The 182,858-nt window shown below is 45.4% G+C and carries 182 protein-coding genes, 8 tRNA genes, 3 rRNA genes, 3 pseudogenes and 3 riboswitches (1 of these 199 running past the window's edge); of the genes and pseudogenes, 88 read left to right on the top strand and 108 right to left on the bottom strand.

Going from position 1 to position 182,858, the window contains the following annotated elements:
• From ptsP to ICN31_RS08335, 8 genes are all read right to left on the bottom strand, one after another.
• On the bottom strand, nucleotides 1–984 hold the 5' portion of the coding sequence (gene ptsP, locus ICN31_RS08300) for a phosphoenolpyruvate--protein phosphotransferase (RefSeq protein ID WP_216260362.1). The gene continues 771 nt to the left of window position 1, outside the view; only the first 984 of its 1,755 coding nucleotides appear in the window; it begins with the start codon at nucleotides 982–984; its stop codon lies beyond the left edge, outside the window.
• Nucleotides 985–986: 2 nt separating this feature from the next.
• Complete coding sequence (locus tag ICN31_RS08305) at nucleotides 987–1,256, bottom strand: HPr family phosphocarrier protein (RefSeq protein ID WP_216260363.1); 270 nt, start codon at nucleotides 1,254–1,256, stop codon at nucleotides 987–989.
• Between the two features lie 19 nt (nucleotides 1,257–1,275).
• The gene (locus ICN31_RS08310) at nucleotides 1,276–1,698 is read right to left on the bottom strand and encodes a PTS sugar transporter subunit IIA (protein WP_216260364.1); all 423 of its coding nucleotides are present in this window, start codon (nucleotides 1,696–1,698) and stop codon (nucleotides 1,276–1,278) included.
• A 1-nt stretch (nucleotide 1,699) separates the two neighbouring features.
• Nucleotides 1,700–2,641: a glutathione synthase gene (gshB, locus tag ICN31_RS08315; protein WP_216260366.1), complete on the bottom strand. Its 942-nt coding sequence runs from the start codon at nucleotides 2,639–2,641 to the stop codon at nucleotides 1,700–1,702.
• Between the two features lie 15 nt (nucleotides 2,642–2,656).
• A complete protein-coding gene (gene gshA / locus ICN31_RS08320) occupies nucleotides 2,657–3,955 on the bottom strand; it encodes a glutamate--cysteine ligase (protein WP_216260367.1) in 1,299 nt (432 codons plus the stop codon).
• A gap of 105 nt (nucleotides 3,956–4,060) precedes the next feature.
• A complete protein-coding gene (locus tag ICN31_RS08325; RefSeq protein ID WP_216260369.1) occupies nucleotides 4,061–5,548 on the bottom strand; it encodes an ammonium transporter in 1,488 nt (495 codons plus the stop codon).
• Nucleotides 5,549–5,561: 13 nt separating this feature from the next.
• Nucleotides 5,562–5,900 carry a P-II family nitrogen regulator gene (locus ICN31_RS08330; RefSeq protein ID WP_088525451.1) on the bottom strand — a complete coding sequence of 113 codons (339 nt, stop codon included), beginning with the start codon at nucleotides 5,898–5,900 and terminating at the stop codon, nucleotides 5,562–5,564.
• A 25-nt stretch (nucleotides 5,901–5,925) separates the two neighbouring features.
• Nucleotides 5,926–6,846 (bottom strand): TorF family putative porin, encoded by a 921-nt coding sequence (locus ICN31_RS08335; protein ID WP_216260371.1) that lies wholly within the window; start codon nucleotides 6,844–6,846, stop codon nucleotides 5,926–5,928.
• A 262-nt stretch (nucleotides 6,847–7,108) separates the two neighbouring features.
• Between ICN31_RS08335 and ICN31_RS08340 the strand changes: the two genes are divergently transcribed.
• A complete protein-coding gene (locus ICN31_RS08340) occupies nucleotides 7,109–7,366 on the top strand; it encodes an accessory factor UbiK family protein (protein WP_216260373.1) in 258 nt (85 codons plus the stop codon).
• Here the strand turns inward: ICN31_RS08340 and ICN31_RS08345 are convergent.
• From ICN31_RS08345 to ICN31_RS08375, 7 genes are read right to left on the bottom strand one after another with little or no spacing between them, the layout of a single operon-like run.
• Nucleotides 7,344–7,949: a hypothetical protein gene (locus ICN31_RS08345; protein ID WP_255530942.1), complete on the bottom strand. Its 606-nt coding sequence runs from the start codon at nucleotides 7,947–7,949 to the stop codon at nucleotides 7,344–7,346. The genes ICN31_RS08340 and ICN31_RS08345 overlap by 23 nt on opposite strands.
• A complete protein-coding gene (lipA, locus tag ICN31_RS08350; protein WP_216260375.1) occupies nucleotides 7,918–8,928 on the bottom strand; it encodes a lipoyl synthase in 1,011 nt (336 codons plus the stop codon). The genes ICN31_RS08345 and lipA overlap by 32 nt, the downstream gene beginning before the upstream one ends.
• Nucleotides 8,915–9,568: a lipoyl(octanoyl) transferase LipB gene (lipB, locus tag ICN31_RS08355; RefSeq protein ID WP_216260377.1), complete on the bottom strand. Its 654-nt coding sequence runs from the start codon at nucleotides 9,566–9,568 to the stop codon at nucleotides 8,915–8,917. The genes lipA and lipB overlap by 14 nt, the downstream gene beginning before the upstream one ends.
• Before the next feature lie 9 nt (nucleotides 9,569–9,577).
• Nucleotides 9,578–9,844: a YbeD family protein gene (locus tag ICN31_RS08360; RefSeq protein ID WP_216260379.1), complete on the bottom strand. Its 267-nt coding sequence runs from the start codon at nucleotides 9,842–9,844 to the stop codon at nucleotides 9,578–9,580.
• Nucleotides 9,845–9,862: 18 nt separating this feature from the next.
• Nucleotides 9,863–10,579, bottom strand: coding sequence for an alpha/beta hydrolase (locus ICN31_RS08365; RefSeq protein ID WP_216260380.1), 717 nt, complete (start codon nucleotides 10,577–10,579; stop codon nucleotides 9,863–9,865).
• A gap of 18 nt (nucleotides 10,580–10,597) precedes the next feature.
• Complete coding sequence (locus ICN31_RS08370) at nucleotides 10,598–10,906, bottom strand: ferredoxin (protein ID WP_216260381.1); 309 nt, start codon at nucleotides 10,904–10,906, stop codon at nucleotides 10,598–10,600.
• A gap of 16 nt (nucleotides 10,907–10,922) precedes the next feature.
• Nucleotides 10,923–12,017, bottom strand: coding sequence for a VanZ family protein (locus ICN31_RS08375; RefSeq protein ID WP_216260382.1), 1,095 nt, complete (start codon nucleotides 12,015–12,017; stop codon nucleotides 10,923–10,925).
• A 37-nt stretch (nucleotides 12,018–12,054) separates the two neighbouring features.
• Between ICN31_RS08375 and ICN31_RS08380 the strand changes: the two genes are divergently transcribed.
• Together ICN31_RS08380 and ICN31_RS08385 are read left to right on the top strand one after the other, a co-directional pair.
• Complete coding sequence (locus ICN31_RS08380) at nucleotides 12,055–12,855, top strand: biotin--[acetyl-CoA-carboxylase] ligase (protein ID WP_216260383.1); 801 nt, start codon at nucleotides 12,055–12,057, stop codon at nucleotides 12,853–12,855.
• Complete coding sequence (locus tag ICN31_RS08385; RefSeq protein ID WP_216260384.1) at nucleotides 12,852–13,673, top strand: type III pantothenate kinase; 822 nt, start codon at nucleotides 12,852–12,854, stop codon at nucleotides 13,671–13,673. The genes ICN31_RS08380 and ICN31_RS08385 overlap by 4 nt, the downstream gene beginning before the upstream one ends.
• Here the strand turns inward: ICN31_RS08385 and rfaE2 are convergent.
• Nucleotides 13,670–14,158, bottom strand: coding sequence for a D-glycero-beta-D-manno-heptose 1-phosphate adenylyltransferase (rfaE2, locus tag ICN31_RS08390; RefSeq protein WP_216260385.1), 489 nt, complete (start codon nucleotides 14,156–14,158; stop codon nucleotides 13,670–13,672). The genes ICN31_RS08385 and rfaE2 overlap by 4 nt on opposite strands.
• A gap of 93 nt (nucleotides 14,159–14,251) precedes the next feature.
• Here rfaE2 and ICN31_RS08395 point away from each other — a divergent pair, with 93 nt between their 5' ends.
• From ICN31_RS08395 to ICN31_RS08415, 5 genes are read left to right on the top strand one after another with little or no spacing between them, the layout of a single operon-like run.
• On the top strand, nucleotides 14,252–14,833 hold the full coding sequence (locus ICN31_RS08395; RefSeq protein ID WP_255530943.1) for a glutathione peroxidase: 582 nt from the start codon (nucleotides 14,252–14,254) through the stop codon (nucleotides 14,831–14,833).
• The gene (locus tag ICN31_RS08400; protein WP_216260386.1) at nucleotides 14,830–16,218 is read left to right on the top strand and encodes an FAD-dependent oxidoreductase; all 1,389 of its coding nucleotides are present in this window, start codon (nucleotides 14,830–14,832) and stop codon (nucleotides 16,216–16,218) included. Before ICN31_RS08395 ends, ICN31_RS08400 begins: the two co-directional genes overlap by 4 nt.
• Nucleotides 16,219–17,004, top strand: coding sequence for a DUF1365 domain-containing protein (locus tag ICN31_RS08405; RefSeq protein WP_216260387.1), 786 nt, complete (start codon nucleotides 16,219–16,221; stop codon nucleotides 17,002–17,004).
• A complete protein-coding gene (locus tag ICN31_RS08410; protein WP_216260390.1) occupies nucleotides 17,001–18,293 on the top strand; it encodes a cyclopropane-fatty-acyl-phospholipid synthase family protein in 1,293 nt (430 codons plus the stop codon). Before ICN31_RS08405 ends, ICN31_RS08410 begins: the two co-directional genes overlap by 4 nt.
• Nucleotides 18,290–19,066: an SDR family oxidoreductase gene (locus tag ICN31_RS08415; RefSeq protein WP_216260392.1), complete on the top strand. Its 777-nt coding sequence runs from the start codon at nucleotides 18,290–18,292 to the stop codon at nucleotides 19,064–19,066. The genes ICN31_RS08410 and ICN31_RS08415 overlap by 4 nt, the downstream gene beginning before the upstream one ends.
• 20 nt (nucleotides 19,067–19,086) lie before the next feature.
• Here the strand turns inward: ICN31_RS08415 and ICN31_RS08420 are convergent, their stop codons facing one another.
• The 3 genes from ICN31_RS08420 to argS are packed head-to-tail and all read right to left on the bottom strand — an operon-like array spanning nucleotide 19,087 to nucleotide 22,096.
• On the bottom strand, nucleotides 19,087–19,734 hold the full coding sequence (locus tag ICN31_RS08420; RefSeq protein ID WP_216260393.1) for a thiol:disulfide interchange protein DsbA/DsbL: 648 nt from the start codon (nucleotides 19,732–19,734) through the stop codon (nucleotides 19,087–19,089).
• Nucleotides 19,731–20,330: an SPOR domain-containing protein gene (locus ICN31_RS08425; protein WP_216260395.1), complete on the bottom strand. Its 600-nt coding sequence runs from the start codon at nucleotides 20,328–20,330 to the stop codon at nucleotides 19,731–19,733. The genes ICN31_RS08420 and ICN31_RS08425 overlap by 4 nt, the downstream gene beginning before the upstream one ends.
• A gap of 38 nt (nucleotides 20,331–20,368) precedes the next feature.
• Nucleotides 20,369–22,096 carry an arginine--tRNA ligase gene (argS, locus tag ICN31_RS08430; protein WP_216260397.1) on the bottom strand — a complete coding sequence of 576 codons (1,728 nt, stop codon included), beginning with the start codon at nucleotides 22,094–22,096 and terminating at the stop codon, nucleotides 20,369–20,371.
• A gap of 35 nt (nucleotides 22,097–22,131) precedes the next feature.
• On the opposite strand from argS, the gene ICN31_RS08435 reads away from it, so the two are divergent.
• Nucleotides 22,132–22,443, top strand: coding sequence for a DUF1840 domain-containing protein (locus tag ICN31_RS08435; protein WP_216260399.1), 312 nt, complete (start codon nucleotides 22,132–22,134; stop codon nucleotides 22,441–22,443).
• Here the strand turns inward: ICN31_RS08435 and metH are convergent.
• Both metH and ICN31_RS08445 read right to left on the bottom strand, forming a co-directional pair.
• Nucleotides 22,440–25,190 carry a methionine synthase gene (gene metH / locus ICN31_RS08440; protein ID WP_216260402.1) on the bottom strand — a complete coding sequence of 917 codons (2,751 nt, stop codon included), beginning with the start codon at nucleotides 25,188–25,190 and terminating at the stop codon, nucleotides 22,440–22,442. The two genes, ICN31_RS08435 and metH, sit on opposite strands and share 4 nt — an antisense overlap.
• Nucleotides 25,187–26,251: a homocysteine S-methyltransferase family protein gene (locus tag ICN31_RS08445; protein WP_216260404.1), complete on the bottom strand. Its 1,065-nt coding sequence runs from the start codon at nucleotides 26,249–26,251 to the stop codon at nucleotides 25,187–25,189. The genes metH and ICN31_RS08445 overlap by 4 nt, the downstream gene beginning before the upstream one ends.
• Before the next feature lie 74 nt (nucleotides 26,252–26,325).
• Here ICN31_RS08445 and ICN31_RS08450 point away from each other — a divergent pair, with 74 nt between their 5' ends.
• On the top strand, nucleotides 26,326–26,781 hold the full coding sequence (locus ICN31_RS08450; protein ID WP_216260406.1) for a PhaM family polyhydroxyalkanoate granule multifunctional regulatory protein: 456 nt from the start codon (nucleotides 26,326–26,328) through the stop codon (nucleotides 26,779–26,781).
• Here ICN31_RS08450 and ICN31_RS08455 read toward each other — a convergent pair.
• On the bottom strand, nucleotides 26,693–27,778 hold the full coding sequence (locus ICN31_RS08455) for an MBL fold metallo-hydrolase (RefSeq protein ID WP_216260408.1): 1,086 nt from the start codon (nucleotides 27,776–27,778) through the stop codon (nucleotides 26,693–26,695). The genes ICN31_RS08450 and ICN31_RS08455 overlap by 89 nt on opposite strands.
• A 43-nt stretch (nucleotides 27,779–27,821) precedes the next feature.
• Here ICN31_RS08455 and ICN31_RS08460 point away from each other — a divergent pair, with 43 nt between their 5' ends.
• Nucleotides 27,822–27,998, top strand: coding sequence for a DUF1289 domain-containing protein (locus ICN31_RS08460; RefSeq protein ID WP_216260410.1), 177 nt, complete (start codon nucleotides 27,822–27,824; stop codon nucleotides 27,996–27,998).
• A gap of 15 nt (nucleotides 27,999–28,013) precedes the next feature.
• Here the strand turns inward: ICN31_RS08460 and ICN31_RS08465 are convergent, their stop codons facing one another.
• Nucleotides 28,014–28,997, bottom strand: coding sequence for an MDR family oxidoreductase (locus ICN31_RS08465; RefSeq protein WP_216260412.1), 984 nt, complete (start codon nucleotides 28,995–28,997; stop codon nucleotides 28,014–28,016).
• 87 nt (nucleotides 28,998–29,084) lie between these two features.
• On the opposite strand from ICN31_RS08465, the gene ICN31_RS08470 reads away from it, so the two are divergent.
• From ICN31_RS08470 to ICN31_RS08480, 3 genes are read left to right on the top strand one after another with little or no spacing between them, the layout of a single operon-like run.
• Nucleotides 29,085–29,381 (top strand): hypothetical protein, encoded by a 297-nt coding sequence (locus ICN31_RS08470; RefSeq protein ID WP_216260414.1) that lies wholly within the window; start codon nucleotides 29,085–29,087, stop codon nucleotides 29,379–29,381.
• A 10-nt stretch (nucleotides 29,382–29,391) separates the two neighbouring features.
• Nucleotides 29,392–29,892: a flavin reductase family protein gene (locus tag ICN31_RS08475; RefSeq protein ID WP_216260416.1), complete on the top strand. Its 501-nt coding sequence runs from the start codon at nucleotides 29,392–29,394 to the stop codon at nucleotides 29,890–29,892.
• 21 nt (nucleotides 29,893–29,913) lie between these two features.
• Complete coding sequence (locus ICN31_RS08480) at nucleotides 29,914–30,579, top strand: glutathione S-transferase family protein (protein ID WP_216260418.1); 666 nt, start codon at nucleotides 29,914–29,916, stop codon at nucleotides 30,577–30,579.
• Nucleotides 30,580–30,605: 26 nt separating this feature from the next.
• Here ICN31_RS08480 and ICN31_RS08485 read toward each other — a convergent pair whose 3' ends face one another.
• The 8 genes from ICN31_RS08485 to ICN31_RS08520 form a co-directional block, all read right to left on the bottom strand.
• Nucleotides 30,606–33,641, bottom strand: coding sequence for an efflux RND transporter permease subunit (locus ICN31_RS08485; protein WP_216260420.1), 3,036 nt, complete (start codon nucleotides 33,639–33,641; stop codon nucleotides 30,606–30,608).
• A 7-nt stretch (nucleotides 33,642–33,648) separates the two neighbouring features.
• Complete coding sequence (locus ICN31_RS08490) at nucleotides 33,649–34,788, bottom strand: efflux RND transporter periplasmic adaptor subunit (protein ID WP_216260855.1); 1,140 nt, start codon at nucleotides 34,786–34,788, stop codon at nucleotides 33,649–33,651.
• A gap of 169 nt (nucleotides 34,789–34,957) precedes the next feature.
• Nucleotides 34,958–36,499 carry an efflux transporter outer membrane subunit gene (locus ICN31_RS08495; protein WP_216260422.1) on the bottom strand — a complete coding sequence of 514 codons (1,542 nt, stop codon included), beginning with the start codon at nucleotides 36,497–36,499 and terminating at the stop codon, nucleotides 34,958–34,960.
• A 126-nt stretch (nucleotides 36,500–36,625) separates the two neighbouring features.
• On the bottom strand, nucleotides 36,626–38,458 hold the full coding sequence (glmS, locus tag ICN31_RS08500) for a glutamine--fructose-6-phosphate transaminase (isomerizing) (RefSeq protein WP_216260424.1): 1,833 nt from the start codon (nucleotides 38,456–38,458) through the stop codon (nucleotides 36,626–36,628).
• Nucleotides 38,458–39,948 carry a bifunctional UDP-N-acetylglucosamine diphosphorylase/glucosamine-1-phosphate N-acetyltransferase GlmU gene (glmU, locus tag ICN31_RS08505; protein ID WP_216260426.1) on the bottom strand — a complete coding sequence of 497 codons (1,491 nt, stop codon included), beginning with the start codon at nucleotides 39,946–39,948 and terminating at the stop codon, nucleotides 38,458–38,460. Before glmU ends, glmS begins: the two co-directional genes overlap by 1 nt.
• Nucleotides 39,945–40,853, bottom strand: coding sequence for a tRNA 2-thiocytidine(32) synthetase TtcA (ttcA, locus tag ICN31_RS08510; protein ID WP_216260428.1), 909 nt, complete (start codon nucleotides 40,851–40,853; stop codon nucleotides 39,945–39,947). The genes glmU and ttcA overlap by 4 nt, the downstream gene beginning before the upstream one ends.
• Before the next feature lie 10 nt (nucleotides 40,854–40,863).
• Nucleotides 40,864–41,259, bottom strand: coding sequence for a dihydroneopterin aldolase (locus ICN31_RS08515; RefSeq protein WP_216260430.1), 396 nt, complete (start codon nucleotides 41,257–41,259; stop codon nucleotides 40,864–40,866).
• 11 nt (nucleotides 41,260–41,270) lie between these two features.
• Complete coding sequence (locus ICN31_RS08520; protein ID WP_216260433.1) at nucleotides 41,271–42,077, bottom strand: SDR family oxidoreductase; 807 nt, start codon at nucleotides 42,075–42,077, stop codon at nucleotides 41,271–41,273.
• Nucleotides 42,078–42,102: 25 nt separating this feature from the next.
• Between ICN31_RS08520 and ICN31_RS08525 the strand changes: the two genes are divergently transcribed.
• A complete protein-coding gene (locus tag ICN31_RS08525; protein WP_216260435.1) occupies nucleotides 42,103–43,290 on the top strand; it encodes a class I SAM-dependent methyltransferase in 1,188 nt (395 codons plus the stop codon).
• A 3-nt stretch (nucleotides 43,291–43,293) separates the two neighbouring features.
• On the opposite strand, the gene ICN31_RS08530 is transcribed toward ICN31_RS08525, so the two are convergent.
• From ICN31_RS08530 to ICN31_RS08540, 3 genes are read right to left on the bottom strand one after another with little or no spacing between them, the layout of a single operon-like run.
• Nucleotides 43,294–44,424 (bottom strand): polynucleotide adenylyltransferase, encoded by a 1,131-nt coding sequence (locus ICN31_RS08530; RefSeq protein ID WP_216260437.1) that lies wholly within the window; start codon nucleotides 44,422–44,424, stop codon nucleotides 43,294–43,296.
• Nucleotides 44,424–45,332, bottom strand: a complete 909-nt coding sequence (locus ICN31_RS08535; RefSeq protein WP_216260439.1) for a complex I NDUFA9 subunit family protein — start codon at nucleotides 45,330–45,332, stop codon at nucleotides 44,424–44,426. Before ICN31_RS08535 ends, ICN31_RS08530 begins: the two co-directional genes overlap by 1 nt.
• 25 nt (nucleotides 45,333–45,357) lie before the next feature.
• Entirely contained in the window at nucleotides 45,358–47,322 is a 1,965-nt protein-coding gene (locus tag ICN31_RS08540; protein WP_370624311.1) for a transglycosylase SLT domain-containing protein, read from the bottom strand.
• A 77-nt stretch (nucleotides 47,323–47,399) separates the two neighbouring features.
• Here ICN31_RS08540 and ICN31_RS08545 point away from each other — a divergent pair, with 77 nt between their 5' ends.
• The gene (locus ICN31_RS08545) at nucleotides 47,400–48,026 is read left to right on the top strand and encodes a 5-formyltetrahydrofolate cyclo-ligase (RefSeq protein WP_216260441.1); all 627 of its coding nucleotides are present in this window, start codon (nucleotides 47,400–47,402) and stop codon (nucleotides 48,024–48,026) included.
• 1 nt (nucleotide 48,027) lies between these two features.
• On the opposite strand, the gene metF is transcribed toward ICN31_RS08545, so the two are convergent.
• From metF to metK, 3 genes are all read right to left on the bottom strand, one after another.
• Nucleotides 48,028–48,858, bottom strand: a complete 831-nt coding sequence (metF, locus tag ICN31_RS08550; protein WP_216260443.1) for a methylenetetrahydrofolate reductase [NAD(P)H] — start codon at nucleotides 48,856–48,858, stop codon at nucleotides 48,028–48,030.
• A gap of 33 nt (nucleotides 48,859–48,891) precedes the next feature.
• The gene (gene ahcY / locus ICN31_RS08555; protein ID WP_216260444.1) at nucleotides 48,892–50,337 is read right to left on the bottom strand and encodes an adenosylhomocysteinase; all 1,446 of its coding nucleotides are present in this window, start codon (nucleotides 50,335–50,337) and stop codon (nucleotides 48,892–48,894) included.
• Nucleotides 50,338–50,398: 61 nt separating this feature from the next.
• Nucleotides 50,399–50,504: riboswitch (S-adenosyl-L-homocysteine riboswitch) on the bottom strand.
• A gap of 75 nt (nucleotides 50,505–50,579) precedes the next feature.
• Nucleotides 50,580–51,746, bottom strand: coding sequence for a methionine adenosyltransferase (gene metK / locus ICN31_RS08560; RefSeq protein WP_216260447.1), 1,167 nt, complete (start codon nucleotides 51,744–51,746; stop codon nucleotides 50,580–50,582).
• A gap of 202 nt (nucleotides 51,747–51,948) precedes the next feature.
• On the opposite strand from metK, the gene ICN31_RS08565 reads away from it, so the two are divergent.
• From ICN31_RS08565 to dapF, 3 genes are read left to right on the top strand one after another with little or no spacing between them, the layout of a single operon-like run.
• Complete coding sequence (locus tag ICN31_RS08565; RefSeq protein ID WP_370624312.1) at nucleotides 51,949–52,809, top strand: lipid A biosynthesis acyltransferase; 861 nt, start codon at nucleotides 51,949–51,951, stop codon at nucleotides 52,807–52,809.
• Nucleotides 52,810–52,824: 15 nt separating this feature from the next.
• Nucleotides 52,825–53,724, top strand: coding sequence for a lipid A biosynthesis acyltransferase (locus ICN31_RS08570; RefSeq protein ID WP_216260448.1), 900 nt, complete (start codon nucleotides 52,825–52,827; stop codon nucleotides 53,722–53,724).
• Nucleotides 53,725–53,734: 10 nt separating this feature from the next.
• On the top strand, nucleotides 53,735–54,637 hold the full coding sequence (gene dapF, locus ICN31_RS08575) for a diaminopimelate epimerase (RefSeq protein WP_255530948.1): 903 nt from the start codon (nucleotides 53,735–53,737) through the stop codon (nucleotides 54,635–54,637).
• Nucleotides 54,638–54,648: 11 nt separating this feature from the next.
• On the opposite strand, the gene pyrE is transcribed toward dapF, so the two are convergent.
• On the bottom strand, nucleotides 54,649–55,317 hold the full coding sequence (gene pyrE, locus ICN31_RS08580; protein ID WP_216260450.1) for an orotate phosphoribosyltransferase: 669 nt from the start codon (nucleotides 55,315–55,317) through the stop codon (nucleotides 54,649–54,651).
• Nucleotides 55,318–55,325: 8 nt separating this feature from the next.
• Here pyrE and ICN31_RS08585 point away from each other — a divergent pair, with 8 nt between their 5' ends.
• Nucleotides 55,326–56,108 carry an exodeoxyribonuclease III gene (locus tag ICN31_RS08585; protein ID WP_216260452.1) on the top strand — a complete coding sequence of 261 codons (783 nt, stop codon included), beginning with the start codon at nucleotides 55,326–55,328 and terminating at the stop codon, nucleotides 56,106–56,108.
• A 12-nt stretch (nucleotides 56,109–56,120) separates the two neighbouring features.
• On the opposite strand, the gene ICN31_RS08590 is transcribed toward ICN31_RS08585, so the two are convergent.
• The 12 genes from ICN31_RS08590 to gatC all read right to left on the bottom strand — a co-directional run bounded on the left by ICN31_RS08590 (nucleotide 56,121) and on the right by gatC (nucleotide 67,397).
• On the bottom strand, nucleotides 56,121–57,434 hold the full coding sequence (locus tag ICN31_RS08590) for an AmpG family muropeptide MFS transporter (RefSeq protein ID WP_370624313.1): 1,314 nt from the start codon (nucleotides 57,432–57,434) through the stop codon (nucleotides 56,121–56,123).
• A 4-nt stretch (nucleotides 57,435–57,438) separates the two neighbouring features.
• Entirely contained in the window at nucleotides 57,439–58,032 is a 594-nt protein-coding gene (metW, locus tag ICN31_RS08595; RefSeq protein WP_216260456.1) for a methionine biosynthesis protein MetW, read from the bottom strand.
• The gene (locus tag ICN31_RS08600; protein WP_216260458.1) at nucleotides 58,029–59,168 is read right to left on the bottom strand and encodes a homoserine O-acetyltransferase; all 1,140 of its coding nucleotides are present in this window, start codon (nucleotides 59,166–59,168) and stop codon (nucleotides 58,029–58,031) included. Before ICN31_RS08600 ends, metW begins: the two co-directional genes overlap by 4 nt.
• A complete protein-coding gene (slmA, locus tag ICN31_RS08605) occupies nucleotides 59,165–59,815 on the bottom strand; it encodes a nucleoid occlusion factor SlmA (protein WP_216260460.1) in 651 nt (216 codons plus the stop codon). Before slmA ends, ICN31_RS08600 begins: the two co-directional genes overlap by 4 nt.
• A gap of 8 nt (nucleotides 59,816–59,823) precedes the next feature.
• Nucleotides 59,824–60,726: an acetylglutamate kinase gene (gene argB, locus ICN31_RS08610; RefSeq protein ID WP_216260461.1), complete on the bottom strand. Its 903-nt coding sequence runs from the start codon at nucleotides 60,724–60,726 to the stop codon at nucleotides 59,824–59,826.
• Nucleotides 60,727–60,738: 12 nt separating this feature from the next.
• Nucleotides 60,739–61,116, bottom strand: coding sequence for an RNA polymerase-binding protein DksA (dksA, locus tag ICN31_RS08615; protein WP_087908894.1), 378 nt, complete (start codon nucleotides 61,114–61,116; stop codon nucleotides 60,739–60,741).
• A 223-nt stretch (nucleotides 61,117–61,339) separates the two neighbouring features.
• On the bottom strand, nucleotides 61,340–62,383 hold the full coding sequence (locus tag ICN31_RS08620; protein ID WP_216260463.1) for a GTP-binding protein: 1,044 nt from the start codon (nucleotides 62,381–62,383) through the stop codon (nucleotides 61,340–61,342).
• A gap of 69 nt (nucleotides 62,384–62,452) precedes the next feature.
• Complete coding sequence (locus ICN31_RS08625) at nucleotides 62,453–63,454, bottom strand: tyrosine recombinase XerC (protein ID WP_216260465.1); 1,002 nt, start codon at nucleotides 63,452–63,454, stop codon at nucleotides 62,453–62,455.
• Nucleotides 63,435–64,109 (bottom strand): DUF484 family protein, encoded by a 675-nt coding sequence (locus ICN31_RS08630; RefSeq protein WP_216260469.1) that lies wholly within the window; start codon nucleotides 64,107–64,109, stop codon nucleotides 63,435–63,437. The genes ICN31_RS08625 and ICN31_RS08630 overlap by 20 nt, the downstream gene beginning before the upstream one ends.
• 11 nt (nucleotides 64,110–64,120) lie before the next feature.
• Nucleotides 64,121–65,590 carry an Asp-tRNA(Asn)/Glu-tRNA(Gln) amidotransferase subunit GatB gene (gene gatB / locus ICN31_RS08635; protein ID WP_216260862.1) on the bottom strand — a complete coding sequence of 490 codons (1,470 nt, stop codon included), beginning with the start codon at nucleotides 65,588–65,590 and terminating at the stop codon, nucleotides 64,121–64,123.
• Nucleotides 65,590–67,107: an Asp-tRNA(Asn)/Glu-tRNA(Gln) amidotransferase subunit GatA gene (gene gatA / locus ICN31_RS08640; protein WP_216260472.1), complete on the bottom strand. Its 1,518-nt coding sequence runs from the start codon at nucleotides 67,105–67,107 to the stop codon at nucleotides 65,590–65,592. Before gatA ends, gatB begins: the two co-directional genes overlap by 1 nt.
• A complete protein-coding gene (gene gatC, locus ICN31_RS08645) occupies nucleotides 67,104–67,397 on the bottom strand; it encodes an Asp-tRNA(Asn)/Glu-tRNA(Gln) amidotransferase subunit GatC (RefSeq protein WP_216260474.1) in 294 nt (97 codons plus the stop codon). Before gatC ends, gatA begins: the two co-directional genes overlap by 4 nt.
• Nucleotides 67,398–67,458: 61 nt before the next feature.
• On the opposite strand from gatC, the gene ICN31_RS08650 reads away from it, so the two are divergent.
• Genes ICN31_RS08650 through rodA form a run of 5 tightly spaced genes read left to right on the top strand, consistent with a single transcriptional unit; the run spans nucleotide 67,459 to nucleotide 73,032 of the window.
• Complete coding sequence (locus ICN31_RS08650) at nucleotides 67,459–68,502, top strand: rod shape-determining protein (protein ID WP_216260476.1); 1,044 nt, start codon at nucleotides 67,459–67,461, stop codon at nucleotides 68,500–68,502.
• Between the two features lie 24 nt (nucleotides 68,503–68,526).
• Nucleotides 68,527–69,462, top strand: coding sequence for a rod shape-determining protein MreC (mreC, locus tag ICN31_RS08655; protein WP_216260478.1), 936 nt, complete (start codon nucleotides 68,527–68,529; stop codon nucleotides 69,460–69,462).
• The gene (gene mreD, locus ICN31_RS08660) at nucleotides 69,459–69,983 is read left to right on the top strand and encodes a rod shape-determining protein MreD (RefSeq protein ID WP_216260480.1); all 525 of its coding nucleotides are present in this window, start codon (nucleotides 69,459–69,461) and stop codon (nucleotides 69,981–69,983) included. The genes mreC and mreD overlap by 4 nt, the downstream gene beginning before the upstream one ends.
• 8 nt (nucleotides 69,984–69,991) lie before the next feature.
• Nucleotides 69,992–71,899 carry a penicillin-binding protein 2 gene (gene mrdA, locus ICN31_RS08665; RefSeq protein WP_216260483.1) on the top strand — a complete coding sequence of 636 codons (1,908 nt, stop codon included), beginning with the start codon at nucleotides 69,992–69,994 and terminating at the stop codon, nucleotides 71,897–71,899.
• Entirely contained in the window at nucleotides 71,881–73,032 is a 1,152-nt protein-coding gene (gene rodA / locus ICN31_RS08670) for a rod shape-determining protein RodA (RefSeq protein ID WP_216260485.1), read from the top strand. Before mrdA ends, rodA begins: the two co-directional genes overlap by 19 nt.
• 85 nt (nucleotides 73,033–73,117) lie before the next feature.
• On the opposite strand, the gene ICN31_RS08675 is transcribed toward rodA, so the two are convergent.
• The 3 genes from ICN31_RS08675 to ICN31_RS08685 form a co-directional block, all read right to left on the bottom strand.
• Nucleotides 73,118–73,402 carry an HU family DNA-binding protein gene (locus ICN31_RS08675; protein ID WP_169709856.1) on the bottom strand — a complete coding sequence of 95 codons (285 nt, stop codon included), beginning with the start codon at nucleotides 73,400–73,402 and terminating at the stop codon, nucleotides 73,118–73,120.
• A 113-nt stretch (nucleotides 73,403–73,515) separates the two neighbouring features.
• Nucleotides 73,516–73,881, bottom strand: coding sequence for a hypothetical protein (locus ICN31_RS08680; RefSeq protein WP_216260486.1), 366 nt, complete (start codon nucleotides 73,879–73,881; stop codon nucleotides 73,516–73,518).
• A gap of 263 nt (nucleotides 73,882–74,144) precedes the next feature.
• The gene (locus tag ICN31_RS08685; protein WP_216260488.1) at nucleotides 74,145–74,441 is read right to left on the bottom strand and encodes a DUF167 domain-containing protein; all 297 of its coding nucleotides are present in this window, start codon (nucleotides 74,439–74,441) and stop codon (nucleotides 74,145–74,147) included.
• A 22-nt stretch (nucleotides 74,442–74,463) separates the two neighbouring features.
• Here ICN31_RS08685 and can point away from each other — a divergent pair, with 22 nt between their 5' ends.
• Genes can through ICN31_RS08705 form a run of 4 tightly spaced genes read left to right on the top strand, consistent with a single transcriptional unit; the run spans nucleotide 74,464 to nucleotide 78,506 of the window.
• A complete protein-coding gene (can, locus tag ICN31_RS08690) occupies nucleotides 74,464–75,129 on the top strand; it encodes a carbonate dehydratase (RefSeq protein ID WP_216260490.1) in 666 nt (221 codons plus the stop codon).
• 7 nt (nucleotides 75,130–75,136) lie between these two features.
• The gene (locus ICN31_RS08695) at nucleotides 75,137–76,036 is read left to right on the top strand and encodes a lipid A biosynthesis acyltransferase (protein WP_216260493.1); all 900 of its coding nucleotides are present in this window, start codon (nucleotides 75,137–75,139) and stop codon (nucleotides 76,034–76,036) included.
• A gap of 47 nt (nucleotides 76,037–76,083) precedes the next feature.
• Complete coding sequence (locus ICN31_RS08700; protein WP_088525521.1) at nucleotides 76,084–76,821, top strand: pseudouridine synthase; 738 nt, start codon at nucleotides 76,084–76,086, stop codon at nucleotides 76,819–76,821.
• Nucleotides 76,822–76,877: 56 nt separating this feature from the next.
• On the top strand, nucleotides 76,878–78,506 hold the full coding sequence (locus ICN31_RS08705) for a peptide chain release factor 3 (RefSeq protein WP_216260865.1): 1,629 nt from the start codon (nucleotides 76,878–76,880) through the stop codon (nucleotides 78,504–78,506).
• Here ICN31_RS08705 and ICN31_RS08710 read toward each other — a convergent pair whose 3' ends face one another.
• A complete protein-coding gene (locus ICN31_RS08710) occupies nucleotides 78,507–78,752 on the bottom strand; it encodes a hypothetical protein (RefSeq protein ID WP_216260495.1) in 246 nt (81 codons plus the stop codon).
• A 25-nt stretch (nucleotides 78,753–78,777) separates the two neighbouring features.
• Nucleotides 78,778–79,008 (bottom strand): DUF2798 domain-containing protein, encoded by a 231-nt coding sequence (locus ICN31_RS08715; protein WP_216260497.1) that lies wholly within the window; start codon nucleotides 79,006–79,008, stop codon nucleotides 78,778–78,780.
• A 127-nt stretch (nucleotides 79,009–79,135) separates the two neighbouring features.
• Between ICN31_RS08715 and ICN31_RS08720 the strand changes: the two genes are divergently transcribed.
• A complete protein-coding gene (locus tag ICN31_RS08720; RefSeq protein ID WP_216260499.1) occupies nucleotides 79,136–79,318 on the top strand; it encodes a hypothetical protein in 183 nt (60 codons plus the stop codon).
• 51 nt (nucleotides 79,319–79,369) lie between these two features.
• On the opposite strand, the gene ICN31_RS08725 is transcribed toward ICN31_RS08720, so the two are convergent.
• Nucleotides 79,370–80,242, bottom strand: coding sequence for a DMT family transporter (locus tag ICN31_RS08725; RefSeq protein ID WP_216260503.1), 873 nt, complete (start codon nucleotides 80,240–80,242; stop codon nucleotides 79,370–79,372).
• 74 nt (nucleotides 80,243–80,316) lie between these two features.
• Here ICN31_RS08725 and ICN31_RS08730 point away from each other — a divergent pair, with 74 nt between their 5' ends.
• A complete protein-coding gene (locus ICN31_RS08730) occupies nucleotides 80,317–80,961 on the top strand; it encodes a histidine phosphatase family protein (protein WP_216260505.1) in 645 nt (214 codons plus the stop codon).
• A gap of 34 nt (nucleotides 80,962–80,995) precedes the next feature.
• Nucleotides 80,996–81,766 carry a MipA/OmpV family protein gene (locus ICN31_RS08735; RefSeq protein ID WP_216260507.1) on the top strand — a complete coding sequence of 257 codons (771 nt, stop codon included), beginning with the start codon at nucleotides 80,996–80,998 and terminating at the stop codon, nucleotides 81,764–81,766.
• 45 nt (nucleotides 81,767–81,811) lie between these two features.
• Here the strand turns inward: ICN31_RS08735 and ICN31_RS08740 are convergent, their stop codons facing one another.
• From ICN31_RS08740 to ICN31_RS08775, 8 genes are all read right to left on the bottom strand, one after another.
• Nucleotides 81,812–82,003 carry a hypothetical protein gene (locus tag ICN31_RS08740; protein WP_088525529.1) on the bottom strand — a complete coding sequence of 64 codons (192 nt, stop codon included), beginning with the start codon at nucleotides 82,001–82,003 and terminating at the stop codon, nucleotides 81,812–81,814.
• Between the two features lie 172 nt (nucleotides 82,004–82,175).
• A riboswitch (glycine riboswitch) is annotated at nucleotides 82,176–82,277 on the bottom strand.
• Between the two features lie 2 nt (nucleotides 82,278–82,279).
• Nucleotides 82,280–82,371: riboswitch (glycine riboswitch) on the bottom strand.
• A 49-nt stretch (nucleotides 82,372–82,420) separates the two neighbouring features.
• Nucleotides 82,421–83,161 (bottom strand): sulfite exporter TauE/SafE family protein, encoded by a 741-nt coding sequence (locus ICN31_RS08745; RefSeq protein WP_088525530.1) that lies wholly within the window; start codon nucleotides 83,159–83,161, stop codon nucleotides 82,421–82,423.
• Nucleotides 83,162–83,221: 60 nt separating this feature from the next.
• Nucleotides 83,222–84,523 carry a lipase family protein gene (locus tag ICN31_RS08750; protein ID WP_216260509.1) on the bottom strand — a complete coding sequence of 434 codons (1,302 nt, stop codon included), beginning with the start codon at nucleotides 84,521–84,523 and terminating at the stop codon, nucleotides 83,222–83,224.
• Nucleotides 84,524–84,534: 11 nt separating this feature from the next.
• Nucleotides 84,535–84,981: a M48 family metallopeptidase gene (locus ICN31_RS08755; protein ID WP_255530950.1), complete on the bottom strand. Its 447-nt coding sequence runs from the start codon at nucleotides 84,979–84,981 to the stop codon at nucleotides 84,535–84,537.
• 30 nt (nucleotides 84,982–85,011) lie between these two features.
• Nucleotides 85,012–85,596: a histidine phosphatase family protein gene (locus tag ICN31_RS08760; RefSeq protein WP_088525532.1), complete on the bottom strand. Its 585-nt coding sequence runs from the start codon at nucleotides 85,594–85,596 to the stop codon at nucleotides 85,012–85,014.
• A gap of 151 nt (nucleotides 85,597–85,747) precedes the next feature.
• Nucleotides 85,748–87,166, bottom strand: coding sequence for a sensor histidine kinase (locus tag ICN31_RS08765; protein WP_216260510.1), 1,419 nt, complete (start codon nucleotides 87,164–87,166; stop codon nucleotides 85,748–85,750).
• A gap of 147 nt (nucleotides 87,167–87,313) precedes the next feature.
• Nucleotides 87,314–88,339, bottom strand: coding sequence for a fumarylacetoacetate hydrolase family protein (locus ICN31_RS08770; protein WP_216260513.1), 1,026 nt, complete (start codon nucleotides 88,337–88,339; stop codon nucleotides 87,314–87,316).
• Nucleotides 88,340–88,540: 201 nt separating this feature from the next.
• On the bottom strand, nucleotides 88,541–89,449 hold the full coding sequence (locus ICN31_RS08775) for a DMT family transporter (protein ID WP_216260514.1): 909 nt from the start codon (nucleotides 89,447–89,449) through the stop codon (nucleotides 88,541–88,543).
• Nucleotides 89,450–89,545: 96 nt separating this feature from the next.
• Here ICN31_RS08775 and ICN31_RS08780 point away from each other — a divergent pair, with 96 nt between their 5' ends.
• Nucleotides 89,546–89,953: a GNAT family N-acetyltransferase gene (locus tag ICN31_RS08780; protein WP_216260516.1), complete on the top strand. Its 408-nt coding sequence runs from the start codon at nucleotides 89,546–89,548 to the stop codon at nucleotides 89,951–89,953.
• Nucleotides 89,954–89,955: 2 nt separating this feature from the next.
• Here ICN31_RS08780 and ICN31_RS08785 read toward each other — a convergent pair whose 3' ends face one another.
• From ICN31_RS08785 to ICN31_RS08795, 3 genes are all read right to left on the bottom strand, one after another.
• Nucleotides 89,956–90,516 (bottom strand): peroxiredoxin, encoded by a 561-nt coding sequence (locus ICN31_RS08785; RefSeq protein WP_216260518.1) that lies wholly within the window; start codon nucleotides 90,514–90,516, stop codon nucleotides 89,956–89,958.
• Nucleotides 90,517–90,589: 73 nt separating this feature from the next.
• Entirely contained in the window at nucleotides 90,590–90,988 is a 399-nt protein-coding gene (locus tag ICN31_RS08790; RefSeq protein WP_216260520.1) for a BLUF domain-containing protein, read from the bottom strand.
• A gap of 158 nt (nucleotides 90,989–91,146) precedes the next feature.
• Nucleotides 91,147–91,581, bottom strand: a complete 435-nt coding sequence (locus ICN31_RS08795; protein ID WP_216260522.1) for a CBS domain-containing protein — start codon at nucleotides 91,579–91,581, stop codon at nucleotides 91,147–91,149.
• Between the two features lie 155 nt (nucleotides 91,582–91,736).
• Between ICN31_RS08795 and ICN31_RS08800 the strand changes: the two genes are divergently transcribed.
• Nucleotides 91,737–92,402, top strand: a complete 666-nt coding sequence (locus tag ICN31_RS08800; protein WP_216260523.1) for a cupin domain-containing protein — start codon at nucleotides 91,737–91,739, stop codon at nucleotides 92,400–92,402.
• 98 nt (nucleotides 92,403–92,500) lie between these two features.
• On the opposite strand, the gene ICN31_RS08805 is transcribed toward ICN31_RS08800, so the two are convergent.
• From ICN31_RS08805 to ICN31_RS08850, 10 genes are all read right to left on the bottom strand, one after another.
• Entirely contained in the window at nucleotides 92,501–92,716 is a 216-nt protein-coding gene (locus tag ICN31_RS08805; RefSeq protein ID WP_228385080.1) for a BrnA antitoxin family protein, read from the bottom strand.
• Nucleotides 92,717–92,721: 5 nt separating this feature from the next.
• A complete protein-coding gene (locus ICN31_RS08810; RefSeq protein ID WP_068949842.1) occupies nucleotides 92,722–93,000 on the bottom strand; it encodes a BrnT family toxin in 279 nt (92 codons plus the stop codon).
• 432 nt (nucleotides 93,001–93,432) lie between these two features.
• The gene (locus ICN31_RS08815) at nucleotides 93,433–94,287 is read right to left on the bottom strand and encodes a ParA family protein (protein ID WP_216260525.1); all 855 of its coding nucleotides are present in this window, start codon (nucleotides 94,285–94,287) and stop codon (nucleotides 93,433–93,435) included.
• On the bottom strand, nucleotides 94,284–94,955 hold the full coding sequence (locus tag ICN31_RS08820; RefSeq protein ID WP_216260527.1) for a tetratricopeptide repeat protein: 672 nt from the start codon (nucleotides 94,953–94,955) through the stop codon (nucleotides 94,284–94,286). Before ICN31_RS08820 ends, ICN31_RS08815 begins: the two co-directional genes overlap by 4 nt.
• A gap of 19 nt (nucleotides 94,956–94,974) precedes the next feature.
• A complete protein-coding gene (locus ICN31_RS08825; RefSeq protein ID WP_216260529.1) occupies nucleotides 94,975–95,208 on the bottom strand; it encodes a hypothetical protein in 234 nt (77 codons plus the stop codon).
• A 2-nt stretch (nucleotides 95,209–95,210) separates the two neighbouring features.
• Nucleotides 95,211–95,528 (bottom strand): RodZ family helix-turn-helix domain-containing protein, encoded by a 318-nt coding sequence (locus ICN31_RS08830; RefSeq protein ID WP_216260530.1) that lies wholly within the window; start codon nucleotides 95,526–95,528, stop codon nucleotides 95,211–95,213.
• Nucleotides 95,529–95,607: 79 nt separating this feature from the next.
• The gene (locus ICN31_RS08835; RefSeq protein WP_216260532.1) at nucleotides 95,608–97,323 is read right to left on the bottom strand and encodes a transporter substrate-binding domain-containing protein; all 1,716 of its coding nucleotides are present in this window, start codon (nucleotides 97,321–97,323) and stop codon (nucleotides 95,608–95,610) included.
• Nucleotides 97,324–97,614: 291 nt separating this feature from the next.
• A complete protein-coding gene (locus tag ICN31_RS08840; RefSeq protein WP_216260534.1) occupies nucleotides 97,615–97,896 on the bottom strand; it encodes an HU family DNA-binding protein in 282 nt (93 codons plus the stop codon).
• Between the two features lie 53 nt (nucleotides 97,897–97,949).
• A complete protein-coding gene (locus ICN31_RS08845; RefSeq protein WP_216260536.1) occupies nucleotides 97,950–98,159 on the bottom strand; it encodes a hypothetical protein in 210 nt (69 codons plus the stop codon).
• 32 nt (nucleotides 98,160–98,191) lie between these two features.
• Nucleotides 98,192–98,428, bottom strand: a complete 237-nt coding sequence (locus ICN31_RS08850; RefSeq protein WP_255530951.1) for a CDGSH iron-sulfur domain-containing protein — start codon at nucleotides 98,426–98,428, stop codon at nucleotides 98,192–98,194.
• A 301-nt stretch (nucleotides 98,429–98,729) separates the two neighbouring features.
• On the opposite strand from ICN31_RS08850, the gene ICN31_RS08855 reads away from it, so the two are divergent.
• Entirely contained in the window at nucleotides 98,730–98,903 is a 174-nt protein-coding gene (locus tag ICN31_RS08855) for a hypothetical protein (RefSeq protein WP_216260539.1), read from the top strand.
• Between the two features lie 288 nt (nucleotides 98,904–99,191).
• Here the strand turns inward: ICN31_RS08855 and ICN31_RS08860 are convergent, their stop codons facing one another.
• From ICN31_RS08860 to def, 15 genes are all read right to left on the bottom strand, one after another.
• Nucleotides 99,192–99,467 carry a hypothetical protein gene (locus ICN31_RS08860; protein ID WP_216260540.1) on the bottom strand — a complete coding sequence of 92 codons (276 nt, stop codon included), beginning with the start codon at nucleotides 99,465–99,467 and terminating at the stop codon, nucleotides 99,192–99,194.
• A gap of 557 nt (nucleotides 99,468–100,024) precedes the next feature.
• Entirely contained in the window at nucleotides 100,025–101,140 is a 1,116-nt protein-coding gene (locus ICN31_RS08865; RefSeq protein ID WP_216260542.1) for an SDR family oxidoreductase, read from the bottom strand.
• Nucleotides 101,141–101,646: 506 nt separating this feature from the next.
• Nucleotides 101,647–102,123: a TlpA disulfide reductase family protein gene (locus tag ICN31_RS08870; RefSeq protein ID WP_215305579.1), complete on the bottom strand. Its 477-nt coding sequence runs from the start codon at nucleotides 102,121–102,123 to the stop codon at nucleotides 101,647–101,649.
• Entirely contained in the window at nucleotides 102,120–103,370 is a 1,251-nt protein-coding gene (locus ICN31_RS08875) for a sialidase family protein (protein ID WP_216260544.1), read from the bottom strand. The genes ICN31_RS08870 and ICN31_RS08875 overlap by 4 nt, the downstream gene beginning before the upstream one ends.
• Nucleotides 103,370–105,574, bottom strand: a complete 2,205-nt coding sequence (locus ICN31_RS08880) for a TonB-dependent receptor (protein ID WP_216260545.1) — start codon at nucleotides 105,572–105,574, stop codon at nucleotides 103,370–103,372. Before ICN31_RS08880 ends, ICN31_RS08875 begins: the two co-directional genes overlap by 1 nt.
• 69 nt (nucleotides 105,575–105,643) lie before the next feature.
• Nucleotides 105,644–106,015 carry a DUF2946 family protein gene (locus tag ICN31_RS08885; RefSeq protein ID WP_216260547.1) on the bottom strand — a complete coding sequence of 124 codons (372 nt, stop codon included), beginning with the start codon at nucleotides 106,013–106,015 and terminating at the stop codon, nucleotides 105,644–105,646.
• A 236-nt stretch (nucleotides 106,016–106,251) separates the two neighbouring features.
• A tRNA-Phe gene (locus tag ICN31_RS08890) sits at nucleotides 106,252–106,327 on the bottom strand.
• A 46-nt stretch (nucleotides 106,328–106,373) separates the two neighbouring features.
• Entirely contained in the window at nucleotides 106,374–108,569 is a 2,196-nt protein-coding gene (locus ICN31_RS08895; RefSeq protein WP_216260548.1) for an OsmC domain/YcaO domain-containing protein, read from the bottom strand.
• A gap of 91 nt (nucleotides 108,570–108,660) precedes the next feature.
• The gene (locus ICN31_RS08900) at nucleotides 108,661–109,344 is read right to left on the bottom strand and encodes a response regulator (RefSeq protein WP_216260550.1); all 684 of its coding nucleotides are present in this window, start codon (nucleotides 109,342–109,344) and stop codon (nucleotides 108,661–108,663) included.
• Nucleotides 109,345–109,346: 2 nt separating this feature from the next.
• Nucleotides 109,347–111,656 carry an ATP-binding protein gene (locus ICN31_RS08905; protein ID WP_216260552.1) on the bottom strand — a complete coding sequence of 770 codons (2,310 nt, stop codon included), beginning with the start codon at nucleotides 111,654–111,656 and terminating at the stop codon, nucleotides 109,347–109,349.
• A complete protein-coding gene (locus tag ICN31_RS08910; RefSeq protein WP_255530952.1) occupies nucleotides 111,653–112,234 on the bottom strand; it encodes a DUF4390 domain-containing protein in 582 nt (193 codons plus the stop codon). The genes ICN31_RS08905 and ICN31_RS08910 overlap by 4 nt, the downstream gene beginning before the upstream one ends.
• Nucleotides 112,231–113,547, bottom strand: coding sequence for a 16S rRNA (cytosine(967)-C(5))-methyltransferase RsmB (gene rsmB, locus ICN31_RS08915; RefSeq protein WP_216260555.1), 1,317 nt, complete (start codon nucleotides 113,545–113,547; stop codon nucleotides 112,231–112,233). Before rsmB ends, ICN31_RS08910 begins: the two co-directional genes overlap by 4 nt.
• Nucleotides 113,540–114,415: a zinc metalloprotease HtpX gene (htpX, locus tag ICN31_RS08920; protein ID WP_216260557.1), complete on the bottom strand. Its 876-nt coding sequence runs from the start codon at nucleotides 114,413–114,415 to the stop codon at nucleotides 113,540–113,542. The genes rsmB and htpX overlap by 8 nt, the downstream gene beginning before the upstream one ends.
• A gap of 2 nt (nucleotides 114,416–114,417) precedes the next feature.
• Nucleotides 114,418–115,416 carry a methionyl-tRNA formyltransferase gene (gene fmt, locus ICN31_RS08925; protein WP_216260559.1) on the bottom strand — a complete coding sequence of 333 codons (999 nt, stop codon included), beginning with the start codon at nucleotides 115,414–115,416 and terminating at the stop codon, nucleotides 114,418–114,420.
• Between the two features lie 9 nt (nucleotides 115,417–115,425).
• On the bottom strand, nucleotides 115,426–115,941 hold the full coding sequence (gene def, locus ICN31_RS08930) for a peptide deformylase (protein WP_088525559.1): 516 nt from the start codon (nucleotides 115,939–115,941) through the stop codon (nucleotides 115,426–115,428).
• A 71-nt stretch (nucleotides 115,942–116,012) separates the two neighbouring features.
• On the opposite strand from def, the pseudogene dprA reads away from it, so the two are divergent.
• A pseudogene (gene dprA, locus ICN31_RS08935) lies at nucleotides 116,013–116,675 on the top strand (DNA-processing protein DprA); the annotation flags it as partial.
• A 234-nt stretch (nucleotides 116,676–116,909) separates the two neighbouring features.
• Complete coding sequence (locus tag ICN31_RS08940; RefSeq protein WP_370624314.1) at nucleotides 116,910–119,573, top strand: DNA topoisomerase III; 2,664 nt, start codon at nucleotides 116,910–116,912, stop codon at nucleotides 119,571–119,573.
• 59 nt (nucleotides 119,574–119,632) lie between these two features.
• Here the strand turns inward: ICN31_RS08940 and mnmC are convergent.
• From mnmC to rpmH, 7 genes and pseudogenes are all read right to left on the bottom strand, one after another.
• A pseudogene (mnmC, locus tag ICN31_RS10650) lies at nucleotides 119,633–120,634 on the bottom strand (FAD-dependent 5-carboxymethylaminomethyl-2-thiouridine(34) oxidoreductase MnmC); the annotation flags it as partial.
• Between the two features lie 20 nt (nucleotides 120,635–120,654).
• Nucleotides 120,655–122,520, bottom strand: a complete 1,866-nt coding sequence (locus ICN31_RS08945; RefSeq protein ID WP_216260561.1) for a phosphoenolpyruvate carboxykinase (GTP) — start codon at nucleotides 122,518–122,520, stop codon at nucleotides 120,655–120,657.
• Nucleotides 122,521–122,608: 88 nt separating this feature from the next.
• On the bottom strand, nucleotides 122,609–123,964 hold the full coding sequence (mnmE, locus tag ICN31_RS08950; protein WP_216260877.1) for a tRNA uridine-5-carboxymethylaminomethyl(34) synthesis GTPase MnmE: 1,356 nt from the start codon (nucleotides 123,962–123,964) through the stop codon (nucleotides 122,609–122,611).
• 41 nt (nucleotides 123,965–124,005) lie between these two features.
• Entirely contained in the window at nucleotides 124,006–125,718 is a 1,713-nt protein-coding gene (gene yidC / locus ICN31_RS08955) for a membrane protein insertase YidC (RefSeq protein WP_216260563.1), read from the bottom strand.
• 15 nt (nucleotides 125,719–125,733) lie between these two features.
• Nucleotides 125,734–125,967 (bottom strand): membrane protein insertion efficiency factor YidD, encoded by a 234-nt coding sequence (yidD, locus tag ICN31_RS08960; protein WP_216260565.1) that lies wholly within the window; start codon nucleotides 125,965–125,967, stop codon nucleotides 125,734–125,736.
• A 1-nt stretch (nucleotide 125,968) separates the two neighbouring features.
• The gene (gene rnpA / locus ICN31_RS08965) at nucleotides 125,969–126,286 is read right to left on the bottom strand and encodes a ribonuclease P protein component (RefSeq protein WP_255530953.1); all 318 of its coding nucleotides are present in this window, start codon (nucleotides 126,284–126,286) and stop codon (nucleotides 125,969–125,971) included.
• An 8-nt stretch (nucleotides 126,287–126,294) separates the two neighbouring features.
• Complete coding sequence (rpmH, locus tag ICN31_RS08970; protein ID WP_082784010.1) at nucleotides 126,295–126,429, bottom strand: 50S ribosomal protein L34; 135 nt, start codon at nucleotides 126,427–126,429, stop codon at nucleotides 126,295–126,297.
• Between the two features lie 223 nt (nucleotides 126,430–126,652).
• On the opposite strand from rpmH, the gene dnaA reads away from it, so the two are divergent.
• From dnaA to ICN31_RS09020, 10 genes are all read left to right on the top strand, one after another.
• Nucleotides 126,653–128,080, top strand: a complete 1,428-nt coding sequence (gene dnaA / locus ICN31_RS08975; protein ID WP_216260567.1) for a chromosomal replication initiator protein DnaA — start codon at nucleotides 126,653–126,655, stop codon at nucleotides 128,078–128,080.
• 263 nt (nucleotides 128,081–128,343) lie between these two features.
• Nucleotides 128,344–129,459, top strand: coding sequence for a DNA polymerase III subunit beta (dnaN, locus tag ICN31_RS08980; RefSeq protein ID WP_216260570.1), 1,116 nt, complete (start codon nucleotides 128,344–128,346; stop codon nucleotides 129,457–129,459).
• Between the two features lie 11 nt (nucleotides 129,460–129,470).
• The gene (gene gyrB / locus ICN31_RS08985; RefSeq protein ID WP_216260571.1) at nucleotides 129,471–131,969 is read left to right on the top strand and encodes a DNA topoisomerase (ATP-hydrolyzing) subunit B; all 2,499 of its coding nucleotides are present in this window, start codon (nucleotides 129,471–129,473) and stop codon (nucleotides 131,967–131,969) included.
• Between the two features lie 2 nt (nucleotides 131,970–131,971).
• Complete coding sequence (locus tag ICN31_RS08990) at nucleotides 131,972–132,466, top strand: SET domain-containing protein (protein ID WP_216260572.1); 495 nt, start codon at nucleotides 131,972–131,974, stop codon at nucleotides 132,464–132,466.
• Between the two features lie 14 nt (nucleotides 132,467–132,480).
• Nucleotides 132,481–132,705 carry a DUF3717 domain-containing protein gene (locus ICN31_RS08995; protein ID WP_216260573.1) on the top strand — a complete coding sequence of 75 codons (225 nt, stop codon included), beginning with the start codon at nucleotides 132,481–132,483 and terminating at the stop codon, nucleotides 132,703–132,705.
• Nucleotides 132,706–132,802: 97 nt separating this feature from the next.
• Complete coding sequence (locus tag ICN31_RS09000) at nucleotides 132,803–133,564, top strand: ATP-binding cassette domain-containing protein (protein WP_216260883.1); 762 nt, start codon at nucleotides 132,803–132,805, stop codon at nucleotides 133,562–133,564.
• Nucleotides 133,561–134,265, top strand: a complete 705-nt coding sequence (locus ICN31_RS09005) for an ABC transporter ATP-binding protein (RefSeq protein ID WP_216260574.1) — start codon at nucleotides 133,561–133,563, stop codon at nucleotides 134,263–134,265. The genes ICN31_RS09000 and ICN31_RS09005 overlap by 4 nt, the downstream gene beginning before the upstream one ends.
• Nucleotides 134,266–134,295: 30 nt before the next feature.
• Nucleotides 134,296–135,492, top strand: coding sequence for an ABC transporter substrate-binding protein (locus tag ICN31_RS09010; RefSeq protein ID WP_216260575.1), 1,197 nt, complete (start codon nucleotides 134,296–134,298; stop codon nucleotides 135,490–135,492).
• A 2-nt stretch (nucleotides 135,493–135,494) separates the two neighbouring features.
• Nucleotides 135,495–136,379: a branched-chain amino acid ABC transporter permease gene (locus tag ICN31_RS09015; protein WP_216260576.1), complete on the top strand. Its 885-nt coding sequence runs from the start codon at nucleotides 135,495–135,497 to the stop codon at nucleotides 136,377–136,379.
• On the top strand, nucleotides 136,376–137,335 hold the full coding sequence (locus ICN31_RS09020) for a branched-chain amino acid ABC transporter permease (RefSeq protein ID WP_216260578.1): 960 nt from the start codon (nucleotides 136,376–136,378) through the stop codon (nucleotides 137,333–137,335). Before ICN31_RS09015 ends, ICN31_RS09020 begins: the two co-directional genes overlap by 4 nt.
• A 2-nt stretch (nucleotides 137,336–137,337) precedes the next feature.
• Here ICN31_RS09020 and ICN31_RS09025 read toward each other — a convergent pair whose 3' ends face one another.
• Genes ICN31_RS09025 through ICN31_RS09035 form a run of 3 tightly spaced genes read right to left on the bottom strand, consistent with a single transcriptional unit; the run spans nucleotide 137,338 to nucleotide 140,298 of the window.
• The gene (locus ICN31_RS09025; protein WP_216260580.1) at nucleotides 137,338–138,345 is read right to left on the bottom strand and encodes a phosphotransferase family protein; all 1,008 of its coding nucleotides are present in this window, start codon (nucleotides 138,343–138,345) and stop codon (nucleotides 137,338–137,340) included.
• Nucleotides 138,346–138,358: 13 nt separating this feature from the next.
• Entirely contained in the window at nucleotides 138,359–139,129 is a 771-nt protein-coding gene (locus ICN31_RS09030) for an SDR family NAD(P)-dependent oxidoreductase (protein ID WP_216260582.1), read from the bottom strand.
• A complete protein-coding gene (locus ICN31_RS09035) occupies nucleotides 139,126–140,298 on the bottom strand; it encodes an acyl-CoA dehydrogenase family protein (protein WP_216260584.1) in 1,173 nt (390 codons plus the stop codon). The genes ICN31_RS09030 and ICN31_RS09035 overlap by 4 nt, the downstream gene beginning before the upstream one ends.
• A gap of 92 nt (nucleotides 140,299–140,390) precedes the next feature.
• Here ICN31_RS09035 and ICN31_RS09040 point away from each other — a divergent pair, with 92 nt between their 5' ends.
• The 16 genes from ICN31_RS09040 to priA all read left to right on the top strand — a co-directional run bounded on the left by ICN31_RS09040 (nucleotide 140,391) and on the right by priA (nucleotide 156,306).
• Entirely contained in the window at nucleotides 140,391–141,194 is an 804-nt protein-coding gene (locus ICN31_RS09040; RefSeq protein WP_216260586.1) for a TSUP family transporter, read from the top strand.
• Nucleotides 141,195–141,301: 107 nt separating this feature from the next.
• Nucleotides 141,302–143,221, top strand: a complete 1,920-nt coding sequence (mnmG, locus tag ICN31_RS09045; protein WP_216260587.1) for a tRNA uridine-5-carboxymethylaminomethyl(34) synthesis enzyme MnmG — start codon at nucleotides 141,302–141,304, stop codon at nucleotides 143,219–143,221.
• The gene (gene rsmG, locus ICN31_RS09050) at nucleotides 143,218–143,886 is read left to right on the top strand and encodes a 16S rRNA (guanine(527)-N(7))-methyltransferase RsmG (RefSeq protein WP_216260589.1); all 669 of its coding nucleotides are present in this window, start codon (nucleotides 143,218–143,220) and stop codon (nucleotides 143,884–143,886) included. The genes mnmG and rsmG overlap by 4 nt, the downstream gene beginning before the upstream one ends.
• Before the next feature lie 16 nt (nucleotides 143,887–143,902).
• On the top strand, nucleotides 143,903–144,673 hold the full coding sequence (locus tag ICN31_RS09055) for a ParA family protein (protein ID WP_088525582.1): 771 nt from the start codon (nucleotides 143,903–143,905) through the stop codon (nucleotides 144,671–144,673).
• A 22-nt stretch (nucleotides 144,674–144,695) separates the two neighbouring features.
• Nucleotides 144,696–145,589 (top strand): ParB/RepB/Spo0J family partition protein, encoded by an 894-nt coding sequence (locus tag ICN31_RS09060; RefSeq protein WP_216260591.1) that lies wholly within the window; start codon nucleotides 144,696–144,698, stop codon nucleotides 145,587–145,589.
• A 32-nt stretch (nucleotides 145,590–145,621) separates the two neighbouring features.
• Nucleotides 145,622–146,110, top strand: a complete 489-nt coding sequence (locus ICN31_RS09065) for an ATP synthase subunit I (RefSeq protein WP_370624315.1) — start codon at nucleotides 145,622–145,624, stop codon at nucleotides 146,108–146,110.
• 31 nt (nucleotides 146,111–146,141) lie between these two features.
• A complete protein-coding gene (gene atpB / locus ICN31_RS09070; protein WP_216260593.1) occupies nucleotides 146,142–147,032 on the top strand; it encodes a F0F1 ATP synthase subunit A in 891 nt (296 codons plus the stop codon).
• Between the two features lie 42 nt (nucleotides 147,033–147,074).
• Nucleotides 147,075–147,341 (top strand): F0F1 ATP synthase subunit C, encoded by a 267-nt coding sequence (atpE, locus tag ICN31_RS09075; protein WP_028818346.1) that lies wholly within the window; start codon nucleotides 147,075–147,077, stop codon nucleotides 147,339–147,341.
• Nucleotides 147,342–147,404: 63 nt separating this feature from the next.
• The gene (locus ICN31_RS09080; RefSeq protein WP_088525586.1) at nucleotides 147,405–147,875 is read left to right on the top strand and encodes a F0F1 ATP synthase subunit B; all 471 of its coding nucleotides are present in this window, start codon (nucleotides 147,405–147,407) and stop codon (nucleotides 147,873–147,875) included.
• A gap of 1 nt (nucleotide 147,876) precedes the next feature.
• Nucleotides 147,877–148,413, top strand: a complete 537-nt coding sequence (locus tag ICN31_RS09085) for a F0F1 ATP synthase subunit delta (protein WP_216260596.1) — start codon at nucleotides 147,877–147,879, stop codon at nucleotides 148,411–148,413.
• Nucleotides 148,414–148,458: 45 nt separating this feature from the next.
• The gene (gene atpA, locus ICN31_RS09090) at nucleotides 148,459–150,000 is read left to right on the top strand and encodes a F0F1 ATP synthase subunit alpha (RefSeq protein ID WP_216260598.1); all 1,542 of its coding nucleotides are present in this window, start codon (nucleotides 148,459–148,461) and stop codon (nucleotides 149,998–150,000) included.
• A gap of 17 nt (nucleotides 150,001–150,017) precedes the next feature.
• Nucleotides 150,018–150,887, top strand: coding sequence for a F0F1 ATP synthase subunit gamma (gene atpG, locus ICN31_RS09095; protein WP_216260600.1), 870 nt, complete (start codon nucleotides 150,018–150,020; stop codon nucleotides 150,885–150,887).
• A gap of 55 nt (nucleotides 150,888–150,942) precedes the next feature.
• Entirely contained in the window at nucleotides 150,943–152,343 is a 1,401-nt protein-coding gene (atpD, locus tag ICN31_RS09100; protein ID WP_216174718.1) for a F0F1 ATP synthase subunit beta, read from the top strand.
• Nucleotides 152,344–152,364: 21 nt separating this feature from the next.
• On the top strand, nucleotides 152,365–152,781 hold the full coding sequence (locus ICN31_RS09105) for a F0F1 ATP synthase subunit epsilon (protein WP_216260603.1): 417 nt from the start codon (nucleotides 152,365–152,367) through the stop codon (nucleotides 152,779–152,781).
• A 9-nt stretch (nucleotides 152,782–152,790) separates the two neighbouring features.
• Nucleotides 152,791–153,909: a uroporphyrinogen decarboxylase gene (gene hemE, locus ICN31_RS09110; protein ID WP_370624331.1), complete on the top strand. Its 1,119-nt coding sequence runs from the start codon at nucleotides 152,791–152,793 to the stop codon at nucleotides 153,907–153,909.
• Between the two features lie 264 nt (nucleotides 153,910–154,173).
• Nucleotides 154,174–156,306 carry a primosomal protein N' gene (gene priA / locus ICN31_RS09115; RefSeq protein ID WP_216260608.1) on the top strand — a complete coding sequence of 711 codons (2,133 nt, stop codon included), beginning with the start codon at nucleotides 154,174–154,176 and terminating at the stop codon, nucleotides 156,304–156,306.
• A gap of 8 nt (nucleotides 156,307–156,314) precedes the next feature.
• Here priA and gcvH read toward each other — a convergent pair whose 3' ends face one another.
• The 4 genes from gcvH to ICN31_RS09135 form a co-directional block, all read right to left on the bottom strand.
• A complete protein-coding gene (gcvH, locus tag ICN31_RS09120; RefSeq protein WP_216260610.1) occupies nucleotides 156,315–156,707 on the bottom strand; it encodes a glycine cleavage system protein GcvH in 393 nt (130 codons plus the stop codon).
• Between the two features lie 68 nt (nucleotides 156,708–156,775).
• On the bottom strand, nucleotides 156,776–156,961 hold the full coding sequence (locus ICN31_RS09125; RefSeq protein ID WP_129560400.1) for a hypothetical protein: 186 nt from the start codon (nucleotides 156,959–156,961) through the stop codon (nucleotides 156,776–156,778).
• Between the two features lie 42 nt (nucleotides 156,962–157,003).
• The gene (locus tag ICN31_RS09130; RefSeq protein WP_370624316.1) at nucleotides 157,004–158,146 is read right to left on the bottom strand and encodes a fatty acid desaturase; all 1,143 of its coding nucleotides are present in this window, start codon (nucleotides 158,144–158,146) and stop codon (nucleotides 157,004–157,006) included.
• A gap of 80 nt (nucleotides 158,147–158,226) precedes the next feature.
• Nucleotides 158,227–158,302: transfer RNA gene (locus ICN31_RS09135), tRNA-Arg, on the bottom strand.
• A 102-nt stretch (nucleotides 158,303–158,404) separates the two neighbouring features.
• On the opposite strand from ICN31_RS09135, the gene ICN31_RS09140 reads away from it, so the two are divergent.
• Nucleotides 158,405–158,617, top strand: coding sequence for a hypothetical protein (locus tag ICN31_RS09140; RefSeq protein WP_255530954.1), 213 nt, complete (start codon nucleotides 158,405–158,407; stop codon nucleotides 158,615–158,617).
• Nucleotides 158,618–158,657: 40 nt separating this feature from the next.
• Here the strand turns inward: ICN31_RS09140 and rsmI are convergent, their stop codons facing one another.
• The gene (gene rsmI / locus ICN31_RS09145) at nucleotides 158,658–159,563 is read right to left on the bottom strand and encodes a 16S rRNA (cytidine(1402)-2'-O)-methyltransferase (protein WP_216260613.1); all 906 of its coding nucleotides are present in this window, start codon (nucleotides 159,561–159,563) and stop codon (nucleotides 158,658–158,660) included.
• An 85-nt stretch (nucleotides 159,564–159,648) separates the two neighbouring features.
• On the opposite strand from rsmI, the gene ICN31_RS09150 reads away from it, so the two are divergent.
• Genes ICN31_RS09150 through ICN31_RS09160 form a run of 3 tightly spaced genes read left to right on the top strand, consistent with a single transcriptional unit; the run spans nucleotide 159,649 to nucleotide 161,312 of the window.
• Nucleotides 159,649–160,251: a phosphoheptose isomerase gene (locus tag ICN31_RS09150; RefSeq protein WP_216260615.1), complete on the top strand. Its 603-nt coding sequence runs from the start codon at nucleotides 159,649–159,651 to the stop codon at nucleotides 160,249–160,251.
• A 35-nt stretch (nucleotides 160,252–160,286) separates the two neighbouring features.
• Nucleotides 160,287–160,931 carry a BON domain-containing protein gene (locus ICN31_RS09155; protein ID WP_216260616.1) on the top strand — a complete coding sequence of 215 codons (645 nt, stop codon included), beginning with the start codon at nucleotides 160,287–160,289 and terminating at the stop codon, nucleotides 160,929–160,931.
• Nucleotides 160,932–160,958: 27 nt separating this feature from the next.
• Nucleotides 160,959–161,312: a c-type cytochrome gene (locus tag ICN31_RS09160; protein WP_255530955.1), complete on the top strand. Its 354-nt coding sequence runs from the start codon at nucleotides 160,959–160,961 to the stop codon at nucleotides 161,310–161,312.
• A 9-nt stretch (nucleotides 161,313–161,321) separates the two neighbouring features.
• Here the strand turns inward: ICN31_RS09160 and ICN31_RS09165 are convergent, their stop codons facing one another.
• Nucleotides 161,322–161,978 (bottom strand): GNAT family N-acetyltransferase, encoded by a 657-nt coding sequence (locus ICN31_RS09165; protein WP_216260618.1) that lies wholly within the window; start codon nucleotides 161,976–161,978, stop codon nucleotides 161,322–161,324.
• A 406-nt stretch (nucleotides 161,979–162,384) separates the two neighbouring features.
• Here ICN31_RS09165 and ICN31_RS09170 point away from each other — a divergent pair.
• From ICN31_RS09170 to ICN31_RS09270, 21 genes and pseudogenes are all read left to right on the top strand, one after another.
• Nucleotides 162,385–163,917, top strand: a 16S ribosomal RNA gene (locus tag ICN31_RS09170).
• Nucleotides 163,918–163,976: 59 nt separating this feature from the next.
• Nucleotides 163,977–164,053: transfer RNA gene (locus tag ICN31_RS09175), tRNA-Ile, on the top strand.
• A 28-nt stretch (nucleotides 164,054–164,081) separates the two neighbouring features.
• A tRNA-Ala gene (locus tag ICN31_RS09180) sits at nucleotides 164,082–164,157 on the top strand.
• 267 nt (nucleotides 164,158–164,424) lie between these two features.
• Nucleotides 164,425–167,298 (top strand): 23S ribosomal RNA (locus ICN31_RS09185).
• A 105-nt stretch (nucleotides 167,299–167,403) separates the two neighbouring features.
• Nucleotides 167,404–167,517 (top strand): 5S ribosomal RNA (gene rrf / locus ICN31_RS09190).
• The 16S, 23S and 5S rRNA genes sit together here with 5 tRNA genes alongside, the layout of an rRNA operon.
• A gap of 105 nt (nucleotides 167,518–167,622) precedes the next feature.
• A tRNA-Tyr gene (locus ICN31_RS09195) sits at nucleotides 167,623–167,707 on the top strand.
• 5 nt (nucleotides 167,708–167,712) lie between these two features.
• Nucleotides 167,713–167,786 (top strand) — tRNA-Gly (locus ICN31_RS09200).
• Nucleotides 167,787–167,806: 20 nt separating this feature from the next.
• A tRNA-Thr gene (locus tag ICN31_RS09205) sits at nucleotides 167,807–167,881 on the top strand.
• A 71-nt stretch (nucleotides 167,882–167,952) separates the two neighbouring features.
• Nucleotides 167,953–169,143, top strand: coding sequence for an elongation factor Tu (gene tuf, locus ICN31_RS09210; RefSeq protein ID WP_088525598.1), 1,191 nt, complete (start codon nucleotides 167,953–167,955; stop codon nucleotides 169,141–169,143).
• Between the two features lie 26 nt (nucleotides 169,144–169,169).
• Nucleotides 169,170–169,245, top strand: a tRNA-Trp gene (locus ICN31_RS09215).
• A 20-nt stretch (nucleotides 169,246–169,265) separates the two neighbouring features.
• The gene (secE, locus tag ICN31_RS09220; protein ID WP_216260619.1) at nucleotides 169,266–169,643 is read left to right on the top strand and encodes a preprotein translocase subunit SecE; all 378 of its coding nucleotides are present in this window, start codon (nucleotides 169,266–169,268) and stop codon (nucleotides 169,641–169,643) included.
• A gap of 7 nt (nucleotides 169,644–169,650) precedes the next feature.
• On the top strand, nucleotides 169,651–170,223 hold the full coding sequence (nusG, locus tag ICN31_RS09225; RefSeq protein WP_216260621.1) for a transcription termination/antitermination protein NusG: 573 nt from the start codon (nucleotides 169,651–169,653) through the stop codon (nucleotides 170,221–170,223).
• 150 nt (nucleotides 170,224–170,373) lie between these two features.
• Nucleotides 170,374–170,805 carry a 50S ribosomal protein L11 gene (gene rplK, locus ICN31_RS09230; RefSeq protein WP_088525601.1) on the top strand — a complete coding sequence of 144 codons (432 nt, stop codon included), beginning with the start codon at nucleotides 170,374–170,376 and terminating at the stop codon, nucleotides 170,803–170,805.
• Nucleotides 170,806–170,807: 2 nt separating this feature from the next.
• The gene (rplA, locus tag ICN31_RS09235; RefSeq protein WP_088525602.1) at nucleotides 170,808–171,509 is read left to right on the top strand and encodes a 50S ribosomal protein L1; all 702 of its coding nucleotides are present in this window, start codon (nucleotides 170,808–170,810) and stop codon (nucleotides 171,507–171,509) included.
• Between the two features lie 237 nt (nucleotides 171,510–171,746).
• Nucleotides 171,747–172,265, top strand: a pseudogene (rplJ, locus tag ICN31_RS09240) (50S ribosomal protein L10); the annotation flags it as partial.
• 156 nt (nucleotides 172,266–172,421) lie between these two features.
• Nucleotides 172,422–172,799 carry a 50S ribosomal protein L7/L12 gene (rplL, locus tag ICN31_RS09245; RefSeq protein WP_216260624.1) on the top strand — a complete coding sequence of 126 codons (378 nt, stop codon included), beginning with the start codon at nucleotides 172,422–172,424 and terminating at the stop codon, nucleotides 172,797–172,799.
• Between the two features lie 227 nt (nucleotides 172,800–173,026).
• Complete coding sequence (gene rpoB / locus ICN31_RS09250) at nucleotides 173,027–177,127, top strand: DNA-directed RNA polymerase subunit beta (RefSeq protein WP_216260626.1); 4,101 nt, start codon at nucleotides 173,027–173,029, stop codon at nucleotides 177,125–177,127.
• 1 nt (nucleotide 177,128) lies between these two features.
• Nucleotides 177,129–181,391: a DNA-directed RNA polymerase subunit beta' gene (gene rpoC / locus ICN31_RS09255; RefSeq protein ID WP_216260628.1), complete on the top strand. Its 4,263-nt coding sequence runs from the start codon at nucleotides 177,129–177,131 to the stop codon at nucleotides 181,389–181,391.
• 177 nt (nucleotides 181,392–181,568) lie between these two features.
• The gene (gene rpsL / locus ICN31_RS09260; RefSeq protein WP_011901896.1) at nucleotides 181,569–181,949 is read left to right on the top strand and encodes a 30S ribosomal protein S12; all 381 of its coding nucleotides are present in this window, start codon (nucleotides 181,569–181,571) and stop codon (nucleotides 181,947–181,949) included.
• A gap of 162 nt (nucleotides 181,950–182,111) precedes the next feature.
• Nucleotides 182,112–182,582 carry a 30S ribosomal protein S7 gene (rpsG, locus tag ICN31_RS09265; protein ID WP_088525606.1) on the top strand — a complete coding sequence of 157 codons (471 nt, stop codon included), beginning with the start codon at nucleotides 182,112–182,114 and terminating at the stop codon, nucleotides 182,580–182,582.
• A gap of 27 nt (nucleotides 182,583–182,609) precedes the next feature.
• On the top strand, nucleotides 182,610–182,858 hold a 249-nt coding region (locus ICN31_RS09270), incomplete at its 3' end, for a GTP-binding protein (protein ID WP_370624317.1).

Here is a 182,858-nt window from a genome sequence, read left to right on the forward strand (position 1 = left end):
CTCTAAAAATTGTTGCTCTTCGTCTGGCAGTGCCTGCTTACGATCCATAAATAGAAACTCAGAGCGGAATAAACCAACCCCTACAGCGCCTAATTTCAATGCCTGAACCGCATCCTCCGGTAATTCAATATTGGCAGACAATTCAATCGCAACGCGATCAGCTGTTTCAGTTTTACTATGTTTGAGTTGCTTTAGCTTACGAGTCTCTTTTAAATCCAGAGTTTGTAGCTTGCGGTATTCCTCAAGGAGATTCTCGTCTGGAGCAACGACTACGACGCCTTGTTCACCATCTAAGACCAACCAATCGCCATGACGAATCATTTCGCTAGCATGGCGGACTCCCACCACAGCAGGAATTTCCATACTGCGCGCCACAATAGCAGTATGAGATGTCTTGCCACCGAGGTCTGTTACAAATCCCGTAAAAGCAGAGTCCTTGAAGCGCAACATATCGTGGGGGGCAATATCGTGAGCCACGATAATAGAATCAACACCAAGATTACCAGACGACATGATGTCAGCGCTACCTAGCGAATCCTTTTTCTGAGCATTTAAGGCTTTCACAACACGCTCAGCTACTTGTCGAATATCACTAGCGCGCTCTTTTAAATAAGGATCTTCAATATCCGCAAACTGCTCTAACAAGTCATTTAATTCAGTTGTTAAAGCCCAAGCAGCATTCATGCGTTGTGAGCGAATTAACTTTATTGGCTTTTCAGTTAAAGCAGGATCAGCAAGGATCATCCCATGAACATCCAAGAAAGCAGCCATCTCTTGGGGTGCATCTTTGGGCAAGCCTTTGCGAAGTTGATTAAGCTCTTGGCGAACTTGCTCAAAAGCATCTAATAATTTCTGCCCCTCAGCCTCTTCCTTTCCAGGCTCAACTAGATAATGACTAACCTCTAGTGCTGCACGCGAAATCAGTACCGCCTTGCCGATGGCAATGCCTTTGGATACCGGAATTCCGTGTAACGCAAAAGTCATGCTTATTCGCCTTCACCAAAGCGGTTATTAATTAATTCTGTCAAAGCCTGCATCGCCTCATCAGCCTGATCACCAACAGTCTCGAGTATTACTGTGCTGCCAATGCCAGCCGCCAACATCATGACTCCCATAATGCTCTTAGCATTGATTTGGCGTCCATTGCGTGACAACAGTATTTCACATGGAAATTGGGCGGCCAATTGAGAAAGCTTGGCAGAGGCCCTAGCATGTAAACCTAATTTGTTAATGATCTCAATTTCAGCTACTGGCATTGCGTATAGAACTCCTCAATTATTGTTCTGCAACTTTTGCACCAAGCCGCAAGATTCCGTTTTGGCCGCCAGCAAGAGCTTTTTGAGCCAGATCCTCCAAGTTCTCTCCGCGATGCGTAATGCAACGCATTAGCATAGGGAGATTTAATCCTGCAAGCACAACAACTGGCGCGCTTAACCCCGATAAAGGGCCAAGGGCTTCTAACTTAGAGGCTACATTAGCTGGTGTTGCGCCCATCACATCCGTCAAAATAAGAACGCCGTTACCAGTATTTACAGCATAGGCTGCTTTCATGACTCGATCAAAACTGGCCTTAATGTCCTCATAGGCAGGGATATCTACTGCCCTCACACGCTCTGGCGAAGCGCCGTAGGTGTGTTCAGCAAATCCCAGCATTGCGCTAGCAACAGGCGTATGGGCAACAATGACAATTCCAACCATGTTATGACAATTCCTTCTCTAGTGCTTTTAAGAAAAACTGTGAAACATCAAACCCACTTTGCTCGGTAATTTCAACAAAACAAGTGGGGCTAGTAACATTAATTTCTGTAAGGTAACCACCAATTAAGTCTAGTCCAACCAAGAATAAACCACGCTGATTAAGAATAGGCGCAAGTCTTTCTGCAATCTTCCTCTCAACTTCAGTCAATGGCATTGCCACACCTTTACCACCAGCCGCTAAATTTCCGCGAATCTCATTGCCCTGGGGAATGCGTGCCAAACTAAAAGGCACCACCTCACCGCCAATCAGTAAAACCCGTTTATCACCTTGTGCTATTTCTGGCAAAAAGCGCTGTACCATCAGGGTTCTGGCGCCATTTTCACCAAGCGTCTCAACAATACTGGCTAAATTTAAGCCATCTGACCCAACCCGGAAAATACCCATTCCGCCCATACCATCTAAAGGCTTAATAACGATATCGCGATGTGTTTGATGAAACTTTTCAACTGCACTGAGCTCACGCGTAACTAGCGTTGGTGGAATCAGCTCTGCAAACTCAGTAATCGAGAGTTTTTCTGAATGATCACGAACGGCGGCAGGATCATTCAATACTTTTGCACCCTGACGAACTGCGGCAGATAACAACCAAGTGGTATTAAGGTACTCAATATCAAATGGTGGATCAGTGCGCATGCATGCTGCAGAAAATGACTTCAAGGAACGTGACTCGATTGAACCAAGTTCAAACCAAGAAGTAGAGCTCGGCTTAATTACAAGGGTTTGACAATCTGCAACAACGAGATCATCTCTCCACAAAATATTACGGCTCTGACAAAACCATAAATGATGACCCGCTTCTTGAGTAGCACGCATTATTGCCAAAGTAGAATCTTTTTTTACTTTAAAAGATTCGAGAGGATCGGCAATAAATAGAAAGTCCATATTCTTTCGGATTAGTTAATCCGCTTCAGCATCAGGATCAGACCGCTCAAGCTCTAATGAAGCCGCTAACAATGCTAGGCGTGCAACTACCCCATATAAGTAGAAACGATTTGGGGCTGCACTACCTGGCTTGGCACTCATGTCGGGCATTGAGTTCTGCTCAAAAGCGAGTGGTACAAAATGCATGCCAGGTGCATTCAGATTTTCATCGGGGCCACGATCCGTATGAACACGATAGAAGCCTCCAATCACATAGCGATCAATCATGTATACAACCGGCTCTGCTACTGCCTCGTTGACCTTCTCAAAGGTATATACGCCCTCTTGAATCAATACATCGCTGACAGCTAAACCTTCTTTAACCACACTCATCTTGTTACGGTCTTTACGGTTCAAGTCTTTGAGCTGGGAGGGATCATTAACTACCATAATGCCCATTCCATAGGTACCAGCGTCTGCCTTTACAACAACATATGGCTTGTCTTTGATACCATATTCACGATATTTTTTGGCTGTCTTTTTGAGGATTTGCTCTACTGCAGTCTGTAGTTCTTCCTCACCTTTGCGCTCATGAAAATTTACATTAGAGCAACTTGTAAAGTAAGGATTAATCATCCAAGGATCGATATCTACCACCTTAGCAAACTTCTTAGCTACCTCTTCATAAGCTGCGAAGTGATTCGACTTACGACGGATATGCCAACCAGCATGCAAGCCGGGCAATAGATATTGCTCGTGCAAGTTTTCTAGAATTGGTGGAATGCCAGCAGATAAATCATTATTCAAGAGAATGGAGCATGGATCAAAATCTTTCAAACCCAAACGTTGCTTTTTCAAACCCAAACGAGAGAGGGGCTCCATCAATAGACGATTGCCATCTGGCAACTCAATCCATGTCGGTTTTTTAATTTCTTCTGAGAAAGTACCCAAGCGAACATTCAGACCAGCTTGACGCAAGATAGATGAAAGACGCGCAATATTTTGCAAATAGAAAGTATTGCGAGTGTGACGCTCTGGAATTAATAATAGATTTTTAGCTTCTGGACAAATCTTCTCAATTGCGGCCATTGCGGCCTGAACTGCCAAAGGCAGCATCTGAGTAGAAAGATTATTAAAGCCGCCTGGGAAAAGATTGGTATCAACCGGGGCCAGCTTAAAGCCTGAGTTACGTAAATCAACCGAGCAATAGAACGGCGGGGTATGTTCTTGCCATTCCAACCTAAACCAACGCTCGATGGTTGGGGTCGCTTCAAGAACCTTTGACTCTAATTCGAGCAAAGGACCGCTTAAGGCAGTGATGAGATGTGGAACCATTCCACCATTGTAAGATTATTAAAAGAAAGACGCGGGATCCTAGGATCCCGCGCTTAAAAACTAGGCGGCATATGAAAGCTGCCCAGTGAGGGGTAAATCTATAGATTAAGACTCGTAGGCAGCCTCGCCATGTGAGCTGATATCCAAGCCTTCGCGCTCTTCTTCTTCCTTCACACGTAAACCAATCACCATATCGATCAATTTGAATGCAATGTAAGAGACCACGCCTGACCAAATCAGGGTAGTAATCACGCCTTGAGCCTGAATCCATAATTGGCTAGCAATGGAGTAATCAGGAGCAACAGCATTAGCTACATAGTCCCAGATACCGGAACCGCCCAATGCAGGATCAGCGAATACGCCAGTCAATAAAGCACCGGAAATACCGCCAACGCCGTGAACACCGAATACATCTAAGCTGTCATCAGAACCCAACATCTTCTTGAGACCTGTAACACCCCAGAGGCAAGCAACACCGGCAAACAAACCGATTGCGATGGAGCCCATTGGGCCAGCAAAACCAGCGGCTGGAGTAATGGCAACTAAACCTGCTACACAACCAGAGGCAGCGCCCAACATAGAAGGCTTACCTTTCAGAACCCACTCAGCAACCGACCAGCTCAATACAGCAGCAGCAGTTGCTAAATAAGTATTTACAAAAGCTAATCCTGCGCTTCCGTTTGCTTCGAGTGCTGAGCCGGCATTGAAACCAAACCAACCGAACCACAAGAGTGCGGCACCAGTCATTACATAAACTAAGTTATGTGGCTTCATTGCTTCTTTGCCGTAGCCAATACGCTTGCCGATAACGTAGGAACCTACCAAGCCAGCGATAGCAGCATTGATGTGAACAACGGTACCGCCAGCAAAGTCGAGCACACCTTTTTGCCATAACCAGCCAGCACGAGCAGTAATAGCCTCAAGGGATGCAGCATCTTTGATGTCGTCAGGACCAGGCCAGAACCAAACCATGTGAGCGATTGGCAAGTAGCTAAATGTGAACCAAATGATCATGAATATCAGGATTGCAGAAAACTTAGCGCGCTCTGCAAAAGCACCAATGATCAAGCAGCAAGTAATAGTTGCGAACACTGCTTGGAAAGCCATGAATATAAATTCAGGAATCACAACACCTTTACTAAAGGTTGCTGCTACTGAATCTGGATTCATACCGCCCAAGAACAAGCGATCAAGTCCACCAATAAATGAGCTACCTTCCGTGAATGCAAAGCTATAGCCATAAATGGCCCAGAGCACAGTAATCAAAGAGAAGACCATGAAACACTGCATGCAGATCGACAGAATATTTTTGCTACGCGTTAAGCCGCCGTAGAACAAAGCCAAACCAGGAAGTGTCATTAACAGTACTAATGCTGTACATACCATCATCCAAACGGTATCCGCTTTATTACACTTTTCAGAGCAAAGAACGGGCGCAGGTTCTGCAGCAGCAGGGGTTGCAGCTGGAGCAGTTACTGCTGGCTTTTTAGCTTCGTCAGCAGCATACGCTGGCGAAGTCACAATCACACCAGTAGCGCCAATGGCCAAGGCCATAGCACCGCCAGCAACGAGTCGTTTCATCCAAGTTAACATTTTGAACCTCTCTTTAAAGTGCTGACGCGCCGGTTTCACCGGTGCGAATACGAATGACGTGCTCAACTGAAGTGACAAAAATCTTGCCATCACCAATCTTGCCCGTACGTGCAGATTTTTCAATTGCTTCAATAGCACGCTCTAAAATGCCATCTTCAACAGCAGCTTCAATTTTTACCTTCGGCAAAAAGTCGACCACATACTCAGCACCGCGATACAACTCAGTGTGTCCTTTTTGACGGCCAAAGCCTTTAACTTCAGTGACGGTAATGCCCGAAACTCCCACTTCCGAGAGAGCTTCGCGCACTTCGTCAAGCTTGAAGGGCTTGATGATTGCGGTAATTAATTTCATATGTTTCTCCGTTTAGAGGTGGAAATTAGAAAGTTTTGGTAAGCGATACAACAGCGCCAGCTTTTCCGAGGTTGCTTCCATTTGGGCTTGAATAAGCATATGAACCCTTAACTGTTGCAGCGGTTGTACCTACATAAGCCGCTGAAGCAGATAAGCCACCACCAAAGTCTTTAGTCACACCCAACTTCCAGTCGGTATATGAATATAGGGTGCTATTGCTAATAGCGCCTGTTGAACTTCCTGACTGATACTGAGTTCCCTGCCAATTGGTCGTGCCAGCCTTTTGACTACCAGCGACATATTGATAGCCTACGTGTCCATTAAGAGCTAAACCCCAAAAACCAGTGTCATAGTTCATTGTTAGATCTGGGTAGTAAGAGCCAGTTGAGTTTATATTTCCAAATAATGGTGAAACAGCATAAGAAAACTTAGCAAAACCAGTTACAGGACCGAATGTAAAGTTCTGCGCTACATAGATTTCTGTTGTATTCGGATTGGCAAAGTAACCATTGGTATTGGGAATACCTGAAGTTGGGTAGTAGTACTGCAAGACACCTAAGTCTGATGCAAAACCTTCTCCAATCAACTCTTTCTTAATACCAGCATAAAAATCCATTTCGATTGGTGCGCTTACCTGACCGATGGTGGAACCCTTTCCAGAATTACCGCCATTAGGACCATAAGCATCGCCAATCCAGCTAATCGAGCTGTTCCAGTTACCAATGTAGACACCACTCTCGTGAGCGTAGTCAAAGCCACCTTGAATCGCTGGCTTAAAGTTTGACTGGCTGATACCACGGTAACGATAGTCGTTGACTACGGTCACGTTAGCTGTAATCGGGCTAGCTTCTGGAGCCTCTGCTGCAGGGGCTGTTTGTGCAAAAGCGGTAGTAGCCAACAAGCTTGATGCTGCTAGCGCGATCGCTGATTTTTGCAAAGTTTTCATGTGTTACTCCTTACTGGTTGTAATAAAAAATGGGGTGAATGCTTAATGCATGAAGCGATATTGATGGGTTGGGCATTCATAGATTTGTCGCAAATCCCCGAAATAAGGCACCTGCACTTTTTTGGTGCTTAATATTGCACCATGTGCGTGAATTTTGAGCTTTTCAGGCTTTTTTTAGGCTTTTTGCCCATTTCTAGCTACCCAACATAAAATATCAATATGTATCTTTTATGCAACTTTTCATAGAACTGCGAACCCTATCATGCAAAAGCCAGGCGAAATCCTCGAGCAAATTCAACGTATCGCCAGTGATATGCAAAACAAAGTGGGCGACGCTATTCGGAATTCACCAGCGCAAGAGATTGAAAAAAATGTTCGCGCAATGATGAACCAAGGTTTTCAGAAAATGGATTTGGTTACTCGTGAAGAGTTTGAGTTACAAACTAAAGTTCTTGCAAAGACTAGAGAAAAGTTAGAGGCACTTGAAGCTAAGGTTGCTACTCTGGAAAAAACTCATTAAAGAAGTTTGCATACTCTTCTTTAGATAGCAGTGTTTTTGCATCATCAGTATTAGCGTTTACATGCAGTACCGATATTTGATAAATCCACGCATCTCCATTACTGGCTTGCCTTGTGATCCAGCGTACTTTCATTTGTTGCTGCGCTTTACCATTTGATTTAAAGGCGATGAAGTAATCTATCGTTGGTAGTCGTTGACGATTGCTAGTCTGGTATGTTGCTACCTCTTCAGCCACCATACCACCAGAGACTTTTGCCCTCTCAAGTAAATTATCTTTTAACTGTCTAATAATTTTCTCTGTTGCTGCGGCTTGATTAGCTGATACTTGTATCGAGCTAATAGAGTAAATGTCATTATCGATTTTTACCGCCTCGAGCGTTTGTTGAAGCTCTTGCTCTTGATAAGGAATGCGGCGCTCTAATTTATCGGGCTTGCCTGGAAATAAAGCGGTATATCTCTCTTGGGGTGATTGCACTGTGCGCCAATCTAACTTGGGGCTACAGGCTATTAGAAGAATTAATCCCGCCAGCAGTAAACCAGCCTTGCAGGCTCTAAACAATACCTGCTCCATGAGCTTGTTCATCTGCGTGATAGCTAGAGCGCACCATTGCACCAACTGCGGCATGGGAGAAGCCCATAGAGTATGCCTTTTCTTCAAACATCTTGAAAACATCAGGATGTACATAGCGCCTCACTGGAAGGTGGTGGCCTGATGGAGCAAGGTACTGACCAATGGTAAGCATATCGATATTGTGCTCACGCATATCGCGCATCACCTCTAGAATTTCTTCGTCTGTTTCACCAAGACCGACCATCAAACCACTCTTGGTTGGAATATGGGGAAAGCGCTCTTTGAAGTCTTTCAAAAGCTTTAAGGAGTGCAGATAATCAGCGCCTGGTCTGGCTTCCTTATACAGACGCGGCACGGTTTCTAAATTATGGTTCATCACATCTGGCAAACCATTGGGCGCATGCTCAGTAAAAATATCTAAGGCTTTATCTAAGCGCCCACGGAAGTCGGGAACTAGAACTTCAATACGGGTACTAGGAGAGAGGTCGCGTGATTGAGAAATGCAATCGACGTAATGCATTGCGCCACCGTCGCGCAAGTCATCGCGATCGACGCTAGTAATCACTACATAATTTAATTTCAGCGCCGCAATAGTGCGTGCTAAGTTAGCCGGCTCTTTTTGATCCAGTGGATCTGGTCTACCGTGGCCCACATCACAGAAAGGGCAACGACGGGTGCACTTATCGCCCATGATCATGAAGGTAGCGGTGCCTTTACCAAAACACTCGCCAATATTGGGGCAACTTGCCTCTTCACAAACAGTAACCAATTCATTTTCCCGGAGGATCTTTTTGATCTCGTTAAAGCGAGAATTTCCAGAGGCAGCCTTTACCCGAATCCAGTCTGGCTTTTTCAGAACCTCTGCTAGCGGAATGATCTTGATCGGAATGCGCGCAGTCTTCTCACTCGACTTTTGTTTACGAGTTGCATCGTAGCTGAGGTCTTGACGAAGCTCTATAGTCGTCTTGGTATCGGTCTTATTGGTGGTCATGTGACATCAGTTGCTTTTGTAAATGCTCTAAAAGCCTTTGGCTAATAGTGTCTCCATTGTCCTTTATCCCAAGGGTTTGCATATCAACCGTCTTTAAGCCCTCATAGCCGCAAGGGTGGATACGGCCAAAAGCCTCAAGATCGGTTGCCACATTAAGCGCTAGACCATGATAGGAGCAGCTTTTAGAGACTTTAAGACCCAAGGCAGCTACCTTTGCCCCAACCCACTCTAATGGCACCCCAGACTGTTCCGAAACATAAATACCGGGTGCTCCTGGATGTCTTTCTGCCTTAATTCCAAAATCTGACAAGGTGTCGATGAGCGCTTGCTCAATGCGAGAGACCAATTCTTTTACAAAGATGCCTAGGCGCTTGAGATCAAGCAAAAGATAGATCACGATTTGACCAGGTCCGTGATAAGTAATCTCGCCACCACGATCAACTTGCACTAGCGGAATTTGATTGCTAGGCGAATGCAAATTACTAGCATCACCCGCAAGCCCTAAGGTAAACACGGGTAGATGCTCTAAAATCCAAATCTCATCAGGTGTTGCGCTATCTCGCCCCTGAGTAAACAGTCGCATCGACTCATAGGTAGAGACGTAATCTACTAAACCAAGATGCTTTATTAAAGCAGGCATGACAATAAATTACAGAACAACACTAACTAGCGGATGGGTAGATAAGGTTCTATATAGCTCATCTAGCTGCTCACGACTTGTAGCTGTAATTGGCAAGGTAATGCCTAGGTAGTTACCATCCTTAGACGGTCGTTGCTCAACCTTAGTCTCATCAAATGTTGGATCAAATTGTTTTGCAATATGAATGATTGCTGGCAGATATTCTGGATTAGCTTTGCCCATCACCTTAATCGGAAATGGGGAAGGATATTCGATGAGTGATTTTTCTTCGGCCATATAACTCTCTGATTTTTCTTATTGCTTACGGTGATCTGGCATGCCCAACCAGGCGCCAGTAATGATGTTACGAATGCAATGTAATCTACGATGAAAGAAGTGATCTGCCCCAGGAACTACTTGTACAGTAAGCTCTTGTGGACGCGCCCAGTCCAAAACATTAATCAAGGGAATGGTTTCATCTAACTCTCCATGAATGAGGATAGTGTCTGCTGGTACTGGGGCTAGCGTCCATTTACCTGCAGCACTCCCCACCATCACCAAGCGTTCTGCAGGGCGGCCAAGATCAACAAGTCGTTGGACCAAGTGACTACCAACAAAGCTACCGAAAGAGAATCCAGAAACTGCCAGCGGTAAAGTGTTTGCGCTTGAAACCCAGGCTTGATTGGCAGTAGCCTCAAATTCAGACCAACTTGGAGGGGTGCGCATCCAATCGGTGACATGCAATAGATCCTCCAACTCGCCAACACCTTCATCATGCACGCCAGCAGTACCGCCTACACCCCGAAAATTAGGGCGCACGCTGACATAACCCAGTTGATTGAAAGCACGTGCCATGGTCTGCGCTACTTTGTTATCCATTGTGCCGCCCATCAGTGGATGAGGGTGCGCAACCAATGCCAAGCCGCGGACTGCAAAAGAGAGGTCACTTTTTAATTCATCTGGTAGATCGATAGACATTTCCATCGCACCAACTATGCCTTCAATGTGAATTACTTTTGTACGGCCGTTCATTAGAAAACTTTCAAGTAGCTATGACAACTGCAAGCGCTCAACTGGGTGGCCGGCAATTAAATGTGATTGAATAATTTCTTCAACATCATCTTGATCCACTAAGGTGTACCAAACACCTTCTGGGTAGACTACCATCACAGGGCCATCAGCACAACGATCCAAGCATCCTGCTTTATTCACACGAATCTTTTCAGGTCCGGCGAGTCCAAGCTCTTTGACTCTTTTTTTTGCATACTCAAATAATGCAAATGCATTATGACGATCGCAGCAATCTTCGCCATTACTGCGTTGGTTTAAACAGAAAAAAAGGTGATGTGAAAAGCTCATAGGAAAATTATATTCGTCAATGTTTCGGTTTTAGTTCAGCCGCGTTATAGATCATCCAAACTAAGGCAATTGGTAACCATACCACCGATACCCATTTCATTAACTCATTAAAGTGCAGTAAGCGCCCCTGATACCAATGCCGTAAGCTCAAGATGAAATAGGGATTATCGGGCAAGACATTAATAGCAATAGTGGCAGTGACTAAACAAAACAATGCCAAGTAAAGTCTTCTTTTTTGATTAAGGCTTAAAGCCCACCTCAATAAAATGCTTGCTAATAACATTCCCCAAAGGGCTCCGGCTGTTAGCCATATCAAGCTAAACTCTCCACCGAACTGAAGAGCGGTAAAAAAAGTTTTCATCACCACAGTTAAGCAGAGTAATCCATTGAGAATTCGCCACTGCGGAGCCTTAGTACGCAAGCCTGAGGAAAGTAACAGAGCAACGCCAAGCCAACAGAGCGCAGTAATCACAGTTTCTTGAGCTATATGATTAATGACTAAGGTTCCCCAATCAATCGAACCAAAAATAGCATGGCCCCATACCCCAGTACCCAGCCATGAACTTTGGGGATAAATTTGCGACCATGGAAATAATAAAAAAAGTGCGCATGCAGCCCAGTTAAGACCAAACCATTGATCAAAGCGACGACGGATGACGCTGCCTGATAGCCATTGTGGCCCCAGAGGAATCGCCAATAAACCCCCCAATAAACCCCCTAATAAATTTGCCCACCAATCCATCTGACTAGGGATGCGGGTTGGTAGCCAGGACTGGAGCGTTTCGACAGTCAATGCAAGCAGAGCACTAAGTGCTAAGGCGATACTTAATGCCACAAAATTACGCCAACGGGGATAAGCAGCAAAAACCAGTAAAAACCCAAAAGGAATGTATGCCAGGATATTGATAGAAACGTCAAATAGGGTAATAAAGCGAGGAAGCGGTGCCTGAATCCAGTCCGAAGCATCAATACCGTTGCGGAAATCAAAATCAAAAGGATTTAAGCTGACATAGATAATCAGTAGCGCATAGCTCAGGCTCATTGCCCTAGCCAAAGGCATGGCCTGTAGAGGCCATACAAGCTTATAGGGACGCTGGTCTTTTTGATCCATCCCACAATTCTAGGGCAGACCTTTCTACAATGGCGAAATGACTGCCAATTGCATCCTCGAACGCGTTGCCCAAACTAAATCTACCAATGATGATCTTTTAGAGCGCTGGCGTGCTGGGGAACTCATTGACCCGGTAGCGCGCATTGCCCACAAACAAACTGCTGGTAAGGGCAGAGCTGGGCGCACTTGGGTAGCCAATCCAGAAGACTCGCTCTGTTTTTCATTGGCGTTTCCATTCAAAAGAAAGCCTGCTGAACTGACCGGGCTTAGTCTCTTAGTAGGGTTGGCAGTGATTGCTGGAATCGCACAAGCATGTGATTTAGATAAAGCCATGCTCTACCAAACAGGTCTGCGCCTGAAGTGGCCTAATGATCTACTGCTGAATAACGCAAAACTTGGCGGCATCTTAATAGAAGGTGGTCAAGTAAAGACGGATGATCCAACTTGGATGATCATTGGTATTGGCATGAACTTACGCAATGCTGAGCAAATTGAAAGTAGTTTAGGAGGTCAATCAGGCTTAAAGGTTGCTACCCTTGATCAATTTCTTCCGTCGCAAGCAATCCTGCCTGATGTGGAATACCTCTGGCTAAAACTGATTGCCTCTCTAGAACATCATCTGAGTGAATTTGATCAGTATGGTTTTGGAAGCTATCAAGAGCAATGGAAAACGTGGGATGCCTATCTAGGTCAGACCGTATGTGTATCTGGTGCGGGAAAGGAACCCATCTATGGCATTGCTCAAGGCATAGATCAAACAGGCGCATTACTATTGCAACAAGCTGATCAAACGATTGCCATCCATGCAGGCGACATTTCTTTAAGAGTACAAACATGAGCCTTTACTTGCTATTTGATGTTGGTAATACGCGCCTTAAATGGGCTGCAGTTGAATCAACACAACAGCCATCAGATCGACAAAAAAAACTGTGGGCTTACTCTGGATCCATCAGCAGTAAATCCTTGGCCTCTACTGAACATAGAGCTGAGCTTGCAGATTACATTACTAAAACTTTACCCAAACCCGATGCTATTGGGCTTGCTTGTGTTGCTGGTAAAGAAGTTATTGAAAATCTTCAATCACTATTTCCGCAATGGAATGACATATCCTGGAAGCAGCTCAAGGGTGACAGCCAGTTCAACGGCCTACGCACTCTCTACCAAGATCCAAGTAAGCTTGGCGCAGACCGCTGGGCCGCCATGATTGGGGCGCGCGCCCTATCTAACACCAACACGCTCATCATTAATGCTGGCACAGCCACAACCATTGATTTGCTTGGCTCTAATGGCGTTCACTACGGCGGATGGATATTGCCTGGACTTGAATTAATGCAAAAAAGTCTGGAAGGAAATACTGCTCAATTACCGCTTGCAGTTCGTGACGATACCAGCAATGGTTTTGGTTTATCTACGAATAACGCAATCATTAGTGGTTGCGATGCTGCACAAATCGGTGCCATTCAATATGCAATTCAATTAGCAAAACAAATGAATCATCCTATTGAAAGAGTTTGGATCGATGGTGGCAATGCCAAAATTTTGGCTACTGAGATGAGTAAATTGAAAGCACAATCTTCATTAGCGGTAGAGTCAACCGAAACCATTGAAGGCTTAGTGCTTCGCGGTATTTGGGCCTGGCTATTGCAAAATCTTTAAGAGCGGATCTTGCCTAATAGGCTAGTGGTAGAGCGCTCATATAGAAACGGAATAGCTATTGCTTTTCCACCCCAAGTCTTCACCAAACGTGTTTCTGCCAGAGCATCAATCTCGTAATCACTGCCCTTGACATAAATATCGGGACGGATTTTCTCAATCAGGCTGACCGGTGTTTGCTCAGTAAAGAGCACCGCCATATCCACACTTTCAAGGGCTGCTAATAAAGCCTGGCGATCTGCTTCAGAATTAATTGGCCTGTCATCACCCTTGCCCAGCATCCTGACGGAAGCATCTGAATTAACGCCCACTACTAAGCTGGCTCCTAAAGCACGAGCCTGGGCTAAATAGCTCGCATGTCCACGATGGAGTATGTCAAATACCCCATTGGTAAACACTAGAGGCCTGGGAAGTTTTGCAATACGAGCAGTTAGCTGATCTAAAGGGCAGACCTTAGACTCAAAAGAAGGTGGAAGCAAAGCAGTCATGACTCAATATTAATGGCTTTAGCTACTTTTGAGCGATATTAGCCAGAATGTCTTAGACTTGAGACCTGCCGATCCAATAAAAGAAGTTGCTACATGCCCCACAAGACAATTCGCCTAGTTTTTACCTGGGTTCTTACCCTACTTGCCTTTTTATTGGGGGCCCACACTGTCAATGCTGCTCCTAGCTGCAGCCCCCTGTTGTCCCAGACCTTTCTGCGCCTACAGGATGAGGTGCCGCAAAATCTTTGCCAATATCAGGGCAAGGTGATCTTAGTTGTCAATACCGCCAGCTTTTGCGGGTTTACAAGCCAATATGACGGCCTAGAAAAGGTATACGCCAAGTACAAAGATCGGGGCCTCGTCGTTTTAGGCTTTCCTTCTAATGACTTTGGTCAGCAAGAGCCAGGGAGCAATAAAGAGATTGCGGACTTTTGTAAAAATACTTATGACGTGAAATTTCCGATGTTTGCAAAAAGCTCTGTTTCAGGAAGTAATCCAAACCCCCTCTTCAAAATGTTGATTGCTAAAACCGGCACAACGCCAAAATGGAATTTCTATAAATATTTAATTGATCGAAATGGCAATGTGGTCGATTCCTATGGCAGCATGACCAAACCGACAAGTAGCAGCATCACCGCTGAGATTGAAAAGCTCTTAGGGGAAAAATCTCCGTGATTAAAAAAAGAATTGCCATTATTGGTGCTGGTATCTCGGGTCTTGGATGCGCTTATGCTCTGAGGCAGCATCCTGAATTTGATCTGACCATATACGAGGCCGGTGATCATATCGGGGGACATAGCAATACAGTCGACTTCAACTGCAATATTAATGGCGAAGAAATCACTCATGGCGTTGATACTGGTTTCTTAGTATTCAATCGCAAAACCTATCCACGTTTAGTTCGCCTCTTTGAAGAAATTGGGGCGCCGGTAGCGCCTTCTGAAATGTCTTTTTCTGTATCGATTGATACATCTGATAAAAAACATACCCATCAAAATATTGAATGGGCAGGCAATGACCTGAACTCTTTCTTTGGGCAACGTTCAAACCTTTTATCACCTTCATTCTGGAGAATGGCTTATGACATCTTGCGCTTTAATCGCCTAGCCTCCAACCTAGCTCATCAGCAAATTGAGGCAGGCCATCTTTACAAAGAGCCCGATGAATCTATTGCTAAGTTTTTAGATCGCAATCGATTTAGCCAAAGCTTCAGAGAAAATTATTTTCTACCAATGATTGGCGCAATCTGGTCATGCTCTGTTGGGCAGATGCTCGAGTTTCCGATTCAAACGATGGTGCGCTTCTGTCATAACCATGGTTTGCTACAAATTCAAAACCGGCCACAGTGGCTAACCATTCAAGGTGGTTCTCGAGAGTACGTTAAGAGGATTGTTGCCGCTCTAGAGGCCTCGAAAGTCAAGTTTGTGCGCGAAGGCGTTGTGCGCGTCAATGCAAAGCAAGATGGTGCATCTCAAATTGAAGTCATTAGTCAATCTGGACCTGTTTTTTTTGATGAAGTTGTGATGGCCTGCCATAGCGATCAAACGCTTAATCTAGTGCATGGCATCGAAGAGCAGGCTAAAAATATTTTGGCAGCGATTCCGTACCAAAAAAATCGTGCCATTCTCCATACAGATGAGCGCTTTCTGCCTGAGACAAAGCGTTGTTGGGCTGCCTGGAATTACACCGCTAAAGCCGGCATGAACATCACATCAAAACAGCATGTGAGCGTGAACTACCTCATTAACCGTCTTCAACCACTACCTGCGCAGTTAAAAGACACCCCAATTATTGTCAGCCTAAACCCTGCATTAGAACCGGACCCAAAACTGGTGCATCAAGAAATTCATTATTCGCATCCAGTATTTGATATGAGCGCTATTCAAGCTCAGAAAGAATTACCACTCATTCAAGGTACATCATCAATCTGGTATTGCGGAGCTTGGACTGGATTTGGCTTTCATGAAGACGGCTTACGGTCGGGTGAATTAGTCGCAGAAGCTCTCATAGAGGGCATTCATTTACCTCAGCTTGCCCATCCCAAGCAAGATGCCCAATAAATGAATCAGCCAAAGATTAACTTTGGTGTTGTAAAACATCGGCGGCTCAGGCCTGCTAAGAATGCCTTTGGCTATGGTGTTTTCACATTGTCGATTCCAATGCGGGCCAGAAAGCATAAGCCTGACCTTCTAAGTCAATATGGGCTTAACGACAATCGCTTAGGATTATTTTCATTCTTTGATAAAGACCATGGTTTAGGACAAACAGATAGTCTGCAGTGGATTGAAAATATTCTGCAAGAAAACCAAATCCAGAATATTGATGGAGAAATTTGGTTACAAACATTTCCCAGAGTTTTAGGGTATGTATTTAATCCGGTCAGCTTCTGGGTATGCACCCGTGCCAACGGCCAAGTACAAGCTGTATTGGCAGAAGTAAATAATACCTTTGGCGAGCGCCACTGCTACCTATTGCATAAAAATTCTGGTGAGGTGCTACGCTCTGGTGAAACCCTCAGTAGCCAAAAAGTTTTCTATGTTTCGCCATTTTGTGAAGTGCGTGGCAACTACCATTTTCGCTTCCTATTCCCCCAAGATAGCAATAGCGGAAATAACTCTGTTTATCGAATTGAGCTCCACGAGGATGGCCTACCGCTGATTAACACCAGTATTAGCGGTAGTAGCCGCCCCTTGAGTCAATCCATGCTTTGGCTGGCGTTTTTGCGCTACCCACTCATGAGCCTTGGGGTAATCTTCCGAATTCATTGGCAAGCATTGAAATTATGGGTAAAAGGTGTACCCTTTCACTCCAAGCCCAATCCACCAGAATTTGAAGTTAGCAAATGAATCGTCCAGGACAATCTTTACTTTCACGTCTTAATTTTGCAAGGCCGCAAAGCCGTGCCCAAGCACGTCAATCTCGCCTGGGCACAGAAACGCTATTAAGTCTCTTATCCCAACTCAGCAGCGGCCACCTCAAAATGACCTTGCCTGATGGCAACATCAGAGAGTTCGGCAATAAATCAGATCCATTGCATGCCGAGATTCAAGTTTTGGATTGGTCTGTGTTTAAGCAAGTACTGTCCCATGGAGATATTGGTTTTGCTGAAAGCTACATCCGCGGTGAGTGGGATACTCCAGACTTAAAAGTGATTCTTGAGCTTGCAATTCGCAACCGTACGATTCTAGAAAAAGCAATTTATGGAAGTTGGTATGGCTCCGCTCTGTACCGCATCAGACATTGGTTGCGCGATAACAGTAAAAATGGCAGTCGTAAGAATATTCATGCCCACTATGACTTAGGTAATGCTTTTTACACTTTGTGGCTAGACCCCACCATGAGTTACTCCAGCGCCTGGTTCTCAGAGGGTGAAAAACAATCTCTTGCTGATGCACAGCGCGCTAAAATTAGACGCATTCTCCAATCGCTCGATACAAAGCCTGGTGACCATATATTAGAAATTGGTTGTGGTTGGGGTGGCGTTATGGAAGAAGCTCTTCGAAGCAATATTGCAATTACCGGTCTCACTCTTTCAACAGAGCAAAAAATATTTGCTGAAGATAGGCTACAAAAGATTGAATCACAGGTTGCGCAACCCCAGTCTTTTGAAGTACGCCTTCAAGACTATCGGGATTGCCAAGAACAATTTGAGGGTATTGCCTCCGTGGAAATGTTTGAAGCGGTTGGTGAGAAGCATTGGCCAGAGTATTTTGAAACGATTGCTAAATGCCTCAAAGCTGGCGGCAAAGCTTGTATTCAAACCATTGTGATCGCTGAAGAACTCTTTGAGCGTTATCGCCACAATACTGATTTTATTCAGCAGTACGTCTTCCCTGGAGGAATGCTACCTTCACGGTCTGGCTTTAAGGAAAGCGCCGCTAAGGCTGGACTGCAGATTGAAGGTGAGTTTGCTTTTGGGGCTGACTACGCTAAAACACTTTGCCTTTGGAGAGACAATTTCAATCACAAGCTTCATGAAGTTCATGGTTTAGGTTTTGATGAAGCCTTTATCCGTCTCTGGAATTTTTATCTCATGTATTGCGCCGCTGGATTTGCAGAGCGCAATATTGATGTCGTGCAATTTACGCTGAGTCATCAATCCGTCAATACATCATCAGACGCTTTGAGCGCATGAAGCAAAACGGCATTCCAAATTTTTCTGGGAAACATGTCTGGGTCATTGGTGCCTCCAGTGGAATTGGTGAAGCTTGTGCTCAAGCACTGATCAAGGCTGGAGCAAAAGTAGCCCTCTCTAGTCGAAGAGTTGAACGCTTAAATACATTAGCAGCCCTCGGAAACTCAGAGCAATCACTTGTATTGCCATTAGATGTAACTGATGATGCTCAACTGAAGAATGGTTACCAATCAATTCTAAGGACATGGGGCGGAATTGATTTATTACTGTTTGTATCTGGGGTATATGTACCACTTCGTGCAGACAGCTTTGACATTGATACCGCAGAACAAACGATCGACGCAAACCTTTTAGGCCCAATGAGGGCTGTTGCACTCGTACTTCCTGAGATGCTCAAGGCACATACCGGTCATATCGCTATTGTCGGTAGCGTTGCAGGCTACAGCGGGCTTCCTAAGGCCCTGGCATATGGACCAAGTAAGGCAGCCATTATTAATTTCTGCGAGACGCTCTACTATGACCTACTCCCTCAGGGGGTTAGCGTTCATATGATTTCTCCAGGCTTTGTGGCTACCGAAGCAACTTCTCAAAATGATTTTGAAATGCCCGCCCTCATTAGCGCAGAAGAAGCTGCTGTTGAAATTTTAAGCGGTATTGAAAAAGGGGAGTTTGACATTCATTTCCCCAAGAGATTCTCGAGATTTTTAAAATTTCTCAGAATCCTACCTTATCCAATGTACTTCTGGATTGTGCGCCGCTTCGTCAAAATCTAAGAAAACGGCTTATAAAGTAATTACTGCTTGTATTTTTCTTTACGAATTTTTTCTTCGAGGTGGTCCATTACTGCTATTGCCTTAGCTTTTGTCCCAGCAATTGAAGGAGAAGTGACATACTTTCCTTGCATCACAATCGTTGGAACGCCATCAATACGATAGGCCTCCGCTAATTGTTTTGCTGTCCGCGCCTTAGAAACTATAGCGAAAGAGCGATAGGTAGCTAAGAAGGTGTTGCGATCAATACCTTGGGACGCAACCCAATCTGCAATCTCTGGCTCAGTCAATAAGCGTTTGTTCTCTTTATGCATGGCATACATGACTTTTTCATTAAAAGCGTCGCCCTTACCCATTGCCTCAAGCGCATAGAACAGCTGGCTATGTGGCATAAAATCATCACGAAACGCGACTGGGACTCTGCGGAAAACGACATCCTTAGGCTGACGCTTTACCCAGCTACTCAGCTCTGGTTCAAAGTCATAGCAATGCGGACAGCCGTACCAAAAGAACTCAATAACCTCTACCTTACCTTTGGACTCAAGGGGCTGTGCAATCGGAAGAATGCGGTAATCAAATCCTTCCTCAATCTTTTGACCTTGTGCAACAACAATTCCACTGAAGCAAAACAATACTAGTAATGTAAATAGTCTTTTAATAAATGAGATCATGATTTGCTAGATTTAATGAGGGTTGGTTTAATGCCCATACTGCTTAACTTATCTCGCAGCGGATTAGTCTCTTCAGGACTGTTATAGGGGCCGATACGAACACGCCACAGAGTATTTCCGTCGGCAGTAACTTCACTTAATTGCGCCTGAATGCCTTGGATTGCTAAATTTGCTTTCTGTACATCTGCATCAGCACGTTTTACAAATGCCCCTGCTTGTAGAAAATAAACGGCATCTGTTTTTGGAGCAGGTGTAATTTCAGCTGGCTTCTTGCCATTTACTAAATCCGTAATAGGATCAGATGATGCAGCAGAGGATGACTTGCCTTGTAAGGGCTTATTCAAATCTAATTGCTCAACGGGGGCGGCAGACTCGCTTTCAGGAGGAGCGCTAAAGGGCTTGATGGTTAAAGGTAAATTGGGTGCGCGAACTCCAGGCTTCTCTTGAGGGGTATTTTTAGAAAGATAAAAGGCGATTGCAAAGGCGATACCCAGGCCCGCCCCTAAGCCCAACACAAAACCTAAAATAGTTCCGCCGTATTGGGCACTCCTCTCGTCAGCCTTAACAACGCCAGATTGTTGATTCGGTTTTTTCATGATTACCTCATCTTACCTTGTCACTTCATACCCTGCTATTACATCTTAGCGGGTGCTGATACCCCTAATACTTTTAAACCATTTTGCAACACTTGGCGAGTGGCTAATAACAATGCCAGACGAGCTGCCTTGAGGTTCTGATCATCCACCAACACCCGGTCTGCGTTATAGAAGGTATGAAAATCCCCTGCAAGGTCTCGCAAGTAGAAAGCCAGGGCATGGGGAGCCAATTCAGCCGCAGCCTCTGTCAATAGCTCAGGGTACTCAGCCAAACGACGCAATAAATGGTCTGAGGCTTTACTTTGCAATAAAGATAAATCAGCAGACGCTAAATCAGAAATTTGACCGCTCCACTGCTGCAAGATGGAGTTTATGCGAGCATGAGCGTACTGAACATAAAACACCGGGTTCTCATCATTTTGCTGCAGAGCGAGATCAACATCAAAAACGAATTCAGTATCTGCCTTGCGTGAGATCAAGAAAAAGCGTACTGCATCACGACCACGCTGTAAGGCTAATTCTCTTTCTTCGGGAGTCATCTCTGGAGTAACCCCACCAGACCACTCAACCAAATCACGCACAGTGACATAAGAGCCTGCTCGCTTAGATATCTTGACCTCTTCACCATGGCGCATAACGGTCACCATCTTATGTAGAACATAGTCTGGGTAAGTCTTCGGAATATCCCATCCACGCTTTTGTGCTACACCCTGCAAGCCAGAGCGAACACGGGCTATGGTGCCATGGTGATCACTGCCCTGCACGTTAATCACTTTATGGAAACCCCGATTCCACTTGCTGGTGTGATACGCCACATCAGGAACAAAGTAAGTAAAGCTTCCATCCGACTTACGCATCACACGATCTTTATCATCGCCGTCATCTGTAGTTTTTAGCCATAATGCACCTTCAGATTCATAGGTCTTGCCAATACTTTGCAAATCACCCACAATTTGCGTAACACTGCCATCGGTATACAAAGAGGATTCTAAGTAGTAGCAATCAAATTGAACGCCGAAGGTTTTTAAATCAATGTCTTGCTCATTACGCAAGTAAGCAACTGCAAATTGACGAATCGGCTCAAGATCATCTTGATATTTTGGAGAAGCCTTAAAAGCGGTTGCAATCTCAGCAATATATTCACCGTTATAAGCCTGCTCTGGCCAAGCCGCATCACCAGGCTTTAAGCCATTTAAACGAGCTTGAACTGATAAGGCTAAATTAGCAATTTGTACACCAGCATCGTTGTAATAAAACTCACGATGTACTTTGATTCCTTGGGTAGCTAATAAATTTGCTAGCGCATCACCGAGGGCGGCTTGCCTGCCATGGCCCACATGCAATGGTCCAGTAGGATTAGCGGAAACAAACTCAATCATGGCGCTTGTGATTAGAGCCTGCTCTTTTGGCAGCTCGCCAAAATGAGCGCCTTGAACAAGAATCTCATTGACTACCTCTGTTTTAGCAGCATTGCTTAAACGGAAATTAATAAATCCAGGGCCAGCTATCTCGCAAGAAGCGATGAGCTTGTCATAGCCCAACTCTTTTTGTAGACGATCAACTAGAGACTGAGCCAGATCTCTAGGGTTAAGCTTCCAGGCCTTAGATAACTGGAGTGCAATATTGCAGGCAACATCACCGTGATCTACCGCCTTAGGACGCTCTAAGCGTGGTACAGGAGGCTTGTCTAAGCCATGCTCCTGAGAAAGAGTCTCAAGGGCACTGCTCAGCATCTCAATTAAACGATTTTTATTGGTCAACAACATAGAAGAGTGAGTTTATCAGGTGGTAAGCTATCAAAATGATCTATCAATTTCGCTCAAAAGCTGGTCCAGACGTCATTATGCTGGCCGACCTCACTAAGCGAATCTTTGATATTTTTGCCCGTCCGCTAGAGCCCCGTGGAATCCTCACAGCCGAACAACTCCCTAAGCTGATTACAACCCTAGAGACTGCCATTCTCAAGGATCTTGAGGAGCGCTCTAAGTCGCAAAGAGAGGATGGTGGAGAAAAGCTCAAACTCGCTGATCGCCTTGGACAAAGAGCCTACCCATTTTTAGAGCTCATGAAGCAGGCCAATGCTAAAAACGAACCCGTAATGTGGGGTGTTTAATCTATTAGACTTGCCAGTTGGCGACGGGCATCTTCGATAGACTGGCCACGACGTTTTGCCAAATCTTCAAGCTGGTCAGTAGAAATTTTTCCAACATTGAAATAACGCGCATCTGGGTGAGCAAGATAAAAACCGCTCACACTAGAAGCGGGATTCATTGCCATCGACTCGGTCAAAGTCATGCCAATATCTTCAGAGCCGATTACTCTCAGTAGGTCTTCTTTGACTTCATGGGCTGGACAAGCAGGATAGCCAGGAGCAGGACGAATACCGCGATACTGCTCGTCGATCATTTGATCATTTGTCAAAATCTCATCTGTAGCATAGCCCCACAAATCAGTCCTTACTCGGTGGTGCATGAGCTCAGCAAATGCTTCTGCTAATCGATCAGCCAAAGCCTTCAACATAATTGCGCTGTAGTCATCATGCTTTGCCTGAAACTCGGCAACTTTCTTTTCCACTCCATGGCCGGTTGTTACTGCAAAACAACCAAGATAGTCAGCGACACCAGAATCTTTTGGAGCAACATAATCTGCTAAGCAACGATTTGGTCTGCGTGCACCATCAATGATTGGACGATCAGCCTGTTGACGCAAGTTATGCCACACAAATAGGGGATGCTCACGCGCTTCATCGCTATATAAAACAATATCGTCACCCATCGTATTGGCAGGATAGAAGGCCACTACTGCATCAGCTTGTAACCACTGGCCCTTGATCAATTTATCCAGCAACACCTTAGCGTCTTCGAACACCTTCCGCGCCTCAACGCCTACGACCTCATCATCTAAGATGGCTGGGAACTTGCCAGCAAGATCCCAGGTCTGAAAGAATGGTGTCCAATCAATATATTTAGCAATATCGCTTAGTGCAAAGTTTTTAAATACCCGGCGGCCAATAAATTTGGGCTTTTCTGGAGTATAAGAAGTCCAATCAATCAACTCACGATTTTTACGTGCCGCCTCTAAAGAAATGGTGGGTGCTGCTTTTTTATTAGCATGCTGCTCACGAATACGCACATAGTCATCGCGCAAGTCTTGAATAAATTTCTTAGCACTCTCATCGGATAGCAAACTAGAGGCAACAGATACTGAGCGAGATGCATCTGGCACATAAACCACTGGACCATCATAATGCGGAGCAATCTTGACAGCTGTATGCACACGCGAGGTTGTAGCGCCGCCAATCATTAATGGAATTTGACGCTCACGGAACCAATCATCACGCTGCATCTCTTGTGCAACATAAGTCATCTCTTCTAGTGAAGGCGTAATCAGGCCAGAGAGCCCAACAATATCGGCATTCTCTTCTTTGGCACGTTTCAGAATATCGGCACAAGGAACCATTACGCCCATATTGGCGACTTCAAAGTTATTGCATTGCAAGACCACAGTCACAATATTTTTACCAATATCGTGCACATCGCCTTTTACAGTCGCCATCACTATCTTACCTTTGGCTTTAGCTTCACCACCACCAGCAATGTGTAGGCGCTTCTCTTCTTCAATATAGGGAATCAAAATTGCAACTGCTTGCTTCATCACGCGCGCACTCTTAACCACTTGAGGCAAAAACATTTTGCCCTCACCAAACAAATCGCCGACGACATTCATGCCATCCATCAGTGGACCCTCAATCACTTCGATTGGTCTACCACCACCGCCCATAATTTCAGCGCGCAACTCTTCTGTATCTTCTTCAATAAAAGTAGTAATGCCATGAACTAGGGCATGCGTTAGACGTCCACGCACCGGGTCTTCACGCCAAACCAAGTTTTCAACTTGTTTAGCGCCACCACCTTTAAATTGATCGGCAATATCTAATAAGCGCTCTGTTGGGGTTTTGCCGTCTTTTTCTTTAAAACGATTGAGTACAACATCCTCTACCCGCTCACGTAGCTCTGAGTCTAGATCTGCATACACTCCAAGCTGACCGGCATTGACAATGCCCATATCCATGCCCGCTTGAATCGCGTGATATAAAAATACGGTGTGAATCGCTTCACGAACACGATCATTACCGCGGAAAGAGAAGCTCACATTAGAGACGCCACCACTAACCTTGGCTCCAGGGAGATTTTCTTTTATCCAGCGAGTGGCATCAATAAAGTCCACCGCATAGTTGTCATGCTCTTCAATACCAGTAGCAATCGCAAAAATATTAGGATCAAAAATAATGTCTTCCGCCGGAAAGCCGATTTCATTAACTAAAATTTCATAACAACGCTGACAGATTTCTGTTTTACGCTTGAATGTATCTGCTTGACCAACTTCATCAAAAGCCATTACTACAGAGGCAGCACCATAACGACGAATTAAACGCGCTTGCTTTTTAAAGGGCTCTTCGCCTTCTTTCAAGGAGATAGAATTCACAATGGGCTTGCCTTGAATACACTTCAAGCCTGCCTCAATCACGCTCCATTTAGAGGAGTCGATCATGATTGGAACCCTCGCAATATCAGGCTCAGAAGCGATCAGGTTCAAGAAGCGGGTCATCGCCGCCTCAGAATCAAGCATCGCTTCATCCATATTGATGTCAATGACTTGTGCGCCATTCTCAACCTGCTGACGAGCAACTACAAGCGCCTCATCAAATTGATTATTGAGGATCATGCGGGAAAATGCTTTGGATCCCGTGACGTTAGTTCGCTCACCAATATTCACAAAACCAATATCTGCAGTGACATTAAACGGCTCTAGACCAGAGAGCTTCATTGCTGGCATCACTTTTTTATCTAGCTTACTCATGCTGCTGCCTCAGCACTTTCTTTGTAAAAAGCACGCGGCTTGCGCTTCGCAACCGCATTAGCAATAGCACGAATATGATCAGGCGTAGTGCCACAGCAACCACCTACCAAGTTCACCAAGCCATCTTTAGCAAAACCATCAACTAAGCTTGAAGTAATGTCAGGTGTTTCATCAAAGCCAGTATCACTCATAGGGTTTGGCAAGCCAGCATTTGGATAGCAAGAAACTGCTGCATCACAGATCCGTGCCAACTCTGCAATATAAGGGCGCATCAAGGCAGCACCTAAGGCACAGTTCAGGCCAAATGTCAGTGGCTTGATATGGCGCAAGCTATTCCAAAATGCCTCAACGGTTTGACCTGACAAAATTCGCCCAGAGGCATCGGTCACCGTCCCTGAAATCATCACCGGCAAACGCTCGCCAGTCTCTTCAAAGAATTCATCTAATGCAAATAGCGCAGCCTTGGCATTGAGTGTGTCAAAAATGGTTTCAACCAAAAACAAATCTACACCGCCAACAAACAAACCTTCAATCTGCTCACGATAAGAGGCCCGTAAAGCATCAAAGGAGATATTGCGCGCTCCTGGATCATTCACATCCGGAGAAATACTTGCTGTCTTTGGTGTCGGACCAATTGCGCCAGCGGCAAAACGGGGTTTATCAGGTGTGCTGTATTTTTCACAGGCTGCACGTGCAAGCTTTGCAGACACTTCATTCATCTCACGCGCCAAGCCAGCCATTTTGTAGTCCTCTTGAGCAACTGAGGTTGCACCAAAAGTATTGGTTTCAATGATGTCTGCGCCTGCATCCAGATACTGCTCATGTATCTTGCTAATGATTTGCGGTTGAGTCAAAACCAAGAGCTCGTTATTGCCCTTGATATCTCCGGGATGCTCAGCAAAGCGGGTATTGCCAGGCAAACCACGGTAGTCAGCCTCAGTCAATTTGTACTGCTGGATCATGGTGCCCATTGCCCCATCCAAAATCAGGATGCGCTGCTTCAGCAGCTCGGGAAGGGCCTGACCACGGGTGTAAGGCTGTGAAAGACCATTAGATTGCATTAATTAACCGGGATAAATCTCTAGAATCCCTTATTCTATTGGAAAAGCCACTTTTCATTTAACTCGGAGTAGGTATGTTTGGAACAATTCCAGAATTTAATCAAAGCCTTGAAATGTTTAAAACCATGTGGGGACAAGGTGCGACTGGTCAAGCTGGCCAATTTCCGTTCACTAGAGATGCCTCTAAGGCTGCTGGTGGGTTTGCCTCGGCTTTTCCAGGCCTAGACGTTGACGAACTAGAAAAGCGCATCAAAGACCTCAAAAGCGTTGAAAACTGGCTAAATCTGAACCTCAATATCCTCAAATCCACCATTCAAGGGCTGGAAGTACAACACGCCACGATGATGGCTCTGAAATCATTTGGTGATGCGGTATCTGCAGCAAGCGCCGCAGGAGCTGCGCCAAAAGAAGAGTCGAGCACTAAAGCAAGTAGCGTTAAGGCTAAACCACGGAAAACCGCAACACCCCGTCGTCGCAAAGCTGGCGATGCAACTTTCCTCGACGAAGTAGGTAATTCAGATGGGCAATAGCCTCACCCATAGCAAAAGTTAGCTGATGAATATCTAATTCACGCTTAAATAAAACCGGCACGATCTCCCTAGCATGTGCCGGTTTTTTACATGCGCCGAGCGTGTCAGCCAAACGATCATCATGATGAGCCTTCAGTTGTGCAATACGTAGCTTCATGCCAGTAAATGGTTTGCCATGCGAGGGCAATACCAAGGTGTCGTCAGGCAAAGGCAAGTAGTCATCCAACGAAGCTAAATAAAGGCCCAATGGGTCGGCATCTGGATCGGCGTCGAACACACTGACATTTGTTGAGATGCGCGGCAAAAGCATGTCCCCAGAAATTAAGATTCCCAGGTCTTTACAAAAAAGCGATGCATGTTCAGGCGCATGTCCATACCCCATGATGATCTGCCATCGATTCCCACCAATCAAAATATTTTCACCATTCATGATGCGGCGATACTGGCGAGGTACACCTGGAACCATATTGCTATAGTAATTAGAGCGCCCCCGAATTTTTTCTAAATCTTCTGGTGCAGTCAAACCATGCTTCTGAAAATGATCAGCAGATCCCCCGCCGCCGGCACGAACTCCAATTGCAGCACCACCTTCTTTGCAACTTAACCATTGAGCAGTTAAATAATCGGTCATCGACATCCACAAAGGCGCATGCCATTTATCACACAACCATTGAGATAAACCCACATGATCTGGGTGCATATGCGTTACCAAAATCCTAAGAACAGGTAAGCCCTCTAGCTGGGTAGCAAAAATCTTCTCCCACGAAGCCCTAGTCTCATCATTCGAAATGCCACAGTCCACAATCGTCCATCCTGAGATACCATCAATTTGATCACGTAAAAGCCAGAGATTAATATGATCTAAAGCAAATGGCAGCTTCATTCTGAGCCAGAGAACACCTGGTGCAATCTCAATAGTGCTGCCAAGCTCAGGAAGTGCTTCTCCTAATGGATAATGAATAGCGCTTTCCGCTTTTGCCTGATGTTGAGTGCTCATGGTGTGAATTTTTCTTTTAAATTTCTATAGTTTTAGGTTTATTTTGACAACTATCCCATCACCTTGCATCAATTGGTGCGATATCAATCCCGAGAATGGTTTCTGTCACGGCTGCTATCGCACACTTGCTGAAATTGCAGATTGGTCTGATCTTTCTAATCCTGAAAAACTAGAAGTTTGGTCAAAACTAAAAGCGCGCAAACCCCAAGGTGCAGAATAAATTCTCATCTCTCGTTTACTTGTTTACATCAACAATTAAACGGCCGCGTACATTACCAGCCATCAGCTCTTGCGCATAATTCAAAGACTCTTCTAAAGTAATCTCGTGAGAAATTTCATCTAAAGTTTTGAGATCAAGTAATTGACTCAATTGCTCATAGGCAGCAATCCGTTTTGCACGTGGCACAGTAACGCTATTAATGCCATATAAAGTCACGCCACGTAAAATAAATGGTGCGACACTAGATGGGAAGTCCATGCCCTGTGCAAGCCCACAGGCAGCTACTGCGCCATCACTCTTAGTTTGTGCACACGCATTGGCTAAGGTATGACTACCAACGCTATCGACCACTGCAGCCCAACGCTCTTTTGCTAAAGGTTTACCTGGAACAGATAAGGTGGCACGATCAATTACTTCAGCAGCACCTAGTTTTTTTAAATAATCTGCTTCAGCCATTCGGCCAGTACTTGCAACAACAGTAAAGCCTAGCTTACTCAGCAGGGTGATGGCAAAACTGCCGACACCACCTGCGGCACCAGTCACCAAGACCTCACCATCACTTGGCTTGAGGCCATGCTTTTGCAAAGCCATGACGCAGAGCATGGCTGTATAGCCGGCCGTACCAATTGCCAAAGCTTGCTTAGCTGTAAATCCCTTAGGCAGTGGAATTAACCAATCTGCCTTTACTCTGGCCTGCTGAGCTAACCCACCCCAATGGCCTTCGCCGACTCCCCAGCCGTTTAATAACACCATATCGCCCGCTTTGAAATCTGGGCTACTACTTTCAATCACTTCGCCAGCAAAATCGATCCCAGGAACCATTGGAAAGCTTCTCACCACAGGGCCTTTGCCAGTAATCGCTAAGCCATCCTTGTAGTTGAGGGTGGAGTAAAGAACCTTAACCCGAACCTCTCCTGCTGGTAAGCTAGCCTCATCAGCCTGCCCCAACTCAGCGCGATAGCCCTGATCATCCTTATTTACCAATATTGCTCTAAACATGTCTCTTCCTTTTATAAAGGGGCATTTTCCCGCAACAAATGCTTAATAGGTTTATCCTAACGAGCATTGCTCATTATGGAGGCTTCCATGAAAAAAATTCTACTATTAACCGCGATTTCTGGCTTGATGCTGACTGGGTGCTATTCGACCCAAATCAATATGTCTATGGGTAATATGCGCTTAATTACTTCCAGCGCTGATCCACAAGATGTCATGGACTTTGCCACTAAGACCTGCAGAAACGATTTCTATGAAGGTGCTAGCTTCTTATCAAAAGCAGGTAAGGAATATCGCTTTAAATGCGTGAAGGTCGAAGAAAATGAAGTATTAATTCCTATTCCAGGGACAACGATCACTCCTGTAACTAAAGCACAAGCAAAGTAAGCATAGTTTGATGGCCCCATTTACCTCACAAGAATTACGTAAAGGATTCGCATCATTTGCAACCGGCGTCACGGTAATCACCTGTCTAGATGAAAACGATAGTCATCACGGCGTCACTATTAGCTCATTTAATACAGTGTCTCTCGAGCCGCCACTGATTCTGTGGAATCTTAAAAAGCAGTCTCGTTTAATGCCTTGGGTAGAAGTAGGCAAGCAACATCTCATCCATGTACTAGAACGTTCTCAAGAAAATTTGGCGATGCACTTTGCCACTGTTAAACATGATCAATTTATTGGGATTGAGCACCAGCTTACTCAAAGCGGTTTAACCCAAATTGAGCACTGCATTGCTTACTATGAGTGCGAGACTGTGTCTGTATATGACGGCGGAGACCACAACATAATTCTTGCTAAAGTCGTTAGCTTAAAGAATTATCCAGAAAAAGAGCCTCTCATTTTTGCTCGCAGCAAATTTGTTGGCCTTGATTTTGCAGAAGTTAAAACTGCTTAAATAGCCTTTCAAGGAAATACTATGATGCGTTTATGGGGTCGTAAAAGTTCTATCAATGTTCAAAAAGTATTGTGGTGCCTTGCTGAATTAGGACTGAAAGAAGGTAAAGACTTTGAGCGGATTGACGCAGGGATGCAATTTGGCATAGTTCGCTCACCAGAATTCCTAAAACTAAACCCGAATGGCTTGGTGCCTACCCTAGAAGACGGCGATCTTGTGCTCTGGGAATCTAACACCATCATGCGTTACTTGGCTACACAGTACGATAAAAACAAACGTTTCCCATCGGGTATTGCCCCTCAGTTCAACTCTGAAAAGTGGATGGATTGGCAAGTGGGCACTCTTTGGCCAGCTCTTCGCCCCACCTTTATTGGCCTTACTAGAGTTCCAGAGGCTGAACAAGATCATGCTGGTATTCAAAAAGCATACCAAGATACAAACCAATTATTTGACTCACTTAATCAAACGCTAGAGTCTCAAGCATTTTGCTCAGGAGAGCAATTTCATATTGGCGATATTGTCCTGGCCTTGTGTGTCCATCGTTGGATTTTGCTAAACGAGACTTTCCCGAAACAAACTGGTGAACGGACTAATCTCAAAAATATTAATCGCTGGCTAAAACAACTTGAGACAGAAACTCACTTTCAAGAATTTGCGGAGAAAGAACTCAATATCATTAATAAGTGATATTGAGTTGTAATCGATCCTTTTTGTTAGTCTTGCTTAAACTTCTTCGCGTGGTGATCTGCACCAATAAAGAGGTACATTGCAGGCACCACGAATAAAGTAAACAAGGTGCCGATTGATAGGCCAGTAAAAATCACAATACCCATGGATTGACGGCCTGCAGCGCCGGCCCCAGAGGCAATCACTAAGGGTAAGACTCCTAATACCATTGCTGCCGTTGTCATCAAAATGGGTCTTAGGCGAACACTGCTTGCCTCAATAATGGCATCTAACTTACTACGTCCCGCTTCTTGTAGCTCATTGGCGAACTCCACAATCAAAATACCGTGCTTACTAATGAGGCCCATCAAAGTGACTAAGCCCACTTGGGTGTAGACGTTGAGAGTGGTAAATCCTAAATTGATAAAGATGAGTGCGCCGAATAAAGCAAGCGGTACTGATACCAGAATCACAATCGGATCACGGAAGCTTTCGAACTGCGCAGCAAGCACTAAAAACACAATCAGAATCGCAAAGAACATGGTGACTAAGAAGCCACCAGACTCGGCCATAAACTGGCGTGATGGGCCTGCATAGTCCATGCTGTAGCCATTAGGTGCAACCTCTTTTAATGATTGGCGCATGAACTCCAATAAATCAGCCTGTGAAATGAATGGCGTACTCACACCTGCAATCGTAGCGGAGTTTAATTGCTGAAAGTGATTGATTGACTGAGGAACAACGCGCTGCTTAATGCTGGCAATCGTCCGCGCCTGAATCATTGCACCACTAGGTGTACGAATGTAGTAATCCAAAATCTGATCCGGATTTAAACGATCAGTCTGCTTCACTTGTGGAATCACACGATACGACCTCCCTGCTACTGAGAAGTAGTTCACATACCCACCGCCTAATGCAGCAGATAGAGCAGAGCCAACTTGTTGCTGCGTCATACCTAAAGCGGCAACTTTTTCTCGGTCGATCACCAAAACATCTTGAGGCTTATCGATCTTCAAATCAGAATCTACATAGAAAAAATTTCCAGAACGACGTGCTTTGTCCAAAACTGCCTGAGAAACTTCGTTAAGCTGCTCATAGGATTCAGTAGTATTAATAACGACTTGCACTGGGAAGCCCTGCGCTCCTGGCAATGCTGGGAACTGAAAAGCTGCAACACGGGCACCGGCAATCGTATTCCACTTCTGCTGCATATCTTGTTGAAACTTCGTCGCATTACGGCTGCGCTCACCCCAATCCTTCAATAAGATACCGCCAAAGCTTGAGGTTGGGCTAGTGATTTGGAAGGCCTGCTCATACTCTGGCTCAGCACTCGCAATCGCATAGATTTGATCTGCGTAAGTCTGCATTTGATTAACAGTACTATTCGGTGGTCCAGATGCTTGCATCAGCACAATACCTTGGTCTTCAGTTGGCGCTAGTTCAGCGCGAGCTGTGGCGTAAAGATAAGCAACCCCACCCAGAAGAATCGCGCCCATCACAATAATGACCTGCCATGTACTTAGCAAATCTCGCAAGGTGTTTTGGTAACTGTGATGAACCTTATCAAAAATACGATCAATCTTTTTGACAAAAGAAGAGGCTTCTTGCTCTTCAGTAAAGATACGCGAACACATCATTGGCGAAAGCGTTAATGCAATCAGGCCTGAGACGGCTACAGCACTTGCTAAAGTAAATGCAAATTCTGTGAAGAGCGCACCAGTCAATCCACCTTGGAAGCCAATCGGGATGTACACCGCAATCAAAACTACCGTCATCGCCAAAATAGGACTACCTAATTCGCGTGCAGCAATCAAGGAAGCTTCTAGCGGAGACTTGCCCTCTTTCATATGTCGGTCAACGTTTTCAACCACGATGATGGCGTCATCAACCACCAAACCAATGGCCAATACTAAAGCTAATAGGGTTAACAGATTAATGGAGTAACCCAGTACTTGCATTAAAAAGAATGTGCCAATCAGTGAAAGTGGCATAGCAATCACTGGAACGGCAACCGCACGTACGCTACCTAAGAAGAGATAAATCACGATAGTCACAATGACCAACGCTTCTATTAAGGTTGTAACCACTTCATCGATCGAACTCGTGATGAACTTGGTGGAGTCATAGACAATCTTGCCGGACAAGCCAATAGGCAATTGCTTTTGAATACCAGGCACTACATCGCGCACTCGCTGAGCAACATCTAATAAGTTCGCCTGGGGGGCAACCTTGATAGCAATAAATACCGACTTCTTGCCGCTAAAGGCAACATTAGTGTTGTAATCCTCAGATCCCAAGGTGACACTTGCCACCTGATCGAGATATACGATATTGACGCCATCCTTTTTAACCACCAACTTACGGAACTCCTCTAGAGTATGTAAGTCTGTACCGGCAACCAAGTCAACAGCAACCATATCGCCTTTAGTGCTACCAACCGCAGATAAATAATTATTGGCAGACATGGCGCTATAAACATCATCAGCACCAACCCCAAGTCCAGCCATTTTTTCACGGTCAAGCCAAGCTCGCAGTGCAAATTTTCTACCGCCTGTAATCTCAGCATTCTGCACACCGTCAACAGCATCTAACTTAGGCTTAACAACACGCAATAAATAATCAGTAATGGCGTTATTCGGAATCTCATCACTATAAAAGCCCATATACATTGCAGCAGTAGATTGGCCTACCTGAACAGTCAATATCGGCTGCTGAGCCTGGGGTGGCAATTGATTCTTAACCGCACTTATTTGAGTCTGAATTTGCGTTAAGGCAGCATTAGAGTCGTAATTCAACTTCAAGGTGGCAGTAATTGTGGATACACCACTAATGCTCGCTGAAGATAAATAATCAATACCTTGCGCCTGAGCAATAGAAGCTTCAAGAGGCTGCGTAATAAAGCCTGCGATCGTTTCTGGATCCGCGCCATAGTAGGCAGTGGTAATAGTGACAATCGCATTCTGCGTTTGTGGATACTGATTGACTGGCAAGGAGCCAATAGCCTTTAAACCAAAAACCAATACAAGCGCACTCACTACCAGTGAAAGCACTGGTCTACGAATGAAGATATCAGTCCAATTCATGGGCTAATTATTCCTGCGGCTTCGGGTCAGGTGAATTCGCTGGCTGCACCGTGTTATTAATAATGAGTGGCGTGCCATTCTTTAGCTTTAATTGGCCACTCGTCACTACTGTAGCGCCCTCTTCAACTCCTTTGAGGATTGCGACTTGATCGCCCCGCGTTGCTCCAGTAGTCACAAATACTTGTTGCGCCTCTAATGCTGGCTTACCTTGTTTATCTTTCTTGCCAGTGGGTTTAGCAACAAATACCGTTGATCCATACGGGTTATAAGTGACAGCTGTTTGTGGCAAGGTTAATAATTTCGCCTGTTCGCCAACTTGAATATTCACATTGGCAAACATTCCAGGAAGAATTTTCTTATCTGGATTGGCAATTTGCGCCTCAACTTGAATATTGCGAGTATTGGTGTCTACTTTTGGGCTGACAGCTGTAATCTTGCCAGTAAAGCTTACATCTTTAAAGGCATCCGTTGTCACAACTACTTTTTGACCAACCTGAATTTGCTCCGCATTATTTTGTGGCAAGTTAAAGTCTACAAAAATAGGGTCCAAAGTTTGCAGCGTTAAAAGCTTGTCGCCAGGATTAACATACTGACCAGGGTTAATCGATACAATACCAACCCGACCACTAAAAGGCGCCTGTAAATTCTTTTTTGCGACAAGAGCAGTCTGCGACTCAACTTGTGCAATCTTAGATTTTGCATCTGCCGCACTCGTATCAAATACATTTTTACTAATCGCCTGAATAGCTAGTTGCTGACTATCGCGCTCATTAATAACCTTAGCAAGGTCAGCCATTGCTTTTAAGGATTTCAACTGTGCAACATCAGATGCATCATTTAGCTTTATTAATAAATCACCCTCTTTTACATCTTGGCCTGACTTAATAGGTACTGTCAGCACCAAGCCTCCAATCTCAGTGCTTAAATCCACACCCCTAAAGGCGCGCACATTACCAACACTAGTGAGCTTAGGCTGCCATTCAGAAGTCGCAACGACCATCGTTGAAACTGTTGCTGGAGGCAATCCCATGCCTGAGACAAAATACTTAATCATGAACATCTTGGCTTGATTAAACGCAAAAATTAAGCCAAGCAGTAAAAATACTCCGCACAACATAATGGTCATTCGGCGGTGCAAGGGCTCCATAGCTATGAGCTTGGCATATGCTTTAGTACCCCGCCATTTTTGACCCATGCGAACATAAAAAGCCTTAGTTTTTTCCCAAAGCGAAATTACTTTTTCACGCAATTTCCACTCGACTGCCTTGAGCCTCATCCATGCCCACAAGGCAAGAATCACGGTCATGAGTTTGTTCTTAATTTGTTCCAGAAGTTTCATTTTGATCTTTATTCGCTATGTCTCTTGGTTTAAAAGCAGGGCCCTCACGATTCCACCAGCCACCGCCTAATGCCGCAAATAATGCTGCAGTATCAGAAAAACGGGTTGCTTGAGCTGCGACTGATTTTACTTTTGCCTGTTGATACTGATTTTGGTAGTAAAGGACTGCCAAGTAACTCGCAGTACCTAATTTATATTGTTGTTGAACCAGATCTAATGTTTCATAGGCATAACGCTCTGCATCAGAAGCTGCTTTAAGCGCTTGAGCTCCGGTCTCTAGTGCACGTAATGCATTAGCAACCTCTTGAAAAGCATTCAATACTGTTGCCTGGTACTGAAAAGCTGCTTGCTCATAATTTGCAATTGCGCCACGGCGTTGCGCTAATAACTGTCCACCCTGAAAAAGGGGTTGCAAAATTCCACCGCCAATAGACCACAATGCAGAGTTAGGGCCAAATAATGCGGCAGAAGTGAGTGCAGCAGAACCAATTGATCCAGTGATATTGAACTGAGGCAATAGATTGGCTGTCGCTACACCAACAAATGCATTCTGGGCTTTGAGTTGTGCCTCAGCAGCACGCACATCGGGGCGCTGACGCACCAGACTTGATGGTACAGAGAGTGGCAACTTTTCTGGCAAGTGCAAATTAGAGAGGTCAAACTTTGCAATATTGGCGTTACTGGGCAGCTCGCCAACCAGTAAGGCTAACTGATTGCGAGCAAACGCTAAATTACGCTCATAGTTAAATAAATCAACTTGCGAACTAGCCACTAAAGTTTGCTGGGAGGTCAAATCAACCTTATTAACAGTTCCGATCTTTAATTGTTTTTCTGTTACTTCGGCTAAATTAATTTGGGCTTTTAAGATCTCTTCTGTAGCCTGCATTTGAGCACGTAGGGCCGCTTCTTTGACTGCGCCAGTCACCACGTTAGCAGTTAGAGAAAGATATGCTCCCTCAAGTTGAAACTGAGCAACTTCTGCTTGCGCTCTAGCCCCCTCAACAGCGCGACGTGCACCACCAAAAACATCTAGCTTATAAGTCACGTTTACTGAAGTGTTGTAAAGATTATAAGTATCAGATCCGTATGGCAGGCCATAGATTGCTGATGGCTGAAGTTGTCGCGTAGCTGCGCCGCCAACACTAACTGCTGGAAAATATTGACCACCAATTTGAGCGCTCACATTTTCTTGTGCAGCACGCAATGCTGCATCTGCTGCGCCCAAGTTTGGATTCTGCTCCAGCGCTTTTTTGATAAGTGCATCAAGCTCTGGCGACTTATAAAGCGTCCACCATTGCGCCTCTATATCTGCCCCCTCGGCAAATTCTTGAGGGGTACCACCAGGCACTCCAGTAGCGGTAGTTAATTTTTGAGACAGAGGGTTTTCTGTATAAGACTTAACCTTAGGGGGATCAGGTTGCTTAAAGTCTGGGCCAACCGCACACGCAGACAACAACCCTGCGCAAATCAACAGAAGCAAATTTAAACGTGAGAGTGGTGACACTTTCGACAGAAACATGAATTGCAACAAATATCCTCTTTAACAGGACTTATTTGAACACAGAAATGTAATCAGGGCTTTGTAAAGCCCTGATTTAACTACTTAAATTTGTTCACAGCTTTGGAAAAATGTCAAACATGAAAATTATTCAACGGTAACGCTCTTTGCAAGGTTTCTTGGCTTATCAACATCGGTACCGCGAGCACAAGCTGTGTGATACGCCAGCAACTGCAGTGGTACTACATGCAAGATTGGAGAGAGATTACCGTAGTGCTCAGGCAAACGAATAACATTAATTCCTTCAGTACTAACGATATTAGTATCGTGGTCAGCAAAGACATATAGCTTTCCGCCGCGCGCTTTTACTTCCTGCATATTGGATTTCAATTTCTCCAGGAGCACATCATTTGGAGCAACTGTGACGACTGGCATCTTGTCAGTTACCAATGCTAATGGACCGTGCTTTAACTCGCCAGCTGGATAGGCTTCAGCATGAATATAAGAAATCTCTTTGAGCTTGAGCGCACCTTCAAGAGCAATTGGATAGTGTAAGCCGCGACCTAAGAAGAGTGCATTTTCGCATTTAGAAAATGCATCACTCCAGGCAATGATTTGTGGCTCAAGCGCCAATACTGCATGCAAAGCTTTGGGTAAATGACGTAATTCTCGTAGAAGCTGTTTTTCTTTTTCAGTAGAGATTTTGCCTGCTCGCTTCGCAAGCGAAATAGCCAAAAGGTATAAAGCTAGTAATTGAGTTGTAAATGCCTTGGTGGATGCAACACCAACCTCAATGCCCGCCTTGGTCAAGAAATGCCAATTGGTTTCACGAACCATTGCGCTACTAGCAACGTTGCAAATGGCTAGCGTGTAAGGGTGTCCAAGAGTCTTGGCGTGACGAAGCGCTGCCAAAGTATCTGCAGTCTCACCAGATTGAGAAACCACCACAATGAGTGTTTTTGGATTTGGTACAGTCGTACGATAACGATACTCACTAGCGATCTCTACTTGAGTTGGAATACCAGCAATATCTTCTAGCCAATATTTAGCAACACAAGCCGAGTAATAACTAGTGCCGCAAGCCAGAATCAAGATTTGATCAAATTTTTGCCAGTCATCTGGATTGGCATTAAAGAGTTCTGGGCCAAATGAGGCAATATTAGCGAGAGTATCGCCAATGGCTCTAGGTTGCTCAAAGATCTCTTTTTGCATGTAATGCTGATAAGGGCCCAAATCTACAGAGTCGGCCTGAGCAGGCATCGGCTTACGCTCTCTTTGTACAGACTTTCCAGATTGATCGATTACTTGCGCACTGTCGGCCGCGAGAATCGCAATATCACCTTCTTCTAAATACATCATTGAACTAGCACGTCCAGCCAAAGCAAGAGCATCTGAGGCTAAAAAGTTTTCATGCTCACCAAGTGCTACGACTAGAGGTGAACCAGCACGCGCACCAACCAAAGTAGCAGGCTTATCTTGAGAAATGACACCAATTGCATATGCACCGTGTAATTTCGGCAAGACTACCCTTACTGACTGGGCAATATCTTTTTGACCACTAGCAAGGTATTCCTGATGAATTAAATGTGCAATGACTTCAGTATCAGTCTCAGAGGTGAAAACATAACCAGCAGCTTTTAACTCTGTGCGTAGATTTTCATAATTCTCAATAATGCCGTTATGTACTACTGCAATCAATTCATTGGAAATGTGGGGATGCGCATTTTGCGTATCTGGCTTGCCATGTGTAGCCCAGCGTGTATGGGCAATACCAATGGTACCAATAAATTCTTTTCCCTGATCGGCTAATTCAGACACGCGGGCTGTTGTGCGCGCCCTTTCGATTAGATGCCTAGCATCATCTCCATTAATTACCGCAAACCCACAAGAGTCATAACCACGGTACTCAAGACGACGTAAGCCCTCAACCAGAACATCAACAATATTTTGATGAGAGGCTGCACCAACAATACCGCACATTATTTTTTACCCTTTGCGGTTTTTTTGATAGCAGTCTTCTTTGAAGCAACTTTCTTGCTGGGTGCTTTTTTCGCAACAGCTTTTTTCTCCTGCTTCACAGGCCGCTTCCACTGTAAAGACACTTGCCGAGCTCTTGATACAGTCAACTGATTTGCAGGCGCATCTTTTGTAAGGGTTGTACCTGCACCCAATGTAGCACCACGCCCAACGCGCACTGGAGCAACCAACTGGGTATCCGATCCAATAAAGACATCGTCCTCAATAATGGTCTGATGTTTGTTAACACCGTCATAGTTGCAGGTAATCGTACCTGCGCCAATATTGACTCTGGATCCAACAATCGAATCGCCAACGTACGACAAATGATTTGCTTTGCTATTAGCAGCAATCTTGCTGTTCTTGACTTCAACGAAGTTACCAATGTGAACATCATTTGACAGATCAGCACCTGGACGTAAACGTGCATATGGACCAATCACCGATTGATCGCCAACTTTAGCGCCGTCAATATGGCTGTATGCATGCACTGCTACCGCTTTACCAATCACGCTATTGCGAATCACACAGTAAGGGCCAATCTTCGTGCCCGTTGCTAAAGTAACGCACCCCTCGAAGACGCAGCCTACGTCAATGAAAACATCGGTGCCGCACTCAAGGGTGCCACGCACATCGATGCGCGCAGGATCAGCCAGCGATACGCCAGTATTCATTAGCTGATGAGCAATACTAAGTTGATGGACTCGCTCTAGGCTAGCCAACTGATCGCGACTATTGATGCCAATAATTTCAAACTCATGATCAGCTTGTGTCGTGCGAATGGGTACACCATCTTTAACAGCCATCGCAATCACATCAGTTAAATAGTACTCACCCTGTGCATTACTAGCGCGCAAAGCCTTAAGCCACTTCTTTAACGCATTGGTTGGCAATACCATGATGCCGGTATTAATTTCGTGAATCGCTTTTTGTGCTGGAGTTGCATCCTTCTCTTCCACAATCTCTTGTACCGAACCATCTGCATCACGCACTATGCGACCATAGCCTGTTGGGTTAGCAAGATTCTGAGTAAGCAAAGCTAAAGCAGAATCTTGGCCGCGAACACCATCGGCTAATTTAGCCAGCTTACTCAAAGTCTTTTTACTAGTCAGCGGTACATCGCCATACAAAACCAAGGTAGGCTCTTGCACATCCAGCTTTGGAAGCGCCTGCAAGAGTGCATGACCTGTACCCTTTTGTTCTGCCTGAAGGACAGTACTGACTTTGCTAAAACTAGGGTCCCCTTTACTTATAGTCACTAAGAATGCTTTAACGTCAGCAGCGCCATGCCCAACCACCACAATCGGACCAGCTTTAGTCTGCTTATTTTGCAAAGATAAGGAAGTAATCAGAACGTGCTGAAGAAGTGGTTTGCCCGCTAAAGTTTGCAGGACCTTGGGCAAGGCAGATTTCATCCGCTTTCCTTGCCCAGCAGCCAAGATGACGATATTCATAAGGGGGGATTATAAGTCCCCTGAATGAGGGTTCCACAAGCCAATTCGTCTAATTGCGCCTCATCAATTGCCTTATCGCCAGAGGATCTAGCAGCAATGCCAGATAGCTCTGTAGAAATCTCTAAATTTTGGAAATCAAAAGCCTCCCCATCCATCAGATGGGATGGAACGATGTGGTGCATTGAGCGAAATAGATTCTCTACGCGGCCAGGGTATTTTTTCTCCCAATCCCGCAACATTTCTTTCATGACTTGGCGCTGAAGATTGGGCTGACTACCGCACAGATCGCACGGGATAATTGGGAAATTCATATCTTGCGCATATCGCTCTAACAATTTCTCAGGAACATAAGCTAAAGGTCGAATAACAATATGCTTGCCATCATCAGAACGGAGCTTAGGCGGCATACCTTTTAACTTACCTGCGTAGAACATATTGAGCATCAAGGTTTCCAAGATGTCATCGCGATGATGTCCTAATGCTATTTTGGTAGCGCCTAGTTCATCTGCGACGCGATACAAAATCCCACGACGTAAGCGGGAGCACAAGCCACAAGTCGTCTTACCCTCTGGAATAACACGCTTCACAATACTATAGGTATCTTGCTCTTCAATATGAAATTGAATGCCCAAGCTTTTTAAATAACTCGGAAGTGTTTCTGCGGGGAAATTAGGCTGCTTCTGATCGAGATTAACGGCTACGATCTCAAAGTCAATCGGTGCGCGCTCACGTAACTTCATCAAAATATCTAGCATGGCATAACTGTCTTTGCCACCAGAAACACACACCATTACCTTGTCTCCGTCTTCGATCATGCCAAAGTCGCCAATAGCTTGTCCAACCAAGCGACAGAGTTTTTTCTCTAGCTTGTTTTCTTCGAAGATCACTTTACGAATATCACCCATAACAACTCACTTATGCTGACTTAATCCGAAATACTTCAACGCCAACGGAATGGCAGTCTGGATAGACGTCTGGTTTTGCAGTCCTAACGCAAGCTGCCAATACCTTAGGATGCGCAAGCATTACCGCAACGATGTCATCGCAAAAAGTTTCTTGAAGGTGGATATGACCCTTAGAGGCCCGCGCCTTAATGGTTTCACGCATAAAGTCATAATCGACCACTTCATCTAACTGATCGTTTGTTGGCGTATTCTTGGCTAATGGAATATAGAGGTCTACATTGAGAATGACGCGTTGTTCTGCTTTTTTCTCAAAATCATGAACGCCAATGTTGATATAAATTTCATAGTCGCGTAAAAATAAGCGGCGGCAATCAGCAAGTGCGGGATGGGAAAGAATAGTGTGCATAAATAATCTACTTAATTTGTCTTAAACATCACATCGCGTGATGATGGTAATAAATGTTGGCCGCCGTCAACATATAAAGTGGTTCCAGTAATGGCGTTAGCCTGAGCTAAAAAGACGGCTGCTTGAGCGATATCTTCTGGTGTTGAAGATTTTCCTAATGGCGTCATTTGATGTGCCTTTGTAAAGCCATCATTAGTCTGATCTCCAGAGGGTAAAGAAATTCCAGGCGCTAAGCCAATCACTCTAAGATGAGGAGCAAAATCGAGAGCCAATACTTCTACTGAAGTTGCTAGCGCAGCTTTAGATAAGGTGTATGACAAATAATCCGGATTGAGATTAATCAATTTTTGATCAAGCAATTGAATGGCGGATGGCAAATGCTCACCACCTATTTTATTTGGATTATTTTTCTTAAACTCAAACATCAATTGAGAAAGCAAAATCGGTGCAGTCAAATTAACCTGCATATGGTCCTGTAAGCTTTTAGTAGTCAATGGTGTATTTGAGTTGGCACGATCATACTCAAAAATAGATGCGCTATTGACTAAGCAATGCAGATTTGGAAAGTGCTGGCTCACGGCAGTAAATAGCTTTTTGATAGCTGGTTCATCTGCTAAATCCGCCTGATAAGCTTGGGCTTTAACCCCCATCATCTCGATTTCTCTGACAACTTCTTTAGCTTCTTGCTCAGATCGCCCATAATGAACAGCAACATCCCATCCCTGACGTGCAAACTGCAAAGCAATTTCCCGACCCAGACGCTTGGCAGCGCCAGTCACTAAAACTGCTTTCTTTTGTTGGGATAAGGGTGAGTTCAATTAAATTCTCTTAGACTAGCGAGCTATGGATATTACCTTGACCAGCCTAGAAACGGAGCATAGCGAACTCCTCAAGGCCAAAATTGTCTCTGAGATAGCTTCCCAGGGTGGTTGGCTGCCATTTTCAAGGTATATGGAGATGGCCCTTTATGAGCCTAGAATGGGCTATTACAGCGCTGGGGCCCATAAATTAGGTGCTGGCGGGGACTTCACGACAGCCCCCGAATTAAGCCCCCTCTTTGGGGCTGCTATTTGTTCGACTTTGTTGCCAGTCCTTGAGGGCCTCAAAGAAAAAGGTTTGCCCACCCAAATCCTTGAATTTGGCGCTGGAACAGGAAAGCTTGCCGCTTCCATTCTGAGCCGCTTACATGATCTTGGTTTTGAATTAGATCAATACGACATCATCGAGATTTCTCCTGATCTGGCACAGCGCCAACAAGAACGTATTAGCGGACATATTCAAGATTTAAATCTATCTACTCAATGTCATTGGCCCAGCGAATTACCAAAAGAATTTAAAGGCATCATTCTTGCCAATGAAGTGATCGATGCCATTTCGTGTGACGCCATCATTTATCAAAATGGATTTTGGTATTGGTATGGCGTTGCCTTTAAGGATGGCAAGCTTATTTGGAAAGTAGGCTCGCCAGTAGCGCAAGCGTTATTGCCCGAAAGCCTTTTGGATATGAGTTTTTCCGAAGGCTATATCACCGAACTTCATACGCCAGCTAATGCATGGATGCGCCAAGTTACTAAACAACTAGATACTGGTCTATTTTTAACTTTCGATTATGGCTTTCCAGAAAGTGAGTATTACCATCCGCAGAGGCTAGAAGGCACATTGATAGCACATCATCGCCATCATGCAATTCAAGATCCATTTTATCTACCCGGACTTTGTGACCTAACAACGCATGTTGAGTGGTCACAAATTGCTCGTAGTGCGCTTGCAGAAAATGCTGATGATGTTTTTTTGACCAATCAAGCTGCCTATTTATTAGATGCCGGCATCGGCGATATTGCGCTCGAGATTGGGGATCCAAGTGATCCCGAGACTTTTCTGCCAATCTCCAACGCATTGCAAAAATTACTTTCTGAAGCAGAGATGGGTGAGCTCTTTAAAGCATTTGCCTTCTCAAAGAATTTAAATACCTTATTACCTGGCTCTTCTCTAGAAGATCTGCCTGGACTGCGCGGCAGAAACAGACTCTAAGGCCTAAGACTGAATTGCAACGGTAATTGCAGCAAGTCGGGCAGCTTCAAATGCACTGCCAATACTCTCGCCATTAGATCGGTCTTGCGCCTCAACACCAGCAATAATCTCTGCCGTATTTAATGCCTGAGCATTACGCATGGCTACTACCAATAAAGAAACTTTGAACCCAATTTTCCCAGCAAGGTTAAGTAATGCTTGGCCCCGATCTGGCTTGCGCCAAATATCAGCGCGATTAAACCAAGCCAAGACATCGACAGGTTGAAAAGCGGCTGCAGAGTACTTATCAACTAGCGCCTTTAATTCACTAAAAATCTCACTAAAGTCACGTACCTCAATAGGCATACGCACGCATTCAGCCCAGGTACGAATTTCAGATGCAGATAAATCCATCAAGGCGATGGCACAACGCTCTTCTAAGCTATTGCCACTTACCTCGGAATGCTCAATTAATGCTTCACGAAATGGCTCTTCTGCAAGTTTTGCAGTGAGTGTGCTCGGTAATAGAAGTTTGGCAGCGCCAGTGTCTAGTAAAACCTGAAACATATGCATAGGCTTTGAAGCAACCAGACCTCTAGCTAGCTCCTGCCAAATCCGCTCTGCTGAAAGCGCATTTAACTCGCCCGCCTGAACAATTGCTTTTAATGCCGACATCGTGTCGTTAGCAACCCTAAATTCAGGAAAACGTGCAGCAAAGCGCGCAATACGCAATAAGCGCAACGGATCTTCAGAAAAAGCATCGGATACATGGCGAAATACTTTGGCAGCTAAATCTTCTTGACCGCTATAGGGGTCGATGATCGGTCCAAACTGTTTTCCATTCGGGCCGACTTCTTGGGCCATGGCATTAATCGTTAAATCACGACGCTCTAGGTCTTGCTCCAAGGTAACTGAAGGATCCGCATAAAAATGAAAGCCTTTATACCCTTGGCCTGTTTTACGTTCTGTACGAGCTAGCGCATACTCAGCTTGAGTTTCTGGATGCAGAAAAACAGGAAAATCCTTACCCACAGGACGAAAGCCTTTAGCAATCATTTCATCCACGCTAGAGCCAACGACCACATAGTCGATATCGTGCACAGGCAAACCCATTAAGGTGTCCCGTATTGCACCACCGACTGCATAGGTTTTCATTACTTCATGCCCTCAAGACTTCGCCGGCTCATTTTGAATACTTCGCTTAGTGCGTCCTTACCGCTTACAGGCAACACATTAGGTAATTGCATTGAAGCAATGTTGTCACGTGACATCAAAGTAGGTACTGGTAAGAATTCAAATGCTAAGGCTTGTAGATAGCCTACAAAAGCAGGCACCGGAATAATGGCACAGGATGTTTTGGCTTTGCGTGCAGCAAACTCCACAATCTCCTTCATGGTGTAAACCATAGGCCCTACTAAATCGTACGATTCATGAATGGTCTGAGGCATTTTTAATGTCATCACAAAAGCGCTAGCTACATCATCCACGCTGACCGGTTGAAACTTTGCCTGATGATTTGCTAAAGGCATTACTGGAAATAACTTAGCTAATTTTGAAAACAAATTAATGAACTGATCTTGGGCGCCAAAAATGACTGATGGCCTAAAAATAGTCCAATCTAAACTACTGGCCCTCACTGCCACCTCACCATCACCCTTGCTACGCTGATACATCGATGGCCCATGAGAATCAGCCCCCAAGGCACTCATATGAAGATAGCGCTTGAGGCCATGCATTTGCATCGCGGTAATAATATTTTTTGGCAAATCTACATGCGCAGCTTTAAAAACTTTTCCATAAGGCGTTGCCGGCTTATCGTGTAAGACACCCACCAAATTAATCACGGCGCCATTGTCATGAATACGTGCACATAAAGATTGCAGTTCATCAAAATCATGAACATCAGCATCTTCTAAATACACCTTAGGCAACATTCGTAACTCACGACCCGCAGCCAAGTGGCTTGTGGGCAAGAGAACTGAATAACCCGCCGCTTGTAATTGCGCAGCCAGCACTCGCCCAACAAATCCATTGCCACCAATTAAAAGAATGTTGTATTTCATAAGCTCTCTTATCAATGAATGCTAATTAGGGTAATTCAGATTGGGTAGCCGCTTTAGGTGAAATAACACCTAGGCGCTGTTTCAAGGATGGGGTTTGACCATTCATGACCGACGAATAGTAATTGGCGTTTGAGAGCACATTCTTGACATACGTACGCGTCTCATTAAATGGAATGGTCTCAGCAAAGATTGCGCCTTCAGTAGGACTTGTTAATTTTTCACGCCATGCTTTTGAGCGCGAAGGCCCAGCGTTATAGGCAGCCGATGCCAATACCCAAGAACCATCTAGGTCAACCAAGACCATGTTGAGGTAATTACTACCCAAAGTTAAATTTGTATTGGTATCGCTTAGCTTGTCATTGGTATAGTTGAGCATGCCAATCTTTTTAGCAACATACTTTGCCGTATTGGGCATCACCTGCATCAAGCCTGAAGCACCCACTGAAGAAGATGCATTCATGATGAAGCGTGATTCTTGACGAATGAGTCCATAGGCCCACGCTAGGTTTAAATCAATTTGCCGAGCAATAGGCGATAACTCATCCCTAAATGGGGTTGGGTAACGCAAACTAAAGTCATGCTCTTGCTTCGTACGATCAGCAGTATTCACGACTCGGTCGAACAACTGAATACGCTTAGCGTACTCAGCAGCAGCTAACAACTGCTTGTCTGTCATGTTGCGCAACTCCCAGTTCCACTCGCGATTGCCTTCAAAGCGAAGGTTCATGGCATATAAACGCTCGCTCCTCACAAACCCCTTACGACTGGCCATTGCATCAATCTCTTGCTCGGTCACCTTAGTACGAGACGGCGCATGGTTTGACTTGCCTAATTCTTCGCGAGCTAGTTGCCCATAAAAATTGTATTGCTCATCAATGAACTCAAAGCTCTCTTTAGCCTTTGCATCTTGACCTTGGGCTTTTAATGCGCGGCCATACCAATAAGTCCAAGCCGGATCTTTACTGCGCACTATGGGATTCATACCCTCTATCGCATTTTTTACCAAGCTCCAATCCTTAGCACGCAAGCCTGCACGCACCTTCCACTCCTGTGACTCAACTGAGAGCAGCTCGTTGTAACCAAGCTCTTGCTGCAAGCGATAAGCATCGTCAGCATTTGGGTCTAATTTCTTTGCTAGAAATTGACCAATCACACCCCAAGCCACGGCTTGATTTTCTTTACTATAGCGCGATGATGTCAGCAAAAATTCTCGATAAGCTTTCGCTGGATCAACCTTTGCAGTTTTTACAATTTCTGCAATAGGATCTTCGCCACCCAAGCGACGTGCCATTGTGTCAAAACCTCTTTCACTAGCTGCACGACCGATCGCCCTGGCCTCGCTTGGTGTCATTCCACCAGCGGCAACCAGTGAAGGAACTAACTCTTGGCAAGCTTGTCCAAAGTTACTTGGATCCAGCAGCACCGATCTCGAGTCAATTGCCAATTTCGTTGGATTCTCGCCTTGTGATAATTTTGACAGCAAGGAGTAGCACTTCACCTGAGTATCGTCATCCAAGACAAACTTGGCATACTCCACATCAAAGCGCGCCCAGTCTTTTCGCTTACCCAACACCAACAACCAATCGTTACGCATTCGATCAGCCAAAGCTGTCCCTTGATACTGGTTTAAAAATGCAATAACCTGAGAATCAGCACTGTAATCGCTACGTGGTCCACCGCCGCTATCAAATAATTGCGGCTTAATACTAAAGTAAGTCACATAATCATCAAATGGATAGGCGACCAAATTCGATGAAAGCTGTTGCGCACGGAAAACATCATTTTTTCTAGCTGCTTCTCGTAAATCAATAAACATCCGATCTGCATCAGTAATCTGGGCAGGGACTGCCTTACTTTCATAGGATTTAGGAAGGCTTGATTTTTTGGTCTTTTCAGCAAAAGCGCTGGGCATAGACAAGGCTATCCCCAGGATCAAAATCTTGACCCAGCAGAACTGATTGCCTTTGAGAATTTCAGACTTCTTTTTCACTATCTAACCCTGTACATATTTACCAGTATTCGCCTGGCATTAAGTTGTTTACTATATCTTCTAATTTTCGCCTGATAATGGACGATATGCACGGTAATTCGCCAAAAACTCTTCGTCAAGATTTGTTAAAGCAACGCAAAGAATTTGCTGCTGGGCAAGGTTATGCTCAAACCAAAGAGAGGCTAATTGCTGGTCTTAATCAGTTTTTAGCGAAAGATGGCAACTCCCTACGGTCTATAGCGCTTTATTGGCCCATTCAAGATGAGCTTGATTTGCGCACGGCATTAATCGCTTGGGCAAACCAAAATCCTGGATGTCGTTTGGCACTCCCCTATGCGCGGCCTGATAAACACCTCGACTTCTATGAATGGCAAGCTGGGGATGCTTTAACGCCAAGCCAACATGGAGTTCCTGAGCCAAGCCCAAATAACCCTTCAAGACCAGCAATTACTCCTGACTGCATCCTCATTCCCTGCGTCGGGTGGTCTAGCTCCATTGAGAGCGGCAAAACTCATTATTGGCGCCTAGGTTATGGCGGCGGATATTTTGATCGTACCCTTGCAGATCTGAGACAACAAAATCCCCAACTGCTTTGCATTGGAATTGGTTTTGATTGGCAAAAACTCAATGATGCCCAATGGGCGGCTCAGGCACATGATGAGCCCTTAGATATGCTACTTACGGAATCTAGCTTACTTCGCTGACTTACTTTGTTAAATCTAAGTTGTCAGCAATGGCTAAAACAGCGTCTGCTTGATTTAAAGAGTAGAAATGTAATCCAGGTGCACCTGCTGTCAATAGCTGATCACACAGATCTGTCACCACCTCTTCACCAAATGCGCGAATAGAGGCAATATCGTCACCATAAGACTGAAGACGCAAACGAATCCAACGTGGAATCTCAGCTCCACAGGCATCAGAGAAGCGCAATAGCTGAGTACTATTCGTAATCGGCATGATGCCAGCAATGATCGGCTCTATTACACCTAAGTCATAAGCTTCATCAACAAAACGAAAGTAAGCATCGGTGTTATAAAAATACTGAGTAACCGCAGAATTCGCACCTGCTTTCATTTTCTGTACAAAGAAATGAACGTCGCTTGCAGGAGACTTTGCCTGCGGATGTGTCTCTGGATAAGCAGCTACATCAATATGAAACCAATCGCCTGTTTCAGCACGAATAAACTCTACTAACTCATTGGCATGATGAAACTCGCCGTACTGACCCATGCCCGATGGCAAATCTCCCCGCAAAGCCACGATGCGTTTGATGCCTAAGGATTGATATTGCTTAAGCATCTCACGCACGCTTTCACGTGAGCTACCAACACAAGATAAGTGGGGAGCAACCGATGCACCAGCAGCATGAATATCACTCACCACTTTCAAGGTACCAGACTGAGTAGATCCACCGGCACCAAAGGTCACGGAATAAAACGCGGGCTTGAGAGTTTCACTAAAACGCTCGCGTACAAGATGCAACTTCTTCTCACCTTCAGGTGTTTTTGGAGGAAAGAATTCGACGCTTAATTCCATGATTTTGGGCCTAGGGTATTTAAATAAACTGGATTAATAACGATAGTGGTCAGCCTTGTATGGGCCTTCCTTCGTTACACCAATGTAAGTAGCTTGCTGATCAGATAACACTGTCAACTCGGCATTGAGAGTCTTAAGTTGTAAACGTGCAACCTTCTCGTCCAGATGCTTAGGCAATGTGTAAACACCAATTGGGTATTTGTCGGTACCAACTGCATTCCACAATTCGATTTGAGCAATCACCTGGTTCGCAAATGAGGAGCTCATCACATAGGAAGGATGGCCCGTACCGCAACCCAAGTTAACCAAGCGGCCTTTAGCCAAGATGATGATGCGCTTTTCAGGCTTGCCATTGCTTGCTGGGAAAATCACGTGATCGACTTGTGGCTTGATCTCTTCCCATTTGTATTTCTCAATACCCGCAACATCAATCTCATTATCGAAGTGGCCAATATTACAAACGATGGCTTGATTCTTCATCTTCGCCATGTGGTCATGTGTAATCACATGGTAGTTGCCAGTTGCAGAGACAAAGATATCTGCTTTATCGGCAGCGTAATCCATAGTTACAACACGGTAACCTTCCATTGCTGCTTGTAATGCACAGATTGGATCTACCTCAGTCACCCAAACTTGAGCAGACAGCGCGCGTAAGGCTTGAGCTGAGCCCTTACCCACATCACCATAACCGCAAACTACTGCAACCTTACCGGCAACCATGACATCGGTAGCTCGCTTGATTGCATCAACCAAAGACTCACGGCAACCATAAAGATTATCAAACTTGCTCTTGGTTACTGAGTCATTAACGTTGATTGCAGGAAACTTCAATTCACCTTTAGCAAACATTTGATACAGACGATGAACACCAGTGGTGGTTTCTTCTGTAACACCTTTTACTTTTTCTAAACGTGTTGAATACCAGGTTGGGTCTTGTGCTAATTTTTTCTTAATAGCAGAAAATAAAATTGTTTCTTCTTCGCTCGTTGGATGATTTAAGCAAGCTTGATCTTTTTCAGCACGGGCGCCAAGATGTAACAACAAAGTAGCATCACCACCGTCATCCAAAATCATATTGGTGAAGCCGCCATCAGCCCACTCAAAAATGCGGTGCGTGAAATCCCAGTACTGCTCAAGGGTCTCACCCTTGATGGCATACACCGGTGTGCCATTAGCAGCAATGGCTGCAGCAGCATGGTCTTGTGTTGAGAAAATATTGCAAGATGCCCACTGTACTTCTGCGCCAAGTGCCTCAAGGGTCTCAATCAACACTGCAGTTTGAATGGTCATGTGTAGCGAACCAGTGATTCGCGCTCCGCGCAAGGGCTGTTGTGCAGCAAACTCATCACGAATGGCAATCAAGCCAGGCATCTCAGTTTCAGCAATCGCAATTTCTTTACGACCAAAGTCAGCCAAAGAAATATCAGCAATTGCGCAACGAGTTGCAACAAAGTTATTTAAATCAGTAACGGTATTCATTAATGCTCCAGCTAAATACGATCCAATGCTGGAGTGCAAACTCGCTAGCCGTTGAATCATGGGTTAGCGAGCGCGGTTGCAATTAGCAGAAACTGTTTAAGAATCTACTCCCTTCAAGCCTGGGGAAATGCTGGGTCTCAGCATTCCTTGCAACGCTCCTTGAAGGTATGACGTAATTGTAAACAATTACGTCATATTTCGCCTCAATCCATCTATAAACTGCTTTTTAGTACCTTTAAAGCTTATAAGCCAGCTGCGGAACGCAATGCAGCGGCCTTGTCTGTCTGCTCCCAAGTAAATTCTGGCTCCTCACGACCAAAGTGGCCATAAGCAGCCGTCTTGCGATAAATAGGCCGCAAGAGGTTAAGCATCTTCACAATTCCTTTCGGACGTAAATCAAAGTGCTCAGATACCAATTGCGCAATCTTTTCATCAGAGACCTTGCCAGTACCAAAGGTGCTCACCATTACTGAAGTAGGCTTCGCAACGCCAATCGCATAAGAAATCTGAATCAAGCACTTACTTGCCAAGCCTGCCGCCACGACGTTTTTAGCAACATAACGGCCAGCATAGGCAGCCGAGCGGTCAACTTTAGAGGGGTCCTTGCCGGAAAATGCACCACCACCGTGAGGAGCCGCACCACCGTAGGTATCCACAATAATTTTGCGACCAGTCAAACCACAATCGCCTTGTGGCCCACCAATAACAAAACGGCCTGTTGGGTTAACCAAGAAGTTAATGGCGCCCTTAATCAAATGCTTAGGCAATACCGGCTTGATGATTTCTTCGATTACTGCTTCACGCAATTTTTCGAGAGAAATGTCTTCATCGTGCTGTGTAGAAAGGACTACTGTATCAATCGAATCAGGCTTGCCATCAACATAACGCAGCGTCACTTGTGACTTTGCATCTGGGCGCAACCATGTCAAGCGGCCATCACGGCGCAATTGCGATTGACGCTCCACCAAACGGTGTGACAAGTGAATTGGCAAAGGCATCAGCTCAGAAGTCTCATCACAAGCATAACCAAACATCAGGCCTTGGTCACCAGCACCCTGATCTAGGCCATCGTCATGTGCCTTATCAACACCTTGAGCAATGTCGGGGCTTTGCTTGTCATATGCAACCAGTACTGCACAGCCTTTGTAATCAATGCCGTAAGCAGTATTGTCATAGCCAATCTCACGCAAAGTATTACGAGCTACTTGAATGTAGTCAACGTTTGCATTGGTAGTAATCTCACCAGCAAGGACAACCAAGCCGGTATTACATAATGTTTCTGCTGCAACCCGTGCAGTTGCATCTTGAGCCAAGATGGCGTCCAAGATTGCATCAGAAATTTGGTCTGCTACTTTATCGGGGTGACCTTCAGAGACTGACTCTGAGGTAAAGAAGTAATCGTTTGCCATTGCATATTCCTTTAAAAATTAACACGTTCTATGGGACAACTCAACGTGCCAGGAACCACAACGGCGACGCTTTAGCAGAATTTATGAGTCGCCCTGCAAGTTGTCTTAACTCGGCGATTGGGTAATTTTATCCGAAAAGGGCTTGGTTCATCAAGGCGCAGTTAAATTTGGCCCTAATGGCCGCATTGAATATCATTGGGGGGTGCGAAAACTTCTTCTTAAACTCAGCCTCAATGCCATTGCGGCCCTGCCACTTGCCTTAGTGCAAGTCATTGGAGCCCTCATGGGTATCCTAGCCTATATGGGTTCGAAACATTATCGTGCGCTCTTTCGGCCACAATATGAGGCAGTAGTGAGCGCACACAAACTACCGCTTAAACTTTGGGAAGCAGTGAGAGCCTCAGGGATGCTATTTGCAGACAGCTTATGGATTTGGCGTAATCCTCAACAGGCGCTTGCGAAGGCAGAGGTGCCAGACTGGGATGTCATTCAAACTGCAATGTCTGAAGGCAAGGGCATGATTATTCTATGCCCACACCTTGGCGGCTTTGAAATCATTCCTCGCTTTCTGGCGCAACATTTCCCCGCAACCATCATGTATCGCCCATCCCGACAAGAATGGCTCAATGAAGTAGTGGAAGAAGGCCGTGCCTATCCAAATATGCATTTTGTACCAACCAACCTTCAAGGCGTTCGACATATGACTCGGGCTCTTGCAAAAGGCGAGGCTATTGCCATTCTTCCCGACCAAGTACCCAGCGGTGGCGATGGTGTTTGGTGTAATTTTTTTGGTCGCCCAGCCTACACCACCACTCTTCCAGTGCGGCTAGCCAATCGACACAATACCCCTGCGGTAATGTTTACAGCAAAACGCAAGGCCTTAGGCTTTGGCTGGATAGTCAATGCTAAACGTTTAAAACCATTTTCAGACGAACCAACTATTGCAGCACGAGAATTAAATGCTGCAATCGAAGCTGCAGTTTTAATCGCCCCCGAACAGTTCATCTGGTCTTACAACCGCTACAAACATCCTGCAGGCGCAGAACCACCTCCCAGTAATTAGTTATAAAATTTTGAAATGGCCTGGTTATCTAACCTTTTCAATTTCTTGGGGCTCAATCTCTTGCGCCTCTTTGCCTTCCTCCCCTACGCCATCACTGTCAAAGTAGGTTATGGTCTTGGTTGGCTTGCAGCCCATATACCTAATGGGCGTACGCATGTGGTTAAAACCAATCTCCGCTTATGTTTTCCCAATCTAAGCGAAAAGGAAATTGATGTACTGGCACTAGAACACTGGAAATTATTTGGCCGAAGTGTTTTAGAGCGAAGTCGTATTTGGTTAGGCAGTGGTAAACAAATCACCGATATTGTGACTATCGACTCAGCGATCACTTTGGGGGATCGAAAGCCACGCTTACTCATTAACCCTCATTTCGTTGGCCTCGAGGGCGGCTTTATGGCACTTTCTGCTTTAGCCAGCAAGCATGACTGGCCCCGCGGTGCAGGCCTCTACCAAAATATGAAAAATCCTTTCTTCAATCAAAAAATGATTGAGTGGAGAAATCGCTTTGGCGGAAAATCGATTGAGAGACAAAGTCGCCTTCGCGACCTCATCCGCGAAATCCAAACGGGCAACTTTATTTTTATTGCTCCTGATATTGATTTGGGTCTACGCGACTCTGTCTTTGTTCCTTTCTTTGGTATTCAGACAAATACTATTACCTCTGTCTCCCGGCTGGCTAGGCTCAGTGGTGCTGAGGTCTGCTTAATGACCACTACATTAAATAAAGACCGTAAAGGCTATACCTGCCATATTAGCGAGCCCTTACCAAACTTTCCAAGTAATGATGTCGAGAAAGATACTGCCAGTTTAAATCACTATATTGAAGAACTTGTTCGCAAAAGACCGGCAGAGTACTATTGGGTACATAAGCGTTTTAAACATCGGCCACCTGGTGAGCCGAGCCTTTACGATTAACGAGATACTTTTGAGCACATCTTCAAGCAATACTGGACGCAAAATTCGCTTCACCAAAATGCATGGTGCTGGCAATGATTTCATTGTTCTTAATGGCATTGATCAAGACCTGAGCAGCATTACACGAAAGCAATGGCAGACCTTAGCACATCGTCAATTTGGTATTGGTGCTGATCAAATTCTGATCGTTGAAAAAGCGACTCGTCCAGACGCAGATTTTCGTTACCGGATTTTTAATTCTGATGGCGGCGAAGTGGAGCAATGCGGTAATGGTTCACGCTGCTTTGTGCGCTTTGTATTAGATCAAGGTTTGTCTACTAAAAATCCATTACGTGTTGAAGTTGCGCACACTGTTCTTACCTTGAGGTCTCATCCGGATGGTCAAGTAGAGGTTGATATGGGCGCGCCTATTTTTGAGCATAACCAAATTCCATTTAATACAAGTGGATTAGCGAGCATGCAAGAGTTTCAAGAGATGCTCTATGCACTTCCCTTGGATCATCCTGCCTCACATGATAGTTTTGTTGGCGTGCTTTCAATGGGTAATCCCCATGCTGTTCAAGTCGTTACTGATCTTGAGAGTGCGCCTGTTCTTGAAGAAGGCCCCGAAATTGAAAAGCATTCTGCGTTCCCAAAAAGAGTAAATGCTGGCTATATGCAAATGCTCAATCGTAATGAAATCAAATTACGCGTATACGAACGTGGCGCAGGGGAAACTTTGGCCTGTGGGACTGGAGCTTGCGCAGCCGTGGTTTCTGGTATTCGTCGGGGCTTACTGGATTCCCCTGTGAAGGTACATACTCGTGGCGGGGATCTGCTGATAGCCTGGGGCGGCATCATCAATAACGTCGCTCAATCAGTCATCATGACTGGGCCTGCAGCTACCGCGTTTGAAGGCGAAACACAAATCTAAGCGCCATATTCTTAGATGCCGTATTGATCTCGATACGCTTTTACTGCAGGCAAGTAATTGGTGAGTTCGGCATCACTAGATGCCATTAAGAAAGTCATCAGGTCGGCTAAGTTCGCTATTGCAATCACTGGCAAACCAAACTCTTCTTCAACTGCCTGAACTGCAGACTTCACACCGATTTCAACTGCATTGCCCGAGCGCTCCATACGATCTAAAGCAATCAAGACTGCAGCAGGCTCAGCACCTGCACCACGTATGAGGTCTACCGACTCTCGGACCGAAGTGCCAGCCGAGATCACGTCATCAATAATCACTACCCTGCCTTTAACGGGAGCGCCAACCAATGAGCCCCCTTCACCATGATCTTTGGCCTCTTTTCGGTTATAGGCAAACGGAATGTTTAAGCCGTTATCTGCTAGAGCAATAGCAGTGGCAGCGGCTAAAGTAATGCCCTTATATGCGGGGCCATAAAGCATATCAAAGGCAATCTTAGATTCTTGTAAGGCTTTCGCGTAGTAACGGCCCAATGCACTTAAGCGTGCGCCATCGTTAAATCCCCCGGCATTAAAGAAATAAGGTGAAAGCCTTCCCGCTTTAGTTTTAAACTCCCCGAAGGACAAAACCTTTGCCTCTAAGGCAAAACGAATAAAGTTATCTTGATTTGAATTATTTGAGCTCATAGGCCTACATGTTACGCATCATTTCCGCGAACCTCAACGGTATCCGTTCCGCAGTCAAAAAAGGCTTCCTGCCATGGGCTATCAAGCAAAAGGCTGACTTTATCTGCATGCAAGAGCTCAAGGCGCAACGTGATGACCTAGAAGACTCCATCCTTAATCCAGATGGTATGCATGGCTTTTTTCACCATGCCGATAAAAAAGGTTATAGCGGCTGTGGTATCTATACCCCCCATAAACCAGATGAAATCTTGTATGGCTATGGCAATGAAGAGTTTGATGCGGAGGGGCGTTATGTCGAGGCTCGCTTTAAAGCGCTATCAGTAATTTCAGTTTATATGCCCTCAGGTTCAAGCTCGCCTGAGCGTCAAGAGGCTAAGTACCGATATCTTGATAGCTTTTTGCCTCACCTCATTGGGCTGAAAAAATCAGGGCGTGAAATCGTACTTTGCGGCGATGTCAATATTGCCCATCATGAAATTGATCTCAAGAACTGGAAAGGCAACCTTAAAAACTCTGGCTTCCTGCCAGAAGAGCGCGCATGGCTCACTAACTTGTTTGATCAGGTTGGCTACGTAGACGTATATCGCAAACTAGAACCTAAAGCTGGGGACTCTTGTTACACCTGGTGGAGTAATCGCGGCCAAGCCTACGCTAAGAATGTTGGCTGGCGCATTGACTATCAGATCAGTACAGCAGGCATTGCTGCTGCGGCCAAGAAAACTAATGTCTACAAGGATGAGCGCTTCTCAGACCATGCCCCACTGACTGTGGACTACGACTGGAAACTGTAATTTAAACCAGCGTTAATCTTTTTTAATCTGAATGATATTGAAATGAATAGTTGCCCAAATGAGCAGCAACACTGGTGCACCAATAATGGCTGTGCCATAGAAAAAGGCTTGGTAACCAAAGCTGTCGACAAATACTCCAGAGAAGCCTGCTAGCCATTTTGGCAACAACAACATCATCGAGCTAAATAGGGCGTACTGAGTAGCTGAGTAGCGAATATTCGTGAGTGCTGACAGGAAAGCAATAAATGCAGCACTAGCAATCCCTGAGCTTAAATTATCAGCAGATATAACCCAAATCAAACCATGCAAATCATGACCTTGAGTTGCCAACCAAGCAAATAAGAGGTTGCTGACTGACGATAACACTGCGCCCAAAAATAAAATCTTTAGAACACCAAATCGTAAGGTGAGAACACCGCCAACAAAAGCACCAACTAAGGTCATTACCACGCCGAAGACTTTACTCACTGCCGCAACTTCGTCTTTGGTATAGCCCATGTCAACATAAAAAGGGTTGGCCATAATGCCCATCACCACATCACTAATGCGATAGATGGCAATTAAGGACAAAACTAATACTGCGTGCCAGCGATAGCGCGTCAGAAACTCAGCAAATGGCTCAATCAAAGTTTGATATAACCACGCTTTAACATTGCGAGCTTTTGGCAAATCAATTTTCACCGGCTCTTTACTTAATAAAGTAGTAATCACACCCACACTAATCGATGCAGCCATACATAAATAAGCGAACTGCCAAGCGCCTGCATCATAACCAGAGCCTGTCTCTGCCCGGGCAGCAAGCCAGAGAACGCCTGCACCAGACCAGATCAAAGCAAGACGATATCCTGTTTGGTAAGTAGCGGCTAAGGCTGCCTGATGATCGCTATTGGCTGATTCAATCCGAAACGCATCTAATGCAATATCTTGGGTAGCCGAACCAAATGCCACTAATAGCGAGCACCAAACTATGGAGTTCAGCGCAATTTTGGGATCCAGAGTAGACATCCCCACAAGACCCAAAATGATGAGTGCCTGCGCAAATAGTAACCAGCTGCGACGGCGCCCGAATAATTTTGTTAAGAAAGGGATTTGTAAACGATCAACGAGTGGAGCCCATACCCACTTGAATGCATAAATCAGACCAACCCAAGTTAAATAGCCAATCGTGCTGCGATCAATCCCAGCTTCGCGTAACCAAAAGCTTAAAGTTCCAAGAATCAGTAGTAGTGGAAGGCCAGCAGAAAAGCCAAGGAACAGCATTCGAAGACATGGCCATTCGAGATAAACCCGAAAATCAGCAAGCCACGACTGAACCGCTTTCAGCACGGCTCTATGCGCTGCGAACGCGGAAAAGTGCCAAACTGCCAAAGAAATTAGGCATCAAGGTAACTTGCCGCCCATCATGCAAGATGCATTGGTCAATTACCTGTAAACCAAGATTTGAGGCTAGCTTCTCAAAGTCTTCTACGGTAAGCACGCGGACATTCGGCGTGTTGTACCACTGATATGGCAAGCTCTTTGACACTGGCATGCGACCAAGCCCTACTGCCAAACGATGTGACCAATGGCCAAAGTTTGGAAAGGACACAATTGATTCTTTACCAACGCGTACCACTTCACGCAAGATCTTTTCGGTCTGATGAATCGTTTGTAATGTTTGCGACAGCACTACGGTATCAAAGCTATCGTCATCAAAAAGTGCTAAGCCGCCCTCTAAGTCTTGCTGAATCACGTTGAGGCCTTTTTGTACGCAAGCAAGAACACGTACATCATCAATTTCTACCCCATAGGTATGGACAGGTTTTTGGTTTTGCAAGAACTGCAAAAAGCTACCATCGCCACAACCTAAGTCAAGCACCTGACTATTAGGGGCAATCCAATTAGCAATTGCTGCGAAGTCTGCGCGCGTAATTAGAGCAGTCATGATTGAGCTCCCAGCATTTGCGCAAAATACGCTCTAACCAAATTGTGATAGCGCCCATCATCTAATAAAAATGCGTCATGTCCATGAGGGGCATCAATCTCTGCATAAGTCACTTCACTCTTATTGCTTAATAAAGATTGCACAATCTCACGACTGCGATTAGGAGGGAAACGCCAGTCTGTTGAGAAACTCACCACTAAGAATTTAGCTTGCACTTCAGCCAAAGTACGGTTCAGACTGCCACCATAGCGACGGGAGGGATCGAAGTAATCTAAGGCGCGCGTGATCAGGAGGTAAGTATTGGCATCAAAGTAAGTTGAAAACTTATCTCCTTGATGACGCAAGTAGCTTTCTACCTCAAACTCAACATCAAAGCTAAAGCGATAGTCATTCGATTCGCCATTAGGGCGCTGTAAATCGCGTCCAAATTTTTCAGCCATGTCATCGTCAGATAAATAGGTGATATGGCCAACCATACGGGCTAAACGTAAGCCACGCTTTGGTACTACACCATGCTCGTAATAATTGCCCCCATGAAAATCAGGGTCTGACAAAATAGCATTGCGTGCTACCTCGTTAAATGCAATATTTTGCGCACTTAGTTTTGGTGTTGATGCAATCACAACACAATGCTCTAAGCGCTTTGGAAACTGAATCGCCCAAGCCATTGCCTGCATACCGCCCAGGCTTCCACCCATGACCGCAGCAAATTTCCGAATACCCAATTTATCTGCAAGGCGCGCCTGGGTATTCACCCAATCCTCAACGGTGACCACGGGAAAGTCCGCGCCATAAGGCTTGCCAGTTTCTGGGTGGTTGCTCATAGGCCCAGTAGAGCCGAAGCAAGAGCCTAAATTGTTTACCCCAATAACAAAAAAATGATTGGTGTCTACAGGCTTGCCAGGCCCAATCATATTATCCCACCAACCGATATCCTTTGGATCATCAGGACTGGGACCGGCTACATGATGTGATGCATTGAGTGCATGACAAACTAATACTGCATTACTTTTATCTGCATTGAGCTTGCCATAAGTTTCAATGACTAAATCATAGGCAGATAGAATGGCGCCACTCTGCAAAGGCAGGGGCTCGGCAAAATGGATAGTATTTCTAGAGAGGTGTAGCTCGCTCATTCTGAAAGGAGGATGCGCAAACTAATATCAGAGGCTTCAGTTGGCAATTTCTTAAAGCCACTGCGGGCAAATCGATGCCAACGACCCAAAACAAAACTCATCAACATCGCAGCACGAATACTAACCTCTTCTTGACCAACCCCAGCCCAGGCGCCACCTTGGGTTTGGGCAATACGCAGTGATTGCTTTAAGGATGCTTCAACACGATCTAAGACCTGAGTAATACGCTCTTGTAAACGATCATCCTCTTGCAACAAAGCATCGCCCAGAAGAACCCTAGTCATACCCGGATTTTTTTCAGCAAAGAACAGCAACATTTGCAAAATTCCACGCGCCTGAGCAAGACCAGATTCTTCTTTTTGATTAATCTGATTGATCAAACCAAAAACCGTTTGCTCGATAAAAGAAATCAGCCCCTCGAACATCTGCGCTTTACTAGCAAAATGACGATAAAGTGCAGCTTCAGATACTTGAATTTTTGCTGCCAAGGCTGCCGTTGTTACACGCTCGCCTTTGGGGTTTTGCAGCATCTCCGCAAGCACTTGCAAAATCTGTAAGCGACGCTCTCCAGGCCGGGGACGCTTACGCGTCTTACCAGCATCAGCACTGCTGTCGTTGATATCTGCTGGCTCTAAAGATTGACGCATGTATTTGCTTACCTTGAACGAATCATCGTACCGAATGCTTGCTCGGTCAAAATTTCTAGCAGCAAAGAATGCTCAATACGTCCATCAATGATGTGTACTGAATTCACTCCGCTCTTCGCAGCATCTAATGCAGAAGAAATCTTAGGCAACATGCCTCCAGAAATCGTGCCATCCGCAAATAAAGCGTCAATCTCTTTTGCAGTGAGATCGGTGAGGAGCTTGCCATCTTTGTCCATTACCCCAGGGATATTGGTCATCATGACCAATTTCTCTGCATGCAAAATTTCAGCCATCTTGCCAGCCACTAAGTCTGCATTGATGTTGTAGGCCTGACCCTCTTCGCTAAAGCCAATTGGGGAAATCACCGGAATAAAGGCATCGTCTTGCAAGGCCTTTACAACCGCAGGATTAATGGCTTCAATCTCACCCACAAAACCTAAATCAATTTTTTTACCAGGATCTTTTTCACTAGGCACCAGCATTTTCCTGGCATGAATTAAGCCGCCATCTTTACCAGTCAAGCCAACCGCCTGACCGCCAAATTGGTTAATCAGCATCACAATATCTTGTTGCACTTCACCGCCAAGAACCCATTCCACTACTTCCATAGTTTCTTCATCGGTAACGCGCATACCCTGAATAAAACTTCCGGTCTTGCCAATCTTTTTCAAGGCCTCGTCAATTTGTGGGCCGCCGCCGTGAACAACAACAGGATTCATGCCGACCAATTTGAGCAGGATGACATCGCGCGCAAAACTTTCTTTGAGGCGCTCCTCAATCATAGCGTTTCCGCCATACTTAATCACAATAGTCTTACCGTGATATGAGCGGATATATGGCAAAGCTTCAGCCAGAATCTGCGCCTTTAATAAAGGCGAGATATCGCTAAGAGTAGGTAAATGCTTGGTCATCGCAAATAAAAGTTATTCGCCAAATAATTTTTGACGTAGTTCACGACGCTCTTGAGCCTCAAGAGATAAATTGGCTGTAGGCCTTGCAATTAAACGGTTTAAGCCTATTGGCTCACCAGTTTCTTCACACCAACCATAGTCACCAGACTCAATACGGGCCAAAGCTTGCTCAACCTTTTTCAGCAACTTACGCTCACGGTCCCGCGTACGCAATTCCAAGGCATGCTCTTCTTCAATGGTTGCACGATCTGCAGGATCAGGCACCAAAATATTTTCGCGAAGATGTTCGGTAGTCTCCGAGGCATTCTTCAAAATATCTTCCTTAAGGGTTAGTAACTTTTGACGGAAAAAGTCTAACTGCGCAGCACTCATGTAGTCCTTATCGGACATCTTCAGTAATTCTGCTTCTGTTAAGGGCGCACCTTTTACAGTCTTGGTACTCGCAGCTTTACTGTTAGCTTTTGTAGCGGCTGCTGGTTTTGTTGCTGTTTTTACCGTCATCTCATTCTTTCCTAGATTTGAAGCATTATTGCCTCATTCTGCCAAACTTTTACCGTGCTTTAATCAATATTTTTTAATATCGACCGTGGCGGCGGATTGTACCCGAAACTTCCTATACCAAACATCCCTCAAGCCCTGCCAGTAGGGTGTCCTTAGGTAAATCAATGCCTATGAAGACCATACGGGTTTGCTTAGGCTCGGTACCCCATGGACCAGCCATATCGCTACCCATCATTTGATGAACCCCCTGGAACACCACTTTTCGGTTACTTCCCTTCACATAGAGCACGCCTTTATAGCGCAGCATCTTTTCACCAAAGACCTCCAGAATGCCTCCCAGGAAGTCTTCCAGCTTATTGTGATCAAAGGGTTTATCGCTACGAAAAACAAAGGACTGAATGCGGTCTGTGTGCCCTGCGTGTCCATGATGATGGTGATCGTGGCTATGGTCGTGCCCACAGGTGCTGTGGTCATGATCATGGCTGTGGTCATGACCGTCTTGTTCCAAAAAATGCGGGTCTATATCTAGCTTGGCATTGAGGTTAAAGCCCTTCAGATCTAGCACTGCATCAAGAGGCACAACCCCTTTAGTAATCCCAGTAATGGGGGCTCTTGGGTTCATGCGCATCAAGCGATTACGCAAAGCCTCAACCTCAGCAGGCGTTACTAGATCAGTCTTTGTAATGAAAATCTGGTCGGCAAAGCCCACTTGGCGCTGGGCCTCTTCATGCTCAGTTAACTGATGAGGACCATGCTTAGCATCCACCAAGGTCACAACAGCATCCAGAACGTAATGGTCGGCAACATCGTCATCCATAAAGAAGGTTTGGGCTACTGGGCCAGGATTAGCTACGCCAGTCGTTTCAATCACAACACGATCAAAGCTAATCTTCTTATCCTTGCGCTGTTCCCAAAGCTCATTGAGCGCCTCAACTAAGTCACCACGAATGGTGCAACAAATACAACCGTTGCTCATCTGCACAATATTTTCTTGGTTGTCTTGAACCAAAATATCGTTATCGATATTCTCCTCGCCAAACTCATTTTCAATCACAGCAATTTTTTTACCATGCTGCTCGGTCAAAATATGCTTAAGCAAAGTTGTTTTGCCGCTTCCCAAGAAGCCCGTCAAAATGGTTACCGGAATTAATGCCATGAATGATCCAATCAAAATCTAGAAGTAATGCTTGCCCAAAGCGGGAAACCCACTATCTTACCGAGTTCCTCAAGCTTTACCAGCCTTGGCACGGGGATGCGCTTTATCGTATGCCTGAGCAAGGTGCTGAAAATCTAAAGACGTATAAATCTGGGTGCTAGAAATACTGGCATGCCCCAGCATTTCTTGAACAGCCCGCAAATCTTGGGAGGATTGCAAGACATGGCTAGCAAAGCTATGGCGCATCATGTGTGGGTGTACGTGGGTAGGTAGTCCTGCACGCATAGCTAAAGTACGTAGGCGCGCCTGAACCGTGCGTGGCGATAAGCGCTTACCAGTTGCCGATAGAAAAAGGGCATTCGATTGCTCAGCATAACTACTGCTATTGCGAATTTCCCTCCAGACATTGAGAGACTGCATTGCTGGAGCGCCAACCGGCACAGAACGTCTTTTGCCGCCCTTTCCCAAAACGGTAACTTCAGCAGCATCCCAATCTAACCAACCCGCAGACTCCTGTTGGCGATCTTTACTTTGCATCACATCAATTCCCAACAGCTCAGATAGACGTAAGCCCGAGGAATAGAGTAAATCAATGATGGCCGCATCTCGAATCGATTCCAAATCTTTTTTCTCTTCCGCCTCTTTGACGGCTTGGCTCACCAAGGAAAGAGCCTGCTCAACCGACAAGGCTTTTGGTAAAGACTTTAGGCGCTTAGGCGCCTTGACATCATCAACTGGATTAGCCACTAGATTGCCAGTCACCTTGCCAGCATGAGCATCTCGCCTCGCATCTTTCTCGGTGAGCCAGTGATACCAACCACGCCAGGCTGAAAGTGCCCTCGCAATGCTTCTAGAAGATTTACCTTTGGAATGTAAACGGCCCGCCCAACGACGCACATGACCATTACCAACTTTCAATAAATCAATAGAGTCTTCAAGAGCAAAATTTTGTAGATCCCCAAGATCCATGCCATACGCCTTGAGTGTATGCGGCGAGAGTTGGCGCAATACGTGCAACTCGTGCAAATACTCTTGCACGAGAGGGTGAAGATCAGTCGCTGGTAATTTCATATGCCTGGATACGATCCAAAGCTGCTGCGGTGAGCTCTGCAATCTGGCGTAAATAGAAGGCGCCCATATCTGCAGTAAAACGAGTTTCATCTTTGCTAGCTAGCAATAAAACTGCGGGGGATTGGCTAACGCCTATGCTTTTGCCAAGCGGCAAACCAATAGCCACCATACTTTGCCAGCCTGGATCAATGGTGGCTTGACTCGCTAGTAAATCCACGCTCGCAGCTGCAAGCTCTTTAGCTGAACCGCACAAGGGTGTATCAATCCAAGGGCCAAATGCAGAATTTGGTGATAGTAATTGTGCAGACTCAACCTCAAACACCTCAGCCAATCCAGAAGTAATTGCGCCTTCAACATCCGCTTTATTATTTGCCTTCATTAAACGCAATAACCAAGCAACTAAGCTTTGTTGGGTTTTATCATTACGACTACCAAAATGCAGCATCTCACTTAATCGACGATTGAGCTCTTGGTTTTGAGTGCGTAGCACCGTCATTTGACGCTCTTGCAATGAGATCGCACGATCCTCATGTGGATGCTTAAGACGAATCTCATTAAAAAGATCTGCATAGCGCTCAAAAAAGCCTGGCGTTGCTCTAAGCCACTCAGCCACCAACTCTTCTTGTTCGGCCTGCTTTGGATCTATTGCACTCATCTATTTCTTTCTTAACTTAGTTTTTTACGCAAGAGTTCATTTACTTGGCCTGGATTAGCTTTGCCCTGAGAAGCTTTCATAATCTGCCCAACAAGGGCATTGAATGCCTTCTCTTTGCCAGAGCGAAACTCTTCCACTGACTTTTGATTAGTGGCGAGCACTTGATCGATGATGGTTTCTAATGCTCCGCTATCGCTAATCTGCTTGAGGCCTTTGGCATCAATCACTTGGTCGACAGTGCTAATCGCCTTGCCAGCAACAGCCTCATCCCACAAAATTGCAAAGATATCTTTGGCAATCTTGTTAGAGATGGTGCCATCAGCCACGCGTGTCAGCAAAGGCGCTAAGTGCACAGCTTTCAGTGGCGCATTTCCAGTCGCAATTCCCGCACGATTTAGAGAAGAAGCAAATTCACCTGCGATGAGATTTGCAGCAGACTTAGCCAGAGGTTTACCTACGATTGCTAGCAACTCTTCAAATACTTTTGCAGTATCGCGATCTTGAGTCAGTAGCTGTGCGTCGTAAGCGCTCAAGCCATAGTCTGCCTGCCATTGCTCGCGCAGTTGCGCAGGAAGCGCTGGCATCTGATTGCGAACTTGTGCAACCCACGCATCATCAATAACGACCGGCAACAAATCAGGGTCTGGAAAATAGCGGTAGTCGTTAGCATCTTCTTTACTACGCATACTCCGTGTTTCACCACGGTCAGGATCATAGAGGCGGGTTTCTTGAATAACGGTGCCACCGTCTTCGATTAATTCAATTTGGCGGCGCACCTCATATTGAATAGCCTCTTCTAGAAAGCGGAAAGAATTCAGGTTCTTGATCTCACAACGAGTGCCAAACTCTGCCTGCCCTTTAGGCCGTACGGATACGTTGGCATCGCAACGGAAAGATCCTTCTTGCATATTGCCGTCGCATACTCCTAGCCACACCACCAGGGTATGCAATGCCTTGGCATAAGCCACAGCCTCAGCAGCACTGCGCATGACTGGCTCGGTCACAATCTCCAGAAGCGGTGTGCCCGCACGATTTAAGTCAATACCGCTAGAAGGCTCCCCATGGGGGCCAATAAAGCCTTCCTCGTGAACGGATTTACCAGCATCCTCTTCCATATGAGCGCGAGTTAATTCGACAACCTTTACTTCATCACCGACCAAAATTTCTAGATGGCCTCCAATTACCACAGGAAGATCCATCTGGCTAATTTGATAGCCCTTGGGCAGGTCTGGATAAAAATAATTTTTACGGGCAAAAATACTGAGGGGCGCAATCTTTGCGCCAACAGCTAATCCAAAACGAATGGCATGCTCAACCGCTTGACGATTGAGGACTGGCAATACTCCTGGTAAAGCCAAATCCACTGCGCATGCTTGCGTGTTAGGTTCTGCGCCAAAGCGTGTGCTTGCGCCACTAAATATTTTGGATTGTGTTTGTAACTGTGCGTGGGTCTCTAGACCAATAACGACTTCCCAATGCATCATGCCACCTCACTAGCTTGTCGCAAATGCCAATCCGTAGCTTGCTGATATTGATGTGCCACTTGCAATAAGCGCGCCTCAGAAAAATAATTGCCAATGAGTTGCATACCAATCGGTAAATTATCGACATTAAATCCACACGGCGAACTCATTGCTGGAAGTCCAGCCAAATTCGTTGAGAGCGTATAAATATCTTCTAAATACATCTGCACTGGGTCTTTTGACTTCTCCCCCAAGCGCCATGCCACATCAGGCGCAACAGGCCCAAGGATCACATCACACTCATTAAATGCGGCCTGAAAATCTGCCGCAATAATGCGACGAATTTTTTGTGCTTGCAAATAATAAGCATCGTAGTAGCCATGACACAGAACATAAGTTCCAATCATGATGCGGCGCTTTACTTCAGCTCCAAAACCTTCAGTGCGAGACTTCTGATACATATCAGCAAGATCTTTATACTCACTAGCGCGATAGCCATAACGGACGCCATCAAAACGACTCAAGTTACTCGAAGCTTCTGCTGGCGCTAAAACGTAATACACCGGGATGGAGAGCTTGGTTTTAGGCAAGCTCACTTCAACTAATTTTGCGCCTAAACTTTCCAAAGTCTTTGCAGCCTCATTGACTGACTTAGCAACATCGTTTGCTAGACCTTCAGCAAAAAATTCTTTAGGCAAGCCAATGCGAAGGCCATCAAGGGGTTTAGCAGAATTCGCATTACCTGCTTGCCAACTTTGGTTGAGGTAACGTCCGTAGTCTTCACCAGAGTCAGCAAGCGAAGTAGAGTCGCGCTGATCATGTGATGACATTGCAGAAAGAACTAGAGCACAGTCCTCGGCGGATTTGCCCAGAGGGCCGGCCTGATCCAATGAAGAAGCGTAAGCAATCATTCCATAACGAGAAACGCGGCCATAGCTGGGCTTAATACCGGTCAATCCACAAAATGCAGCTGGTTGGCGAATTGAACCACCGGTATCGGTGCCAGTTGCAATCGGAGCTAAGCCAGCGGCAACCGCAGCAGCGGAGCCGCCAGAGGACCCGCCAGCAACACAGGCAACATTCCAGGGGTTGAGGACTGGGCCATAGGCTGAGTTCTCATTAGAAGACCCCATGGCAAATTCATCCATATTGGTCTTGCCAAGACAAACCATTCCAGCGCCATGAGGATTGTTTTCATCGGGGATACCGAGATTGGCAACCACAGTAGCATCAAAGGGGCTTTGGTAAGCGGCCAAGATTTTAGAGGCAGCTGTTGTCTTCCAGCCACGGGTGACGAAGACATCTTTATGGGCAATTGGAATTCCGGTTAACCTGCCTGCTTTGCCAGAAGCAATTAGCTTATCTGCTTTAGATGCTTGCTCTAAGCTTAAGTGAGCATTCACATCTATGTAAGCATTCCACCGCTTTCCAGCCTCAATTCGGTCTAAAAAGTACTGAGTAAGCTCTTTACTGGACACTTCTTTTGCAGCTAGTGATTTGGCCATGAGGGAGATCGGGGTGTTGTGCCAACTCATTCAATGACCCTCGGTACCAAGAAATAACCATCTTGCTGGGCGGGGGCAGAAGTCATGTTCTCCTTACGGTGATCAGACTCGCTAACTTGATCAACGCGCATTGGTTGAGCTAAATCACGCAAAAATAGGATTGGGTGAGCAAGCGGCTCCAAGCCAGTGGTATCAACAGCCTGCATTTCCTCAACCAGAGAAAAAATAGCCTGAAACTGAGGCAAGACTGCCTCAGCTTCTGCCTGACTTAACTCAAGCCTAGAAAGGTGCGCAATGCGCTGGACATCTTCAAGATTCATGGGGCGCTAGAGTATCATTCCTATATAAATTTATTAACAACTTCTATTTTCCCACTACATCATGTTTGGTTTTTTCCGCAGCTACTTTTCCAATGACCTAGCCATCGACCTAGGAACCGCCAACACCCTAATTTATATGCGTGAGCGGGGTATTGTCCTCGATGAGCCCTCGGTTGTAGCAATTCGCCAAGAAGGTGGCCCAAACGGCAAAAAGACCATTTTGGCTGTCGGCAAAGAGGCAAAAGCGATGTTGGGTCGTGTTCCAGGGAATATTGAGGCTATCCGCCCAATGAAGGACGGCGTTATTGCCGATTTCACCATTACCGAACAAATGCTCAAGCAATTCATCAAACTTGTGCATGAAAGCAAATTATTAAAGCCTAGCCCACGCATCATCATTTGCGTTCCTTGCGGCTCTACTCAAGTTGAGCGTCGTGCAATTCGTGAATCCGCACTAGGTGCTGGTGCATCGCAAGTATTTTTGATTGAGGAGCCAATGGCTGCCGCAATCGGATCTGGTCTACCAGTTTCTGAAGCAGCAGGCTCAATGGTGGTTGATATTGGTGGCGGCACAACTGAAGTTGGCGTGATGTCATTAGGCGGCATGGTTTATAAAGGCTCCGTACGTGTTGGTGGCGATAAGTTTGATGAGGCGATTACCAATTACATTCGTCGTAACTACGGCATGTTGATTGGCGAACAAACTGCCGAGTTGATTAAGAAAACAATCGGCTCTGCTTTTCCTGGCGCTGAAGTGCGTGAAATGGAAGTAAAAGGCCGCAATCTTTCAGAAGGTATTCCACGCAGCTTCACCGTTACTAGCAATGAAATTCTCGAAGCGTTAACAGATCCACTAAATCAAATCGTGACTGCGGTTAAAGCAGCCCTTGAGCAGATACCCCCTGAGTTGGCCGCTGATATTGCAGAGCGCGGCATGATGCTTACTGGCGGCGGAGCTTTATTGCGAGACCTTGATCGCCTCTTTCTTGAAGAAACTGGCTTACCAATACACATAGCAGAAGATCCTTTAACTTGCGTGGCTCGTGGTTGCGGTATTGCTCTTGAGCGCATGGATAAGTTAGGCGGAGTGTTCTCGCACGAGTAAGCGACATACACGTCGATCAGGGAATTGCAACATAGCGCTCCACCACTTTTCAGACAGGGCATTCCGGCCTTACTTAAACTGATTGTCTGTCTGTCAATCAGCATCGCTCTGATGCTGATTGATTTTCGTTTTAAGGCGCTTGATCCGATTCGGAATAATCTGAACTGGCTTTTGCGCCCGCTTGAATATGTCATGATGGCGCCTCGCAATACTTTCGAAGCGGCTTCAGAATATTTCACCACTCGCTCGACGCTTGATCAAGAAAATCAGGTAATGAAAGTGCGCCAAGCAGAACTCTCATTGCTTGCCAATCAATCCGAGTTCTTAATGATAGAGAATCAAAATTTACGCGAGTTGATGGCACTACAAAAACAAGTGCCCTTCAAAACTCTGCCAGTAGAAATTCTGTTTAATCCGCCCAATCCCATTTCACAGCGCATTGTGATCAACCGTGGCAGCAATGATGGCTTAAAGCTTGGTAACCCCATTGCCAATGATTCCGGCGTCCTTGGCCAAGTAGTTCGCCTCTATGAGCGCTCTGCTGAGGTCTCCTTGCTGGAGGATAGAGACTTTGCTGTGCCCGTTCAAGTCGCCCGCAATGGCTTGCGTGCTGCTGTTTTTGGGGCGGGACGTGGTAACCCATTGGAACTGCGCTATTTGCCCGTCGCCAGCGATCTAGAGGTTGGCGATATATTGTTAACCTCCGGAATCGATGGCGTCTATCCACCAGGATTTGCTGTTGCGGTCATTAGCAAAATTGAACGCAATGCCGATAAAAACTCATCTAATGTATTTTGCGTACCAGTGGCCGCAGTGAATCGCTATCGCCAAGCATTAGCTTTTTTGTATGATCCGCAGTTCGACGCTAAAGCACCAACGATTAACAATACATCAAGTACTGGTCCGGCAACAACCAATACTCCTGGCCGTCGCCAAACTCGTGCGCGAGGAATGCAATGATTGATTTCCAAAGCGGCTATATATTGCGTCCGGTCAATCCGGCCTTCATTTATTTCAGCCTGTTTTGTGCGCTGCTATTAAATCTTTTGCCAATTGGCAACTATGGATGGGTACCAGACTGGCTCATTCTTTGTATTGTGTTTTGGAATATTCATCAACATCGTTATGTTGGGGTGATATGGGCGTTTAGCTTAGGACTGTTAATAGATGTCCACAACTCCGATCTTTTGGGTCTGCATGCCTTTAGCTATGCACTAGTTGCATATATAGCCATCTCTTGGCATAGGCGGATTGTGGCGCTGGCCGTTCTATCGCAAGCACTCCATTTACTGCCGATCTTCTTGCTAGTTTCTTTATTTCCAGTCTTAGCGCACTGGGTACTCAGCGGAGATATTTATTGGTGGGCTTTAACAGGCACTATTCAGGCCATTATTGAGGCGATGCTTTGGCCGCTAGCAACCCGCATATTGTTGGCGCCTCAACGTCGTCCCATTGACGTCGACCCTAATCGGCCGCTCTAAGAAGCTGTATGGTTTCTTTTAAAAAACCAAACCTCGACTCATTTCAAGAGCGCATCCATATTGCGACTTTGTTCGTCACATTTTGTTTTTTGCTTTTAGTCACTCGCTTGGTATGGCTACAGCTTTTTAGCCACGGCAAGTATGCTTTGCTAGCCGAAAGTAATCGTATCGCTCTAGTGCCTGCCCCAGCCAATCGCGGCCTGCTCATTGATCGCAACGGTATCGTAATTGGCCGAAACTACTCTGCACTCACCCTGGACGTCAACGCTGAACAGCTTAAGGGCAATGTTGACCAACTGATTAACGAGCTTTCTGAAATTGTGGATATTTCGCCCAAGGATCGGCGTAATTTCAAACGCTACCTAGAAGACTCCAGAAATATGGGTACATTTCCTTTGCGCTCCATGCTCAATGAGGCCGAAACTGCACGTTTTATGGCGAATCGATATCGTTTTCCAGGGGTAGAGATCCGCGCCAGAAGCTTTCGAGAGTATCCCTATAACGAGTTAGGCTCTCATCTGATTGGCTATATTGGTCGGGTTTCTCAAAAGGATAAGGAGCGCATGCAAGCTGAAATCGAGGGGGCTAAAGTGGATGACCCAGATGCATTGCAAGCTTCTTTTTTATCGGGCATTCAATACGTTGGCAAGATTGGTTTAGAGCAAAGCTACGAAACTGTTCTGCGGGGTGTGCCTGGATATGATCAAGTAGAAATTACTGCCGGCGGAAAACCTGTAAGGACACTTTCTAGCTCGCCCTCAGTACCCGGTAAAAATGTTGTGCTCTCTGTTGATATCAAATTACAGTACTTAGTAGAGCAACTCTATGGCAATTTCCGCGGCGCTTTTGTTGCAATAGAACCTGAAACTGGCGATATCTTGGCATTTGTCTCCAAACCTAACTTCAATCCCAATGATTTCGTTGAAGGCATTGACTCGGTAACCTGGAAAGAGCTTAATGACTCTCCCCAGAAACCGCTCTATAACCGTCCACTCAAAGGTATTTATCCTCCAGGATCAACCTATAAGCCTTTTATGGCGCTAGCTGCTTTGGAGACTCAAAAGCGTACGCCTTCGCAAACAATTTCTGATCCAGGCTTTTTTGATTTTGGTAATCACACCTTCCGCGATGATAAGAAAGGTGGTCACGGCATCGTTGATATGCAAAAGTCAATTGTTGAATCTTGTGATACGTATTACTACCTTCTTGCTCGCGATATGGGCGTCAATATGATGCATGACTTCATGAAGCCATTGGGCTTTGGTCAGATCACTGGCATTGATTTACAAGGTGAATCTAGAGGCGTATTGCCATCAACCGAGTGGAAAAAAAATACCTTCAAAAAGCCTGAGCAGCAAAAATGGTACGAAGGTGAAACGATTTCTTTGGGTATTGGCCAAGGGTATAACGCCTTCACCATTTTGCAATTGGCACACGCAATGGCAAACGTAGCGAATAACGGCATTGTGATGAAGCCCCACTTAGTAAAAGCAATTGAAGATCCATTTACTCGTAATAGGGTCTTAACTACGCCAAAAGAAAGCTATCGCATCGCGCTGAACCCAGAAAATATTGAGCTCATCAAAAAAGCGATGGTTGAGGTAAATGTTTCTGGAACAGGTACAGCAGCTTTTAAGGGTGCGGGATACGTTGCTGGAGGTAAGACTGGTACCGCTCAAGTCTTTAGCCTGAACTCAAAAGAATATAAGCACAGCTCTACAGCAGAATTCTTGCGAGATCATGCTTTATATATTGCGTTTGCCCCCGCAGACAAACCCACCATCGTCATTGCTATGGTGGTTGAAAATGCAGGCTTTGGTGCGCAATGGGCTGCACCGATTGCGCGTAAAGCATTGGACTACTACATTGAGGGCAAATGGCCTAAGGAGATTCCCGAGTGGAAAAGAGCCCCTTAAACAAAATTAAAAGTGTGTTCTTCAGCATATTTGCTGGGCTAGATCGCCAGCTAGGCCTTATTTTGCTTGGATTAGCAGCTATTGGCTTTTTTACATTTTTATCTGCAAGCCAAAATACCCCCGTACAAATCGCTGATGAGTTACGCAATCTAGCGCTCTCATTCATGGTGATGTGGATTGTTTCTCGCATTCCACCCAAGTGGTTAGAGATGGGCGCTGTTTGGATTTATGGCTTTGGTGTTGCACTATTGATTGCGGTAGCTGTATTTGGATTAATTAAAAAAGGCGCGCGTCGCTGGCTCAACATTGGCATTGTGATTCAGCCATCTGAAATCATGAAAATTGCAATGCCGCTGATGCTTGCGTGGTACTTCCAAAAGCGCGAAGGCATTCAGACGGCCTGGGACTACGCAGTAGCGGCAATTATTTTGGCTATTCCAGTCTTCCTAATAGCACGTCAGCCAGATTTAGGTACTGCACTCCTCGTTTTTGCGGCTGGTCTTTACGTCATCATCCTAGCCGGCCTACCATGGAAGTGGATTCTACCTTTTGTGGGCATTGGTGTTATCGGTATTCTGCTCATTATCATTTTTGGCAGCACAATTTGTGCGAATGATGTTGTCTGGCCCCTTGTACATAACTATCAAAAGCATCGTGTTTGTACTTTGCTAGACCCCAATAGCGACCCCCTTGGAAAAGGCTTTCATACCATCCAGTCGATGATTGCAATCGGCTCTGGTGGATTTTTTGGTAAGGGCTGGTTTCAAGGGACCCAAGCACATTTGGAGTTTATTCCAGAAAAACATACTGACTTTGTATTTGCAGTTTTTTCGGAAGAGTTTGGCTTACTTGGCAATTTGATATTAATTGCTTTGTTCTTTGCATTGATTAAAAGAGGCTTAGCAATCTCAGCAAGTGCGCCAAACTTATTTACGCGCTTGCTAGGCGCTGCTGTAACTCTCATTTTCTTTACTTATGCGTTTGTGAACATTGGCATGGTCAGTGGCTTACTACCGGTTGTTGGAGTTCCGCTACCCTTTATTAGTTATGGCGGTACCGCCTTGGTTACTCTTGGGTTTGGGGCAGGCATATTGATGAGCATTCATCGCCATCGTCGCCTAGTACAGAGCTAATTCAAAACTACTACTGTGATGATGTAAATTCTTCAGGAAATAAAAAAGCCCGGCATACCGGGCTTTTTTATCAACAAAGAAGAAATTACTTCTTACGTTTGTTAACTGAGTCTTTAAATGCTTTGCCAGCTGAAAACTTAACAGTTTTAGCGGCGGCGATTTTGAGTGGCTCACCAGTTTTTGGATTGCGGCCCATACGCGCAGCACGTTTACCAGATGAGAATGTCCCGAAACCGATCAGTTGTACTGAGTCGCCTTTAGTAACAGCCTTGATAATTGTGTCGATAGCAGAATTCAGTGCAAATTCAGCCTTTGCTTTAGAGATCTCGGCGTCGTCAGCAATTGCTGCGATTAGTTCGGCTTTGTTCAAGTGAAGCTCCTTATAGATATTGATGTCAGCGCACATTACGCTTACATGATTTTAACCACAAAAAATTACAAAAATAAATCTGCGTTACATTAATTTTTTATTACTACTACAAATTAATCATCCAAAACGACTATATCGGAAACAAAATATTCAGTATCCCCAAAACAGCTTGTTGGCAAACCAATGTGCTGTTCGTATTTTAGAGCTACTTTTTTACCTAGATTAGCATTTATTTTTTGCGCCACAGCATCTTCACGCACCGTAAAGAGGAATTTTTCTGACATGGTGCCAGGCATTGAAACCATGGCCAACTCACCTTCCCAGGTTTTGCATAAATAGCCTCGGTTGGAGAATTTTTGTATATATCCCGCTCTTTCGCCGCTTCCATAGCTCCAAGTTAGCATGATCCAAGTATAGACAGAAATACCCACTAACCCAATTAAAACAAGGCTTAAGAGCCACTTTGTAAACCTATTCATACGATCATCCTTGATCTATGTTCACATCAACCCTGGCGGGGCATCTAAACCTAACCTCATCAAGTATATGAGCATCCCCGAGTAAGAAATAGTCTATTAGTGTTCTACAGACAAATTAAATTGCGGGCGCTTACAGGACATCGGCAAGTTCCACACAAATTTTTCACATCCTCTTATTCAGTTTTGGAGCCTCTGCTCTTGATATTTGTTGGGTAGGCAAACGGGTCTTAATTTCAGGAATTAATATGCGATGTTCTGAAGGCTTAGGGTTTAAGGGCCTGAATGATTTGTTCGGGGCTAATAGGGCCCCAGACTTCAAGCCTCTTCTGCCTGCTATTTTGTCCAGAAATGAACTGAATCTGCTTTTGGGGCACCTTTAACTGCTTCGAAAGCCAGGCCAATAGCAGCTCATTGGCCTTGTTTTCTGAGGCGGGAGCCTGAAGAGAAATTTTGAGATAGCCATCATGCAAGCCCACCACTTTAGTGATCTTTGCACCAGGCTGACAATGCAGATTCAACGTAATTCCGTTGGGGGTTTGTTTTAACCAAATAGGTGTCATTAAAGTACTTTAAACTTAAACCATGATTATGAAGAGCTCCAAAACGCTAGATCACCTATTTGCAAGCAATCGCGACTGGGCTGAAGGGATGATTGCCAAAGATCCTGATTTCTTTAAACGCTTAGTAAATCAACAGGCTCCAGAATACCTCTGGATTGGTTGCGCTGATAGCCGCGTACCGGCCAATGAAATTGTTGATCTGATGCCCGGCGAGCTTTTTGTTCATCGCAATGTTGCTAACGTTGTTGTTCATACCGACTTAAATTGTTTATCTGTTATTCAGTTCGCCACTGACTTGCTGAAAGTAAAACATATCATAGTAGTTGGGCATTATGGTTGTGCTGGCGTGCATGCGGCACTTAGTGATCGTCGCGTAGGCCTTGCTGACAATTGGTTGCGGCACGTTAAAGACGTTCATCAAAAACATGAACGCTATTTGGGAGAAGTGTTACCTACACCCAAACGCCAAGATCGTTTGTGTGAATTGAATGTGATTGAACAAGCGGTTAATGTGTGCGAGACCACCATTGTTCAAGATGCTTGGGCCCGCGGCCAAGACCTCACAGTACACGGCTGGGCATATCGTCTTGATACAGGAATCGTTAAAGATTTAGGAATGTCCTGCAGCTCAATTGAAGAGATGGAAGTGTGCTACAAAAAAACCTTAACTCGTTACGACGCTGAGTAAATCGCATTTGCTCAAATCTCTTGCTAATCATTTAGTAGTTGCCTTTCTTAAGCTACTATCCATCCTGCCCTATAAGCTTTTAGTGTCCATTGGATATGGTTTGGGCTATATCGCCGCAAACATTCCTGGAGACCGAAACCGGGTAGTAAAAACAAATCTACATCTATGCTTCCCGGAGCTCAATACAAGCGAAATTGATCTTTTGACCAAGCAACACTGGCGCTTGCTTGGTCGCAGCCTAGTTGAGAAAAGCATTATTTGGTTGGGCAGTAAAAAACAGCTGAGTGACATGATTGAGGTGAAATCCGCCGTTGATCTAACGAGTAGAAAGCCTCGAATTTTAGTCAATATGCATTTCACTGGAATTGAAGGCAGCATCATTTTGAGTGCGCTTGCAAAACAGCATCATTGGCCTCGCACTTCAGGATTTTTTCAGAGAATGAAAAGTCCATTCTTCAACCAAAAAATTATTGAATGGCGCAATCGTTTTGGCGGAAACTCAATTGATCGGCAGGGTAACTCGAAACAAATCATTCGAGAAATTCGCAATGGAGATTTCATCATCATTGCCCCAGACATTGATCTTGGCACAAAAGACTCTGAGTTTGTCCCCTTCTTTGGGATTGAAACCAATACCGTTACTACGGTATCTCGTTTAGCAAAGATTACGGGTGCTGATGTTTGTATGATGACCACCACTCTAAAGGCGGATGAGTCTGGCTACCTTTGTGAAATCAAAGAACCCTTGCAAGACTTTCCTGGGGTCGATCCTAAAACAGACACTGCTCGCTTAAACCAATATTTTGAAAAAGAAATTCGCCTTCGTCCCGCTGAATACTATTGGGTCCATAAGCGGTTTAAAAATCCTCCCGGCAATAAAACCAACCCTTACGACCCATCTATCTAAAAAGTTGCTTTAGCGCCTATTTCGCACAATTGCCCGATAATATAGGCATGGAAGATAAAGTACGTGTTTCGAAACTATTGTCTGAGCTGGGGCTATGTTCACGTCGTGAAGCAGACTCCTATATTGAGCAAGGCTTAGTCACCGTAGATGGCGAAGTGGTCAACGAGCTTGGTGTGCGCGCTTATCGCCATCAAAAGATTGAATTGCAATCTGGTGCCAAAGTCCAGCAAGCTTCTCGTATTACTGTCATTCTGAATAAACCTGTTGGCTATATCTCGCACTTTGATGATGAGCAAGAATACCAACCAGCCGCCTCTTTAATTACGCCCGATAACTACTTTGCTAGCCCGCTTGATAAAGGCCGAAATCCCCGATTCAACACTAAAGGTCTGGCACCTGCAGGCAGGCTAGATATCGACTCCACTGGATTGCTGGTACTAACCCAGGATGGTCGAATCGCTAAATTATTGATTGGCGAAAATAGTCCCATTGAAAAAGAATACTTAGTTCGCGTTGAAGGCGCGCTTTCTTTTGAAGACTTGGATCGTCTTAAACATGGTCTATCTTTGGATGGGGTCACGCTCAAGCCCGCACAGGTGAGCTGGCAAAATGAAGATCAACTCCGCTTTGTATTACGCGAGGGGCGCAAGCGTCAGATTCGTAGAATGTGTGAAATGGTTGGACTCAAGGTCATTGGTTTGAAGCGCGTCAGAATAGGTCGGATTTCATTGGGGCCCCTGCCCCCAGGACAATGGCGATTTGTAAGGCCAGAAGAGCAATTCTAAATAAGTCCACACGCTTATAATTGCGTCCAAACTAGATTAATAAGCGCAGAATTACCATCGATACCACTACCTCCAGCACTCCAGCAGCAGAAGTATTAAGACGCCGCAGCTTTGCCATCATTTCTCACCCAGATGCTGGCAAGACCACGCTCACTGAAAAATTATTACTTTACGCTGGTGCAATCCAAATTGCTGGTAGCGTTAAAGCCCGCAAAGCAAGTCGGCACGCAACCTCTGACTGGATGGAAATTGAGAAGCAGCGCGGTATCTCTGTCGCAAGCTCTGTGATGCAGATGGAATACCGTGACTGCATCATCAATCTACTTGATACCCCAGGCCACCAAGATTTTTCTGAAGATACTTACCGCGTTTTAACAGCAGTAGATTCTGCCTTGATGGTGATTGATGCGGCCAATGGTGTCGAATCACAAACCTTGCGCCTACTTGAAGTCTGTCGTGCTCGCAACACGCCTATTGTCACCTTCATTAATAAGATGGATCGCGAAGTAAAGCCTCCCATGGAATTAATAGACGAAATTGAGACTGCTCTTGGGATCGAGGTTGTACCCTTTACCTGGCCAGTAGGCATGGGTAAATCTTTTGCAGGCGTCATTGATATCGCCAATATGCGCATGCGTATGTTCAAAGCAGGTGAAGATCGCGTTACTGAAGACTCTCATGCTGTAATTGACGTAAATGATCCAGCACTTAAAGAACGTCTAGGCTCCGATCTAGAAAGCGCCTTGGCAGAAGTAGCGCTGATTAAAGAAGCTATGCCTGCGTTTGATCGCGAAGCCTTCCTAGCAGGCCGCCAGTCCCCAGTATTTTTTGGCTCAGCTATTAATAATTTTGGCGTGCGAGAAATCTTAAATACGCTAGTTGAACTTGCGCCATCACCGGGATCACGTAAAGCGCTTCAACGAGAAGTCAGTCCTGCTGAAAATAAATTCTCTGCCGTAGTTTTTAAGATTCAAGCCAATATGGACCCAGCACATCGTGACCGCGTAGCATTTTTACGTATCTGTTCAGGGCATTTTCAGCGCGGTATGAAATTAAAGATTTGTCGTAATAACAAAGAAGTACGCACCAACAATGCATTATCTTTTCTTTCGCAAAGACGTGATATTTTGGACGAAGCATTTCCGGGCGACATTATTGGCCTACCGAATCATGGATTGCTGCGCTTGGGTGACACACTTACTGAAGGTGAGCAGCTGCAATTTACTGGTCTGCCGTTTTTTGCCCCTGAAATTTTTCGCATGGTTGAATCCGCAGATCCCTTGCGCTCCAAGCAGCTCAGAACTGGTCTCATGCAACTTGGCGAAGAAGGTGCTATTCAGGTCTTCCGCCCCATGGCTGGCGGAATAATGCTCCTGGGGGCTTTTGGTCAGCTGCAATTTGAGGTTGTAAGCCATCGACTACAAACCGAATATGGCGCTGAAGTGCGCCTGCTGCCTGCGCGCTATAACTTAGCTCGATGGGTGAGCTCAGATGATCCTGTTGCTTTGAAAAAATTTACTCAAGAAAATATTCATCGCATGGCAGAGGACATTGTAGGTGCATCGGTTTTCCTCGCCTCCCATAAGTCAGAGCTTGATGTAGCTCAACAACGTTGGGAATCTATTCAATTCCACGCTCTAAGAGAACACGCCGGCCTAATTTATCAATCTGATTTAGCTGGTTAATTATTTGCTTTTGCTCTGCGGTAACTTACAGTCAAAAACTGCAACCAATTGTGTATCACTATTTCTAAAAGATGCAATTTTGCCGTATTGCGCACAATAGTCGCTTGCCTTCTGAGTTAATTGCCCAATAGACTCGCCGCTACTATTCAAAAAAGTAACATGATTTGCATCAGATGCATCTGTATAGACTGCTGCACAAGCGCTCAAAAGAGCCAAACAAAATACTCCGGAAACATAGATCTTCATACAAAGCATTCCTCATTATTCACTACTAGCTGGACTTAATCTTCTTAACAATTTCTTCAGTTAGATTGCTAGCAAGCGGCCTATAAACCAAAATGCAAACAATAGCGACAGGATAGGCTATCGACCAAACTTCTATCCATGCAAAAAAGAAGTTGGCTGTAGGCCCATCACGTACGAATGTGGTTACAAAAGTGATGCTTGAAGACATCAGAAAACCCATCACCAGAGAGAAGATGACATTTGGAAGATTAATCATGCCTTAATCATAGCGCCTGAACTTTTAAGCTGTTATTCTGAACTGTGATCACTATTGTGCGCCCTAGATAGGGGGATCTCTTGAGCATCCCTCTTGAATTCATCATTTCATCAATCTAGGAAAACTCATGGCTGCAGGCCAAAACCAAAGAAATAGAAAAAACGACCCCATGCTCACCAAAACAGGCAAACCACGTCTTGGGCCATTAAACGCTACTCAGCTCAATAAATTGCTGGAGGCTAGCAACAAGCCAAAAGAGAAAAGCAAGATCTTGCGAGCAATTCAGAAACAAGCCGTTGTTGCTGTATAAATACCAAGCCCCGAAATATCGGGGCTTTTTTAATTGGGGATCAAAAAGCATTTAAGCCCTCTTGACCAACATCCTCTTTCCTAAGACAACAGTGTAGACCACCAAGAAGGCGAAAACTAAATTCATGATTGTGAGCGAATCACCAAGCAAAATACTTGCCACTACAAGAGTGCAGAATGGTTGTGTTAACTGAACTTGACTCACCCGCGCAATCCCACCAACAGCAAGCCCTTCGTACCAGAAGAAGAAGCCAATAAACATCGAAAATAGGCTTAAGTATAGAAAACAAGACCAGGCTGTAGGGCCCGCATAAATGTACTGCGTGTTAAATGTGACATAGCTCATCACGATATTGACCGGCAGCGAAATCACAAGCGCCCAAGAAATGACAGAGCGTGGATTCATCTTTCTGGATAGCTCTCCACCCTCTACATATCCGACACAAGCACAAATACCCCCGACCACTAATAGCCCATCTATGTAGGTGAAGTCTCCGGAGCTTTTGAGTAAGGCATAAACTACCACCAACCCTGCTCCCAATAAAGAAACAAGCCAAAAACCGAGGGAAGGTCTTTCTTTAAAACGAATTACGCCAATGACTGTTGAAGCCAAGGGCATCATGCCCAAAATAACCGCACCATGGGAAGAAGATCCTTCGACCATGGCGATGGTCGTAAAAATTGGGAAGCCGAAAATTACCCCAAGAGCAATTACTACAAACTTAGCAAAATCAGCCTTAGATGGCATGATTTCCTTTTTATATAGCAGATAGGCCAAAGCAACCGAACCTGCAAGCGTAGCCCTCCCAAATGCAATGAAGTATGGGTCAAAGCTCAAAACTGCAATCTTGCTGACTGGCAAAGTCAAACTAAAAATCAGAATGCCAATAAAGCCAATCAGCATCCCCTTGGTTTCTTTATTCACTATCGACCTTTATCTATAAAAGTCATTGTATTGGCAAAGCCATGGCACCGATCATTAGCCCTTATGATTACTAAATGACTACAACTCGCTTTTGCTTAGTGCGCCACGGAGAAACAGATTGGAATGCTGAAAGCCGCCTACAAGGCTATACCGATATTCCTCTAAATGCCCGTGGGTTAGCTCAAGCAGCTCAGATGGCCAAAGCCCTTCAGAAAGCCCATTTTCAATTTGATGTTCTCTACACCAGTGATTTGCAAAGAGCAAAACAAACTGCGCAAGCGATTGAACGCTTATATGCTGTTTCTGCCACTAGCCACAGCTTACTGAGAGAGCGTCATCTTGGCGTCCTTCAAGGGCTTACTACTAGTGAGGCGCCGCTTCTAGAGCCAGAGCTCTGGCAAGCACACCTGAGCAGAGATATTCATCAAGAATTACGGGGTGGCGAAAGTATTTTGCAATTTGCAAATCGCATCAAAACTGCGCTTAAAGAAATTCAAGAAAAATATACCGGTAAAACGATTTTGATAGTGAGTCATGGAGGCGCCCTGGAGATGATGTATCGAATGGCGAGTAGTCAAGCGCTCGATGCGCAGAGAGTCATCACAGTCCCAAATGCATCGCTAAACTGGATTAGTTGCGATGGCCCCAACTGGAAAGTCGACAGCTGGGCAGATACAAGTCATCTAGATGGATTGGCTTTAGATAATTTAGATCTTTAGGCCTTATATGTAAGTTAATGGCATAAAATGAGGTATGAAGCTCCTTCTAAAGGCGCTACCCCATCTTCTCATTGCACTCCTATTGACGCCTCTGCATGCAATGGGTGATGTACCAAATAGTCTACCCGATCATATTGTTGGCGATATTGGCGTGGCGGTATACACCTCAAACCTGCATATTGGAGCCGAGGGCACTCAATCTCTTATTCTCCCCTACGCTTTTTTTGATTACCAGCGCTTTTTTGTGCGTATTGATGAAGTTGGTATTAAAACTTTCAAAATGGGTTATGGCTACCTTGAGGTCATTGGAAAAATTAATTTAGATTCTTATAAAGTAAAGTCGCCATTTAATGGTGCATCTATTAATCGTAGTGATCCCATACCTCTTGGCCTAGGTACTTTTCAAGAAACTCCGATTGGTGGATTTTTTGTAAACGCCTATCATGACTTCGGAAAATCTAAAGGAGCGCTTTATGAGCTCCTTTATTTTGCAGAACTAGAAACTTATCAGAAGATCGTTGTTTACCCTCAAGTAGGAGTAGAGCGGCAATCCAATCAATACGCCAATTACTACTACGGCATTAACCCTGGAGAATCACAGCTCACGGGCTATAGTGCGTACTCAGTGCCAGCAACCAACAACCTACTGGCAGGCATTATGGTGGAGATTCCTGTGATCGATAGCTGGTATATCAATGTCTATGGCAAACGCAAGTGGATGGGCAATGGCATTAACAACAGCCCCGTGGTGAATCGCTCATTCCAAGACAATCTTTTTGTAGCGCTAGCCTATCGCTTTAAGTAAGGCTTGCATCAATAAGCCACCTGCTGGTGGCTTATTTGCACCATATCACTTGGCTGGGTGTCCTTTATTCTGCTCTGAGGCGCAGAAATCAACAATCACGTCTGCAAAGTTTAAATAACGAGAATTACTCTTTCTAAATTCATCAATTTCTGCAGCAAGTGGAGACGCTCCGGCCTTCAATCCTACATCCTCATATCCAGGGTGATATGGCGCTTCTTCAACAAATTTGTTTGGCATACATTAACCTCATCTAGTTTGCGCTCAAAAGCGGTATCGCTATTAAGCAATATAAAAGGGGATCCGCATCGGCAGACCAAGAAATTTACTAATGAATTATTGACATAGGTTTTGCATAAAAGCTCTCCCAAAAACGGTCCACCGGTCACATAGCAGCGCTATGCGGATGGATGCCGCTCCCCCTGTCCTTGATACCTGAGAGATTCACCCTAAGCCTAGCTTAGGGCTTGCTCCTTCGGCGCACCAAAAATGGTGACTCTCCAGACGGCTATTAAGCATAAGCAGTACCTTCCTGTGGGATACCTGAGCGTTCATGGGAGTTTGCGCCTTCGGTGGAGGGTTACCCCTCACTCTCCTGCTTACAAAAATTATATCCTCACACTTTAGCTTGAGGTCTAATTATTTATGACAGTTGCTTTAAAAAGACATCGCTAAGATCGATGCCCCCGAGATCAGCATAACCAGCTCCATCAGCAATAAAAACTTCTTTTCTGGCAGGGCTAAAACAATTTTTTTAGAAAAAATTGAGCCGACTAAGACGCAGCTGCCAATCAATAGGCCCTGAATCATTGCCGTAGCATTTAAAAACCCCAGCTGATGAAAAGTAATGCCCTTGGTAAATAGAATGGAGAGAGTACTGGCGGCCTCGGTACCTAGAAAGGCGCCCTTGCTTAAACCAAACGCCAAGAAGAATGGGGTATTAATAGCGCCCGTTGTCGCCACTATGCCAGTCAGATAACCAATGCCTGCGCCTACTAAACTCATTTGCCACAGCTTAAGGTAAAAATTCTGTTGGCGCATCCATCTGCGAATTGGAATCAGCAGAATGAGAAAGAGGCCAAGGGTAATTTCAACAAGTCGATCATCCAGGCTAACTAAAGTGTTCACACCCAATATCACTGCAGGTATTGCAGTGATGCTATAAACAAAACATACTTTCCAGTTGATGACACTCCACCATAAAAAAATGCGTGAGAGATTTGCGACTGTAGCAACTATCGCAATGACTGGAATTGCTTGAATGGGCCCATAAAAATAGACTAAGGCTGGCATGAGGATGATCGTAGTACCAAAACCTATCACCCCACCTAAAACTCCAGCCCCCAGACCTAGGAAGCCCAATACTAGGGCCTGAAGCAGTAGCTCTTGAACAGTCATGTATCTATATGACTTGAGAAACTAAGAAAGCATCTCGCTAATCTCATTTTAAAAAACTCTTCAGTTTTTAGGACAAGCATTGGCTAGCGCTTTTCCAGCCATGCGATCTTTTACCCAAGGCAAATACAGGGGCGCGGCGGTACCTGGCGTAGAAAAGTGGGTTTGCTCTCCTGGTAATTGAACTCTGCTAATGTTGCCGCCCAACTTGCACATCTGCTTTTGATAGAGCTCGCCCATCACAGGAGGCACAACCGTATCTTTCGTACCCCAATAAATAACAACAGGGGCCACCGGCTTGACTGGATCAACGCTTCCCTTCAAAAATGCTTGCGCCCATGCCAGAGTATTTTGCGCCTTTGGCTTTAAAAGATTTTTATATCCAGCCCCATAGGCATAGTTCAAAGTATCGGCTGATGCATGGAGGCATTTATTAGAGTAAATTTTGTCGATCACTTTTGCGCCATCATCTGTTAACAAATCGATTAACTTGAGATTAGGAAATGCGGCCTGAGTACCCCATAGAGTCATTGAAAAATGCGCAAAGTTAAATACATTGTCAGAAAAGCTAGCACTTAACTCGCTGATCATTTTTTCTGATATTGCTTGATCAAGTTTAGCGCCAGGCATTGTTACCGCAACATCATAAGGGGCCAAGGCTACAAAACCTACTGGCTCGATATCATCAAATGCAGTCCTCTTTTTGGAAATGTAATCTGGCATGCTGGCAGCTGCAATCGCAGTTCCACCGCCCTGTGACCAGCCATAAATAAATGCCTTCTTACCGGCGCCGGTTTCTTGCATTGAACCAACTGCTCTAATAGAATCAATCGTATCTTTTGCTTGCGTATTAGCTACTGCGTATTGATGCTTGCCACCACCACCTAGGCCCTGATAGTCAGTGCCAACCACTACATAACTCTCTTTAATAAAAGCCTCTAGGCTTGGAAGCCCGTAGTCTGACCACGAGTTTCCATCCAATAAGAAATATTGATTTAAAGAAACGGCGGGATTGGTCAGCTGAGATGGGCCACAGCTTTGCGCAGTTCCCGTGGTTCCATGTGCCCATGCCATGACGGGCCTACCTTCAGCAGGAGCTTTCGCAGTTGTAGCAACGACTAAAGCAGTGGCAATCGTTTTCCTGTCGCCCACATCTGAAGAAATATAAGCGATACGCCATGCCTGAGCACCGGGCACTGCGGTGGATATTTGCTCTTTTTTAATAACTTGCCCCAACTTACCATCTGGGCTCATTTTGCTTACAGCTTGGTAGAAAGGAGGGATGGAAGGTTCAGCGTAGACAATGCCAAAATTTAGACTAAGGAAAATAGACAAAACAGCGGCTTTGCATAAGACTTTTTTCATTCTGGATACCTCTACTTTTTAGACTTATATTTTTGTATGGCGCCTTTTAAATCGGAATATTCCTCACATCCAAAAGTACAGACTTTATCTAATCTCGCCAATAGCGCCTCAGCTCCCGGCAAATCATTATTAATCAACTTAAGCTTGCCATAGTACTCAAGAGCGCCTCGATGCTCAGGGTCTATTTTCAATGCAGCTTGATAATATTTTTCAGCGCCCACCAGGTCAGGCGGTTGTTTTTTACGAAGGCTGTAACCTAACAAATTATTCCAATCTGCAGAACTTGTTTCGTTAGCTGCCTGTAATTGTTTGATAGCCTGTTCGTATTTTTCTGACTTAACACTTGTCCTTGCTTCAGTCAGCCAAACTGGGTCTGACTTAGTAGGTGCAGTATCTGCGGCCCAAGAAGTTCCTATTAAAGACATGAGTAATAAAAACGTAAAAGATAAATATTTCATAAAGATCTCCAAGTAAAATTGTCTAATGCCCTACAGCTGAGGACTTAGGTAGATTGTGTGAGAAAGATATTCTCCATTTTTATTCACCCGCACTAAAACCATGTCGCCTACTCCAACGACTTTTCCGGTGAAGGCCTGAATATTCACATGGTGCGTTACTAGAATAATTGGTGTCTTAGATTGCCTGGCTAACTCATTTTTAATGAACGTCTCCAATGCTTTGGTTTGCTTCTTCTCTAGACTCATATTATCGAAAAATGACCCTAGTGATGCTTCCGTTTTTACCGGTCCTTTATTGAGCAGATTTGCCGTATCCAAGCACCTACACCATGGGCTACTAAACACCTCTGCTTTTTGAATCCCTTGGTTAGCCAACCATGCCCCAATTGCCTTGGCCTGTCTTTTGCCGTAATCACCCAAGTTACGCTGCGTAGAGCACTGGCCAATGACATACCCAGCAGGATCTCCATAGCCAGGGGCATCGGCATGCCTCATCAGCAAGACATGCTGGCCATCCTGCAAATCACCCGCTAAAGAAGCTATCGCTTGCTGGGCAATAAAAAGACTGCCTAGAAGAAAAATACATAGGGAGATTGTTCGATTAAAACGAGTCATAGCATTTCATTATTTGTAAGTAAGCCACCCCATCGTAATAGATGCTTAATAATTCTGCCAAGCTGGGTGAAAATAGCCCAAGCAGTGGGCTATTTATATTTTTGGTGGCAATGGCGAAATGGGCCGGGCCTAAGGATATTTGGCTCTAGCTCTAGGCGGCCGATGGAAGTTCAAACACAAACGTAGCGCCGCCACCAACAGTATCTTCATAATGAATCGAGCCGCCACATCTAGTGACAATATGCTTACAAAGCCACAAGCCCAAACCCATACCAGATTGTTTAGTAGTACTTAGTAATTCAAATAACTGAGGCTTAAATTCGGCAGACACGCCATCCCCGTTATCAGAAATAATTAAGCGAATAAGCTGGCCAGATTTAGTGGCCTCTATCGTAATGCGGCGTTGGAGGGTTCCCGAGTTAGCCAAAGCCTGTAAGGCGTTATTCATCAAGTTCAATATGACTTGTTCAATTTCGGTGGCATTTACCTTAACCATCAACTGCTCATCAACTCGAAGTTGAATTTGGATATTTTTCGACTTCAGTTCTGGCATAACAATATCTAATACTTTAGAGATCAATTTGCCTAATTGGACCTCTTCAGCGCTTGAGTCACTCTCGATAAATATTGACCTGAGTGATTTGACAATCGTCGCCGCACGATGGTTATCCGCCTCTAGAGAATCTAAAATCTCCTTGCCCAACTCAGGACTAATAACGCCCTTTTCTAATTTCATTTTAAGAAACTGGATATTCAGATTTGATGCACCAAGGGGTTGATTGAGTTCATGAGCAATAGATGCCGACAGAGCGCCAGTGGCCGAAGTCTTGTTAGCCTTGAGTAGGCCATAGATCAAGCGCTCCTTTTCTTTTAATAGGGCAATAATTTTGGAGCTTTCCTGTATCGCTTGAGCCTTTTCAATACTTATTTTTTCTAGCCAATAACCAAGGACTGCCACATAAGATAGGATTGAGATACCAAGCCATGCCCATCTGATTGAAGAGCTAATTACACCTTCTTGATACAAGTTAGGGGTAGATAATCCACCATCAATGTACAAGGCAGTAAGCCTGGCAATAGTAAGGACTAATTCGATAGCAACGGTGTAAATCAAAAACCTAAGTTGGTTGGAGCGAATCTCCTTAAGGCGCCTCAACTCCCTGAGCTCCCAAACAAAACATGAGGCTGCTATAAGACTGATCAAGCCAACCCTTTGTATAAAGAATCCATTTTGTCTTAAGTATTCAAATAAAGCGGCGAAAACCAACAAGCCCGCAAGAACAAGAATGTTCACATTTTTTGGAATCGGGCCATTAAGAGAACGGCAAAATAATCCAAAGTAAATAAAGTTAGCAATAAAACAGGTGTTTGCCACTGTAAGCAAACTTAAGGATATTGTTGATGCTAATGCGAAGAGCGTAAATGAAGTGGCAGTGAGCGTGAGGGCAGTTAGCCATAGCTTTTCAGATTGGCTAGCTTTGCCCGTAGTTAATATAAACCTTGAACCGTAAAGCAATCCCCATAGGATCAAAGCAAAAACAAAGAAGAATATTTCGTTTGCGTATTTCATAGATTTGAATATTACTACTCTAATAAAGAACACTGCTTGATGGAGATGCCCCAAGAAAATAGCCCAACAAGTGGGCTATTTAGACTCTTGGTAGTCCGGGGCGAAATCTACCCGGGCTGAGTGTCACATCTTTTTATGCCGCCAATCTCAAGACACAGTAAATTTGAGATTACCTAGCTTCTCAACACGCGTTTCAAGTTTATCTCCGGGCTTAAGCCATACCTGCTTGTCTTTGGGGTAGCCTGTAATGACACCCTCTGGCGTGCCAGTAAAAATAATATCGCCTGGCTCTAGAGTAAAAATTTTAGAGGCATAGCTCACAATCTGAGCACAATTAAAAACCATATCGTTAGTATTAGATGATTGACGGACCTCACCATTAACATATTGCTCAATCTTCAGTTGATTTGGATTCCCAACTAGATCTGATGTCACAATGTATGGGCCTATGGGCGCAAAACCATCATTGGTTTTGCCAATCATCCACTGACTACTGCGTTGCTGTAAATCACGTGCCGTAAAGTCTTGTCCTGTTGCATAGCCAAACACATATGACAAGGCATCAGCCTCACTAACGTTGTATGCGCGCTTGCCCATCACAATAACTAACTCTGCTTCGTAATCAAACTTTTCTGCATTTACTAATGATGCCTTTACAACCCCATTATGGCTATTGAGTGTGTTGTTGAATTTATTAAATAAAATTGGTAGCGTTGGAATGGGATTATTAGTTTCTTTAGCATGCTTTGCATAGTTCAATCCCACGCAGATAATTTTCTCGGGGTTAGTAATAGCAGGCGCATATTCGATTTTATTTTCATCCAAAAATAAATCTGGGCTGCCCTTACTCAAGGCCAAACTCACCAACTTACCTAGGCCTTGATCGCCATTCTGAATCAAATCATCAGTATTGATTGGCGCCTTCACCTTGAACTGTTTTGCTGCCTTAGCAACGTCTAAAATTCCCTTGTCTGTCTTTACGCCTAAGACGTATTTATTGTTCACTTTATAATTTAAAACAGCCATATTCTTTGCCATCTCGGGATTGGCAATCCTTACAGCCCCTGCACCAGGTCCAGCTGCCTCAGCCTGCTTTGAAATAAAAGGGGTTGTTAGCGCTGCACCGCCAGCTAAGGCGGACACCTTTAAAAACTCTCGTCTTTGGTTGCTCATAGTCTCTCCGTATTTACTTCTTATAGTTAATGTTTTTACTCCGGTTAATTATCTAACATAGGGTAAATATCCTCATGCTAGGGATTACCCGTGAGTACCTTATAGAATAAAGTTACTAGCTGTAGAGTTCATTAACAGAGTGAGCTATTTAAATGGTTGGTAGTGCGAGCCAGAATCGACTAAGACCGGTAATGCCAAACTCTATTTCTTGTTCACTAGCGAAACTCCTAAGACTGCGATAAGGCCGCCAACCACCATAGAAATTAATATCGGCTCACCAAGCAATACTGCAGAAAATAGCACTCCAAATGCTGGAACCAAGTTGGTAAAAATTGCTGTACGGGATGGTCCAACCATTTGAATGCCTTGGTAATACCAAATAAATGCAAGTACAGTACCAAACGCGCCTAAGTAGAAAACTGAAATCCATACATGCCAATCCAGATGAATCCAATCAATGTCATTGAACTCACCAATAGCGCCAATACTTAAAAACAGAAAGCCCCATAAGGTGCCGTAAGTAGTGGCAGTAATAGGTGAGAGTGTTTCTAAGACCTTGCGTGAAATTAATGTGTAAGTGGCCCAACTAAAAACAGCGCCAAGCATCATTAGTTCACCTAGCCCAAGTGATTGACTGATATCGGTAATGGCTTCGATTAAATCGCCACGCGTAATCACAACAATCGCGCCAAGTAGTGCCACTACTATGCCAGCCCAGCGATGCACTCCAAGCCTCTCGCTAAAAATGAGGCTAGCCAAAACAGCCGTCACGATTGGAGTAAGGCTTACAAATAAAGAGGTGCGCCCCGCAGGTACCCTCGCTAATGCGCCAAAAAAACAAATGTTGTAAAGAAAAATACCTGTCAACCCTAAAACAGCAGTTAGTAATACTTGCTCTCGATTTAAGCGCGGCAGCTTTCCCTCCATCTTTACCGCAACAATGATCAGCAATATTGAGACGACAAAGAACCTGCTAAATGCCGCAGTCATTAAAGGCAAGGACTGGGCCAAAATTCTTCCGGCAATAAAAGTTCCGCCCCACAGTGCGGCCACCATAACCAACTTGAATGCCAGCAAGGGCGTCATTGCCGAAAGATTGGCTGTTTTCATTATCGAAGAATACCTTAGAGCAGTTAGGGCGCGCGATTCTTGATTTACTTTTTTATAGGGTCTCTATAGACTGGTATTTTTATCAAACATAAAAAGATGAATATTAATTATTCCAGCACAGCCAAAATCTCTGCTGATCAAGCGATTGATTTATATATTAGGTCGACACTTGGAGAAAGACGCCCCATTCATAATCACCAAGCATTTGAGAATATGTATCAACATGCCAATCTGATTATTTCGGCATGGGATGGCGATAAGTTGGTTGGCATTTCTAGATCATTGACTGATTTCTCATATGTTGCTTATCTATCCGATCTAGCTGTAGATGTTCAATATCAAAAGCAGGGCATTGGAAAGCAATTGATTGAGAAAACTAAATCAGATCTCGAACCAGAATGTATGTTGGTTTTGCTCGCCGCTCCAAAGGCTAGAGAATATTATGGGCCGCTTGGCTTTGAGCAACATCCAAGCGCCTGGACTCTGAAGAAGAGTGTGAAATGAACCTAGCTTTGATGACTCTTCAAATAATCTATTACCCAAGTTGGATCACTATCACTTGGGAAGATGGGGTAATGAACGGCCTCGATCACACCATTATTAGCAATGAGTGTGACTCGCTTTAATAAAGTCATTCCAGAGGCTAGAAAGGTAGGCATATTTAATGCCTTTTGAAATTCATAGTTCACATCGCTGACAACTGGAAATGGCAGATGAAGCCTATCAGCCATTTCTTTTTGGTATTCCGTAGTTTGAACGCTCAAGCCTACAAGCTCTGCACCCAATGCTTGAAGTTCTTGATAGTGATCTCTAAATGAACAACTCTGGGGAGTGCAACCTCTTGCTCCGGGAATTTGATCCCAACCATCCGGTAAAGCAACATTAGGTTGCCCTGTCATTGGATAGCAATAGATAACCAATTTACCTTTAATGCCCGCAAAATTAAGAGTCTTACCATTAGTGGCATTTAAAGAAACATTGGGCAGCTTCATTCCCTTCAAATGATTGGTTGAGCCATCGTCTTGAGGAATGGGGAGGTCTGTAGGGAGCTGGTTTAGATTTGTCATAGATTAATTCTATACAAAAAGAAAATAGCCCAACAAGTGGGCTATTGTGATCTCGCCAAATGAAAGCAATAGATTATTTAAGATCTCTCAGGGCAACCAAGAGTGGATGTCCAGCAGGAAAATCTGCCTCCTCAACGGCTGCCGCTATTTCAGGTAATTTTTTTGCCACTTCTTCACTGCCCTGAAAAACCATTGTCCACTTACTAAAGCTTCTATGTTCAATTGGCTTTGACTCTACGAGGTGTATATTTTTATGCCTAGTATCTTTTTGAATTTTTTCCCATAAATCTTCAATTTGGGTCCTTGGCCCCTCAATGACTTGACCAAAGCGATTATTTTCAAAAATCAAAGCGCCTGTAACCCCCGCACTCGCATTTCTCAAATAGGAGTGATAAAGCAAGCGCATCAAGCCCAGAAAGGACATTTCTTGGGCAGGCTCACTCACATAGGTTAATTCGATCAACTGGGTCATATCTGGCTAATACATAGAAGTATCTCAATTAACGCCGGGAACACCCATAAACCCTCGCGAGACGTAGTGCCAATAAAAAACCACCCGAAGGTGGTTTTGGTGTTTCTTAGTGGCCCAGGGCGGAATTGGCAAGGGGCCAGAATTCATGCCCATAAGTTCTAACCGTGGCCGTTAATATAAGTCTCTAAAAACTTAATTTGACTACCTTGAGCCTCAATAATATTTTTTACCAAGTCCCCAACAGAGATGACACCCACTACTTTGTTTTTATCTAATACAGGCAAATGTCTAATATGTTTATGAACCATTATTGCCATACACTCTTCTAATGAATTAGATGGCAGCACAGTAAGCGGGTTTGCTGTCATTATTTTTGAAACGGTCACTTGTTTTGGATTATTGTGCGGCAACAACACTTTTATAGCGCAATCTCCCTGTGAAACGATCCCCATTAAATTACCGTCATCGACAACTAAAATTGCCCTTACTCGATGATCGCGCATAAGGGTTAAGACATTTTCTACGGTGTCAGATGATCGTACAGAAAAAATGGTGTTGGCTTTTTGTTCAATAACTTGTTTTACAGTAGTCATAAATTTAAAAATCTATTAAGGTCTTTGACGATTGCTTATTATATTCTGTCCCACAATCTTAAGCTAAGTAAGATTGTGCGGGGCAAAATCGGCCAAGGCCTAGGATGCCCAACTCTATTTCCAGTAAGCTGATGGCTTTCTACATGAATCTATAAATGAATATTAATTCGGACTTTTCCCAGAAAACAGTAATTAATACCTCGGACTTAGGCTGGAACTTATCGCCCGTATCAGGCATCGAAAGAAAATATCTTGATCGAATTGGTGGTGAACTTGCGCGAGCCAGCTCACTGGTGAAGTACAGCCCCGAATCATCTTTCACTGAACATGTTCATGGCGGCGGAGAAGAAATCCTAGTTATTGAGGGTAGCTTTTCTGATGAGTACGGTGACTATCCGGCCGGCACCTACATTCGCAATCCGCCCAACAGTAAACATACTCCATACTCAAAAGAAGGTTGTGTCTTATTTGTAAAACTACGGCAATTTAATGCCCAAGATGATTCAATAGTCAGAATAGATACATCTACGGCCACATGGCATCCTGGCTTAGTTCCAGGTCTATCCGTAATGCCACTTCATGAATTTGATGGTGTTGGAACAGCCTTAGTTCACTGGGCACCAAATACAATTTTTAATCCTCATGTTCATCCAGGCGGAGAAGAAATATTTGTCCTCAAAGGCGTATTTCATGATGAGCACGGCTCATATCCTGCCGGAACCTGGATAAGAAGTCCTCGATATAGTAAGCATGCGCCCTTCACCAAGTCAGAGGGCGCACTCATCTATGTAAAAACTGGCCATCTCAGTAACCCACTTTGATTAAATGAAAAAACCACCCGAAGGTGGTTTTAGTGTTTCTTGGTGGCCCGGGGCGGAATCGAACCGGGACCTTAGGAGATTCTCATCCTACCTCTAGACTACTTCCAGCTAAGGTTCAATTTCTTATGTGAAGCTGCGCAATCTCTCAAATAGAGATTAATGAGACTTTGATAAGGAATGCCCACCTCTTCTGATACAGATTTAAAGTAGCTCACTGAATCCTCATCCAATCTAATGGTAATGGGCTTCTTAAGCATAGAAGCATATGGATTTTTACGAGCTTTTGAGAAATCATATTCTTTACGCATCTTCATCACCTTTAATAAGCTTTTGACTCTTTAGGGGTTGCCTTACGAGCCGAAATAATACGAACGACATTACCCTCGCTTCGATAACAATGGCAAACCAAAATCACACGAAGAGAATGGCTTACTCCCAGCAAGATAAATCTGTCTTCATCCTCCGAATGATCGGGATCAGAAATTAACTTAGCGCTTTCATCATAAAACACAGATTTCGCCTCTTCAAACGAAATGCCGTGCTTTTTCAAATTGGCCGAAGCTTTTCTGGGCTCCCATTCAAATCGCAGTGAAGTCATATGTACATTGTACATATGTTAAATGGAAGAAGCAAGTCCGCCCGACCAAAAGAAAATGCCCCGCACGAAGCAGGGCATTATTTGAGTTTGGTGGCCCGGGGCGGAATCGAACCACCGACACAAGGATTTTCAAATATCCTCCGATAGACCGCTTTCGCTTTGATTTCAAAGGCTTGAGTCACCAGTCTCGACTTGTCTAAAAATTGTGCGTCCTTGTGTCGGTCAAATTTGGCAATGAAATCAGAATCTTGCGAGGGACAATTTTTCTGTGCGCATAGATTGCGTTGTCATCCCTATGCCAATCAGCCACCATAGTGTCTTGTAATGTCGTTTTAAACAACTTTTCCGTAAGCGCTTACTTACTCAATGCTTAAGTTAAAGCTATTATCGACTCTGGAAGATTCTTAGGAAACGTTGGCAAATAATTTCAGCTTACTTTTTCCTAAGAAATGGAGGGATAAAACTAAATTCTTTTTGCTCTTGAGAGGCTACCATCGACTCGCCTTGTTTAAGAAATCCAATTTGCGAGTCTTGAGCCTGTGATCGTATTAAAGGTACTGAACTCAGTGGAGGCTTTGACTGTAAGGTCATAGGAGCCTCAGATTTTTTCTTCTTACCCTCTAATATGTATTCATGAACGAAGTTACCGAACTCGTACATATTTTCTGAAATGATGCCATTGTCTATACGGAACCAAAAATCATTCAGTATTTCATTATTAATTTGTGAGATTCTATAGATAGGTGGGCATATAAAACAGTTATCTAAAAAATCTAGTCCACGAAATTTAATTTCGCTTATTTGGTTCCGATCAACGCGACTAGGGGCGACTAGAATTATTTGGCCATTTTGCTTTATCTTGAGCATTTGACGCTGTACATACTCGAGAATAAAGATTTCAGTACTGGCAATTTCTACTTTACTGTTAGAGCTTGGGACGATAACAATATCAAAATCCAACATAAAGTCGTAAGGCAGGCCAAACGTCCAGGTTAAATCCGCAATAGTAATTTCCGCATGGGCCCCGTAACGCCTTAATGCGGCCCTAGCTTCAAGCATCGTGTAATTAGAATTTTGCTGATAAGACAACCCAGCTTTATAAGCCTGAATATTTGAGTGGGGATTTTTACTAATGAGCACTGATGAGGTGCCCTGTTTATCAAAGTCGATAAGCGAGACTTTGTGATTTTTTTCAATCGCAAGAAATCCCGTTAGATTTGCGGAGATAGTACTCTTTCCAACCCCACCTTTTTGGTTGGTAATGAGAATCTTGACCTTATCTCTCATAGCAATTTATATAGCTGACGCATATTTTCAATCTTTGAATGTAAATGCTTTGCCTGCTCAAGCTCTTTAGAAAAATCATCTTTAACACTATGCTCCATGATGAGCAAAATTCTTTTTGCCTGATCGTGCTGAGCTAAGCTTGCTAGTGTTAGGTAGAAAAATGCCTTGCTATAGTTAACGGGAATAATTTCACCCTTACCGAAGTAACTGCCCAGTGTATAAGCCGCCTGCCTACTTCCAAGCTCAGCACCCTTAGCCAAAAACTCAATCCCTTTTTCTATATCCTGAGGGATTCCCTGTGTAGCCCCTACTCCAGTGATATAAATATTCCCGAGATTACAAAGCGCATCGTGAACATCTTCCTTAATCGCTTTTAAATAGAACTCAACTGCTTTTTTGTAATCAGGTCCATTGCCAATTGATCCCCGCTCATGAATTAAACCCACGTTGTAATCTGCGTAGCCATTGCCTCTTCCAGACTCTCGATTTAACCAAGTCATTAGACTTTCAATCTGATCTGTCTTTAATAGGCCATCTGAACACATTTTAATTAAGGCAAACTGAGCATCTGCGCTTAGTTCATATTGAGCCAAATCAAAAAAGATCTCAAAGGCCACGTCATTCTTACCATTACGAAGATTTAACTCACCTAGCTCTACTGTAGACATTGCTTCCTCAACTAAAATATTATTTGGCCACTGAAAACATGTTGGGATCTATTGGATAAGACTTAGCCCCAATATCAGATAATTCAAATCGCTTAACCTCACCACTATCTTGTTGATAGTCCAAAATTGTGGCCATACGATAAAGACTCAAGACTTGTGAGCAGGCATCTCGTAAATTATTGGCATCAATACGAATTGTAGAAATTGGGCTATCAGCTAATTTATTAACCCTAAATCGAATCTTCCAATACATCTCTAGTCTTGCTTTCTTAGAAAATGAGGAATAGACATGTCTAATTCTTTTGCGGTAATGGGCCCCTCTTCTTTTGTGGGGCTTGTTGCGCATGAAGAATCGAAACGAACCGCTTGTGCGTAGCGATCAGCCGATTCTGAAAATGCCTCTAATGAATTATCAAATGCGTATAAGTTGCCATCTTCAATGGCAACTAATTCAACTACGGTGACTTTCAGTGTAGAGGCAAGGATTGCTAAATTGAACCCCTGCTCTTCGCGAACCTTACGCAAGCGCTTACCTAGCAACTTGGCGGCTTTTATTTGTTCTAGGCCTGCCATTGTCCCCTCCAATGGCACGATCTTAATTACTAAAAATGTATTTGGTAATTAGCTATTAGGCTAATAAAAATATTAAACTTTATTGATGTGCTTGTGGCAGCTGAATGACAAATCTAGCCCCACCTCCGACTCCATCCCCATGCTGGATAGAGCCTCCATGTCTAGTGACGATATGCTTACAAAGCCATAACCCCAAACCCATACCTGTTTGCTTGGTTGTGCTTAGCAATTCAAATAGTTGGGACTTAAATTCGGGAGATACCCCTGGACCATTGTCAGAAACAGATAATTGAACTGACTTACCATCCCCAGTGGCTTCTACAGCAATGCGCCGCTGGAGAGTACCTGAATTTGACAATGCTTGAATCGCGTTATTAAGTAAATTTAATATGACTTGTTCGATTTCGGAAGAATTTACCTGAATCAATAAGCCATTATCAACTCGAAGCTGAATTTGGATATTTTTACTCTTAAGTTCAGGCTTAACAATATCGAGAACTTTTACTATCAAATCGCCCAACAGAAATTTTTGAGTATTTGTTTCGCCTTCTGTAAATATTGACCTCAGCGACCTAACAATCGTTGCTGCCCTCTTATTATCTTGCTCCAGCGAATCCAATATTTCTTTACCCAATTCTGGATTGAGCACTCCTTTTTCTAATTTCATTTTGAGAAACTGAATATTGAGATTAGATGCGCCAAGCGGTTGATTGAGTTCGTGGGCAATCGATGCCGATAAGGCGCCAGTAGCCGCTGTCTTGTTGGCTTTAAGAAGTGAGCCAACCATAAGATCGCGCTCATCCAGCAAGGCTTGTATTTGCGCTTTATCTTTTTTTAGTTTTTTATTCCAAATCCAAAATAGTATTAGCCCCAGCAATAACGCTATCGTCAGTATCGCCAAATAATTCGCAAACGTACGCCAACTACCATAATCAAATCGCACTGAAAACCACTTTGTTCTTAGGCTTTGCTTTTCCTGCTCAGTTAATGTGTCGAGCACTTTGTTGGTTAAGGTGACTAACTCAGGCCAATCCTTTCTAACCATCATAGACTCACCCTGAATGGGAAAGTTTGTAGGGGCCGCCACTTTAAGATTCGAAAAACCATACTGAGAAATCATAAAAGTAGCATTGACTAAGTCCGCGACGTAAGCATCGCCAACACCCGATGAAATGGCTTGTAACGCTTCATGTTGTGTCTTTTTTTCGATAAACTCAAAATCAGATACCTCTTTACGCACCAAGCCATTTACGACAAAGCCCTTAACGCCTACAATTTTTTTTCCAGACAGATCACCAAGCGAAATAATTCGCGCGCTATCGGTCCTAGTGATAATTACCCATGGATAGAAAAGGTACTGATTTGTATACAGCACATACTTCAGTCGTTCTGGTAAAAATCTGCCAGTCATGAACACATCTGGTCCATTCGCTGTTCCTATAAAAGGGATTGCCTCAGAAAAGGAGCCAGAGAATTGATCTTTGAATTCGCAATTTAGCTTATATACCGCACATGTAATCTTGGCGTAATCTATTGCCAAGCCAACGGGCTTTTTTTTATCGTAAAAATATGGCGGGGCTTCAGTACTTACCCAAAATCTAATTTTATGATTGGCATCGATCCACTGTTTTTCAGAATCCGATAGCTGAATTTTCCCAGTCAAGCGATCTGAAATCGCCACAACATCTGGGCTAATAGCATCATCTTTTATCTGAGCCAACGCATTGGAAGTAAAGATTCCAATGAAAAAGACAATATAAATATTGCTTAAATGGATTTTGGCAATATTTTTCAAAATGAATTAGTTGGCGCCTTTGTTTCTTAAATTCTATAGCAATACTTTGGCAGAACATAGAAGTAATAAATGTCGTTTTAAACGACATTGAGAGTTAATGGACTATTGACCGACACAGGGATGAATAATTGACATGTCCTTTTGAAGGACAGTTCATGATGCGGATATCCGAGACTAATGGCGCCGAACCCCGCCAAACCATAAAAGAAAATAGCCCAACAAGTGGGCTATTGAGATTCTTGGTGGCCCGGGGCGGAATCGACCAGGGTCCAAGATGTCTAATCCGAAGAACTATTTGCGCTTATTCACCGCGTCTTTAAATGCTTTACCAGCAGTAAATTTAACCGTCTTAGAGGCTGGAATTTTAATCTCAGCGCCAGTCTGAGGATTACGTCCCATACGAGCGGCACGCTTACCCGACTTGAAGGTCCCAAAACCAATTAACTGAACATCACCCCCTTTGCTAATGGCTTTGATAATGTGTGCAATTGCTGAACTTAAGGCGCGGTCAGCTGATGCTTTAGATATATCTACATCATTTGCAATCTTTTCCACTAATTCAGATTTATTCATTTTTTTCTCCAATTTATTTTTAAAAAAATTGCCTGACTCACCAATACAGGATCCTATTCATGAGACCACTCATAGTCTACATCGATAACTTCTAAAACATAGCCATATTTATTTAAGCAATACTGATTCCAAGCGATTACAAAGTCTTTGGTATTGATATCGCAGTGGTAGCGATTGAGTAAATGAATCAAGCCATGGTCCTTCATTTCCACTTGCCCGTGAGTAGTCTTTACGGTGACTGCTTTGGCATGCTTAAAACTCATCCTGACCTCCGATAGATTTATATTGTCAATACCTAGAGGGAGGAGTGCGTCCCATCACACAGGGGTGCATTGGCTGATTGCTTACAACCACAGAAATAGACAGTCATACTTTCTGTGGCAATAAATTCCAGAGGCGACATGTCGGTTCTTTGATGTGAGCTATCACAAAACGGTTGGCTCTCACTTAAGCCACAAGTGCACCAATAATAAGTCTGGCCTTTGATAACTTCTACAGGATATGGCGCGTTCTTGGCAGTTTTCATTTCCATAGCAACCCCCCGATATTTACAGCACTCAGATTTAATTTAATCTTTATTGCCCCTATTAGCAATTGATACCAATAAATAAAAGCTAAGTGAGTGATTACTCAATTTCTACATTTTTTTGATGCTATGCAACAGATTTTCACCAGATAAAAAAGCCTGGAAATTGATTCGACAATCGTCCAATTTTGGAGCAGACTAAATTTCTGCTGATAAGTTGTTTGGACACCCCTAGGTCCTGTTTCGATACAGCGTGTCTCAAGCAATTTATTGGCAACCAAATTTATTTTGTTGATAGGAGCCAACCATGAACCACCAGCAACTAGAGATCGAAGAGGACAGTCTGCCTGAGAAGTTTTTTGAACTGCAAAGCAATGAATTGGTGCAAGAACGACTGATTTGGCAACACCTAGTCCGGCGAAAAATTAATGAAAAGCAGCATATTCCCAATCAAGATAACGCTGATTGGGGTGATGATTAATATGACTCTTTAGAGGTGGATGAGTCAGACTTAGATACCCTAGGTCGGATCCAAATTGACAAATAAAGTTAGTAGCCGGCGGCATACAAATTCACCCAGCAAAAAACTCCTACTTATGTGACAATAATTACCAGGCTAAGTAGTCTGTATCACCAAGGCAAAACAGCACAGTATTAAAAATAACCATACAGAATCGGTATTGAACATAAGTGCTCCTTAAAAGGATTTACTTACTAATACATATGCATAAACTGTGCCATTTTGAACTCCAAAACTCGCTGTTATTCCTTACAGTCCATTTTTATCACGATATTCTTTAATCATTGTTTTGGTCACATTTGATGGATAACAAAGAATAGCGAGCCTAGCGGTTTTTGAGTAGGCACTATTAAGGCCACACTGGCCACCGTTGGGTGATTTACTGTAGGGGCATGGACAAGACTTTCCATACTCTTGGATCGACTGTTGGATCAAGGTCTTTTTAATTTCCTTATCTGAGATGCTGTCATCGGCCATGGACCATGTTGCGCCTAATATAAAGGTCATGAATATCAGAAATTTCATAGGGTCCTCCTGAGTTTTTACTCTACTATGAATTAAACTATTCAAATATTTAAATTTGTCGTTTTAAACGACATTCCCAGTAGAAACTGCAGATGAGTATCGATTTAAGCAACTCTGGACCAACGCAGGGATGACTAATTGACGTATCCTTTTAAAGGACAGCCCTAGATGGGGATATCCGATCCTAATGGCGCCTAAACCCGCCCTGCTAAACCTTAAAAGAAAATAGCCCAACAAGTGGGATATTGAGATTCTTGGTGGCCCGGGGCGGAATCGAACCACCGACACAAGGATTTTCAATCCGTTCAGCTAGACCAATTTCGCTTTTCAATCATCTGGTTCTCCCACCATGTGAAAACTTTGTTCACAAAATCAACATGCCCTTTGTATGGGATTGATTTGGAAGAAGTATTTGACCGACACAAGGAGTGCGGTAGTTAATGCGTCGGTCATGAGGCTTGACTGGCACAGGGATGGAACATCCTTGGAGTGCTCGCCACCGCTACATGAAGTGTCCTTTTAAAGGACATTGCTTCTTGGGCATTAAGTAGTCTTAGTTATTTGTAATCAAACTTCATTTGCTCAGAAATCAAAATATCTTTACTGGTTAGCTCACAAAGTCCCGCGTACTTTGCTAATGGAGTGGGCCCACCCATTCCCTCTTCAATCAATCTTTGATTATCAAAAGCAAGCTCAAGGGTTGAAAAGTTTCCATAAGTTTTAATTGCTTTAGCCACAATGCGTCGATTACATTCACCAAGAAGCGTTTTAAATTGATCTTTCATCTTAAGGATTTGTTCGTATGACTTTTGCTGATAATTCGTCAGCGGGGGCAAACCTGTTGCCTTAGTTATGGCTTCATCAATTTCAGCAAAACTTGAGGAATACTTTTCTCCCGCTGAGATATGGTACGAGTCATACTTTAGCTTTGGTTTAGTTAAAAGCAAATAAAGAGCATCGGCACAATAATCTACTGGAACAACATCAATCTTCTGATCTAAGGCACAAGGGAATGCTTTTAATGCCAGCGCCATTCTAAAAACCCAAAAGATACTTCCCGACGGCTTACAGCCTAGCTTGGTATGTCCGACAACAATGGATGGCCTAGCAATGACCAAGGATAAATCAGGCAGTTCTTCCTTTAGGCGTTGCTCAACTTCATGTTTACTATGCGTGTACTCTAAAAAATGCTGAGTTTTTTTACCGCGGTTATAGCCCTCGGGAACGGGATTTGGTGAATCCAACCCACAAGCCATTGCGGTACCAATATGAAGAAATCTTTTTAACTTACTCCGATGACTTAGGCCATGGGCCATATTTAAAACCCCGTCTACATTCGTTGGCCAGATAGAGGGGTGATTGCCAAAAGAGGCTACTGCGGCAGAGCTAACAACATTTTCAATGGAGCTCAGGCGTGGGTCATCAATCCAACGATTCACAACATTTAAATCACCGCACAGAATCTGCTCTAACCTAAGTTTTAATAACTGATCTGTTTTAATGCCATGATTTCTGAGTGTGTTAACTAACCTCACCATGCCCTCTTCAGGTTTTGATGAGCGAATTAGAAAAATCGCGTCCTCAACTTCACCACGAGCAAAAAGCTTGGCCGTCAAAGCTCCGCCAATAAAACCATTTGCTCCAGTAATTAGTGTTTTAGGTTGGAAAATCATTAGTGCGACTATCTAATAGAATCCATTAATTCTAATGGGTAGCTCAAAAGTCGCTTAAATCGACGCTTGACCACCACAAGGATGTCAAATTGGTTTGTCGTTTTAAACGACATTCCGAGTCAAGGGGAAAGTTGGAAGACCTTGGGAAATGGTGCCTGACCGCGGCTGACACTAGAGATTCTATGGACCACATCTAATGTTCGGAGAATTCTTGGTGGCCCGGGGCGGAATCGAACCACCGACACAAGGATTTTCAAATATCCTCCGATAGACCGCTTTCGCTTTGATTTCAAGGGCTTGAGTCACCAGTCTCGACTTGTCTAAAAAATGTGCGTCCTTGTGCTGGTCAAATTTGGCAATGAAATCAGAATCTTGCGAGGGGCAATTTTTCTGTGCGCACAGATTGTGTTGCCATACCCTGCCAGTCAACCACCATAGTGTCTTGTAATGTCGTTTAAAACGACACTTTGATCAGTGCCGCTTAATTTTGTAACTCTTTACTTGGCTTAACTGTTTTTCTTAAACCACGCTTTTACGGACTGAAAATTTACAGATCCAACCGTAGTTTCTTTCTTGCCAACTTTATCTATAAAAATAGTAATTGGCGTCTCCCCCCTCCATTTAGGGTCGATCTCATAGCGCAAACGCTCATCAAGGCTACTGGTTATGTAGTAATTATTTGCATTGCCTAAATTAGCCTGCCTCAACATCTTGCGAATCATCTCAGGCGAAACATCATCTACCTGAATAAAAACAACCTTAGCATCTTTATCAGACAACAAAAATTTACTCCATTGCGGCATCTCTTTGACACAAGGGGCACAAGTAACGCCCCAGAAATGAACAGCCATTGGTTTACCATTAGCCAAATTCAATATAGCACTCCAGTCACCTTTTTGATAAGGCTTGAGCGAAATCTCATCTGCATTCACAAAAGTGGATATGAATAAAAAAGTAGCAAATACAGTCAGAATCTTTTTCACTCAATCTGTCCAATCTTAGTTAGCTGATAACCGTCAGCCCTAGTAAGCCAAGATAAAAATACTTGGTTACCTTGGGAAATCAAAAGGGGATGATCAGAATAATCAGCAGTTTTAGAAAGCATCGTTTCTTTTGACCAAGTTTTTCCATCATCACCTGATTGCTTCATCACCACTACTGTATCGTGACCATCAAACTCTTTCCACACAAGCCATACATTCTTTCCCAATGCCAGAAGATATGGTCTGGAGGTGCTTGCGTCTGCCTTTCCCAAGCGCATAGGCTCAGAATAGGATGCGCCTTCATTATGGGAGTTTGCATAAAACACTCCGGCTCTATTAGCACCCTGTGTAAACCATGCCGTGTGAATAGTTCCTTGGCTGGAAACCCCTATGGCAGGGCCATGATGTGGGCAAGCATCTGTTTTCCATCCATCATTAGCAATACGCCTAATCTTGTCAGGACCATTGCTTGAAATAATTTGGGAAGCATGGTCTCGAACGCCGCCTGGAAATATCGCCCTATAGATGATGACTGGTTGATTCTTTTGATTCAAACTAACCCCAATTCGACAGCACTCGCAACTATCTTCATTAGCAATGCGCTCAGTTTGAAAAGTTCTGCCACTATCAAGAGAGTTTGAATAAGAAATTGAACCCCCTAGTTTCTTTTGCCCACCCTTGTTTGAGGCAGCTACCAGGCGTTTATCAATCCATGTAATAAAAATGTTCCCGTCTGGACGCATTAAGACCGAAGGAAATCTCTCGCTGGAGCCATTCACAACCAGTGATTCAGGAGCAGAAAAAGTGGTGCCGCTATCGGTAGATCGAGCCGTATTAATTTGTGCGTTCCACTTAGAGTCTTTGAAAAAAGCATATGCGAGAAATATATTTCCTTTAGCATCAGAAACGATTTGTGGGCGAGCGTCTCCACCAGCATCTAAAGACTTGCCGTGCTCAGCCACAACTGTTGGCAAAGAAAATGTTTTGCCCATATCCACTGATTGAGCAACGGATACTTTTCCACCTGAAGTCCAAGCCAACAATAGCTTGCCATCAGCCTTTAGAAATGGGGTTGCAGCATTTGCACAATCCAAGCCACTTCCCTCGCAAGCAGGGGGTTTACCCATACTCATCTTTGACATATGGGCAGAGTGATCCATTTGAGCAAATGCAGAATTAAGCGCGAGCAATCCCAAAGCACCCAACAAGAGCGTCTTGAGATTGAGGCGATGATATTTATTCAGCATTAGAAGATGATACGCGCACCAATAGTAATAGCTTGCGGCATACCAGCCTGATAACTTGTAGATTGTGTAGCCGAATTGAAAGTAATGTAATTACGATTAAATAAGTTAACAACTGATGCAAAAATAGAAGCTTGTTGAGTTAACTCATAATTTGCCCTCATGCCAACCACGGCATAAGCAGGCACTGGCAAGCTATGGCTCGTATTCATCCAGGAATTTCCAACATAGCGAACATTAGCCGTAAGACTTACTTTTGGAATGGGATAGTATGTTATTCCGGCATTACCAATATTTGCTGGTACCCCGCCCACTTGATTTCCAACATAAGGGGCATCACTCGTAGTCGTATAGGTTAACCAAGTTCTTGTGTACGCATAACCTGCGTCAAACGCCCACTTCGAATTTAAATCATGATGAAACTGTAATTCCACACCTTGGCTCTGTAAATTCTGGTTATTTGTGTAATAACTAATAGACTTTGACACGCAGTTGCCCGCAGCAGCAGAAAGAGGATTTGCGCCATTAGTAACGCCGCAGAGACTTTGTGCCAAAGCTACATCTGATGCACTTGTGGAGCTAAGACTATATGTTGCAACAGCATTTCTCACAAAATTATTAAATGCAGTAGCCTGAAAAAAACCTTGTTTCCAGCGATAGTCAGAACCAAATTCATAACCAGTCATTGTCTCTGGTGTTAAGTAGGGATTTGCAAAAAAATTTCCTCCGCTCGATGAGGCATATGACCTAAGCGTATTGTTCATTCCTGGCGCATGGAAAGCTTGATATGCGGCAGACCTCAAGTCCCAGTCCTTAGAAAGCTTATAGAGAAGTCCTAAGGTTGGGCTTAATTGAGTCTTACTTTGATTTGGAATATTTTGGTAAGACGGATTTGAACCATTTGCACCAGTGTTGTAGTAACTAGGCGTTTGACTGGTCCAGTAATCCACGCGAGCAGCAAGAGTGGTTTCCAGCGGAATTGCTTCACTTTTTGATTTAACCTGCCCCATTAAGCCGCTAAAGTTTTGTTGCCCTTTTGCATAATTAGTAGTGCTCAAACCGCCAGTGGTGGTCAAATTGTTCCCCATGTTGGAACCAGAAACATTTCTAACATCAACTGCCGCCACATACTGATCAATTAGACCTTTTGCTTCTTTGGTGTATTGCACTGATCCACCTAAGGTCGAATACGGATTTTGATAATTGGCACTAATGTATCCAGTTCCCGTAGCAATCAGTGCAGGATTAAGCGAAGTGCTTACTGCGGCGGCTGAACCATTTTGTTTATTAAAAATAGTATTTTCATAATATAGATTTGCTTGAACTTTAGAGCTATCGTCTATGCGAGTGGTGGTTCCGCCTGCAAAATTTGAATCTTGCTTAAGATTAGTAGCGAATCCATAGTTGCTGGAGATATCTTGCATTGTGTGATATCCAATTCTAAAAAAACCATCGGTGCTCTGAGAAGCCTTAAAGTTACCTTGTAGTCGAATATTGGAATTTTTAGACCAAGAGGAATTTTGTCCAGAACTAATATTTGCAGGAGAGGCGGGATAAATTGTGGCTATATTTTGATAGCCCTCAGTCCCAAAATAATCGGCTGAAAATCGTAACTGAAGCGAGTCTGATGCGATGATGTCTTTTGAGGCCGAAACATTGCCGGTGCCAAATGCACCATAGCTGGCAGAAATGTCCTGCTGACTATTCTTAGGGTTTTTTGTGTTGACGTTAATGACACCGCCCATTCCATAGTTTCCCCACAAACTAGAAACGCCTCCTCGAATAAATTCCACGGTATCAATTGAAGATAGTGGCACAAGATTCCACTGTATCGTTCCATAGAAAGCATCATTCAATGGAACGCCATCTACCATTACTAAAGTTCTTGAATTACCCAGACCGCGAACGTTAATACTTTGTCCTGTGGGATCCTTCTGGTAATAAGGAACATCATTTAGCAAAACACCAGGAGTATTTTTTAATACCTGATCAATAGTCTGATCTGGTGATGACTCTATAACCTCTTTAGTTAAGACGGTAGTATTTAATGGAATCTCATCTAGAGGCGTTCCAGAGCGAGTGGCATTCACAATTACGTTAGCTAACCGCTGATCGTAGTCTGGCGGAGGTGCTATCTGAGCATAGGCTTGAGATACCGTTAGAGATACACTCAAAGCTATCGGCGATATTTTTTCTATTAAAGACATTTACTTCTCCAAACAACAATGCAGCAACGTAGTTGCCAATTACATAGCTAGGCTATGTCCTAAGAATTTTTAGGCTTGTGCTGGAGGTGCCGCTGAGGGCGGAGTTACCCAAACGGTACGGGGTTTGGGTGATTCATAGAAAAGTCTTGGGAGCATCGCAAAGGTTTGCGGTGCTTTGAAAGTAAGCTTAGTGTTGAATACTGGGGTAATGCTGCTATGTGCTAAGCAATATGGGCAAGGTTGAGTAGTATCAACTTGATGGGTCTGATCATTAGCCTGAACAGTAACCTGCATTTTGCTTCCATCAACGGAACAAATTTCCATCGAGAAACCATGACCGCCTTTTGCAAGTGATGCGGCCTGAGAAAGTGCTGGCGCAAGCGCACTCATCGCGATAGCTGCGGCAGCAATCCAATGAACAAGTTTGCGGTTAAATTTCATCACAAAAGAATTTTAAGTCATAACTCAAATACCCATGACAACAACCGTCCTTTAAAAGGACGATTTGATAAGCGTCGCTTAAATCGACGCTTGACCACCACAAGGATGTCAAATTGGTTTGTCGTTTTAAACGACATTCCGAGTCAATGGGAAAGTTGGATGGCCTAGAGAAATGGTGCCAGACCGCGGCTAACACTAGAGATTCTATGGACCACTTCTAATGTTCGGAGAATTCTTGGTGGCCCGGGGCGGAATCGAACCACCGACACAAGGATTTTCAATCCTCTGCTCTACCGACTGAGCTACCAGGCCAAGACTTGGAATTATAGATGAAACTGCATTCTGGCTTGAAAAATGGCTAAGCCATAGCTTTTGCCCGAGCTGCATGCAATTTTCTGTAGCTATCGATCATCCGGTGGTGCCTATCCAGGCCCTCCAGCTTTAGGTTCGTTGGAGTCAATCCGTAGAAGCGCACGCTACCATCTACCGACCCCATTACGGCATCCATTCTCTCATCGCCAAACATCCGGCGAAGGTTGATGATGTAGTCATTAATCTCAAGGTCATCGGCCAGCAAAATCTCCAGTACTGCATTTAGGGCCTGATAAAACAATCTACGCTCTACTGTGTTGTCGTTATATTGAAGGAAAGCGGCGACTAACTCATGCGTATCATCAAATTGTTTTATTGCTAGGTTAATCAACAATTTCAATTCCAAAACTGTTAATTGACCCCAAGGTGTGTTTTCATCAAACTCAATGCCAATCAATGTAGCAATATCGCCATACTCATCGAGCTCGTTATTCTCTAGGCGCTCAAGCAGCGCACTTAAGCCTGCATTATCAAGCCGATGTAAATTCAAAATATCATTTCGGAACAACAAAGCCTTATTGGTGTTATCCCAAATCAGATCCTCTATCGGATAAACCTCAGAATAGCCTGGTACTAAAATTCTGCATGCGATCGCACCTAGCTGATCGTATATCGCTACGTAAGATTCTTTACCTAGGCGCTTGAGAATATCAAACAAAGTTTTTGCCTCTTGTGCATTAGCGTTTTCGCCATGGCTAGAGAAATCCCATTCAACAAAATCGTAATCTGATTTAGCGCTAAAGAAACGCCACGATACGATACCGCTTGAATCAATGAAGTGTTCAACAAAGTTGTTTGGCTCAGTCACCGCTTCACTTGCAAAAGTCGGTGGCGGCAAGTCATTCAAGCCCTCTAAGCTGCGCCCCTGTAGTAATTCGGTCAAACTTCGTTCAAGCGCTACCTCTAAACTTGGATGTGCGCCAAAAGATGCAAACACTCCGCCTGTTCTTGGATTCATTAAAGTAACGCACATCACTGGATAGATGCCACCTAGCGATGCATCTTTTACTAATACTGGAAAGCCCTGTTCTTCTAAGCCCCGAATGCCTGCCAAAATACTCGGATATTTTTCGAGCACTTTTTGCGGCACGTCAGGCAGCGCGATTTCACCTTCCAGAATTTCACGCTTTACTGCCCGCTCAAAAATCTCTGATAGGCATTGCACCTGCGCTTCAGCCAGCGTATTGCCAGCACTCATGCCATTACTGACATAAAGATTTTCAACCAAATTAGATGGGAAGTAGATCGTTTCGCCATCCGACTGACGAACATACGGCAATGAACAGATGCCACGCTGCGCATTGCCTGAATTCGTATCAATGAGATGTGAACCGCGCAAATCGCCTTCGGGATTAAAAATTTTCAGGCAGTGTTCATCCAAAATTTCTACTGGTAGCGCATCGTCCTTACCCGGCTTAAACCAGCGCTCATTTGGATAATGTACAAATTCAGCTTTAGCAATATCTTCCCCCCAGAATGTACCGGCATAGAAGTGGTTATTACTGAGGCGCTCGATATACTCGCCCAAAGCTGATGCCAGCGCGCTTTCTTTTGTAGATCCCTTCCCATTGGTAAAGCACATCGGCGAATGCGCATCACGAATATGTAAGGACCAGACATTAGGAATAATGTTGCGCCACGAGGCGATTTCAATCTTGATGCCTAACTTAGCTAACACTCCAGTCATATTGGTAATTGTTTGCTCAAGCGGAAGATCTTTTCCGACAATATAGGTGCTGGCCTCAGAAGCCGGGCTTAAGGTCAATAAGCTCTGCGCATCTGCATCCAGATTCTTTACCTCTTCAATCACAAACTCTGGCCCAGCTTGCACTACTTTTTTAACTGAACAACGTTCAATGGAGCGCAAAATACCCTTGCGATCACTTGCAGAAATGTCTTCTGGTAATTCAACCTGAATCTTGAAAATCTGTTGATACCGGTTTTCAGGATCAACAATATTATTTTGTGAGAGACGAATATTTTCTGTAGAAATATTGCGAGTCTCGCAATAGAGCTTTACAAAATAAGCGGCGCATAAGGCAGAGGATGCTAGAAAATAATCGAAAGGACCGGGCGCAGAACCATCACCCTTATAGCGAATAGGCTGGTCAGCAATCACCGTGAAGTCATCAAACTTGGCTTCAAGACGTAGCTTATCGAGAAAGTTGACCTTAATTTCCATGGGAAAATTCTAAAGATGATGGGAGGGCGATATGGACATCATTGTCCCTTGCAACCCCAATGTAAAGAATCAGCGCTTGCTGCCCAAGGCCTTATTGCTCACCCTTGTTGCGAGAGGTATCAATTCCTAGGGCTTTGAGCTTGCGATACAAATGCGTTCTCTCCAAGCCGGTGTACTCAGAAATCTTTGTCATGCTGCCGCCCATAATTTGCATTTGATGCTCAAAGTAGGCCTTCTCAAAGAGGTCTCTTGCCTCTCTTAGCGGCAAATCGAAATAAGTTTTTGCAATGCCGCTAATGAACTCGCCTTCCAAGGGTGCTGGGGCTGCTTCATTTATTGCTGGCTTAGGGGTCGCTGCCTGACTGGTATTGGGCTGAGCGACTCTCTGGGTTTCCGGCTCAACGTATTTTGGAGAGCTCTCTAGCGCTTTGCTAACCGTCTTTAACAGCTTTTGTAGGGCAATGGGCTTTTCCAGGAAATTCAATGCGCCAATACGGGTAGCCTCAACCGCTGTATCGATAGTAGCGTGACCAGACATCATCACTACGGGCATAGTGAGCTGTCCTGTTTTAGACCACTCTTTAAGTAATGTAATGCCGTCGGTATCTGGCATCCAAATATCGAGTAAGACCAGATCGGGGCGCATTTGTTCACGAATAGTTCGAGCCTGAATAGCGCTCTCTGCTGCATACACGGTATGGCCTTCATCGGTCAGAATCTCATTGAGAAGCTCACGAATTCCCATCTCGTCATCAACAACCAAAATACTAGCCATGTTTAGGCTGCCTCTTTTGCTAAATTCATAAACAATATTGATACCTGCGCACCAACTACTTCAGCTCCATGCATACGATTTCGTATTTCAATTTTGGCAGAGTGATCATCAATAATTTTTTTAACGACTGCCAAACCCAATCCCGTACCCTTGCTCTTTGTTGTGACATAAGGCTCAAATGCTCTTACCAATATCTTAGCTGGAAATCCTACCCCAGAATCGCTTATTGTTAATCGCACTGCCTTTTGCTCTATGCCATTGTGCTCTCCATAGGGAACTAGCTCTGTTTTTACTTCGACTGCTTCGCCAGGATGCGGGCCCTCCAGAGTTGCATCTTGAGCGTTTTGCAATAGATTATGTATCACCTGCCTGAGTTGGGTAGGGTCGCCCATAATGTCTGGGCAATGTGGATCTAGCTGGGTGCGCAATGGACTTCCCTCATACAGACCCAGGATTTCTGAGGTGAGCGTATTGATAGACAGGGGTTTAAGCTGTGGCGCAGGTGTTTTAGCAAAATCTCTAAAGTCATTCACCATCTCCTTCATCGCTTGTACCTGACCAATAATGGTTTCGGTGCTGCGATTGATCATTTCTTCATGCTCGGGAGTCAGTTTGCCAGCAAGCTTGTGCTGCAAACGTTCAGCCGATAACTGAATTGGGGTAAGTGGATTTTTGATTTCATGGGCTAGGCGCCTTGCAACCTCACTCCAAGCAATGGATCTTTGTGCACTGACTACATCAGTGATGTCATCAAACACCACCATGCGCAAATCTTCAGTTAACTCTGTACCGCGAACAAATAAAGTAGCGCCTAACTCATTCTCAAATTCATTAGTCGTGTGTAGTTGAATTTGCTTTTGCCAAACGGGAGCAGCCTTAAGCGTGCCCTGGGAGGTAGGAGCGCCTTCATTGGTAACCGCAAGCCGCATTGTTGCAAAGCCCTCTTTAATGGCGCCCTCAAACTCAGCAAGTGCCGGATTACTGCTTAACGGCTTACCATCTAAATGGGTCAGGTCTTGCGCAAAAATACGGTCTGCGCCTGCGTTGCTGGATACCACGTTATAGCGCTTATCAAAAATGCAAACGCCTGCAGTGAGGTTGCCTAGAACCTTCTCTAGGAAAGCCTTTGATTCTTGCAGGGAGTTACGTGTATCGGCAAGTTGCCGGGTCATCAGATTGAACTGACGAGTCAACATTCCCAGCTCATCTCCAGTATCTAACTCGGGCTTTGGAGATAAATCGCCTTGCGCAACGGCCTGGGTTCCTTTGAGCAACATTAATAGTGGGCGAGCCAATTGGCGGCCCAACAATAAGGCCAGGGTGACAGCAACAAATAAGGCAAAAAATAAGGTGAGCGTTAACGTACCAACGAACATTTTTCGCAAACCAGTACGCCCTAAAGATTTCTCTTGATATTCAGTGTAGGCAGACTCAACTGCAAAAATATTTTTAGCCAATGGAGTCGGGATAGTGCGCACTAATTGTAAGAAATATCGATCCTCTGCATCTTTGTTGCCGTCTTGTTTACTAAGGCCGCTCTTCTTGCGCACAATCGGTACGACAGCCCTTACTTGATAGCCCTGCTGTCCACCTTCTATTTCGACTTGATCTAAAAAGGCAATGCCTTTCTTTTTAAAAGCTTCAGCCACTATTTCAGCGTTGGGTGCAGGTAAATATTTTTTGGGCCTTAGCTCGCTAGTCAAAATCAAATTGCGCTGTACATTAAACAGGGTAACCTCTTGAATGCCAAATTGATTACGAATCTTCATAATCATCACGCCAACCTGGTCAGAGCTCGCGCCCGGGGGAACCTGAACAACCTGTTCCGCAATAAATTTTCCCTCAGCTAAAATCTCTTCTTGGGCAATTTGCAAGGTCACACGCCCCAACTCTAGACCAGAGTTCAGCGCTGATTCAACCTTCACATCAAACCAAGTTTCAATGCTGCGTGACACGAACTGCAGTGAGACGCCGTACAAAATCAAGCCCGGGACAACGCCAACCAAAGCAAAAATCATTGCAAGCTTGGCAATCAAGCGAGTACCAAAATGTCCTCTGTACCAACGAATACCAATCACTGTTACCAAAATCAAAATCACTAGAGTTAAGCAAGCTCCAATAACGACATTGGCTGCATAAAGCCAAATAAAATATTTATCAAAAAAATCTGTATTGGATGATGCGATCGATAGTAAAACCAGAAGAAACAAAGCAAATACGCCAATAACACCTATAGAAATGGGAATCGCCTTCTTTCTCCAGACTTTGGATGTAAAAAAAGTGCTCTGAAACAGTGTTGAAAATACTTTCATCGCTTGATGAGATTCGGGCCAGATGGTGAAAAGGGAATGCGCAGCCAATCGCTAGAAACATTCCACTGACGGTTATTTAAGGCATTCACTTGGAAGGGCTTGGGTAGCTTGGTCAAATCTAAAGCCATCCGCAGAGACGCTATATATGACTTGCCTACATCTAACTGACTATTATCAATTACGCGCCAACCACCAACACCACCAACTACTTGCAAGGCCTCTGAAATTGTCTGTGCGGAAAATGTAAATCCCTCTGAAGCAATTCGATATTGTTGAGTTAGGGGCTGGTAAGACAGTCGGGTTTGTCTCTGAATAATCACAGGTTTTTCATCAAACCAATACCAACGCGAGCGCGTTAAATCAAACTCTGTTTGAAAGTAAAGCACTACACCTTTTTGAACCGCATCCTCAAGATCGGGAGAAAGTTCAATCTGAAAAGTGGCATTCATAAGCCAATCAGTATCTACCCTCTCTAACTCAAAGGATTTGATTTTGATTCCTTCTGCGCTTGCATTTATTGAAAATACAGTCAGCGCCATCAAGCATAAAAAGAGGTATTGTTTAATTCTTTGGCTCATTGCCCATTCTTCTTAAACAAAGCATAGTAAAAACCGTCGCTTACGTCAGTCGGCAGAATCTGTCCTGGAGCGCCTAATCGTAACGCATTGCCATGCTGGGCAGCAAACCAAATGGCCTGCTCCTCTCCCTCCTCGGGAAATACCGAGCAAGTAACGTAGAGCATGAGACCTTCCGGCTTCAACATTTTCCAGGCCTGCTCCAAGATTCCGCGCTGCTTTTGCTGCAAGGACTTGATATCAGCCTCGCGTCTTAGAAAGGGTATATCTGGGTGTCTAGCCACAATGCCTGAGGCGGAACATGGCGCATCGAGCAAGATTTTGTCAAAAGGGCGGCCGTCCCACCAAGTTGCTTTTGAAGCGTCGCCCCGCAGCACCTGTACTTTGTCAGAATGCAAACGCAAGCGATCTAAATTACCGCTGACTTTACTAAGGCGCTCGCCGTCAAGCTCCAAAGCCACCATCTCACAATTAGCCAACTCGAGTAAATGCGCAGTCTTGCCGCCAGGCGCCGCACAAGCATCCAAAACTCGCTCACCTGACTGAGGACTTAAGAGGGCTGCTGCCAACTGTGCTCCAGCATCTTGAACCGAGACTGCGCCAGCATAAAAACCTGGTAGATCTGAAACCGGGACCGGGCTAGACAATACCAAAGCTGCAGCCAGCTTTACCCCAGCAACTTCCTCGACTGGAGCGGATGTAATTCCACTCTCGCTTAACAAGGCTTGATATTGATCTCGTGAATATTGTTTTTGATTGACACGCAAAATTAATGGCGCCCGCTTTGCTTGTGCAAACAGAATCGATTGCCATGTCTTTGAGTAATGCCGCTTTAGATTAGCGCGCCACCAAGGCGGAACAAACATTGGAATAGGGTCTGGCGCAAAACGGGTTTCGCCATCTGCTGGCTGAACGACAAGGCTTACCTTGCGAAGTACCGCGTTCACCAAGCCTTTGGCATACATGGTCTTATCGTAATTGTCACAGGCACTGACAGCTTGATCAACAATAGTGTGAGCTGCATAGCCCTTGCCGTCTGCGTTTTCATTTAAGAACAGCGCAATAGCAACGCTCAACAAATGATCTACCTCTGGAGGGGGGTTCTTTGGGATAAATTGTTTGATGAGCTCATGCGATCGCACCCATTTACGCAAAGCGTCAAAGCTTAAGCTTTGCACAATAGGGCGCTCATGGGGCTCTAATTCATCCAAAACCTCCGTTAGCGACCTCCCACTCATTACCTCACCGACAGCCTGAGCAGCAATAGTGATTGCCTCAGAAAGTGGAAGACTAAGCGACGTTTTTTTATCAGTCAACTGAATTTGCTCTGGGGTATGACCCGGTTTTTGCCATAGCCATCAGGCGCCCTACCCGCTCCTCAGTAGGTGGATGGGTTGAAAATAATTGCGCAAGGCCGCCAGCGCTTAAGGGATTTAGGATCATCATTTGCGCCGTTTCTGGGTGCTGCTCTACTGCTCTAAATGGCATGCCTTGTGCATAGTTATGTATTTTCTCTAGCGCATGGGCCAAAGCCTCGGGATCGGCGCTAATCTCTGCTCCGCCACGATCTGCCTCATATTCTCTTGCTCGCGAAATACTCATTTGAATCAAACTTGCGGCAATCGGCGCCAAGATAGCAACCAATAAACTGGCGATCGGATTGTGGGGTCTACCTTCGGAGTCACGCCCACCAAAAAACATTGCAAAGTTAGCAAGGGCTGAAATTGCGCCTGCCATCGTTGCCGCAACGGTTGAAATCAAAATGTCGCGGTGCTGCACATGCGCTAGCTCGTGAGCCATCACACCACGCAACTCGCGATTAGACAAAATCTTAAGAATGCCCGTGGTAGCTGCTACTGAAGCGTTCTCAGGGTTTCGTCCTGTTGCAAAGGCGTTAGGCGCGTCTTCATCAATTAAAAAAACTTTGGGCATTGGTAAACCAGCTCTATCTGCAAGCTCTTTTACCAATGCATAAAACTGGGGCGCAGACCGCTCATCAACTTGCTGAGCATTTGTCATCTTCAACACCATGGTGTCGGAAAACCAGTAGCTAAAAAAGTTCATGCCAACTGCGAGCAACAAAGCCATCAACATTCCTTGCTCGCCACCTAACATGCCGCCAACCACAATAAACAATGCAGTAATTGCTGCCATCAAAATAGCAGTTTTTGCGAAATTAAACATTCCTACTCCTTTTTATGAAAGCGCAATACTTGTTCACGGAAAGTAAACACCTGCAAGCAAATACTGGCAGGCATCTTCTTGCCACCCGGCTTTTGCATTTCTAAAATTTCTATCGCTCCCTGCCCGCACTGAATATAGGCGCCGTTTTCACTAAGGCCTAATAGTTCGCCGGGATGTCCAGTTGCGCTAACAGCGCCCGCTTTTGGAATACGAGAGTTCCAAAATTTGATCTCGAGCTCTTGGGCATTACTAGTGGCGCCAGGAAAAGGGTTAAAGGCCCGAATCCGTCGATCAATTTCTTGGGCACTCAAGTTCCAGTCAATTTCTGCTTCGCTCTTTAATATTTTTTCTGCATAAGTTACGCCGTTTGTTGCTTGCGGGGTGCGCACTAAAGCTTTGCCTACTTGCAAACAATTTAGCGTTTCCACAATTGATTGGGCGCCTAATTCTGCCAATCGATGATGCAGGCTACTGCTGGTTTCTTCAGGCGCAATATCAAGCTCACTAACAAGGACCGTATCGCCCGTATCAAGACCGACATCCATTTGCATAATACAAATGCCCGTTTTTGTGTCGCCCGACTCAATCGCTCGCTGTATCGGAGCAGCGCCACGCCAACGCGGCAATAAGGATGCGTGAATATTAAAACTGCCGCTTCTTCCGGGCTGCTGCGAAATATCTAAAACATCTTGTGGCAGGATAAGCCCATAAGCAACTACCACCATGGCATCAAAATCGATTTCGGATAATTGCCGATATGCTTCTAGAGCCTGAGCTTGTTTTTCGGGATCGGCGCTATTGCGCTTAAGGGTCTCCGGCTGAAGTAGGGGAATATTTTTTTCTAATGCAAACTCTTTTACTGGGCTTGCTTGTAAGTGCATGCCCCTTCCTGCACGGCGATCGGGCTGGGTCAGCGCAAGAACAATTTCATAGCCTGCATCATCAATTGCGCGCATTGCGCACGCCGCAAACTCAGGGGTTCCAGCAAATACAATTTTCATCGGCAGCGCCTAGCGCTCACCCGCAAACTCTTTGGCGCGCTTTTTTAGTTTTTGAGAAATACGAGTTCGCTTGAGTATCGACAAATACGCAACAAATACCTTACCCTGTAAATGGTCAAGCTCATGTTGTAAACAGACCGCCAATAAACCATCTGCATCAAGCTCGAACTCTTTTCCATCAATATCTAAGGCCTTCACTCGAACTTGTGATGGCCTTTCAACTTCATCATAAAAATCGGGAACCGAAAGACAGCCTTCGCGCCAGGATTTTTTTTCAGGGCTTGACCAAATAATTTCTGGATTAATAAAAACCTTCAAATCATTTTGGTCTTCTGATATGTCGATAACGACAATGCGCTCGTGAATATCAACCTGGGTTGCAGCTAGGCCAACCCCTGGGGCCTCATACATTGTGTCGGCCATATCAGCAACGATTTTTTTTATGCGCGCATCCACTTGCGCTACCGGTTTAGCAACCTGATTTAAGCGCGGGTCTGGGTAACAAAGGACGTTTAACAAAGCCATCTAGGAATTATCTAACAGAGCAATCAGTCTGTCCTGATTGCGGTAATTCCCCTGAAGATCAAAATCTTTTTATGCATCCATTTCCAAAACCAAACCAAATCTCTTGTATTGCTAGGGGCGATGAAAAATACCCGCCCCGTCTTAATGATTTGTATGATCCGCCTGAGCGTCTATATATAGACGGGGATCTTGGCTTACTCAAAACCCCCATGATTGCCATTGTGGGCTCTCGCAAGGCTAGCACTGAGGGCCTTAAAAACGCCGCCGCTTTTGCCAAGGAGCTCTCGCAAGCAGGCTTGCTGATTGTCTCAGGGCTTGCAAGGGGCATTGATGGGGCTGCCCATCAAGCAACCCTTGGGCTCGGCACCAAGCACCTCACCATGGCAGTGTGTGGGACCGGCCTGGACGTGATTTACCCCAAAGAACATCTTGATTTAGCCAGAAACATCAGAAATCAAGGACTTTTAGTCTCTGAGCTGCCCTTGGGCGCCCCGCCCAAATCATGTCATTTCCCTAGGCGCAACCGGATTATTGCAGCGCTATCAATTGGCGTCGTTGTGATTGAAGCAGCCGAAAAATCGGGCTCCCTCATCACAGCAAGGCTTGCATCAGAGCTGGGAAGAGAGGTTTTTGCTGTGCCAGGGTCGATTCGTCACCCCCTTTCTAGCGGCTGCCACCTTCTCATTCAGCAAGGCGCAAAACTGGTGCGTAACCCCAAAGAAGTGCTAGAAGAGTTGGTTTTTTGAGAAAACCCCTATTTAAAAGGGTTTAAATGCGGTTTTTTCCCCATAAACGGCCTTAAGGGGGGGTCTCTGTATAGTCGAAAAGTTGACCTTTTTGGACTTTTCCCAATTTATCGGTTAATAATAAAAAAGGGGGTAAGCAATTGACCAAACCCTGATTTGGTTTAAATTGTTCATCTTTTTTCTATTAGAAACATCATTTCAGGCTCAAATTTAGGCAAACGCGTGGCTAAAGTATCTACTAAAAGCAGCACCAAGACCGCATCTGTGGATCACCCAAAGACCCTCGTCATTGCGGAGAAGCCGTCTGTGGCTAATGACATTGCCAAGGCCCTGGGTGGCTTTACTAAGCATGAGGACTATTTTGAAAGCGATGACTTCGTTATCTCCTCTGCAGTTGGACATCTCTTAGAAATTGCGGCGCCAGAAGAGTATGACGTTAAGCGCGGCAAATGGTCTTTCGCCAACCTGCCGGTAGTGCCCCCCTATTTTGATTTGCGGCCGATTGTAAAAACAGAATCGCGCCTGAAGGTTTTGCAAAAACTCATCAAGCGTAAAGACATCACCTCCCTAATTAATGCATGTGACGCGGGACGCGAAGGCGAGCTGATCTTCCGCTTAATTGCACAACATGCCAAAGCATCGCAAAGCGTCAAGCGTTTGTGGCTCCGGTCAATGACACCAGCAGCAATTCGTGATGGCTTTGCAAACTTACGCACTGATGTAGATATGCAACCGCTTGCTGATGCAGCACGTTGCCGCTCAGAAGCTGACTGGCTAGTTGGCATTAATGGCACTCGTGCCATGACTGCATTTAACAGCAAGAGTGGTGGCTTCTTTTTAACCACCGTGGGTCGCGTTCAAACCCCAACCCTCTCGATTGTGGTCGAGCGAGAAGAACTCATTCGTAAGTTTATTTCCAAAGACTATTGGGAAGTAAAAGCGGAATTTATTGCTGCTGCTGGAGTTTATGAGGGTCGCTGGTTTGACCCTAAATTCAAGAAAGATATCGCCGAACCAGATGCACGTGAGAATCGCCTCTGGAGTGAGGCTGCAGCGCAAAGCATTGTTGCGGCATGTCGCGATAAAAAAGCAAGTGTTACAGAGGATTCCAAGCCAGCAACCCAGCTTGCCCCGCAGCTTTTTGACCTCACCAGCTTACAGCGTGAAGCAAATGCCCGTTTTGGTTTTTCTGCAAAAAATACTTTAGGTCTTGCGCAAGCACTTTATGAACGTCATAAAGTTTTAACGTATCCCCGTACCGATGCAAAAGCACTGCCAGAGGACTATTTAGATACCGTTAAACAAACCATGGAAATTCTTGCAGAAAACTCTCAAGACTATCGTGCGTTTGCCAAACAAATTCTGACGGGCGACCCGAAAGACCCAAAATCAAAAGCGGGTTATGGTTGGATCAAACCAAACAAACGCATCTTTGATAACTCTAAAATTTCAGATCACTTTGCCATCATTCCAACCCTGGAAACACCCAAGACCCTTAGTGAGCCAGAGGCAAAGTTATATGACTTAGTGGTGCGGCGCTTCTTGGCAGTCTTTTATCCTGCCGCAGAATTCAAGGTTACCACCCGAATTACCGAGGCTTCAGGGCACCATTTCAAAACCGAGGGTCGTGTACTAGTTAATCCTGGCTTCCTAACTGTCTACGGCAAGTCGAATCAAGCCGATGATGAGTTAGTGCCAGTACAAGAGGGCGAGGCCGTTCAAAGCGAATCGATCGCAGCGGTGCCACTAAAAACAAAGCCGCCTGCACGATACACAGAAGCAACCTTGCTGTCGGCAATGGAGGGCGCCGGCAAATGGGTTGATGATGATGACATGCGCGAGGCTATGGCAGAGAAAGGTTTGGGAACACCTGCAACGCGAGCTGCAATTATCGAAGGCTTGCTTGCTGAAAGATATATCGTGCGCGAAGCGCGTGAACTCATCCCCACAGCAAAAGCGTTTCAATTAATGACTTTATTGCGCGGCCTAGATGTTGAAGAACTAACCCGCCCTGACTTGACTGGTAGCTGGGAAAACAAGCTCTCTCTCATTGAGCAGGGCAAAATGAATCGCGATACCTTCATGCAAGAAATTGCACAAATGACTCAGCGTATCGTCAAACGCGCCAAGGAATATGACAGCGATACTATTCCGGGCGACTATGCAACGCTGACCACACCATGCCCGCACTGTAAGGGCTCGGTGAAAGAAAACTATCGTCGCTTTGCTTGTGAAAAGTGTGGCTTTACGATCAGTAAAACTCCGGGCGGGCGGGCGTTTGAATATCCTGAAGTAGAAGAATTGCTGCGTGAGAAAACAATCGGACCTCTGCAAGGCTTCCGCAGCAAAATAGGTCGCCCATTTGCTGCCATTATTAAGTTAAGCGAAATTCCAGAAGATGATGCTGACTATCCAAATGCGGGCTTCAAGCTTGAGTTTGATTTTGGCAACACTCAAGATGAAGAAACTGAGGCAATCGATTTCACGGGTCGCCTGGCTTTGGGTGCTTGTCCAAAATGTTCTGGCGCAGTATATGAAGATGGCATGCGTTACCTTTGCGAGAAAAATACTGGGCCAAGCAAAACGTGTGATTTCAAAACAGGCAAGGTAGTTTTGCAACAAGAAATTTCACCTGAGCAGGTGCAAAAACTGCTGACAGAAGGTAAGACTGACCTCTTGACCAACTTCAAATCAAACCGAACTGGTCGTGGCTTTAAGGCCTATTTAGCCTTAGGCGCTGATGGCAAAATTGGTTTTGAGTTTGAAGCCAAAGCTGCAGGTACGGCTAAAGCTCCGGCAAAGAAACGTGCGGGGGCTAGTGCAGCAACTAAGTCTGCTGCAAAGCCCAAGCGCGCAAGCAAAGCAAAGTCATCATCTAGCAGCTGAGCGGTAATCAGCTTGGCTGCTAGCGCTGACCATAAAATACCTCGTGAGCCCAAAGCGGTAGCTAAAAAGATTCCTGGTCTTTGAGTAAGCGCGCCAATGATCGGCAAGCGATCGCCGGCAACGCAGCGCACCCCAACAAAATCGCCAGCCTTAATTAGCCCCTTGAGATCTCCTTCAGAATAAGCAAGCAAGCCTTGTGCTTGCTCACGATTGAATGCATCGCTGCTGTCTCTTGAGCCCAGATCATCTTCGCCCTCATCAAAACTAGAGCCAACCATCCAACGATAGCTACCGTCCTCAAGATGCTGGGCAGGAAGACAATAGCCATCGCCCGATATTCCAACTCGCGGTAATTTTGATGCCCAAGCATCATCTTTTTTGATTGAAAAAATACTGAGTTGTCCACGCACAGGTTTTAAGGGCAACTTTATTCCGATACTGCTCATTAAAACCTTGCTATCCATTGCCGTTGCAACCACCACCTTATCTGCAGTAAGAATGACTTCATCAGCCTCATTCAATAAAAGCCATTTGCCATTAGCTTGTTCGAGTTTTGCGACACGCGTGTTCCATAAACAAGTTAAATGCTGTTGCTCTTGCAGTAGTGCATTGCTCGCCTCAAATATGCTTAAGGATGCTCCGCGAGAAAGCCACACTCCATTTTGTTTAATGCCACAAATTTTTTCTGCTTCTTGGGCATCTAAAGCAACCGCAATATCTTCATCAAGGCCTAATGACTTCAAATAATTGGCAACTTCTACTCGGTCAAAGTGTTTGTCTTTTTTGCTGGGCTGAAAAATACCGTGCTGGTTCCAGGCCTTGCCCCATCTAGCCTCAGCCAACAAAAAGGCGATGCGCGTTAAGCGCAATAAACGCGGTGATCCTATACCTATGTGTGGATGCGCAATAGCATATGCATGACTTGAACAGGCGGTAGCGGCAGATGATGCAGCATCAACAATACATACAGATTTGCCACGTTGGAGCAACTCATTTGCGATGGTTGCGCCGCAAATGCCTGCCCCTATCACCACTATTTCATGGTGTTGGGGTTTGGTCATTTAACTAATTAGAAAAAAGCTTAAGCGTTTAAGCGCTGTTCAATTTTCGCGCGAGTTTCTTTGAGCTCTTTTGGTAAGCGATCGCCAAGATGATCAAATAATTCGGTGTGAAGCTTCAACTCGTTCTTCCAGTCATCAACGGAAACATGAATGGCTTTAGCAAATTTCTCGGCTGAATAATCTAGGCCATTCCAATGGATATCGCCGTGCTCTGGGCAAATGCCAAAAGGCGTTTCTTTGCCTTCTGCCTTTCCTTGTGCTCGCTCCAAAATCCAAGAAAGCACGCGCATGTTTTCGCCAAAGCCTGGCCAAACAAATTTGCCATTCTCATCCTTGCGGAACCAGTTAACGCAATAAATCTTAGGCAAAACGGCGCCTTCGGCCTCTAACTTCTTGCCGATATTGAGCCAATGCTGAAAATAGTCGCTCATGTTGTAGCCAGCAAATGCGATCATCGCAAACGGGTCGCGACGCACGACACCAATTTGACCAGTGATCGCTGCGGTCGTTTCTGAGCCAAGGGTAGCAGCCATGTAAACACCCTCAACCCAATCCCGCGCCTCACTAACCAAAGGCACCGTGTTTGAGCGACGGCCGCCAAACAAGAATGCATCAATTGGAACGCCTTCTGGATCGTCCCATTTAGGATCAACAGCTGGGTTGTTGGTGGCAGCAACAGTAAAACGTGAATTTGGATGTGCAGCTTTGCGACCTGCGGCACCATCTGCTGGAGTCCAGTCTTTGCCTTGCCAGTCAATCAAATGGGCTGGCGGGGTTTCTGTCAAGCCTTCCCACCAAACATCACCATCGTCAGTCAAACCAACGTTCGTGAAAATCACGTCCTGATTTAAAGAGTCGATACAGTTTTGATTGGTCTGACGATTTGTGCCAGGCGCTACACCGAAGTAACCGGACTCCGGGTTAATTGCAAACAAACGGGTTTTGCCAGTAACCGGATCTTTACGCGGCTTGATCCATGCAATGTCATCACCAATCGTAGTGACCTTCCAGCCATCAAATCCTTTGGGTGGAATCATCATAGAGAAATTAGTTTTGCCGCAAGCCGATGGGAATGCAGCGGCAATGTGATGTTTTTTGCCCTCGGGTGAAGTTACTCCCAAGATCAACATATGCTCTGCTAACCAACCTTGTTCGCGACCCATATTGGATGCGATACGCAGTGCAAAACATTTTTTACCTAACAATGCATTGCCTCCGTAACCAGACCCAAACGACCAGATCTCACGGGTTTCTGGATAATGAACAATGTACTTAGTCTTGTTGTTTGGCCAAGCAACGTCCTTTTCGCCAGCGGCTAGGGGCTTGCCAACAGTATGGACACAGGGCACGAACTCGCCATTAGCGCCCAGCTGATCAATCACAGCTCTGCCCATGCGGGTCATCAGGCGCATATTGATTGCAACATAAGGGCTGTCGGAGAGCTCAACACCAATGTGAGCAATCGGGGATCCTATTGGGCCCATGGAGAATGGCACAACATACATTGTTCTGCCGCGCATGCAGCCATCAAACAAAGGGTTTAGTGTTGCACGCATTTCGCTTGGCTCCACCCAGTTATTGGTGGGGCCAGCATCGTCTTTTTTTGCAGAGCAAATAAACGTTCGGTCTTCGACTCGCGCTACATCCTCTGGGTCTGAAAGGGCTAAAAATGAGTTTTTGCGCTTGCTTGGGTTTAAGCGCTTAAATACTCCAGCCTTCACCAGGAGCTCACAAAATTCGTCATATTCAGCCTGGGAGCCATCACACCAGCGAATTGCATCTGGCTTAGTAAGAGCAGCCATCTCGCCAACCCACTCTATCAATTGCTTGTTTTTTACGTAAGCTGGCGCATTCGCATCAATTTGGTCAGTAGTTGCTGTAGTCATATATTTACCCATGAAAATTTAATTTTTTAATCCAACAATTTTATCATTTTGGGGATATTTGGCCCTTTAAGCGACGGCAAAAAGGCCCTTATTTGCCAATACAGAATTGACTAAAAATTTTGCCTAAAAGGTCGTCTGGGAGCAATTTTCCAGTGATTTGTCCAAGGTGATTTTGTGCTAAAAACAGCTCTTCAGCGAACAATTCTAGCGAACTGTTGCCATTTGCAGCGAACTGCTCCGATCTTGTAATATGCTCCGATGCTCGCTCCAGGCAGTCTAAATGCCTTCGTCTAGCGACAATTACCCCTTCTTGTGAGCCATTCCAGCCTACTATCTCTAATATCCTCCGTTTTAAGGCCTCAACCCCATCGCCAGTCTTGGCTGAAATGCAAATAGCGTCTTTTGGAGGGGCAACAGAGCCTGATGCCATCAAATCTGATTTATTAAGCACCTCTAAAACGGGGCACTTTGGGGGCAGCACTCGCAGAATTTGTTCTTTCAGGCCATCCTCACCAGAGCTGGGGTCGGTCAAAAAAATGACGAGGTCTGCCAAACGAATGGCATCCCAGGATCTTTCAATGCCTTTTGCTTCGACCAAGTCATCCGTTTCTCGCAAGCCGGCTGTATCGATAATGTGCATCGGTACGCCCTGGATGGTAATGCTTTCCTTCACCCGATCACGTGTAGTGCCCGCAATGGGGGTGACAATTGCCACCTCTTCGCCAGCAAGCCTATTGAGCAAAGAGCTCTTCCCCACGTTGGGGGCGCCTGCCAAAACCAGCTGAATGCCGTCGCGCAAAATTTTTCCCTGCTTAGCTTCACTGCGTAAGGTCTGTAGTTTTTGTTTAACTGCGGCCAAACGTTCGTGTGCTTGCGCATTCTCCAAAAACTCAATTTCTTCTTCGGGAAAATCTAAGGTAGATTCAACCAAAATACGTAACTGTGTAATTTCTTCGATTAGATCGTTAATGCTCTCTGAAAAGATGCCCTGCAGTGATCTGGCGGCACCACGCACTGCAGCCTCGCTCTGTGCATCAATTAAATCAGCAATCGCTTCGGCCTGGGCTAAATCAATTTTGTTATTCAAATAAGCGCGAAGTGTAAATTCGCCAGGCTCTGCAATCACCAAGCCCTCTGCTTTGCCGAGCTCGAGGCACCTCTTCATTACTAGCTCGAGAAGTTGTGGTCCACCATGACATTGCAGCTCTAAAACATCTTCACCCGTATATGATGCTGGCGCTACAAAATAAATCGCAATGAGTTGGTCGATAGTTTGACCGCCAGCATCACGTAAGGTGAGCAAGTTTGCTTGTCGCGGAGAAAGTACTTTTTGAAAAAGTGCTTTTGTAATTGCGCTTAGGTTTTGTCCACTAATGCGCACAACCCCAACACCCGCCTTACCCGGAGCGGTAGCTACAGCAATGATGGGCAACTTTCTGGTCATCATTGCTGTGCCTTTTTCATTGAATGCTATGCCATCAAAAATTACTTGGCTTCTTTTTTTCCGAACATTTGGTTAATCTGCCATTGCTGTGCAATCGACAACAGGTTATTCACCACCCAGTACAACACTAAGCCAGCCGGGAAGAAAAAGAACATCACCGAAAATATGATTGGCATGTACATCATCACCTTAGCCTGAATAGGATCAGGTGGCGTTGGATTGAGTTTGGTTTGCACATACATCGAAATAGCCATGATGATCGGCAAAATTCCGACCGGGAAGTGCTGCGTAAAGCCCAAGAGGTCACTAATTGAAGTATCTGGCAAAGATAGGTCGTGTACCCACAAGATCCAAGGGGCGCCACGCAGCTCAACGGAAGACAACAACACCCAATACAAAGCAATAAATACTGGGATCTGAACCACCACCGGCAAACATCCTCCTAGTGGATTGATTTTCTCTTTGCGATACATCTCCATCATCGCTTGATTTAACTTCTGAGGGTCGCCCTTATATTGGTCTCTCATGGCCATTAGTCGTGGCTGCACTTCTTTCATGCGCGCCATAGATTTATAGCTTGCGGCCGAGAGAGGGAAGAATACTAGCTTGATCAAAACTGTGAGGAGAATAATTGACCAACCCCAATTGCCAACATAGCCATGGATTTTTTCCAAGAGCCAAAAAATGGGTTTTGCCAAAATGGTCAGGTAACCGTAATCTTTAAGTAACTCAAAGCCGGGAGCAATCGTTTCTAGAACACTTTCCTCTTGTGGTCCAACGAAGAGGCGGGATTTTTCAACAACCGTTGAGCCTTGAGCGACTACACCAAGCGGTGTTTGCATGCCTATGCGATATAGGCCGTTATCAATTTTTCCAGCATAAATATCGCGTGCAAATTTATCACTTGGAATCCATGCGCCAGCAAAATAATGCTGCACCATTGCAATCCAGCCCGGATCTCCGGCAGGGACTTGGGTTGGGGTAGTGATTTTATTTTTATCAATCGCTGTAAATTCTAGTTTGTTGAATTTTTCTTTGTCGGTATAAACAGCCGGGCCAGTAAATGTGCTTGCTGAAAAAGCGCCATCAAACGGGCCAATTTTTTGCTCTTGACTACCGTCGCGCACTAGCTCTGTGTAGAGAACCAAGGGAGTAGCGTTACTGCTTGACTGGGTAACGCGGTGATCAACCTCAACAACATAACTTCCAGCATTGAGGCTGAAAGTTTTTTCTAACCTAACCCCGTTGCGATCGCTAGCAAGTGTAAGAAAAGGTCGTCCAGCACCGTCTTTACCAGACTGGGTTAACTTGAATGTGCTGGTGTGGTTTGGCAAATCATTGTTATTGAGAGAAATCAAGCCAGAGCGTGCAAAATATTTGTGGTTTGGTGTGTATTGAAATAGCTCAATCAGTTTATTTTCTGCGGTCAACGCTTTCAGCAATTTTGCGTCGATGACATTAGCGCCATTTGCACTAATTTCTAATACCAATACATCATTTTTTAATGTGAATTTCTCGGCGCCCTCAATTGGGCCCGAAGCAACAGCGGGTGTTGCGGTGATTACTGGCGCACCCGATATTTGAGTTGGTAGATCTGCCTTGTTATTTCTGGTGGGCTTTTCGGAAGGCGCTGGTGCACTGGCGGGCGTTCCGCCAAATAAAGATGGTTTGCCCTCATAAACCTGCCAATTGCTATAGAGCATTAGGCCCGACATCGAGAACACTGCCCAAAGAATTGTTTTTTTAAAGTCCATTTGCATTCACTTAAATTAATGAGTTGTTTGTTTTACCGCAGGATCATAACCACCGTGTGACCATGGGTTACAGCGCAGAATGCGCCAAACAACCAGGCCTAAGCTTTTAATAAATCCATAATGATTGAAGCAGTCGCAGGCATATTGAGAGCAACTTGGTACATATTTACAATGCATACCTAGGTAGGGGCTCAAAGCCAGTTGATAAATTTTTACCAGCTTTGTTGCGGCATTGTTTAAAAATCGCACTTTAAATTAACCCCAAGATCTGACAGCGCAGAAGTTCTTTTTCTTTTTTTCTGAGCTTGCCCCGAGTTTGGCGACCAATTGGTTTTTTTAGCCTGACCACCACATCTTTGTTTAGGGTGTTGGCTTGCGCAGTCCAAACTAGCTCGCGAATCATTCTCTTTAGGCGGTTGCGGTCAACCGCTCTTTTTGCTAATTTTTTAGCTACCGCAACACCTAAATCTGGTTTGCACCCCTCTTGAATGGGCGCAACATACATACCCCAAAACAAACTCGTTTTAGGGTGTATTTTTAATAATTCAGAAATCCTGGCGCTATTCAATGGCTAAATTAAACGGCCAAACGCTTGCGGCCTTTTGCACGGCGTGCGTTTAATACTGCGCGGCCGCTTTTGGTTTTCATACGAACACGAAAACCGTGTGTACGCTTACGACGTGTTACTGATGGTTGGTAGGTTCTTTTCATGATATATCCCGGGAAAACCAATTATTTTCCTTGTTGCAGAGCAAAAGGTCAATCTATCTCGATGAATATATAGGTGTTTTTCACTATTTTGCTTCTGTTTTTTGCTTAAACCATTAATTTATATATCTTTTTTGGCTTTATACACAAGTTATCCACAGTTTTTCCACGTTTTTGTTGCTTGTGGATAACTTTGTAGCCTCGCTACAATGGATCCTCTAAAAATATGAGCAACTTACAAAATCCCGCCGCCTTGAATTCAATCAACCCCTTGGGTTTTTGGGATGGCGCTGTTAGCGCGCTCTCCCGCGAGCTATCGCCCCAGCAGTTTAAAACATGGATTCAGCCCCTAACACTCGTATCTTTTGATGAGAGTGGCCACTCACTAACCATTGGCGCCCCAAACAGATTCAAGCTTGATTGGATTAAGAAAACATTCGCAGACCGCTTCCAAGAGCTGGCCACACAGTACTTTGGCCTGCCCATAAATGTTAGTTTTGTCCTCGACCTTGAGGCGGGCACCCCCTCGGTTGTGGCTCCAGCAGCGCCGGAGGTCTCGGCGCCTGCAGCCCAACAAAATAGCGTGGTCGATACTGCCGCCTCATTGGATGAGGGTGCGTTTGAAATTGAAGATCACTCAAAACTTAACCCCAACCTTACCTTTGAAACCTTTGTTACCGGTAAAGCAAACCAGCTTGCCAGGGCGGCATCAATTCAGGTTGCGCATAACCCCGGTAGCTCATACAACCCCATGTTTTTATATGGTGGGGTAGGGCTTGGCAAGACCCACCTAATTCATGCAATTGGCAACCACCTTTTAAAAGAGAAGCCCAACGCCCGCATTCGCTATATACATGCCGAACAATATGTCTCAGATGTGGTGCGCGCTTATCAACAAAAAGCGTTTGATCGCTTTAAGCGCTACTACCACTCGCTAGACCTTTTATTAATTGACGATATTCAATTTTTTAGCGGTAAGTCGAGAACTCAAGAAGAGTTTTTCTATGCCTTTGAGGCACTGCTTAGCAACAAGGCCCAAGTCATCATTACCAGTGATACCTACCCAAAAGAAATGGCTGGTATTGATGATCGCTTAATTTCGCGCTTTGATTCTGGTTTGACGGTAGCGATTGAGCCGCCAGAACTGGAAATGCGAGTTGCTATTTTGATGAAAAAGGCAATTAGTGAGGGCATCCCCATGAGTGAGGATGTTGCTTTCTTTGTGGCGAAGCATTTGCGTTCAAACGTGCGCGAGCTTGAGGGTGCGCTGCGAAAGATATTGGCCTTTGTTCGCTTTCACGGGCGCGAGGTCACCATTGAGGTTGCTAGAGTGGCACTGAAGGACCTCCTCTCAATACAAAACCGTCAAATATCTGTCGAAAATATTCAAAAGTCTGTTGCTGATTTTTACAGCATTAAAGTTGCTGATATGTACTCGAAAAAGCGGCCTGCCAATATTGCGCGCCCACGCCAAATCGCCATGTTTATGGCCAAAGAGTTGACCCAAAAAAGCCTTCCAGAGATTGGCGAGCTTTTTGGTGGCAGGGACCACACGACTGTTTTGCATGCGGTTCGCAAGATAGCGGAGGAGAGGGCCCATGATGGGCAGCTAAACCATGAAATTCATGTTATTGAACAAACCTTAAAGGCTTAGTTTTTACTTGTGGATAAGGGTGTGGATAAGCCATAGGATAAGTTTGGGGATTGCATGTGGATAAGTTGTGGAAAGTCCGGGCTTCATGCAAAAATAGGATGTTGAAAGAAAGTTGTTCACTTTTTATGCGGTACTTATACAGGGGTTTTCCACAGGTTTTTTGTCTTTCAATGCGCTGATTTATATGGCTTTTTTGACTTATCCACTAAAATAAGAAGCCTTATTACTACTACTAATAAGATATATACAAGGATTTAAAAGCAATGCAACTCGTTAACACTTCTCGCGATAACTTACTAAAACCCCTGCAGGTTGTTAGTGGAATTGTTGAACGTAGACACACGCTGCCAATTTTGGCAAACCTACTATTTAAAAAAAGTGGTGAAAAAGTTTCTTTTATCTCAACTGATATTGAAATTCAAATCACCACGAACGCAAATTTTGGTGTTGGTACAGAAGAGGCAACAACAACGGTTGCCGCCAGAAAACTGCTTGATATTTTGCGCGCACTCCCAGAGGGCCCAGTTTCTCTTAACCTAAAAGACAACCGCATGGTTGTTCAGAGCGGCAAAAGCCGTTTCTCACTCCAAACTCTATCGGCCGCTGAGTTTCCAGTAATGCAAAGTGTTGGTGAAGTTACTGCTACGTGGAAGATGTCGCAAAAAAGTTTTCGTCAGCTCATTAGCCAGGTTCATTTTTCGATGGCGCAGCAGGACATTCGTTACTACCTAAATGGAATGTTGTTAGTTGTAGAGGGTAAGGAGGTTGTGGCGGTTGCAACAGATGGCCACCGTCTTGCCTACTCCCAAGTTGAATTAGCCGAGGCACCATCAGGCCTTGGGCAAAGACAGGAAATTATTATTCCTCGAAAAACTATTTTAGAGTGCCAACATCTTTTAGAGGATTCGGATGAGCCCTTGGAAATAAGCCTAACAACCAACCAGGTGAAGTTTGCGTTTGGAGACATTGAATTAATTTCTAAGTTAGTCGAAGGTAAGTTCCCGGACTTCCAAAGAGTTATCCCTAAGGGACACAAAAATACACTGGTTGTTGGTCGTGACGTATTGCAAGCAGCGCTTCAGCGCGCAGCTATTCTAACTACAGATAAATTTAAAGGTGTTCGCTTTTCTTTATCACCAAACCGTATCACCGTTCAATCTACTAATGCCGAACAAGAAGAGGCCCAAGAGGAGATTGAAACCGAGTACAGTGGCGAGACTGTAGAGATTGGCTTTAATGTAAGTTATTTATTGGATGTTTTATCTAATCTAAAGAACGAAAAAATTCAAATTAGTTTGGGCGATGCAAATAGTAGCGCCGTAATTACTCTGCCTGGCTCAGAGAGCTTTAAGTATGTCGTGATGCCAATGCGTATTTAACTTAGAAAAAAATGACTGAAGAAAAAAAAGTAGTAGAGCAGTACGGCGCCGCATCGATTCAAATCTTAGAGGGACTTGAGGCTGTACGTAAGCGCCCTGGAATGTATATCGGAGACACCTCCGACGGAACAGGATTACATCATCTAGTTTTTGAGGTTTTAGATAACTCGATTGACGAGGCCTTGGCTGGCTATTGCTCAGAAATTACCGTTGTTATTCAAACCGACAACTCTATCTCCATTGTTGATAATGGACGTGGCGTTCCAACCGGGATTAAATACGACGATAAGCATGAGCCAAAGCGCAGCGCGGCTGAAATTGTGATGACCGAGCTTCATGCGGGTGGTAAGTTTGACCAAAACAGCTACAAGGTTTCAGGCGGCCTGCACGGTGTGGGCGTAAGCTGTGTAAACGCATTGTCTAAATGGCTAAAACTCACCATTCGTCGCGACGGAAAAGCCCACTATATGGAGTTTGAGCGCGGCGTTATTAAAAATCGCAATATTCAAGAGGAGAACGGCGTTGCTGTATCTCCCATTACCGTTACAGGTGATACAGAGCTATCGGGAACAGAAGTTCATTTCTTGGCTGACGAGACCATTTTTGGAAACGTAGAGTTTCATTATGAAATTCTTGTAAAGCGCATTCGCGAACTTTCATTTTTAAATAATGGCGTACACATCAAACTAATTGATCAGCGCACGGGCCAAGAAGAAGACTTTGCCTTTTCGGGTGGAGTGAAAGGTTTTGTTGAGTACATCAACCAAACCAAAAACGTTTTACATCCCAACATTTTTTATGCGGAAGGTGTTCGCCCATCTGATCTTGGTGGACAAATTACCGCTGAAGTATCAATGCAGTGGAATGACAGCTTTAGTGAACAAGTGCTTTGTTTTACAAACAACATCCCTCAGCGCGATGGCGGCACACATCTAACAGGCCTGCGCGCAGCAATGACCCGCGTTATCAATAAGTATATTGATGAGCATGAGGTTGCTAAAAAAGCGAAGGTAGAAATTTCTGGTGATGACATGCGGGAAGGCTTAACTTGCGTTCTATCAGTCAAGGTGCCAGAGCCAAAATTCTCAAGCCAAACAAAAGATAAATTAGTTTCTAGTGAGGTTCGTGGGCCAATAGAAGAGATCGTTGCAGAGGCGCTTTCGGCATATTTGCAAGAGCGCCCAGCAGACGCAAAAATTCTTTGTGGAAAAATTGTCGACGCTGCACGAGCGCGCGAAGCCGCTCGCAAAGCTCGCGACATGACAAGACGCAAGGGTGTGTTGGACGGTCTTGGCCTTCCTGGAAAGTTGGCCGACTGCCAAGAAAAAGACCCCACCAAATCAGAGCTGTTTATTGTTGAGGGCGACTCCGCCGGCGGCTCCGCCAAGCAAGGGCGTGATCGTCGCTTTCAGGCAATTCTCCCCTTAAAAGGAAAAATCCTGAACGTAGAAAAGGCCCGCTTTGACAAAATGCTGGCGAGCCAAGAAGTTGTTACCTTAATTACCGTTCTCGGGACGGGCATCGGCATTGAAGAATATAAAGCGGACAAACTTCGCTATCACCGTATCATCATCATGACCGACGCTGACGTTGACGGTAGCCACATCCGCACACTGCTACTCACCTTCTTTTATAGGCAGATGCCGGAGTTAATTGAGCGCGGGCACATTTACATTGCGCAACCACCGCTTTACAAAGTGAAATTCGGTAAGAGCGAGCAATACATAAAAGATGATGTGGAGCTTAATCAACTCTTGCTAAAAATAGCACTAGAAACCGCTTCCCTACAAACACCTACCGGCGAAATAGTTGAGGGCGCTGCCTTAAACGAGCTGGCCAAACACTATCAAGTTATTCAATCAATTGTTGATCGCCTATCTCGCACAATCGACGAAGATGCGTTGAGGGCAATTGCCTCGGGCACCCAATTAAATTTAGATACTGAGAAATCTGCAAATGATTCTGCTGACCGCCTAAGGGTTGCTTTGGCAGCATCACTAAACCCGTTGGCTCTACCACCCGAAATCATTGTGCAAAAAGAGGATCGTACTGAGCGCTTTAGATTGTTGTTATCGCGGCGCATCCATGGCAACCTCAAGCTGTCATCAATTAATTCTGACTTTGTCCATGGGGATGATTATCAGAGTCTTGCTAATGCTGCCGCTGTTTTGTCGGGCAAAGTTTTGCCGGGCTCAAAAGTTCGTCGTGGCGATCCCGACAAGAATCAAAAAGAACAAACTATTGGCGACTTTAGGGCCGCATTCTCTTGGTTGTTGTCAGAGGCTGAGCGCGTTCTGAGTCGTCAACGCTATAAGGGCTTGGGCGAGATGAACCCATCGCAGCTGTGGGAAACCACCATGGATGCCAGCTCACGCACCTTATTACAAGTGAAGATCGAAGACGCTATTGCAGCAGATCAAGTCTTTACAACATTGATGGGGGATGAGGTTGAGCCTCGCCGAGCATTTATTGAAAAAAATGCACTCATTGCGCGCAACCTAGACGTTTAAATATGAAATCAAAAAAAATAACACCTCCCAAGGTGGATCGGTCTTCTATTGTTGTGAAATCCTCTCCCATTCATGGCAAGGGTGTTTTTGTAGCAAAGCCAATCAAAAAAGGTCAGGCCATTATTGAGTACAAAGGCGAGCGCATTAGTTGGAAGTTGGCGATCAAGCGCCACCCCCATGATAAAAAGGATCCAAACCATACCTTTTACTTTTCTTTGGATGATGGCCGTGTAATTGATGCAAAGTATGGCGGCAATGCTGCCCGCTGGATCAACCATTCTTGTAGGCCAATCTGCGAGACAAAAGAGGGTATTTATAAGGGAGAGCCCCGCGTCTTTATTTATGCCAAGCGCGATCTTAAGGTTGGTGAAGAGCTGTTTTATGATTACTCTCTCGACATAGAGGGCCGCATCACTAAGCAAATGAAAAAAGATTATGAGTGTCGCTGTGGTGCCAAGAAATGTCGTGGCACCATGCTTGCACTCAAGGGCAAGTAGGCGCCCAATAGCATATGTTGTATGTCAGCATTCAGGAGCTTGAGGCCGCAATTAATTATTGGCGCAGCCAGTCGCCCGCAGAGGGGGAAGAGCTGCGTTTGTGTTCCGAAGCTTCTGCCCTTGCAAAGCCCTATGCTCTAATGATCGTCCAAGGCTCCCAGCGCATCCCAATGGATGTTTTGGATAGCGCTGCACAAGTAGCAATTCAGGGCTTTCAAAAAATCACCAAAACCCCTTAATCAAACACCTTTATTTAGGGTTATCGCTATATAAGGCGAGGCCATCTTGGGTTATTCTCAACATCTTGCTCCGAAAGTGGGCAGAGGGCATGAGAGAGTGCAAGAAACAATACTAAAAACGATTGGACTGGGCAAATCTTTTAAGGGATTTTCTGCGGTCACCGACGTGAATTTGGATGTCACCAGGGGCACTATTCATGCCTTAATCGGCCCAAATGGAGCCGGTAAAACTACTTGCTTCAATTTACTCACTAAATTTTTAGAGCCCAGCAGCGGCCAAATTCTATTTAACGGCATGGATATTACAAGCGAGGCCCCAGCCCTAATTGCCCGCCGCGGAATAATTCGCTCTTTTCAAATTTCAGCAGTTTTCCCCCATTTAACCGTTTTAGAAAATGTTCGTGTTGCACTGCAGCGAGAGCTAGGTACAGAGTTCTATTTTTGGAGGTCTGGCGATTCCCTCAATGTTCTGAATGATCGCGCCCTAGAGCTTCTTCATGAGGTTGGCTTGGAGGAATTTGCGCACGAGCAAACCTTAAACCTGGCCTATGGGCGTAAGCGAGCACTCGAAATTGCAACCACCCTAGCCATGGAACCAGAGTTAATGCTCTTAGATGAGCCGACCCAAGGCATGGGGCATGAGGATGTAGAGCGCGTAACAGAGTTGATTAATCGTGTTGCTAAGGGCCGAACTGTTTTGATGGTTGAGCACAACATGAAAGTTGTTGCATCGATTGCTGATCGGATTACTGTGCTTCAGCGCGGAGCCGTTTTGGCAGAAGGCTCTTACCAAGAGGTTTCTAAAAATCCACTGGTAGTTGAGGCCTATATGGGCAGCCACGGGGGCGACAATTTATGAGTGGTATGGCGCTGGAGGTCAAAAATTTAGAGTCCTGGTATGGGGAGTCCCATATTTTGCATGGCGTCAACTTTGCAGTGCGCGACGGCGAGGTTGTTACGCTTTTAGGTAGAAATGGTGCGGGCAGAAGCACTATTCTTAAAACGATCTTAGGTATGACTAGTAGGCGCAAGGGCGTTATCAATATCTTTGGAGTGGACACCGTTGATCTCCCAACCTATCAAATTGCTCGACTGGGAATTGGTTATTGTCCAGAAGAGAGAGGAATTTTCGGCAGCCTAGACGCCCAAGAAAATCTACTGCTTCCACCAAAAGTTTCTTCTGGTGGAATGGAGTTAGAAGAAATTTACGAGATGTTTCCAAATCTTTATGAAAGGCGGAACAGTCCAGGCACCAGGCTTTCTGGAGGTGAACAGCAAATGTTAGCAATGGCTCGAATTTTAAGAACAGGCGCCAAACTTTTGTTGCTAGATGAGATCACCGAGGGGCTTGCACCTGTAATTGTCGAAAAGCTTGGAGAGGTAGTTTCTAAATTACGAAACAAGGGTTTTACGATTGTGTTGGTGGAGCAAAACTTTAGGTTTGCGGCTGAACTTGCAGACAGACATTATGTAGTGGAAAGTGGGTTGATAGTAGAGGTAGTTGAGAGAGCAGACTTAAAGGCGAAGGCCGAAGTCTTAAACGGGTATTTAGGCGTTTAGTTGAGTGTTTATTTTTAAAGGAAAAAAATAATGAAACGAACTTTAATTTCTATGGCAGTGGCGGCTTTGGCCGCAGTCTCTAGCGGTGCAAATGCGGCGGATCCATCTGCCGTCAAAATCGGCTTTATTACTGACATCTCTGGTTTATATTCAGACATTGATGGTCAGGGTGGTTTGGAGGCAATCAAGATGGCTATTGCCGACTTTGGTGGCAGTGTTTTAGGTAAAAAAATTGAAGTGGTTTCAGCCGACCACCAAAACAAAGCAGATATCGCCGCATCTAAAACTAGAGAGTGGATTGACCAGGATGGCGTTACCGTTGTCTTTGGTGGAACCAACTCTGGAACTGCGCTAGCAACCTCAAAGGTGGCCGCAGAGAAAAAACGCATTTACATCAATAACGGCGCCGGCACTTCTGCACTAACCAATGAACAGTGCACCCCATACACCATCCATTACACCTATGACACGGTTGCCTTAGCAAACGGTTCGGCTAAAGGGATGATGGATAAAGGCTTAAAGACTTGGTATTTTTTGACGGCTGACTACGCCTTCGGTTATGCCCTTGAGAAAGATGCAACTAACGTGATTAATGCCAGCGGTGGAAAAGTTTTGGGAACCTCCAAGCACCCACTAAATGCAAGCGATTTTTCATCTTATCTATTGCAGGCGCAGGCTTCAAAAGCTCAGGTTTTAGGCTTAGCGAACGCAGGTGGAGACACAATTAATTCCGTTAAGGCTGCCAATGAGTTTGGTATTACCAAAACCATGAAGATTGCTGGTTTGTTGGTATTTATTACTGATGTGCACGCAATTGGCATCCAAAATGCACAAGGCTTGCTTGCTACTGAGGCCTGGTATTGGGATCAGAATGACCAGACTCGCAAGTTTGCAAAACGTTTCTTCGAAAAAATGAAGCGCATGCCAACAATGGTACAGGCAGGAAATTATTCATCCACGATGACTTACTTGAATGCTGTTAAAGCGGCCGGCACCAGCGATTCAGACAAGGTGATGCAGCAATTACGTAAGGTCAAAATTAATGACATGTTTACAAAAAATGGATATATCCGCAAGGACGGAACTATGGTCCACGATATGTACCTGTATGAAGTTAAATCACCAAGCGAAGTTAAAAGCCCATGGGATTACTACAAGCTAGTCGCTACCGTGCCCGGCGAGAAAGCGTTTGCTCCAGAGGCCTATTCTCAGTGCGCCAATAAGTAATCTTGGAAATCTTCGGCCTTTCTATTTCTGCCCTGTTAAGCCAGCTCCTTTTGGGGCTGGTTAACGGCAGCTTTTATGCAATCCTCAGTTTGGGATTGGCGGTGATCTTTGGCCTTTTAAATGTCATCAACTTTTCACATGGCGCCATGTTTATGTTGGGCGCCATTGTAACTTGGATGGCCGGACAATATTTTGGAATCAACTATTGGGTGATGCTGATATTGGCACCAATTGTTGTTGGTTTGATTGGTATCGTGATTGAACGTTTGTTGCTAAGGCATTTGTATAAGCTTGATCATTTATACGGATTATTGTTGACTTTTGGTTTAACGCTTTTTATTGAAGGCGTGCTGCGCTCCATATATGGGGCCTCAGGCTTGTCTTACAGCGCTCCCGAGGCCTTGCGTGGCGCCACCGATTTAGGATTTATGGTTTTGCCAAACTATCGCGCATGGGTGGTGGTTGCCTCCCTAACGGTGTGTTTCGCCACTTGGTACGTGATAGAAAAAACCAGTATTGGCGCCTATTTGCGCGCTGGCACAGAAAACCCAACACTCGTTCAGGCATTTGGGGTGAACTTTCCTCTGATGACAACGCTGACTTATGGGTTTGGCGTGGCGCTCGCAGCTTTTTCAGGCGTACTCGCTGCGCCAATTATTCAGGTTTCGCCTTTGATGGGCTCTAACCTCATCATTGTTGTTTTTGCTGTGGTTGTGATCGGCGGCATGGGCTCCATCATGGGGTCAATTGTTACCGGCCTAGGATTGGGTTTGGTTGAGGGTTTGACTAAGGTGTTTTATCCAGAAGCTTCAAGCACTGTGGTGTTTGCGATCATGGTGATTGTTTTGCTCTTTAGGCCAGCAGGCCTGTTTGGGCGGGAAAAATGAAATCACTTAAGTTCTGGCTCTTTCTGGCAATTCTTGCTGTCGCAATAGCCGCACCATTTTTTGCTTATCCCATTTTCCTAATGAAGATTTTGTGCTTTGCACTTTTCGCGGCAGCATTTAATTTATTGTTGGGCTATACAGGGCTTTTATCTTTTGGCCACGCAGCATTTTTTGGTGGTGCGGGTTACTGTGCGGGATATTTGATGCGCGATATGGGTGTTGGCCCTGGCGGCGCAATCATTCTTGGTGTTTTATTTGCTGCGGCCTTGGGCGCCCTGATTGGTGGTCTTGCAATTAGAAGACAAGGTATTTACTTTTCTATGATTACTTTGGCCTTAGCGCAAATGTTTTACTTTATTTGCCTGCAAGCCCCAGCTTCTGGGGGTGAGGACGGTTTTCAAGGCATTCCAAGGGGCGAGCTGTTTGGCTTAATTGACTTACAGGCTGATTTGAATCTTTACTACTTTGTTTTAGCTACAGTGCTTGCTGGATTCTTATTCATTTCCAGAATCATTTCTTCCCCGTTTGGACAGATCCTAAAGGCGATTAAAGAAAACGAACCACGTGCAATATCTCTAGGCTATAACGTCAATCGCTTTAAGTTTTTAGTTTTTATTTTGTCTGCTGCGCTGGCCGGTTTGGCTGGAGCCGTTCAAGCTTTGGTGTTAGGTTTTGAGACGCTGACAGATGTGCACTGGTCAATGTCTGGCCTGGTTATTTTGATGACCTTGGTTGGTGGTGTTGGCACCCTGGCGGGCCCATTCGTTGGATCTCTGGTAATTGTGCTGCTGGAGCATAGAGTGGGTGAGATTGGAAACTTCTTGGCTCAAATTACTGGTGTTAATTGGTTTAACTCTTTGGGAGAATCCGTCACCATTGTTACGGGGCTGATCTTTGTTTTCTGTGTAATGGCCTTTCGCCGCGGCTTGGTCGGGATCTTTACTAAAAAGCAATAGCTTTACGGTTGGGCACAAGCCCAGCCGAGATCAGCAAGCGCGCCCGCTTTAGCCCCGTTTTCAATGGCATCGCTCGCATTGGCATTCCCATCCATCGCTCGCTTGGTAATGCCATGCAAAATTGCTGAAATTCGAAATAAGTTGTAGGCCATCAAAAACGGCCAACGCTCTGAAATCGATCTTTCCACTTGTTTTTCATACATAGCGATATATTCGGATTCACTAGGAATTCCCAAGCCAACCAAGTTGAGGCCTTGTATTCCGCGCCATAGGGTCGGCGGAATTCTCCAGGCCATGCATTGGTAGGCAAAGTCAGCCAGCGGGTTTCCAAGTGTAGAAAGCTCCCAATCTAAAACACCAATGATGCGTAAATCTGTTTTGTGAAAGATGAGGTTGTCCATTCGAAAGTCGCCATGGATTAGCGAGGTCTCATCTTCAGCCGGGATGTGCACAGGTAACCAGTCCATTAGCTTGTTAAGAGAATCGGGAATGGAAATGTTGGCTTCCCTTACCTGCCGAGACCAGCGCGCAATTTGCCTGGCAAAATAATTGCCAGGCTTGCCAAAGGTTTCTAATCCAAGCGACACATAATCTAGGCGATGTATAGCAGAGATAGTGTGATTCATTTGTTCGTAAATCTGATGGCGCTCACCGACCGCTAGGCCAGGCAAAGATTGGTCTGCAAAGACGCGCCCATCTAGATATTCCATGATAAAAAACGCAGTTCCAATAATGCTCTCATCATCACAATAAGCTAGCATTTGGGGAACGGGGACATCTGTAGCCGCCAGCGCTTTCATTACGCGATACTCTCGATCTACCGCATGTGCTGATGGCAATAAAATCCCACTCGGTTTTTTTCTAAGTACGTAATGGGAATTGCCATTACTAATTTTGAATGTCGGGTTTGATTGGCCGCCAGTTAATTGACTAAGTTCGATGGGGCCTTTGCATAGGCCTAACGTATTTAAGTGCTTACCAAGCGACTCTTGAAAAGAGGGGGTTTGCATAAGCAATTTGTATTTATAAGCCGTTAATCAGGTGGCCGCTATCTACCGCAATCGTTGCACCAGTCATTGCAGTGCTGGCATCAGAAGCTAGCAACAATAATGGCCCATTTAAATCTTCTAAATTATTGAAACGCCTCGACGGTATGCGCGCCAGAATTTTTTGTCCAGCCTCACTTTGGAGAAATTCGCGATTGAGGTCAGTAATCACATAGCCTGGTAACAAGGCATTGACTCGGATTTGATGGCGCGCTAATTCAAGTGCCATTACTTTTGTGAGCTGGACTACTCCCGCTTTTGAGATGACATAAGGAGCCACTCCACCGATAACCCTCTCTCCCAAGATAGAGGCAATATTGACAATATTACCTGGTGTATTAGCGGCGGCTAGGCGCCGTGCTGCTTCAGTAGCAACCAACCAAGAACCTTTCAGATTGGTATCGATTACTCGATCCCAATCTTCCTCAGTTTGATCAAGCAGTTTGCGATTGATACTGATGCCCGCATTGTTTATAACAATCGTTGGCAATGACCATTTCGCAAGTTCATCAAAACACTTCGTCACATTTTTTTTGCTCGTGACGTCTAATTCAAATGCTTTCGCTTGGCCACCCAATTGGGTAATGTCATCTACAACAGATTGCAGTTGATCTATGCGGCGTGATGCGATGGCTACCTTTGCGCCTGCTTGAGACAGCAAGATGGCGCAATGTTTACCAATGCCGCTAGATGCGCCTGTAATAAAGACTGTTTTATTATCTAAGCGAAACAGCTGGCCGATATTCATTGCTTGAGTTCTTTGTTTGCAATCATTTTTCGAGCCATGCTCCAGCGGTGTACCTCGCTTGGCCCATCATAAATTCGGAAGCCACGCATATCTTTAAAAATTTTCATCAAAGCTGTTTCACCGGTGACACCTTGGCCACCCAATATTTGTACGCAACGATCTACTACTCGCCACTCAGCCTCAGAGCAAATGACTTTAGCGCGACTAGACTCAAAATTGCAACGCTGCCCTTGATCCAAAAGCCAGGCGGTATGCCAAATGTTTAGTCGAGAGCTTTGCAGATCCATATCGTTATCTGCCAACATAAATCCAACACCCTCATGCTCGCCTAAAACTTTCCCAAACGCCTCTCTTTTCTTTGCGTAGGCAATTGCAATATCTTGGGCGCGTTGCGCTTGACCAAGCCAACGCATGCAATGGGTTAGCCTAGCAGGCGCTAAACGTACTTGGGCATTTTTAAAGCCCTTGCCAAGCTCGCCTAATATTTGTTTGGAAGAGACGCGTAAATTTTTAAACTGAAGAACGCCATGTCCGCCAACAAAGCAGCTATCCATCGCATCCATATTTCGAACAAGCTCAATACCCGGGGCATTCATGTCTGACAAAAACATAGTTGCAGAGCCGTCTTCACCGCGAGCCATGATGATGACAAAGTCAGCTCCATTGGCCCCAGTAATAAACCACTTTTGACCATTAATAAGATAGTCTTCACCATCTTTGATGGCTGTCGTCATGAGCATTGAAGGATCTGAACCGGCGCCGGGAGCGGGCTCTGTCATGGCAAAGCACGATCGAATTTTTCCTGCAACCAGGGGGCGAAGCCAACGCTCTTTTTGTTCTGGACTAGCGATTTCTTCCAGCAAATGAATGTTGCCTTCATCGGGTGCGTGGATATTCATCGCGGTTGGCCCTAACGAGGAGTAGCCCGCCTCCTCAAAAATGATGGCTTTTTCTACATGGCTTAAACCTAAACCGCCCATTTCAACTGAGGCATGGGGCGTCAGCAATCCCGCCTTGCGCGCTAACTCCATTAATTCTTTACGGAGACCCTCGTCGGGACCATGCTCATTTTGTCGCGGGTCTTTTTCGAACGGAATCACTTGATCGCGAATAAATGATCGTGTCCGATCCCGCAACCCTTCTAGTTTGGGCGTTAAAGAGAAGTCCATCGCTCGATTGTAATGGCAGGCAAATCCGAAACCACATCTACAATTTCCTATGACTAAAATACATTTTGAATAAGGCCGCCATGTAAGACCTTATGATTATTTTTTTGAATGAGTTTGTTATCGAATTTTCAATTTTCGTTTGGCCCTTGCTATTGGCGGCGGCTTTTTTTGCAGGCCTTGTCGATGCAGTGGCTGGCGGTGGCGGCTTAATTCAGGTCCCCGCTCTATTTACTGCTTACCCTAGCGAGCATCCCGCAACATTGCTTTCTACTAATAAAGTTTCTGCTGTTGGCGGAACTTTAAATGCTGCGCGAAAATATTTACGTCATGTTTCTCTGCCCTGGGCCGTTGTATTGCCTGCAATCGTGGCAGGTTTTGTGGGATCGCTATTAGGTGCTAGCGCCGTCAGCACTTTCCCGGCAGAGCCTTTACGAAAGGCGCTGCCCTTCGTTCTGCTTTTTCTTTTGCTTTACACCTGGTTTCAACCGTCGCTTGGTGAGGCCCACGCTCCCAAAGGCGAAAGTCGTTTTCAGCAATTTAAAGCCGCTGCACTTGGGTTAACTATTGGGTTTTACGATGGCTTCTTTGGTCCTGGCACCGGGAGCTTTTTACTTTTTGGCTTTGTAAGATTTTTTGCTTTTGACTTTTTGCATGCATCTGCTGCAACAAAGTTGGTAAACGTTGCAACAAACCTCGCGGCGATTTCCTTGTTGGCCAGCCTGGGGCAAATTAATTGGCCCCTCGGAATTGCCATGATGGTTGCCAATATCGTGGGAAGCCAATTCGGTAGCCGGCTGGCAATTCGACATGGAAGTGCTTTTGTGAGAAAAGCTTTTCTGGTAATTGTGAGTGCGTTAATTCTGAAGTCTGCATGGAATGCTTATTTCTTGAATTAAATCAAAGGCTTATAAAGACTAGTTTTAATTTGCTTATATTTTTGATGGCTTTTGTTTCACGTGAAACAAACAAAATGCTATGATCATCGCCCTATCTGAGGCAAATCATGCGTTATTCCAAAAGTTTCGATGTCATCGTAGTTGGCGGCGGTCATGCTGGGACTGAGGCCGCTTTAGCTGCGGCGCGCATGGGTTGCGATACTCTATTAATTACCCATAGCATTGAGAGCTTGGGCGCAATGAGCTGCAACCCTTCCATCGGCGGCATTGGTAAGGGCCACTTAGTTAAAGAAATTGATGCTATGGGCGGTGCCATGGCTGCAGCAACTGATGAGGCTGGAATCCAGTTTCGTATTCTTAACTCTAGCAAGGGACCTGCGGTAAGGGCAACGCGAGCCCAAGGGGACCGAATACTGTACAAGGCGGCTATACGTCGTTGCTTAGAGAATCAAGAAAACCTTACTCTTTTTCAGGCTGCAGTTGATGATCTTTTAGTTAAGGGCGATGAGGTTAGGGGTGTTGTAACTCAAATGGGCTTAGAGTTTATGGCCAAAAAGGTTGTCCTAACTGCGGGAACCTTTTTGGATGGAAAAATTCATGTTGGCTTAAATAATTATGCTGGTGGCCGCGCCGGTGATCCAGCAGCAGTTTCTCTGTCTGCACGATTAAAAGAGCTAAAGCTCCCACAGGGCAGGCTCAAGACTGGCACTCCACCCCGCATTGATGGTCGAACCATTAATTTCTCGGCCATGCTTGAGCAACCAGGAGATTTGGACCCAGTGCCAGTGTTTTCTTATTTGGGGCGTCCGGAGCAGCATCCAAAACAGGTGCCCTGCTGGATTTCTCATACCAACGAAAAGACCCATGACATTATTCGGGGTGGCTTAGATCGCTCGCCCATGTATACCGGATTAATTGAGGGGGTTGGCCCGCGTTATTGCCCTTCTATTGAGGACAAAATTCATCGTTTTGCCTCTAGAAATAGTCACCAGATCTTTTTGGAGCCAGAGGGCTTAACTACAAACGAGTTCTACCCCAATGGAATCTCGACTAGCTTGCCTTTTGATATTCAGTGGGATCTGGTCCGAAGTATTCGTGGCCTGGAGTCTGCGGTGATTGTTCGTCCTGGTTATGCGATTGAGTATGACTTCTTTGATCCCCGCCAGTTAAGCCACAGCCTAGAAACGAAGGCCATTGTTGGTCTTTACTTTGCTGGGCAGATTAACGGCACCACTGGCTATGAGGAGGCCGCAGCCCAAGGAATGCTGGCCGGCATTAACGCTGGACTTGCTGCCAAGGGTAAAGAGCCCTGGTTGCCTAAGCGAAGCGAATCTTACATTGGCGTATTAGTGGATGATTTAATTACTCGTGGGGTTCAGGAGCCCTATCGAATGTTTACTAGTCGAGCTGAGTATCGCCTTAGCTTGAGGGAAGATAACGCCGATATGCGCTTAACCCCTATTGGGCGCGACCTAGGCTTAGTTGATGATTACCGCTGGGAAGTATTTTGCAGGAAACAGGAGGCTGTTTCACGTGAAACATCTCGTCTGCAGGATATCTGGGTCGGGCCAAAGCATGAGGCTGCCCCCTTGGTTTCGGAGCTGTTGGGCCAAGATTTGTCGCATGAGTGCACCCTGACTGAGCTTTTGAGGCGCCCGGGTGTTACTTATGAGGCGATTACAGGCCTGGGCAATGGTTTATGGTCGCCCGGAACCTTGGATGACGATATTGGGCTTGCTGCACAAATTAGTGACCAGGTCGAGATTTCAGTGAAGTATCAAGGCTATATTGAGCGTCAAGCCCTTGAAATTGCCCGCCAAGAGCATAACGAGAGCTTTCCTCTCCCCGAGGCCCTGGATTACTCCCATGTATTGGGTCTATCCAAGGAAGTTCAACAAAAGTTGAATCAGCACAAGCCTGAAACATTGGGACAGGCCGGCAGGATTTCTGGGGTGACTCCAGCAGCACTCTCTTTGCTGCTCGTTCATCTGAAAAAAGGTTTGGGGCGCCCCCAAGAAACCACATGAGCCAAGGTTTGCTTGCTCTGGGAATTGAGGGCCTAGGTTTAAATTTAAGCGCGGCAAATATAACTGACTTAGAGCTTTTTCTGCAAGAAATGGGCCGCTGGAATCAGGTTCATAACCTTACTGCAATTGAGGGTGAAGCCGATTCTATTCAATTACATCTTATTGATTCTATTGCAGTTTTACCTGTTTTAAGGCAGTTTTTAAAAGCCCCCAACCCTAAAATTGCAGACCTTGGGTCGGGCGGCGGCTTACCCGCAATTCCGATTGCCATTGTTGAGCCAGAATGGCACCTCAGCTTAATCGAGGCAGTTAGAAAAAAAACCGCTTTTCTTCAGCATGCTCGAGGAAGGTTGAAGTTAAAAAACATCAATATTCTGAGTGAGCGAGTTGAAAATGCTGCAATGCATCAAAAAGGCCAATTCGATGCCGTAATTTCAAGGGCCTTTACTAGCCTTGCGCGCTTTTTAGAGCTTTCCCTGCCCTTTTTAAAGCCTGATGGACTTGTATTTGCAATGAAAGGCAAGCGTGCAGATGAAGAGATGCAAGAGGTTTGTATGAGTGATTGGCGTTTGTTAGCCGACGAGCCCTTACATATACCCAATTTATCAGTGGAGCGACGCATTTTGGTGTTGAGCCCCATGAGAAAATCACACCCCCCCCTTTAGAAAAAACACAACAGCCATGGCAAAAATATTCTGTATCGCAAATCAAAAAGGTGGCGTTGGTAAAACCACTACAGCTGTAAATTTGGCTGCTGGCTTGGCTGGACTGAAGCAGCGGGTATTGCTGGTTGACTTAGACCCGCAGGGCAATGCCACTATGGGTTCTGGGGTTGAAAAAGCAGATTTAAATAACAGCGTTTATCAGGTTTTGATTGGGCAAGCCAGAGTCAAAGATTGTGCGCAACGCTGCGAAAGCTCTGCTTACGATGTGTTGCCAGCAAATCGTGATTTGGCTGGTGCAGAAATCGAATTAGTAGATATCGATGCACGCGAATCACGTCTGAAAGATGCTTTAGCAGAAGTGGCCAATGATTACGATTTCATTTTGATTGACTGCCCCCCCGCACTGTCATTGTTAACGCTCAATGGATTGTGCGCAGCAAATGGCGTCATCGTTCCAATGCAGTGTGAATATTTTGCGCTCGAAGGTTTGTCAGATTTGGTGAACACGATTAAACAAGTGCATGCAAATTTGAATCCCGATTTAGCCATCATTGGTTTGCTACGTGTAATGTTTGATGCGCGTATGACATTGCAACAGCAAGTGTCCGATCAGTTGCTTGAACACTTCGGTGACAAAGTATTTAAGGCCATTATTCCCCGCAATGTGCGTTTGGCAGAAGCCCCATCCTATGGGCTTCCTGGGGTAGCTTTTGATCGTTCATCAAGAGGTGCAAAGGCGTATTTAGAGTTTGGCGCCGAGATGATCGAGCGCATCAAACATCTGTAACTTTTAGAAAGATTAAAACAGTATGGTTGCCATTAAGAAAAAAGGTTTGGGCAGAGGGCTAGAGGCGCTCCTCGGCGAAAAAACTCAGCAAGCAAACTCCACTACAGATATCAACCGTTTGCCATTGACCGCACTTCAGGCCGGCAAATATCAGCCCCGTCAAAAAATGGAGGCCAGTGCTTTGCAAGAATTAGCAGAAAGCATTCGTGAACAGGGCGTGATGCAGCCATTGTTAGTAAGGCTTGTAGCTCCAGGCAAGTACGAAATCATTGCTGGCGAGCGACGCTTTAGGGCGGCCTCTATTGCTGGACTGAAAGAGGTGCCCGTCTTAGTTTCTGGTGCAGATGATCAGGCAGCGGCGGCAATGGCTTTAGTTGAAAACATGCAGCGGGAGGATTTAAATCCTCTGGAAGAATCACAGGGCCTGGCAAGGCTGATTGAAGAGTTTGGTTTTACTCATGAGCAGGCTGCAAAAGCAGTAGGAAAATCTCGTAGCGCGATTACCAATTTATTGCGCTTAGCTCAGCTGGCAAAACCTGTTCAGGCGATGCTATTGGCTGGCGATATCGACATGGGCCATGCCCGTGCTCTGTTGCCATTGCCGGGCGCTAGCCAGGTTGCGCTAGCCCAAAGAATTGCCGCTCAAGGCCTATCGGTGCGCGAAGCGGAAAAAATGTCTGCGGCCTTAGCAATTGCCGGTGGTCAGATTGGGGATAAAAAGCCCAAAACCAAGGCAGGCGCTAGTGCGCCAAGCCGCGACCCTGATATGCGTCGTCTTTCACAAGAAATCGCTGATTTAATAGGATTAAACGTGGAATTTAAGTTTAAAGGTAGGGGCGGAGAGATCCGAATCGGCTTTAGTCAGTTTGATGAGCTTGATTCCTTATTAAAAAAGTTGGGTATTGAAGCTGCTTAGCAAGCTTTTGCCGGCCCGATGAAAAGTATTTTGTGAATAGAAAGCAGCTAATCAATAAGCGCGAATGGGACGAAGTTGAGAGCGATTCCCACAGGGCTCTCAGCAAGGAAGAAATGGACGCTTTGCGCAAGGCAAAGCCACGAAATTTCGCTTCATTAAATGGATGGTGGGTTGTTTTAGGTCAGGTGGCGATTACCCTACTAATTGCCGGTGCTTGCTTTGTTTTTTCGAGTCTAGCTGACAAAAGCGTTTATACTTATTCGGCTTTAGTAGGCGGTTTGATTGGATTTTTGCCTTCAGCGCTGTTTTTAATGCGAATAGAGGCGGCAAAGAAAAGCATCAAATCCAGCCCCGGCGGCTTTTTGGCGGCAGTGGTTTCTGGTGAATTTATCAAAATCCTAGCAACTATCGTTTTGTTCATAGGCTTTGCCCTAAAGCAGCCTGATTTGAAATGGATCCCGTTGCTTGTTACTTATTTAGCTACGCTTAAGTGTTATCTGTTGGCGTGGTTCTGGAAGTAGCAAGATGTATATAAACAAGGACAAGTAAGAGATGTCTAGTGAAGTTAAAGTAGCAGCAGAAGTAGGCCAACATGCGGCCACAGAAGCGCTTACACCCACCGCTTACATTGCAGAGCATCTGCAAAACCTCAATAATATTGGGGGGCCACAGGCATCCATCATTGACTTCAGTGTTATTCATTTCGATACCATTTTTTGGACCACCCTCATGGGCTTGGTTACGGTATTTTTATTGGTGCTTGCTGCTCGCAGAGCCTCACCTGGTGTCCCAGGACGCTTTCAATGTTTAGTTGAAATGTTGGTTGAAATGGTCGAGAGCCAATCAAAGGGAATTGTTCACGGCGACAGGTCTTATATTGCACCTCTAGCACTCTTTGTTTTTTGCTGGATCATTCTTTTAAACACGCTAGACCTGGTCCCAGTTGATTGGGTTGTTGGTGTAAATCACTTCATTGAAGGTTTTGGTGTGCACGTTCCGCACCACAAGATTGTTCCCACCACCGACTTGAACGCCACCCTCGGCATGTCTTTCTCAGTGTTGCTATTAGTCTTTTTTTATAGCTTCAAGGTCAAAGGTTTTGGCGGCTTTATGCATGAGCTTGTCTCAGCTCCCTTCGGCGCAAAGTGGTACCTAGCGCCATTCAATCTCATTTTGAACATCATTGAATATGTTGCTAAAGGCGTTTCCTTAGGAATGCGACTTTTTGGAAATATGTACGCAGGCGAGTTGATCTTTTTGTTGATCGCCCTTTTAGGAAGTATGTGGACCTTTAATCTGGATTTGTACATGCTTGGCTTTGTGGGCAATGTGCTCGCGGGCTCTGCTTGGGCAATCTTCCATATTTTGGTCATTTTGTTACAAGCTTTTATTTTCATGATGTTGACTTTGGTCTACATAGGCCAAGCTCATAGTCACCATTAACCTTTTTATTTTTAACCTCACTTTCAATACTTAGGAGTAGACATGCAAGCATTCTTAGCCAACATTCAAGGACTCACCGCGATCGGTATTGGCCTTATCATCGGCCTCGGCGCTTTAGGAGCCTGTTTGGGCATTGGCCTCATGGGTGGCAAGTTCATTGAGGGCGCTGCCCGTCAACCAGAGCTCATCAACGAATTGCAAACCAAAATGTTCCTTTTGGCCGGTTTGATCGATGCTGCGTTTTTGATTGGCGTTGGTGTTGCAATGTTGTTTGCTTTCGCAAACCCACTGCTCGCAGTTATTAAGTAATTGTTTTGGCGTGGATGACCAACGGGTCATCCAACCGTTCTCAACAATACTGAAAGGAATATCGTGAATCTGAACGCGACCCTATTCGCGCAAATGATCGTCTTCTTTGTCTTATGGTGGGTAGTTGCACGTTTTGTGTGGCCTCCATTAGTAAAGGCATTGGATGAGCGTTCAACCAAAATTGCCGATGGTTTGGCTGCTGCCGAGCGTGGAAAAGAAGAATTAGCGCTCGCAAATAATGCGGCTGAGCAAGAGCTTTCTAAAGCACGTCAAGAAGGTGTGCTACGTGTAGCTGAAGCAGAAAAACGCGCACAAATGTCGGCCGATGAAATTCGTGCCAACGCACAAGCGGAAGCTACGCGCATTATTTCTCAAGCCAAAGAAGATGCAGATCAACAAGTGACGCGCGCACGCGAAGTGTTGCGTGCGGAAGTTGCTGTATTGGCCGTTAAAGGTGCTGAGCAAATTTTGCGCCGTGAGGTTGACGCTAAAGCGCACGGCGCATTGCTTGATCAGCTGAAGGCAGAGCTCTGATATGGCTGAGTTAGCCACAATTGCCCGTCCTTATGCTGAAGCGCTTTTCCAAAGCGCCAAGCCTGCTGAACTTGCTTCTATGTTGGAGCAACTAAATGAGTTGGCACAGCTTGCTGTGCTGCCTGAAGTTGCTAGTTTGTCTAACAACCCAAAAGTTTCTGCAGGAGATTTGACCAAGCTTTTATCTGGCATGGTGAAGACAAAGTTAGACGGCAAAGTCTCAAGTTTTTTAAGTCTCGTGAATCAAAGCCATCGCTTGGCAGCCATCCCAGAAATTGCCAGTCAATTTGAGGCGATGAAGAACAAAAGCGAAGGCGCGGCAGAAGTAATGATTACCAGCGCATTCCCCATAGAGGGATCTGCGTTAAATGATTTGTTGTCAAGCTTGAAGAAGCGCTTTGGGGGTAGAGATTTACGCCCAACTATTCAGATAGACCCAGCATTGATTGGCGGTGTTCGCATTCAAGTTGGTGATGAGGTGATGGATAGTTCTGTAAAGGCACGGTTAGCTCAAATGCAAGTAAGTCTTGGCGCATAAGTTATCCCTATTAAGAACATACGAAATAAGACCCAGGAGTAAGTAATGCAACTCAACCCTTCCGAGATCAGCGAGCTGATCAAAAGCCGAATTAGCGAAATGGGTGTTGACACCCAGTCTCGCAACGAAGGCACTGTTATTTCAGTGACCGACGGTATTTGCCGCGTACACGGCTTGTCTGGCGTGATGCAGGGCGAAATGTTGGAATTCCCAAACAACACCATTGGCCTCGCTTTGAACCTTGAGCGTGATTCAGTTGGTGCGGTGGTATTGGGTGAATACACCCACATTAAAGAAGGCGACTCAGTCAAATGTACTGGCCGCATTTTGGAAGTTCCTGTTGGCCCAGAGTTGCTCGGGCGCGTTGTAAACGCGCTTGGTCAGCCGATTGATGGCAAGGGCCCAATCAATACCAAGTTAACTGACTTTATTGAAAAGGTTGCTCCTGGCGTTATCGCACGTCAATCTGTTAGCCAGCCAGTTCAAACTGGTTTGAAGGCGATCGATGCGATGGTTCCAATTGGCCGTGGTCAGCGTGAGTTGATCATTGGCGACCGCCAAACAGGTAAGACAGCTGTTGCGGTTGATGCGATCATTAACCAAAAAGGCAAAGGTGTTTATTGCGTTTACGTTGCGATTGGTCAAAAAGCTTCTACGATTGCAAACGTTGTTCGTAAGCTCACTGAATTGGGCGCGATGGAATACACCGTGGTTGTTGCGGCGAGCGCTTCTGAGTCTGCAGCGATGCAGTACCTCTCTGCATACGCAGGTTGCACGATGGGCGAATACTTCCGCGATCGCGGCGAAGATGCTTTGATTGTTTACGATGACTTGACTAAACAAGCGGTTGCTTATCGTCAAATCTCCTTATTGCTCCGCCGCCCACCAGGTCGCGAAGCTTATCCTGGCGACGTGTTCTACCTCCACTCCCGCTTACTAGAGCGTGCTGCCCGTGTAAATGCTGAGTACGTTGAGAAGCTCACCAACGGCGCAGTAAAAGGTAAAACCGGTTCTTTGACTGCATTACCAATTATTGAAACTCAAGCGGGCGACGTTTCAGCATTCGTTCCAACGAACGTGATTTCGATTACTGACGGCCAGATCTTTTTGGAAACAGACCTATTTAATGCGGGTGTTCGCCCTGCGATTAATGCCGGTATTTCAGTTTCTCGTGTTGGTGGTGCTGCACAAACTAAAGTGATTAAGAAATTGTCTGGCGGTATTCGTACCGACTTAGCGCAGTATCGTGAATTGGCAGCGTTTGCTCAGTTCGCCTCTGACCTTGACGAAGCAACACGTAAGCAGCTCGAGCGCGGTCGTCGCGTAACAGAGTTGTGTAAGCAAGCCCAGTACAAGCCACTTCAAGTTTGGGAAATGGCTGCTTCACTCTATGCTGTCAATAATGGTTTCTTTGATGACATTGAAGTGAAGAACGTATTGCCATTCGAAAAAGGTTTGCAAGATCATTTGAAATCTAAATACGCTGATTTAGTTGGGCGTATTGAAGAAACCAAAGATCTCAGCAAAGATGACGAAGCTGCTTTGCGTGCCGCAATTGAGGATTACAAGCGCTCAGCCTCTTTCTAGGAGGGCTCGCATAAATCATGGCAAGCACAAAAGAGATACGATCCAAGATCAAGAGCGTGCAAAACACGCGCAAGATCACAAAGGCAATGGAAATGGTCGCCGCATCTAAGATGCGTCGCGCCCAGGAGCGCATGCGTAATGCGCGCCCATATGCTGAAAAAATTCGTGAAATTGTTGCTAATCTTTCTAAAGCAAATCCTGAGTACCGCCCTGCATACATGGCTACTCGTGAAGTGAAGAAAGTTGGCACGATCTTGGTGACAACAGACAAAGGCTTGTGCGGCGGTTTGAATACCAACGTACTGCGTTTGGTTGCGAACCAAGTGCGCGATTTTCAGGAAAAAAATATTGAGATTGCTTACACTGCGATTGGTTCAAAAGGCCTTCAATTTTTGAACCGCTCTAAAGCAAAGCTCATTTCCCAAACGATTCAAATAGGCGATACGCCACATTTAGATGTGTTGATTGGTGCAATTACCGCCCAATTAGAAGCGTTTGAGCGTGGCGAGATTGATGCTGTCTATTTGGCATACACCCGCTTTGTAAATGCAATGAAACAAGAGCCTATTTTAGAAAAGCTTTTGCCTTTGGAGCCAGCGCAGCTGGCGCCTGAAGATAAAGCAGGACCATCTTGGGATTACATTTACGAACCTGATGCTGAGTCCATTTTGAATGGCTTATTAAAGCGTTATGTTGAAGCAATGATTTATCAAGCTGTTGCCGAAAATATGGCTTCTGAGCAATCTGCCCGCATGGTCTCAATGAAGGCTGCGTCAGATAATGCGAAGAACGTGATCGGTGAACTGCAATTGGATTACAACAAAACACGACAAGCTGCTATTACCAAAGAGCTATCTGAAATTGTTGGCGGAGCGGCCGCTGTTTAAGCGGTCAGCATTTAGAAATACGAAAGAATTCAGGAATTAAAAGCGGAGAAATGCGATGAGTAACGGAAATATCGTGCAATGTATCGGTCCAGTGGTGGACATTCAGTTCCCACGCGATAAAATGCCAAGCATCTACGATGCGCTGACATTGGTTGATAGCGGAGAAAAATCATTTGCTGAAAAAGGTTTGACCTTTGAAGTTCAGCAACAAATCGGTGACGGCGTAGTTCGCGCGATTGCCATGGGTGCGAGCGATGGCTTGCGTCGTGGCATGGAAGTGAAATCTACTGGTAAGCCAATTTCTGTCCCAGTTGGCCCCGCAACTTTAGGCCGCATCATGGATGTTTTAGGGCGCCCAATTGATGATGCAGGTCCGATTGCTACCGAAGAGCGGCGCGCGATTCACCAGCCAGCACCAAAGTTTGATGAGCTATCACCTTCGGTTGACTTGTTAGAAACCGGTATTAAGGTTATTGACTTGGTTTGCCCGTTCGCTAAAGGCGGTAAGGTTGGCTTGTTCGGTGGTGCGGGTGTTGGTAAGACCGTCAACATGATGGAATTGATTAACAACATCGCCAAGCAACACTCAGGTTTATCAGTATTCGCCGGTGTTGGTGAGCGGACTCGTGAAGGTAATGACTTCTACCACGAGATGAAAGAATCGAACGTTATCGACAAAGTGGCGATGGTGTTTGGTCAGATGAACGAACCTCCAGGCAATCGTTTACGCGTTGCGTTGACTGGTTTGACAATGGCTGAAGCATTCCGTGACGAAGGTCGTGATATTTTGTTCTTTGTTGACAACATCTACCGTTATACCTTGGCCGGCACTGAAGTTTCTGCGTTGCTCGGTCGTATGCCTTCTGCTGTGGGTTACCAGCCTACATTGGCCGAAGAGATGGGTAAGTTACAAGAGCGTATTACCTCTACCAAGACCGGTTCTGTTACTTCTATTCAGGCCGTTTACGTTCCTGCGGATGACTTAACCGATCCATCCCCTGCAACAACCTTCTTGCACTTAGACTCCACGGTTGTGTTGTCACGTGACATTGCTGCTTTGGGTATTTACCCAGCGGTTGATCCATTAGACTCAACCAGCCGTCAGCTTGACCCACAAGTGGTTGGTCAAGAGCACTATGAAGTTGCTCGTGACGTACAAATGACATTGCAACGCTACAAAGAATTGCGCGACATTATTGCGATTTTGGGCATGGACGAATTATCACCAGAAGATAAATTGGCTGTATCACGTGCTCGTAAGATTCAGCGTTTCTTGTCCCAGCCTTTCCACGTTGCTGAAGTCTTTACTGGTTCACCAGGCAAATATGTGCCACTAAAAGAAACCATCCGCGGCTTTAAGATGATTTGTAGCGGCGAGCTGGATCACTTGCCAGAGCAAGCGTTCTACATGGTGGGTTCAATTGATGAAGCTATCGAGAAAGCTAAGAAGCTTTAATCGCTTTCGCCCAAGGAAATTATGTCAAACATATATGTCAATGTGGTGAGTGCAGAGAGATCTATTTTCAGTGGAGAGGCCAAGTTTGTTGCCCTTCCAGGCGAAGGTGGTGAGCTCGGCATCTTACATGGCCATACCCCATTAATTACACGCATTCGCCCTGGCTCAGTACGCATTGAAAAAGCAGATGGCGATGAAGAGTTCGTGTTTGTTGCCGGTGGTTATTTAGAAGTTCAGCCAGATCGCGTCACCGTATTAGCTGAAACCGCTATTCGCGGGCATGATCTTGACGAAGCAAAGGCGCTAGAAGCAAAGAGACGCTCAGAAGAGGCGATGCAAAATCGTGGGACCGACTTTAATTTGGCTTTGGCTCAATCTGAGTTTGCTATGGCAGCGGCACAATTGGCCGCAATTGCCCGTTTCCGTCGTAAAAAATAATCCCTGACCATCCCAATGCTCTTAAATGATCGGTTTTTAAAGGCGTGTCTGGGCGAAGCTATTGATCAAACACCGCTTTGGCTAATGCGCCAAGCCGGCCGCTATCTCCCTGAATACAATGCGACACGCGCTAAGGCCGGAAGTTTTCTCGGACTAGCTAAAAACCCTGCATATGCAACTGAGGTGACCCTTCAGCCTTTGGACCGCTATCCATTAGATGCAGCGATTTTGTTCTCTGATATTTTGACTGTTCCTGATGCAATGGGATTAGGGCTTAAATTTACCGCAGGCGAAGGCCCTAGTTTTGATCACCCTCTTCGAACTGAAGAGGCAGTAAAAAAATTGCGCGTAGCCGACATGGGTCAGTTGCAATATGTATTTGATGCAGTTTCTGAGATTCGCAAGGCATTAATTCAGGATGGTAAGCAACGCGTGCCCTTGATTGGTTTCTCTGGAAGTCCATGGACATTGGCTTGCTACATGATTGATGGCTCTAGCTCAGAAGATTTTCGTCATGCTAAAACCATGATGTTTAGTCGCCCTGATTTGTTGCAGCATATTCTCGACATTAATGCCCAATCAGTGGCCTCGTACTTAACTGAGCAATTAAAAGCGGGTGCGCAAGCGTTGATGATTTTTGATACTTGGGGCGGCATGCTGCCAGATGGTTGGTATCAAAGAATGTCTCTGGCATCCATGCAAAAAGTGATTTCTTTGTTGCCACGTGAGCATGAGGGTAGAAAAGTCCCTGTGATTATGTTTACTAAAGGTGGCGGAATTTGGTTGAATGACATGGCACAGGTTGGCGCCGATGTTATTGCAATGGACTGGACTATGTCACTAAGTCGTGCCCGCAAACAATTGCTTGCATTGAATAAGCCTTTGGCATTGCAGGGCAATCTAGATCCCCTAATCCTCTTCTCCGAAGCCAAACAGATAGCTGAGCAGGCAAATCTACTGCTGGAGGATCTAGCGAGCGCTCCACCCCTTAAACCAGGGTTGCACCCTCTTGACGGACACATCTTCAACTTGGGTCACGGAATCTCGCAATTTACCCCGCCTGAAAGTGTGACAGCATTGGCAGAAGCAGTTATTCAGCGCTCAAGGGCTCTTAGATCTAAGTCATAATCCTGAGTAGCCGCTAACTTAGGTTTGAAATTTTGATGAAAGTTATGCACAGATCAGTGCAAAACTCAAATTTCATGAAGATTCGGAATAAAGATAAACATTAACCTCCGAAATTGTTTGTAATCCATTGATTTATATATATTTTAATAAAAAAGCTCGAAAACTGTGCACAGTTCGCTAACTGGTAAATTAGCTTGTAAATCAAAATCATTGGATGATATCCACAGACTTATCCACAGGTAAAAAGAAAGACCTCAGTAAAAAATGGCCCCACAAATTGTGGTTCAGGTAGTTGTTGATAGGCCCTTGGCCCAAGGCTTCGATTACTTATGGAATTCTGAAAGACTGGGCACACCCCCAGAGATAGGACAGCTTGTTGAGGCGCCTTTTGGGCGATCAAGCCTGATAGGGGTAGTTATCAAAGTTGGCACTCACTCTGATTTTGAGATAGAAAAGCTAAAGTCAATCAATAGGGTTGCCCCACTTCCCCCCCTAGATCCAGCAGCCTTAGGGCTGATTAACTTTGCAAGCCAGTATTACATTCATGCGCTTGGCGAAACGATCATTCCAACGATTCCACAGATGTGGAAAAAGCCAGATAACTGGGAAAAAATTCCCGCAAAACTCATCACTGCAGAAGAAAAGAAAAAGAAAAAAGTTCAGCTAGAGCAAAGCGAAGGATTCATTCAAGAGGCAGACCTTAATCTAGAACAAAACCAGGCCTTGGAGAAATTGCGTCATTGCAGCAGCAGGAAAAATGAATTTAAGACAATGCTGCTTCAGGGCCAAACAGGCAGTGGAAAAACTGCAGTTTTTTTAAATTGGTTAAGTGCGGTCTTAGATGATGCCAGCGCACAAGTGCTACTCCTTGTCCCCGAGATTAATTTGACACCACAGCTAGAGCGAAGAGTACGCGCTTATTTTCCCGAAAAGAAAATGGTGGTACTGCACAGTGGAGTAACAGAAAAAGAAAGAGGCATTGCCTGGTATGAGGCGATGACTGGTAAGGCGCAAATTATTTTGGGCACAAGATTGGCAGCATTAACCCCACTTCCAAATCTGCGCGCAATCGTTGTGGATGAAGAGCATGACCCATCCTATAAACAGCAAGATGGTATTCGGTATTCGGCGCGGGACCTTGCGATTTGGAGAGCACATGATGTGAAAGTACCAATCCTGCTTTCTTCAGCTACACCCTCTTTAGAAACTTGGTTGGCTGCTCAAGCCGGACGCTATGAGCACATTCGGCTTGACCAGAGGGCTCAGGGAGCCAGCTTACCTAAAGTTCACCTCATCAACACACGTGATCCACAGAATCAATATAGCCCTGGCGATATCAGTAAACCTAAGGGCAAAAGTTCGATCACCAAGACATTAGCTAAGGCCATCAGTAAAAATTTAGAAGATAAAAAACAAAGTCTCATCTTAATTAACCGCAGAGGGTATGCCCCAGTATTAAGTTGTAGCGCTTGTACGTGGCTTTCTAAATGTCAGCAATGCAGCTCGTATATGGTGATGCATAAAGCGGGCGCATTGACTAAAAAACCTGTCTTGAGCTGTCATCATTGCGGCCTGGCGAAATCCATTCCAAGCCATTGCCCCGATTGCGGAAATGCTGATCTCAAAACTCTAGGACGGGGTACACAAAAGATTGAAGATGCCATTGAGGAGATGTGGCCAGGCGCCAGAGTCTTGCGAGTTGATACAGACTCCAGCAGAAGCAGTAAAGGCGCAGAGGATCTATTCCAAGAAATTCATCAGGGCAAGGTGGATATTGTGGTTGGTACACAAATGATTGCCAAAGGACATGACTATCAAAACATCGGACTCGTAGCCGTATTAGATGCAGATGCGAGATTGTTCTCTCAAGACTTTAAGGCCGCAGAAAGACTATTTGCACAATTGGTGCAGGTGGCTGGTCGTGCAGGGCGCTCTGGAAAAGATGGTCAAGACGGCGGAGATATTTATATTGAGACTCAATACCCCGAGTCGGCAGTGTTTCAATATTTGCTTGCACACGATGTAGATGGATTTTTATCTCATATTGCTAGCGAGAGACGGGAGGCTGGTTTACCACCTTTTTCATATCAAGCTCTAGTGCATGCTGAGGCGAAAAGTTTGGATAAAGCCATTCAATTTTTAAGCACTCTAAAGGCGCAAATAAAGTCACAGGGATTTATATTCCAAGGCCTGCGAGTCTATGATCCTGTTCCAAAAGCAGTCATGCGAGTTGCGGGCACGGAGCGCGCCCAACTCCTGATTGAATCTGACAGCCGCAAACAGTTGCAGGAAGTTTTGGAAGCGGTGGATCGAGGCTTACGCGAAAACTCTCAGGGGCGTATTAGCAAAACAGCGCGCGTCCGCTGGTTGATTGAGCGCGACCCCATCACAATCTGATTTTAGGATTAAGCGCCGACAGTAGCGTTATATTTTTCTAAACTCATTAATTGCTTAAGCTCGGATGCAAGATTGCTATCTGAGCTTGGTTTGATTTTGAATAACCAAACACCGTAAGGATTTTCATTAAGTACTTCAGGGGATGCATCAAGCTGTTCATTGATGGCAACAATTTCTCCGCTTATTGGCGCATGAATATCGCTTGCCGCTTTTACGGATTCAATCGCTGCAATGGTCTCGCCTTGCTTTACTTGTTGACCAAGCTTAGGCGCTTGAAAGAACATGACATCACCTAATGCTTCTTGAGCATGGTTGCTAATGCCAACCCACACTAAGCCATCGCGTTCAAGATTGGCCCACTCATGAGTCTGGGCAAATTGAAATGTATCTTGGGTATTCATTGTCAGCGTTTCATTTGGGATTGAATTTCATTTCCCATCTGAGTGATGGCCTTCGCCAGCACTAGGTATTAAGTTTTAGCTGAGCCGGTGCGGTGTGTACGGTTGTAAAGGCAGCTGGCGCAAATCCAGCGCTGTTTACGATTGCTCGTCGGAATCCAGGTGCCACCCTCAAGGCGTTTTTCGCGGCTACAAGAAGAGCAAAACTTAAGGCTCTGAGAGGTATCTTGGGTGGCGGCTGGAGTTGAAGTAGTCATGAGCAATCCGGGGTAAGGCAATCTTTAAACAGGAGGTCTATTTTACCCGTTTTGTCCCGCTGGGGCTGGGCTCAGGACAACCCTGACTGAATCAGCCGTTTTATTGCCATCAAAGTCCAGCCAGGCCTTGTTTTCAAAGTCATAGAGCTTGCACTTGCGGGCAGTATCGAAATACCAGTCCCAGGAGAACTTTTGCACAAAAATACGCTCTGGAAGGATGGTTTCCAGGGTGTTTTGGGCCTCTTGGAGGCGATAAAGGGGTACGCTCATATCTACGTGATGGGCTGTGTGCTCCATGATGTGGTGCATCAATGAGCCCCAAACCCAGTTGAATGTCAGGTGGACTGTAGTCGAAACAAACGGCTGGGCACGTAACCACTCAGACTTTTTGTCATACCAAGAGACGGATGGATGTGTATGGTGAACATAGACCACAAAACCAATCATACCGTTCCAAAATAAGAAAGGAACTGCAAAACCAGCAATGAGACCAAGCCAGATGGACTGACCAGTAGCAATTGCACCAGTAATTAAGCAAGCAAGCCAAATAATTGCAAAACCAGTAACAAGCAAATTATCTTTTAAGAAAATGGGGCGATCTCCCGGCTTATTTTTAGCATTTGGAAAGTACTCGCGTCTCCACCAAATCTCAATGAGGTAGTAGAAAACTGGACCCCAGCCGCTACGGTAAAGATGCTCTAGAGCCTTGCGCCATGAGGGTAGCACGTCATATTCAGATTTTGATAGAGGGGCCCAAACAAAGTCAAAACCTTTTAAATTTGTTTGGCCATGGTGCACTACGTTGTGTCCAACATCCCATAAGCTATATGGTGTGAGTGACGGCAAGAATGCAATGCGGCCTAATACTTTATTGAGCTCACGATTAGGTGTGAAGCTTTGATGACAAGCATCGTGACCCAAAATAAAGATACGACCAGTGACAAATCCAGCGACCATACCGAATACAAGCTTGAGGAAAATATTTTCAACAAAGACTGTGCCGGCAATGCAACCAAGCCATAGGGCGGCATCAATCATGAGGAGCATGATGGCGCGGCCTGTCTCGCCTTGTGCCATTGGGATTAGCCAGCTCCGAATAATTTTGCGGTGTGGCAATGGCGCCTCAGGAGGCAAGGGATTGGCTAGGGAAGGCTCTGAAAGGGCTGAATTTAAATGTGTAGACACGATAAGAATCAATAAGTTAGAAGTGAATGATAGTGGCTTTTACAACATTACGCATGATGTAGGGCAAAACCCCCTTGTTTTGGCGCGCCCGGCAGGAATCGAACCTGCGACCCTTGGCTTCGGAGGCCAATACTCTATCCACTGAGCTACGGGCGCCAGCGAAACTGCATGCCCCACTATTGTAAGTGCCTTATAGCCCTACCCACTAGTTATAATCACCGCTAAACAACCCTTAAACCCAACTAATAATAAATTCTTATGAGCAGCGAGCACGGAAATCTAATTAAGTCCCCAAAACAACTCATCATCATGGTGTTTGCAAGCTTTTTTGTACCCCTGATCGTTATTTTATTGTTGATGGTGTTTGTAAATAATGGCAAGCGTGGCGAGCCTTCTGCTACCACTGAGCAACTGATTAAACCAGTGGCCCAGTTAAATATTCAGGATGCTACTGCTTCGACGGCTAAATAAAATTTAGCGTATTCCAAAAAAGTTGGGTACAGGCCAACTTTTATTTCTGCTCACTCCCATCTTTTGCATCTAAGGCAACTTGATAGGCCTCCTTTTTTGTAATGCCTAAGGCTTGCGATAAAACAGTGGCAATTTCTTTACTGCCCAGATAAGGGCTAAGAGTATTTGCCCACAGCAAGAGGGAGGCATGCTCGGGAGCCTCACCAGAGCTGGCTTGGCGCCCTGCAACCAAAATAACAAATTCACCCTTTAAGCTCTCCGCATTTTCTAGCCATGATGCGATTTCACCCGCCAGAATTGAAGCAATCTGCTCAAACTTTTTAGTGAGTTCACGACAAATCAATACTTGTCGCCCTGACTCCAAGGCATTTGCAAGGATAAGTAGAGTTTCGCGAATGTGATGCGGAGACTCAAAAAAGATGCTGGTTTTTATGCTGCTGCAAATATCCTGTAACACGGCATCTCGCTCTTTAGTTTTGTTGGGCCAAAATCCTAAAAATTGAAAGCGCCCTTCTGAATTCAGCATGACGGAGCCCGATGCCGATATTGCGCAAGATACTGAGCTAGGACCAGGAATGGGGATAACTCGATACCCCGCTTTCTGTACTTCATGTACCAATCTAGCGCCAGGGTCGGAGACTCCTGGAGTGCCCGCATCAGAAATGTATGCCCAGCGCTCGTTATTTGCTAGGCTCTGAATCATTGTTTGTGCACCCCCAACTTCATTGTGCTCGTGTAGTGCCAGACATTTTTTATGAATACCGAATTGCTGTAACAGGGCCGCGCTGTGTCTGGTGTCTTCGCAGGCAATGCCATCGACGGCGTTCAACACATGCAGCGCGCGCAAAGTGATGTCTCCCATATTGCCGATGGGTGTGGCAAGCATGTAGAGAGCCCCAGCAGGCAAATCCTGTTGTTTTAAAAAATCAAATGAGCCTATTTCCATGTGGACATCTTCTGCGTAAGATTGGTCATAAGTGAGAGGATACGTTGCTTTAGAAATTACCCCCAGTTTGGCGCATAATATTGACATGGATAAAGATACTATTGAGCATTTGCGCAAACGCGCATCACAGCATTTTTTAGACAGCATTGCGGTAAAGCAAGAGGCTGAAAAAATCCTTCCAGAATCTGTTGCTCGCGGAGTATTGGCGATGGCGGATTGTTTGAAATCTGGCGGCAAGATCATGGCCTGCGGCAATGGTGGCTCCGCTGCTGATGCCCAGCACTTTGCTGCAGAACTCCTTGGGCGTTTCGAGCGAGAGCGTGAAGAGCTGGCAGCGATTGCGTTAACAACAGACTCATCCATTCTGACTGCAGTTGGAAATGATTACAGCTATGACGATATTTTTAGCAAACAAGTTCGCGGTCTTGGTAAGAAAGGCGACATCCTTTTAGGTATTTCAACCTCGGGTAACTCTAAAAACGTAGTCAAAGCAATAGAGGCGGCCAAGAAGATGGGCATCAAAATTATTGCCTTCACTGGCAATGGCGGCGGCAAAATTGCTACCTTGCTAGACAAAGACGATGTCCATCTTTGCGTCCCTTCTGCGCGCACTGCACGTATTCAAGAAACACACCTAGTGTTGTTGCACGGATTATGTGATGGCGTTGATCATGTTTTGTACGACTAAAGCTTTTGGATCAATTCATTTTAGAAAATAGACAAATGCAAATCTCTTCTTTCCTTAAGCTTGTTCTTGCAGTGATGACGGTATCGCAACTTTCATCTTGCGCAGTTGTTGCCGTTGGCGGCGTCACCGCAACCGCAACTGTCATGGCTGACCGACGCAGCCCTAGCGTGCAAGCGATTGACAAGGGAATCGAGTGGGAGGCAAGTGGCGCATTAAGCAAGAAGTTTGGGGACAATGCACACATTAATGTCACCTCATTCAATCAGAAGGTATTGTTGACTGGCGAAGTAAAAGATGCTGGCCTCAAGCGTGAGGCGGATATATATGTGAAAGCAATGAAGAATGCGCGCACCGTATACAACGAGCTCATCATTGGCCCTAACAGCAGCTACACAGCACGTGCTAACGATTCATATCTAGAATCTAAGATCAAAACACAAATGATCTTTACGGAGAAGCTACCATCTAACTCAATGGCGATTGTTGCTGAAGGTAGTAGCGTTTACTTGATGGGAATCTTGACACAAGGCGAAGCTGAGTTAGCAAAGAAAATTACTAGCAATACAAACGGTGTGAAGGATGTCTACGTTTATTTCGATATCATTTCTGATGCCGAGAAAACTCGCTTAGAAAAAGCAGGCAAGGCCGATCAATCGCAATCAGATAACGCGCCAAAATAACAATAATCTTTTTGTAAAAAGATGTTGATGGATTCAGCTTTTAAATTTATAAAAATAGTTTTTGCATTTGCAATATTGGCACCGCATTTTCAATATGCACAAGCAAGTAGCGAAGATCAAAAGGCATTTGTAATTGCAAAACAAAACGCATGTCTAGGTTGTCATGCAATCAATAAAAAGATTGTCGGGCCTAGTTTTGAATCAGTGGCGCAAAAATATCAAGCAGACTCAAATGCGCAAGCATTCTTGAAAAATAAAATTGCTAAAGGTGGAGCGGGCGCATGGGGCGTTGTGCCCATGCCTGCTAATACAAAATTAAGTGATGCAGATTTATCACTCTTAGCAAGCTGGATATTGCGTGGTGCACCAAATAAAAATTAAAACTGAAAATTAAGGCGCCAGCTTTGGCCTGCCAAAGAACCACCACCAGGCCTGATGAGATCTCTTCAAGTTTTGCTTTAATGCGTAATCCATATCGGCCCACTGTTCATTGGCGGCCTCTTCAACAATCGTTGAGGGGTTTGCTGGTGGTAACTTGAGGTAAGCATCAGCATCTCCATGAGCGTATTCAATGCTCATGCCAGCTTTTTGCGCTAAATGCATCATTGCCTTATTACTTGTTAAACAATGCACATATAAAGTCTCAATGCGCGTATTGCGCGAATGAACCGCGGAGCGCTGCAATAGCGCAGTACCAAAACCTTGCGAGCGCCCTTCTGGTAGGACCGAAACGCCAAATTTAGCGGCACGCGCATTCCCCTCATCTACGGGTAAATAAGCCAAGTGAGCCATTCCAATGAGCCTTAAATTCAAATCAAAGATGCCAAAAATTGCGTCTTTATTGAAATCTAGGCAACCAACATAGCGCCCAATCACTTCGTCCGAGGTCTGTATGCCAAACCGTAGGCGGCGTTCTCCTTCATTTAGCTGCAATAAGTGCTGAAGTATCTCCTTAGTGTGTCCAGCATGTAGTTCTCGTATGGGAACAGCCTTCCTTGCAAAATAAGGCTTGCTGGGTAAGTATTTACTAGCTAATTTATTGTGCATTGCAATATATTAGCAGGCTTATATGAAAATTACAGGGTTTTCCCTAATAAATTAAGGACCGCACAAAAAAGTATCAAAAGCGCAGTTTTCCTTCCGAGGCCATGATTTGATTAGATTTATTTTTAAAGTAAGAAAAAACATCACCTTTTTAGGAAAAAGACTGCAAAAGGTGTTGACAACCCACTTTTTGTATGTCATAGTCTCACCTCTTCGCTGGATGTTTTTCAAAACGATTCAGCCCCTCTTTAAAAATTAGTCAACCGATAAATGTGGGTACTAGGCGAAAGCATCCAGTCCTTCGGGACAGATGTAAACAAATAGTACTCATAGACAGTAAAAAGATTTGGTTTTATTACCAAGTCAATTTCTTGAATGAGTGCGACGATCCGCAAGGATCACAGGAATTAAACTGAAGAGTTTGATCCTGGCTCAGATTGAACGCTGGCGGCATGCCTTACACATGCAAGTCGAACGGCAGCACGGGTGCTTGCACCTGGTGGCGAGTGGCGAACGGGTGAGTAATACATCGGAACGTACCTTATCGTGGGGGATAACGCAGCGAAAGCTGTGCTAATACCGCATACGCCCTGAGGGGGAAAGCGGGGGATCGAAAGACCTCGCGCGATTAGAGCGGCCGATGCCTGATTAGCTTGTTGGTGGGGTAAAAGCCCACCAAGGCGACGATCAGTAGCTGGTCTGAGAGGACGATCAGCCACACTGGGACTGAGACACGGCCCAGACTCCTACGGGAGGCAGCAGTGGGGAATTTTGGACAATGGGGGCAACCCTGATCCAGCAATGCCGCGTGAGTGAAGAAGGCCTTCGGGTTGTAAAGCTCTTTTGTCAGGGAAGAAACACCGGCTCTAACACAGTCCGGGAATGACGGTACCTGAAGAATAAGCACCGGCTAACTACGTGCCAGCAGCCGCGGTAATACGTAGGGTGCGAGCGTTAATCGGAATTACTGGGCGTAAAGCGTGCGCAGGCGGTTATACAAGACAGGCGTGAAATCCCCGGGCTTAACCTGGGAATGGCGCCTGTGACTGTATAGCTAGAGTGTGTCAGAGGGGGGTAGAATTCCACGTGTAGCAGTGAAATGCGTAGATATGTGGAGGAATACCAATGGCGAAGGCAGCCCCCTGGGATAACACTGACGCTCATGCACGAAAGCGTGGGGAGCAAACAGGATTAGATACCCTGGTAGTCCACGCCCTAAACGATGCTGACTAGTTGTTCGGGATTTACATCCTGAGTAACGTAGCTAACGCGTGAAGTCAGCCGCCTGGGGAGTACGGTCGCAAGATTAAAACTCAAAGGAATTGACGGGGACCCGCACAAGCGGTGGATGATGTGGATTAATTCGATGCAACGCGAAAAACCTTACCTACCCTTGACATGTCACTAACGAAGTAGAGATACATTAGGTGCTCGTAAGAGAAAGTGAACACAGGTGCTGCATGGCTGTCGTCAGCTCGTGTCGTGAGATGTTGGGTTAAGTCCCGCAACGAGCGCAACCCTTGTCTTTAGTTGCTACGCAAGAGCACTCTAAAGAGACTGCCGGTGACAAACCGGAGGAAGGTGGGGATGACGTCAAGTCCTCATGGCCCTTATGGGTAGGGCTTCACACGTCATACAATGGTGCATACAGAGGGTTGCCAACCCGCGAGGGGGAGCTAATCTCAGAAAATGCATCGTAGTCCGGATCGTAGTCTGCAACTCGACTACGTGAAGCTGGAATCGCTAGTAATCGCGGATCAGAATGTCGCGGTGAATACGTTCCCGGGTCTTGTACACACCGCCCGTCATACCATGGGAGTGGGTTTTGCCAGAAGCCGTTAGCCTAACCGCAAGGGGGGCGACTGCCACGGCAGGGTTCATGACTGGGGTAAAGTCGTAACAAGGTAGCCGTATCGGAAGGTGCGGCTGGATCACCTCCTTTCTAGAGAAAAGATGCTGGAGCTATAGTGCCCACACTTATCGGTTGACAATAAAAGCCACGGGTCTGTAGCTCAGCTGGTTAGAGCACTGTGTTGATAACGCAGGGGTCGTAGGTTCAAGTCCTACCAGACCCACCACCAGCCAGAAACAAACTTAGTGGACGTTGGGGGATTAGCTCAGCTGGGAGAGCACCTGCTTTGCAAGCAGGGGGTCGTCGGTTCGATCCCGTCATCCTCCACCAACATCTAAATGTCAAAACTAAGCGATCTAACGATTGTTTAGTTTTGCCATTTATGGCTGTTCTTTAAAAATTTGAGTAAGCAAAGTGTCAAATGTTTCTTTGAGAGGACATTTGACAATGTAATAAGGGTAAAGATTGAATCATCAATCAGTAATACAAACGAGTTTTACCAAGTTCTTAACAAGTACTTACAGTTTGGATTACGGCAAACATGTCAGAAGTAGAAGTAAAACCTGTAACAGGTACTAGCAATGGTGCTCGTTATAGGATCAAGTGAATAAGTGCACATGATGGATGCCTTGGCGATTACAGGCGACGAAAGACGTTATAACCTGCGATAAGCCCCGGGGAGCTGGTAAATAAGCTTTGATCCGGGGATTTCTGAATGGGGAAACCCACCACTTTTGTGGTATCCATACCTGAATACATAGGGTATGAGAAGCGAACCTTGTGAACTGAAACATCTAAGTAGCAAGAGGAAAAGACATCAACCGAGATTCCCAGAGTAGTGGCGAGCGAAATGGGAAGAGCCTTCTAGTGATATCTCAGTAATTAACAGAATGGAATGGAAAGTCCAACAATAAAGGGTGATAGTCCCGTATGTGAAAATTATTGAGTGGTACTAGGCTAGAGACAAGTAGGGCGGGACACGAGAAATCCTGTCTGAATATGGGGGGACCATCCTCCAAGGCTAAATACTCGTAATCGACCGATAGTGAACAAGTACCGTGAGGGAAAGGCGAAAAGAACCCCGGGAGGGGAGTGAAATAGATCCTGAAATTGTGTGCATACAAACAGTAGGAGCCTCGTAAGGGGTGACTGCGTACCTTTTGTATAATGGGTCAGCGACTTACATTCAGTAGCAAGCTTAACCGAATAGGGAAGGCGTAGCGAAAGCGAGTCCGAATAGGGCGCTAGTTGCTGGGTGTAGACCCGAAACCAGTTGATCTATCCATGGCCAGGTTGAAGGTGCGGTAACACGTACTGGAGGACCGAACCCACTAACGTTGAAAAGTTAGGGGATGAGCTGTGGATAGGGGTGAAAGGCTAAACAAAACTGGAAATAGCTGGTTCTCTCCGAAAACTATTTAGGTAGTGCCTCGTGTATCACTGTAGGGGGTAGAGCACTGTCATGGTTGTGGGGTCCATTGCGGATTACCGCGCCATAGCAAACTCCGAATACCTACAAGTGCAAGCACGGGAGACAGACATCGGGTGCTAACGTCCGGTGTCAAGAGGGAAACAACCCAGACCGCCAGCTAAGGTCCCTAATATATGCTAAGTGGGAAACGAAGTGGGAAGGCTAAAACAGTCAGGAGGTTGGCTTAGAAGCAGCCATCCTTTAAAGAAAGCGTAATAGCTCACTGATCGAGTCGTCCTGCGCGGAAGATGTAACGGGGCTAAGCATATAACCGAAGCTGCGGATCACAGCAATGTGATGGTAGGAGAGCGTTCTGTAAGCCTGTGAAGGTGTCTTGTAAAGGATGCTGGAGGTATCAGAAGTGCGAATGCTGACATGAGTAGCGATAAAGGGGGTGAAAAGCCCCCTCGCCGTAAGCCCAAGGTTTCCTGTTCAACGTTCATCGGAACAGGGTGAGTCGGCCCCTAAGGCGAGGCAGAGATGCGTAGCTGATGGGAACAAGGTTAATATTCCTTGACCATTGTTAGATGCGATGGGGGGACGGATCGCGGAGAGTTGTCCGGGTGTTGGATGTCCCGGTTCTTGCGTTGGAGATGGCTATTAGGTAAATCCGGTAGCGTAATTCAAGGGCGTGAGACGAGTGAATTTATTCACGAAGCAATTGGAAGTGGTTCCAAGAAAAGCCTCTAAGCTTCAGTCTAACAAGACCGTACCGCAAACCGACACAGGTGGGCGAGATGAGTATTCTAAGGCGCTTGAGAGAACTCAGGAGAAGGAACTCGGCAAATTTGTACCGTAACTTCGGGATAAGGTACGCCCTTGTAGTTTGACCGTGAACAACGGAAGGACGAAAGGGTTGCAATAAAAAGGTGGCTGCGACTGTTTAATAAAAACACAGCACTCTGCAAACACGAAAGTGGACGTATAGGGTGTGACGCCTGCCCGGTGCTGGAAGATTAAATGATGGGGTGCAAGCTCTTGATTGAAGTCCCAGTAAACGGCGGCCGTAACTATAACGGTCCTAAGGTAGCGAAATTCCTTGTCGGGTAAGTTCCGACCTGCACGAATGGCGTAACGATGGCCACACTGTCTCCTCCTGAGACTCAGCGAAGTTGAAATGTTTGTGATGATGCAATCTACCCGTGGCTAGACGGAAAGACCCCATGAACCTTTACTGTAGCTTTGCATTGGACTTTGAATCGGTCTGTGTAGGATAGGTGGGAGGCGTTGATAACAGGATGCTAGTTCTGTTGGAGCCAACCTTGAAATACCACCCTGATTTATTTGAGGTTCTAACCTTGGCCCGTTATCCGGGTCGGGAACAGTGCATGGTAGGCAGTTTGACTGGGGCGGTCTCCTCCCAAAGTGTAACGGAGGAGTACGAAGGTACGCTTGGTACGGTCGGACATCGTACCTAAAGTGCAATGGCAAAAGCGTGCTTAACTGCGAGACCGACAAGTCGAGCAGGTGCGAAAGCAGGTCATAGTGATCCGGTGGTTCTGTATGGAAGGGCCATCGCTCAACGGATAAAAGGTACTCTGGGGATAACAGGCTGATACCGCCCAAGAGTTCATATCGACGGCGGTGTTTGGCACCTCGATGTCGGCTCATCTCATCCTGGGGCTGTAGCCGGTCCCAAGGGTATGGCTGTTCGCCATTTAAAGAGGTACGTGAGCTGGGTTTAAAACGTCGTGAGACAGTTTGGTCCCTATCTGCCATGGGCGTTGGAGATTTGACGGGGGCTGCTCCTAGTACGAGAGGACCGGAGTGGACATTCCGCTGGTGTACCTGTTGTTTCGCCAGAAGCATCGCAGGGTAGCTATGAATGGAAGAGATAACCGCTGAAAGCATCTAAGCGGGAAACTTGCCTGAAGATGAGATCTCCCGTAGGTTTAACCTACATAAAGGGTCGTTGAAGACCACAACGTTGATAGGTCGGGTGTGGAAGCGCAGTAATGCGTTAAGCTAACCGATACTAATTGCCCGTTAGGCTTGATCCTATAACCAGCACTATTGTGTTGGATGTTTGCCAGATTTAATCTGCATCCTTATTACATGCTTACTCAAATAGAGTTGTTGATTTATCAGCAACTCGACCCTCTACGCCCGGTGACCATAGCGAATTGGAACCACTCCTTCCCATCCCGAACAGGACAGTGAAACGATTCTACGCCGATGATAGTGCGGATTACCCGTGTGAAAGTAGGTAACTGCCGGGCACCAACGCGACGCCCAGACCCCTTTAGGTCTGGGCGTTTTTACTTGTGCAGAGCGCTTAGAGTGATTGACAGATACTCCGTTTGGAGTCAGAATATTGGGTTCGCGGAGGGGTGTCCGAGCGGCTAAAGGAGGCAGACTGTAAATCTGTTGGCTATGCCTACGTAGGTTCGAATCCTACCCCCTCCACCAGATGTGCGGGATTAGTTTAATGGTAAAACAGCAGATTTCCAATCTTCGGTCAAGAGTTCGATTCTCTTATCCCGCTCCAGAATTTGCAGCAAAAGATTGGCCCATGTGGCTCAGTGGTAGAGCACTCCCTTGGTAAGGGAGAGGTCGGCAGTTCGATCCTGCCCATGGGCACCAAGGTTTCGCATTATTTTTATTAATTATGTATTTAATGTTTTGGTTTAAGAGTTAACTAAAGGCAGACAAAAATGGCAAAAGAAAAATTTGAGCGGACAAAACCGCACGTAAACGTAGGCACCATCGGTCACGTTGACCACGGTAAAACCACACTAACTGCAGCGATTGCAACCGTGCTCTCTAAGCAATTTGGTGGCGAAGCAAAAGCATACGATCAGATCGATGCTGCTCCAGAAGAAAAAGCCCGCGGTATTACGATTAATACAGCGCACGTAGAGTATGAGACAGCTAATCGTCACTATGCTCACGTTGATTGCCCAGGACATGCTGACTATGTAAAGAACATGATTACTGGTGCTGCGCAGATGGACGGCGCAATCTTGGTTTGCTCTGCTGCTGACGGCCCAATGCCACAAACGCGTGAGCACATCCTCTTGGCACGCCAAGTAGGTGTTCCTTACATCATCGTGTTCTTAAACAAATGCGATATGGTTGATGATGCTGAATTGCTCGAGTTAGTTGAAATGGAAGTTCGTGAACTTCTGTCTAAATATGACTTCCCAGGCGATGACACACCCATCATCCAAGGTTCTGCTAAGTTGGCGTTAGAAGGCGACGAAGGTCCATTGGGTAAAGAAGCCATCATGAAATTGGCTGAAGCACTCGATAGTTACATCCCAACTCCAGAGCGTGCGATTGATGGCGCCTTCTTGATGCCAGTAGAAGACGTGTTCTCGATCTCTGGTCGCGGTACTGTTGTTACCGGCCGTATTGAGCGCGGTATTGTGAAGGTTGGCGAAGAGATCGAAATCATCGGTATCAAGCCAACATTGAAAACGACTTGTACAGGTGTTGAAATGTTCCGCAAATTGCTCGACCAAGGTCAAGCTGGCGATAACGTTGGTATCTTGTTACGCGGTACAAAACGTGAAGAAGTTGAGCGCGGCCAAGTATTGGCTAAGCCAGGTTCAATCACACCACATACTCACTTTACAGCCGAGGTATATATCTTGGGTAAAGATGAAGGTGGTCGTCATACTCCATTCTTTAACAACTATCGTCCCCAGTTTTACTTCCGTACTACGGACGTAACCGGTTCAATTGAGTTGCCAAAAGATAAAGAAATGGTGATGCCTGGTGATAACGTCACGATTACTGTAAAACTCATCGCACCAATCGCGATGGAAGAAGGTTTACGTTTTGCGATCCGCGAAGGTGGCCGTACTGTTGGCGCCGGTGTGGTTGCAAAGATTTTGGCTTAAGTATTTTTTTGTATGAGTTTTTATAAAGGGGTGTAGCTCAATTGGCAGAGCGTTGGTCTCCAAAACCAAAGGTTGGGGGTTCGATGCCCTCCGCCCCTGCCACGATTTGAACTGAAAGCAATATGTCTCAACAAAATGTAAGTCACTCTGAAGAAAAGAGCAGCTGGGTCTCAGTACTCGCTGCTTTAATCGTCGTTGCTGCGTTGGTTCTTTACTACACGCTCGTCGATCAATCTTTATTGGTGCGCTTGGGTGTTTTGTTCGGCGGCATTGCTGCTGCTGTTTTGATTGTGGCGATTTCACCGGATGGGCGTCGCTTTATCGCCTATGCGAAAGATTCTTGGTATGAAGTAAAAAAGGTTGTTTGGCCAACTCGTAAAGAGACCACCCAAATGACTCTAGTCGTATTTGGCTTTGTTCTGATCATGTCCTTATTTTTATGGATTGCAGACAAATTGATTGAATGGCTAGTTTTTTCAGTCTTTTTAGGCTGGAAGTGAGTGAAAAATGACTGATTCTGAAGTAGCCGTAAATCCACAAGCCACTGGCAATATGCGCTGGTACGTTATTCACGCTTATTCCGGTATGGAAAAGAGCGTCAAAAAGGGCCTTGAGGAGCGTATTGCACGCTCTGGCATGCCTGAGAAATTTGGTCGTATTTTGGTTCCTTCTGAAGAAGTTGTTGAAATCAAGGCCGGCGCAAAATCAGTTACAGAACGCCGTTTCTTCCCAGGATATGTCCTGATTGAGATGGAAATGACCGATGAAAGCTGGCATTTGGTGAAAAATACGCCAAAAGTGACTGGTTTCGTTGGGGGTGTTCGTAACCGCCCAAGCCCCATTTCTACCGCTGAAGTAGCCAAAATCATGGATCAGATGCAGGCTGGGGTCGATAAGCCTAAGCCTAAGACGCTATTTGAGGTTGGTGAGATCGTGCGCGTTAAAGAGGGTCCATTTATTGATTTCAATGGAAATATTGAAGAAGTCAACTATGAGAAGTCAAGATTGCGTGTTTCTGTTACAATTTTTGGCCGCGGTACCCCAGTTGAACTGGAGTTCGGCCAAGTAGAAAAGATGTAAAAACAGGGACTTAGTCCTGTTATGCAGTCGTTGTAGTTTTAAGTGGTTAGTAATAACCGAGGAGCGGAGCTAGAAAGCCAAAAACTAGCAAAGCGTTTACTCAACAGCGGTCTTTCCTAATGAGGTCAGGCGCGCTTTCAGGAGCAACACATGGCAAAGAAGATTATTGGCTTTATCAAGCTGCAGATCCCTGCAGGTAAAGCAAATCCATCACCACCCGTAGGTCCAGCATTGGGTCAACGCGGTCTGAATATTATGGAATTCTGTAAGGCGTTCAATGCTCAAACTCAGAGCATGGAACCAGGCTTGCCAATTCCAGTCGTAATTACAGCATTTGCTGATAAGAGCTTCACCTTTGTGATGAAGACTCCTCCAGCAACGATTCTGATAAAGAAGGCTGCGAAGCTCGAAAAAGGATCACCACGTCCGCATACCGATAAGGTAGGAAAAATTACCCGTGCTCAAGCGGAAGAAATCGCTAAAGCAAAAATGCCAGATTTGACAGCAGCCGATATGGACGCAGCTGTTAGAACAATCGCTGGTAGCGCCCGCTCCATGGGCATCACTGTGGAAGGTCTCTAATCATGACTAAATTATCTAAGCGCGTAAAAGCCATTCAATCTAAAGTTGATCGCAACAAGTTCTACTCATTAGAAGACGCGTTGACTCTCGTTAAAGAGTGCGCTACTGCTAAATTCGATGAGTCTATCGACGTTGCTGTTCAGTTGGGTATTGATGCTAAGAAATCTGACCAAGTTGTACGTGGCGCAGTAGTGCTCCCAGCCGGTACAGGTAAGCATGTTCGTGTAGCTGTTTTTGCGCAAGGCGAGAAGGCTGAACAAGCTAAAGCTGCTGGTGCAGAAATCGTTGGCATGGAAGAGCTCGCTGAACAAATTAAAGGCGGCAAAATTGATTTTGACGTTTTGATCGCATCACCAGACACAATGAAAATTGTTGGTACTTTAGGTCAAGTATTGGGCCCACGTGGCTTGATGCCAAATCCAAAAGTGGGAACAGTTACTCCGGACGTTGCTACTGCAGTGAAGAATGCTAAAGCGGGCCAAGTTCAGTTCCGTGTCGATAAAGCCGGCATCGTGCACGCAAGTATTGGCCGTCGTTCATTCGAGCCAACTGCACTGAAATCAAACTTGCTCGCATTGCTTGAGGCTTTGAATAAAGCAAAGCCACCTGCATCAAAAGGAATATTTTTAAAGAAGGTTGCCGTAAGCAGCACCATGGGTGCAGGCGTACGTGTAGACCAGGCATCGTTACAGGCAGCTCAATAAGCAGCTTGTAACAAAAAAGAACTTTGGGTCGACTCCTGCTCTCTGAGTGAGAGTCGAACATCAAAGACCGTTGGCGAATGAGTTGCTTGTAAAGAATGAATTCTTAATCCTTACGAAAGTAATAGCCAGCGCAGATGGCGACCCTGAAAAGATTTTCACAAGAGTCTTTGTGAACAAATGATCAGACGCTGGTGTGTAACCCCAACTGGAAACAGTTGGCTTTTATGGAGTTAAACCGTGCCTTTGAATGTACAAGACAAAAAAGCGATTGTTGCTGATGTCGGCGCTCAATTGGCTGGAGCCCAAACTGTCGTGCTCGCTGAATACCGTGGTATTCCAGTTGAGCAGTTGACAAAGCTACGTGCTAGCGCACGTGACCAAGGTGTATATCTTCGCGTTTTGAAGAACACATTGGCACGCCGTGCTGCACAAGGCACACAGTTTGAGCCTCTTGCTGATTCGATGGTTGGCCCCTTGATTTACGGCATTTCTGCTGATCCGATTGCTTCGGCAAAAGTATTACAGGGCTTTGCTAAGACTCAAGATTTGCTAGTCATTAAAGCTGGCTTATACAACGGCAAGTTGTTAGACGTTGCAGGCGTAAAAGCGCTCGCAACAATTCCAAGCCGCGACGAGTTGTTATCTCAGTTGTTAGGTGTGATGTTGGCACCGGTATCTGCGATGGCTCGCGTATTGGGCGCAGTAGCAGCACAAAAGGCAGCTGGAGCACCCGCTCCGGTAGCGGCACCTGTAGCAGAAGCAGTAGCGCCAGCAGCAGTAGTTGCTGAAGCCGCAGCTCCTGAAGCAGCCGCTGAGCCTGCAGCCGCAGCCCCAGAAGCTGGAACAGAAGCAAACGAAACCCCTGCCGCTGAATAAGCGACAGATTAACTATTTAAGTATTAGGAGCTAAAAATGGCGATTACTAAAGAAGAAATCATTGATGCAGTAGGTAGCATGTCCGTTATGGATTTGAACGACTTGGTTAAAGCGTTCGAAGAGAAGTTTGGTGTTTCAGCTGCAGCCATGGCTGTTGCTGGTCCTGCTGGCGGTGGCGGTGGCGGTGCTGCTGCTGAAGAGCAAACAGAATTCACTGTGAACTTGCTCGAAGCTGGCGCAAACAAGGTTTCAGTAATTAAGGCAGTTCGCGAAATTACTGGTCTTGGCTTGAAAGAAGCTAAGGACTTGGTTGACGGTGCACCAAAGCCAATCAAAGAAGGCGTTGATAAGAAAACTGCTGAAGAAGCTAAGAAGAAGCTTGAAGAAGCTGGCGCTAAAGCAGAACTTAAGTAATACAAACTGCGCTAACGCTTCTCAAAAAGGAGCGTTAGCTATGTTGGGTTTGACCATTAGTGGTCAAACCCGATTTCATTTCTGATTGAAATCGGGTTTGCCTTCTGATACGACTGCAGAATGCAAGTTTGGTCGGACACTAGATCGAAACGATTTAGTGTTGTCCGCCAGTGATTGGTAGTGGCCAATCGCCAAATCTTTGTACAGTCGCTGAATTCGGAGATGAAATGAACTATAGCTTCACCGAACGCAAGCGAGTCCGTAAAAGCTTTGCTAAGCGAGTAAATAACCACCAGGTTCCGTACCTGATCGCAACGCAGCTGGAATCCTACGCTAAATTTTTACAGGCTGATAAGCCGGCAATGTCTCGTCTTACTGAGGGACTTCAAGCCGCCTTTACATCAGCATTCCCAATTGTGTCTAACAACGGCTATGCACGTATGGAATACGTGTCTTACCAGTTATCACAGCCACCGTTTGACGTAAAAGAATGTCAACAACGTGGTTACACCTACCACTCTGCCTTACGCGCAAAAGTTCGCTTGATTATTTATGATCGCGAAGCACCTACTAAGGTTAAAGAGGTAAAAGAAAGCGAAGTCTACATGGGTGAAATTCCACTCATGACAGAAAACGGCTCTTTTGTAATTAACGGTACTGAGCGCGTAATTGTTTCTCAGTTGCACCGTTCTCCAGGCGTGTTCTTTGAACACGATAAGGGCAAAACCCACAGCTCAGGTAAGTTGCTGTTCTCAGCACGCATTATTCCTTACCGTGGTTCATGGCTTGATTTCGAGTTTGATCCAAAAGATATTCTGTATTTCCGCGTTGACCGTCGTCGCAAGATGCCTGTCACCATTTTGCTCAAAGCAATTGGTTTAAATAACGAACAGATTCTTGCAAACTTCTTTAATTTTGATCACTTTGCATTGACTGCTAATGGCGGTTCTATGGAATTTGTTCCAGAGCGTTTACGTGGTCAGCTGGCCAACTTTGATGTGCTTGATAAGAATGGCGTTGTTGTTATTCAAAAAGACAAGCGAATCAATGCTAAGCATATTCGTGAACTCGAAGCTGCTAAGACCAAAACAATCGCTGTGCCAGATGACTATTTGGTTGGTCGTGTGGTTGCACGCAATATTGTTGATCCAGATTCCGGTGAAATCTTGGCTTACGCTAATGATGAAATCACTGAAGAGTTATTGGCTACATTGCGCGATGCAGGCATCAAGCAATTAGAAACTATTTACACCAATGATTTAGATTCTGGCGCGTACATTTCTCAGACATTGCGTACTGATGAAACTGCTGATCAAATGGCGGCTCGTATTGCTATTTATCGCATGATGCGTCCTGGCGAGCCGCCAACAGAAGATGCTGTTGAGGCATTGTTCCAGCGCTTGTTCTACAGTGAAGATACTTACGACTTATCTCGTGTTGGTCGCATGAAGGTTAATAGCCGTCTTGGCCGTGCTGAGATGGAAGGCGCAATGGTTCTGTCGAATGAAGATATTCTCGACACCATTAAGTCCCTCGTAGATTTGCGTAACGGTAAGGGTGAAGTAGACGACATCGATCACTTAGGCAATCGCCGTGTTCGTTGTGTTGGCGAATTGGCTGAAAACCAATTCCGTGCTGGTTTATCACGTGTTGAGCGTGCGGTTAAAGAGCGTCTCGGTCAAGCCGAAACAGAAAACCTCATGCCGCATGACTTGATTAACAGTAAGCCTATCTCTTCTGCAATTCGTGAATTCTTCGGTTCTTCGCAGTTGTCTCAGTTTATGGACCAAACTAATCCACTTTCAGAGATCACGCACAAGCGTCGTATTTCTGCACTGGGACCTGGTGGTTTGACCCGTGAGCGTGCAGGCTTTGAAGTACGCGACGTGCACCCAACCCACTACGGACGTGTTTGCCCAATTGAGACTCCAGAAGGACCAAACATTGGTTTGATCAACTCACTCGCGTTATTTGCGCGCTTAAATGAGCACGGCTTCCTCGAGACCCCATACCGTAAGGTTTCCAATGGCAAGGTAAGCGATGAAGTGGTTTACCTCTCTGCGATTGAAGAGGCAAAGTATGTGATTGCTCAGGCGAATGCAACGATCGACAAAAATGGTAAGTTGGCTGATGAGTTAGTTTCTGCTCGTGAAGCTGGTGAGACCCTGATGGTAAGCCCAGAGCGCATCAATTTTATTGACGTTGCTCCTAGCCAGATCGTTTCTGCTGCTGCTTCACTCGTGCCATTCTTAGAGCACGATGATGCAAACCGTGCTTTGATGGGTGCGAACATGCAGCGTCAAGCAGTTCCTTGCTTGCGTCCAGATAAGCCATTGGTTGGTACAGGCTTAGAGCGTATTGTTGCTGTTGACTCCGGCACTGTTGTATTGGCTAACCGCGGCGGTATCGTGGATTATGTTGATGCAAACCGTGTGGTGATTCGTGTAAACGATGATGAAACTGCAGCTGGTGAAGTGGGTGTGGATATTTATAACCTCATCAAGTACACCCGTTCAAACCAAAACACTAACATCAACCAACGTCCAATCGTAAAGGTTGGCGATCGCGTTGTTCGCGGTGACGTTGTTGCCGATGGCGCATCTACCGACTTAGGTGAGTTGGCTTTGGGTCAAAACATGACCGTGGCATTTATGCCATGGAATGGTTACAACTTCGAAGATTCAATCTTGATCTCTGAGAAGGTTGTTGCTGACGATCGTTACACCTCTATTCACATTGAAGAGTTGTCGGTTGTTGCGCGTGACACCAAGCTTGGTTCAGAAGAAATTACTCGCGATATTTCCAATTTGGCAGAGTCACAACTCTCCCGTTTGGATGAGAGCGGTATTGTTTATATCGGTGCTGAAGTTGAAGCCGGCGACGTATTGGTTGGTAAGGTAACTCCAAAGGGCGAGACTACTCTCACTCCTGAAGAGAAGCTCCTCCGTGCGATCTTCGGTGAAAAAGCATCTGACGTAAAAGACACTTCTTTGCGCGTTCCCTCAGGAATGATTGGTACCGTTATTGACGTTCAAGTCTTCACCCGCGAAGGTATTGAGCGCGATGCACGTGCACAAGCCATTATTCAAGAAGAGTTACAACGCTATCGTTTGGACTTAAATGACCAATTGCGCATTGTTGAGGGCGATGCCTTCATGCGCTTAGAAAAGCTGTTGGTTGGCAAGGTTGTTAACGGCGGCCCTAAGAAATTAGCTAAAGGCAGCAAGATCGACAAAGACTACCTTGCTGATTTAGATAAATACCATTGGTTTGATATTCGTCCAGCAGATGATGATGTTGCTTCTCAAGTTGAAGCAATTAAATCTTCTATTGAAGCCAAGCGTAAGCAGTTTGATGAAGCTTTTGAAGAGAAGCGTACGAAGCTTACCCAGGGCGATGATTTACAGCCTGGCGTAACCAAGATGGTTAAGGTGTACTTGGCAGTTAAGCGTCGCTTGCAGCCTGGTGACAAGATGGCCGGTCGTCACGGTAATAAGGGTGTGGTTTCTAAAATCGCCCCTGCAGAAGACATGCCATTTATGGCTGACGGACGCCCTGTAGACATCGTCTTGAACCCACTGGGTGTTCCTTCCCGTATGAACGTTGGTCAGATTTTGGAAACCCACTTAGGTTGGGCTGCTCAAGGTATTGGTAAGCGTATCGACGAGATGGTTCGTGAGCACGCTAAGCAAACTGAATTACGTAAGTTCTTCAGGCAGCTTTACAACGAAACTGGTCGTATCGAAGATATCGACAACTTTACTGATGAGCAGATCAATGTTTTGGCCGAGAATCTCCGCCAAGGCTTGCCATTTGCAACGCCAGTATTTGACGGTGCTACTGAGTCAGAAATCAGCAGAATGCTCGAGTTGGCGTATCCGGAGGATGTTGCTAAATCCTTGAAGATGACCCCATCACGTCAGCAAATGATTCTGTGTGACGGTCGAACTGGCGATCAGTTTGAGCGTCCAGTCACAGTCGGCGTCATGCATGTCTTGAAACTCCACCATTTGGTCGATGACAAGATGCACGCACGTTCAACCGGACCTTACTCATTAGTAACGCAGCAGCCATTGGGTGGTAAAGCCCAGTTTGGTGGTCAGCGCTTTGGTGAGATGGAAGTTTGGGCCCTCGAAGCATACGGCGCTTCATACGTTTTGCAGGAAATGCTGACAGTGAAGTCCGATGACGTCGCAGGCCGCACCAAGGTTTACGAAAACATCGTCAAGGGCGAGCACACGATTGATGCTGGCATGCCCGAATCCTTCAACGTGCTGGTAAAAGAAATCCGTTCGTTGGGTATTGACATTGACATGGAGCGCAACTGATATGAAAGCATTGCTCGATTTATTTAAGCAAACGCAGGGTGATGAGCAGTTTGATGTCATCAAGATTGGCCTTGCATCTCCTGAGAAAATTCGCTCATGGTCGTTTGGTGAAGTACGCAAACCAGAAACCATTAACTATCGGACTTTTAAGCCTGAGCGTGATGGTTTGTTCTGTGCCAAAATTTTTGGACCAACGAAAGACTACGAGTGCTTATGCGGCAAGTACAAGCGCTTAAAGTTCCGTGGCGTTATTTGTGAGAAGTGCGGTGTTGAAGTTACTCTTGCAAAGGTGCGTCGTGAGCGTATGGGCCACATTGAGTTGGCAGCCCCTGTAGCGCACATCTGGTTCTTGAAGTCCTTACCATCCCGCTTGGGTATGGTTCTCGATATGACATTGCGTGATATCGAGCGCGTCCTCTACTTTGAAGCATATGTCGTTGTCGATCCTGGTATGACTCCTGAAGGCGCGATGAAGCGTGGTCAGATCATGTCTGAAGATGAGTACATTGCCAAGACTGAAGAGTATGGTGACGGTGCGTTTACTGCCATTATGGGTGCCGAAGGTATTCGTGATCTCTTGCGTTCGATTGATATCGATCGTGAAGTAGAGACCATCCGCGCTGAATTGAAAGCTACTGGTAGCGATGCCAAGATCAAGAAGTACGCCAAGCGCTTAAAAGTGCTCGAGGCGTTCCAGACTTCAGGGATTAAACCTGACTGGATGATCATGGAAGTATTGCCAGTATTGCCGCCTGAATTGCGCCCATTGGTGCCATTAGATGGCGGTCGCTTTGCTACCTCTGATTTGAACGACCTCTATCGTCGTGTGATCAACCGTAACAACCGCCTCAAGCGTTTGTTAGAGTTGCGCGCGCCAGAGATCATCGTTCGTAACGAAAAACGCATGTTGCAAGAAGCGGTTGACTCATTGCTCGATAACGGTCGTCGCGGTAAGGCTATGACTGGCGCTAACAAGCGTCCTCTCAAGTCCTTGGCTGAGATGATTAAAGGTAAGAGCGGTCGTTTCCGTCAAAACTTGTTGGGTAAACGCGTTGACTACTCTGGTCGTTCAGTCATCGTGGTTGGCCCTACATTGAAATTGCATCAGTGCGGCTTACCAAAATTGATGGCTTTGGAATTATTCAAGCCATTTATTTTCAACAAGCTTGAAACTTTAGGAATTGCAACCACGATTAAGGCTGCGAAGAAAGAAGTTGAAAGTCAGACTCCAATCGTTTGGGACATTCTCGAAGAAGTGATTCGTGAACATCCAATTATGCTCAACCGTGCGCCTACATTGCATCGTCTCGGTATTCAGGCTTTCGAGCCAATGCTGATTGAAGGCAAAGCAATCCAATTGCACCCATTAGTCTGCGCAGCATTTAACGCTGACTTTGACGGTGACCAAATGGCGGTTCACGTTCCTTTGTCGCTCGAAGCGCAAATGGAAGCACGTACATTGATGTTGGCCTCGAATAACGTGCTGTTCCCAGCTAACGGAGAGCCATCTATCGTTCCTTCACAGGACGTGGTGTTGGGTCTGTACTACGCTACCCGCGATAAGATTAACGGTAAAGGCGAAGGCATGGTTTTCGCCAACATTACTGAAGTAGTGCGCGCATACGAAGCCGGCCAGGTTGAATTGGCCTCACGCGTTGCTGTGCGTATTACTGAGTTTGAGATTGTGGATAAGAAGGCAGAGGGCGATGCCCGTTTTGCTGAAAAAACCAAGATCTACCAAACTTCAGTTGGCCGTGCAATCTTGTCTGAGATTTTGCCTAAAGGCATGTCTTTCGAGGAAATCAATAAGCCTTTGAAGAAAAAAGAAATCTCACGCTTGATCAATACTTCATTCCGTAAGTGCGGCTTGCGCGAGACAGTCATTTTTGCTGACCGTCTCTTGCAGTCTGGTTTCCGCTTAGCGACTAATGCGGGCATCTCAGTTGCAATCGACGATATGCTGATTCCTAGCTCAAAAGAGCGCATCATCTCTGAAGCTTCTAATAAGGTTAAGGAATATGACAAGCAGTTCATGTCAGGTCTTGTAACCAATCAAGAGCGTTATAACAACGTGGTTGATATTTGGGGCGCCGCAGGCGACCAAGTTGGTAAGGCGATGATGGATGAGTTATCACACGTAGATGTACTCGACCGCAATGGTAAGTCTGTACGCCAAGAATCCTTTAACTCCATCTATATGATGGCGGATTCTGGCGCACGTGGATCTGCAGCGCAGATTCGTCAGTTGGCTGGTATGCGTGGTTTGATGGCGAAGCCTGATGGCTCCATTATTGAGACCCCAATTACTGCGAACTTCCGTGAAGGCTTGAACGTATTGCAATACTTCATTTCTACTCACGGTGCTCGTAAAGGCTTGGCTGACACTGCGTTAAAGACAGCGAACTCTGGTTACTTGACACGTCGTTTGTGCGACGTTACTCAAGACCTCGTAGTGATCGAAGATGATTGCGGCGCAACTTCTGGCGTCACTATGAAAGCTCTTGTTGAAGGCGGCGAAATTATCGAAGCATTGCGCGACCGTATTTTGGGTCGTGTATGTATCGGTGACATCGTTCACCCTGACACACAAGAAGTCATTGTTCCTAACGACACATTACTCGATGAAGATCACGTTGATCAAATCGTGGCATTGGGTATCGATGAAGTTAAAGTTCGTACAGTGTTGTCTTGCTTAACTCGTTTCGGCTTGTGCGCTAAGTGCTACGGACGTGATTTAGGTCGCGGTGGTTTGGTAAACGTTGGTGAAGCAGTAGGCGTTATCGCTGCTCAGTCCATCGGTGAGCCAGGTACACAGTTGACTATGCGTACTTTCCACATCGGTGGTGCGGCATCACGTGCATTGGTTGCAAGTAATATTGAAGCCAAATCTAACGGTGCTTTGAAGTTCTCAGGCACGATGCGTGTTGTGAAGAACGCGAAGGGTGAGCAGATCGTGATTTCACGTTCTGGCGAAGCCTTGATCGTTGATGACAATGGTCGCGAGCGCGAGCGTCATAAAGTGCCTTATGGTGCAACTCTCTTGTTAAAAGAAGATGCAGCAGTCAAGGCCGGAGCAAGCTTGGCGACCTGGGATCCATTAACACGCCCGATTATTTCTGAGTACGCTGGTATCGCTCGCTTCGACAACGTTGAAGAGGGCGTAACCGTTGCTAAGCAGGTTGACGAAGTTACTGGTCTTTCCACTTTGGTGGTAATTGACGGTAAGCGCCGTAGTGCTGCTAGCAAGGGTGTTCGCCCATTCATTAACTTGATGGATAGCAAAGGCGAAGAAGTATTGATCGCCGGTACTGATCATCCAGTAAACATCGGCCTGCAAGTTGGCGCTTTGATTACTGTTAAGGATGGTCAGAAGGTCGAAGTTGGTGAAGTATTAGCGCGTATTCCAATCGAATCACAGAAGACTCGCGACATTACTGGTGGCTTGCCACGCGTTGCAGAATTGTTCGAAGCACGTTCACCAAAAGATGCGGCTGTATTGGCGAAAGTTACTGGAACAGTCTCCTTCGGTAAAGAAACCAAAGGTAAACAACGTTTGGTGATTACTGATATGGACGGCGAAGCCAATGAGTTCTTAATTCCTAAAGAGAAGCAAGTTCTCGTTCATGACGGTCAAGTTGTGAATAAGGGCGAGATGATTGTGGAAGGCCCTGCCGATCCACACGACATCTTGACGCTAAGAGGTATTGAGGAGTTGGCTATCTACATCGTTGATGAAGTTCAAGACGTTTACCGTTTGCAAGGCGTGAAGATTAATGACAAGCACATTGAAGTCATCGTGCGTCAAATGCTACGTCGCGTGCAAATTACTGATGGTGGCGATACCGCTTACATCACTGGTGAGCAAGTTGAGCGTTCGAAACTCTACGATGCGAACGATTTAGTGATTGCTGAAGGTAAGCGCCCAGCGCAGTTTGAGAACGTATTGCTGGGTATTACTAAGGCGTCCTTGTCGACAGATAGCTTCATTTCAGCGGCTTCTTTCCAAGAAACTACCCGTGTATTGACCGAGGCCGCCATTATGGGCAAGACCGATACACTCCGTGGACTCAAGGAAAACGTCATTATTGGTCGCCTGATTCCTGCGGGTACCGGCTTGTCTTATCGCCGTGCACGCAAGGTCAGAGAGCAATTTGAGCGTGATCGCGCTCAAATGATTGCTGCCGAAGAAGAAGCAATGGCCAATATGCCTGTAGAAATCGAGGCTGAAGTCGTTGCTCCTGCTGGGGAGGCTGATCCGAGCTAATTTAGTCATTCTGGCCTGAAATGGCCAGTTTTTTCCCCATTTGGTTGACGGAAAAGGCTGGCCAAGCTAGAATGCTGAGTTCTACTGATTCAGAAGAAGGTCTTTTTGACCTAGGAATTATCTAAGTCATTGATTTTCTTGAAGAAAGCAACAAAGAAGTACTAACCGAGCTATTTTATGCCAACAATTAATCAATTAATACGTAAGCCAAGATCAAGGCTGATCGTTAAAAGCAAAAGCCCTGCACTTGAAAACAGTCCGCAGCGCCGTGGTGTTTGTACACGTGTGTACACAACCACTCCTAAAAAACCTAACTCTGCGCTGCGTAAAGTAGCCAAAGTTCGCTTAACCAATGGTTTTGAAGTCATTTCATACATTGGTGGTGAAGGCCATAACCTCCAGGAACACTCAGTAGTGTTAATCCGCGGTGGTCGTGTAAAGGATTTGCCAGGTGTTCGTTACCACATCGTTCGTGGCTCACTTGACTTGCAAGGGGTTAAAGACCGTAAGCAATCACGCTCCAAGTACGGTGCTAAGCGCGCTAAGAAAGCGGCTTAATTTTTAAGAATTAAGTAGTTTAAGTTTTTGTAATAAGTCATTTTTTGTCAGACTTAAAAGACAAGTAAGTGGTTGTTCCGTCTAGAAATTTTTTCTAGATAGTAGGGCAACCGGAGCGGGTGATCTTAATGGGTCATCCCTAACTGAACTGAAGGAATAGTTATGCCACGTCGTCGTGAAGTTCCCAAACGGGAAATTTTGCCGGATCCAAAATTCGGTAATGTAGAAGTAGCTAAATTTATGAACGTCCTCATGTTGGACGGCAAGAAATCGGTTGCAGAGCGCATTGTTTACGGTGCCTTTGATCACATCGAGAAAAAAGCTAAAAAAGAGCCGCTTGAAATTTTTTCTACAGCCATGGGCAACGTTAAGCCAATGGTTGAAGTGAAGAGCCGTCGTGTTGGCGGTGCTAACTATCAGGTTCCTGTTGAAGTTCGTCCATCACGTCGTTCTGCTTTAGCTATGCGCTGGGTGCGCGAAGCTGCTAAAAAGCGTGGCGAGAAATCGATGGCTCAACGTTTGGCCAATGAATTATTAGAGGCTGCTGAAGGTCGTGGCGGCGCAATGAAGAAGCGTGAAGAAGTTCACCGTATGGCAGAAGCTAACAAAGCTTTCTCACATTTCCGCTTCTAATCCAATAGTTAAGAAAAGGCACCAACAGTGGCACGTAAAACCCCCATCGATAAATACCGCAACATTGGTATTTCTGCGCACATTGACGCAGGTAAGACAACAACTACAGAACGCGTTTTGTTCTATACCGGCGTAAACCACAAAATCGGTGAAGTACATGATGGCGCAGCTACCATGGACTGGATGGAGCAAGAGCAAGAGCGTGGCATCACGATTACTTCTGCTGCTACCACCACTTTCTGGAAGGGCATGGCAGGAACAATGCCTGAGCACCGT

The organism is Polynucleobacter sp. UB-Piko-W3 (assembly GCF_018881635.1).
GTDB lineage: Bacteria > Pseudomonadota > Gammaproteobacteria > Burkholderiales > Burkholderiaceae > Polynucleobacter.

Excerpts from the sequence above, each read along its gene's own strand:
- ICN31_RS08305 (WP_216260363.1), bottom strand. The coding sequence starts at position 1,256 with ATGCCAGTAGCTGAAATTGAGATCATTAACAAATTAGGTTTACATGCT.
- ICN31_RS08310 (WP_216260364.1), bottom strand. The coding sequence starts at position 1,698 with ATGGTTGGAATTGTCATTGTTGCCCATACGCCTGTTGCTAGCGCAATG.
- gshB (WP_216260366.1), bottom strand. The coding sequence starts at position 2,641 with ATGGACTTTCTATTTATTGCCGATCCTCTCGAATCTTTTAAAGTAAAA.
- gshA (WP_216260367.1), bottom strand. The coding sequence starts at position 3,955 with ATGGTTCCACATCTCATCACTGCCTTAAGCGGTCCTTTGCTCGAATTA.
- ICN31_RS08325 (WP_216260369.1), bottom strand. The coding sequence starts at position 5,548 with ATGTTAACTTGGATGAAACGACTCGTTGCTGGCGGTGCTATGGCCTTG.
- ICN31_RS08330 (WP_088525451.1), bottom strand. The coding sequence starts at position 5,900 with ATGAAATTAATTACCGCAATCATCAAGCCCTTCAAGCTTGACGAAGTG.
- ICN31_RS08335 (WP_216260371.1), bottom strand. The coding sequence starts at position 6,846 with ATGAAAACTTTGCAAAAATCAGCGATCGCGCTAGCAGCATCAAGCTTG.
- ICN31_RS08340 (WP_216260373.1), top strand. The coding sequence starts at position 7,109 with ATGCAAAAGCCAGGCGAAATCCTCGAGCAAATTCAACGTATCGCCAGT.
- ICN31_RS08345 (WP_255530942.1), bottom strand. The coding sequence starts at position 7,949 with ATGAACAAGCTCATGGAGCAGGTATTGTTTAGAGCCTGCAAGGCTGGT.
- lipA (WP_216260375.1), bottom strand. The coding sequence starts at position 8,928 with ATGACCACCAATAAGACCGATACCAAGACGACTATAGAGCTTCGTCAA.
- lipB (WP_216260377.1), bottom strand. The coding sequence starts at position 9,568 with ATGCCTGCTTTAATAAAGCATCTTGGTTTAGTAGATTACGTCTCTACC.
- ICN31_RS08360 (WP_216260379.1), bottom strand. The coding sequence starts at position 9,844 with ATGGCCGAAGAAAAATCACTCATCGAATATCCTTCCCCATTTCCGATT.
- ICN31_RS08365 (WP_216260380.1), bottom strand. The coding sequence starts at position 10,579 with ATGAACGGCCGTACAAAAGTAATTCACATTGAAGGCATAGTTGGTGCG.
- ICN31_RS08370 (WP_216260381.1), bottom strand. The coding sequence starts at position 10,906 with ATGAGCTTTTCACATCACCTTTTTTTCTGTTTAAACCAACGCAGTAAT.
- ICN31_RS08375 (WP_216260382.1), bottom strand. The coding sequence starts at position 12,017 with ATGGATCAAAAAGACCAGCGTCCCTATAAGCTTGTATGGCCTCTACAG.
- ICN31_RS08380 (WP_216260383.1), top strand. The coding sequence starts at position 12,055 with ATGACTGCCAATTGCATCCTCGAACGCGTTGCCCAAACTAAATCTACC.
- ICN31_RS08385 (WP_216260384.1), top strand. The coding sequence starts at position 12,852 with ATGAGCCTTTACTTGCTATTTGATGTTGGTAATACGCGCCTTAAATGG.
- rfaE2 (WP_216260385.1), bottom strand. The coding sequence starts at position 14,158 with ATGACTGCTTTGCTTCCACCTTCTTTTGAGTCTAAGGTCTGCCCTTTA.
- ICN31_RS08395 (WP_255530943.1), top strand. The coding sequence starts at position 14,252 with ATGCCCCACAAGACAATTCGCCTAGTTTTTACCTGGGTTCTTACCCTA.
- ICN31_RS08405 (WP_216260387.1), top strand. The coding sequence starts at position 16,219 with ATGAATCAGCCAAAGATTAACTTTGGTGTTGTAAAACATCGGCGGCTC.
- ICN31_RS08410 (WP_216260390.1), top strand. The coding sequence starts at position 17,001 with ATGAATCGTCCAGGACAATCTTTACTTTCACGTCTTAATTTTGCAAGG.
- ICN31_RS08415 (WP_216260392.1), top strand. The coding sequence starts at position 18,290 with ATGAAGCAAAACGGCATTCCAAATTTTTCTGGGAAACATGTCTGGGTC.
- ICN31_RS08420 (WP_216260393.1), bottom strand. The coding sequence starts at position 19,734 with ATGATCTCATTTATTAAAAGACTATTTACATTACTAGTATTGTTTTGC.
- ICN31_RS08425 (WP_216260395.1), bottom strand. The coding sequence starts at position 20,330 with ATGAAAAAACCGAATCAACAATCTGGCGTTGTTAAGGCTGACGAGAGG.
- argS (WP_216260397.1), bottom strand. The coding sequence starts at position 22,096 with ATGTTGTTGACCAATAAAAATCGTTTAATTGAGATGCTGAGCAGTGCC.
- ICN31_RS08435 (WP_216260399.1), top strand. The coding sequence starts at position 22,132 with ATGATCTATCAATTTCGCTCAAAAGCTGGTCCAGACGTCATTATGCTG.
- metH (WP_216260402.1), bottom strand. The coding sequence starts at position 25,190 with ATGAGTAAGCTAGATAAAAAAGTGATGCCAGCAATGAAGCTCTCTGGT.
- ICN31_RS08445 (WP_216260404.1), bottom strand. The coding sequence starts at position 26,251 with ATGCAATCTAATGGTCTTTCACAGCCTTACACCCGTGGTCAGGCCCTT.
- ICN31_RS08450 (WP_216260406.1), top strand. The coding sequence starts at position 26,326 with ATGTTTGGAACAATTCCAGAATTTAATCAAAGCCTTGAAATGTTTAAA.
- ICN31_RS08455 (WP_216260408.1), bottom strand. The coding sequence starts at position 27,778 with ATGAGCACTCAACATCAGGCAAAAGCGGAAAGCGCTATTCATTATCCA.
- ICN31_RS08465 (WP_216260412.1), bottom strand. The coding sequence starts at position 28,997 with ATGTTTAGAGCAATATTGGTAAATAAGGATGATCAGGGCTATCGCGCT.
- ICN31_RS08470 (WP_216260414.1), top strand. The coding sequence starts at position 29,085 with ATGAAAAAAATTCTACTATTAACCGCGATTTCTGGCTTGATGCTGACT.
- ICN31_RS08475 (WP_216260416.1), top strand. The coding sequence starts at position 29,392 with ATGGCCCCATTTACCTCACAAGAATTACGTAAAGGATTCGCATCATTT.
- ICN31_RS08480 (WP_216260418.1), top strand. The coding sequence starts at position 29,914 with ATGATGCGTTTATGGGGTCGTAAAAGTTCTATCAATGTTCAAAAAGTA.
- ICN31_RS08485 (WP_216260420.1), bottom strand. The coding sequence starts at position 33,641 with ATGAATTGGACTGATATCTTCATTCGTAGACCAGTGCTTTCACTGGTA.
- ICN31_RS08490 (WP_216260855.1), bottom strand. The coding sequence starts at position 34,788 with ATGGAGCCCTTGCACCGCCGAATGACCATTATGTTGTGCGGAGTATTT.
- ICN31_RS08495 (WP_216260422.1), bottom strand. The coding sequence starts at position 36,499 with ATGTTTCTGTCGAAAGTGTCACCACTCTCACGTTTAAATTTGCTTCTG.
- glmS (WP_216260424.1), bottom strand. The coding sequence starts at position 38,458 with ATGTGCGGTATTGTTGGTGCAGCCTCTCATCAAAATATTGTTGATGTT.
- glmU (WP_216260426.1), bottom strand. The coding sequence starts at position 39,948 with ATGAATATCGTCATCTTGGCTGCTGGGCAAGGAAAGCGGATGAAATCT.
- ttcA (WP_216260428.1), bottom strand. The coding sequence starts at position 40,853 with ATGGGTGATATTCGTAAAGTGATCTTCGAAGAAAACAAGCTAGAGAAA.
- ICN31_RS08515 (WP_216260430.1), bottom strand. The coding sequence starts at position 41,259 with ATGCACACTATTCTTTCCCATCCCGCACTTGCTGATTGCCGCCGCTTA.
- ICN31_RS08525 (WP_216260435.1), top strand. The coding sequence starts at position 42,103 with ATGGATATTACCTTGACCAGCCTAGAAACGGAGCATAGCGAACTCCTC.
- ICN31_RS08530 (WP_216260437.1), bottom strand. The coding sequence starts at position 44,424 with ATGAAAACCTATGCAGTCGGTGGTGCAATACGGGACACCTTAATGGGT.
- ICN31_RS08535 (WP_216260439.1), bottom strand. The coding sequence starts at position 45,332 with ATGAAATACAACATTCTTTTAATTGGTGGCAATGGATTTGTTGGGCGA.
- ICN31_RS08545 (WP_216260441.1), top strand. The coding sequence starts at position 47,400 with ATGGACGATATGCACGGTAATTCGCCAAAAACTCTTCGTCAAGATTTG.
- metF (WP_216260443.1), bottom strand. The coding sequence starts at position 48,858 with ATGGAATTAAGCGTCGAATTCTTTCCTCCAAAAACACCTGAAGGTGAG.
- ahcY (WP_216260444.1), bottom strand. The coding sequence starts at position 50,337 with ATGAATACCGTTACTGATTTAAATAACTTTGTTGCAACTCGTTGCGCA.
- metK (WP_216260447.1), bottom strand. The coding sequence starts at position 51,746 with ATGGCAAACGATTACTTCTTTACCTCAGAGTCAGTCTCTGAAGGTCAC.
- ICN31_RS08570 (WP_216260448.1), top strand. The coding sequence starts at position 52,825 with ATGGCCTGGTTATCTAACCTTTTCAATTTCTTGGGGCTCAATCTCTTG.
- pyrE (WP_216260450.1), bottom strand. The coding sequence starts at position 55,317 with ATGAGCTCAAATAATTCAAATCAAGATAACTTTATTCGTTTTGCCTTA.
- ICN31_RS08585 (WP_216260452.1), top strand. The coding sequence starts at position 55,326 with ATGTTACGCATCATTTCCGCGAACCTCAACGGTATCCGTTCCGCAGTC.
- metW (WP_216260456.1), bottom strand. The coding sequence starts at position 58,032 with ATGACTGCTCTAATTACGCGCGCAGACTTCGCAGCAATTGCTAATTGG.
- ICN31_RS08600 (WP_216260458.1), bottom strand. The coding sequence starts at position 59,168 with ATGAGCGAGCTACACCTCTCTAGAAATACTATCCATTTTGCCGAGCCC.
- slmA (WP_216260460.1), bottom strand. The coding sequence starts at position 59,815 with ATGCGTCAATCTTTAGAGCCAGCAGATATCAACGACAGCAGTGCTGAT.
- argB (WP_216260461.1), bottom strand. The coding sequence starts at position 60,726 with ATGACCAAGCATTTACCTACTCTTAGCGATATCTCGCCTTTATTAAAG.
- dksA (WP_087908894.1), bottom strand. The coding sequence starts at position 61,116 with ATGTCCGATAAGGACTACATGAGTGCTGCGCAGTTAGACTTTTTCCGT.
- ICN31_RS08620 (WP_216260463.1), bottom strand. The coding sequence starts at position 62,383 with ATGGCATTAATTCCGGTAACCATTTTGACGGGCTTCTTGGGAAGCGGC.
- ICN31_RS08625 (WP_216260465.1), bottom strand. The coding sequence starts at position 63,454 with ATGAAATTACCAGCGACTGATCTTCACCCTCTCGTGCAAGAGTATTTG.
- ICN31_RS08630 (WP_216260469.1), bottom strand. The coding sequence starts at position 64,109 with ATGAGTGCAATAGATCCAAAGCAGGCCGAACAAGAAGAGTTGGTGGCT.
- gatB (WP_216260862.1), bottom strand. The coding sequence starts at position 65,590 with ATGCATTGGGAAGTCGTTATTGGTCTAGAGACCCACGCACAGTTACAA.
- gatA (WP_216260472.1), bottom strand. The coding sequence starts at position 67,107 with ATGAGTTGGCACAACACCCCGATCTCCCTCATGGCCAAATCACTAGCT.
- gatC (WP_216260474.1), bottom strand. The coding sequence starts at position 67,397 with ATGAATCTTGAAGATGTCCAGCGCATTGCGCACCTTTCTAGGCTTGAG.
- ICN31_RS08650 (WP_216260476.1), top strand. The coding sequence starts at position 67,459 with ATGTTTGGTTTTTTCCGCAGCTACTTTTCCAATGACCTAGCCATCGAC.
- mreD (WP_216260480.1), top strand. The coding sequence starts at position 69,459 with ATGATTGATTTCCAAAGCGGCTATATATTGCGTCCGGTCAATCCGGCC.
- mrdA (WP_216260483.1), top strand. The coding sequence starts at position 69,992 with ATGGTTTCTTTTAAAAAACCAAACCTCGACTCATTTCAAGAGCGCATC.
- ICN31_RS08680 (WP_216260486.1), bottom strand. The coding sequence starts at position 73,881 with ATGAATAGGTTTACAAAGTGGCTCTTAAGCCTTGTTTTAATTGGGTTA.
- ICN31_RS08685 (WP_216260488.1), bottom strand. The coding sequence starts at position 74,441 with ATGACACCTATTTGGTTAAAACAAACCCCCAACGGAATTACGTTGAAT.
- can (WP_216260490.1), top strand. The coding sequence starts at position 74,464 with ATGATTATGAAGAGCTCCAAAACGCTAGATCACCTATTTGCAAGCAAT.
- ICN31_RS08700 (WP_088525521.1), top strand. The coding sequence starts at position 76,084 with ATGGAAGATAAAGTACGTGTTTCGAAACTATTGTCTGAGCTGGGGCTA.
- ICN31_RS08710 (WP_216260495.1), bottom strand. The coding sequence starts at position 78,752 with ATGAAGATCTATGTTTCCGGAGTATTTTGTTTGGCTCTTTTGAGCGCT.
- ICN31_RS08715 (WP_216260497.1), bottom strand. The coding sequence starts at position 79,008 with ATGATTAATCTTCCAAATGTCATCTTCTCTCTGGTGATGGGTTTTCTG.
- ICN31_RS08720 (WP_216260499.1), top strand. The coding sequence starts at position 79,136 with ATGGCTGCAGGCCAAAACCAAAGAAATAGAAAAAACGACCCCATGCTC.
- ICN31_RS08730 (WP_216260505.1), top strand. The coding sequence starts at position 80,317 with ATGACTACAACTCGCTTTTGCTTAGTGCGCCACGGAGAAACAGATTGG.
- ICN31_RS08735 (WP_216260507.1), top strand. The coding sequence starts at position 80,996 with ATGAAGCTCCTTCTAAAGGCGCTACCCCATCTTCTCATTGCACTCCTA.
- ICN31_RS08740 (WP_088525529.1), bottom strand. The coding sequence starts at position 82,003 with ATGCCAAACAAATTTGTTGAAGAAGCGCCATATCACCCTGGATATGAG.
- ICN31_RS08745 (WP_088525530.1), bottom strand. The coding sequence starts at position 83,161 with ATGACTGTTCAAGAGCTACTGCTTCAGGCCCTAGTATTGGGCTTCCTA.
- ICN31_RS08750 (WP_216260509.1), bottom strand. The coding sequence starts at position 84,523 with ATGAAAAAAGTCTTATGCAAAGCCGCTGTTTTGTCTATTTTCCTTAGT.
- ICN31_RS08755 (WP_255530950.1), bottom strand. The coding sequence starts at position 84,981 with ATGAAATATTTATCTTTTACGTTTTTATTACTCATGTCTTTAATAGGA.
- ICN31_RS08760 (WP_088525532.1), bottom strand. The coding sequence starts at position 85,596 with ATGACTCGTTTTAATCGAACAATCTCCCTATGTATTTTTCTTCTAGGC.
- ICN31_RS08765 (WP_216260510.1), bottom strand. The coding sequence starts at position 87,166 with ATGAAATACGCAAACGAAATATTCTTCTTTGTTTTTGCTTTGATCCTA.
- ICN31_RS08770 (WP_216260513.1), bottom strand. The coding sequence starts at position 88,339 with ATGAGCAACCAAAGACGAGAGTTTTTAAAGGTGTCCGCCTTAGCTGGC.
- ICN31_RS08775 (WP_216260514.1), bottom strand. The coding sequence starts at position 89,449 with ATGAAAACAGCCAATCTTTCGGCAATGACGCCCTTGCTGGCATTCAAG.
- ICN31_RS08780 (WP_216260516.1), top strand. The coding sequence starts at position 89,546 with ATGAATATTAATTATTCCAGCACAGCCAAAATCTCTGCTGATCAAGCG.
- ICN31_RS08785 (WP_216260518.1), bottom strand. The coding sequence starts at position 90,516 with ATGACAAATCTAAACCAGCTCCCTACAGACCTCCCCATTCCTCAAGAC.
- ICN31_RS08790 (WP_216260520.1), bottom strand. The coding sequence starts at position 90,988 with ATGACCCAGTTGATCGAATTAACCTATGTGAGTGAGCCTGCCCAAGAA.
- ICN31_RS08795 (WP_216260522.1), bottom strand. The coding sequence starts at position 91,581 with ATGACTACTGTAAAACAAGTTATTGAACAAAAAGCCAACACCATTTTT.
- ICN31_RS08800 (WP_216260523.1), top strand. The coding sequence starts at position 91,737 with ATGAATATTAATTCGGACTTTTCCCAGAAAACAGTAATTAATACCTCG.
- ICN31_RS08805 (WP_228385080.1), bottom strand. The coding sequence starts at position 92,716 with ATGAAGATGCGTAAAGAATATGATTTCTCAAAAGCTCGTAAAAATCCA.
- ICN31_RS08810 (WP_068949842.1), bottom strand. The coding sequence starts at position 93,000 with ATGACTTCACTGCGATTTGAATGGGAGCCCAGAAAAGCTTCGGCCAAT.
- ICN31_RS08815 (WP_216260525.1), bottom strand. The coding sequence starts at position 94,287 with ATGAGAGATAAGGTCAAGATTCTCATTACCAACCAAAAAGGTGGGGTT.
- ICN31_RS08820 (WP_216260527.1), bottom strand. The coding sequence starts at position 94,955 with ATGTCTACAGTAGAGCTAGGTGAGTTAAATCTTCGTAATGGTAAGAAT.
- ICN31_RS08825 (WP_216260529.1), bottom strand. The coding sequence starts at position 95,208 with ATGTATTGGAAGATTCGATTTAGGGTTAATAAATTAGCTGATAGCCCA.
- ICN31_RS08830 (WP_216260530.1), bottom strand. The coding sequence starts at position 95,528 with ATGGCAGGCCTAGAACAAATAAAAGCCGCCAAGTTGCTAGGTAAGCGC.
- ICN31_RS08840 (WP_216260534.1), bottom strand. The coding sequence starts at position 97,896 with ATGAATAAATCTGAATTAGTGGAAAAGATTGCAAATGATGTAGATATA.
- ICN31_RS08845 (WP_216260536.1), bottom strand. The coding sequence starts at position 98,159 with ATGAGTTTTAAGCATGCCAAAGCAGTCACCGTAAAGACTACTCACGGG.
- ICN31_RS08850 (WP_255530951.1), bottom strand. The coding sequence starts at position 98,428 with ATGGAAATGAAAACTGCCAAGAACGCGCCATATCCTGTAGAAGTTATC.
- ICN31_RS08855 (WP_216260539.1), top strand. The coding sequence starts at position 98,730 with ATGAACCACCAGCAACTAGAGATCGAAGAGGACAGTCTGCCTGAGAAG.
- ICN31_RS08860 (WP_216260540.1), bottom strand. The coding sequence starts at position 99,467 with ATGAAATTTCTGATATTCATGACCTTTATATTAGGCGCAACATGGTCC.
- ICN31_RS08865 (WP_216260542.1), bottom strand. The coding sequence starts at position 101,140 with ATGATTTTCCAACCTAAAACACTAATTACTGGAGCAAATGGTTTTATT.
- ICN31_RS08875 (WP_216260544.1), bottom strand. The coding sequence starts at position 103,370 with ATGCTGAATAAATATCATCGCCTCAATCTCAAGACGCTCTTGTTGGGT.
- ICN31_RS08880 (WP_216260545.1), bottom strand. The coding sequence starts at position 105,574 with ATGTCTTTAATAGAAAAAATATCGCCGATAGCTTTGAGTGTATCTCTA.
- ICN31_RS08885 (WP_216260547.1), bottom strand. The coding sequence starts at position 106,015 with ATGAAATTTAACCGCAAACTTGTTCATTGGATTGCTGCCGCAGCTATC.
- ICN31_RS08895 (WP_216260548.1), bottom strand. The coding sequence starts at position 108,569 with ATGGAAATTAAGGTCAACTTTCTCGATAAGCTACGTCTTGAAGCCAAG.
- ICN31_RS08900 (WP_216260550.1), bottom strand. The coding sequence starts at position 109,344 with ATGGCTAGTATTTTGGTTGTTGATGACGAGATGGGAATTCGTGAGCTT.
- ICN31_RS08905 (WP_216260552.1), bottom strand. The coding sequence starts at position 111,656 with ATGAAAGTATTTTCAACACTGTTTCAGAGCACTTTTTTTACATCCAAA.
- ICN31_RS08910 (WP_255530952.1), bottom strand. The coding sequence starts at position 112,234 with ATGAGCCAAAGAATTAAACAATACCTCTTTTTATGCTTGATGGCGCTG.
- htpX (WP_216260557.1), bottom strand. The coding sequence starts at position 114,415 with ATGTTTAATTTCGCAAAAACTGCTATTTTGATGGCAGCAATTACTGCA.
- fmt (WP_216260559.1), bottom strand. The coding sequence starts at position 115,416 with ATGAAAATTGTATTTGCTGGAACCCCTGAGTTTGCGGCGTGCGCAATG.
- def (WP_088525559.1), bottom strand. The coding sequence starts at position 115,941 with ATGGCTTTGTTAAACGTCCTTTGTTACCCAGACCCGCGCTTAAATCAG.
- ICN31_RS08945 (WP_216260561.1), bottom strand. The coding sequence starts at position 122,520 with ATGACTACAGCAACTACTGACCAAATTGATGCGAATGCGCCAGCTTAC.
- mnmE (WP_216260877.1), bottom strand. The coding sequence starts at position 123,964 with ATGACCAGAAAGTTGCCCATCATTGCTGTAGCTACCGCTCCGGGTAAG.
- yidC (WP_216260563.1), bottom strand. The coding sequence starts at position 125,718 with ATGGACTTTAAAAAAACAATTCTTTGGGCAGTGTTCTCGATGTCGGGC.
- rpmH (WP_082784010.1), bottom strand. The coding sequence starts at position 126,429 with ATGAAAAGAACCTACCAACCATCAGTAACACGTCGTAAGCGTACACAC.
- dnaA (WP_216260567.1), top strand. The coding sequence starts at position 126,653 with ATGAGCAACTTACAAAATCCCGCCGCCTTGAATTCAATCAACCCCTTG.
- dnaN (WP_216260570.1), top strand. The coding sequence starts at position 128,344 with ATGCAACTCGTTAACACTTCTCGCGATAACTTACTAAAACCCCTGCAG.
- gyrB (WP_216260571.1), top strand. The coding sequence starts at position 129,471 with ATGACTGAAGAAAAAAAAGTAGTAGAGCAGTACGGCGCCGCATCGATT.
- ICN31_RS08990 (WP_216260572.1), top strand. The coding sequence starts at position 131,972 with ATGAAATCAAAAAAAATAACACCTCCCAAGGTGGATCGGTCTTCTATT.
- ICN31_RS08995 (WP_216260573.1), top strand. The coding sequence starts at position 132,481 with ATGTTGTATGTCAGCATTCAGGAGCTTGAGGCCGCAATTAATTATTGG.
- ICN31_RS09005 (WP_216260574.1), top strand. The coding sequence starts at position 133,561 with ATGAGTGGTATGGCGCTGGAGGTCAAAAATTTAGAGTCCTGGTATGGG.
- ICN31_RS09010 (WP_216260575.1), top strand. The coding sequence starts at position 134,296 with ATGAAACGAACTTTAATTTCTATGGCAGTGGCGGCTTTGGCCGCAGTC.
- ICN31_RS09020 (WP_216260578.1), top strand. The coding sequence starts at position 136,376 with ATGAAATCACTTAAGTTCTGGCTCTTTCTGGCAATTCTTGCTGTCGCA.
- ICN31_RS09025 (WP_216260580.1), bottom strand. The coding sequence starts at position 138,345 with ATGCAAACCCCCTCTTTTCAAGAGTCGCTTGGTAAGCACTTAAATACG.
- ICN31_RS09030 (WP_216260582.1), bottom strand. The coding sequence starts at position 139,129 with ATGAATATCGGCCAGCTGTTTCGCTTAGATAATAAAACAGTCTTTATT.
- ICN31_RS09035 (WP_216260584.1), bottom strand. The coding sequence starts at position 140,298 with ATGGACTTCTCTTTAACGCCCAAACTAGAAGGGTTGCGGGATCGGACA.
- ICN31_RS09040 (WP_216260586.1), top strand. The coding sequence starts at position 140,391 with ATGATTATTTTTTTGAATGAGTTTGTTATCGAATTTTCAATTTTCGTT.
- mnmG (WP_216260587.1), top strand. The coding sequence starts at position 141,302 with ATGCGTTATTCCAAAAGTTTCGATGTCATCGTAGTTGGCGGCGGTCAT.
- rsmG (WP_216260589.1), top strand. The coding sequence starts at position 143,218 with ATGAGCCAAGGTTTGCTTGCTCTGGGAATTGAGGGCCTAGGTTTAAAT.
- ICN31_RS09055 (WP_088525582.1), top strand. The coding sequence starts at position 143,903 with ATGGCAAAAATATTCTGTATCGCAAATCAAAAAGGTGGCGTTGGTAAA.
- ICN31_RS09060 (WP_216260591.1), top strand. The coding sequence starts at position 144,696 with ATGGTTGCCATTAAGAAAAAAGGTTTGGGCAGAGGGCTAGAGGCGCTC.
- atpB (WP_216260593.1), top strand. The coding sequence starts at position 146,142 with ATGTCTAGTGAAGTTAAAGTAGCAGCAGAAGTAGGCCAACATGCGGCC.
- atpE (WP_028818346.1), top strand. The coding sequence starts at position 147,075 with ATGCAAGCATTCTTAGCCAACATTCAAGGACTCACCGCGATCGGTATT.
- ICN31_RS09085 (WP_216260596.1), top strand. The coding sequence starts at position 147,877 with ATGGCTGAGTTAGCCACAATTGCCCGTCCTTATGCTGAAGCGCTTTTC.
- atpA (WP_216260598.1), top strand. The coding sequence starts at position 148,459 with ATGCAACTCAACCCTTCCGAGATCAGCGAGCTGATCAAAAGCCGAATT.
- atpG (WP_216260600.1), top strand. The coding sequence starts at position 150,018 with ATGGCAAGCACAAAAGAGATACGATCCAAGATCAAGAGCGTGCAAAAC.
- atpD (WP_216174718.1), top strand. The coding sequence starts at position 150,943 with ATGAGTAACGGAAATATCGTGCAATGTATCGGTCCAGTGGTGGACATT.
- ICN31_RS09105 (WP_216260603.1), top strand. The coding sequence starts at position 152,365 with ATGTCAAACATATATGTCAATGTGGTGAGTGCAGAGAGATCTATTTTC.
- priA (WP_216260608.1), top strand. The coding sequence starts at position 154,174 with ATGGCCCCACAAATTGTGGTTCAGGTAGTTGTTGATAGGCCCTTGGCC.
- gcvH (WP_216260610.1), bottom strand. The coding sequence starts at position 156,707 with ATGAATACCCAAGATACATTTCAATTTGCCCAGACTCATGAGTGGGCC.
- ICN31_RS09125 (WP_129560400.1), bottom strand. The coding sequence starts at position 156,961 with ATGACTACTTCAACTCCAGCCGCCACCCAAGATACCTCTCAGAGCCTT.
- ICN31_RS09140 (WP_255530954.1), top strand. The coding sequence starts at position 158,405 with ATGAGCAGCGAGCACGGAAATCTAATTAAGTCCCCAAAACAACTCATC.
- rsmI (WP_216260613.1), bottom strand. The coding sequence starts at position 159,563 with ATGGAAATAGGCTCATTTGATTTTTTAAAACAACAGGATTTGCCTGCT.
- ICN31_RS09150 (WP_216260615.1), top strand. The coding sequence starts at position 159,649 with ATGGATAAAGATACTATTGAGCATTTGCGCAAACGCGCATCACAGCAT.
- ICN31_RS09155 (WP_216260616.1), top strand. The coding sequence starts at position 160,287 with ATGCAAATCTCTTCTTTCCTTAAGCTTGTTCTTGCAGTGATGACGGTA.
- ICN31_RS09160 (WP_255530955.1), top strand. The coding sequence starts at position 160,959 with ATGGATTCAGCTTTTAAATTTATAAAAATAGTTTTTGCATTTGCAATA.
- ICN31_RS09165 (WP_216260618.1), bottom strand. The coding sequence starts at position 161,978 with ATGCACAATAAATTAGCTAGTAAATACTTACCCAGCAAGCCTTATTTT.
- tuf (WP_088525598.1), top strand. The coding sequence starts at position 167,953 with ATGGCAAAAGAAAAATTTGAGCGGACAAAACCGCACGTAAACGTAGGC.
- secE (WP_216260619.1), top strand. The coding sequence starts at position 169,266 with ATGTCTCAACAAAATGTAAGTCACTCTGAAGAAAAGAGCAGCTGGGTC.
- nusG (WP_216260621.1), top strand. The coding sequence starts at position 169,651 with ATGACTGATTCTGAAGTAGCCGTAAATCCACAAGCCACTGGCAATATG.
- rplK (WP_088525601.1), top strand. The coding sequence starts at position 170,374 with ATGGCAAAGAAGATTATTGGCTTTATCAAGCTGCAGATCCCTGCAGGT.
- rplA (WP_088525602.1), top strand. The coding sequence starts at position 170,808 with ATGACTAAATTATCTAAGCGCGTAAAAGCCATTCAATCTAAAGTTGAT.
- rplL (WP_216260624.1), top strand. The coding sequence starts at position 172,422 with ATGGCGATTACTAAAGAAGAAATCATTGATGCAGTAGGTAGCATGTCC.
- rpoB (WP_216260626.1), top strand. The coding sequence starts at position 173,027 with ATGAACTATAGCTTCACCGAACGCAAGCGAGTCCGTAAAAGCTTTGCT.
- rpoC (WP_216260628.1), top strand. The coding sequence starts at position 177,129 with ATGAAAGCATTGCTCGATTTATTTAAGCAAACGCAGGGTGATGAGCAG.
- rpsL (WP_011901896.1), top strand. The coding sequence starts at position 181,569 with ATGCCAACAATTAATCAATTAATACGTAAGCCAAGATCAAGGCTGATC.
- rpsG (WP_088525606.1), top strand. The coding sequence starts at position 182,112 with ATGCCACGTCGTCGTGAAGTTCCCAAACGGGAAATTTTGCCGGATCCA.